This window comes from Sphingomonas sp., assembly GCF_017745215.1.
In the GTDB taxonomy this organism is placed as follows: domain Bacteria; phylum Pseudomonadota; class Alphaproteobacteria; order Sphingomonadales; family Sphingomonadaceae; genus Sphingomonas.
This window is the reverse complement of record NZ_JAGHZV010000007.1, coordinates 53,720-218,968: the sequence shown is the minus strand read 5'-3', so window position 1 is coordinate 218,968 and position 165,249 is coordinate 53,720. Positions and strand designations below refer to the sequence as shown.

Here is a 165,249-nt window from a genome sequence, read left to right as displayed (position 1 = left end):
TCGTGGTCGCCTCGGTCAGCTGCATCTACGGCATCGGCTCGGTCGAGACCTATACGGCGATGACGTTCGACCTGTCGGTCGGCGAGATCGTCGACGAGCGGCGGCTGATGGCCGACCTCGTGGCCCTTCAGTACAAGCGCAACGACGCGGCCTTCACGCGCGGGACCTTCCGCCGGCGCGGCGACGTGATCGAGATCTTCCCGGCCCACTACGAGGACCGCGCCTGGCGCGTCTCGATGTTCGGCGAGGAGATCGAGTCGATCACCGAGTTCGATCCCTTGACCGGCAGCAAGGTCGCGAGCCTCGACCATGTCCGCGTCTTCGCCAATTCGCACTATGTGACGCCGGGGCCGACGCTCAAGCAGGCGATGGAGGGAATCCGCCACGAGCTCACCGAGCGGCTGAAGGAGCTCGAGGCCGAGGGCAAGCTGCTCGAGCACCAGCGGCTGGAGCAGCGCACCAACTTCGACCTCGAGATGATCGCGGCGACGGGCTCGTGCGCCGGCATCGAGAACTACTCGCGCTTCCTCACCGGCCGTCTGCCCGGCGAGCCGCCCCCGACGCTGTTCGAATATCTGCCCGAGAATGCGCTGCTCTTCGTCGACGAGAGCCACCAGACGATCGGCCAGATCAACGGCATGTCGCGCGGCGACCACAAGCGCAAGATCACGCTCGCCGAATATGGCTTCCGCCTGCCGAGCGCGATCGACAACCGACCGCTGCGCTTCAACGAATGGGACGCGATGCGCCCGCAGACCACCTATGTCTCGGCGACCCCGGGGACGTGGGAGCTCGAGCAGTCGGGCGGCGTGTTCGTCGAGCAGGTGATCCGCCCGACCGGGCTGATCGATCCCCCGGTCGAGATCAAGCCGGTCGAGGAGCAGGTCCAGGACCTGATCCAGGAGTGCAAGAAGACCACCGCGCTCGGCTATCGCACGCTCGTCACCACGCTCACCAAGCGCATGGCCGAGGACCTGACCGAGTATATGCACGAGGCGGGGGTGAAGGTCCGCTACATGCATTCCGACACCGAGACGCTGGAGCGCATCGAGCTGATCCGCGACTTGCGGATGGGCGTGTTCGACGTGCTGGTGGGCATCAACCTGCTGCGCGAGGGGCTCGACATTCCCGAGTGCGGCCTCGTCGCGATCCTCGATGCCGACAAGGAGGGCTTCCTGCGCTCGGAGACGTCGCTGATCCAGACGATCGGCCGCGCCGCGCGCAACGTCGAGGGCCGCGTGATCCTCTATGCCGACCGGATGACCGGCTCGATGGAGCGCGCCTTGGCCGAGACGGGGCGGCGGCGCGAGAAGCAGGAGGCGTACAACGCCGAGCACGGCATCACGCCCGAGACCGTGAAGAAGCAGATCGGCGACATCATCGCGCATGTGGCGAGCAAGGACCAGGTGACGGTCGAGATCGACGCGGATCGCCCGCACATGGTGGGGCATAACCTGCGCGCGTACATCGAGGATCTGGAGAAGGCGATGCGCGAGGCGGCGTCGAACCTCGAGTTCGAGGAAGCCGGGCGGCTGCGCGACCAGATCCGGGCGCTGGAGGCGGAGGAGCTCGGGCTGCCGGCGGGCGAGCACAAGGCGCCGGTGATGGGGCGGTCGAACGAAGGCAAGCCGGGGACGCGGAAGACGCGGTTCGGGAAGACGCAGCGGAAGTTCGGGGGGCGGGGGTGAGGCCGCAAACTGGTACGTGCCTAGGTTATGCGACTGACGGCGGTAACGATGAGGTCAATCGGCGTTAATTGTGGGACATGGAGAAAGCCATGATCCTGAGCTTCGCCGACAAGGAAACCGAACGCCTCGCGCTCGGCATCCGCAGTCGCAAGCTTCCGCCCGAGAGCCAGCCCAAGGCGATGCGGCTGCTGCGCGAGATGAAGGTACTCTCGGACTGGACGCAGCTTCGCGTCCCGCCCGGTAACGATCTTCATGCCTTGCATGGCGACCGGGCGGGCCAATAGGCTATCAGGATCAATCGTCAGTGGCGGATCGTCTTCACGCCACGCGACGGAGCAACGGCGGATGTCGAAGTCACCGATTATCACTGATGGCGCCTGGTCTGCCGATCCCGCGGATTGGCTGGAGAATCCGCACGCGGGCGAGATGCTGAAGCTCGAGTTCCTCGATCCGCTCGAGATGAGCGCGAACGATCTGGCAGCAAGCATCGGAGTTGATGCCGCGCGCATCGCGGATGTGATCGAAGGCCGGCCAACAATCGACGCCGAGCTCGACCTGCGGCTCTCGCGTTATTTCGGCATGTCCGAAGGCTTCTTCCTGCGGCTCCAGAATGAATATGAATTGCTCGAAGCCAAGCGCGCCTTGAATGGCGCGCTGGACCGGATCGTCCCTCGCGCGGCCTGACATCCTTCGATACCGGCTAGAAACACCGTCATTCCGGCGAAAGCCGGGACCCAGGACCAGGGGCGATGTCCTCTGCAACCCTGGGTCCCGGCTTCGCCGGGATGACGGTTGGGCGTCGGGATGGCCGCTGGACTCTTTCGGATAGTCCCCTTGCCTCCCGCCCCGAACTGACCGAACATCCCGCCAAGCCCATTCGCGGGAGTCCGCACCGGTATGCGCAACCTCATCACCAGCGTCATCGATGCCGTCACCCAGCGCGAGCCTCGCCCGCCGCTGCCGCCGCCGTGCGAGATCGACGACCCCGTCGTCGGCTGCTTCCGGCTCCAGCGCGCGCAAGGCTGGTTCCAGCAGGACCGGCGCGTCGCCGACGGGCGGATCGTGCGCGTCATCCTCCATGCCGTCGACAAGCCCGGCGCCGAAGCGATCCTGCCCGATGCGCGCGATTTCCAGCACCATCTCGACACCTGGCTGGACCGGATGAAGGACTGCGCCGTCGCCAAGCTGATGACCGCCGCGCGCGAACATTGCGCCGATTACGGCGTGCTCGGCCCCGCCGAGTTCAAGGCCGCACTGCGCGGCCGCGCGGTCGGCTTCCATGGCGGCGGGCGCTTCGATGCCGAGTTCGACGCCGGCGAGATCTTCGGCGATCGCACCGTCTGCGTCTACGGCACGCTCGCCGAAGGGGTCACCCGGGCGGAATTCTGACCCGCAACCAGTTACCGCTAACATTCGCTTGCAATCCGTTTCCGCCGGTGCAAGCTGGCAACGTTGACAGAGGCGCTCCGCCACAGAGGGCGTCCCACGCAACGGGGAGTGGATGGATGACGGGACCGGCCCAGGCCGCGCGCCGCGTGGCGCTATCGTTGATCGCGGCCGCGACGCTGGCAGGCCCGGCCCCAGCCCAGCAGGCCAACCCCTTCGTTCCCGCCCCCGCCGCCGCGCCCACCCGGGGCACAACGCTCCGCCTCGGCAAATGCGTCAACCTCTCGAACATGTTCGACGCGCCCAGCCCCGGCGCCTGGGGCCGCGACCTCCGGGATTCGGACATCGCCAATATCGCCGCGAAGGGCTTCACCGCGGTGCGCTTCCCCGTCCGCTTCTCGGCGCACGCCCGCCAGGACGCGCCGTATACGATCGATCCCGCGTTCCTGCAGCGCGTCCGCCACATCGTCGACCTCGCCTCGTCCAAGGGCCTCGCGGTGATCGTCGACATGCATCACTATGCCGACGAGGCGCTGTTCAAGGACCCGCTCAGGGAAGCGCCGCGCTTCACGGCGATGTGGCGCCAGATCGGCGCGGCCTTCGCCGACGCGCCGCGCTCGGTCACTTTCGAGCTGATCAACGAGCCCAACGACAAGCTCGACGCCTCGAACCTGCGCCAGGTGATCGACCCCGCGCTCGCCGCGGTGCGCGAGACCAATCCGACGCGCCCGGTGGTGATCGACGGGCCGAAATGGGCGAACTTCGACGAGATGCTCAAGTTCGACTTCCCCGACGATCCCAACATCGTCCCCACCTTCCATTACTACGACCCGCAGAACGTCGGTTTCGACAAGGCGCCGTGGATGAACCCCGCGGTGCGCACCGACTTCGGCACCGCGGCCGACATCGCCGAGCTCAAGGCCTTCTCGGCGCGGATCAGGGGCTTCATCGAGCGGACCGGCCGCGTGCCCTTCGTCGGCGAGGTCGGCGCGCACGAGAGCCGGCCGGTGGCGATGCGCGCGACCTACTACAGCCTCGTCACTTCGGCGTTCGCGTCGGTGGGCGTGCAGAGCTGCGCCTGGGGCTACACCAACACCTATCACCTGTGGCGCGACGGCAGCGGCTGGGAGCCGGGCATCGCGGACGGGATGGCGACCACCGCCACCCTGCCCGCTTACTGAGGAGCAAGAACATGACCAAGCCGATGTTGCGCACGGCGGCGAGCATCGTCGCGCTGGCCCTGACTGCGTGCGGCGGCGGCGCGAGCGGCACCGGATCGAGCGGCGGCGGCGGGACGATCGTGACGCCGACACCCACCCCGACCCCGACGCCGACCCCCACGCCGACCCCCACGCCCAGCTACACCCCCGCCGCCGCGGCGCTGCCGACCACGGGCGTGCACGTGCCGCTCGGCAAATGCGTCAACATGGGCAACATGCTGGAAGCGCAGCCAAACGAGGGCAGCTGGGGCCGGGCGATCCAGGACAGCGACTTCGCGACGATCAAGGCCGCGGGCTTCGCGACGATCCGCCTGCCCGTGTGGTTCTCGGGGCATGCGCTGTCGGCGGCGCCCTATACGATCGACGCGACCTTCATGGCGCGCGTCCGCCACGTCGTCGACGGCGCCACCGCCGCCGGGCTCAACGTGCTGATCGACATGCACAATTTCGACGATCTCTTCACCGATCCGGCGGGCAATACGACGCGGCTCGCGGAGATGTGGCGGCAGATCGCGGTCGAGTTCCAGTCGCAGCCGTCCAGCGTGTGGTTCGAGCTCATCAACGAGCCGCACGGCAATCTCACCAACGCCAACCTCGTCGCGACGCTCACCCCCGCGATCACCGCGATTCGCGTCACCAACCCGACGCGCCCGATCATCATCGGCGGCGAGAATTGGAGCGGGGTGGATTCGCTCGCGACGCTCACGCTGCCGGCGGATCCTTATCTGGTGCCGACGATCCACAGCTACGACCCGTTCAACTTCACCCACCAGGGCGCGACCTGGGTGACCCCCACCCCGCCGCTCGGCACGACCTTCGGCAGCGCGAGCGACTATGCGGGGCTGAACGCCAACCTCCAGAAGGTCCGCGACTATATCACGCGCACGGGCCGGGTGCCGTTCGTCGGCGAATATGGCGCGATCGACGACACCGGCATCCCGCTCGACCAGCGCATCCTCTACTATCGGCAGATGAGCGCGGCCTATGCCTCGATCGGCATCCAGACCTGCGCCTGGGCCTATACCAACACCTTCCGGCTGCGCGACCAGAGCGGGACCTGGCTGCCGGGACTGGTCGAGGCGATCACGACCACGACGACGCCTTGAGCGCCTTTTGCCATCAATGGTGAGGCACGGTGACGGAGTGGCGTCTCTTCGACCAAAACCCACCGTCATCCCGGCGAAAGCCGGGACCCAGGGTTGCGGAGGACGTCGCTCGCGGCCCTGGGTCCCGGCTTTCGCCGGGATGACGGCTTAAGAGGCAGCGCCTCCCCCTTCCCACCTGCTTTCGACGCGCACAGCCGATGGCACGCCCAAGTTCAGGGTGGCAAATCCATCGGGGTTGTGACGCCCGTCAGGCGGAAGTTCTGGCGGGGCGCCCCACATGGTTGACGCTACCTTGCCGTCCCACCCCGTACGCACCCGCAGCGTAGAGGCCCCAAGCGACTCCCGGCGCATTATTCGTTAGGCTGCGACTCGGTTGTTCAGGGGCGTGGGCGTATGTGCTGGTTCGTCGATCTCGAAGCGGAATATCGCGAGTTCGTCGCCGAAGCGCGGCTGCTGCTCGACATCGTCGCGGTCGAGGCCGCCGATCCCGCCGCAGTCGCAGCAATCCGCTGGCAGGTCGCCCGCGCGATCTTCGCGCACCGCATCCGTGAAGGCCGCGGCGACTATGAGCTGATGCTGCCCACCGCCAGCCCCTTCACCGGGCTGCTCGCCGGCGTCTATCGCGCCGACTATCAGGCCGTGACGCTCGGCTTCGCCACCTATCTCTCCGACTGGCCGGTGGCGCGGATCGCGCGCGAATGGGACGCCTTCCGCGCCGACACCCAGGCGTTGCTCGGCGACGTCGCCAACCGCGCCAACCCCGGCGACCTCTGCACGCGCGGCGACACGCCGACCGAGCGCCGCGCCGCCTGATTTGGGCAAGATCAGCGGTTGAGCCCCCGCCGGGCTTCCCGCATAACGCCGCCATGTCGCGCGTGCCTTTGCCTGTAGCCGGTCTGATCGCCGCCGCCGCGTTGCTCGCGGGCTGCTCGGCCGTGCCCGCTCCGCCGCCCCAGCCCGCTCCCGCGCCGCTGCCGCCGCCCCGGCCCGCGCCACAACCTGCCCCGGCGCCCGCGCCGACGCCGCCCCTCGCCGCCGACTGGCGCGACTGGCCCGCGACGCAGGGCACCTGGGCCTATCGCCAGGACGCGCGCGGCAGCATCGCGCTGTTCGGCCAGGTCGGCAGCGACGCCGAGCTGACGCTGCGCTGCGACCGCGAGCGCGGCCAGCTCTACCTCGCGCGCCGCATCGCGCCGGGCACCGGCGACGCGCGGTTGATGATCCGCACCACCAGCCTTGCGCGCACGCTCGACGCCGCGGCGGTGGGCGACGGCGTCTATGCCGCCGCGACGCTGGCGACGCGCGACGCACTGCTCGATGCGATCGCCTACAGCCGCGGGCGCTTCGCGGTGGAGGGCGGCGGGCTGGCGCCGCTCGCCGTGCCCGCCTGGGCCGAGATCGGCCGCGTCGTCGAGGATTGCCGCCGCGCCGGATAGCCGGGCCGCCTCGCGCGTTGGTGCGCGCGAGGAGGTGCGACATGATCCGCAAGCTCAAGTCCGGCGAATACCGTCTCTATTCGCGCAAGACCGACCCCGACACCGGCAAGCGCCGCAACCTCGGCACCTTCGGCACCCGCGCCGCGGCCGAAAAGCACGAGCGCGAGGTGCAATATTTCAAGCACCACTGAGCCGGAGCCTCAGCAAGTGGCTGGATTTTGGCCGAAATTTCTGGAGAGACCGGCGCGACGCGGGATGGTGGCGCGCAGAACCGTGAGAGTCGCATCTATTGCGATGCAAAACAAGACTTGTTCTGCGACTCGCGCTGATTCAAGATTCATCCCGTACCCGGCGGGGTACGTTAGTCTTCAACTGGCGAAAGGAGGTGATCCGATGTCTCATGGTTCAGCAATGGGGTCGGTTCAGTTCGTTCGGGAGACGCGCCGCTGAGCTGAAGGCGCGGACGGAAGCCCTCCGTCCGTCGGGTGAGCGGGAGGTATTCTCCTCCAATCAACGCTCGCCGGCCTGCAGCAAAGCGGTCCGCATGGTCTCCCGCGCTGGAGCTTCCGGCCGCTGACCATGTCGGAGGTCGCCGGGTACCTCGGATGGGGGCCCGGCGGCCTCTTTCATTTTGTGCTACACTCGCTTCGATGATCGAATCCCCCCTTCCCGATCCCGAGCCGCCGCGCCGCATCCGCTGGGTGCGCACCATCGTGGCGGGCGTGATCCTCGGGCTGATCGGCGTGGCGATCGGGCGGCTGCTCAACCTGCACTGACCGGATCAGCGCTGCCCGTCGACGATCGGCGGGAAGGACAGCGCGAGGCCGTGGTTGCGCGCGTGCAGCCCCTCGACGAACGCCTGGGTGAGCGGCTGGGTGAAGCGCAGCCCGACGAGCATGCGGCGCACCCAGCAGACTTCGGCCTCGGCCTGGTGGCGCGCGTCGAGCTCGACGATCACATAGTCGCCGACGGTCAGCGGCTCGGCCATCAGCCCGCAGGCGCCGCCGCGCGACAGGTCCTTCAAGCGGATCTCGGAGTCGACGCCGGGCGCGCGCACGCGGAACGGCGCGCTGCGGAAGGAGTAGCGGCGCGAGGTGCGCGCATTGCTCCCGTCCGCGGGCAGCATCGCAGCACCCTCCGGCGCCGGGCTCTCCGGTCGTCCTGTGGTTCCCATCGTGCTCGGATCCCCATTCGAGCGCTAGGATGGGAGAATTGCACCGATTTGCGCATTATTGGTTAAGAAGTTCGTTTGATCTCCGTAATGACACGGAGGCGAGCCTCAATGCGGCTCGAACACCGACCAGCCGGTGCGCTGGACGAGCCGCTCGAGCGCGAGCGTGCCGAGCTGCGAATTGCCGCGCTCGTTGAGCCCCGGCGACCAGACCGCGATCGACGCGACGCCCGGCGCCACCGCGAGAATGCCCCCGCCCACGCCCGACTTGCCCGGCAGCCCGACGCGGAAGGCGAACTCGCCCGAGCCGTCGTAATGGCCGCAGGTGAGCATCAGCGCGTTGATCCGCCGCGCGCGCGCCGCCGAGACGATGTTCTGCCCCGTCTCGGGGTTGCGCCCGCCCGCCATCAGGTAGCGCCCGGCGCGCGCGAGCTGCCGGCAGCTCATCGCGAGCGCGCAATGGTGGAAATAGACGCCGAGCACGCGCTCCGCCGGATGCCGGAGGTTGCCGAAGGCGCGCATGTAGTTGGCGAGCGCGATGTTGCGGAAGCCGGTCTCGGCCTCGGCTCGCGCGACCGCTTCGTCGATGAAGATGCCGTCGTCGCCGGCGAGCGCGCGGACGAAGCGCAGCATCTCGCCGATCGCTTCGCGCGGCTCGTGGTGGCCGAGCAGGATGTCCGAGACGACGATCGCGCCGGCGTTGATGAAGGGATTGCGCGGGATGCCCTGCTCGGTCTCGAGCTGGACGATCGAGTTGAACGCGCTCCCGGAGGGCTCGCGCCCGACGCGCTGCCACAGCTGGTCGCCGACCGTGCCGAGCGCGAGGGTGAGCGCGAAGACCTTGGACACCGACTGGATCGAGAAGGGCGCCTCGGCGTCGCCGGCGAACAGCTCCTCGCCCCCCGCGGTGACGAGCGCGATCCCGAAGCGCGCCGGATCCACCGCGGCGAGCGGCGGGATGTAGCTCGCCGGCGTGCCGCGTTCGGGTGCGGCGAGCATCTCTTCGGCAATTTCGTCGACGATCGCGGCGAGGTCCATCACCGGGGGATAGCGCGGCTTCGGGCGAAAGGCACGCGGCCGCTGGGGTCTATTCCTCGCCGAACATCCTGCCGGCTGCGCGGCGCATCCGGATGCCGGCGAACACCATCCCGGCGCCCGCCGCGACGAAGAACAGGATCGCGAAAGCGAGGCCGCCCTCCGGCGCCAGTCCGCCGGACCGCCGCATGTGCACGGGTGCGCCAAAGCCGTAATGCGCGATCACCAGCGCGGCCATGAAGACCAGGAAGCACGACCCGAGGCCGATGAAACCCAGGCCGACGAGCTGGAGGTTGGCACCGGTTTCCTCGGGTTCATCCTTGCTCATGAGGGCAGCACCGCCCTCACGCGCGCCAGCAGCAGCGCGCAGCGCGCCGTCGTCGCCGGGCTATCATCCGGCTCGCGGTCGAGCAGTTCGAAAGCAAGGCGTCGCGACCCGGGCGGGAATTGCTGCCAGCTGAGGTCGATGTGCTCGACCGCGTCGCCCGTCACGCGGACGTTCCAGAAATGGCATTCGGTGCCGCTGCCGGTCGCGACCTCGCCGCGCGCGACATCGAGCTCGGGGAAATAATGCTGCACCACGCGCGAGGTCGGATAGCATTGCCCATAGGCTGGATTGCCCGGGCGGACCGCGCCGAGATAGGCGGTCTCGGCGTCCCAGCTCGCTTCGAGCGCGGCGGCGAGGCGGGCAAGCGTGACGCTCATTCCGCCGCCATCCCCTTGAGCCGGTACAGCGCCTCGAGCGCCTCGCGCGGGCTCAGCGCATCGACGTCGTAGCGCGCCAGCTCCTCGCGCAGCGCATCGACCTTCTCTTCCTCCGCTTCGGCCGCGGCGGCGAACAGCGGCAGGTCGTCGAGCCCCGCCGCGAGCCCGCCGGTCTTGGCGCGGCCGGCCTCGAGCTTGTCGAGCACCGCCTTGGCGCGCCGGATCGTCAGCGGCGGCAGCCCGGCGAGCCGCGCCACCGCCAGGCCGTAGCTGCGATCGGCCGGCCCCTCGGCGACTTCGTGGAGCAGCACGAGGTCGCCCTTCCACTCGCGCGCGCGGACATGGTGGAGCGACAGCGCGTCGCAGCGCTCGGCGAGGCGCGTGAGCTCGTGATAGTGCGTCGCGAACAGGCAACGGCAGCGGTTCTCCTCATGGATCGCCTCGACCACCGCCCAGGCGATCGCGAGCCCGTCATAGGTCGAGGTGCCGCGGCCGACCTCGTCGAGGATCACGAAGCTGCGCGGCGTCGCCTGCGCGAGGATCGCCGCGGTCTCGACCATCTCGACCATGAAGGTCGAGCGGCCGCGCGCGAGGTTGTCCGAGGCGCCGACGCGGCTGAACAGGCGGTCGACCAGCCCCAGCCGCGCGCGCGCCGCGGGGACGTAGCTGCCCGCCTGGGCGAGCACCGCGATGAGGGCATTCTGGCGGAGGAAGGTCGACTTGCCCCCCATGTTGGGGCCGGTCACCAGCCAGAGCCGCGAGGTCTCGGAGAGGATGCAGTCGTTGGCGACGAACCGCCCGCCCGAGCGCGCGATCGCTTCTTCGACGACCGGATGCCGCCCGCCCTCGACTTCGAAACACGCATGGTCGACGAGCCCCGGCCGCGCCCAGCCGCCCTCCGCGGCGCGCTCGGCGAGCGCGGCGGCGACGTCGATCCGCGCGAGCGCATCGGCGGTGCGGGCGATCGGCTCCGAACGCGCCAGCGCCTGGGTGGTCAGCTCCTCGAGGTGCGCGGCCTCGGCGGCGAGCGCGTGCGCGCCGGCCTGGGTGACCTTGATCGCCAGCTCGTGCAGCTCGGGCGCGTTGAAGCGCACCACGCCGGCGAGCGTCTGGCGATGCGCGAAGCCGCTGTCGGCCGCCATCAGCGGGTCGGCGTTCCTGGCGGGGACTTCGATATGATAGCCGAGCACGCCGTTGTGGCGGATCTTGAGGCTCTGGGTGCCGGTGCGCGCGCGATACTCGGCCTCGAGCGCGGCGATCGCGCGGCGGCCGCCCGCGCCGGTGTCGCGCAGATCGTCGAGCGCGGCGTCATAGCCCTCGGCGATGTAGCCGCCGTTCGCGGCGTCGACCGGCGGCTCGGGGACGAGCGCGCGGGCGAGCAGGTCGATCAGCGCGCCATGCCCCTGGAGCTGCGGGGCAAGCTCGCGCAGCAAGGGCGGCGCGGTCTCCATCCCCGCGAGCCGGTCGCCGAGCCGCCACGCGCCGTCGAGCCCGTCGCGAAGCTGGCCGAGGTCGCGCGGGCCGCCGCGCCCCGCCGCGAGCCGGCCGAGCGCGCGGCCAATGTCGGGGAGCGCGCGCAATTTGCTGCGCAGCATCTCGCGCGTGCCGGCGTCGTCGTGGAAATGCTGGACGAGGTCGAGCCGCGCCTCGATCGCTGCCCGGTCCATCAGCGGCGCGGAAAGGTCGGCGCCGAGCAGCCGCGCGCCCGCGCCGGTGACGGTGCGGTCGATCGCATCGAGCAGGCTGCCCTTGCGCTGCCCGGCCTGGCTGACGGTGAGCTCGAGGCTCTCGCGCGTCGCCGCGTCGATCGCCATGCAGGCGTCGGTGCGGCGCACGCGCGGCGGGCGGACAAGCGGCAGCGAGCCGCGCGCGGTATGCTCGACATAGGCGAGCAGCCCGCCCGCCGCCGCCAGCGCCGCGCGCGAGAATTGCCCGAAGCCGTCGAGCGTCGCGACGCCGTGGAGCGCCTTCAATCGCGCCTCGCCGCCCGCGCTGTCGAAGTCGATCCGGGGGCGCAGCACGGTCGCGGCCTCGGCGAAGGCCGAGGCTTCGGACGCCACCACCTCGGCCGGGTTGAGCCGCGCCAGTTCGGCGCCTAGCGCGGCGGCGTCGGTCTCGATCAGTTCGAAGCGCCCGGTCGAGATGTCGGCGCAGGCGATCGCCACGCTCCCGCTCGCCTCGCCCACCGCGACGCACCAGTTGGCGGTGCGGCTGTCGAGCAGCGCCTCCTCGGTGAGCGTCCCCGCGGTCACCAGCCGGACGATCGCGCGCATCACCAGCGCCTTGGAGCCCGCGCGCTTCTTCGCCTGTTCGGGGGTCTCGATCTGGTCGGCGATCGCCACCCGATGCCCGGCCTTGATGAGGCGCGCGAGATAGCCCTCCATCGCATGCGCGGGCACGCCGCACATCGGGATCCTGTCGCCGTCATGCTCGCCGCGCGCGGTGAGCGCGATGTCGAGCACGGCGCTGGCGATCTTCGCATCGTCGAAGAACAGCTCGAAGAAGTCGCCCATCCGGTAGAAGAGCAGGCAGTCGCCCGCCTCGGCCTTCAGCGCGAGATATTGCGCCATCATGGGCGTGGGGGCGGCACTCGAATCAGCCATCGGCAGCGGTTAGCGTAAGCGAGGGGCGGCCTCCAGAGCGATACCGCCGGTCAGTTCCCCTTGCCACCATCCCGATCCCGATCCCCACCACCGTCATCCCGGCGAAAGCCGGGACCCAGGGCAGCAAGCCATATTGCCCGTGGCCCTGGGTCCCGGCTTTCGCCGGGATGACGGTTGAAGATCGTTGCAATGTAGGATTTCGCATGTTCCCGCTTCGTTCCTATCCGAACGGGGAGCCGAAGCCAATGCCGACCTTCACCCTGCGCACGGCGAGCATCGCAACTGCGGTGCTCGCCGGCCTCGCGCTGCTGCTGTTCGCGGCGCTGCTGGTCACGCGGAGCACGCTCGCGCGCCGCACTGCCGAGCGCGACACGGCGATCGCGTCGCTCGCCACCTGCAAGGCCGCAGTCGCGAACCAGAACGATGCGATCGAAGCGCTCGGCAAGGCCGGCGAAGCGCAGCGCCAGGCCGCCGAACGCGCGCTCGCGGCCGCACGGGACAAGGCAGCGAACAGCCCGGCGGTCCGCGCGCTCGAACACTCGGCGCGCGCGCCCACCGCGGTCGGCTGCGCTACCTCGAGCGCGTTCAAACAGGCGGTGGGGGACCTCTGACATGGGCGATGTTCGCAACCTTTCCGCCCTCGCCCCGCTCCTCCTCGCCGCCTGCTCGACCGCGACCCAGCCGCCGCGCATCGTCGAAGTGCCCGTTCCGGTCGCCTGCCTGCCCGCCGCGAAAATCCCCGATCCACCGCGCTTCGACGCCGTCGCGCTCACCGGCAACGCCGTCCACGACCTCGACCTGGTGACCGCGCACGCGCTCCGCCTGCGCGCCTGGGGCGAGGGACTCCATGCCGCGCTCGTCGCATGCGCAGCATCGCCGGTGCGCTGAACCCGAAGTCACTCCCTGGGAATTGAACCTGAATCGGGTTCCCTTGGGCCGAGCGCTCTCCTAATAGCGGGAGCGTTCGCCCAGGAGATCCCCATTGTCCGAAGACGCCACCGTCCAATTCTCCGATCGCGAGGCGCTGCTCTACCACTCCGAAGGGCGGCCCGGTAAGATCGAGATCGTCGCCTCCAAGCCGATGGCGACGCAGCGCGACCTGGCGCTGGCCTATTCGCCCGGCGTCGCAGTGCCGGTGCGCGCGATCGCCGAGAACCCGGCGACGGCATACGACTATACCGCCAAGGGCAACCTCGTCGCGGTCGTCTCGAACGGCACCGCGATCCTGGGGCTGGGCAACCTCGGCGCGCTGGCGTCCAAGCCAGTGATGGAAGGCAAGGCCGTCCTCTTCAAGCGCTTCGCCGACGTCGACTCGATCGACCTCGAAGTGAACACCGAGCATGTCGAGCGCTTCATCGACGCGGTGTCGCTGCTCGAGCCGAGCTTCGGCGGGATCAATCTCGAGGACATCAAGTCCCCCGAATGCTTCGTGATCGAGCAGACGCTCCGCGAGCGGATGAAGATCCCGGTCTTCCACGACGACCAGCACGGCACCGCGATCATCGCCGCCGCGGGGCTGATCAACGCGCTCCACCTCACCGGCCGCGACATCAAGCAGACCCGGGTGGTGATGCTCGGCGCCGGCGCCGCCGCGATCGCCTGCGCCGAGCTGATCAAGGCGATGGGCCTGCCGCACGACAATCTGCTGATGCTCGACCTGCAGGGCGTGATCTATCAGGGCCGAGCCGAGAGCATGAACCAGTGGAAGTCGGCGCACGCGGTCAACACGACCAAGCGCACGCTGGCCGAGGCGCTCGACGGCGCCGACGTGTTCCTCGGGCTCGCCTCGGCCAATTCGCTGGCGCCCGAGCTGCTCGCCAAGATGGCGCCCAAGCCGATCATCTTCGCGATGGCAAACCCCGATCCCGAGATCAGCCCGCCGGTCGCCAAGGCGGCGCGCCCCGACGCCATCATCGCCACCGGCCGCTCGGACTATCCGAACCAGGTCAACAACGTCCTCGGCTTCCCCTTCATCTTCCGCGGCGCGCTCGACGTGCGCGCGACGACGATCAACGACGAGATGAAGATCGCCGCGGCGAACGCGCTCGCCGAGCTCGCGCGCCAGCAGGTGCCCGAGGAAGTCGCCGCAGCGTACGGCGTGCAGCACAGCTTCGGCCCCGACTATATCATCCCCGCGCCCTTCGATCCGCGGCTGATGGAGATCGTCCCCGCCGCGGTCGCCCAGGCGGCGATGGATTCGGGCGTGGCGACCAAGCCGATCGACGACATGGACGCCTATCGGCAGGAGCTGCGCGCGCGGCTCAACCCGACGACATCGGTGCTCACCCTCGCCTATGAAGGCGCGCGCGCGCATCCCAAGCGGGTGATCTTCGCCGAGGCCGAGGAGGAAGTCGTGCTGCGCGCCGCGATCGCCTTCAAGGAAGGCGGCTATGGCACGCCGGTGCTCGTCGGCCGCGAGAGCGTGCTCGATCGCCTGCGCCGGCTCGGCGCCAATCCGGATGAGTATGAGCTCCACAACAGCGTCAACTCGCCACTGGTGCCGGGCATGGTCGACCTGCTCTACGGCCGGCTCCAGCGCCGCGGCTACCTCCGCCGCGACTGCGAGCGCATGGTCAACCGCGACCGCAACATCTTCGGCACGCTGCTGCTCCGCATGGGCCAGGCCGATGCGCTGATCACCGGCGTGACGCGCACCTGGGCCGAGTCGATGCGCCAGGTCCGCCGCGTGCTCGATCCCGCCGAGGGCCGCACGCCCTTCGGCATCCATCTGATGGTCGGCCAGTCGCACACCGTGTTCATCGCCGACACGACGGTGAACGAGCGCCCGACCGCCGAGGAACTCGCCGACATCGCCGAGGGCACCGCGACGGTGGCGCGGCGCATGGGCCATGAGCCGCGCGTCGCTTTCCTCAGCTATTCGACCTTCGGCAACCCCGAGGGCCGCTGGCTCGACAATGTCCGCGGCGCGGTGAAGATCCTCGACGAGCGCGATCCGGGCTTCGAGTACGAAGGCGAGATGGCGCCCGACGTGGCGCTCAACCCCAGGCAGCTCGCGCTCTATCCCTTCGCGCGGCTCTCGGGCCCCGCGAACGTGCTGATCATGCCGGGGCTCCAGTCGGCGAACATCTCGGCGAAGCTGCTGCGCGAGCTCGGTGGCGATTCGACGATCGGCCCGATGCTGATCGGCATGGAGAAGCCCGTGCAGATCGCGCCGATGACCGCGACCGCGAGCGAGCTGGTGACGCTGGCGGTGCTCGCCGCGGGCGGGATCGCGCGATAGCGTCGATGGACCTTGCTGCGCTCGTGGGGAAGGCGGCAGCGCCAGCCGTCGCCCCATGAGCGCCGGGCCGGATCCCATCGACCCGGACGAGGTCTTCGACGTCGAAGCGGATTTCGGCAGCTACGGCCTGATCGTCTCGCTGATCTGCATTGCCGCGCTTGGCGCGTGGTTCGTCGTCTCGCTGCTGCTGAGCGCGCTTCGGGCGCCGGAATGGGTCAGCACGCTGGTCATCGTGCTCCTCTGCACCATCCCCTATGCGGCATTCTTCCGCTGGACCTGGGACAAGCCCGCGATCCGTATGCCAGGCGGCAAGGTGCCGCGCCGCCGCCGGGCGCGGCGGCTGGCGCTGCAACTCTGGGTGGTGATGTTCGTCGTGATCCTGGTGCGGATCGTCACCGCCTGAGCCTCACCCGTCGATCGACACCCCCAGCGAGGCATTGACCAGCCCGCCGTCCACCGTCAGCGTCTCGCCCACCACATAGTCGCCCGCGCGGCTGGCGAGGTAGATCGCCGCGCCGGCCATGTCCTCGTCGACGCCGATCCGGCCCGAGGGGATGCGCTGGGCGACCGCATCGCCATGGTCGCGCGCGGCCTTGTTCATCTGGCTCGGGAAGGCGCCGGGCGCGAGCGAGGTCACCACGATCTGGTCCTGGATCAGCCGCGCCGCCATCCGCCGCGTCAGATGGATCAGCGCCGCCTTCGACGCCTGGTAGCTATAGGTCTCCCAGGGATTGACCCTCTGCCCGTCGATCGAGGTGATGTTGATCACCTTGGCCGGCCGCGCCATCGACGCGCCCGCCTTGAGCAGCCCGTGCAGCGCCTGCGTCAGGAAGAAGGGCGACTTGACGTTGAGGTCCATCACCTTGTCCCAGCCGCTCTCGGGGAATTCGTCGAAGGGCACGCCCCAGGCGGCGCCGGCATTGTTGACCAGGATGTCGAGCCTGGACTCGCGCTCGGCCACCGCCGCCGCCAGCGCCTTGCAGCCCTCGACCGTCGACACGTCCATCGGGATCGCGACGCACATCGAGCCGAGCTCGGCCGCGACTTCCTCGCACGCCTCGGCCTTGCGCGACGAGACATAGACCTTGGCGCCCGAGGCGACGAACCCGGCGGCGATCATCCGCCCGATCCCGCGCGAGCCTCCGGTGACCAGCGCGACGCGGCCGTCGAGCCGGAACAGACTGTCGATATCCAAAATCATCCTCCCCGTTTGATGGTTTCGCGCGCGATGATCAGCTGCTGGATCTGGCTGGTGCCTTCGTAGATCCGGAACAGCCGGACATCGCGGTAGAGCCGTTCGATGCCGTAATCGGCGATATAGCCCGCGCCGCCGAAGACCTGCACGGCACGATCGGCGACGCGGCCGACCATCTCGCTGGCGAAATATTTCGCCGCGGCGGCTTCCATCGTGGTGTTCTCGCCGGCGTCCTTGCGTATCGCGGTCTCGAGCACCAGCGCGCGCGCGGCCAAGGCCTCGGTCTTCGAATCGGCGATCATCGCCTGGATCAGCTGGTGCTCGGCGATCGGCTTGCCGAACTGCTTGCGCTGGCTCGCATAGGCGACGCAATCGGCGATCAGCCGCTCGGCCACGCCGATGCACACCGCCGAGATGTGCAGCCGCCCGCGGTCGAGCACCTGCATCGCCACCTTGAACCCCTGCCCCTCCTCGCCGAGCCGCAGCGACGTCGGCACCGGCACCTCCTCGAAGAGCACGTCCGCCACCTTGGCGCCCTTCTGGCCCATCTTCTTCTCGGGCTCGCCGATGCTGAGTCCCGGCAGGTCGCGCGGAACGAGGAAGGCCGAGACGCCGCGCCCGCCGGGCTCGTCGCCGGTGCGCGCCATCACGGTGAAGACATGCGCCTTGTCGGCATTGGTGATGAAGCGCTTGGTGCCGGAGATCCGATAGACATCGGCGCCATTCTCGTCTTTGGCCTTCACCGCGCGCGTCTTCACCGCGCCCGAATCGGAGCCGACGTCGGGCTCGGTGAGCGCGAAGCTGGCGATCACCTCGCCGCTCGCGATCCGCGGCAGCCATTCGGCCTTCTGCTTGTCGGTGCCCGCCATCACCAGCCCCTGCGAGCCGATCCCGACATTCGTGCCGAAGGTCGAGCGGAACGCCGGCGTGGTCCGCCCCAGCTCGATCGCGACGAGGCATTCCTCGCGCATCGTGAGGCCAAGCCCACCATATTCGGGCGCGATCGACAGGCCGAACAGCCCGAGCGCCTTCATCTCCTCGACGACATCCTCGGGGATCGCATCGGCTGCCTCGACCTCGGCCTCGAGCGGGCGGAGGCGTTCGCTCACGAAGCGGCGGATCGTGTCGATCAATGCCTCGAAGACTTCCGCGTCGAGCGCCATGCCTCTCCGTCCCTCGACTTCCATTCCGCTGGTCGCGGCCGGCTCGCTATAGCGCGAGCGTCGGCCCGCGCAACATACCCGTTTTTCCAACTTTGGCCGATTGACCCGCGCCGGGCGCCCTTCCTATGGTTGATGCGATGGAGAGGCCGAACCCCGCCGCCGAAGCCCCGCGTTCGGCGCTCCCGCCCGTCCGCCGGCTCAAGACGCCGGTGATGCTCGCCTATGGCTTCGGCGCGGTCGCCTATGGCGTGAAGGACTTCGGCTTCCTCACCTTCCTGCTGCTCTTCTACAACCAGGTGGTGCATTTGCCCGCCGAGCAGGTCGGCTTCGCGATCATGTGCGCGCTGTTCCTCGACGCGTTCATCGACCCCGCGATCGGCGTGCTCTCGGACCGGACGCGCAGTCGCTGGGGTCGGCGCCATCCCTGGATGTACGGCGCGGCGCTGCCGATCGCGATCGGCTGGTGGCTGCTGTGGAACCCGCCCGCGGGCTCGCACGGGCTGCAGCTCGCCTGGCTGTTCGCCACTGCGGTGATCGTACGCACCGCGGTCTCGGCGTTCGAGGTCCCCTCGCAGGCATTGAGCCCCGAGCTTACCGCCGATTACGACGAGCGCACGCGGATCATGGCGTATCGCTACCTCTTCGGCTGGGGCGGCGGCATGGCGATGATGATGGCGGCCTATGGCTGGTTCCTTGCGCCCGGGCCGGGGCAGGAGGCGGGGCAGTTCAGCCGCGGCGGCTATCCGGGCTTCGCGATCGGCGGGGCGGCGCTGATGGCGCTCGCGATCCTCACCTCGGCGATCGGCACGCACGGCGAGATCAGGCGCCTGCCGCGCGCCGACGTCGCGAAGAAGCCGCGCGGCGAGACCTTCCGGGATTTCTGGCAGACGATCAGCAACCGCGCCTTCCTCACGCTGATGGGCGCGGCGCTCTGCTATTATTCGGCGCAGGGGATCAGCTTCTCGCTCTCCAACTATCTCTACGCGCACGTCTGGCGGATGGAGGGGAGCGACTATCTGTGGATGAGCCTGGTGCTGCTCGCCGGCGCGGCGACGGCCTTCGTGATCGCGCCGCGCGTCGCGCGCCGGATCGGCAAGCCGCGCGCGGCGATGGGGTTCATGATCGCCGCCGCGCTGCTGCTGGCGACACCCTATGTGTTGCGGCTGGTCGGCTTCTTCCCCGAGCCGGGCAATCCGGTGCTCTTCCCGCTGCTCTTCGCGATCTTCTACTTCAACACGAGCTGCAGCGTCTCCTCGACGATCCTCGGCGCCTCGATGCTCGCCGACGTCGTTGAATATTCGGAGATGGACACCGGGCGGCGTTCCGAGGGAGTGTTCTTCGCGGGCTCCTTCTTCATCCAGAAGTGCACGAGCGGGCTGGGCATCTTCGGCTCGGGGCTGATCGTGCTGCTGACGCATTTCCCGACCGGCGCATTGCCGGGGACAGTGCCCAAGGCGGCGCTCGACGAGCTGACGCTGGCCTTCATCGCGCTGTACCTCGGCCTCGCGATGGCCGCCGCCTGGCTCTACAGCCGCTTTCCCTTCGGCAAGGCCGAACATGAGGCACGTGTGGCGCGGCTGGCGGCGGCGACGCGGTAGACTTTTGGCGCATTTTGCGTTATAACGTCTGTATGACCAAGGCGCTCAAGATCGTCCGTGTCGGCAATTCGGCCGGCGTGATCCTGTCCAAGGAGATGCTCGCGCGCCTGCGCGTCGAGCTGGGTGACGAGCTGAGCGTCAGCGATGTGCCGGGCGGTATCCAGCTCACCCGGCACGATCCCGGCTTCGAAGACCAGATGAAGGCTGCGCGCGACGTGATGGAACGCCGCCGTAATGCGTTGCGCGAACTCGCCAAATAGTCATGGCCCAGCGCGAGTGGATCTGGGTCGACCTCGCGGTCGCCGAGGCTGCGCATGGGGAACAGCTCGCCGAACACGGCGGCGCTGAGGGTGTGCGCGATCGGAACATGCTCGAGAGCGCGATGGCACGACCGCTCAATCTCGTTGCCTATGGCGAGCCCGATGCGGCCGAGCTGGCGGCGAGCTATGCCTATGGCATCGCGCGCAACCATCCCTTCGTAGATGGCAACAAACGCACCGCCGCCGTGGTGAGTGAAACCTTCCTGGTGCTCAACGGCTATCGGCTTGCGTGCGACGACGTCGAACTGGTGATGACCTTCCTGTCGCTCGCGGCGGGCGAGTTGAGCGTCGAGGCGCTCACCGACTGGTTCCGCAAGCACACCGTCCCCGCCTGACGAAGAAATGCCCGCCGGGGACCAGCCCCGGCGGACACCTTTTCCTCCCCAGGAAACTCGTGCCTCAGGCGACGCGGCCGAGGCGGTGATAGAGGTTCGAGAACTTCACCGATTCCGGCTGGTCGCGGACCTTGAGCATGTAATCGCCCACCGCCTCGCGAAGCAGGCGGAAGTCTTCGGTCGAGAACACCGCGCGGGCACGCTGAGGTTCAGGGCTGGGCGGCTCACGGGTTTCGTCGGTCTGCATGGCTCACTCTCCTCTTACGCGGCTTCTTGCTTGAACTGGGCGGCTTCGGTGCTCTCGGCGAGCGCAGTGGTGGAGCTGGCGCCCCCCGCCACCGTCTGCGCGATCGCATCGAAATAGCCGGTGCCGACTTCGCGCTGATGGCGCGTCGCGGTGTAGCCGTTCACTTCGGCGGCGAACTCGGCCTGCTGCAGCTCCGAATAGGCCGCCATGCCGCGATCCTTGTAGCCGCGCGCCAGCTCGAACATGCCGAAGTTGAGCTGGTGGAAGCCCGCGAGCGTGACGAACTGGAACTTGTAGCCCATCGCGCCGATCTCGCGCTGGAACTTGGCGATGTCGTCCTTGTCGAGGTTCTTCTCCCAGTTGAAGCTGGGCGAGCAGTTGTAGGCGAGCATCTTGTTCGGATGCTCCTTCTTGATCGCCTCGGCGAAGCGGCGGGCATCGTCCATGTTGGGGTGGCTGGTCTCCCACCACAGCAAGTCGGCATGGCTCGCGAAGGCGAGGCCGCGCTTGATGCAATGGTCGACGCCGGTGCCGTCCTTGAGGCGGAAGAAGCCCTCGGGCGTGCGCTCGCCGGTCAGGAACTCGCGGTCGCGCTCGTCGACGTCCGAGGTGATCAGCCTGGCGCTCTCGGCGTCGGTGCGCGCGCAGATCACCGTCGGCACGCCGCACACGTCGGCCGCGAGGCGCGCCGCATCGAGGTTGCGGATGTGCGCCTGCGTCGGGATCAGCACCTTGCCGCCCAGGTGGCCGCACTTCTTCTCGCTCGCGAGCTGGTCCTCATAATGCACGCCGGCGGCGCCCGCGGCGATATAGGCCTTCATGATCTCGAAGCAGTTGAGCGGCCCGCCGAAGCCAGCCTCGGCATCGGCGACGATCGGCGCGAACCAGTCGCGCTGGGCGCCACCTTCCATGTGCTCGATCTGGTCGGCGCGCTGGAGCGTCGAATTGATCCGGCGCGCGAGTTCGGGACCGGCGTTCGCAGGATACAGCGACTGGTCGGGGTACATCTGCCCCGCGGTGTTGGCGTCGGCCGCCACCTGCCAGCCCGAAAGGTAGATCGCCTTGAGCCCGGCGCGCACCATCTGCATCGCCTGGTTGCCGCTGAGCGCGCCGAGCGCGTTGATATAGTCCTCGGTCTTGAGCAGCTCCCAGAGCTTGAGCGCGCCGCGGCGCGCGAGCGTGTGCTCGATCGGCAGCGAGCCGCGCAGCTTCGCCACGTCCTCCGCCGAATAGGGGCGGTCGATGCCGTCGAACCGGCCCTGGGGCGCGGGGACGAGATCTTCGAAGGTCGTGGTCATGTGCTATCCTTTACAACTCGACGATGGGTTGCACGCCTCCTAGCGCTTGAATCGGTCCAGGAGGCAGAGGAAAGGCATCGGAAAAGGCGTCGACCTGTCGCGGGGAGCACGTACTCGAGTTGTGATATTGTAATTTCATTGACAATTTCGCTCCACCCTGCCACACCCCGCGCCAGCGGAGACTTCGCGAGCCCACCACGTCCCCCGGCGTGGCCCCAAACGGGCGGACGAAGTCTCCGCACCCGTTTTCGAGTGCCGATGGCAGATCCAAAGCTTTTCGCCGGCCATGCCGTCCGCCGCCTTCGCCGCGGTGCCGCGATGACGCAGGCGGCGATGGCCGATGTGCTCGGCATCTCGCCCAGCTATCTCAACCTCGTCGAGCGCAACCAGCGGCCGCTGACCGCGACCTTGCTCCTCCGCCTCGCCGAGCAGTTCGACTTCGATCCGCGCGCGCTCTCCGCCGGCGAGCCGGGCGGCGGCGGCGAGGGGCTGCGGCGCCGGCTCGCCGACCCGATGTTCGCCGACCTCGAGATCGACCGGACGCAAGTCGAGGAATGGCTCGCCGGCGCGCCCGGCGGCGCCGAGGCGTTCGCGCGCGCCTATGACCGGATCGGCACCGGCGGCGGGGCGCAAGCCGACGCCGCGCCCGATCCCGCGATCGCCGTCCGCCGAGAGATCGAGCGCTGGCGCAACCATTTCGCCGACCTCGACGCCGCTGCCGAGCGGCTCGCCGACGAGCTTCGTCTCGCCGCCGGCGACCTCTATGGCGCGATGGCCGAGCGGCTGCGGGTCAAGCACCAGCTCTCGGTGCGCATCCTGCCGGTCGAAGTGATGCCCGACCGGCTCAAGCGCCTCGACCTCCACGCCCGCCAGCTCCAGCTCTCGGAATTGCTCGATGCCCCCGCGCGCAGCTTCGCGCTCGCGCAGCAGCTCGCCGAGGAAGCGCGCGGCGAGATCGACGCGCTGGTCCGCGGCGCCGCGCTCGAGCGGCTGGCGGAGCGGCTCTTCCGCCGCCACTTGACCGGCTATTTCGCCGCGGCGGTGATGATGCCCTACGCCCGCTTCCTGCGCGCCTGCGAAGCGACGGGGTACGACCTCGAGCTGCTCCAGCGCCGCTTCGGCGCGGGGTTCGAGCATGTCGCGCACCGGCTCGCGACGCTCCAGCGCGTCGGCGCGCGCGGCCTGCCCTTCTTCATGATCCGCATCGACCGCGCCGGCCAGGTCTCCAAACGCTATGCGGGCGCGAGCGCCTCGCCGCTCGCCGAGGGACCGGGGACCTGCCCGCTCTGGGCGATCTTCGACGCGTTCGCGCGGCCCGGCGAGATCGTCGCGCAGCTCGTCGAGCTCGAGGGCGGCGGGCGCTGGTTCACGCTGGCGAGGAGCGTCCAGCCGCAGGGCGCGCGTGCGGGCGGCATCCATGCGCGCTTCGCCGTGGGGATCGGCATCGCCGCGGCCGATGCGCGCAACCTCGCCGCCGCGCGCGGCTTCGACCTCGCGGGCCAGGCCGTCCCGATCGGTCCCGGCTGCCGCGCCTGCACGCGCCCCGACTGTCCCCAGCGCTCCGCCCCGCCCGCCGGCCGCGCGCTGCTGGTCAGCGAGCGCGAGGCGGGGCTGACGCCGTTCGGCTTCGCGGGCGATTAGCGTCCCGTATCGATAATCGGCCGCCGCGTTTACGCGACGGCAACCCCTGTCGGTCCACGTCGGGACCGGGCAAGAAGGGGTTCCGGACATGTCGATTGCTGCGCGACTCTATCGCGAAGACGACCGATCGGCCGAGCGCCATCGGCTCGAGCGCGACGCGACGCTGAGGGATTCGGACTGGGCGCCGCTCGACGCGGTGGTCGAGGACCTCTCCGCGGGCGGCTTCCGCGTGGTCGTTTCGGCCGAGCTCAGGGTCGGCAGCGAGATCGGGCTTGGCCTCGCCGGCATCGGCGTGCGCAAGGCGCGCGTCGTCCGCCAGGCCGAGACCGGATACGGCTGCGAGTTCCTCGAGCCGTTGAGCGACAGCGACTTCGCCAAGGCGCTGGTCGCCGCTCCCGCCGCGCCGATCCGCCTGCCCTATGGCGCGACCAGCCAGGCCGAGCTCGAGGAAGCGCTCTACGCCGCCGAGCCGGTGGTCGACCGCCTGCCGCTCCGCACCCGCGTCGCGATCATCGTCGCCTGCGCCGCGGGCGGCTGGGCGCTGCTCGGCGGCGTCGCCTGGGGCGTGGCGGTGCTGCTCGGGCTGGTCTGACGCCGCCGAAACCCCGAGTCGGGTCGCGAAAAGTCACAAGAGTCACGACCCGTCGCGGCGATTCCGATTCCTGTACCCTTCCGACTTCGAAGAACGACCGGAATTCTCCAGCCGCGCCAGCCAAGCAGGCCAAATCCTACATTGCAAGCGGGGCGGCGCTCGCCGACTGGCTCAGGCCCCCGCCACGGTCAGCCGGTCGAGCTGGTCCTTGCTCAGCTCGACATCCCAGAAGCCCAGCAGCTCGTCCAGCTGCTCGACGCTGGTCGCGCTCGCGATCGGCGCGGTGACGCCGTCCTGCGCGGCGAGCCAGGCGAGCGCGATCTGGGCGAGCGTCGCGCCGGTCTCCGCCGCGACCTCGTCCATGACGCCAAGCACCGCCGGTCCCTTGCCGTCGAGATAGGCCTGCATCCGCCCGCCGCGCACGCTCTTCCCGAAGTCCGCCGCCGAACGGTATTTGCCCGTGAGGAACCCCGAGGCGAGCCCGTAGAAGGGCACCACGCCGATGTTGTGCGTCAGGCAGAGGTCCTCGACCTCGCCCTCGAACTTGTGGCGGCTGACGAGGTTATACTCGTTCTGCAGCGCGCGGTAATGCGGCAGCCCGTGCTTCGTCGCGAGGTCGAGCGCAGACTTCAGCCGCATCGCCCCGAAGTTCGACGCGCCGATGCTGTGGACCTTGCCCGCGTCGATCAGCTTGGCGAACGCGCCGAGCACGTCGTCCTGCGGCGTGTCGGGATCGTCCTGGTGCGCGAAGTACAAATCGATGCGATCGATCCCAAGCCGCTGCAGCGACGCATCGCATTGCGCGGCGATCTTGGGCGGCGCGAGCTTGCCGAGCTCGGTGTTGTCCCAGGGCAGCATGCCGATCTTGGTCGCGATCAGCACCTTGTCGCGCTTGCCCGAGGCCTTGAGCCACTCGCCGATCACGCTCTCCGATTCGCCGCCCTTGTGGCCGGGCACCCAGGCCGAATAGACGTCGGCGGTGTCGATCATCACGCCGCCGCGCTCGGCGAAGCGATCGAGGATGCGGAAGCTCGTCGCCTTGTCGGCGGTCCAGCCGAAGACGTTGCCGCCCAGCACCAGCGGGGTCAGCTCGAGGCCGCTGGCCCCCAGTGCGCGTAATGTCATTGGCCGGGCTCCGTCACATTGGTCGACGCATTGATGTCGGTCGCCGCCGCGGCGGCATTGAGCTGGCGGTCCTCGTCCGAGCCGCCGTCGCCGCACGCCGCGAGCAGCAACGCCAGCGGCAGGATCGCGAGGAAACCGCGCGCCATGGTCAGTCGAAGATCTCGTTGCCGTCGCCGCTGCCTTCATCGCCGCCGTGCGAATCATTGCCGGCATAGGCCTGTTCGGCGTTGTTGAACGCGGCGGCCTGCGCGGCATTGATGTCGTCCACCGCGGCAGCCATGGTGTTGCTGTCGCCGCCGATCGAGCCATTGGCCTCGGCGGCTTCGTTCTTCGCCTTCTGGCCGCAGCCGGCGAGGCCCAGCGCCGCGATCAGCGCGAGCGGTAGGATGAGCTTGCGCATCGTGTCTCCCTTCGGAATTGCTTGGGGAATTGGCTAGCCAGCGCGGAATCGCGGCGCAAGCCGCCTCGACGCGCGTTGACCTGATATAAAGATATCTTTATATCTATAAGAGCCATGAACCGGGCCCTCATCATCTTCCGTGCGCTGGCGGATTCGACGCGGCTGCGCATCCTCGCGCTGCTCCGCTCGATGGAGCTGTCGGTCGGCGAGCTGGCGCAGGTGCTCGGCCAGAGCCAGCCGCGGGTGAGCCGCCACGTCAAGATCCTCTGCGACGCCGGCCTCGCCGAGCGGCGCAAGGAAGGCAGCTGGGTGTTCGTCGCGCTCGGGCCGGGTGCGACGGTGGGCCCCATCCTGGCCGCGCTCGACGGCTGGAACGAAGCCGATCACTGGGCGGTCGCCGACGAGGCGCGCCTTGCCGCGGTCCGCGCCGATCGTGCGAGCGCGGCGGCCGAGTGGTTCGAATCGAACGCCGCGCAATGGGACGCGATCCGCTCGCTCCACATCGCCGAGGAGCAGGTCGAAGCCGCGATGGCCGAAGCGCTGGGGGATGCGCCGCTCGGCCACCTCATCGACATCGGCACCGGCACCGGTCGGATGCTCGAGCTGTTCGGTCCCCGCGCGGAGCATGCGCTGGGGATCGATCGCTCCTCCGAGATGCTGCGCCTCGCGCGCGCCAAGCTTTCCGAGCGCGGGCTCAACGCCGAGCTGCGCCAGGCCGACCTCTACGCCCTGCCGCTCCAGGACGGCGGAGCGGACACCGCGATCCTCCACCACGTCCTCCATTTCGCGCAGCAGCCCGGCGCGGCGATCGCCGAGGCGGCGCGCGTGCTCGGCCCGGGCGGGCGGCTGCTGATCGTCGACTTCGCGCCGCACGAGCGCGAGGAGCTCCGCAGCCAGGACGCGCATGCGCGCCTCGGCTTCTCCGACGAGCAGATCCTCGGCTGGTTCGAGGCGCAGGGGCTCTCGCCCGTGCTCGTCGAGACGCTCGAGGGCGGCGAACTGACCGTGAAACTATGGCTCGGCCGCAAGACCGGGCAAGCGAAGGAACGAGTGAAGGCGGCATGACCAGAGCCGAAGAAGAAGCGCGTCGGGCATCGTCCCCGCCGCTGTTCGCCGATGTCCAGGGCGACGTCGCGGTGTCGTTCGAATTCTTCCCGCCCAAGACGGAGAAGATGGAGGAGACGCTGTGGGAATCGATCCAGACGCTCTCGCCGCTCGGGCCCCGCTTCGTCTCGGTGACCTATGGCGCCGGCGGGACGACGCGCGAGCGCACCCACGCGACCGTCGCCCGGATCGCGCGCGAGACGCCGCTCGCCGCCGCCGCGCACCTCACCTGCGTCGAAGCGACGCGCGAGGAGATCGACGCCGTCGCCGAGGAATATTGGGCCTCGGGCGTGCGCCATATCGTGGCGCTGCGCGGCGATCCCCCGCGCGCGGGCGAGAAGTACAGGACGCATCCCGGCGGCTATGAGAATGCCGCCGCGCTGGTCGCTGGGCTGCGCAAGCTCCACCCGTTCGAGATCTCGGTCGCGGCCTATCCCGAATGCCACCCGGATTCGCCCGATCCGGCCGCCGACCTCGACAATCTCAAGCGCAAGATCGATGCGGGCGCGAGCCGCGCGATCACGCAGTTCTTCTTCGAACCCGAGACCTTCTTCCGCTTCCGCGACGCAGCCGCCGCGGCGGGGATCGACGCCGAGCTGGTGCCTGGCATCATGCCGGTGATGAACTATGCCAGCGTGCTGCGCATGTCGGGGATGTGCGGCACGGCGGTGCCCGCCTGGATGGCGCATCTGTTCGAGGGGCTCGACGACCATCCCGCCGCGCGCCAGCTCGTCGCCGCGACGCTCGCCGCCGAGCTCTGCCGCCGCCTCTATGCCGGCGGGGTGCGCGACTTCCATTTCTACACGCTCAACCGCGCCGAGCTGAGCTATGCGATCTGCCACCTGCTGGGGATTCGCCCGACGCCGCCCGCGCATGTGGCGGCGGCGTGAAATGAACAATAGCCCCTCCCCTTCAGGGGAGGGGTTGGGGTGGGGGATGTCCACGGGCACGTCGGTCTCGGTGAGACCCACAGCCCCCACCCATCAATCGGGTGAACCCTGCCCCCGGCATGGTTCAGAAATGCCCGGGGGGCATTTCGGCCCGATTTGATCCCTCCCCTGAAGGGGAGGGGCTTCAGAAGGAAGAAGTATGACCGCACGCGAGAAACTGCTGGCCGAAGCGGCAAAGCGCATCCTGATCACCGACGGCGCCTTCGGCACCGAGATCCAGAACTGGAAGCTCGACGAAGCCGCCTATGCCGGCGACCTCGGGCTCAGCCACGACCAGAAGGGCAACAACGACATCCTCGCGCTGACGATGCCCGAGGTGCCCGCCTCGATCCACCGCGCCTATTTCGAAGCGGGCGCGGACATCGCCGAGACCAACACCTTCTCGGCCAACCGGATCAGCCAGGCCGATTACGGCGCCGAGCATCTGGTGCGCGAGATCAACGTCGAGAGTGCGAAACTGGCCCGGAGCATCGCCGACGAGTTCGAAGCCCGCGACGGCCGCCCGCGCTTCGTCGCCGGCGCGCTCGGGCCGACCAACAAGACGCTGTCGCTCTCGCCCGACGTCAACGACCCCGGCTATCGCGAGATCGACTTCGACACGCTCAAGGACGTCTACCGCGAGCAGATCGACGCGCTGGTCGAGGGCGGGATCGACTTCGTGCTGATCGAGACGGTGTTCGACACGCTGAACGCCAAGGCCGGGATCATGGCCGCGATCGAGGCGGGCGAGGCGCTGGGCCGCGACTTGCCGATCATGCTGTCGATGACGCTCACCGATCTCTCGGGCCGCAACTTGTCTGGCCACACGGTCGAGGCCTTCTGGCACGCGGTGCGCCATGCGCGGCCGGTGACGATCGGGCTCAACTGCTCGTTCGGCGCCGAGCAGCTGCGCCCGCACGTCAAGACGCTCGCGGCGCTCGCCGACACGCTGATCATGGTCTATCCCAACGCCGGCCTCCCCAACGAGCTCGGCGCCTATGACGAGCTGCCCGAGACCACCGCGGCGCTGGTCAAGGAATGGGCCGATGCGGGGCAGGTCAACATCCTCGGCGGCTGCTGCGGCTCGACTCCGGCGCACATCAAGGCGATCGCGGAGGCGGTGGCGGCGCTGCCGGCACGTGCCGTCGCGAGCCCCGAGGTGCGGACGCGGCTCGCGGGCCTCGAGCCGTTCACCATGGCGGCGTGATTTTTTGACCGTCACCCCGGCGAAAGCGGGGGCCCAGAGCCAAGAGCGGCGTCGCCTGTGACCCTGGGTCCCGGCTTTCGCCGGGATGACGACTAGGAATGAAATGACAAGCACCCCCTCCTCCACCTCCTTCGTCAACGTCGGCGAGCGCACCAACGTCACGGGCTCCGCGGCGTTCAAGAAGCTGATCATGGCCGGCGACTATGCCAAGGCGGTCGAGGTCGCGCGCCAGCAGGTCGAGAACGGCGCGCAGGTGATCGACGTCAACATGGACGAGGGCCTGCTCGACGCCCATGCCGCGATGACCACCTTCCTCAAGCTCATCGCCGCCGAGCCCGACATCGCGCGCGTGCCGGTGATGATCGACAGCTCGAAATGGGACGTGATCGAGGCCGGCCTGAAGTGCGTCTCGGGCAAGCCGATCGTCAATTCGATCAGCATGAAGGAAGGCGTCGACCAGTTCCTTGCAGCTGCGCGCAAATGCATGGCCTATGGTGCCGCCGTCGTCGTGATGGCATTCGACGAGACCGGCCAGGCCGACACCCAGGCGCGCAAGGTCGAGATCTGCGAGCGCGCCTACAAGCTGCTGACAGGCATCGGCTTCCCGCCCGAGGACATCATCTTCGACCCCAATGTCTTCGCGGTCGCCACCGGCATCGAGGAGCACAACAACTACGCGGTCGACTTCATCGAGGCGTGCCGCGAGATCAAGGCGCGCTGCCCGCACGTCCATATCTCGGGCGGGCTTTCGAACCTCAGCTTCTCGTTCCGCGGCAACGAGCCCGTCCGCCGCGCGATGCATTCGGTGTTCCTCTACCATGCCATCCCCGCGGGCATGGACATGGCCATCGTCAACGCCGGCCAGCTCGACGTCTACGACACGATCGACCCCGCGCTGCGCACCGCCTGCGAGGACGTGATCCTCAACAAGGACCCCGAGGCGGGCGACCGTCTCGTCGCGCTCGCCGAGAAGTTTCGCGGCACCGATGCCGTCGCCGAGAAACAGGCTGCCGAATGGCGCGGGTGGACCGTGGTCAAGCGGCTCGAGCACGCGCTGGTCAAGGGCATCGACGCGCATGTCGTCGAGGATACCGAGGAATGCCGCCTCGCCGTCGCCGAGGCCGGCGGGCGCCCGATCGAAGTGATCGAGGGCCCGCTGATGGACGGGATGAACGTCGTCGGCGACCTGTTCGGATCGGGCAAGATGTTCCTGCCGCAGGTGGTCAAATCGGCGCGCGTGATGAAGAAGGCGGTGGCGCACCTGCTGCCGTACATCGAGGCGGAGAAGGCCGAGGGCGCCAAGGCCAAGGGCCGGATCGTGATGGCCACCGTCAAGGGCGACGTCCACGACATCGGCAAGAACATCGTCGGCGTCGTCCTCCAGTGCAACGGCTTCGACGTCGTCGACCTCGGCGTGATGGTGCCCTGGGCCGACATCCTCAAGGCCGCCAACGAGAATGACGCCGACATGATCGGCCTCTCGGGCCTGATCACCCCGAGCCTCGACGAGATGGTGACTGTCGCCGAGGAGATGCAGCGCGCCAAGATGCAGATGCCGCTGCTCATCGGCGGCGCGACCACCAGCCGCGTCCACACCGCGCTGCGCATCGAGCCGGCGTACAAGGGCCCGGTGGTCCATGTCCTCGACGCGAGCCGCGCGGTGGGCGTCGCGACCGCGCTCGTCTCCGACACGCAGCGCGATGATTATGTCGCCAGGGTCGCCGAGGAGTACGCCGGCATCCGCGCCGCGCGCGAGGGCCGCGGGCAGAGCGAGTTGCTGCCGATCGGCAAGGCGCGCGACAATGGCTTCGATGCCGACATGAGCCTCAAGCCCGGCAAGCCGCGCATGCCCGGCGTCCACGAGTTCCTCGACTGGGACCTCAAGGACCTGCGCAGCTACATCGACTGGACGCCCTTCTTCCGCGCCTGGGAGCTCGCCGGCGTCTATCCCGCGATCCTCGACGACAAGGTGGTCGGCGAGAGCGCGCGCTCGCTGTTCGCCGATGCGCAGAAGATGCTCGACCGGATCGTCGAGGACAAATGGCTCACCGCGCGCGGCGTCGCGGGGCTGTGGCCGTGCCGCCGCGACGGCGACGACATCGTCGTCCATGTCGAGGACGAGGAGCATGTCCGCCTGCCGATGCTGCGCCAGCAGATTTCGAAACGGGAAGGCCGCGCGAACATGTGCCTCGCCGACTTCATCGATCCGCAGGGCGACTGGATCGGCGGCTTCGCGGTCTCGATCCACGGCATCGAGCCGCACCTCGCGCGCTTCAAGAACGCGATCGACGATTACAGCGACATCCTCCTGAAGGCGCTCGCCGACCGCTTCGCCGAAGCCTTCGCCGAGCGGCTCCACCAGTTCGTGCGCACGTCGCTGTGGGGCTATGCCGAGGGCGAGCAGCTCACCAACGAAGCACTGATCAAGGAAGCCTATCGCGGCATCCGCCCGGCGCCCGGCTATCCCGCCTGCCCCGAGCACAGCCTCAAGCCGATCCTGTTCAAGATGCTCGACGCGCACCACCACACCGGCATCTCGCTCACCGAGAGCTTCGCGATGCTGCCGACTGCGGCGGTGAGCGGCTTCTACTTCGGCCATCCGCAAGCCGAATATTTCGGCGTCGCGCGCATCGGCCGCGACCAGCTCGAGGACTATGCCGCGCGACGCGGGGTGAGCCTCGAGCAAGCCGAGCGCTGGCTCAGGCCGAACCTGGATTGAGGTGACGCCGCGCCGCGCGGCTGATATGGTGCGCGGCGAAGGAGAACGCGCATGTTCCCGCCGATCGATCGCCCCTGCCCCTATGTCGACCGGCTCGACTCGGTGATGGACGGCGACTTCTGCCGGATGTGCCGGCGCACCGTCTTCGATCTGACCGCGATGGACGAGGCCGAGCGTCGCGCCTTCCTCGCCGGTTGCGCGAGCGACGACGAGGTATGCGTGCGCTACCTCCGCCCGGCGCTTGCCGCCGCGGCGCTGGCCGCGAGCGTCGCGGCGCTGCCCGCCGCCGCCCAGCAGGCGCCGGGGCAGACCCCCACGCCTCAGCCACTGCCCGCCAATGCGGTCGCGTCGGAGGACGAGGAGGTGGCGATCGTCACCGCCGGCCGCGTCGGGCCCAGCGTCTGGGCGGATCCGCACGCCACCTCGCTCCCGCCCATCACCGTGCAGAAGGTCTGGACGACCAGGCGCGACGACCGCGATCGCCGCAAACCCGCGCCGCACAAGGACTGACTTCCCCACCCGCCGGGATGACGGTCGAGAAGGGCTATGCATCCACTCCCATCAATGATACGTAATCACATATCATTCGCGGAGAGGAGGCCACGCATGTTCCCCAGGATCGAACGGACCTGCCCCTATCTCGACCGGCTCGACTCGGTGATGGACGGCGACTTCTGCCGGATGTGCGAGCGCCAGGTCCACGACCTCACCGACATGACCCGCGCCGAGCGCGCCGACTTCCTCCGCGCGTGCGGCGGCGACGCCTGCGTGCGCTATACCACCTATCTCAAGCCCGCGGTTGCCGCGGCGATGCTCGCCGCCTCGACGGCGGCGCTCGCCACGCCGGCGATGGCGCAGGACGGCCGCGGCAAGCCCGGCGCCCACGTCCGCAAGCCGGCGATCGTCAAGCCGCCGCTGGTCAGGCGCGTGAAGCCGCCCAGGGAACTGCTGGTCCCGATGGTGACCGCCGGCCTGCCGCCGCCTCCGGAACCGCCCAAACCTGCCGAGCCGCCGCTCGAGCCGCCGCCCGCGACGCCCGCCAGGCCCTGAGGCTGAAGCGCCATGGACCTGTTCCCGCGGATCGAACGGACCTGTCCCTTTCTCGACCGGCTCGATGAGGCGCTGGACGGCGACTTCTGCCGGATGTGCCAGCGGCAGGTCCACGACCTCACCGACATGACTCGCGCCGAGCGCGCCGCGTTCATCGCGTCATGCGCGGGCAAGGGCCGGGTCTGCGTGCGCTACACGCTGCCGGTGCGCCCGGCGATGGCGGCCGCGGCGCTCGCAGCCTCGGCGGCAGTGGTCGTCGGTGCGGAGTCGATCCTCGTCGATCCGCCGCCAGTCCATGCGGAGGCGCCCGTGTTCCTCGGCGAGATGCAGGTGCCCGATCCGCCGGTGCTCGCCGGCATCATCGCGCCGCCCGCCGATGCGCACTTCGAAAAGAAGCCGCACCGGGCAAGGCATCGCCCCGCCCGCGCGAAGCGGCTACGCTGGGGTTAGCAGGCCCCCGCTCGGGGCGAATTGAGGATGTTCGATCCCCGCGACCCAGGCTCAAGCCGCCTTGGCCATTCCCGCGCGATAGAGCCGGCAGCAGTTGCGGCCGCTCGCCTTGGCCGAATAGAGCGCGACGTCGGCGAAGCCGACCAGCTCGGCGAGGTCCGGCCCCGCCGCGGGCGTCCGGTGCACGCCGATGCTCGCGGTCACCGCCTCGCAGTCGCCGAAGTGGAAATGCTCGATCCGGCGGCGGATCTTCTCCGCGATGTGCTGCGCCTCGATCGAATCGACGCCGGGGCACAGCACCACGAACTCCTCGCCGCCCCAGCGCCCCACCGTATCGGCCGGCCGCACGTTGCGCCGGATCAGCGCCGCGACGGCGATCAGCACTTCGTCGCCATAGCTGTGGCCGAACTGGTCGTTGAGCCGCTTGAAGTGGTCGATGTCGATGATCAGCGCCGCAATGCCCCCGTCCGCCGACAGCGCGGCGTGCCGCTCGGCGACGCCGCGGCGGTTGAGCACCTTGGTCAGCGGGTCTCGCCGTGCGGTCTCCTCGGCTTCCTCGGCCTGGCGCTCGGCGAGCTGCTGGAGCGCGCCGGTGCGCTCGACTTCGCCCTTCAGATTGCCGATCCGCCACGCGAGATAGACGCCGATCAGCACCACCCAGAAGCCGAGCAGCGCGAGATACCATTGCGCGTCGCTGAGCAGCGCCTTGCGGATCACGATCCCGCGCACGTCGAACTCGTGATGGCCCAGCGTCGATTCGGTCCCCGTCTCGATGTCGATCGAGGTGACGTTGTCGAACTGGGGATGGCTGAGCGACGGCGAGAGCTGGCGCTTGCGCAGCCACCAGTCGGGCACGCCGAAGTCGCTGATCGTGAACGATTGGGTCTGCGTCCGCCCCGGCATCGCGTCGAACTCGATGCGGTTGTACTTGGGCGTGTCCGCGTCGGCGCGCGTGGCGTAGCGCGGGTCGAAGTTCTTCAGGTGCAGGCGGATCGTCTTCGAAGGGCCGCGATAGGCGAGCTCGATCGTCAGCCCGCGGAAGTTCTTGAGGTCGATCCCATGCGAGCCGGTGCGGCCGTCGAAGAAGATCTCATAGCCGCAATAGGGATAGGCGAAGCCGGGCTTGGTGTCGCAGGTCCAGTGGAGCGGCGCCACGGCCGCGGCGCGCGACTTGCCGCCATTGGCCTTGTCCGAGAAGGCAAGCAGCGCGTAGCGCCCGTCGGCGAGCGATGCCGGGGTCAAGTGGATTCGCTGCTCGAGGATGCGGTCGCGGCAGGCCACCGCCGCGACGGTGAGCATCAGGAGGACGAAGAGCAGCGCCTCGAACCGCGCCTTGGCGAGGAGGCGACGCGGGCGGCGGCCGAATCCGGCGTCCGCCTGTTCCCCGCCTTCGAACTGCAGCGGCTTCATTCGTTCCTCACTCGTCGCCGCGTCCGGCCGGATGCCTTCGGCATAGCGAAACCAGGGATAGCAAGGCGTTAACGCACCCATACGGGACTGCCCCTAGGCCCGCTTCCGTGCTAGCCAGGCGGGGGGTCGCGCTTCGATTTGGGGAAGCAGTGCGAATGGAACGAGAAACGATGCTGCAGCGGATCGACGCTGCCTATGCCGCGCGCGCCGCCGGGGACAGGGCGGCGGTCGCGGACCATTGGGAGCCGGGCGCCACCTATCGGCTGGCCGGCGAAGCGACGGTGACGCCCGCGCTGCCCGGCGACGCGATCCAGGCGGTCAATGCGCTGATCGACCTCTTCGAATTCCACGAGCTCGAGCGCGTCCACGCCGTGGTCGAGGGCGACAGCGCCGCGATCCACTGGCGCGTGCGCGTGTCCACGCCGGGCGGCGAACCGGTCGAGGCCGAGATCTACGATCTCTGGCGCTTCGCCGCGAGCGGCCGGGTCGCGTCGCTCGTGCAGTTCACCGATACGGCGCTGATCGTCCGCATGCTCGCCTGAGCGGGGCGCTTGGGAATGCGCCTCACGGCGCATGGCGGCACCGGCCCGCTTGCCGCGCGCCGCCGAACCGCTACAGCTTGGCGAAACAATTGGGGAGGAAAGCCAATGGCAGCCACGGGGGCGATGCCGACGGCGGAGCCGAGCGCGGGGGACATGCGGCTGGTGATCAGCGCCTCGTCGCTGGGCACGATCTTCGAATGGTATGATTTCTTCATCTGGGGAACGCTCACCACCACGGGCATCCTCGGCAAGACCTACTTCCCCGCAGGCAACGAGGCGCTGGCCGATCTCCTCTCCTGGGCGGCGTTCGCGGTGGGGTTCGGCTTCCGGCCGCTGGGCGCGATCCTGTTCGGCTATCTCGGCGACAAGCTCGGGCGCAAATACACCTTCCTCGTCACCATCACGCTGATGGGCATCGCCACCGCGGGGATCGGCCTGATCCCCAGCTATGCCGCGATCGGCGTGGCGGCGCCGATCCTGATCCTGCTGATGCGCGTCGGCCAGGGGCTCGCGCTCGGCGGCGAATATGGCGGCGCGGCGATCTATGTCGCCGAACATTCGCCGGGCGGGCGATCGGGCTTCTACACCAGCTTCATCCAGGCGAGCGTGGTCGGCGGCTTCATCCTCAGCCTGATCGTGGTGCTGACCGTGATGGGCACCGTCTCCAGGCCGCAGTGGCTCGCCTGGGGCTGGCGCATCCCCTTCCTCTTCTCGATCGTGCTCCTCGCCGTCTCGCTGTGGATGCGGCTCAAGCTCTCCGAGAGCCCGGTGTTCAAGGCGATCAAGGAAGCCGGCGAGACCGCGGCCAATCCCTTCGTCGAGAGCTTCACCTATCCCGGCAACGGCAAGCGGCTGTTCGTCGCGCTGTTCGGCATCGCCGCGGGGCTGACGGTGATCTGGTACACCGCGATGTTCTCGGTGCTGAGCTTCCTCAAGACGATGCACGTCGAGGATACCACCGCGCAGCTGATCACCGGCGGCGCGGCAACGCTCGGCCTCGTCTTCTTCATCCTGTTCGGCCGCCTGTCGGACCGGATCGGGCGCAAGCCGCCGATCGTCTGGGGCTATCTGCTGACGCTGATCCTGCTCTTCCCTGCCTTCTGGGTGATCGGCAGCGCCGCCAACCCCGGCCTTGCCGCCGCCGCCAAGCGCGCGCCGGTGGTCGTCTCGGGGCCGAACTGCGCCTATGACCTCTTCGCCGGCAAGCAGACCGACCCCTGCGCGCAGGTGCTCGACCTGCTCGCCAAGAAGGGCGTCGTCTATAGCAAGGCCCAGTCGGCGAGCGTGGGCGTGACCGTGGGCGGCGCGCCGGTGGTCGACCTGACCGTGCAGGGGATCGACGCCGCGCTCACCGACGCGGGCTACGACCTGGCGCCCAAGGTGCCTTCGATCCAGAGCATCGCGGTGATCCTGCTCGCGATCCTGGTGCTGATGGCGCTCTCGGGCGCGACCTATGGTCCGGTGGCGGCGCTGCTCAGCGAGATGTTCCCCTCGCGCATCCGCTACAGCTCGATGTCGATCCCCTATCATTTCGGCACGGGCTATTTCGGCGGCTTTCTCCCGCTGATCAGCCAGTACATCATCGTGCGCACCGGCGATCCCTATGCCGGGCTCTGGTACACCTTCGCCGTCGTCGCGATGGCGCTGGTGGTGACGGCGCTGGGGCTGAAGGAAACGCGCGGGGCGGCGGCGTCCTAGACTCGGTTCTCGCCGGGAGCGGGCTGGCGCCGCCGCCGTTTCAGCGCAACTGAAACCGCAAGAACGAAGAAGGGCCGGCCGCTTGGAGCGGACCGGCCCTCCTCCCCTCGATACGCTACGCGAGGGGTCTTCACTGGGAACAACCGCTTTCGGCCTAGACTGGTTCCCTTAATCCCTAGCTGAACGATATCGTTATCTCCCGTTCATCTTAGGGCGGACGCTTCCGCGCGCCGCGCGAGCCGCTATGGATGCGCCATGCGTCCGTTGCTTCCGCTGCTCTTCGTCGTGGCCCTGGGGATCCCCGCCTCGAACCAGAGCGCGCGACCGGTGCTCGGCCCCACGCCCGACATGCGCGCGACTCGCGTGGCGCTCTTCCCCCGTGACCCCGCGCGCGCCAGGGTCGATGCGCTCACCTATCTCGGCGGCGTCCGCCTCTCGAGCCGCGACGAAGCGTTCGGCGGCTTCTCGTCGATGCTCGTGCGCGGCGACCGCTTCACCCTGCTCAGCGATTCGGGCAACCTCGTCAGCTTCCGCATGGGCGCCGACTTCCGCCCGTTCGACACCGTCTTCGCCGACCTCCCCGCCGGCCCCGCGCTGGGCTGGACCAAGAGCGACCGCGACAGCGAATCGATGACCCAGGACCCGGCGAGCGGCCGCATCTGGGTTGGCTTCGAGAATTACAACGCGATCTGGCGCTTCGACGCCGGGCTCACCCGCGGCGAGGCGAGCGTGCGCCCGCGGCCGATGCGCCTTTGGGACGTCAACGGCGGTCCCGAGGCGATGACGCGGCTCACCGACGGGCGCTTCGTCATCCTCTCCGAGACCACGCTCGCGAAGAAGATCCCCGGCAACAAGGCGCTGGTGTTCAGCCGCGATCCCACCGATCCTCGCAGCAAGTTCACGCGCTTCGCCTTCGTGCCGCCGGCGGGCGGGTTCGCGCCGTCGGACATGACCCAGCTGCCCGACGGGCGGCTGCTGGTGCTGGTGCGGCGCATCTCGATCAACCGCTGGTTCGAATCCAAGCTGGTGGTGTTGGACCCCGCGCACATCCGCGCCAACACCGCGATCCGCGGCCGCGAGATCGCTGCCTTCACCGTGCCGATGACGCGCGACAATTTCGAAGCGATCGCAGTGACGCGCGAGGGCAGCGACACGATCCTGTGGATCGCCTCGGACGACAACCGCGAGCTGGTCCAGCAGTCGCTGTTGATGAAGTTCCGGATCGATTCGCTGCCTTAGGCCGACTTCCCCACCCCCAAAGTCGTCACCCCACCCCCAAGGTCGTCATCCCGGCGAAAGCCGGGACCCAGGGCCACGAGCGATTCGCTTTGCAACCCTGGGTCCCGGTTTTCGCCGGGATGACGATTATTGAAGCGCTCACGCGCGGAGGGCGGCATCGGCCCGCTCCCCCACCCGGCCGCCCAACGCCAGTGTATTCTATGGGTGGCCGGGAGGGGGAGCGGGCCGGTGCCGCCCAGCCAAACGCAACGAAGCCCTGGAATCGCCTGCACATCGGCAGGTGATTCCAGGGCCCCGCCGCTCCGGCGTTACCCGAAAGGAACCGCGCGGCTCAGGCCGCGACGGGCGCGGTCGCCTTCTTGACTTCGCGCTTCAGGCGCCGCGCACGCAGCGAGAGGTCCTCGTCGCGCGTCTTGAGCAGCCAGTTGTCGAGGCCGCCGACATGCTCGACCGAGCGCAACCCGTGCGTCGACACGCGCAGGCGGATGCTCTTGCCCAGCACGTCCGAGATCAGCGTCACGTTCTGCAGGTTGGGCAGGAACGTACGCTTGGTCTTGTTGTTGGCGTGGGAGACGTTGTGTCCCACCTGCCGGCCCTTGCCGGTCAGCTCGCAGATGCGCGACATCGCTTCAAATCCTGGTTAGGCCCGGGACGCCCCGAGCCGGAAAGGCCGCGCCGATAGCCCGATTGGGACGGGTCGTCAACCGATTCACCGTTTACGCTGCAACCCGGATGGTTGATAGCGCGTTCATTGCGCAACCGATTCAAACGGGGAGATGAAGCGATGCGTGCAATTCTGGTCCTGCTGGGGCTGATCTGCCTCGGCGCGGTGGTGATGTTCTCGCTCGGCATGCTGCGAGTCGACGTGCCCAAGGAGGGCATGATGCCGACGGTGAGCGTCAACCTCTCGGGCGGCAAGCTGCCCGAAGTGAAGACCGGCTCGGTCGAAGTGACGACGACCAACGCCACGGTGGCGGTGCCCACCGTCGAGATGAAGAACACCACGGTGACGCTGCCGACGATCGAAGTGAAGAAGGCTCCAGCCGCCTCGCCGACTCCGGCGCCTGCGCACTGAGGGTGACGACGACGCGGCGGAGCGCTAGTTCCGCCGCGATGTTCCCGCTTCCCGATCCGATGCGACTGGCGCTCGACGCCGCCCGCGAGGCCGCGGCGGCGGGCGAAGTGCCCGTGGGTGCGGTGCTGATGCACGGCGGCGAGGTGATCGCGGCCGCCGGCAACGCTCCGCGCGGGCTTGCCGACCCCACCGCGCACGCCGAGATGCGGGTGATTCGCGAAGCGGCGCGGCTGCTCGGGCGCGAGCGGCTCGAGGATTGCGACCTGTGGGTCACGCTCGAACCCTGCGCGATGTGCGCCGGCGCGATCGCGCACGCCCGCATCGCGCGGCTCTATTACGGCGCGGCCGATCCCAAGGGCGGCGCGGTGGAGCATGGACCGAGAGTCTTCGCCCAGCCGACCTGCCACCACCGGCCGGAAGTCTATTCCGGCATCGGCGAAGGCGAAGCGGCGGGGCTGCTCAGGGAGTTCTTCCGGGCGCGGCGGTAGGACCGCCGCCCCTCCTCACCACTGTCATGCTCTTTGAAAGCCGGTGGGACGCGAGCGGCACCGCCGCTTGAGCGTCATCCCGGCGAAAGCCGGGATGACGGCGGTAGGAGCGCCGAAACCCGCCCGGCGATTGATGACACGCCCTTGTTTCGGCATGACGCGCCGCGAAGGGCGGGATCACCCCTCCACCGGCACGATCTTGATCTCCACCCGCCGGTTCGCCGCCCTGCCCTCGTCCGAATCGTTCGAAGCCACCGGCTGGGTCTCGCCATAGCCGCGCGTGCCGACGCGCTCGCGCCGCACCCCGTGCGATTCGAGATAGCCCGCCACCGACTCCGCGCGCCGCTGCGAAAGCGCGAGATTGTCCGCGTCCGACCCCACCGAATCGGTATGGCCGTACACGTCGACATAGGTCTGCTCGTACCGCCCCAGCACTTCCGCCACCTGGTCCAGCGTCGGCCGGAACTGCGGCTGCACCGTCGCGCTGCCGGTCGCGAAGGTGATCCCCGAAGGCATCGACAGCACCAGCTCGTCGCCCTGGCGAATCACCCGCACGTCGGTGCCCGCGGTCCGTTCGCGCAGCTCGCGCTCCTGCCGGTCCATGTACGCGCCGATGCCCGCACCCGCGAGCCCGCCGATCCCGGCGCCCAGCAGCTTCTCGGTGCGGTCGCGCCGCCCGCCGACGACGTCGCCGAGCAGATAGCCGCCGAGCGCGCCCGCCACCCCGCCGATCGCGGCGTTCGACGGGCGCCGCTGCCCCGTCTCGGGATCGGTAACGCAGCCCGCGACCAGCGTCGCAAGCGCCGCGGCGGTCGTCCATTTGAGCATCTGCATGATCGAACACCTCCGCGATGAGCCTTCCGGCTGCGAACCCGCGGACGCATCGACTTGTTCCGCGCACGCATCGACAGAGCAGTTGTGGAGCAGGCCACCCTGCGGTTATGGAGGAAAGCCCCGATGGACAGGCTTCCCCCCTACCCCTGGATCGACGTCGCGATCATCTTCGCGCTGATCCTCCTCAATGCCGTGTTCGCGATGAGCGAGCTGGCGATCGTCTCCGCACGCCCGGCGCGGCTCGAAGCGATGGCGCGCGTCGGCAAGCACGGCGCCAAGACCGCGCTCGCGCTCGCCGCCGATCCGGGCAAGCTGCTCTCGACCTCGCAGATCGGCATCACGCTGATCGCGATCATCTCCGGCGCCTATTCGGGCGCGAGCCTGGGCGGCCCCACCGCGGCGCGACTCCAGCTGGTGTTCGGCCTCGGCCCCGACACCGCCGAGACCGTGGGCATTACCCTCGTGCTCGGCATCACCACCTTCGTGAGCCTGGTGATCGGCGAGCTCGTCCCCAAGCAGTTCGCGCTGCGCTCGCCCGAGCCGATCGCCGCGACGATGGCGGTGCCGATGCTGTGGCTGGCGCGGATCGCCGCGCCCTTCGTCTGGCTGCTCGATTCGACCAGCGCGCTCGTCTTCCGCCTGCTCCGGCTCAACCGCGATTCGGAGAATCGCGTGACCGCCGAGGAGCTTCACCTGCTCGTCGCCGAAGCCACGAAATCAGGCGTGATCGAGGAGCATGAGCGCTCGATCATCTCGGGCGTCGTCCGCCTGGCCGACCGGCCGGTGCGCGAAGTGATGACGCCGCGCACCGACGTCGACTGGCTCGACATCGACCTCGACGGCGACGGCATCCGCGAGGCGCTGCTCGCCACCCCGCACACCCGCCTGCCGGTGGCCGAGGGCTCGGTCGACAAGGTCGTCGGCGTCGTCCAGGCGCGCGACATCGCCGGCGCGCTGTTCCGCGGCGAGCCGCTCGACTTGCGCAAGCTGATGCGCCCGGCGCCCGTGCTCCCCGACCAGGTCGACGCGATGGACGCGCTCACCGCGCTGCGACGCGCCGAAGTGCCGATGGGCCTCGTCCACGACGAATACGGCCATTTCGAAGGGCTGGTGACCCCGGCGAACCTGCTCGCCGCGATCGCGGGCGAGTTCGCGTCGGACGCCGAGCCGGGCGAGAACCCCAATGTCGTCGAGCGCGAGGACGGTTCGCTGCTCGTCGCCGGCGCGATGCCGGCGGACGCGCTCGCCGAGCGGATCGGCATCGACCTTCCCGAGGACCGCGACTATGCGACGGTCGCGGGGCTGGCGCTGGCGGCGCTCAAGCACCTTCCCAAGGAAGGCGAGCATTTCGTCGAGCAAGGCTGGCGCTTCGAAATCGTCGACATGGACGAGCGCAAGATCGACAAGCTGCTGGTGAAGCAGGAGGGGTAGGGGCTTGCCCCAACCTCAAACTCCGAGCCGTCATCCCGGCGGAAGCCGGGACCCAGGGCAGCAGAGGTCGTCGCTCGTGACTCTGGATCCCGGCTTTCGCCGGGATGACGGTTGAGAGGGCGCGCTCCAGCGACCCGCCCTCACAACTTCCCGAACTTCTCCTCGAACCCGGCGATGTCGTTCGAGGCCAGCAGCCCGGCCTGCTCGATCCAGCGGTCGCGGCCCAGGCGGCCCTGGAAGTCGCCGAGCTTGGCGTCGAGCGCGTCGGCGTCCTCGGGGCTGAGCGCGGCGATCTGCGCGAAGCTGGTCACGCCGACGCTGTTGAGCCGCTCGGCGAGCCGCGGGCCGACGCCCTTCATCCGGGTGAGGTCGTCCGAAGCAGCAACCGGCGCGGCCGCGGGTTCAGGCTCGACTTCCGCCACGGGGGGCTCGGGCTCCGGCGCAACCTCGGCCACCACCGGCTCGGGCTCGGCTTCGGCCACCGGTTCCCCCTCGGGCGCTTCGCCCTCGGCAGCGACGGCCGGCTCGTTGATCGCTTCCTCGATGCCCGCGGGACCGGCGTCGACCGGCGCAGCCTCGGGGTTGGGCGCTTCCTCGAGCGGCGCAGGCTCGGCCTCGCGCGCCGGCGCACCTTCGAGCGCGACGGGCTCAGGCTCAGGCTCGGGCGCAACGACGGCAACGGGCTCCAACTCGGGCGCGACCTCCGCGACCGGCTCGGGCTCAGGGGCGACTTCGACCGCTTCGTCGGGCGCAGCCACGACATCGGCGACGGGTTCGGGTTCCGGGGCAGCCTCCGCGACCGGCTCAGGCTCCGGCACCGTCTCAACGACGGGCTCAGGCTCGGGCGCCACTTCGGCGACCGGCTCAGGCTCGGGCGCGACCTCCGCGACCGGCTCGGGCTCGGGAGCAACCGCGGCCACCGGCTCGGCGGGCGGCAGCGCCTCGTCGAACTTCTCGGCCAGGATCTGCACCGGCGCGGGCGGCGGCGGGGTGATCGGCCGCGCGGCGGGCGTCTCCGCCTCGACGCTCTCGGCCTCGCCATACTGCGCTTCCTCGGCCGCTTCGCGCGCGCGGCGCGCCGAGACGGCGCTGATCCACACCATCAGCACCAGCAGGATCAGCACGCCGGCGCCGATCACCACGGTCCCCAGCGTCAGATATTGCGGCGCACCCGGATACAGCGGGTTCTGCAGTTGCTCCATCATCGCGCCCTCCCAGCGCTATGCTGCGATCCTAGACCGCAATTGCATAGCGCCGGATCGCCCAGCGTCCAGCTATTCCCGCGCGCTCACGCGGGGCGATTGTGCATCTGCGAGACGGACCAGCGCGCCGAATTCGCTCCGCCAATAGTCGGCGGACTGCGGCGCGAGCCTGGAGATCTGGGAATAGCTGAACCCGTTCAGATACTTGTCCCCGCGCAGCCGCTGTCCGAACGCCGCCACCGACGTGACGAACGCCATGTCGCCCCTGGGCGCCGCCGCGCTTGCGATCAGCGAGGCCGGGACGGGGCGCTCGATCAGCTTGGAGGCACCGCCCTCGGGCGCCTTGTAGCGCAGCTTGACGAAGGCGAGCTCGCTCCCCGTGCCGCCCGAGGCCTCGGCGCGGTTGCCCTCGTAGCGCCGCTCGGACAGCCAGCCATGCGCGTTCGCCGGCACGATCTCATAGAGCGCGGTCACCTGGTGCCCCGCGCCGATGTCGCCGGCGTCGACCGCGTCGTTGTTGAAATCCTCCTCGGCGAGCGCGCGGTTCTCATAGCCGATCAGCCGATATTCCTTCACCTGCGCGGGGTTGAACTCGACCTGGATCTTCACGTCCTTGGCGATGGTGAAGAGCGTCGCCGAAAGCTCGTCGTCGAGCACCTTCTTCGCTTCCTGGGCGGTGTCGATATAGGCATAGTTGCCGTTGCCGACGTCGGCGATGCGCTCCATCATCGCTTCGTTGTAATTGCCTTCGCCGAAGCCGAGCGTCGTCAGCGTGATCCCGCTCTCGCGCTCCTTCTTCACCATTTCCTGCAGCGTCTTGTTGTCGCTGACACCGACGTTGAAGTCGCCGTCGGTGGCGAGGATGATGCGGTTGATCCCGTCCTTCTGGAAGTTCGCCCGCGCGATCGCATAGGCAAGCTGGATGCCCTCGCCGCCCGCGGTCGACCCGCCCGCGTCGAGGCAGGAGATCGCCGCCTTGACATAGTCCTTGTTGCTCGTCGGCTCGAGCACCACGCCGGCCGCGCCCGCATAGACGACGATCGACACGCGGTCCCTGGGCGTCAGCCGGTCGGCGAGCAGGGTCAGCGCCTTCTTGACCAGCGGCAGCTTGTCGGGCTCGTCCATCGATCCCGAGACGTCGACCAGGAAGACGAGGTTGGCCGGCGGCCGGCCGCTCGCGTCGACATCATAGCCGCGCAGGCCGATCCGCATCAGCCGCGTCTCGGGGTTCCACGGCGTCAGCGCCACGTCGGTGGTGATGCTGAACGGCACGTCGCGCGAGCTGGGCCGCGGATAATCGTAGCGGAAATAGTTGATCATCTCCTCGGTGCGCACCGCTTCGGGCGGCACGGCCTGGCCCTCGTTGAGGAAGCGGCGGACATTGGCATAGCCGCCGGTGTCGACATCGACCGAGAAGGTCGAGACCGGCTGCGACGCGACGGCCTGGATCGAAGCGACGTCCTTGCCTTCGTAGCGCTCGGTGTTGTCGGTCGCGCCATAGGGCGCGATGCCGCCGTTGCCGGCGACCAGTCCGGTCGGGGTGGCTGCCTTGGCATTGCCGCCGCTGAAGTGGTTGACCGAAACGCCCGGCACGCGCTGGAGCGCTTCGGTCACGTTCCGGTCGGGCAGCGCGCCGACGTCCTGCGCGGTGATCGAATCGACCACGACTACCCCATTGGGCGAGGTCTGCGGCGCCTGCTGGCGGACGCCGGTGACCACGACTTCGCTCGGAGGCGGGGGAGGCGGCGGCGGCGGCGCGGGCATCGGCGGCGGAGCGTAGAGGGGCATCCCGCCGGACCGGTAGCGGCCGCGGTCGTCGTCGCTTCGCGTGCATCGCACCGGCGAATGCTGGCGGTCCTGCGCTGCGGCGCCGGGGCGCGGCGCAGCGGGCAGCGGCGGCGGCGCGGCGGAGGTGATCAGCACGGCGGTGGTGGCGAGCAGGATCGCGGAACGCGGCATGTCGGTTCTCCCCTAGGCCGGGCGGTTTTTCCGCCCTCGTTTCGCGAGTGTCGCGATTCGAACCTTAGCCGGGGATGAACGAGATATAATGTATCATGAACCTTCGCGCGCCACTTCGCGCCAGCCGATGTCGCGCCGGCAGAAGCCGGTGGGGAAGTCGATCGCGTCGACCTGGGCATAGGCCGCCGCCTGCGCCGCGCGCACGTCGGGCCCGACGCCGACCGCCGCGAGCACGCGCCCGCCGCTCGCCACCAGCGTCCCGCCCTCCAGCCGCGTGCCCGCCTGGAACACCGCCGGCGCGTGCGCCACGCCCTGGATCGCCCCGCCGGTCTCGGGCGTGCCCGGATAGCCCTTCGCCGCCATCACCACGCACAGCGCGGTGTCCGCCGAGAAGACCGGCTCGCCCTTCCCGCCCAGCGTCCCCTTGTCGGCCGCGAGCATCCACTCGAACAGATCGCCTTCCAGCCGCGCCATCAGCACCTGGCATTCGGGATCGCCGAAGCGCGCGTTATACTCGATCAGCTTGGGCCCCTGTTTGGTCAGCATCAGCCCGGCGTAGAGCACCCCCGAATAGGGCGCGCCCTGCCGCGCCAGCGCCTCGATCGTCGGCCGCACGATCGTCTCGATCGCCTCGCGCTCGAGCGCCGGGGTCAGCACCCGCGCCGGGCTGTAGGCGCCCATCCCGCCTGTGTTGGGGCCGGTGTCGCCATCGCCCACGCGCTTGTGGTCCTGCGCCGAGCCGAAGGGGACGAGGTGCGTCCCGTCGGTCAGCACGAACAGGCTCGCTTCCTCGCCTTCGAGGAATTCCTCGATCACCGCGCTCGCCCCGGCCTCGGCGAAGATCGCGCGCACCGCTTCCTCGGCCTCTTCATGCGACATCGCCACCGTCACGCCCTTGCCCGCGGCGAGCCCGTCGGCCTTGACCACCACCGGCAGGTCGAAGTCCTCGAGCGCCGCCAGCGCCCCGTCGAGGCTCTCGACCCGCTGATAGCCCGCGGTCGGGATCTTCTCGCGCGCGCACAGGTCCTTGGTGAAGCCCTTCGACCCCTCGAGCTGCGCCGGCAGCCGATTGGGCCCGAACACGCCGACGCCCATCGTCCGGAGGTTGTCGGCCAGCCCCGCGACCAGCGGCGCCTCGGGCCCGATCACCACGAAGCCGATCGAGTGGCGCAGGCAGAAATCGATCACCGCGCGATGGTCGGCGATGTCGATCGCTACCAATTCGGCATGCTCGCCGATCCCGGGATTGCCCGGCGCCGCCCACAGCTTTTCGATTCGGCCCGATTGCGCCAGCTTCCACGCCAGCGCATGTTCGCGGCCTCCCGATCCGAGCAGCAGAACGTTCATGGCCGACCCCTTCGATGACGCAGTTTCGCCGCGGCTGGTAGCCGAGCCGGTGGCGGGGGACAACGCCGCGCCGTGGAGCGTCTCCGAACTGTCGCAGCGACTGAAGCGGATGGTCGAGACCGAGTTCGGCCATGTCCGCCTGCGCGGCGAGATCTCGGGCTGGAAGCGCGCCGCCTCGGGCCACGCCTATCTCACCCTCAAGGACGCCGACGCGGTGATCGACGGGGTGATCTGGCGCGGCGCCGCGGCCGCCCTGCCCTTCCAGCCGCAGGACGGCCTCGAAGTCGTCGCCACCGGCAAGCTCACCACCTATCCCGGCCGCAGCAAATACCAGATCGTCATCGAGCGGATGGAGCTCGCCGGCGAAGGCCAGCTGATGGCGCTGCTCGAGAAGCTCAAGGCGAAGCTGGCGAGCGAAGGCCTGTTCGACCGCGAGCGCAAGCGCGCCCTGCCCTTCATGCCGCGCACCATCGGCGTGATCACGTCGCCCACGGGTGCCGTGATCCGCGACATCCTCCACCGGCTCGAGGACCGCTGCCCGACGCATGTCGTGGTCTGGCCCGTCCAGGTCCAGGGCGAAGGCGCCGCCGGCCAGGTCGCCGCGGCGATCCGCGGGTTCGATGCGATCCGGCCCGGCGGCCCGGTGCCGCGCCCCGACCTGCTGATCGTCGCGCGCGGCGGCGGCTCGATCGAGGACCTCTGGGCGTTCAACGAGGAAGTCGTCGTCCGCGCGATCGCCGAGTGCAGCATCCCGCTGATCTCCGCGGTCGGCCACGAGACCGACACCAGCCTCTCGGACTTCGCCGCCGACCTGCGCGCACCCACCCCCACCGCCGCCGCCGAGATCGCGGTCCCCGTCCTCGCGGAACTCCGCAACAATATCGCCTCGCTTTCGCTGCGCAGCGAGCGCTGCGCGCGCCGCTACCATGAGCGCGCCCGCGAGCGGCTCGACGCGCTCGTCCGCGTCCTGCCCCGCCGCGACGCGCTGCTCGGGCCCCAGCGCCAGAAGCTCGACGACCTCGGCGCCCGCCTCGGCCTCGGGCTGGAGCGCCGCGTCGCCCGCTCGCGCGCCGAGCTCGACCGCGCCGCCGGCGCGCTCCGCCCGGCGATGCTCGGCCAGCGCCTCGCCGCCGCCCGGGCACGCCTCGAGGCCGTGGGCAAGCACCTCGACCTCGTCCACCCCAAGGCGCCGCTCCAGCGCGGCTATGCCTGGGTCGAGGGGCGCGCCACCGGCAAGGTCGTCGCCACGGCGGCCGAGGCGCGCGCCGCCGTCTCGATTCGGCTCCAGTTCAGGGATGGTACGGTAGACGCGAAGGTTGAGCGCGCGGGCGGCAAATCCTATGCTGATCCAGCGCCCGAACAGGGCAGCCTGTTATAGGCGTCGAGAAGAAGGTCGTCGTGCCATGCTGATGTCGAATTCCGCCCGCGCCGCGCGGCTCCACTATATGGCCAACGGCTTCCGCGTGCTGACGCCCGGCGACCATGTCGTCTGCGCACTCACCGGCGAGCGCATCCCGCTCGACGAGCTGCGCTACTGGAGCGTCGAGCGCCAGCAGCCCTATGCGAGTGCCGCGGTCGCCGCCAAGGCGATGCACGGGGCATGAGCCTGGTCCTTCGCGCGTCCCTGGGCGCGCTCGCGGTCGTGATGCTCGGCACCGCGGTCGCGCCCTCGCTCGGCCAGGGACCCCAGGCCGCTCCCCGCCAGGCGCAGCAGCGCACTGCCAGCGGCTTCAGCTTCACCGGCCCGATGATCCAGGGCGGCATGGTGATCGGCACCGCGCCCAGGGGCACGGGCATGGTCGCGTTCAACGGCGCCTCGATCCCGATCACGCCCGACGGCCGCTTCGTCATCGCCTTCGATCGCGACGCCGGCCCCACCGCCGAGCTGGTCGCGACGCTCGGCAACGGCACCCAGCGCCGCGAGACGCTCACCATCGCCAAGCGCGCCTGGGACATCTCCAGGCTCGATACCTTGCCCAAGGTCCCCGTGCCCCAGGCGCAGTACGACAAGGTCCGCCCCGGCGAAGTCGCGCTGATCAACGCCGCGCGCGGCATGCAGACCGACGCGCAGGGCTGGAAGCAGAGCTTCCTCTGGCCCGTCACCGGCCGCATCTCGACGCTGTTCGGCTCGCAGCGCATCTACAAGAACGGCGAGGCGGGCAGCTATCACTCGGGCGTCGACATCGCGCGGCCCACCGGCACGGTGGTGCTCGCGCCCGCAGACGGCGTGGTGATCCTGGCGGCCGACCATCCCTTCACGCTCGAGGGCAACCTGCTGATGATCGACCACGGCATGGGGCTGAACAGCGCCTTCATGCACCTCTCGCGCATCGACGTGAAGCTCGGCGCGCATGTGAAGCGCGGCCAGCCGATCGGGCTCGTCGGGATGAGCGGCCGCGCCACCGGCCCGCATCTCCACTGGGGGATGAAGTGGCGCGATTCGCGTATCGACCCCCTCCTAATCGCAGGACCGATGCCCGTCGCCGATTGACGCGAATCGCAATTTTCGCGCGGCCGCCGCAACCTTTTGAAACCTTCGCGCGTTGGCCGCGCGTGGGCATGCCGCGCCGCCGCATCGTTCAGTTCACGCGGGCCACCCGGATGCCGATCGCGCCCTGGAAGCTGGCGAAGAAGCTGCCCATCGAGCCCTTGCGGATCGTCACCTTCCGGCCTGGCCGGACGCCGACGAGCGGCCGGTCGTCCGTCTGTACCCAGCGCGCGCCGTCGGCGATCGTGAAGAAGGCGCGCCCGTCCGATCGCGTGTCGAAGGCAGCGACGGTCGATTCGACCTCGTCGACTTCGTCCTTGTCCTCGCCGAACAGCTTGATCTTGGGCAGCGCGAAGCCGAACACCGACTTGCGTGCCTGGCGCACCTGCTCCTTGTCGACGATCACCACATCCTTCTTCTGCTCGGCTTCTTCGAGCGCGGCGACGCTATTGTCGTAGCAGGCGAGCCGCTCCGCCGCTTCCGCGATCTTGCGGCAATCCACCACGCGCTCGAACTGCTTCGAACGCTCTTGTGCAACTGCGGGAAGCGCCAGCAGCATCAACGGTAGCGCTAACAACCATTTCGGCATCATTTTCCGTCCCCTTTCGCGGGCTCGAACGCCCGGTTCGGCCTTGTCAAGCGAATCATTGTTGCAAATGGGCTACAGGTTTTTTTCCAATTTTGCACCGCAGCGGTATTGCGATTTACACGGTATCGCCGGCCATGCTTCTCTTTTCCCATCCGGCGCTGATGCGCCGCGAGTTCAGGGAAAGGACGTTCCATGAAGAAGAATATGGCAGGGTATCTGCGGCGAAGCGCCGCGCCGATCGCGATCGGCGTAGCGCTCATCGCCTCGCCCGCCTTCGCGCAGGACGAGCAGTTGCCTGCAACCGATCAGGCCAGCTCCGACCAGGGCTCCGAAATCGTCGTCACGGGTTCGCGCATCCCGCAGCCGAACCTCGAGGGCACTGCCCCGGTGACCGTCGTCAGCGCCCAGGACATCAAGCTCCAGGGCACGACCCGCGTCGAAGACATGCTCAACTCGCTGCCGGCGGTCTTCGCCAGCCAGGCCTCGACGCTCGCCAACGGCGCGGACGGCACGGCCTCGGTCGATCTTCGCGGCCTCGGCACCACCCGCACGCTGAGCCTGGTCAACGGCCGCCGCCTGCTGCCGGGCGATCCGAGCCCGACCAGCGGCTCGGCCGCCGACATCAACATCATCCCGGCCTCGATCCTGAAGCGCGTCGAAGTGCTGACGGGCGGCGCCTCGTCGACCTATGGTGCCGACGCCGTCGCCGGCGTCGTCAACTTCATCATCGACAAGGACTTCACCGGCATCCGCGTGGACGGCCAGTACAGCCTCTACCAGCATACCAACAACGACACCTTCCTGACTCCGCTGCTCGACGCGCGCCAGAAGGCCGGCTTCAAGGGCTTCGACTATCCGAGCGGCAGCGTCGCCGACGGCGGCACCGTCGATGCGACGATCTCGCTCGGCACTGCGTTCGACGACGACCGTGGCCATGCGCTGGCCTATTTCGGCTATCGCAAGGTCAAGGCGATCACCCAGGCCCGTCGCGACTACAGCGCCTGCGTGCTGCAGAACGGCGGCTCCGGCGCCAACCAGTGCGGCGGTTCGGCGACCTCGGACAACGGCAACGTGTTCCTGTGGGATCTCAACCGCAGCACGGCCTCCTCGACGGTCTACACCTTCGCGCCGGGCGGCGGCTTCGTCGGCGGCTCGGTCTCGCGCTACAATTTCGCGCCGACCAACTATTACCAGCGCCCCGACGAGCGCTACACCGCCGGCTTCTTCGCGGACTATGAGATCAACGACGCGATCAAGCCCTATGCCGAGTTCATGTTCATGGACGATCGCACGCTGGCGCAGATCGCGCCGTCGGGCGACTTCGGCAACACGCTGACGATCAACTGCGACAACCCGCTGATGTCGACGACGCAGCGGAACGTCGCCTGCAACAGCGACAACCTGATCAACGGCTTCCTCGGCACCTTCCCGCTCGCCGCGGGCGCAGTCTACAATGACGGCACCAGCGGCACGCCGGGCCATGCCGCGCCGCCGCTGGTCTTCACCGATTCGCTCGGCCGCACCTACAACCAGGGCTATTTCCAGCTCCTGCGCCGCAACGTCGAGGGCGGTCCGCGCATCTCCGACCTGCAGCACACCAGCTTCCGCGGCGTGATCGGCACCAAGGGCGATCTCGGCAAGAGCTGGTCGTACGACGCCTACTACCAGTACGGCCGCGTCGAATACAGCCAGGTCTATTCGAACGAATTCTCGGTCGCCCGCCTCAACCGCGCGCTCAATGCGGTCGACGAGGGCCTCGAGCGGACGGGCGTGGCCAACGGCCATATCGTCTGCCGCTCGGTGATCGACGGTTCGGACCCGACCTGCGTGCCGTACAACGTCTTCGCCGGTGCCGGCGGCGCCAGCGCGGCGTCGGTCGCCTATCTCTCGGCGACCGGCTTCCAGAAGGGCACGACCTCCGAGCAGATCGCCAGCGCGAGCGTCACCGGGCTTCTCGGCGACTATGGCGTGAAATCGCCCTGGGCCGACGATGGCGTGGCGGTGAACCTCGGCGTCGAATACCGCAAGGAGTCGCTGGACCTCCAGACCGACAACGCCTTCTCGACCGGCGATCTCACCGGCCAGGGCGGTGCGACGCTGCCGCTTTCGGGCAGCTTCAAGGTCTTCGAGTTCTTCGGCGAAGCACAGGTGCCGATCGTCCACAACAGCTTCATCTACGATCTGTCGCTGAACGCCGGCTATCGCCGCTCCTCCTACGACACGAGCGTCGGCAAGAGCTACGATACCGACACGTGGAAGATCGGGGTCGACTTCGCGCCGATCCGCGACATCCGCTTCCGCGGCGCGTACAACCGGGCGGCGCGTGCGCCGAACATCCAGGAGCTGTTCGCCACGCCCACGGTCGGCCTCAACGGGTCGAGCGATCCGTGCGCCGGACATCCCATCGATCCGTCGAGCAACCAGGGCGACTATGGCTGCGTCGCGCAGGGTCTGCACGTCGGCCAGGGCACCGCTTCCAATCCGGCCGCGCAGTACAACGGCCTGATCGGCGGCAATCCGAACCTCACGCCGGAAATCGCGACCACCAAGACGGTGGGCGTGGTGCTCCAGCCGTCGTTCATCCCGGGTCTCTCGGTCACGGTCGATTACTTCGACATCAAGATCAAGGACACGATCAGCTCGACCAGCCAGGACGCGGTGCTCGCGGACTGCTCGGCCAAGGCGACCGCGACGTTCACGCCCTATTCGTGCTCGCTCATCCATCGCGATGCGGCGGGTTCGCTGTGGCTGACGCCGACCGGCTACGTCGACAGCATCCCGACCAACCTCGGCTCGGTGCAGACCAAGGGCATCGAGGTCGCCGGCAACTATTCGATGGGGATCGGCAGCCTCGGCAAGCTCTCGCTGAGCATGAACGGCACCTATCTGAAGGAGTATAAGGTCGATAACGGCGTCACCGACATCTACGATTGCGCCGGCCTCTACGGCCCCACCTGCAGCGCGGGCGGGACCACGGCCGGCGGCGCGCCGCTGCCCAAGTGGCGGCACAAGGCGCGTGCGACCTTCCAGATGGACAATGGCGTCGGCGTGTCGCTCCAGTGGCGCTACATCGGCAGCGTCAACGCCGAGACGCTGGAGACCAACGAGTCGCTCTATGGCGGCATCCACAACAACTTCGGGCCCGGCCTGCACATCAAGTCGTACAGCTACTTCGACCTGGCGACGACGATGAACCTGGGCTCGCACTACACGTTCCGGCTCGGCGTCAACAACATCCTCGACAAGCAACCCCCCTACGTGACCTCAGGCGGCACGTTCGGAGCGGACGGCAAGCCGATCCCGAGCCTGTGCCCGACGGGCCCGTGCAACGGCAACACCTACCCGGCGACCTACGACGCGCTGGGCCGGTACCTCTATGCCGGCGTGACGCTCGACTTCTGAGCCCACACCGCAAAGGGAAACGAAGGGGCGGCGGCTTTCGGGCTCGCCGCCCCTTTTTTGTCCGCCCCGCATCGCGCGGGCCAACCATGGCTTGCGTCGGGCGCGGCAAGCGGTCCAGACTATCGGGGTGGCAAGCCTTTCCATGAACGAACCCGATACCGGCGCGATCCTGCGCGAGGCGCTGCGGGCCGCCCAGTCGGGCGATCCCGGCCGCGCGCGGAGCATCGCCGAGGCCGGCCTGGTCCGCGGCGGCGATCCGGCGGCGCTCAACGCCTTCCTCGGCATGATCCATGCGCGCATGGGGGATCCGCGAGGCGCGATCGCGCATCTGCGCGCCGCGCACGCGCATCGTCCCGACGACATCACCATCGCCTGCAACCTGATCGCCGCGCTGATCGAGACAGGGGCGTCGGAAGACGTGCTCGCGATCGCGACGCGCGAGCGTGCGCTGGCCGATGCGTCGCTACGCCTCGCGCGCTACCGCGGCTTCGTCGCGCAGACGCTCGAGCGCTTCGACGAGGCAGTCGAGGCCTATGAGCATGTCGTCGAGCGATCGCCGGGCGACTTCGAATCATGGAACAACCTGGGCAACGCGCGCTCGGCCACCGGCGACCTCGCGGGCGCCGTCGCGGCGCTCGAGCGCGCGGTCGAGCTCGATCCCCAGGCGCCGCCGACCCGCCTCAATCTTGCCGAGGCGCTCCGTGCGGCCGGCCGCGCCGAGGAAGCCGAAGCCGTGCTGCGCCGCGCCGCCGCCGACTTCCCCGACGATCCGCGGCCGCTGATGGATCTCTATGTCCAGTTCAAGCTCGACTGGCGGCAGGACGACGTCCTGCCCGTGCTCGAAGCCGCAGCGGCGCGCGATGCGGACAATCCGGACCTGCAGCTCAAGCTCGGCGTCGAATATGGTTTCGCGCATCGCATCCCGGAATCGCGCGCCGCCTTCGATCGCGCGATCGCGCTCGATCCGCTGCTGACCGACGCCTATCTCGGGCTCGCGATCCAATATGAGCACACCAACCGCGAGGACCTGTTCGCGCCGCTGATCGAGCGCGCCGAGGCCAATGGCGTGGCCGAGGGCGCGCTCGCCTTCCTGCGCGCGCTCGAGCACCGCCGCGCCAAGCGGTTCGAGGAGGGGCTCGCCAGCCTCGCGCTGGTCCCCGCCGACATCGAGCCGCAGCGCAGCGTCCATATCCGCGCGACGCTGCTCGACCGGTTGGGCCGCACCGACGAGGCCTTCTCCGCCTTCGCCGAAGCGAACCGCCTCCACCAGGAGAATCCCAGCGAGCCGCTGCGCCGCGCCGAGGAACTGCGCAGCGAACTCGAGGGCGAGTTGCGCATCATGACGCCCGCGTGGCGCGCCGGCTGGTCCGCCGACGCGCCGACCGGATTGCGCGACCCCGTGTTCCTCGTCGGCTTTCCCCGTTCGGGCACCACCTTGCTCGACACGATCCTGATGGGCCACCCCGGCACGACCGTGCTCGAGGAAGAGCCGCCGCTGTACGACGCCGAACGCGCGATCGGCGGCACGGCGGCGCTGCCGTCGCTCGATCCCGTCCAGCTCGACGCGGGCCGCGCGCGTTATTTCGAGGAAGTCGGCGGGATCGTCGACCATGATCCGGCGCGCCTCCTCGTCGACAAGTCGCCGCTCTTCCTCAACAAGGTGCCGGTCATCCACCGGCTCTTCCCCAATGCGCGCTTCATCCTCGCGCTCCGCCATCCGTGCGACGTGCTGCTCAGCTGCTTCATGAGCAACTTCCGCCTCAACAATGCGATGGCGAATTTCCTTCGGCTCGAGGATGCTGCGGCCTTCTACGACCTCACCTTCCACCATTGGGAGCGGGCGCGCAGCCTGTTCCCCATCCGGGTCCACACGATCGTCTACGAACGGCTGGTCGAGGACGTCGAGGCCGAGGTCCGCCCGCTGTTCGACTTCCTCGAACTCGACTGGCGCCCCGAAGCGCTCGAGCACACGCGAACCGCCAAGGCGCGCGGGCTGATCACCACCGCCAGCTATTCGCAAGTCACCGAGCCGATCTACAGGCGCGCCGCCGGCCGCTGGATGCGCTATCGCAGCCATCTCGAACCCGTGCTGCCGACCCTTGCGCCCTGGGTCGAGAAATTCGGCTATTCGCTTTGAGCGCAGCCGCGCTCGTCGCCGAGGCCGATCGTGCCGCGGCGGCGCGGGATTTCCGCCGCGCCCAGGCGCTGCTGCTCGAGGCGGCCGCGGCCGCGCCGGGCGAATTCCCGGTCTGGATGCGGCTTGCGGGCGTGAACCGCGCGCTGGGCCAGCCGCGTGCCGCGCTCGACGCGGTGCATCGCGCGCTTCGTCTCCAGCCGCTTGACTTTGCCGCGCTCCTGCTGCGCGCGAGCCTGCTCGAGCGGCTCGAGCCCGGCAGCGCGGGCGAGGCCTGGGGCGAAGCGCTGGCGCAGCGGCCCCCGGGCGCGCTGCCGCCGCAATTCGCATCGGTGGTCGCCGAGGCCGAACAACGCCACGCTGCCTGGCTCGGCGCGCGCGAGGCGCAATTCGCCGCGGCCACGGCAGCTGCGGAAGCGGCAGCGGACGACGAGGGCCGCGAGCGCATCGCACGCTTCCGTTCGAACGCGCTCCGCCGCACCCGCGTCTACCACAGCGAGCCGACGCACTTCCATTTCCCCGGCCTCGTCGAGCGCGAATTCCATCCGCGCAGCCGCTTCCCCTGGCTCGCCGAGCTCGAGGCCGCCACCGATGCGATCGCCGCCGAGTTCGAGGCGCTGCTTGCCGCCGAGCGCGCCGAGCTGGTGCCCTATATCCAATATCCCGACCACGCGCCGCTGCGGCAATGGGAACCGCTCAACCACAACAGGGACTGGTCGGCGCTCCACCTGCTCAGCCACGGCGCGCGCGTCGAAGCCAATGCCCGCCACACGCCGCGGACGCTCGCGCTGCTCGAGCGGATCGGCCAGCCGGCGATCCCCGGTGCCTCGCCCAATGCCATGTTCTCGCTGCTCGCGCCGGGCGCGCATATCCCGGCGCACGTCGGCGTGAACAACGCGCGGCTGGTCTGCCACCTGCCGCTGGTCGTGCCGCCGGGGTGCTGGTTCCGCGTCGGCGCCGAGACGCGCCTCTGGGAGCGCGGGGAGGCCTTCGTGTTCGACGATACGATCGAGCATGAAGCGATGAATCCAAGCGAGCAGCTGCGCACCGTCTTCATCTTCGACGTCTGGCATCCGGACCTCGGCCCCGTCGAGCGCGACGCCGTCGCCGCGCTGATCGCCACCGATGCAGGCGCGCCCGCGAGCGGGCTGTGAGCGCCGATCCGGAGACGCTCGCGCAGGAAGCGCTGCGCAGCGGCGACGAGAGCCGCGCCCTCCCCATCCTCGCCGAGGCGGCCGCCCGGACGAACAGCGCGCGGCTCTGGCAATGGACCGGGCTGCTCGCGCGCTCGCTCGAGCGGCATCGCATCGCGCTCGACGCCTTCCAGCGCGCCGCCCGGCTCGCGCCGAACGATGCGAAGATCGCCCAGGGGCACGCCCATGTCGCGCTCGAGGCCGGCGTGCCCGCGCTCGTGCTCTACGACCATGCGGTGGCCCTCGCGCCTGGCGACGGCGAGATCCGCTTCGGCCGTGCCGCCGCCCAGCTCGCTGCGGGCGAGGCCGATCGGGCGCTCGCCGACCTCGACGCGCTGAGCGCTGCCAATCCGCTGTGGATCGAGGGCCATGCCAAGCTCGCGCAGCTGCGCTGGATGATGGGCGAGCGCGAGACGGCACTCGCCGGCTTCGAGCGCGCGCTCGCGGCGCATCCGCATGAGCCGCGGCTCTGGGAAGCGCTGATCGGCACGCTCGCCCTGGCCGAGCTCCATGCCGAAGCCAAGGCCGCGATCGCCCGTGCGCGTGCGGCGATCCCGGCCTCGCCGCTGCTCGACCTCCAGGAGGCGACCGCGCTGTCCGAGCTCGGCGAGACCGACGCCGCCGAGCCGCTGTTCGAAAGCCTCGCGCGCTTCGACGAGATCGGCGTCGCGATCCGCCGCGTGCGCCATTTGCTGCGCACAAATCGTGCGGAATCGGCCGTGCCGCTGATCGAGCGCTGGCTCGGCGACGAGCACGCCGCGCAGATCTGGCCCTATGCGGCGCTCGCCTGGCGGCTCGCCGGCGACGCGCGCCACGACTGGCTCGAGGGCGATCCGCGGCTGGTCTCGGTAATCGACCTGACGCCGCAGCTCCCGCCGCTCGATCGCCTCGCCCAAGTCCTGCGCGGGCTCCACCAGGCGCGCGGCCAGCATCTCGACCAGTCGGTGCGTGGCGGCACCCAGACCGACGGCCCGCTCTTCTGCCGGACCGAGCCCGAGATCGAAGCGCTGCGCGCCGCGGTGGTCTCCGCGGTCGAGGCGCACATCGCCCAGCTTCCCCCGCCCGATCCGCGCCACCCCATCCTTGCGACGCGCCGCGACCGGCCGGTGCGCTTCTCGGGCAGCTGGTCGGTGCGGCTCGCGGGCGGCGGGCATCATGCCGCGCACGTCCATCCGCTCGGCTGGTTCAGCTCCGCGCTCTACGTCGCGCTGCCCCCGGCGACGGGCGGCGAGCGCGAGGCGGGCTGGCTCACGCTCGGCGCCCCGCGCGAGGACCTGGGGCTCGACCTGCCGCCGACGCGCAGGATCGAGCCCAAGCCGGGCCGCCTCGTCCTCTTTCCCTCGACGCTATGGCACGGCACCGTGCCGTTCGAGGCCGGCGAGCGGCTCACCGTCGCCTTCGACGTCGCGCCGCCGCGCTGATCCGTCCGATCGGGCCCCGCATCGCACCATCGTGCGACATGCCCCTTGGCAATCACGCCTTTCCGAGCGCAGACTGGCGCGATCCAGCCCATGCCAAGGGGATTCGCCCAATGCCTCTCACTGTCCGTGCCGCGCTGCTTCCGATGCTCGCACTGGCGCTCGCCATGCCCGCCGCCGCGCAGGACAGCAACAGCGCGTCGAAGAAGCGCAAGCCGCTCGATCCGAACGAGACCGTCTGCAAGACCGAGGACGTTCTCGGCAGCCGCCTCGCCAAACGCCGCACCTGCATGACGCGCGCGCAATGGGCCGAGCGCCAGCACAACGACCGCGAGCTCGTCGAGAAGACTCAGACGCAGCAATGCACCGCCATGGGCGGGACCTGCGGCGCGAATTGACCGCGTCCGGGCCGGGATCGCTCCCGGCCCTTCGCGCTTTTACGAGACCGACAGGCTCAGCGACCCGTCGCCTTCGCCGACGGTGACGGTGGACCCGTCCTTCACGTCGCCGCGCAGGATCATGTCCGCCAGCGGATCCTGCAGATAGCGCTGCACGGCCCTCTTCAAGGGTCTCGCGCCATAGACCGGGTCATAGCCCACCCGTCCCAGCCACGCCCGCGCCGCATCGGTCAGCACGATCGTGATCTTGCGGTCCTTGAGCAGCTTGCTCACGCGGCCGACCTGGATGTCGACGATCGGCGCCATATGGTCCTGGCCCAGCCGGTGGAACAGGATGATCTCGTCCAGGCGGTTCAGGAACTCGGGCCGGAAATGCGCCCGCACCACGTCCATCACCTGCGGCTCGACGGTCGACACGTCCTGCCCGTCGGGAAGGTTCGCGAGGTACTGCGAGCCGAGGTTCGAGGTCAGGATCACGATCGTGTTCGAGAAGTCGACCGTGCGGCCCTGGCCATCGGTCAGCCGCCCGTCGTCGAGCACCTGGAGCAGCACGTTGAACACGTCGCCATGCGCCTTCTCGACTTCGTCGAACAGCACGACCTGGTACGGCCGCCGCCGCACCGCTTCGGTGAGCACGCCGCCTTCCTCATAGCCGACATAGCCCGGCGGCGCGCCGATCAGCCGCGCGACCGCGTGCTTCTCCATGAACTCGCTCATGTCGATGCGCACCATCGCATTGGGATCGTCGAACAGGAATTCGGCGAGCGCCTTGGTCAGCTCGGTCTTGCCGACACCCGTCGGCCCCAGGAACAGGAACGAGCCGAGCGGCCGGTTCGGGTCCTGCAGGCCGGCGCGTGAGCGGCGCACCGCGGTCGACACTGCCTTCACCGCGTCGGCCTGGCCGATGACGCGCTTTCCGAGCACTTCCTCCATGGCGAGGAGCTTCTCGCGCTCGCCTTCCATCATCTTGTCGACCGGGATGCCCGTCCAGCGGCTCACCACGCCGGCGATGTCGTCGCTGGTCACTTCCTCGCGCAGCATCGCGCCCTTGGACTCGCCCTGCGCTTCCTCGAGCTGCCGGGTGAGCTGCGGGATCACCCCGTAGGAAAGCTCGCCCGCGCGCGCGAGGTTGCCCAGCCGCTGCGCCTGGTCGAGCTCGAGCTTCGCCGCGTCGAGCTGCGTCTTGAGCCCGGCCTCGGCGTGGATCTTCTCCTTCTCCGCCTGCCAGCGCTGGGTGAGCTCGGCCGACTGCTGCTCGAGGTTGGCGAGATCGCCTTCGAGCGTCGCCAGCCGGTCCTTCGACGCGGTGTCGGTCTCCTTCTTCAGTGCCTCGCGCTCGATCTTGAGCTGGATGATCCGCCGGTCGAGGTTCTCGATCTCCTCGGGCTTGCTCTCCACTTCCATGCGGATGCGCGAGGCCGCCTCGTCCATCAGGTCGATCGCCTTGTCGGGCAGGAAGCGATCGGTGATGTAGCGGTTCGACAGCGTCGCCGCCGAGACGATCGCCGCGTCGGTGATCCGCACGCCGTGGTGCAGCTCATATTTTTCCTTGAGCCCGCGCAGGATCGAGATCGTGTCCTCGACCGTCGGCTCGCCGACGAACACCGGCTGGAAGCGCCGCTGCAGCGCGGGGTCCTTCTCGACATATTTGCGATATTCGTCGAGCGTGGTCGCGCCGATGCAATGGAGCTCGCCGCGCGCGAGCGCAGGCTTGAGCAGGTTGGACGCGTCCATCGCCCCGTCGGTCTTGCCGGCGCCGATCAGCGTGTGCATCTCGTCGATGAACAGGATGATGTCGCCCTCGGCGCCCTTCACTTCGTCGAGCACGCCCTTCAGCCGCTCCTCGAATTCGCCGCGGTACTTCGCGCCCGCGATCAGGCTGCCCATGTCGAGCGCCATCAGCGTGCGGTCCTTCAGCGTGTCGGGCACGTCGCCATAGGCGATGCGCAGCGCCAGGCCCTCGGCGATCGCGGTCTTGCCGACGCCGGGCTCGCCGATCAGCACCGGATTGTTCTTGGTGCGCCGCGCGAGGATCTGGATCGTGCGGCGGATCTCCTCGTCGCGCCCGATGACGGGATCGAGCTTGCCGTCCTTCGCCGCCTGGGTGAGGTCGCGCGCGAACTTCTTGAGCGCATCGTAGCGGTCTTCGGCGCCGGCGGTGTCCGCGGTGCGCCCGCCACGCAGCTTCTCGATCGCGGCATTGAGCTCCTGCGCGGTCACGCCCGCCGCGGCGAGCGCCTTGGCGGCGTTGGTCTGGCTCGCGAGCACCAGTGCGAGCAGCAGCCGCTCGACAGTGACATAGCTGTCACCCGCCTTGGCGGCGACCTGCTCGGCCTGGTCAAGCACGCGCACGCTGTCGTTGTCGAGCCCGGGCGACTGCTGCGCGCCGCCGCCCGACACCGCCGGGATGCGCGCCAGCGCCGCATCGGTCTCGCTGACGGCGCGCTTGGCGTCGCCGCCCGCTGCCTGGATCAGCCCGGCCGCCATGCCCTGCTCGTCCTCGAGCAGCGCCTTGAGGATGTGCTCGGGCGTGATCCGCTGGTGGTTCATCCGGATCGCGACCGTGAGCGCCGACTGGAGGAAGCCCTTGGCGCGGTCGGTGAATTTCTCGAGGTTCATACTTGTCCCTGTAGTCCTTGCGACGCCGAGATAGTGTTGCACAACGGCAACACAAGTCCCGCAATCCATCCGAAGCCGTAACATTCCGGCGCGGCTTCCGGCTCCCCGGTCGCAGCGCCGCGGGGCGCGTCAAATTGCCGTCACGGGACCGTAGCCGTTCCGCCATGGAAACAGCGCCATGCTGCAATGCACACCGGCTAGCCGCCCCGCCTGACGAGCGTTTCGCTCGCCGTTCCAAAGGGGATTCTCCATGCGTATTTTCGCCGCCTGCCTCCTTGCGGGCGCCTCGCTCCTCGCGACCGCAGCCTATGCCGCGCCCGACGCCGACACGACTGCCGCCGACGCGCCCGCTGCCCACGAGAATACCGAGATCGTCGTGATCGGCCGCGGCGAATCGCGCCAGGTCCAGCGCCTCGGCAACGAGGACATCGCCGAGCTCGCCGCGGGCACCAGCCCGTTGAAGGCGATCGAGAAGCTGCCCAGCGTCAACTTCCAGGGCGCGGACCCGTTCGGCGCCTATGAATGGGCCGAGCGCATCTCGATCCGCGGCTTCAACCAGAACCAGCTCGGCTTCACGCTCGACGGCATCCCGCTCGGCGACGCGACCTATGGCAACGTCAACGGCCTGCACATCAGCCGCGCGATCACCAGCGAGAACGTCGGCGAGGTCCGCGTCTCGCAGGGCGCAGGCTCGATCGGCACCCAGGCGACCAACAACCTCGGCGGCACGCTCGAATTCTTCTCGCGCGATCCCGAGGCCGAGATGGGCGCGCAGCTCAACGCCACTTATGGCAGCGACCACACCGTGCGCCTCTACGGCCGCTTCGACACCGGCCTGGTGAACGGCGACGGCCCCGGCGCCTGGGTCTCCTATGTCCATTCGAACATGGACAAGTGGAAGGGCGTCGGCGAGCAGCGCACCGACCAGGTCAACGCCAAGGCGGTGATCCCCGCCGGCCCCGTCCGCTTCGTCGGCACGATCGCCTGGTCGGACCGCCACGAGAACGACTATCAGGACATGTCGCTCGGCATGATCAAGCGGCTCGGCTCGGACTGGGACAATATCTCGGGCGACTATAAGCTCGCGGTGCTGGTCGCCGACGTGGCCAACAACCGCGGCGACACCGGCGCACCGGTCTCGAACGCCGCTGCGGGCACCGTCTATCCGACTCCCTTCGCCACCGTCGACGACGCCTATTTCGACGCCGCTGGCCTCCGCCGCGACTGGCTCGGCTCGTTCGGCGTGGAGAGCGACAAGGGCGCCACCATCCACTACAGCCTCAAGGGCTATTTCCACGACAACCACGGCCAGGGCCTGTGGTACACGCCGTACGTGCCCAGCCCCGGCGGCACCTCGCCGATCTCGATCCGCACCACCGAATACGACATCGACCGCAAGGGCGTGTTCGGCGACATCGGCGGCAGCTTCGGCTTCAACGAGCTGACCGTCGGCGCCTGGTACGAGAACAACGACTTCCGCCAGGCGCGGCGCTTCTACGCGCTGAACAGCCGCGGCGCGCCCGACCGGTTTAGCCTGGACTTCCAGGAGAACCCCTTCGCGACGCAGTGGGACTTCCGGTATAATACCAAGACCGTCCAATATTATGTCGAGGACAAGCTGACCTTCGGCGACCTCGTCGTGAACCTCGGCTGGAAGGGCTTCGACGTCCGCAACTCGGCGGACCCGATCGTCGCGGGCGGGCTCGCCTCGGGCAAGATCAAGGTGACCGACTGGTTCCAGCCGCACGCGGGCTTCGCCTATACGATCGCGCCCGGCGCCGAGCTGTTCGGCGGCTTCACCCAGGTGACGCGCGCCTTCGTCTCCTCGGCGACCACCGGCCCGTTCGCGACCACCCAGGCGGGCTTCGACGCGCTCGGCAACCTGAAGCCCGAGAGCTCGGATACCTATGAGCTGGGCGGCCGCTTCCGCCGGGGCCCGTTCAATGGCCTGCTCGCCGGCTATTACGCCGACTTCCAGAACCGCCTGCTCGCCCAGACCACGGGTGCCGGCATCGTCGGCAATCCGGCGATCCTGCAGAACGTCGGCTCGGTGCGCTCGTGGGGCATCGAAGCCGCGGGCGAGGCCAGGCTCGGCTACGGCTTCACCGCCTATGCCTCGTACAGCTACAACGACTCGACCTATCGTGACGACGTGTTCAACAGCGTCGGCGCGCTGATCGCGCACACCAAGGGCAAGACCGTGGTCGACGCCCCCAAGCACCTGCTCAAGGGCGAGCTGGGCTATGAGGGCGAGCGCTTCTTCGGCCGCGTCGGCGGCAACTACATGTCGAAGCGCTACTTCACCTATGAGAACGACCAGTCGGTCGCCGGCCGGGTGATCTTCGACGCGACGGTGGGCGTGAAGCTCGATCTCGGCGGCCGCAAGTTCGAGCTGCAGGGCAACGCGACCAACCTGTTCGACAAGCATTATGTGTCGACGATCGGCACCAACGGCTTCGGCAACAAGGGCGACAACCAGACGCTGATGGTCGGCGCGCCGCAGCAGTTCTTCATCACGCTCAAGGCCGGGATCTGAACCGCCACGGGAAGCGCCGCCACGCGCCTCCCCCCTCGTCATCCCGGCCGGGCGCCGGGCCCCGGAGCCGCATGTGGGACAGCGTGTGGCTCCGGGATGGCGCCCGGCCGGGATGACATTTTACTTGGGGACCCGATCGACTAGGCTGGCGCAAAACCCGAGGGGAGGCGCATGGTCATCACCGCCGCATTGCTGGCGCTGGCGTTGCAAGGGACGCCGCCGATGGTACGCATCGAGCTGTCCCCCGATTGCGTGGCCCGCATCGATGGCCAACCCCTCGACGATGCCGAGATTGTCGCCCGCGCACGCCACTGGCAGGCCGATCATCGCTGGATCGGGCTTATCGGCAGCGTCGATACACCCTATAAATGCGTCGGCGGGCTGATCAGCCGCATCCAGCGGGCCGGCTTCACCGGCTCGATCGGCTTCATCGCCGAACCGGGGCCGCCAGGGATCGTCCATCTCAACATTCCCTCCGGCCGTTGCGCGGTCGAGGTAAACGGCAAGCGCACCGATCTCGACGAGTTCGCCGCGACGGCGAAGACCTGGTCCGGCACCCAGCCCGAAATTCATCTCCAGGCGTCGCCCGAGGCCAGCTTTCGCTGCGTCGATCGCGTCCTGAACGTGCTCAGGGAAAGCCACCTCCAGAGGCTCGGCTTCGTCGGCAACGAACAATATGTCGCCACCGGCCCCGAGGAGCCTAAGCCATGAAATGGGTCCGCCGGATCGGCCTCGGACTGCTCGTCCTCGTCACGCTGGTCGCGATCGGCCTCGCGACTTGGGAGCCCTTGCTCGCCACCCGCGCCGCGCCGCCGCCTGCCCATAAATACGACGTCGAGATCGTCCGCGACCGCTTTGGCGTGCCCCACATCTTCGGGCGTACCGACCCCGACGTCGCCTATGGCATCGCCTATGCCGAGGCCGAGGACGATTTCCCGACGATGCAGGAAGTGCTCGCGATGACGCGCGGGCGGCTCGGCGCGATGACCGGGGCGGACGGCGCCAAGGCCGACTTCGTCCTTGCCTGGACCGGCGCCCGCGCCACCGTCGCGCGCGACTACGCCAAACAGCCCGCCGACATCCGCCGCCTGCTCGACGGCTATGCCGCCGGCCTCAACCGCTATGCCGAGACGCACCCCGCCGAGATCCGCCTCGCCAAGCTCTTCCCGGTGAACGGCGAGGACGTCGCGACCGGCTTCGTCGTCCGCTCGCCCTTCTTCTTCGGGCTCGACCAGGTGCTCGGCGCGCTCAGCGCGAACAAGCCGCTGCCGGTCGAATCGGCCGGCCCCGCGCCCGACGCGCCCAACGTCACCCCGCTCGGCCCGGAACCCGGGCAGAGCGGCTCGAACGCCTTCGTCGTCGCACCGCGCCGCTCGGCCGACGGCGCGACGCGGCTCGTCTCCAACTCGCACCAGCCCTGGCGCGGCGCCGTCGCCTGGTACGAGCTGGTGGTGCAATCGGGCGAAGGCTGGCATTTCGCCGGCGCGACCTTCCCCGGCGCGCCCTATCCGCTGCTCGGCCACAACGAGAGCCTCGGCTGGACCAACACGGTCAACCGCCCCGACCTGATCGACGTCTACGAGCTCACCCTCAACCCCGCGCGCGATTCCTATCGCTACGACGGCCAGTGGCGGAAGCTCGAGGCGCACACCGTCTGGCTGCCGGTCAGGCTCTGGGGGCCCTTCACCCTCCCCGTGCCGCGGACGGTCTATCGCGCGGTCCAGGGCCCGGCGATCGTCGACGCGCAAGGCGCCCATGCGATCCGCTATGCCGGCGCCGACCAGCTCCGCATGGTCGAGGAATATTTCCGCCTGAACAAGGCGCGCGACTTCGACGAATGGCAGCAGGCGCTGGCGATCCAGGGCGTGCCCGCCACCAACTTCCTCTACGCCGACAGGGCCGGCAACATCGCCTATTTCTACAATGCGATGTTCCCCAACCGCCAGCCGGGCTTCGACTATTCGAAGGTGCTGCCCGGCGACACGTCGAAGGATTTCGCGCCCGGCACCGTCCCGTGGATGAGCGTGCCGCGCAACATCAATCCGGCCTCGGGCTTCCTGATCAACGCCAACAACTCGCCCTATCAGGCCGCGGGCCAGGGCTCCGAAATCCCGCCGCAGCCGCCGCTGCTCGGGGTCGAGACCGACACCACCAACCGCGGCACGCGCGCGCTCGAGCTGATGGGCGCCGACGCGTCGATTTCGGACGCCGATCTCCACCGCATCAAGTTCGACAGCGGGGTGAGCCGGTTCAGTTACCTCGGCCGCTGGTACCAGGCGCTGCTCGCCGTCGATCCCAAGGGCGATCCGCTGCTCCGGAAGGCACATGCGCTGCTCGCGCAATGGGACTGGAGCTATGACGGCAAGGGCCCCGCCGACGCGCTCGCCTGGTCGATCCTGCGCGTCCCCAACCGCTGGCATTACGAGCGCAAGCCCGCGCCCGATCCGCGCACCGTGCTCGCCGAGGCGGCGGGCTATCTCCAGCAGCATTTCGGCCGGCTCGACCTGCCGCTGGGCGACCTGATCCGGCTCAAGCAGGGCAAGACCGACCTGCCACTCGACGGCGGCCCTGATTCGCTGCGCGCCGCGACCAGCTACGACGAGCTCCCCGACGGCCGCCTCGCGATCCGCCACGGCGACAGCTTCATCATGTTCGTGGCGTGGGACAAGGCGGGCCGGGTCTCGTCCGAATCGATCCAGCCCTTCGGCGCGGCGATCTCGCGGCCGAACTCGCCGCACTATACCGACCAGGCGAAGCTGTTCGTCGAGCACAGGCTCAAGCCGGTGTGGTTCGAGCGGGCGCAGCTGGCCGGGCATGTCGAGCGCAGCTACCGGCCGTAGCCTCGGGCTCGCTCAACTCGGATCGTCATCCCGGCGAAAGCCGGGACCCAGGGTTGCTAAGGACGTGGCTCGCGGCCCTGGGTCCCGGCTTTCGCCGGGATGACGGAAGAAACGGCAGGACCTCGCCGTTACCCGCCCACCGCCGGCACCCCCGCCATCGGCGCGGGCTTCTTCGCCCGCGGCTGCCCCGGCGCGAAGCGGTCGCCATAAAGGTTCCCCTCATACCAGCGCGGCGCTTCCGCCCCGTCGGCGATCTCGCGGGCGATCAGGTAATTGATCCGCGCGAACTTCGCCCCCGCCTTCCAGTCGAACGGCAGGTCGGGCTGGTCCGAGACCTTGTGGTAATGGTTCGCCAGGAAATCGCGGAACACCGCCTCGCCGCCGTTCGCGAACCCCGTCACCAGGAACACCGACGGCACGCCTGCCTTGACGAAGCTGTAATGGTCCGAACGGACGAAGAGATTCTCCTCCGGCAGCGGATCGGGCGAGAGCTTCACGCCCATCTTCGCCGCCGCAGCCTCGACGATCGGCCCCAAGGTCGAATGCTCCGCACCGAACGCCACCACGTCGGTGAAGTCGTAGAGCAGGATCGGCATGTCGAGGTTCACGTCCGCCACCACGCGCCCGTTCCCCGTCACCGGATGCTGCGCGAGATAGCCCGAGCCGAGCAGCCCCTCCTCCTCGCCGGTCAGCGCGACGAACAGGATCGAGCGCCTGGGCCGCTTGCCGCTCTCGACGAAGGCGCGTGCCGCCTCGAGCATCGTCGCGACGCCCGCGGCATTGTCCATCGCGCCATTGTAGATCTTGTCGCCGGGCGCATCGCCGCTGCGAATGCCGAGATGGTCGAGATGCGCCGAGAGCACGACATATTCCGCCGAGAGCCTGGGGTCCGATCCGGGCAGGATGCCCACGACGTTGGGGCTCGGCATCGCCGTCACCGAATTCTCGCGCGTCACGCTCACGGTCGGCACCAGCGGGAAACCGAGCGGCCGCTTGCCCTTGGCGAGCTCGGCGAACAGCCGCTCGGCCGGGTTCGCCGCGCCGGCGAACAGCGCTGTCGCCGCCGAATCCTTGGCGTAGAATTGCACGGGCGCCTCGCCGGCCGGATTGCCCTGCGCATCGACCCAGCTCGTCCGCGCGCGCGTCATCGCGGTCGCGTAACGCCCCCAAGGGAAGCCGTCCTTGAGCGCGCCCGGCGAGACCAGCGAGATCAGCCCGAGCGCGCCATGCTTGCGCGCGTTCGCAACCTTGTCCTCGGCGGCAGCCGCCGCGGCCGCGCTCTTGGACAGCCCCTGCGGCGTGCCGAGCAGCGCCACCACGAACTTGCCCTTCACGTCGAGCTTGCCATAGTCGCGCTCGAGGCCATGGCCGACGAACACCGCACCGCCGGTCAGCGCCTGCATGCCCGCGACACCGGTCGCCGGCACGATCACGTCGACTCCGCCGTCGAAGCGCTTGCCGCCGATCGTCACGAACGCCGGCTTGGCCGGATCGGGGCGATATTCGACGAAGGGCACCTGCTGATACCAGCTGCCGTTGGGTCCACCGGGCACCAGCCCCAGCGCCTCGAAGCGCGTCGCGACATAGCGCGCGGCCAGGTCATAGCCGCGCGTCCCCGTCTCGCGCCCCTCGAGCAGGTCGTCGGCCAGGAAGTCGACATGCGCCTTCACCGCCTCGGGCGCGAACACCGGGTCGGCGGTCTGCGCCGAGACGGGCGCGGCCAGCGCCGCCAGGAAAAAGGCAGCTGAAATCAATCGGATGCGCATTCAGGACTTTCCGCTCATGGGGGGATGGTGCGCCCAGCTAGAGCAAATCCGCTGCCGCGCAAAGGTGACGTGCTTAAGCAACACAGTTTTTGTTGCAGCCGGTTGGTCGCACGCTATGGTCGCGCCATCGCAATCCCCGGGGACCCTCGACTCATGAAATCCTTGCTTCTCTCGTGCAGCGCACTCGCCGTCGCGCTCGCAACGCCCGCGCTCGCCCAGACCGCGACGACGCCCGCGCCCGCCGCTGCTTCCGCCAAGGCGCCGCTCGCCAAGCCGGTGCCGGTCGCCGAGCTCGTGAAGCGCGTCGACATCCCCTATCAGGCATTCACGCTGCCCAACGGCCTGCGCGTCCTCGTCCACACCGATCGCAAGGCGCCGATCGTGGCGGTCTCGGTCTGGTACGACGTCGGCTCGAAGCACGAGCCCGCGGGCAAGACCGGCTTCGCCCATTTGTTCGAGCATCTGATGTTCAACGGCTCGGAGAATGCGCCGAACGACTTCTTCGAGCCCCTGAAGCAGGTCGGCGCCACCGATTTCAACGGCACCACCAGCTTCGACCGCACCAATTATTTCGAGACCGTCCCCACCGCCGCGCTCGAGCGCGCGCTGTTCCTCGAGAGCGACCGCATGGGCTGGCTCACCGGCGCGATCACCCAGGACGTGCTCGACGAGCAGCGCGGCGTCGTCCAGAACGAGAAGCGCCAGAACGACAACCGCCCCTATGGCCTCGTCTACTACAAGGTCCTCGACGAACTGCTGGCGGGCAACCCCTATGGCCACACGCCGATCGGCTCGATGTCGGACCTCGACAAGGCGAGCCTCCAGGACGTGAAGACCTGGTTCACCAGCCACTACGGCCCCAACAACGCGGTGCTCGTCCTCGCCGGCGACATCGACCTCAAGACCGCCAAGCCGCTGGTCGAGAAATATTTCGGCGGCATCCCGCGCGGGCCCGAGACGGTGAAGCCCAACGTGCCGATCCCCACGCTCGCCGCGCCGAAGACGGTGGCGATCAAGGACCGCGTCGCCGCGACTCTGCTGCTGCGCACCTGGGCGGTGCCGGGCCTCAACGACCCTGACGCGACACCGCTCGACGTGTTCGGCAGCGTGCTCGGCGGGCTCGCCAGCTCGCGGCTCGACAACATCCTGGTCCGCCAGGAGAAGCTCGCGGTCCAGGCCGGCGCCGGCGTCCAGTCGATGTCGCAGCTCGGCATCTTCACGGTCCAGGTCGTCGTGCGCCCCGGCGTCGACGTCGCGACGGTGAGCAAGCGGCTCGACGAGATCATGGCCGACCTGATCAAGACCGGCCCGACCGCGGACGAGGTCCAGCGCGTCGCCACCACCTCGGCGGCGGGCACGATCGAGGGCCTCGAATCGGTCGGCGGCTTCGGCGGCAAGGCCGTCGCGCTCGCGCAGGGCGAGCTCTACTCGAACGATCCGCTCCATTATAAGAAGGAGCTCCAGGCGGTCGCCTCGGTCACGCCGGCGAGCGTGAAGGCCGCCGCGGCCAAGTGGCTCACGCGCCCCGCGCTCACCGTGCTCGTCGAGCCGGGCGACCGCGGCGCCTATGAGGAGGCCCAGCCCGTCGCCAAGGCGACCGGCCCGGCGCAGGAGAAGGTCAAGGGCACGCGCGGGCCGCTCCCCGAGGTGGTGGGCGACGGCAAGCTCGACTTCCCCGCGGTCGAGCGCACCAAGCTCAGCAACGGCATCGAGATCGTCTATGCGCACCGCACCGCGGTGCCGGTCACCCAGGCGGTGATGAGCTTCGACGCCGGCGCTGCGGCCGATCCGGCGGGCAAGCTCGGCACCCAGCAATTGATGCTCACGCTGATCGACGAAGGCACGGCGACGCGCGATTCGGGCGAGCTCGCGGCCGAGAAGGAGCGCTACGGCGCCGACATCGGCGGCGGCAGCTCGGCCGACCGCACCTATCTCTCGCTCGACGTGCCGAGCCCCAACCTCGCCGGCGCGCTCGACCTGTTCCAGGACGTGGTGCTCAACCCGGCCTTCGCCCCGGCCGAAGTCGAGCGGCTGCGCGCCACGCTGCTCACCGGCATCGCGCAGGAGATGACCTCGCCCGAGGGGCTGGGCGGCCGCACCATGCCGGGGCTGCTCTACGGCCCCGACCATCCCTACGCCAAGCTCGGCGCGGGCTCGGGCGATCCGGCGGTGGTCAAGGCGCTGACCCGCGACGACCTGATCGCGTTCAAGAAGGCGTGGATCCGCCCGGACAAGGCCAAGATCTTCGTGGTGAGCGACCTGCCGCTCGCCGATGTGAAGGCGGCGTTCGAGAAGCGCTTCGGCGGCTGGCAGGGCGAAGGCCCGGCGGGGGTCAAGGCCTTCGCCGCGGCGCCGGTCTCGGCCGCGCCCAAGATCGTGCTCGTCGACCGGCCCAATTCGCCGCAGTCGCTGATCCTCGCCGGCCAGATGACCAGCCTCGTCCCCTCGGACGAGCTGCTGCCGGTGCTGACCGCGAACGAAGTGCTCGGTTCGGGCTTCCTCTCGCGCATCAACATGGACCTGCGCGAGAACAAGCACTGGTCCTACGGCGCCCGCGGCGGCTTCTCGCGCCTCGAGCGGGCGGTGCCCTATGTCATCAATGCCCCGGTCCAGGCCGACAAGACCGGCGAATCGATCAAGTCGCTGATGGAGATCACCAAGGCGTTCCTCACCACCGCCGGCGTGACTCCCGAGGAGCTGACCCGCACGGTCAACGGCGACGTCCGCGAGCTTGCGGGCCGATTCGAGACTTCGGGCGCGGTTCTCGGCGCGATGCAGACCAACGACCTGCTCAAGCGCCCGGACGATTATTACAACTCGATCGCGCAAAAATATCGCGCGCTCGCCGGACCCCAGCTTGACGCTGCGGCACGCTCGGCTTTGGACCCGTCGAAGTTCGTCTGGGTGGTCGTGGGCGATGCGGCGAAGGTCAAGCCGCAGCTTGACGGCCTCGGGCTGACGGTCGAAGTGATCCCGGCAAAGCCGGCCGGCGCCGGCAACTGAGGAGAGCGGACGATGGCGAATGTGGATGGCAGCTGGAACACGGTCACCAAGTCGCCGATGGGCGATCAGGCGGCAGTGCTGACGGTCAGCAGCAGCGGCGGCACCTTCACCGGCAATTATGCCGGCGGGATGGGCACCACCGAGGTCAAGAACGGCAAGGTCAACGGCGACCAGCTGACCGGCCAGTTCGACATCACCGTGCCGATGCCGATGACGCTCGACTTCGACGTGAAGATCGACGGCGACAACCTGAGCGGCACCGTCACCGCGGGCATGTTCGGCAGCTTCCCGATCACGGGCACGCGCGCCTGACATCGCCTGAGGGCTGAACGAACGAAGGGCCCGCTTCCGGAAGGAGGCGGGCCCTTTGGTTTTGGCGGGCGGGAGGATCGCGCCATCCCTTCTTCGTCATCCCGGCGAAAGCTCTTTCTTCGTCATCCCGGCGAAAGCCGGGACCCAGGGTTACGAAGGACATCGCTCGCGGCCCTGGGTCCCGGCTTTCGCCGGGATGACGGCCATCAGGAACGCCAGACCCTAGTCACATGCCCCATCTTGCGCCCCGGCCGAGCCTCGTGCTTGCCGTAGAGGTGGAGGTGCACCCCCGGCTCCTCCAGCAGCGCTTCCCAATCGGCCGCATCGGTGCCGATCAAATTGATCATCTCGACGCGCGCGCCGGTCAGCCCGGTAACCCCCAGCGGCAATCCGCAGATCGCGCGGACATGGTTCTCGAACTGCGACGTCTCCGCGCCTTCGATCGTCCAATGCCCGCTGTTGTGCACGCGCGGCGCCATTTCGTTGAACACCGGCCCGTCCGCGGTCACGAAGAACTCGAGCGCCAGCACCCCGACATAGTCCAGCGCCTCCGCCACGCGCACCGCAAGCTTCACCGCTGCGCCAGCCTGCGCTTCGACTTCGGCCGGCGCGGGTACGCTCGAGCGGTGGAGGATCCCGCCGCGATGCTCGTTCCACGGCACCGGATAGGTCACCGTCTCGCCGTCCGCCCCGCGCGCGACGAGCAGCGAGAATTCGTGCGCGAAGGTCACGAACCCCTCGAGCACCGAAGGCTGGCCGCCCACCGCCGCCCAGGCCGCCGCCGCGTCGCCGGGCTCGACGATCCGCGCCTGGCCCTTGCCGTCATAGCCCATGCGGTTGGTCTTGAGGATCGCGGGGCAGCCGAGCTCGGCGATCGCCGCCGCCAGCGCGCCTTCGCTCTCGACCAGCCGGAACGGCGCGGTGGTGCCGCCCAGCGCCTGGACGAAGCGCTTCTCGTCGAACCGCGACTGCGCGACTTCGAGCGGGCGCGTGCCGGGCCGGAGCGGGACGTGCCGCGCGACGCCTTCGAGCGGCGCCACCGGCACATTCTCGAACTCATAGGTGACGACGTCGCACCCCGCGGCGAACCGGCCGAGCGCCACCGCGTCGTCCCAGCCGCCCTGGCTGAAGCTCGCCGCGACATCGCACGCCGGCCCGCTGTCGGGGGCGTAGACATGGATGCGATAGCCCAGCGCCGCCGCCGCCATCCCGAGCATCCGGCCCAGCTGGCCGCTGCCCAGGATGCCGATCGTGCCGCCCGGGGGGATCGCGCTCATTCGGGATCGGTCGCCACGCTCGCGGTCTGTTCGGCGCGCCATGCCTGGAGCCGCGCCGACAGGCCTTCGTCGCCCAGCGCGAGGATCGATGCCGCGAGCAGCCCCGCGTTGATCGCGCCCGCCTTGCCGATCGCCAGCGTTCCCACCGGCACGCCGCCGGGCATCTGGACGATCGAATAGAGGCTATCGAGACCCTTCAGGGCCTTGGACTCGACCGGCACGCCGAGCACCGGCAAATGCGTCATCGATGCCGCCATGCCGGGGAGGTGCGCGGCGCCGCCCGCGCCGGCGACGATCACCTTGAGCCCGCGCGCCGCGGCACCGGTCGCATAGTCGTAGAGCCGCTGCGGCGTGCGGTGCGCCGAGACGACCCTGGTCTCGTGCGCCACCTCGAGCTTGCCCAGCACCTCGGCGGCATGGCGCATCGTCTCCCAGTCGGAAGTGCTGCCCATGATGATGCCGACCAGCGGTGTCATGCCCTGCCCCGTTCGCGGAAAGCGAGGTTCCTAGTCAGGGCGCGCGGAGAGGGCAACCTCTCTGAAGATCACCGCTCGCTCAGATAATAGCGCTCGACTTCGTTCAGCCCCTCGTCGAGCTCATAGACGATCGGCTGCCCGGTCGGGATCTCGAGGCCCGTGATCTCGGCGTCCGAGATCCCCGAGAGGTGCTTGACCAGCGCGCGCAGCGAATTGCCGTGCGCCGCGATCACCACCCGCTTGCCCGCCTTGAGCTCGGGCGCGATCCGCTCGTCCCAATAGGGCAGCACCCGCGCGATCGTGTCCTTCAGGCTCTCGGTCTGCGGGATCGCGACGCCATGGTAGCGCACGTCCTTGGAGAGGTCCCAGGGGCTGCCCTCCTCGGGGAGCGGCGGCGGCACGTCGAAGCTGCGGCGCCAGAGCTTGACCTGCTCGTCGCCGTGCTTCGCGGCCGTTTCCGCCTTGTCGAGCCCGGTGAGCCCGCCATAGTGACGCTCGTTGAGCTTCCAGCTCTTCTCCTCGGGCAGCCACAGCCGGGCCATCGCCTCGAGCGCCAGGTGCAGCGTCTTGATCGCGCGCGTCTGGAAGCTGGTGAAGGCGAGGTCGAAGTCGAGCCCCTTCTCCTTCATCAGCAGTCCCGCGTCCCAGGCTTCCTGCTCGCCCTTCTCGGTCAGGTCGACGTCCCACCAGCCGGTGAAGCGGTTCTCGAGGTTCCAGGCCGACTGGCCGTGACGGATCAGGACGAGCTTTGGCATGGCCGCTCCCTTGTTCGCCGCGCCGCACCCTGTCAACCAGGGGAGGAGGAGACGACGCGATGGACGCGCTCACCTGGTTCGGCCTGTTCGCGGTCAGCGCGATGCTGCTCTGCTACGCGCTCGAAGCGCGCTCGCCGTGGTGGATCCTCGGCTTCGCGGCGGCCTGCGCGCTCGGCTCGGTCTACGGCTTCCTCCAGGGCGCCTGGCCGTTCGGGCTGGTCGAGGGCGTGTGGTCGCTGGTGGCGCTGCGGCGCTGGTGGACGGCTAGAGCAGCACCCGCGTCATGAACTTGCTCATCGGGTCGTCGCGATAGGCGCCGAACGGCCCGCAATAGGTGAAGCCCATCTGCCGGTACAGCGCCTGCGCCGCCTCGAACTCGGGGGTCGCGCCGGTCTCGAGGCTCAACCGCTTGTACGCCCGCTCGCGCGCGACGCCGAGCATATGCGCCATCAGCGCCATCCCCGCGCCGCGGCGGAGCTGGTTGGGCGCGGTGCGCATCGACTTGATCTCGCCGTGCCCGGGCTCGAACTCGCGGATCGCGCTGCAGCCGATCAGCTCGTCGCCGCGCCACGCGCTCCAGAAGGTGATGTCGTTTGCCTTCAGCGCCGCGCGGTCGAGCACATGCGCGCCGCCCGGCGTCGGATTGGCGCGCACGCTTTCGAGATGCAGCCGCAGCAGTTCGATGACGGCCGGATCGTCCAGCCCCCCTTCACGGATTTCCATCTGGGCCTTCGATCCCCCGAGCGACCTTGGTCTGATTCGCTTGACGGTAACGTAAGCGTAACAAGCTTGTCGATTGCGATTGCGACATTTGGGCCACGATCGGGCAAAAGTGTCGAATTGCTCGCGTTGTCAGAGGGTCAGCGTGAGGAACCGGCTGAACGGATCGTCCCTGGGATAGTCGCCGAACGCCCCGCAGTCCTCGAAGCCGAAGCGCTGGTAGAGCGCGATCGCCGGCACGAACGCGGGCGAGGACCCCGTCTCGAGGCTCAGCCGCGCATGGCCCCGAGCCCGGGCGACATCGAGGATATGCTGCAACAACGCCGCCGCCGCGCCCTTGCGCAGCTGGTCGGGCGCGGTCCGCATCGACTTGATCTCGCCGTGCGCCGGATCGAGCGCCTTCAGCGCTCCGATCGCGAGCAGCGCCTCGCCCTCCCAGACGCTCCAGAAGCTCACCTCAGGGACTTTCAATCCCGAGAGATCGAGGAAATGGCAGCTCTCCGCCGGCGAATTCTCTAGCATCCCCGCGGCATGCAGCCGCAGCAGCTCGATCACCGCCGGTTCGTCAAGGCCCCCGTCGCGGATCTCCATTCAGATCTCGTCGATCATCCCCGCCAGCGTCTCCAGGCACGCATGCGCCAGCGCCTTGCAGCGGACCGGCGACCAGCCATATTCGGCGTCGGCGTTCACCTGGTGGTCCTTGAACGGCATCTCCAGCGTCATCGACACCGCGCCGAAGCGCTCGGCCAGCTGGTTGGTCGACATCGACAGGTTCGCCTGCCCCGGCGCCGACTTCTCATAGCCCAGGTCGAGCTGGAACTCGGGCGTCGCTGCCGCCAGCCGCCGGGCATAGTCGTAGAATTTCTCGCCGAGCGCGTCGGTCCAGCTGGGGATGCCTTCGAAGCCCGCGAGGAAGTTCGCCGGGATCGCTTCGTCGCCGTGGACGTCCATCGCGAAGTCGACGCCGGTCTCGTCCATCGCGTTCCGCACGCACAGCACTTCGGGGCTCTTCTCGAGCGTCGGCGCATGCCATTCGCGGTTGAGGTTGATCCCCGCGGCATTGGTGCGCAGGTGCCCGCGCCGTGATCCGTCGGGGTTCATGTTGGGCACGACGTGGATCGTCGCCTTGGCCCGCAGCGCCTGCGCGGTCGCGTCATCCGGATCGGTCAGCTTCTCGAGCGCGCCTTCCATCCACCATTCGGCCATCGTCTCGCCGGGATGCTGGCGGGCGTAGAGCCACACCTGCTTGCTTCCGGAGCCCATCGTCAGGCAATCGAGCGGCTGGCCGTCGAGCGTGGTGCCGAGCTGGCGGAGCGTCACGCCGGGCTTCAGCGCGATACGGCTCACCAGGTCATGGTGCCGCTCCATCGAATAGGGCGCGAAATAGGCGAACCAGATCAGGTCGTCCTCGATCGCATGCGTGAAGCTCAGCACCCCCTCGGCATAGCTCGTCTCGGGCGCGAGCCGCCACGCCTCACGGTCGGTGCTCCAGCGCGCCTTGTACCCCGGCCAGCCGAAGGCATAGGCCGCGCTCCCCGCATTGACGATGCGGAAGGTGAGCGTGCGCCCCTCCGCCCCCGCCACGCGGAAGTGGAACCATTGGTAGAAGTCCGAGAGATGATCCTTGACGATCTCGAGGTCGATGCGGTCGCCCTCAGTCCCCACGACGCGGATGTTGCCGCTGTCGAAACCGGCGTTGATCTGGATGGTCATTTGACTGTGATAGTGATGCCGCTCTCGCCGGGGAAGCCCTTGAACATTGCCTCCGCCAGCCGCGCCGCGGTCGCCTGGGTCGACTGGCCGTTGGCGCCGATCGCTTCGTCGGTCACCGCACGGCCTTCCCATACCACCGTCTGATCGGTGGTGCGCTTCAACTGGACGCGCAGCTCGGTCGAGACGAGCTCGACGCGGCCGCCGCCGATGCCGAAGCTCCCACCCACGCCGACTCCGCCGCCACTGCCATAGCTGCCGCCGCCGAGCCCGATCGTCACCGGCGGCGGCTTGCGCGCGTAGCCGCGCGAGGTGCGCACGAAGGTGACCGCGGCGACATAGTCGGTCGGCGCGCCCTCCGCAGCCGGGGTAAAGCCCTGGCGGGCGAGCCCATCGCGCACCGCCGCCGCATAGCTCTGGAATTCAAGGCTCAGCGTCGTTGCGTCCGACACCGGCTCGACCTTCACCGTGCCCGGCGCCAGCGGATTGCCGAGGTGATAGCGCGTCACGTCGACCGGCCCGGCGCGCATCGTCGTCGTGCAGCCGCTCGCCAGCAGCGCGCCCGCAACCAGGGCGGACAGGGTATACAGACGCATGGCACGGCTCCTCTTTCGGACGCGAAACAAGTGATTCGCTCAACCCTGCCGCAAGGTCCCGGTTCCCGCCCGGATTTCCTTGACTTGGGGACCGCCCGACTATAGGCGAGCGCCTCTTTTCCGCACACACCAGAATTCGAGAAGCGAATCGGTCATGAAGATCGTCAACTCCCTCAAGTCGCTCAAGGGGCGGCATCGCGAGAATCGCGTGATCCGGCGCCGTGGCCGCATCTACGTGATCAACAAGGTCAATCGCCGCTTCAAGGCCCGCCAGGGCTGAGCAGCGTGCCCGAACCGCACGCCGTCGTCTTCGATGTCGGCAATGTGCTGTTCGATTGGCAACCGCGCTATCTCTACGAGCGCCTGATCGGGGACGATCGGGCGCTCGAAGCGTTTCTGCGCGACGTGGTCACCAAGGACTGGCACTTCCAGCATGACGAGGGCCGCCCCTTCGCCGAGACCTCGGCGGAGCTGAGCGCGGCGCATCCAGAGCATGCGGAGCTGATCGCCGCCTGGGGCCCGCGCTTCAACGAGACGCTGGGCCCGATGCTGCCGGGAATGCGCGAGATCGTCGAGGACCTCGATTCGGCCGGCGTGCCGCTGTTCGCGATCACGAACTTCTCGGGCGAGTTCTGGCCGCCCTTCCGCGAAACGCAGGCCCTGTTCGACCGCTTCCGCGACATCGTCGTCTCGGGCGACGAGAAGCTCGTGAAACCCGGCGCCGCGATCTACCACCTGGCGCTCGCCCGTTTCGGGCTCGAACCGCACGAGGCGGTGTTCATCGACGACCGCGAGGACAATGTCGAAGGCGCGCGCGCGGTGGGGATGCATGCCATCCTGTTCGTCGGAGCGCAGGCGCTGCGGGCGGAGCTGAAGGGTCTGGGGCTGCTGGACTGAGGTCTTGGGAAAGCGATTTACGGCCGCCCCCATAAACCGTCATCCCGGCGAAAGCCGGGACCCAGGGCCACGAGCGACATCCTCTGCAACCCTGGGTCCCGGCTTTCGCCGGGATGACGGCTGTAGGGTGCTGCTCCGAGGGCTGACCCCTCACCCCTCGCCGCGGTAGTTCTTCAGCTCGTCGCCCATGATCCGCACCACGTGGAGCACGTTGGTCGAGCCCGGCGTCCCGAAGGGCACGCCCGCGCAGAGCACGACCCGGTCGCCCGCCGCCGCTAGATGTTGTCGCAGCACCATCCGCTTGGCCTTGGCGACCATCTCCTCGAACGACCCCACGTCGCGCGTATGCACCGCGTGCACGCCCCACAGCAGCCCCAGCCGCCGCGCGGTCTCCTGCTTGGGCGTCAGCACCATGATCGGCACCGACGGCCGCTCGCGCGCGATGCGCCGCGCAGTCGAGCCCGAGCTGGTGAAGCAGACGATCGCCGAGGCCGACACCGTCTTCGCGATGTTCTTCGCCGCCTCGGCCAGCGCGTCCGCCGTGGTCGGGTCGGGCCGCGTCACGGTGAAGTGGACGCGGTCGCCGTGCGCCGGGTCGCGCTCCACCGCATCGGCGATCGAGTTCATCATCGCGACCGATTCGACCGGCCACTTGCCCGCCGCGCTTTCGGCCGAGAGCATGATCGCATCGGCGCCGTCATAGACGGCGGTCGCGACGTCCGAGACTTCGGCGCGCGTCGGCGAGGGGCTCTCGATCATCGATTCGAGCATCTGCGTCGCGACGATCACCGGCCGGCCCTGCTTGCGCGCGGTCTCGACGATCCGCTTCTGCAGCGGCGGCACCGTCTCGGGCGGCAGCTCGACGCCCAGGTCGCCGCGCGCCACCATCACCCCGTCGCATTGCTCGACGATCTCCTCCAGCCGCGCGATGGCGCTCGGCTTCTCGATCTTGGCGAGCAGCGCCGCCTTGCCGCCGATCAGCCGCCGCGCCTCCATCAAATCCTCGGGCCGCTGGACGAAGCTGAGCGCGATCCAGTCGGTGCCGTTCTCGCAGGCAAAGCTCAGGTCGCTGCGGTCCTTGTCGGTCAGCGCCGCCATCGGCAGCACCATATCGGGAACGTTCAGCCCCTTCGAGTTGGACAGCGGCCCGCCGACTTCGACACGCGCGGTGATCCGGTCGGCCGAATGGCTGATCACGCGCAGCACCAGCTTGCCGTCGTCGAGCAGCAACCGAGCGCCCTCTTCGGCCGCTTCGAAAATCTCGCGGTGCGGCAGCTCGACGCGGCGTGCGTCGCCCGGCGCCGAGTCGCGGTCGAAGGTGAATTCATGGCCGGTCACCAGCGTGACCTTGCCTTCGGCGAACCGGCCGACGCGCAGCTTGGGGCCCTGGAGGTCCGAGAGGATCGTCGTCGGCCGCCCATAGCGCTTCTCGAGCCCGCGGATCGCTTCGAACAGCGGCAGCTTCGAGGGCTGGTCGCCGTGGCTCATGTTGATGCGGAAGGCGTCGGCACCCGCCTCGAACAGCCGCTCGATCATCTCGGGGCTGGCGCTCGCGGGGCCCAGCGTCGCCAGCACGCGCACCTTGCGCGATCGGGGGCTGATGGCCTTTGTCATCGCTGTCGGTCCTTGGATATTGCGAGGCCGCCTCTACCTACTAATGCGCGTCAATCAACCCACGGAGGAGCCCTTATGCCGTCGCTCGACACGCTGGACGACCGGACTGCAGCCGCAGCCTTCCGCACGCTCGTCCGTCACCTGCAGAAGCGCAGCGACGCCGAGAACATCGACTTGATGGGCCTCGCGGGCTTCTGCCGCAACTGCCTGGCCGACTGGATCGTCGAGGCGGACCCCTCGATTTCCAAGGCCGATGCGCGCGCGATCGTCCACGGCATGCCGCCGGAGGAATGGAAGGCACGCTTCCAGAAGGAAGCCACGCCGGACCAGATCGCGCGGATGGAAGCGAGCGTTGCGAAGAACGACGCGCTCGACGAAGCGCTCGACGAGAGCTTCCCCGCCAGCGACCCGCCGGCGATGACCGAGCCGGGGCGCTGATTTCCTCCTTATTGTCACCCCGGCCTTGTGCCGGGGCACACCGGGAGGCAAGGGAAGGAAAGGAGATTTGAGGCCAGCCGGTCAGGCTGGGTGGACTCCGGCACGAGGCCGGGGTGACGGAGGGGGAATATGATCCGCAGCCTGCTGCTCGCCACCGCGCTCGCCGCCGCCACGCCGGCCTTCGCCCAGACCGCGGCGCCCGACACGCCCGCGCCAAAGACCGTCTACGTCCAGGCGGGCGCGCTTCTCGACAAGCCCGGCGGTGCACCGCGCGGGCCCAGCACGGTCGTCATCCGCGACGGCCGGATCGCCGAGGTCCGCGACGGCTTCGTCGCCCCCGAGGCCGGCGCCACGCTTGTCGACCTGCGCAGCGCCTTCGTCCTCCCGGGCCTGATCGACCTGCACGTCCACCTCTTCAGCGAAGGCGATCCGATGAAGGAGCGCCTCAACGCGATCACCCAGGACGACGGCGATTCGCTGATCATCGCCGAGGAGGATGCGCGCAAGGACCTCGAGGCCGGCTTCACCACCGTGCGCGACCTGAGTGCGCCGCCGCGGCTGATCCGCGCGCTGCGCGACGGCATCGCCCGCGGCGCGGTGGACGGGCCCACGATCGTCAATGCCGGCGAGATGATCTCGATCACCGGCGGGCACGGCGACGACGCCAACGGCCTCGCCGAACCCTGGGCCGATGCGGTCCACCTCCATCAGGTCAACACCTGCGACGGCGCCGACGATTGCCGCCGCGCGGTCCGCGCCCAGGTCGGGCTCGGCGCGCAGGTGATCAAGTTCGCCGCGACCGGTGGCGTGCTCTCGAACGTCGCGGGCGGGCTCGGCCAGCAGATGACCTCGGACGAGATGAAGGCGATCGTCGAGACCGCGCACAGCTTCGGCCGCAGGGTCGCGGTGCACAGCCATGCCGCCGCCGGCACGCTCGCCGCAGTTAACGCCGGTGCCGACACGATCGAGCACGGCACCTTCCTCGACGACACCACCATCGCCGCGATGAAGTCGCACGGCACCTGGCTGGTGCCGACGATGCTCGCCCCGGTGACGGCGCTCGCCAATGCCCGCGCCGGGGTGCTGCCCGCCGCGGTGCTGCCCAAGGCCGAGCAGGCTGCGGCCGCCGCGTTCGACAGCCACAGCCGCGCGATCCGCGCGGGCGTGAAGATCGCTTTCGGCACCGACACCGGCGTCTCGAGGCACGGCGACAACGCCAGGGAGTTCGCGCTGCTGGTCAAGGCGGGGATGACGCCCGGCCAGGCGATCGCCGCCGCGACGGTCAACGCCGCCGACGCACTCGACCGCAAGGGCGAGATCGGCAGCATCGAGCCGGGCAAATGGGCCGACCTGATCGCGGTCCCCGGCGACCCGCTCAAGGACGTCCGCCAGCTCGAGCGGATCGACTTCGTGATGCGCCACGGGATTGTCCACAAGCTTGGCGGCAAGCGCCAGCCATTCCCGGCGGAGTGAGGTTGCGCGGGCCCCGCCGCATCGCCTAGAGGGCGCGTTCCATCCGTCATCCCGGCGAAAGCCGGGACCCAGGGCCACGCAGGACATTGCTCGCGACTCTGGGTCCCGGCTTTCGCCGGGATGACGGAAACATCATTCACGACTCGTCACAGGATATCCCAATGAGCGACATCATCGCCGCCGATCAGCTTCGCCTCCTCATCGAGCGCATCGAGCGCCTGGAGGAGGAGAAGAAGGGCATCGCCGACGACATCAAGGACGTCTATGGCGAAGCCAAGTCGACCGGCTTCGACACCAAGACGATCCGCAGCATCGTCCGCCTGCGCAAGATGGAGAAGCACGCGCGCGACGAGGCCGATGCGTTGCTCGAGACCTATCGCCAGGCGCTCGGGATGGCCTGAGCGCTTCGGCGCTCTCCCCCCCGCCAACTTGTCTTGGGGCCGGCTTTTCTTCTAACCGCAGGTCGGGAGAAACCGGGCGCGAGGCCCGAACGGGAATTCTGGATTCGGATCAATGGCAGGCCACAGCAAATTCAAGAACATCATGCACCGCAAGGGCGCGCAGGATAAGAAGCGCTCGGGCATGTTCTCCAAGCTCAGCCGCGAAATCACCGTCGCGGCGAAGATGGGTCTGCCCGATCCGGACATGAACCCGCGCCTGCGCGCCGCGATCAACGCCGCCAAGGCGCAGTCGATGCCCAAGGACAATATCCAGCGCTCGATCGACAAGGCGAGCAAGGGCGACACCGAGAATTACGAAGAGGTCCGCTACGAGGGCTTCGGCCCCGGCGGCGTGTCGCTGATCATCGAGGCGCTGACCGACAACCGCAACCGCACCGCGACCAATGTGCGCACGGCCGTCTCGAAGAACGGCGGCAACCTCGGCGCGAGCGGCTCGGTGAGCCATGGCTTCGACCGGATGGGGCTGATCACCTATCCGGCGAGCGCGGGCGACGCCGAGAAGGTGTTCGAAGCCGCGCTCGAGGCAGGCGCGGAGGACGTCGAATCGGACGAGGAGGGCCATGAGATCTGGACCGCGCTGGACGCGCTCCACGAAGTCACGCGCGCGCTGACTCCGGTGCTCGGCGAGCCCGAAGGCGCCAAGCTCGCCTGGCGCCCGCAGACGATGGTCAACGTCGGCGCCGACGAGGCGGCGCTGTTGTTCAAGCTGATCGACACGCTCGACGACGACGACGACGTCCAGACCGTCTGGGGCAATTACGAAGTCGCCGACGAAGTGATGGAGAAGCTGGGTTGATCCCATTCCTCCCCCGGCTCGCTGGGGGACGATCGCCGTTCACGCGAAGGCGCGAGGGCGCGAGCTTTTTCTGGTTCGCGCAGAGACGCAGGGACGCAGAGGCGTTCGCCGGCCCCGCAAGCGGCAGGCGTTTCCCGAGCGCCGCAATTCGCTCAAGCGCCGGGGTGATTCCGGCGCTTCGCGCAAATCCGAGCCTCTCTGCGTCTTTGCGTCTCCGCGCGAAACCATCTTCCTTCTTCGCGCCTCGGCGCCTTCGCGAGCGCCCATGATCATCCTCGGCCTCGATCCCGGCCTCGGCACCACCGGCTGGGGCCTCGTCCGCGCCGAGGGCAATCGGCTGGGTCACATCGCCAACGGCCGGCTGACTACCGATCCCAAGGCTACACTGCCCCGGCGGCTCGCCGACCTCGACGCTCAGCTTGGCGCGCTCATCGCCGAGCACGCTCCCCAGGCCGCCGCCGCGGAAGAAATCTTCGTCAACGCCAACCCCCAGTCGACGCTCAAGCTCGCCCAGGCGCGCGGCGTCGCGCTCGCCGCCGCGGCGCGCGCTGGGCTCGAGGTCGGCGAATATGCCGCGCGCCTGGTGAAGAAGGCAGTCGTCGGCACCGGCGGCGCGGAGAAAGCCCAGGTCCATGCGATGGTCGCGCGCTTGCTCCCTGGCGTGAAGATCGCCGGCCCCGACGCCGCAGACGCGCTCGCCGTAGCGATCTGCCACGCGCACCATATGGCGAGCGCGCGCGCCGGGATTCGGTGAACTGAATATATCGGGAACGGCATAGATCTTCCACTCACCCTGGAAGATAAATCCGATACGGATCGGAAACAAATCGCCCATCACCGCAAGACGACTTCGGATTGACTCGATTTTCGTCTATCGATGTCTTCGCGACATCGATCGAAAGGGGAGAGTTCGAATGCGCGCCTTCATCTTCTCCTTGCTGGCCATGCTGCTCTGCCCCGCGCAGGCACTGGCCACCGTCACCATCACCGTGAGCGGCACGCTCACCCAGTTGAGTGGCTCCAACGCCGGCACCCTGGTCTACGGCGCGCCGCCGCTCGCCTATTCGCTGGTCTTCGAGCTCGATCGCGGCACGCTGGTCCACAAGGCGGCTTCCGATGCGGCTTATTATCGGGGCAATGCGCTGTCGCTCACGATCGGCGGCGTGGTGGTCGATCCGTCCACCTTCCGCGGTTATGCGGTCGTCACCGCGTCGTCGAAGACCAACACCACCGGCATGGTCTTCGGGATCCTGCCGCTGAGCCACTTCCCCGATTCGCTCGACTTGCTGAGCGAATATGGCTTCACCATTCCCGGCCAGACGGTGGCGGTCCCCGACACTGCCAATCCGCTCGTGCCGCCCAGCGGGTTCGCAAACCTCTATGTCGCGCTCGATACCGGGCATCCGGCGCGATATTTCAACCAGACCGGCGGCAGCATCGCCTTCTCCGGCGCGACGCCGTCGCTGAGCGTGCTCGGCCATGCGCCGGAGCCCGCGACCTGGGCGATGCTGCTCGGCGGCTTCTTCCTGATCGGCGGCGCGCTGCGTCGGCAGCGGGCGCTCGTTCCGGCGGGGCTCCGGCAAAGGCTCGCCTGACTCAAGCCGCGAGCGCCAGCCTTCCGTCCGAGTCGTCGTTCGAAGGCTTGCGCTCGCGCCGCACCGCGCGGGTCCGCCGCGCCCGGCCCACGCCGCGTCGCATCAGCCGCGCCTTCACCATCGACGCCATCGCGCTCCAGCGCACCGCCGTCGCCGCCATTGCCGCGACCAGCGCCGCGTCGAGCAAGCTCGAGACTTCGATCATCGAAAGCCAGCCGGCGACCTCGGGCGCCATCATCCCCATCAGCTGTACGCCTTCGCCCTTGAGGAACCAGGCCACGCCGCCGACCATCGCGACCATCAGCAGCGCGAGCAGCACGTGCCCGCGCGTCACTCGCGACGCCCAGCGCGCCGGCGCCTCGACCAGCCAGCGGTGCATCGCCCGGCCGATCGGCGTGCCCTTTGCCGCCGCGAGCATCGCCAGCGCCATCACCATGATTGCCGTGATCATCCTTTTCCTCCCGTTCGTGCCAGATGGGAGGCCCGTGAAATTTCGCTAGGTCCGCCTGCGGAACAATGTGCACGCCGAGCGATTGCGCTATGGATGAGTCTCCCCCTCAGGAGGATGCGATGAAACAGAAGCTTCTCTTGCTCGCCAGTGCCTTGGCGCTGGTTCTTCCCGATCTCGCGCTCGCTCAGGATCATGGCCGCGACCGCGATCACGACCGCCGCCCGGGCCAAGGCCAGCAGCAGCCGCAGGGCCGCCCACCCCAGGCCCGCCCCCCGCAGACCCGGCCGCAGCCGCCCCAGCCGCGCCCCCCGGTCGCCCGGCCGCCCCAGGGTCGCCCGCCGGTGGCCCGCCCGCCCGTCGCGCGGCCGCCGCAGCCGCCGCGCCCGATGCCGCCGCACCGCCCCGGCGCCGGCCGTCCGCCGAGCTTCCACCCGGTCCACGGCCCCGCCTTCCGCTATCCGCGCGGTTACGGCTATCGCCGCTGGTCGATCGGGCTGATCCTGCCCAGCATCTTCCTCTCGAACAGCTATTATTACACCAATTGGGCGGCGCTCGGCGTCGGCCCGCCGCCGCCCGGCTATTATTGGGTGCGCTACGGCCCTGATCTGCTGCTGGTGCAATATCGCACCCGTCGTGTGGTCGACGTGATCTACGGCGCCTTCTACTGACCCGCGCCGGTGCGCGGTCCTTCGGGGCCGCGCACGCCTCGCCTGCACGAAAATCCTTTCCCGCGCGGCCATGTTCCGCTTATGTACCGGCATGGACGCAGCTTTCCGCCCGCGGGCGATCCAATGATCGCGCATCTGAACGGCCGCCTCGCCGCGACGGGGATGGACCATGCCGTGATCGACGTGGCCGGCGTCGGCTATCTGGTCGGCGCCTCGGCGCGCACGCTCTCGGCGCTGGGCGCGGTGGGCGACCTCGTCACGGTCCACACCGAGATGCTCGTCGCCGAGGATTCGATCCGGCTGATGGGCTTTGCGAGCGCGGCCGAGCGCGACTGGTTCCGGCTGCTGACCGGCGTGCAGGGCGTCGGCGCCAAGGTCGCGCTGGCGATCCTCTCGGTGCTCGCGCCCGACGAGGTGCAGACTGCGGTCGCGCGCAGCGATTCGGCGATGATCGCGCGCGCCAACGGCGTCGGCCCAAAGCTCGCCCAGCGCATCGTCAACGAGCTGAAGGACAAGGCCGGCGGCATCGCGCTCGGCACGGGCGGCGCTGCCGCGGCCCCGGCGGGCGGCGCGACCGCCGATGCCGTCTCGGCGCTGATGAACCTGGGCTTCAAGCCCGCTGAAGCGAATAGCGCGGTGACCGCCGCCAACGACGAGCTCGGCGCGGGCGCCACGCTGGATGCGCTGGTGCGGCTGGCGCTGCGCAAGGCGGCGAAATAGCGAGGCCCCATGGAAATCGAAGTCAGCGCCGAAGCCAAGGACAAGCGCCTCAACCGCCTCGTCGCGATCACCGTAGTGGTGCTCTCGGTGTTCACCGGGCTGTGCGGGATCAAGGACGGCAACATCGTCCAGGCGATGCAAGCGGCGCAGGCGCAGTCGGTCGACCTGTGGAACGAATATCAGGCGACGCGGACCAAGCGCCACGTCGCCGAGGCGAGCCGCCAGCAGATCGCGCTGCTCGCCGCCGATCCCGGGAAGGCCGCGCCGCTGCTCGCCCAGCTCGACCGCGACATCGCGAAATACGACGCCGAAGCGCCGAAGCTCGCCGAACAGGCCAGGGCGGCGAGCGCGCAATATGACGCGCTCAACGTCCATGACGACCAGTTCGACGCGAGCGACGCGGCGATCGCCACCGCCATCTCGATCGCCGCGGTCGCCTCGCTCGCCGAGACGAGCTGGCTGCTGACGGTGGCGTGGCTGTTCGGCGGCTTCGGCCTGTTCATGGGCCTGTGCGGCTTCCTCGGCTGGGGCTTCCACCCCGCCGTGCTGAGCGGGCTGCTGGGGTGAGCAGCATGCACGACTTCGTTGCGTGGCTCGACCAATGGCAAACGCTGATCAGTGGTCTACTGGCCATCATCGCCGCGATCGTGGGAGCGATTTTGCTCCGCAAACAAATAGTGCAGGCTGATGCTCATGAGCACTCCCGTTTACGCCGGCGCTTAACTGCAATTCGAGCTACGCTACCGCTAACGTTAAGTGGTCTCGGTCAATTTGTCCGAGACATCATTTGTCAACTCGCTCAGGCAAGGAGGGCCTTGGTTCCGGGTCACATTGGAGCTCTCCGAACCGGATTCAACCCACCGCAATTGCCGAATCACTTGGTAGACGCTCTGAGAGAGATACTCGAAGCTACGGACGATAAATCGATAGTTGAGCTGATCAGCGAGATATGTTGCGAAATTCAAGTTTTAAATTCCCGAATAATGTCCCTGACCGATCAAGTTCAAATGTCCAATCTTTCCAATGTCGGCGAAACTGTAGATCAATATATCATACAAGCAGCACGCGTTCACGCTCTAATAGAGGCATTATTTGATTTTGCGCGTCGGAATGAGGAAAAAGGCCCTGATTGCGTCTCTTGGGATCGCGTTCAGAGTGTGTTTAATCTGCTGAATATTCATGGAAATGAGTTCGCCGGACTAAGGAGGACACTGGAAATAAGAATGAGCCGACTCCCGTCTGCGTGGACGATGCCTGATCAATGACCGACTCCGACCGCATCCTCGCCCCCGAGCGCCGCGCCGACGATGTCGACGCCGCGCTGCGCCCCAAGCGCCTCGACGAGTTCGTCGGGCAGAAGGGCGCGCGCGAGAACCTCCGGGTGTTCATCCAGGCCGCCAGGTCGCGCGGCGACGTGCTCGATCACGTCCTCTTCTTCGGCCCGCCGGGCCTCGGCAAGACCACGCTCGCCCAGATCGTCGCGCGCGAGATGGGCGTCGGCTTCCGCGCCACCTCGGGCCCCGTCATCGCCAAGTCGGGCGACCTCGCCGCGCTGCTCACCAACCTCGAGGACGGCGACGTCCTGTTCATCGACGAGATCCACCGCCTCGCGCCCCAGGTGGAAGAGGTGCTCTACCCCGCGATGGAGGACCGCGCGCTCGACCTGATCATCGGCGAGGGTCCCTCGGCGCGCTCGGTCCGCATCGACTTGCCGCGCTTCACGCTCGTCGGCGCGACCACGCGCCAGGGGCTGCTCACCACGCCGCTGCGCGACCGGTTCGGCATTCCGATCCGCCTCAATTTCTACACCGTCGACGAGCTCGAACAGGTCGTCACGCGTGCCGCGACGCTGCTCGACCTGCACATCGCGCCCGACGGCGCGCGCGAGATCGCCAAGCGCGCGCGCGGCACCCCGCGCATCGCCGGCCGGCTGCTGCGCCGGGTGCGCGACTTCGCCAACGTGCTCGGCGAAGCGACCGTCCACGCCCGGGTCGCAGACCAGGCGCTCAACCGGCTCGAGGTCGACGCGCTCGGGCTCGACTCGATGGACCGGCGCTACCTCATGATGATCGCCGACATCTATCGCGGCGGCCCGGTGGGCGTCGAGACGCTCGCCGCGGGGCTCAGCGAGCCGCGCGACACGATCGAGGAAGTGATCGAGCCCTATCTCATCCAGATCGGCATGATCGCCCGCACCGCGCGCGGCCGCTGCCTCAACGGCGCGGCCTGGAAGCACCTCGGCCTCGATCCGCCGGCGGGCCAGCAGGACGGGCTGTTCGACGGCTAGAGCTGAGGGATTTCTTCAGTCGTCATCCCGGCGAAAGCCGGGATCCAGGGCAGCAAGTCGTGTCGCCCGTGGGTCTGGGTCCCGGCTTTCGCCGGGGATGACGGCGTTGGGTCGATTCAATCGCATCCGGCTAGCCGAGCAGATACACCGCCACGCCCGCGACGCCGCCGAACACCAAAGTCAGGATCACGCTGAAGATCCCGACGATCAGCGATCCCGAGCGCCGTCGGCGGAAGGTCGATCGCGGGGCCGGCTTGCCGTAGAGGACCTCGAGCTGCCCTGTCATCCAGCCGGTGAACGCCGTCATCGCCAGCGTCACCAACGCGCCGGGGATCGTCTCGAAAGCGATCGCGATCGGCAGCAGCGCGATCAGCGGTGCCGCCATCGCCATGGCTGCCCACAGCTTGGCATTGTCGAGCTCGCGCTTGGCGACCGGCGAGACCTTGACCAAGTCGGGCGCATCCTCGGCCGAGACCGCAAGCCAGGCGAGGCTCGCTACCACCTGCCCCGCGATCACCACGCTGCCGAAGGCAAGCGACGGCGCGATCGGGACCTTGCTCCCGGCGCGGAACACCGCGAGGAACAAGGGCGCGAGATAGATCAGCCGCAGCACGATCTGGAACGCCAGCGCCGGATCGCGCGCGAGAAGCTTCCACTCCTTGGCGAACACCGCGCCGAACAGCGTGGGGTGGAAATGCCTGGCGACCTTGCTCGTCGCCCGCCGGGTGCGCCCGAGCTTCATCGTGCCCGCGCGATAGGCCGAGAGGAAGGCGGTCTGCATCGCCGTCACGGTCAGCACGAACAGCGCGACGCCGATGCCGAGCAGCAGCGCGGTCGCCAGCGGATCGCCGAACGCCGCCTTGCCCGGCAGCGCGCCGAGCCCGTGCGAGCCGAAGCCGCTCTCGAGCATCCGGTCGAACAGGATCTTGGCGCCCGAGCGCGTCGTGCGGTCGCCGTGCGACATCAGCTGCGAGGCGAGGAACACCGAGCCGCCCGCGAGCGCCGCGACGATCTGTCCCACCGTCCGCGCCGCGCGCGGGCCGGCGATCTTGGCGAGCAGCAGCGTGATGCCGAGCCCCAGGCACGCCGCGATCAGGGTCAGCGCGAGCAGCAGCGCGGGCACGCCGAAGAGCTGCGGATGCCCCAGCACCGCGATCGGCAGCACCAGCGGCAGCACCATCAGCGCGAAGGACAGCGCGATCGCCGCGGCGATGCCGATCAGCTTGGCCGCCATCACCGTGCGCGGCGCGATCGGCGCGGAGAAGAGCAGGTCGAGGTCGCCGGCTTCGAACAGGGTGCGCTGGCTCACCAGCAGCGCCTGGGTGGTCATGAAACTGAACAGCAGGATCGCGCCGACCAGCAGCCCGGTGTCGACCTCCGCCGATTCGGGGATGGCGACGTGCTGCACGGCGAAGGCGATCGCCACGCCCACCGCGATCCAGCCGAGCAGCAGGATCGGCCCGAGCACCGCCTGCCACGCGCGGATCTTGCGCCCCGCGACCGAGAGGCGCAGCTCGTGCAGCACCAGCCACACCAGGCTCTGCCTCGGCGCGAGGCGGATCAGCAGGCCGATCATTGCCCGCCGGTCAGCCGGATGAACGTGTCCTCGAGCGTCTCGTCGTTGGCGCCGCCCTCGGCGCGCAGCTCGTCGAGCGTGCCTTCGGCGAGCAGCTTGCCCCCGGCGATGATTCCGATCCGGTCGGCGATGCGCTCGGCGACGTCGAGGATGTGAGTGGTGACGATCACCGTCTTGCCTTCGTCCACCGCTGCGCGCAGCGCATCCTTGACGCTGCGCGCCATCGCCGCGTCGAGCCCGGTCAGCGGCTCGTCGAGGATCAGCAGCCGCGGATCGTGGATCAGCGCGCCGGCGAGGGCCGCCTTCTGCTTCATGCCGCGCGAGAAGCCCTCGCAGCGCGTGTCGCGCACGTCCCAGAGCTCGAGCCATTTGAGCAGCCGCTCGGCCTCGGGCGCCGCCTGGCTTGGCGCGATGCCCCACAGTCCCGCGACGAAGCCGAGATATTCGGACGGCGTCAGCTTGTCGTAGAGCATCGGATCGTCGGGCAGCCACGCCGTGATCGCCTTGGCCGCCCTCGGCCGCTTGCGCGCGTCGATCCCGAAGATCTCGATCCCGCCCTCGTCGGGCTCGGTCAGGCCCACGGCCATGCGCAAGGTGGTGGTCTTGCCCGCGCCGTTGGGGCCGAGCAGCGCATAGAGCTCTCCGGGCCGGATCTCGAGGTCGAGTCCCTCGATCACGGGCTTGTCGAAGCTTTTGCGCAGGTTCGTCAGGCGGAGCGCCGGGATCTCGGTCATCGCGCGCCAGCCTATCGCAACGCCGGTTCCCTTCAAGGGGGCAACGAGGCGTGCTTAACGCCTTCCAAGCTTTTCTGCGGCAGAAATCCTACGAGAAGGATCGATAAAACACACCGTGGAGACTCGCATGCATAAGCCGGTGATCGGCGTGCTCTGCTGCAACGAAGTCGCCGACCGGCCGATCCAGGCGGTCGCGAGCCGCTTCGTCGAGCCGCTCCACCGGCTGGCCGGCGCCACCGTGCTGCTCGTCCCCGCGCTGGTCGACGCGCTCGACGCGCCGGCGATCACCGCGCGGCTCGACGGGCTGCTGCTCACCGGCTCGCGCTCGAACGTCGCGCCGGCGCGCTACGGCCGCGACACCGCGCCCGACCGCCCCGACGAGCAGCGCGACGAAGTGGCGCTCGCGCTCGCCGGTCAGATGATCGAGCAGGGCAAGCCGGTATTCGGCATCTGTCGCGGGCTGCAGGAGCTCAACGTGCTGTTCGGCGGCACCCTCACCACCGACCTCGACGGCCCCGCGCACCATCGCCGGGAGGAAGCGCTCGACTTCGCCGAGCTGTTCGACCACGGCCACGACGTCGACCTCGCCGCGGGCGGACTGCTCGCGACGGCCACCGGCGAGCGCCGGATCAGCGTCAATTCGGTGCACCACCAGGGGATCGACCGGCTCGGCACCGGCCTGTCGATCGAAGCGGTGTCGAGCGGCGACGGGCTGGTCGAAGCCTTCGCCGCGCGCCCCTGCGGCGGCCAGGTGCTCGCGGTGCAATGGCATCCCGAATGGAATGCGGCCCAGTGCGACGCGAGCCGCGCCTATTTCCACCTGCTCCGCGACGCGCTCCACGAATCGGCGGGGCTCGAGATCCGGCTTACCGGCGGCACGCTGCATATGTGAGCGGTTGAAGCGGGATGAGATTGTATCGACCCACCACCGTCATCCCGGCGAAAGCCGGGACCCAGGTTACAGAGGACATCACTCGTGGCTCTGGGTCCCGGCTTTCGCCGGGATGACGGTTCATGGGTAAATCATCGGATCTCCCCGCTCCCTACTCCGCCAGCAGGAACAGCGCCTCCACCGGCATCCCCAGCGTGCGCGCGATCCGGAGCGCGACGATCGTCGAGGGCACGAACACGCCGTTCTCGATCGTATTGATCGTCTTGCGCGAGACGCCGACGCGCTCGGCAAGGTCGGCCTGGGTCCAGCCAAGGGCGTCGCGTTGCTCGCGCAGCCGGTTGGTCAGTTCCCCGTCACGCGGCATAGTCGCGCCATTCGAGCAGCCCGAAGCGCATCATCGCGCTGCCGATCCCGGCGCTGATCACGACGTTGAGCGCGAACCGCGGATTCACCTGCGTGAACAGCGTCGCGACGAACAGCACTGTCGCTGCGAGGATCGCGAACAGGAAGCCCAGCGCCAGTGCGCTCGCCCGGTTGGCACGCGTCGATTCGTCCTCGATCAACGCGCGGATCTCGAGTGGACGGATCCATCCGCCGGTCCACAGCGCCCCGAGCGGCACCACCACCAGCAACAGCCACACGCCCGCGTCGAGATAGTCGACCACGCCATCCAGCCGTTCGGGCAGGTGGCGCGTGAAGAACGCCCATTGCTGCAGGATCAGCAAGCCCGCGAGCACCGGCCACACCCTCGCGCGCTGCTTGCCGCGCCGTTCCGCTTCCTCGAGATCTTCCGAAACCATGTCATTGCCTCAGATGTAACCTACAGGTGACATGTAACCTATGGGTGACACTGCCGCAAGCCGATTCGCCCGTGCCCTCCCCGGGACGAATCGAGCCTTCGGGGGTTCCGCCATCGACTCGTCTCGGTTAGGTGCCCGGGCATGGACGTGCCCGCCGCCCTCGGCCGCTTCGAAGGCCTCGAGCATCATTTCGTCCTGCGTGTCTATTTCGAGGACACCGATCTTACCGGCGTGGTCTATCACGCCAATTATCTGCGGTTCATGGAGCGCGCCCGCTCCGATATGCTCGCCGCTGCCGGGATCGACCAGCGCGCGGTGTTCGAGGCCGGGGAAGGCGCCTATGCCATCCGCGACATCTCGATCCGCTACCACGCGCCGGCGCGTCTCGGCGACACGCTGACGGTGGTCAGCCGCCTCGTGCAACTTCGCCAGGCGGCGGTGACCATTCATCAGCGAGTCATGCAGGGCGCTACCATAGTGGCCGAAGCGAACGTCGAGGCGGCGTTCGTGGCGCCTTCCGGACGGCCCAGGCGCCAGCCTGCCGAATGGATGGCGATCTTCGCGCCGCTGGTCTGGAAGGGAAACTGACTGCGAATGCCGACGACCAATGATTTCTCGCCGCTCGGCCTGTTCCTCCACGCGCACATCGAAGTGCAGATCGTGATGGGCCTGCTCGCGCTCGCCAGCCTGTGGAGCTGGGCGATCATCTTCGGCTTTGGCGTCAAGATCGCCGGGGTGCGCAAGGCGATCGACCGGTTCGAGGCCGAATATCGCGAGGCCGACAGCATCGACGAGTTCCACCGCCGCGCCGCCGGCCGCGACCAGCCGATCGCGCGGATCTTCGCTGCGGGCGTCACCGAATGGCGCCGCTCGACCGCGGGCAAGACGATCGACCGCGAAGGCACGCGCGAGCGGCTCGGCATGGCGATGGGCACCACCATCGCGATGGAGATCGACAAGCTCTCCGATCGGCTGAACTTCCTCGCCACCGTCGCTGCCTCGGCGCCGTTCGTCGGGCTGTTCGGCACCGTGCTCGGCATCATGTACAGCTTCATCGGCATCGCGCAGGAGCAGAACGCCGGGCTCGCCGCGGTCGGCCCGGGCATCGCCGAAGCGCTGTTCGCCACCGCGATCGGCCTGTTCGCCGCGATCCCCGCGCTGATCGGCTACAATCGCTACAGCCACGCGATCAACCGCGTCGAGGCGCGGCTCAACCGCTTCGCCGACGGCTTCCACGCGACGCTGAGCCGCCGGCTCGAGAGCGAGAGCTGAGGAGGCCGGGCGATGGCGATGCACCTCCCCTCCGAACGCAGCCGCGGCCGCCGCGCGCCGATGGCCGAGATCAACGTCACCCCGCTGGTCGACGTGATGCTGGTGCTGCTGATCATCTTCATGGTCACCGCGCCCTTGCTCACCGCGGGCGTGCCGGTGAACCTGCCCGAGAGCCGCGCCAAGGCGCTCGAGCAGGAGCAGAAGCCCGTGTCGATCTCGATCGACCGCGAGGGCAAGGTGTTCGTCGACAATGCCCAGGTGCCCGCCGACCAGCTCTCGGCCAAGCTCGACGAAGTGGCGAAGCGCAAGGGCGCCGACGGCAAGCCGCCGCAGGTGCTGCTGCGCGCCGACCAGGGGCTCGATTACGGCAAGGTGATGCGGCTGATGGGCGAGCTCAACCGCGCCGGGCTCAACCGCCTCTCGCTGGTGAGCAACGCGAGCACCAAGCCTTGATGCGCCGGGCAGCGACGAGCGAGGCCTGCTGATGGACCGCGCCGACGGCGAGGGACTGGTCATCTCGATCCTGCTTCACGGCGGGCTGATCGCGGGCGTCTGGTGGCTGAGCCGGCAGGCCCCGCCCCCGCCGCCCAAGCCGATGAACGCGCCGATCGAAGTGTCGCTCGCCGACGACGTCGGGCTGGTCAGCGCCGCGCCCGAGGCGAGCACCGAGCCTCCGGCGACGCAGGTCGCGCCCGAGGCCGGCCCGGTCGAGCCCGACGCCGCCGAGCAGCCCGCCGACACGCCCGAGCCGCCGGTCAAGAAGCCCGACCAGCCCAAGCCCATGCCCGATCCGGTCGCGCCGCCGGCCAAGCCCAAGCCGCCGACCACCGCGTCGGGCGGCAAGCCCGGCACCCGCTCGGTGGCGCCCACCGGCCGGCTCGGCGATGACCTGATCAAGGGCCTCACCGACCAGCCCAGCCCCGGCAAGTCGACCAAGCCCCAGGCGACGATGACCGGCGAGGCGCGGCAGAACATCGGCTCGGCGATCGCGCGCCAGGTCCAGCCCTGCGTCGACCGCCAGGTCAGTCCGGGCCCGGGCTCGGAGCGGATCCGCGCGATCGTGACCCTGAACCTCAATCCGGACGGATCGCTTGCCGGGCCGGTGCGGATCGTCGACCATGACGGCGTCGACGACGACAATGAACGCTATATCCGCCGCGTCGACGATGCGGTGCGCGCGGTGTTCGCGGGCTGCTCGCCGCTTCGCAACTTGCCGCCCGAGCTGTACGATGTTCCCAATGGGTGGCGCAGCTTCACGCTGCGTCTCCGGATAAATCCGAGGTGATGGAGATGATGCGGACCCTGACGGCATTTGCGGCCGGCGCGCTGGCGCTGGCGTTCCCGGCGGCGGCCATCGCCCAGACCCCTGCGCCTGCGCCCCAGCAGACGCCCCCCGCGCAGCAGTCTGACCAGACCGCGCCCGGCCAGCAGGACGGCGGGCTGGTGGTCGACGTCGAGGGCGGCACCGCCGCGCCGCTGCCGATCATCATCCCGGCGATGCCGACCAACCAGGCGGTCGCCACGCCGGCGGGCTCGACCGACGAGCTCGGCCGCCGCCTCGCCGCGGTGATCGACGACGACCTGCGCAACACCGGGCTGTTCAAGACCGTCGGCCCCAATGCCGCGCGCCCGATCGGCTATGGCGAAGTCACCGCGCCCGATTACGATTCGTGGAACGCCTTCGCCTCGCAGGCGCTGGTCCAGGGCTATGTCCGCGCCAATGGCGACGGCTCGCTGTCGATCGGCTGCTATGTCTACGACACCGCGGCGCGCACCGAGCTGATCCGCCAGGGCTTCGTCGTCTCGCCCGCCGAATGGCGCCGCGCCGCGCACAAATGCGCCGACGCGATCTACACGCGCCTCACCGGCGAAGGTCCCTATTTCGACAGCCAGGTCGTCTATGTCTCGGAGACCGGCCCCAAGAACCGCCGCATCAAGCGGCTCGCGATCATGGACCAGGACGGCGCCAACCACCGCTTCCTGACCAACGGCCAGACGATCGTGCTCACGCCGCGGCTCAGCCCCGACCAGGGCCGCATCGTCTACATGAGCTACGAGAACCGCCGCCCGTCGATCTACGTCTATGATCTCCGCAGCCGCCAGCAGCACCTCGTCGCGTCGAACGTCAACCTCAACTTCGCGCCGCGCTGGTCGCCCGACGGCAAGTGGATCCTCTTCTCGATGTCCGTCGCGGGCAACATCGACCTCTATCGCACCAGCTCGGCCGGCGGCGGCACGCCCGACCGGCTGACCAACGCGCCGGGGATCGATACCGGCGGCAGCTATTCGCCCAACGGCAGCCAGATCGTCTTCGAGAGCGACCGAAGCGGCACCCAGCAGCTCTATGTCATGGGCGCCGACGGCTCCAACCAGCATCGCATCAGCTTCGGCGGCGGGCGCTATGCCACCCCCGCGTGGAGCCCGCGCGGCGACCTGATCGCTTTCACCCGCACCGGCGGCGGCGCGTTCCGGATCGGCGTGATGGGCCCCGGCGGCGGCAACGAGAAGCTGCTCACCAGCAGCTGGGGCGATGAGGGACCGAGCTGGGCGCCCAACGGCCGCGTGCTGATGTTCTTCCGTGCGGCGCAGGGCTCGGGCCGTCCCGACCTCTGGTCGGTCGACCTGACCGGCGTCAACGCACGCCGGATTCCGACCCCGCTCGACGGATCCGATCCCAGTTGGGGACCGATTCGCCCCTGAGGCGTTAACAATCGCGGATGACCCGCAATTACACCTGCGTTACGATCCACATGTTTAAGGAGGAGAACATCATGGCCAGAATCCTGACCAGCGCATTGCTTGGGGTTGCGCTGATCGCGACGGCGGGCTGCACCAAGAAGGTGCCTCCGACGGTCATCGCGCCCGGCGATAACCCGATCGCAGACACCGGCAACGGCGGCAGCGGCGATGCCGATGCCGGCCCGCTCGACGCGCAGTTCCGGCGCGAAGTGGTCAGCAACATGGTCCACTTCGCGTTCGACCAGTTCGACATCGACGATGAGGCGGCGCGCATCCTCGACAGCCAGGCCGCCTGGCTCGCTCGCCATCCCGAGGCGCGCGTGACGATCGAGGGGCATTGCGACGAGCGCGGCACGCGCGAGTACAACCTCGCGCTCGGCGACCGCCGCGCCAATGCCGCGAAGAACTATCTCGCCGCAAAGGGTATCTCGCCCGCGCGGATCACGACGATCAGCTACGGCAAGGAACGCCCGATCGCGCTCGGCTCGGACGACCAGAGCTGGGCGATGAACCGCCGCGCGGTGACGATCGTCATCAACTGACGCGTCACGCCGCTGGATACGAAAGGCTGCCGGGGCGACTCGGCGGCCTTTTTCGTTCGACCAAACCCGCAGTCCCAGCCACCGTCATCCCGGCGAAAGTCGGGATGACGGCCACGCGCAAGCATTCGGTGCCTCTTGGCGGAACAATAATGGTGTATTACATACATCACACACTTGGATGCAAGGCCCATCCCCGCTAGATGGGGCGGGCAGTGGTTTGGAGGACCGAATGGCGACGCAACCCGAAGTGGCCGAACAGGAGCTGGTGCTGACTCCGCCCGATCCCGTGCCGGCGGTCGCGCCCGAGAAGGCAGCGGGGCTGGTGCCGGTCGAGGATGCGAAGAAGACCGAGCTCGAGAAGCGCGTCACCCAGTTCATCGACGATCTCGTCGCGCAGGACGTCAACTCGCCCGAGTTCGGCAAGCGCGTCGATGCGATCACCTCGATGGGCCAGAAGGAAATCCGCGACGCCGCCGGCCAGTCGAACCGCTTCCTCGACCGCCCGGTGCGCGCGGTCTCGAGCGAGAGCGGCGTCGGCGCCGACCTGCTCGCGCTGCGCAAGACCGTCGAGGACCTCGACCCCTCGAAGAACGGCGCGCTGATCACCGGCAAGAGCGGCTTCCTCAGCAAGATCTTCGGCGGCGGGCTGACGCAATATTTCCGCAAGTACCAATCGTCGCAGACGCACATCAACGGCATCCTCAAGAGCCTGTCGAACGGCAAGGACGAGCTCTTGATGGACAATGCCGCGATCGACACCGAGCGTGCCAATTTGTGGAACTCGATGGGCCGGCTCGAGCAGATGATCTATCTCTCGAAGGAAATGGACAGCCGCCTCGAGGACAAGGCGAACGAGCTCGACGCGACCGATCCGGCCAAGGCCAAGGCGATCCGCGAGACCGCGCTCTTCTACACCCGCCAGCGCACGCAGGACCTGCTCACCCAGATGGCGGTGACGGTGCAGGGCTATCTCGCGCTCGACCTCGTCAAGAAGAACAATGTCGAGCTGGTGAAAGGCGTCGATCGCGCCTCGACCACCACCGTCGCGGCGCTGCGCACGGCGGTGACGGTCGCGCAGGCGCTGACCAACCAGAAGCTGGTGCTCGACCAGATCACCGCGCTCAACACCACGACCGCCAACATCATCGATTCGACCGGCAAGCTGCTCAAGAGCCAGACCGCGGCGATCCACGAGCAGGCAGCGAGCGCGACGATCCCCGTCGAGACGCTCCAGCGCGCCTTCCAGAACATCTACGACACGATGGACGCGATCGACGTGTTCAAGCTGAAGGCGCTCGATTCGATGAAGACGACGGTCAACACGCTGTCGAACGAAGTCGAGAAGTCGAAGGGCTATATCGCGCGGGCCGAGGGCGCGGCGCAGGCGCAGCTCTCGGGCCCCGGCTCGAGCAATTTCCAGCTGGAGGCCGTGTAACCGCGTCATGCCTACCGATGTCGATCGCGCGCTGGCCCGCGCGCAGGAAAATCTCGAACGCGCCCGCGCACGGACCGATCAGGGCGTGTCGAAGCGGCTGCGGCGCCACCGCGAGGCGGAGATCGTCGCGCGGCTCGGGCGGATTGCGCTCGCCGACATCGCGATCGTCGTCGGCGCGATCGTCGTCGGGCTGATGCTGCCGGCGGGGATCGGCTTCATGGGCGCGATGGCGATGGTCGGGCTGCTCGTCGCCGCGACCTTGTTCTTCGCAGTGATGCCGGTCACCGCGGTGCCGCGCGCCGAGGCGCTGGGGCAGGTGCCGCTGAAGGCGCTCCCGGCGTCGACCGAGCGCTGGCTCGAGGCGCAGCGCCCCGCGCTCCCCGCGCCGACGCGCAGCCTGCTCGATTCGATCGGCACCCGGCTCGAGACGCTCGCACCCCAGCTCGGCCTGCTCGACGAGAAGACCCCCGCCGCGCTCGAGATCCGCAAGCTCGTCGGCGAGCAGCTGCCCGAGCTGGTCAAGGGCTACCAGCGCGTCCCCGAGCCGCTGCGGGGCGTGCCGCGCAACGGCGTGACCCCCGACCAGCAGCTCGCCCAGGGCCTCCAGGTGATCGACGAGGAGATCGCCGAGATGACCGAGCAGCTCGCGCAGGGCGACCTCGACAGCCTGGCGACGCGCGGGCGCTACCTGCAGATCCGCTATGCCGAGGAGGGCGGGCCGGCCTGACCACTCAGGTCGGCCGGCAAGCCAGCGCGAATTGGAATCACCCACTGTCACCCCGGCCTTCTGCCGGGGTCCACCGGGAGGTGAGGGCTGGACAAGAAGCTTGCGTTCGGTCTGTGAGGCTGCGTGGGCCCCGGCACCAGGCCGGGGTGACGGGACAACATTAGGGTTGGGGCCTAACGCCTCCAGAAGCGCAGCAGCGGGGTGCGGGCGGGTTCCTCGGCGGCTTCGTCGATGCGGTCGGCGAGGTCGGTGAGGTTGGCGTGGAGCTGCTCGAGCGCGAAGATCACGCCGAACAGCCGGCCGACCGCGGCGAAGTCGAGCTCCTGGGTGAGCTTCGCGCCGCGCAGCGCTTCCACCGCGGCGGGGAAGCGGGCGTAGCGCTCGGCGATGTCCTCGCGCGCGACGTCGGCGCCGGCGGCGAGCGCGGTGCCGCAGCGCCCGACATAATCGGCTTCGTCGCGGAGCAGCTGCGCGGCGGCGGGCGCGAGGATCGCGGCGACCGCGGGCGTGAAGGCGCCCTCGAGCCCGCGCGTGACTTGCGCGAGGTCGTTGCGGATCCGCCAGAGCGTGCGCGGCACCGCGGTCGGGATGCCATGGTCGGCGAGGCGCGAGCTCTTCTCGCGCTCGGCATCGGCCATCGCCGCCTCGGTCGCCGCCAGCGCCTTGCGGAGCGCGGCATGCTCGCCCGGGATCGCCGGCTCGGCGCCGGTCTCGAACCCCACCGCGAGCGTGCGCATCACTGCGGCGCAGCCGTCGAGCACCTTCTCGGCACGCGCCACCACCAGCTCGCGCGAGCGCGCGGGGAAAACGATCATGCTGGTCAGCACCCCGATCACCCCGCCCAGCGCGATCTCGGCGATGCGGTCGAGCACGAAGCGCTCGGGAGCGATCCCCGGCGTGTGCGAGAGCAGCACGATCGCCGCGGTCACCGGCGCCACCCGCAACTGCGGGCGGATCGCCGCGGCGAAGGTGGTGAGCACGGTGATCAGGCCCAGGCCGAACGTCATCCCCGCCAGCGTGTGCGGCAGCAGCACCAGCGCCAGCCCGCCCAGCAGCCCGCCCGCGATCGTCCCGATCAGCCGGTCGATCGCTGCGCCCAGCGTCCCGCCGATCGAGCCCTGGAGCACGATCACCACGGTGAAGACTGCCCAATAGCCCTGTTCGAAGCCGATCAACCGATAGGCGATGTAGGCGGCCACCGCGCCGACCGTGGTGCGTGCCGCCTGCTTGAGCTCGGCCTGGCGCCGTGCCAGCAACCCGGCAGGCGCTTCGGCGGTCATTCGCGCCCCACGCCGGCCCTGGCCCGCTCGGCGAGCCGCTCGACCGCCTGGGCGTGGATGCCGGGCACCGAGGCGAGCACGCCGTAAGCCTGGGCGCTCGGCGTGTTGAAGTGGAGCGCATCGCCGAACGCGTCGCTAAGGCTCGCGCCCGCCTCGCGCGCGATCAGCACCGCGGCGGCGATGTCCCATTCGAAGCCCCAGCGCAGCGTCGCGACGAGGTCGGCCTCGGCGTTCGCGACCATCGCGATGCGCAGCGCGATCGAATTGGGCTTGTCGACCATCACCAGGTCCTGGTCGACCTTCGGCAGGCTGTCCGCCGGCACGCGCGACCCCGCGAGCAGCTCGCGCGAGCCGGTGCGGATCGCTTTGCCGTTGCGCCATGCGCCCTTGCCGGCTTCGGCGCACCAGACTTCGCGGCGCGCGGGCGCGTCGAGCACGCCGATCACCGGTTGCCCGCGCTCGACCAGCGCGATCGACACCGCCCAGCCCGGGCGCCCGCGCAGATAGTCGCGCGTCCCGTCGATCGGGTCGACCACCCAGATGCGCTCGGCCTTCAGCCGTTCGGGGTTGTCGACGCTCTCCTCGGAGAGCCAGCCCGCATCGGGGAGCAGCGCGGTCAGCCGCTCGCGCAGCATCGCGTCGAGCGCGAGGTCGATCTCGCACACCGGGTTGCCCGGCGCCTTTTCCCAGCGCTTGAAGTCGGTCTGCCAGCGCTCGATCGCCAGCTTGCCCGCCTCGGCGGCGATCGCGGCGACCGAGGCGGCGAGCGTGTCAGTCACCGGCGACCATCATCCCGTCGATGCGGAGCGTCGGCGCGTTGATCCCGTAGCGGAACTCGAGGTCGTTGGCGGGGGTGAGCGCGCGGAACATGTCCTTGAGGTTGCTCGCGATCGTCACTTCGGAGACGGGGCGGGTGAGCTCGCCCTTCTCGATCAGATAGCCCGCGGCACCGCGGCTGTAGTCGCCGGTCACGCCGTTGACGCCCTGGCCGATCAGCTCGGTGACGTAGAGGCCATGGTCGATCGCGCCGATCAGCGCGGCGAAGCTCTCGTTGCCTGCTTCCATGTAGAGGTTCGACGGCCCAGCGCCCGGCGCGCCGCCGACGCCGCGGACGGCATGGCCGGTGGGCTCGAGCCTCAATTGCCGTGCCGAGGCGCTCTCGAGCAGCCAGCTGGTGAGCACGCCGTCGTCGATCAGGCGGAGCTCGGACACCGGCAGCCCCTCGCCGTCGAACGGCCGCGACCGCAAGCCGCGGGGGCGCAGCGGATCGTCGACGATGGTGATGCCCTTGGCGAAGATCTCCTTGCCGAGCGCGTCGAGCAGGAAGCTGGTCTTGCGCGCGATCGAAGCGCCGGCGATCGCGCCGACGAGATGGCCGAGGATGCCCCCCGCCACGCGCCGATCGAACACCACGGGCATCGTGCCGCTCGCGATCTTGGCGGGGCCGAGCCGCGCGACGGCGCGCTCGCCGGCCTGGCGGCCGATCGCCTCGGCCGATTCGAGCGCGGCAGCGTGACGCGCCGAATGCCAGGCATGGTCGCGCTCCTTGCCCTCGCCTTCGCCGGCGAGGACGCTGGCGCTGACCATGTGGCTGGAGACGGCATAGGCGCCGGCGAAGCCGTGGCTGGTCGCGATCGCGGTGACGCTGCGCGCCGCACTCGCGCCGCCACCTTCGCTGTTGGTCACGCCGGGCACGGCGCGCGCGGCATCCTCGGCGGCCAGCGCGCGGTCGCGCAGCGCCTGGGGCGTCGCTTCGCCGCCGTCGTCGAGGTCGAGCTGGGGGATTGCGCCGTGGAGCAGCCGCGCCTCGGGGGCGAGCCCGGCCCAGGGGTCCTCGGGCGCCTCGCGCGCCATCGCCAGCGCGCGCTCGGCGAGCACGTCGAGCGACTCGGACGAGAGGTCCGACGTCGACACGCTGGCCGAGCGTTTCCCTGAGAACACGCGCAGGCCGAGCTCGGCGCTTTCGGAGCGTTCGACATCCTCCAGCGCCGCCATCCGCACCGAGACGGAAAGCGACTGGTCGGCGATCAGCACGGCATCGGCGGCATCGGCGCCGGCAGTGCGTGCCCGCGCGACGATATCCTCGACGCGTTCGCGGGCCTGTTCGACAGTCAGCATCGGCGGCACTTAGGGTGTGTGTTCGCGCTCGGCAACGCCCGTGATCGCCTGGAGAGCGCCGCTGGCTAGGAGCGGCGCGCAGCGCGGGCCCGTCGGTTCCCGTGCAAGCGTCGCGACGACGTCCAGCGGCGCTCTCCAGGCGACCGCGAAGCGGCGGGCTAAATTCGGCGCATGGCGTCGTTGCTCGTCGGGTCCGATGCGTTCAACATCGCCCCCTCCTCGCGCCTAGCCCTGCGCCGAATTTCGCTCCGTCACGGGCATTGCCGAGCGTGAACACACACCCTCGGCGTGCGCGTGCCGAAGGTCAAAGAGTCTGGCCCACCACGAAGCAAGCCGCGAAGACGAGCAGCCCCGCGAACCGGTTCGAACGGAAGCGTGCGAGGGCATTGGGGCCGTCGGCGGGGACGAGCGTGAACACCTGCCAGCCGAGGTGGATCGCCGCCGGGGCCAGCGCGAGGATCGCCAGCGGATCAGGGCGGAGCTGCCAGAAGGCCGCACCCCAGAGCGCCAGCGCGAGCAGGTAGAAGAGCGCGACGCCCGGCCGCACCCGGCTCCCCAGCCGGCGCGCCGAGGAGCGCACGCCGACCAGTGCATCGTCCTCGACGTCCTGCAGCGCGTAGATGGTGTCATAGCCGATCACCCAGAAAATGCAGCCGGCGTAGAGCGTCAGCCCCGGCGCCCGGGCCGCGTCGGGCGCGCTCGCCCAGCCGACCAGCGCCGCCCAGGAGAAGACGAGGCCGAGCCACGCCTGCGGCCACCAGGTGATCCGCTTCATGAAGGGATAGGCGGCGACCAGCGCGAGGCTCGCGAGCGCGACGACTACCGCGAGCGGGCGAAGCTGGACGAGCACGACGAACCCGACGAGGCACAAGGCGAGCAGCCAGGCCCAGGCGGCCTTGAGCGACACCGCGCCGCTCGCCACCGGCCGCGCGCGGGTTCGGGCGACCTGGCGGTCGAGGTCGCGGTCGACGATGTCGTTGTAGACGCAGCCGGCGCCGCGCATCGCGATGCTGCCGAGCAGGAACCACCCGATCAGGTCCCAGCGCTCGATGGCCCGGCCCGAGAGCGCGACGGCCCAGGCGCCGGGCCAGAACAACAGCCACCAGCCGATCGGCCGGTCGAAGCGCGCGAGCAGCGCATAGGGGCGCCAAGCGCTCGGCAACAGCCCGACCAGCCCGCGGTGCTCGCTGTCGGGGACAATCTCGGGGGCAGCGCTCATCGCATCGCTCTAGAGCGTCGGGCGCCCCGCGTTCAACTGTCGCTCAGCCGCAACCTGCCATGTTTATGCCTTCGAAAGTGCATGCTGAGCGGTCAGACGGCGCGCGAAGGAAGACTGAACGATGATGATTCGAATCGCGACCCTGATCGCCGGTGCCTTGCTGTCGGGCGGTGCCGCCGCTCCGTCCGACGGGCTGGAGGGCGAGTGGCGCAATACCAAGGACACGGTGCACCTCAAGGTCGAGCCCTGCGGCGCGGCATTGTGCGGCACGGTGACCTGGGCTGCGCCGAAGCAGCGCGAGGACGCGAAGAAGGGCACCGGCAAGGACCTCGTCGGCAGCCGGCTGCTCACCGGGCTCAAGCGCGGCGGCGACGGCGACTGGCGCGGCAAGGTGTTCGTGCCCGACATCAACACCAATGCCTCGGCGACGGTGAAGCAGCTGAGTCAGGTCCAAATCCTCATCACCGGCTGCACGATGCTGGGGCTGGTCTGCAAGTCGCAGCATTGGCACCGGATCAGTTGACGTCGCGGTCGCCGATCTTGCCGGCGGCCCAGGCATAGTCCAGCGCGGCGCGCTGGGCGGCGGGGTCCTTGAACGCGACTTCCGGATCGGGCGCGCGGCCCAGGGCGTGGAGCAGCGCCCAGAGCGCGAACCGCCGGCCGGGCTCGGTCTCGACCGCGAAGCCCGTGACGAGCCGCTCGATCCCGTCCTCGATCGCCGCTTCGTCGAGCGTGTCGAGGTCGCGCGTGCCGAAATAATGGTGGAGCAGGTCGTCGAGGTCCATTCGCGGTGCTTAGGGCACCCCACTTCAGCCGTCATCCCGGCGAAAGCCGGGACCCAGGGCCACGAGCGACGTTGCCCGCTGCCCTGGCCCCCGGCTTTCGCCGGGGTGACGGGTTGGGATCAGGCCGCGCCCTTCGCCACCAGGCTCTCGCCGCACTCGGCGATGCTGTCCTCCACCGGCCGCGGCGCCCAGCCGAGCACGCGCTTCGCCTTGGCCGACGACCAGCTGTTCCGCCGCCCGAGCCCTGGCACGACATAGCGCAGCGCCGGGTCGAACAGCGCCATCAGCCGCGGCACGAAGTCGGGGAGCCTGCGCGTCGGCACCTTGGCCGCGCGCTCACCCAGCCGCGCGCGCAGGATCGCCGCGATCTCGGCGAACCATTTGAACTCGGTCGCGGCGATGAAGCGCTCGCCCGGAGCCTCAGGCGCGGTCATCGCGCGCAGGTGCAGGTCCGCCACGTCGCGCACATCCACCAGGGTGAAGCCGATCCGCGGCGTCCCCGGGATCTTGCCGCCGACCAGCCGCGAGATCACCTGCACCGATCCCAGCCCCTCGGGCGAAAGCACCGGCCCGATCACCACGCTGGGCAGCACCGTGACCAATTCCATGCCCTTGTCCTCGGCCGCGACGAAGTCCCAGGCGGCGCGCTCGGCGATCGTCTTCGACTGGCGATAGGCGTCGAGGCCCCGAGTCGAGAGGTCGGTCCATTGCGTCTCGTCGCGGACCTCGTCGGTGCCCATGCCGCCGACCGCCGCGACCGAGGAGGTCAGCACCACGCGCTTCACCCCCGCAGCGGCAGCGGCGCGCAGCACGTTTAGCGCGCCTTCGCGCGCGGGAACGATCAGCTCATCGGGATGCCTGACCGCGCCGGTACCGAGCGGCGAGGCGACGTGGAGCACGTAATCGCACCCCGCCACCGCCGCGTCCCAGCCCTCGGGGCTGGTCAGCTCCGCGGCGAAGAAGGTCAGCCGATCGCCCGGATCGACCTCGGCCGCGATCGCCGCGCGCACCGCCGGCGCCTTGGCGAGGTTGCGCACCGTCGTGCGCACCCCATAGCCGCGCCGCAGCAGCTCGACGATGCACCAGCCCGCGATGAATCCGCTGCCCCCGGTGACCAGGACCGTTTCCGCCATCGCCCCCTCCTTCAAGTTGCAGACTGCAACCTAGCGCAACGGGCGAGCCGTGCAACTCGGGCTATTCGGCCTCGGGCACCGGCACGTCGAAGCCGTTGAGCGTCATCGACACCAGGCAATAGAGGCCGACGAGGTAGATCAGCTCGTTGGCGCCGTGCTGGCCGAAGATCGCCACCGCGCGGCGATAGCAGGGCTCGGGCAGCACCCCGCCGCGCGTGAGCGCGAAGGCGACGTCGAACGCCGCGCTTTCCTGCTCGTCGAGGTCGTCGGGCTTCACCCCGGCGCACAGCGCCGAGATGCGCGGCGCCATCATCCCTTCGCGCTCGGCGATCGCGACATGCGCGTAGATCTCATAGGCCGCGTTGAAGCGCGCGCCGGTGACGAGGATCGCGACCTGTCGCGCCGGATCGGGCAGCGTCGCTTCCATCGACATCGCCTTGGTGAGCTCCCAGATCGCGCCGCCGATCCGCGGCTCGTGCAGCCAGGGGTTCCAGGGCCCCATCAGCGCGCCATCCTCGGAGACGGTCCGGAAGGCGTTGAAGTTCGACGCGATGCCTTGCTTCATGTCGGCATAGAGCAGCTTCTGCGCGTCGCCGAGGCTGTCGGGGGCGAGGAGGGGCAGGCGCATGGCGGTCTCCTGTTCGTGCGGGATTCGCGGGCAAGTCTATGCTGCGCCGCGGCATCGGCCATCGTACGAAGGTATTGTTGCGCCGTCCCGCTGCGCTAAGGAGCGCCAATGCCCGCGACCCCTGCCTGGCCGCCGCAATCGGCGCCGCGCCTCTTCGTCGAACGCCCGCTCGCGCTCGGCGCGTTGCGCATCGATGGGCCGCAGGCGCATTATCTCCTCTCGGTGATGCGGCTGAAGGCCGGCGATCCGCTGCGGCTGTTCGACGACGCGACCGGCGAATGGCTCGCCCTCGCGCGGCATCTCGGCAAGCGCGACCTGATCGTGGAGGTCACGGCGCAGCTCGGCGAGCGCGAGGCGGTGCCCGACCTCTGGCTCTGCGCCGCGCCGATCAAGAAGGGCCGGGTCGACTGGGTCGCGGAAAAGGCGTGCGAGCTCGGGGTCGCGCGGCTGGTGCCGGTGCTCACGCGCCGCACCGTCGTCGACCGGCTCAACCTCGAGCGGCTGCGCGCGCACATGATCGAAGCGGCCGAGCAATGCGGCCGCACCGCGCTGCCCGAGCTCGCCGAGCCGGTGAAGCTCGCCGCGCTGCTCAAGGCCTGGCCGGCCGGGCGCGCGCTGTTCTTCGCCGACGAGGCGGGCGGCGCGCCGGCGCTCGAGGCGATGCGCGCGCATCCGGGGTCCGCGGCGATCCTCGTCGGCCCCGAGGGCGGCTTCGACGACGACGAGCGCGCCGCGATCAAGGCGCTGCCCCAGGCGGTCGGCATCGCGCTCGGCCCGCGCATCCTGCGCGCCGAGACCGCCGCGGCCGCCGCGGTGACGCTCTGGATGGGCGCGGCGGGGGACTGGTAATCGCCGGATGAGCCCCCAGATGCGGTGCCTACTGGCGCCGCTCGCGCGCCCCGAGTAAAGGCGCGCGCATGAGCACGAAAACCGTTTCAGTCAGCAACTCGCCCGTGATCGAGGATCGCGCTCAGCTGGTCGATTATTTCGCCCGGGGCGAGAAGGCCAGGGAGCGCTGGCGGATCGGCACCGAGCACGAGAAGTTCGTCTACGCGCTGAGCGACCACCACGCGCCGAGCTACGACGAGCCCGGCGGCATCCGCGACCTGCTGATGGGCCTCACCGAATTCGGCTGGAAGCCGGTCGAGGAGAATGGCACGGTCATCGCGCTCTCGGGCCCCGACGGCGCCGTGAGCCTCGAGCCCGCCGGCCAGCTCGAACTGTCGGGCGCCCCGCTCGACAATCTCCACGAGACCTGCGCCGAGACGGGCAGGCACCTGAACCAGGTGAAGGCGATCGGCGAGAAGCTCGGGATCGGCTTCCTGGGCCTCGGCATGTGGCCCGACAAGACCCGCGCCGAGCTGCCGATCATGCCCAAGGGCCGCTATGCGATCATGCTGCGCCACATGCCGCGCGTGGGGTCGCTCGGGCTCGACATGATGCTGCGCACCTGCACGATCCAGGTGAACCTCGACTATTCGAGCGAAGCGGACATGGCGCAGAAGTTCCGCGTCGGCCTCGCGCTCCAGCCGCTCGCGACCGCGCTCTTCGCCAATTCGCCCTTCACCGAGCGCAAGCCCAACGGCTATCTCAGCTACCGCAGCCACATCTGGTCGGACACCGATCCGGCGCGCACCGGCATGCTGCCCTTCGTGTTCGAGCAGGGCTTCGGCTATGAGCGCTATGCCGATTACGCGCTCGATGTGCCGATGTACTTCGTCTACCGCGACGGCCGCTACATCGACGCCGCGGGGCTGAGCTTCCGCGATTTCCTGAAGGGCGAGCTGCCGGTCCTCCCCGGCGAGTTGCCGACGATCGACGACTGGGCCGACCATCTCTCGACCGCCTTCCCCGAGGTGCGGCTCAAGACCTTCCTCGAGATGCGCGGTGCCGACGGCGGGCCCTGGGGCCGGATCTGCGCGCTGCCGGCGCTGTGGGTGGGGCTGCTCTACGACAGGCAAGCGCTCGATGCGGCGTGGGACCTGGTCAAGGACTGGTCGATGGAGGATCGCGAGGCACTGCGCAGCGCGGTGCCCAGGCTCGCGCTCGACGCGCCGCTGCCCGGCGGCGGCAAGCTGCGCGACATCGCGGGCGAGGTGCTCGACATCGCCGGCGCGGGGCTCACCGCGCGCGGCCGGCTCAACGCCTCGGGCGATAATGAGAGCGGCTTCCTCGACCCGCTGCGCGAGATCGTCCGCACCGGCAAGGTGCCGGCGCAGGTGCTGCTCGATCATTATGCGGGCGAATGGGGCGGCAATCCCTGCCGGATCTACGAAGAGACGCGGTTCTGAAGGGCGGGGGGAACGCCCTCTCAGTCGTCATCCCGGCGAAAGCCGGCACCCAGGGTTACGAAGGACGTCGCTCGCGGCCCTGGGTCCCGGCTTTCGCCGGGATGACGGTTTAGGGGGTGTCGAAGGTTACTTCCGCCCGAGAACCAGCCCGAACACCCGCGGCACCAGCCCGCGCCTCGCCATCCAGCGATCATACGCCTGATAGGCCGGATCGGCGCGGAGATGGCGTTCCTCGGTCTTCGCGCGCCAGTAATAGACGCCGCTGACCAGCGCCATGATCGCGGTGTTGCGCGCGGCGTCGATCCAGCTGCCGGTCGTCGCGAGCATCGGGATCGTCGAGAGCCACCAGAACAGGTTCTTCGAGAGATAGGCCGGGTGGCGGCTCCAGGCATAGGGGCCGTTGGTGAGCACGCCGCGGTTGGTGAGGTTCGAGAAACGGATGCCGAACGCCATCGTCGCCCAGGCGTAGATGCCGGTCAGTGCCACCAGCACCGCGCCGAGCACGGCGAGCAGCCAGTCGTGCCCGCCCAGCCACCAGGTCCAGTCGGCGGTGCCGGTGTGATAGTCGAGCGGCCCGCCGTCGCCCATCAGGATGAAGGGCGGGTAGCAGATCAGCGCCGCCATCCAGGCTGCCGCGAACGGGTTCGCGGTGCGGATGTGCGAGTCGAGCGGGCGGAAGGTCAGGACATAGCCCGCGGTCGCGAAGGCGACGTCGACCAGGAACATGAAGGTGATGCAGAAGTTGGCGAGCGCGACCGGATCGCCCCAGATCCCGCTCAGGTCCCAGCGCACGAACTCGCCGAAGCCGCCCGGCACGATCGCGACCATGAAGGCGAGGAAGAAGCCCTTCACCCCCCAGGCGCGGAGGTGGTTGTAGATCGCCTCGCGGTCGACTTGCCTGTGCCCCATCGCCCAGGCGCCGAGCGCCCAGGCGCCGTCGCGCGGCTCGACCAGCCGGCGGTCGAGCCAGAGGACATAGGGCACCGAGAGGACGAACAGCGCGGGCGCGGCGACGGTGAAGCAGGCCATGGCGAAGGGGAAGTCGGCGTAGCGCGTCTCCCACCAGAAGCGCCCGACCGCGTAGATGGCGGCGAGCCCGCCCCAGGTGAGCCACAGCCCGGCGAGCTTGGTGATGCTGGTGTCGAGCGTCTCGCGCCAGGGGCGCACGTTTGCCCAGTCGATCCCGGTGGAGGGGTTGCGGTGGACCTTGTCGACCAGCACCGACCAGATCACCATCGGCAGCGCGCAGGCGACGACGTTGACCAGCGCCGAATAGGGCCCGTCCATCCCATAGGCGCGCGCGACCGCGACCCAGGCGGCCATGCCGGCGAGCCCGAGCCAGCCGACCGGCGCGCTCACCGCCGAGCGCGGGCGCGGCTCGGCCTGGGTCTGCGCGGCCAGGGCGGCGTCATGGTACATGGGCGAGGGGTTTAGGGGGGAATGGTTAGGGAGGCGTGAAGGATGGCTGCCGCCGCCTCAAGCCCCTAACCGTCATCCCGGCGAAAGCCGGGACCCAGGGCCACGAGCGACGTCCTGCTTGACCCTGGGTCCCGGCTTTCGCCGGGATGACGGAGGGGGAGCTAAACATCCCACCGCCACACATAATGTTCGGGCACGCTGCGCTCGAGCGCCAGCTCTCCCGCCGGCGCGAACCCGGGCCTGCGCAGGCATTGCCGCACGATCTCGGGCACCATCGCATAGGCGATCTGGATCCCCAGGCATTCGTGCAGCCCCTGGCCGAAGGTGAAGCAGTCCGACAGCGCGCGGCCGGTGTCGAAGCTGCCCGGATCGGGAAACGCCTCGGCGTCGCGCATCGCGCTCGCGGCGACCGCGATCACCGTCGTCCCCGGCTGCACCTCCACCGCATGCGGCGTCCCCGCGGCGAGCCAGGTCGGGCGGTGGCAGGTGCGGAAGAAATAGCTGAACGCCGGGTTGAAGCGCAGCGCCTCGAACACGAACGGATCGAACGCCGCGGTGTCGCCCGAGAGCGCCGCGACCTTCGCCGCCGCCCATTGGTCGGGGCGTCGTGCGAGTTCCTGCATCGCATAGTTGACGACATGCGAGGTCGTCTCGACCGCGCCGATCAGCAGCCCGCCGACGTTGAACAATATCTTCGCCAGCCCCCAGCGGATCGCCCCCGTCGCTTGCAGCCGCACCAGCCGCGACACCGAATCCGAGCGCTTCTGGAACAGGATGCGCGCCTGCAGCCAGCGCTTGGCGAGGATCAACCCGGTGTGGATTGCGAGCTCCTTGTTCGCCTTCACGCGCTCGTCGACGATGTGCTGCGGGTCGGTGACCTGGATGTCGATCTGCGGCTGGTTGTGGAAGGCGTCCTGCTGGTTCCAATAGGACCAGGCCTCGAGCTTCGCCGGATCGGTGCCCGCGAAGCCGAAGAAGTCCCGCACCACCCCGATCGGCACCGCTCTCGTGAGCTTCTTCGGCGCGTCGATCTCGCCGTGCGCCGCATCCAGGATGTCGCTGGTCCGCTTGCCGACGAAGGCGCGGATCGCCGGCACGTCCTCGAAGTCGAGGATCGCGCGCATGATCGACTTGTCGCGCCAATGGTCGGCGGTCCAGTCCTGCGCCATGAAATAGTCGCCCTGCTTGGGCTTGTAGCGGTCCACGCCGAAATCCTGGTGCCGCCGCGCGACCAGGATGCAGTCGGTGAAGCGGAACGCCAGCGTCAATTCGGGCAGCACCAGCACCGGGCGCTCGGCGCGCATCTCGGCGAAGAAGGGCTCGGGCTCCGAATAGATGAAGCCGCGCGCCAGCTTCCAGCGTTCCGCCGCCGGCGCCGCATCGATCGCGTCGCAATATTTGCCCATCGCATGCCCCCAGACCGGTTGACCTTCGTCCGGTGTTCCGGTGCTTGCGACCCGGGACGGGACGCTATCCAGCGGGGACGCGCCGGGCCAGCGGTGATTGTGCCGATATGGCGGGATGTCCTATGCCTTACGGATTCCGATCCCTTTTTGGAGAGCCTTGCCTGATGTTGCGTGCCGTCGCGCTTGCCCTGCTGCTCAGCTCCGTCGCCGCCCCCGCGCTTGCCCAGAACAGCGCACCCCAGCCGCTCCGTTTCGAGGACCGGATCCCGAGCCCGCGCGACACCGCCTATCCGGGCACGATGAAGCTCGATGTCGACGCGACCGATCTCGACCACGGCATCTTCCGCGTGAAGCAGGAGATCCCGGTCGCCAAGGCCGGGCATCTCGTGCTGCTCTATCCCAAGTGGCTCCCGGGCAAGCATTCCGCGCGCGGCGAGATCGAGAAGCTCGCGGGCCTGGTGTTCCGCGCCAATGGCCAGGTCATCCCCTGGACGCGCGACCCGGTCGACGTCTTCGCCTTCCACCTCGACGTGCCCAAGGGCGCCAGGTCGGTCACTGCCGAGTTCCAGTTCGTCTCGGCGACGGTCGGCAACCAGGGACGGATCGTCGTCACGCCCAACCTGCTCAACCTGCAATGGCCGGCGGTGAGCCTCTATCCGGCGGGCTATTTCACCCGCCGCATCGCGATCGAGGCGCGCGCCACCTACCCCGCGGGCTGGAGCGCGGTCTCGGGCCTTCCGGCCGAGAAGCAGGGCGACAGCTACGTCTATCGCAAGACCGACTATGACACGCTCGTCGACTCGCCCGTCTTCGCCGGCCGCTACTACAAGGAGTTCCCGCTCTCGCCCAAGGTCGACCTCAACGTCTTCGCCGACAGCGCCAAGGAACTCGCCGCGCCCGACGAGGTGATCGCGAAGCACAAGGCGATCGTCGACCAGGCGGTCAAGCTCTACGGCGCCGAGCATTACGACCATTACGAGATCCTGCTCGCCGTCTCGGACCAGATCGGCGGCATCGGGCTCGAGCATCACCGCAGCTCGGAGAACCAGGTCGAGCCCGGCTATTTCACCGACTGGGACAATGCGCTCCCCGACCGCAACCTGATCCCGCACGAGTACGACCACAGCTGGATCGGCAAGTTCCGCCGCGGCGCCGACCTCTGGACGCCCGACTTCCGCACGCCGATGCGCGACAGCCTGCTCTGGGCCTATGAGGGGCTCGACCAGTTCTGGGGCTATGTGCTCGGCGCCCGCTCGGGGATGTACTCCAGGGCGCAGACGCTCGACGCGCTCGCCGGCATCGCCGCCAACCTCGCGGTGCGTGAAGGCCGCACCTGGCGCAGCGTCGAGGACACGACCAACGATCCGGTCATCACGGCGCGCGCGCCCAAGGGCTGGGTGAGCTGGCAGCGCTCGGAGGATTATTACAACGAAGGCATGATGGTCTGGCTCGAGGCCGATGCGGTGATCCGCGAGCAGAGCCATGGCACCAAGTCGATCGACGATTTCGCGCGCGCCTTCGCCGGCTTCGGCGACGGCGACTGGGGCGTCGCCACCTATCGCTACGAGGATGTCGTGCGCACGCTCGAGTCGGTGGTGCACTACGACTGGAAGGGCTTCCTCGACGCGCGCATCTACCAGGTCCGCCCCGAGCCGCCGCTCGCGGGGCTCGAGCGGAACGGCTATCGCCTGGTCTACACCGATGCGCCCACCGGCTGGTTCAAGGCCGACGAGAAGTCGCGCAAGCAGACCAATTTGCGCTATTCGCTCGGGCTGGTGCTGGGCAAGGACAACGGCCTGTCCGAAGTGCTGTGGGACGGGCCGGCGTTCAAGGCGGGGCTGACGCTCGCCGACACGATCGTCTCGGTGAACGGCGCCGCCACCACCGGCGAGCGCCTCAAGGACGCGATCACCGCGGCCAAGGCCGACGGCAAGCCGATCCAGCTCGTGGTCAAACGGGGCGACGCCTACCGCGAACTCGCCATCGACTATCACGGCGGACTACGCTATCCGCGCCTCGAAAAGATCGCCACGGGAGAGGCTGGTCTGGATCGGCTTCTCGATCCCAAATAAGCGAGTCACACATGCGAATCGATATGGTGCCGGTGGGCGACAACCCCCCGCACAGCCTCAACGTCATCATCGAAGTTCCCGTCGGCGGCGAGCCGGTGAAGTACGAGTTCGACAAGGCCTCGGGCGCGCTGTTCGTCGATCGCATCCTGCACACGCCGATGCGCTATCCGGCGAACTACGGCTTCGTGCCGCACACGCTCTCGCCCGATGGCGACCCGCTCGACGCGCTGGTGATCGCGCGCTCGCCCTTCGTCCCCGGCTGCGTCGTCCGCGCGCGCCCGATCGCGGTGCTCAACCTCGAGGACGAGCATGGCGGCGACGAGAAGCTGATCTGCGTGCCGGTTGACACGACCTTCCCCTATTACAGCGATGTCGGCGAGCGCAGCGACCTGCCCGAGATCGTGATGCAGCAGATCGAGCATTTCTTCACGCACTATAAGGACCTCGAGTCCGAGAAGTGGGTGCGCATCGGCCAGTGGGGCGATGCCGAGGCGGCGCGGCAGATCGTGCTCGAGGCGATCGAGCGCGCCAAGGCCGACAAGGCGGCCGCCTGACCGCGACGCGCGCCTGGCGGCTGTGCGTGGCGGCGGGTGCCGCCACGCTGGTCGCTTCCTTCGGCTTCGGCTGGATCCCGAACCTCGTCGCCTGCGGGCCGACGCACGGCGCGGGCGCGATCACGGCGTTCGAGCTCGCGCGCAGCACCGCCGACATCGCCGAGTTGTTCGGCCGCGAGCCCTGCACCAGCCGCTTCGCCGAAGCGCAGGCGCGCGGGCTGTGGCTCGACATGCTCGGCTTCATCCCCGCCTATGCGGCGTTCCTCGGCTGCGGCGCCTGGGCCTTGGCGGGCGGCGGCCGGCGGATGGGCTGGGCGGCACTCGCGGCCGTGGTCGCGGCGCTGCTCGACGAGGCGGAGGGCGTGACGATGTTCGCCATCCTGGGCAGCCTGCCGGGCAAGCCCTGGCTGTTCGACGCGCTGTTCTGGACGGTGCGGCCCAAATTCTTCCTGCTGGGCGTCGCCGAGGTGCTGATGGCCGTGTCGATGCTCCGCCACGGCTGGCTCGGCCGCATCGCCGCGGTGCCGATGGGGCTGGGCGGACTCGCCGGGATCGCGGTGATCCTGTTCGCGCCGCACAGCCCGTGGCTGATCAAGACGCATAATTACGCCTGGATCGCGCTGCTCGCGCTGGCGCTGGTGGCTGCGGTGAAGCCGGTGTGGGTGGCGAGACGAGTCGCTTAGCTCTTCAACCGTCATCCCGGCGAAAGCCGGGACCCAGGGTCACGGAAGACATCGCTCGCGGTCCTAGGTCCCGGCTTTCGCCGGGATGACGAGAGGGATTTAAACTGGCCCCCAACCTGTTCTAAACCCCACCCCATGGGCACCAAGGGCCATCACCGTCCCGGCATCGGCAATTGGATCGCGCCGCCGCGCTTCATCGCCTTCGTCTTCGTCACCGCCGCCGCCACCTGGATCGCCATTCCGCTGCTGGGCCTGCGCTACGGCGTGATGGCCGGGTTCGACATCGGCGCCCTGTTCTTCTTCGCGATCGCCACCCCACTCTTCACCCACAAGTCCGAGCGGATGCGCATCTCGGCCTGCCAGAACGACGCCAACCGCGTGATGCTGCTCGCGATCACCGGCGGGGTGATGCTGGTGATCCTCGCCGCGATCGCGAGCGAGTTGATGAGCCATCCGCGCCCCGGCGGGCTCGACCTGCGTCCGCTGATCGTCGGCACCCTCGCAATCGCCTGGATCTTCTCCAACTTCATCTACGCGCTGCACTATGCGCACCTCTTCTACAGCGAGGGCGAGGAAGGCGCGGACATGGGCGGGGTGAAGTTCCCCGACACCGACGAGCCCGATTATTGGGACTTCGTCTATTTCTCCTTCTGCCTCGGCATGACCTTCCAGACGAGCGACGTGAGCATCATGGACGGCCGAACGCGCCGCGTGGTGACGCTCCATTGCCTCGAGGCGTTCGTGTTCAACCTCGGCGTGATCGCCTTCACGATCAACGTGCTCGGCTCGCATTGAGCCCGGCTTGCAATGTAGGAGTTCGGCTGCTTGGCTGGCGCCGTCGGGACGTCCCGGCCGCTCTTTGAATGCGTGGGGCCAGGATTGAGGTGCAGCGCGGCGACGGGTCGTGACTCTTGTGACTTTTGGGCGCCGCAGCGCCGCGACGGGGTGTGACTCTTGTGACTCTTCGAGTCGAATCGCTCAATCGCGCCCGGCGAGTCGGGCGAGCGCGTCGCCGGTGACGCGCTGGACGGTCCATTCGTCCATCGGCTGCGCGCCCATCGCGCGGTAGAAGTCGATCGCCGGCGTGTTCCAGTCGAGCACCGCCCATTCGAAGCGGGCGCAGCCGCGGTCGATCGCGAGGCCCGCGAGGTGGCGGAGCAGCGCCTTGCCCGCCCCCGATCCGCGCGCGGCGGGGGTGACGTAGAGGTCCTCGAGGTAGATGCCGGGGCGGCCGGTCCAGGTCGAGAAATTGTGGAAGAACAGCGCGAAGCCGACGTCCTCGCCGCCCAGCGACGCGATCACCGCCTCGGCGACGGCGCGGTCGCCGAACAGCGCCGCCTCGAGCATCGGCTCGGTCGCCTTCACGGCGTCGGGCTCGCGTTCGTATTCGGCCAGTTCGCGGACGAAGCGGAGGATCAGCGGCACGTCGGCCGCGGCGGCGGGTCGGATGGTAACCGTCATGGGAGCGCGGCCTCGGCTTCGTGGGTCATCACCTGGGGCTTCATCCGTGCGGCGATCAGGCAGCCGCCGACGATCAGCCCGGCGCCGGCGAGCGTGTAGAGCGAGACATGCTCGCCGAACACCACCCAGCCGAGCAGCGCCGCCCAGACGAACGACGTATATTCCGTCGGTGCCAGATACTGCGCCTCGGCGCGGGCATAGGCCCAGCTGAGCAGCATCAGCGAGACGGTGCTGAGCACCGCGGCGAGCAGGATCGGGCCGATCTCGCGCACCGGCGGCAATTCGGCGAGCCACGGCGCGGGCAGGCTCAGCAGCACCGCGGCGACGAGGCTCTGGAACAGCCCGACTTCCTCGGGCGAGGCGACCTGTGCCTGCTGGCGCATCAGCACGATGTTCCACGAATAGCAGACCGCCGAGGCGAGGATCGAGAGCGCGCCGAGGAAGGCCTCGTCGCCGAGCCGCGACTGCGCCTGGCCGATCAGGATCACGCCGACGCCCGCGCTGGCGATGAGCGAGGCGCCGACCACGCCGCGCCCGATCCGCTCGCCGAGGATCATCGCAGCGAGGAACAGCGCGAGCAGCGGCGCGATGTAGCTGAGCGCGATCGCCTGCGCCATCGGCACGCGGGCGAGACCCCAGAAGAAGAGGAACGCCATCGTCGCGCCGACCGCGCCGCGGGTGAGGTGGAGCTTGACCGCCGCCCGGCTGGGCGCCTTGGGCCGCCGCATCGCCCAGACGATCGCGCCGCACAGGCTCGCCGCCCACATCCGCCAGAACAGCGCATTATAGGTGCCGATCGCGAGGCTGAGCCCCTTCATCACGGCGTCCATGCCCGAGAAGGTGGCGATCCCGAGCGTGCCGATAAAGAAGATCGTGGGGAGCGATGGGCGGTGCACGGCGGCGGCATAGCCGCAACGCGCTGGCGGGTCACGGTAGCGTTAGTTTAGCCGCATCTCGTCGCCGGAGAGATGCACCGAACCGATCTTGCGGAGGTAGGACTGGCCGAGCAGCGAGACGTCGAGCCCCTCGACCACCGCGCCGTGGACGTCGGTCACGCGCTTGCCGTCGAGCACCACTTCGTCGAGCACCACCGCCGCGCCGCGCACCGCGCCCGACGCGCCCGAGCCGATCACGCGGAAGTCCACGGGATCGAACTTCACATGCGCGCGCCGCGCGTCCTGGACGGTGAGCGCGACCATGTCGGCGCCGGTGTCGACGAGGAAGCGGATCGGCTCGTCGTTGACCTGGGCGTGCGCGAAGAAATGGCCGTTGCCGTCGCGCTGGATCACCGTCTCGACCGGCTTCTGCACCTCGGCCGCCTCGGCGACAGCGGCGCCCGCGGGCTGGGCCGCGCGCGGCGCCGGGGGCTTCGACGGCATCACCGCGCCGATCGTCGTGCCGATCACCAGCATCATGAAGATTGCCACCCGCATGGCCGCATCATCGCCGAGGACGGCTGAAAAAGGATCAAGCGGGATGGTAAACGGATTCGGCCGGGCCTACTCGGCCGGCTTCACTCCGCTGCTTGGGCCGCCGCCTCGTTCGCCGCTTCGATCTCGGCCGCCTTGGCCTCGACCAGCCGGACGATATGCTCGATCATGTCGGCGTCAGCGACATGGTGGTCGGTCACCCCCGAGAGATAGACCATGTGCTTGCCGGCGCCGCCGCCGGTGATGCCGATGTCGGTCTCGCGCGCTTCGCCGGGGCCGTTGACCACGCAGCCGAGCACCGAGAGGCTCATCGGCGTGCGGATGTGCTGGAGCCGCTCCTCGAGCGCCTGGACGGTGCGGATCACGTCGAACCCCTGGCGCGCGCAGCTGGGGCAGGAGACGACCCGCACGCCCCTGTTCCGGATCCCCAGCGCCTTGAGGATCTCGAAGCCGACGCGGACCTCTTCCTCGGGCTCGGCCGAGAGGCTGACGCGGATCGTGTCGCCGATCCCGAACCAGAGCAGCGAGCCGATCCCGATCGCGCTCTTGACCGTGCCGCCGACGAAGCCGCCCGCCTCGGTGATGCCGAGGTGCAGCGGGCAATCCACCGCCTCGGCGAGCTGCTGATAGGCGGCGACCGCGAGGAACACATCCGACGCCTTCACCGCGACCTTATACTCGTGGAAGTCGCGGTCCTGGAGCAGCTTGATATGGTCGAGCGCCGATTCGACCAGCGCCTCGGGGCAGGGCTCGCCGTATTTCTCGAGCAGGTCCTTCTCGAGGCTGCCAGCGTTGACGCCGATGCGGATCGCGCAGCCGTTGGCCTTGGCGGCGTTGACGACTTCGTTGACGCGCTCGGCCGAGCCGATATTGCCCGGGTTGATCCGCAGGCCCGCCGCGCCGGCGTCGGCGGCCTCGAGCGCGCGCTTGTAGTGGAAGTGGATGTCGGCGACGATCGGGACGCGCGCGGCGCGGACGATCTGCCGAAGCGCCGCGGTCGATTCGACGTCGGGGCAGGAGACGCGGATGATGTCGACGCCTGCGTCCTCGCAGCGGCGGATCTGGTCGATCGTCGCGCGCGCGTCGGAAGTCGGCGTGTTGGTCATCGTCTGCACCGTCACCGGCGCATCGCCGCCAACGGGGACGTTGCCGACCATGATCTGGCGGCTCGGACGGCGGACGATGTCGCGCCAGGGTCTTACGGACATGAAGGCTACTCTCGGTTCGGCGCCTCTATAGCGTCAGATCGAGATGTCCTCCAGCCGATTGAGCCAGCGCGTCTGCCGCGTCGATTCGAGGCTGCCGTGCGAGTCAAACTTCTTGAGCGCGCCGAAATCGAGCCCGGTCTGGTTCTCGATCGTGGCGATCGTCGTCTGGATCTTGCGCGAGCGAATCTCGTCGATGGTGTAGGGCTTCAATCCCGAGAAGACCTTGGCCTCGTAGAGCGCGCGGACATATTCGGTCTGGCCGACGATGAAGCCCGCCGCGGCGATCACCTTGTCGGTCTTCTGTAGCACCGCGATCTTCCAGAAGGAGAGCGGGATCTGCCACGGCCCGCCCTTGCGCTGGCGGCCGTAATAGGGATCGCGCTCGCGGAAGATCGGGCCGGTGAAGACGGTCAGGCGGCGCTGGCTGGTCTGCGCCTTGTCGAGCACATAATCCTCGAGGTTGCCCCAGTCCTGGTCGTTGTACGCCTGGACCTGGGGCGCGGCGTTGGTGAAGTGGAAGCTGTCCTCCATCCCCCGCCGCGCGTCGGCGGTGCGCTGCTCGGGGTCGGTGGCGTGGCTCCAGCAGGGGTCGAGCAGCCGGACGAGATGCCCGCGGCTGAAATAGACTTTCTCCTCGGCGCGCGTGCTCACGTAGAAATCGTCGTCGGGCTGGTATTCGGAGCCGATCCGCGCGTCCTGCCGCCAGCTGTCCTTGCGCTTGCCGGGATGGACGACGTTGAGCCCGTCGATGTTCACCGCGGTCATCAGCGGGAAGTGCCGCTCGGCGTGGAGCACCGCCGAGAAGTGGAAATACTTCAGCTCATGGTCCTGACTGTCGATCAGTTTCGCCACCTTCCCCGCCTTGGCGAGCTTGGCGTAGATCGGTTCGAGCGCGATCGGGGTGGTGAGGAACTTCTCGTCATAGCCGAGCGCCGGATCGGCCCAATGCGTCGCCTTGAACGGTGCGAACTGCTCGGTCGGCCACAGCGACGCTGCCGAGACCGCGGGCTCGGCGAGCGGCGCGAAGCCGAGCGACCGGCCGATCTGGTCGAGCGCGGCGCGGGCGTTGGTGTCCTCGAAGCGGATCTGCTCGAGCCAGCGGAAGATCGCGCTGATCCGCACGCCTTCGTTGGCGATCCACTGGACCGGGTCGCCGGGCTTGGCGTTGGGCGCGGGCACCGCCTTGTGGTGGAGCGCCACCACTTGCCACTGGTCGTTGAACACCGGCGAGCCCGACGAGCCCGGCTCGGTGTCGGTAGAATAATGCAGGAAATTCTCGAAGGTCGCGGCGCTGCCCGCGGGCGGCGCGATCTTGAGCACTTCGCTCGCGTGGATGGCGATCTGCTTGGGCTGGCCGCTGGGGTGCTGGATGATCGACACCCATTCGCCGTCGAGCACCTTGCCGGTGGTCGGGATCAGCGGCAGCCAGCCGTAGCGGTCCGCCGGCGTGCCGTTGGTCGCGAGCGGGGCGATGGCAACGAGGGTGGCGTCGAGCTCGGTGCTGGTGATGAACAGGCTGTTGGGATCGAGGTTGAACACCGCGGGGTCGCGCAGCACGCCGTCGAGGTCGTGCTCATAGCCGAATTCGGCGCTGGACTGGGCAGCCTCGGCGGGACTGGCGAGGACGTGGTTGTTGGTGATCAGCAGCCGCGGACCGATCAGGAAGCCGGTGCCATAGGCGTGGCCGCCGTCCATCGGCAGGCTGATCCGGCACACCGCATCGGCCGAGCGCCGGCCGCGATCGAGGAAGTTGATCGAGAGGAGATCGCTCTCGCCGATGATCCGCTCGAAGCCGTTGGGATCGCTCTCGGGCGGCTCGACCAGCCCGAGGCGCGTCGCATAGTCCTTGGCATCGGCCTTGGCGCGGCGCGTGCGGCCGCGACGGTTGGCCGGCGAGAGGGTGGTGCCCCGCGCGCGCACCGCCTGGGCGATGTGGCGGATCAGCGATTCGTCCTCGACCGACGGCGAATTGGGTCCCGTCCTGTCGATCTTCCCGCCCTTGCGCATGCCGGCCTCCCCTTGTCGGCGAGGCTATACCGCGAACTGTTACGCCGGCGGACCGGCAATCGTCGCCGAATCGGACTCGCTCAGTCGGGCTTGGTCTTGGGCCGCGGGATCAGCTTCGCTTCGGCGAGCGGCTTGGAATAGGGCGAATCCCAAAGCTGCGTCTGCAGCGCTGCGATGCGGCCGGCCATCTTCGCGTCACGCAGCACGATCTCGAGGTTGCGCGAGGTGTCGAGGTAGCCGCCTTCCCAATTGCTCGTGCCCACCCAGCCGATCGCGCCGTCGATCGCCATGATCTTGGTGTGGACGACGCGGGCATAGGGGACGAAGCCGGTCGAGGCAGGCGGGATCGACGCGACCTTGATCTCGACATTTGGCACCGACGCGAGGCTCTCGAGGAGCGGGATCTGGTTGGGCCACATGTTCCAGTCGGTGACCAGCAGCTTGACCTTCACGCCGCGCGCCGCCGCCGCCCGCAGCGCATCGTCGATTACCGTATAGGTGCCGCCGCCGAACGACTGGGTCGAATATTCCATCACTTCGATGCGGATCTCGGTCTTCGCCTGGCCGATCAGCTTGACCAGCGTCTCCTGCGAATCGCCGATGCCCGCAGGGTCATAGGCATTGGGGCTGGCGACGAGGAACACCTTGCCCTCGATCGGCGCGTAACCGGTGGTGCGCAGCGGCGGCACCGGCTTGCCCGCCGCGATCAGCGCGGCGGCCGCCCAGTCATGGTCGAAGATCGCCTGGAACTGGCTCGCCATCGCTGCGTCGGTGACGCGCAGGCCGGTCTCGTCGATGTGCTTGAGCGCGCGCCAGTCGAAATTCTGGCTGCCGACGTAGGAGGCCTTGCCGTCGACGATGAAGAATTTCGCATGGATGATCCCCGAGCCCTTCACCTTGGCCCAGGCGAGCAGGCGGAACTCGAGGTTGGGGATCGCCTTCAACTTGTCGATCGTCGGCGTGTCCGAGGCGGAGAGGCCCTTCTCCTCCATCAGGAAGCGAATCTTCACACCGCGCTTCGCCGCCGCGTCGAGGCAGCCGATCACGGTGTCGAGCGGCTCGCCCGTCATCCCGGAGACATAATATTGCTCCAGGTCGATCGCACGCTTGGCGGCGCCGAACATCTCGCACCAGACGGTGACGGGATCGCGCAGGTCGGGGTTGGGCAGGTTGGTCTCGACCGGTGCATTATGGACGAGCTCGAAGCCGGGGATGCCGAACTGGGCATGCGCCGCGCAGGCGGGCAGCAGCAGGAGCGCGCCGAGCAGCGCCATCATCCTGCGGATCATTCCTCGTGCAATCTGCGTCATCATTGTCTCTCTCGCGAGCCCGGATCGGTGCCGGCATCCCCGCTATCCGACCTAAATGCAAGGCGCGTGACAGCGGCGGCGAGCGCGATCGCAAACCCCGGATGAAGGGGCGATGAAACAGTTCCTGATGGGCGGCGTTGCGCCAGGCGGCCGCGCCGCTCGAACGGAAGACGAGGATCGAGCCGACTGACCGTCAGGCCGCCAGCTGACTCTCGGCGCCGTCTTCCTTCGGGCGCACCATCTCGTGCCAGGCGTCCACCAGATTGCCGAGCGTGCCGACCCCGGCGGGGGTGTAGTGGAACAGGTCGTTCAGTTCGCCCGGCCCATGGGCGAGGTCGCTGTCGACCGTCGAGACGCTCGGGTAGATCTGGAAGGCGCGGCGCCAGATGCCGTTGAAGTGCGTGATCCGCGCATGGGTCAGGCCGTCGGCTCCGGAATAGGCGGGCAATTGCTCGGGTGCGAGCAGGACGAGCAGCTGCTTGCCCTGCGCCTCGACATATTCGCAGAAGCGCCGGACGCAGACCTCGTACCGGCCTTCGTCGAGAAACGGTCGCAGGTCCTCTGTCGGCGTGCGCAACCGGTCGACGCCACCCCCCTGGCCCATCATCGCAGTCAGGTCGCGCCAATAATGGTCCGAATAGTCGATGCTGGCGCCGTAGACGAGGTAGCGCGGCAGCTCGAGGTCCTCGTACGAGCCGTCCCAGAAGGCGCGCAGCAGGAACACGTCGGGATAGCTGTCGAACGCGATCCGATCGCGCAGATTGCTGAAGTGCGCGATCCCGCCCGACTGGCAGCCGACCATGATGCGGATGTCCGCGTGCGGGTTCTGGACCGCATTGGCCTGCGCCGCGACCCGTTCGCGAACCTTGGGATCGGCATAGGATTGCACTTCGACCCAGTCGACCGGCGCATCGACGATCCGCGCGCGCGCCTCGCCCATCGCGATCTCGCCGATCGGCTTGTAGAGGTCGCGCGAGCGCTTGCGGATATAGTCGAGCGCGGCGCTCTCGAGCCCCATGTGCATCACGCGGCACGAGAAGACGCAGTGGACGAGGCTGTAGGTGAACCCCGGCTCGACCTTGAGCATGACGAAGCCGACGAGGCCATAGTCGCCGTAGCGATCCCAGGCGAAGACCGCGAGGCTGGGGTGCGCGGTCACTTCGATGATCTCGGCGCGCAGCGCTTCGGGGGTGCGGCGCGACTGAGTGTAGTTGAGCTGGTTCGATCGCGCCATCAGCTCGGCGATGCGATCGACGTAATCGAGGTTCTCCATGCAGAAGGGCGCGGCCATCTTGAGCTCGCACGAGCGCAGGAAGTCCTCGTGCGACAGCTCGGGCTGCGCGGCCGCGTCGCGCTTGCGCGCCTCGAGGCTGCGATAGGCGGCGAGGCGGCTCTTGCCCTTCTGCTCGGCGAGCAGCTGCTCGAGCGTGGCGTCCGCATCGGCCCGGGTGATGTCGAGCAGCTGAATCTCGGGGAGATGGAAGCGCACCGCCTCGAGATTCTGTGGATTGTCGTCGACGAACAGCACGTCGCAGGCGCGCAGCTGCATGTCGGCGATGATGCCCGCGATTGCCGCCGGCTTGGGGACGAAGGCGATGCTCGGGAAGACGAACGCGTCCCACCAGTCGAGATCGCGCAGCTTCGCCTCGGCGACCGCGGCCTCGTTCTTCGAGCAGATCGACGAGACCACGCCGCGCTCGTTGAAGCCGCGAACCAGCTCGAAGCGGTGCTCATAGGGCTCGACCGCGTCGCCATCGGCAAGCGTGCCGCGCCATAGCGTGTCGTCGAGGTCCCAGATGATGAGCTTGAGCATTTGGCCTCCCGAAGCCTGGCGATCGCCTTCATATTATAGGCGAACTGCCCGGCCGGACGCTCGGGAGGTGGAATTTGCGGGTGGCGCTACGCCCCCCATCTCCACCGCCACTCGCCGTCGGTCTTGGCCCAGCAGAGCCAGGCAAAGGCAAGGAGCAGCGGCACGAGCAGCGCGAGCCACTGGGGCCCGCGCGCCTCGGCGAGCCGGCCGATCGGCCAGGCGAGCGCGACCATCGCCGCGACGCTCGCCCAGCCCTGCCAGGTGACGGGCACCGCGCCCCAGCCGAACAGCTTGGGGCGGAACCAATAGCCCGGGCGGGCGCGATACCAGTCGCGGATCTGCTGCAGTGTCATCGATCTGCTCCTTCTCGATCCTAGCGGTCCAGCCGGACCGACTTGCGGAAGGCGACGACGAGGTAGCAGCCCGTCGACGCCGCGATGAACACGCCCCAGGCCACCCACACGGCCGGGCTCGGGGTGCCCTTCGGCATGCTCGGCAGCAGGACCAGCAGCGTGCCGCCGATCGTCCAGAGCATGAAGGCGGCGGTCCACCACCAGCCCGGCGCGCCGCAGGGCTCGAGCCTGTAGCTCGTCGGGCTCCGGATGCGCACGAACCAGGCGGCGCTGCCATCCGGGAGCCGCGGCGGCGGGCTCATCGCAGCACCAGTGCCAGCACGGCCACCAGCGTCACCGCGGCGATCCCGATCAGCCAAGGCAATTGTTCGGGACTGATGCGGATGAGGATCAGCATGCGCCGCTCCCGTCGGCGGAGGCCGACAGCCGGTAGCAGGCGAGCGTGTAGAGGATCGTCGCCGTGGCGATCAGCGTTGCCCAGGCCGGCCAATGTGCCGGCGACTTCTGCGCGAAGACCGCGAGTGCCGTGACGAGCGACACGAAGGCGAAGGAGAGCAGCCAGCCCTGGAGCCGCACCGGGCGGATGTTGGTGAAGAGGCCGCGGCCGCGCCGCACGAACCAGGCATCGCCGGTGGAGTTGCTCATTCCTCGTCCCCTTCGTCCCTTGCCTTCGGCGGGCGGCCGCGCTTGGCGCGGACCGGATCGGTCAGCTTCACCCCGCGCCGGTGCAGCGCCTCGCGCAACAGGCATTCGACCTGGGCATTGACGCTGCGGAGGTCGGTCGCCGCCGAGCGCTCGATCGCCGAATAGAGATCGGGATCGATGCGCAGGGGGAATGCCTTCTTCGGAGGGGCTGCCACGGTGCGCGCGCCTTACTGGTACAGCGTGCCCGTGTTGACCACCGGCTGCGTCTCGCGCTCGCCGCAGAGCACCACCATCAGGTTCGAGACCATCGCGGCACGGCGCTCGTCGTCGAGCTCGACGACGTTCTTCGCGCTGAGGTGCTCGAGCGCCATCTCGACCATGCCCACCGCGCCCTCGACCAAAGTCTGGCGCGCGGCGACCACGGCCTGGGCCTGCTGGCGCCGCAGCATCGCGCCGGCGATCTCCTGGGCATAGGCGAGATGGGTGAAGCCGCATTCGTCGACGGTGATGCCCGCGACCCGCAGCCGCGCGATCAGTTCCTCGCGCAGCTCGGCGCCGACCTGGTCGTGGTTGCCGCGCAGCGTGACTTCCTGGTGCTCGAAATCGTCATAGGGGTAGCGCGAACCGATCGTGCGCACCGCGGCTTCGATCTGGACGACGACGAACGCCTTGTAATCGTCGACGTCGAACAGCGCCTGGGCGGTGTCGGTGACGCGCCACACGACCTGGGCCGCCATCTCGATCGGATTGCCGCGAAGGTCGTTCACCTTGATCTTCTCGGAGATGATGTTGTTCGCGCGGACCGAGATCTTCTTGCGCCCCATCCACGGCAGCACCCAGCGCAGCCCGGCGGCGCGATCGGTGCCCTTGTAGGCGCCGAACAGCGTGATCACCGCGGCCTGGTTCGGCTGGAGCAGGTAGAAACCGACGAGCACGAACATCAGCAGCAGCGCGGCGCCGACGAGCGCGAAGGGTGCCCAGACCTGCTGCTCGATCTGGACCGCGCTCAAGGGGATCGCGGCGAGCAGCACGAAGGCGACGGCGAGCATGCCGTAGCCGCTCATCGTTCCCGCGGGGACCTCGCTGCTCTGGTGGAGCGCCGGTGCGCCGGCACGGATGTCAGTCATTCTTGCCTCCCGAAATTATGATATCGTATTTATATCGAACTGGGAGCGGACGCAAGGGGATTCAGCAGGCCGTTTACGGCCATCTCGTTTCGGTCGTCATCCCGGCTTTCGACAGGATGACGGTTTGGGAAATGGGAACCCCGGCGCCCTTATTCCGCCGCGCGGATCAGGTCCTCGTCCTCGCGGACGACGTCCTCGGGGAGCGCCCAGAGCAGGTCGGTCTTCTGGAGCGGGCGGCCGTCGTGCGAGAGCACTTCGACGGTGCGCACGGGCTTCATGTCGCGCGCGTCGACCAGCACCGGGGTGGCGGGCACGCCGGTCTCCCAGCGTTCGCCCCATTGGCGCAGCGACACCATCGCCGGGAGCAGCGCATGGCCCTTGTCGGTGAGGCAATATTCGATCTTGCGGCGATCGTCCGCGCACGGCCGGCGCTGGAGGATGCCGTGGCCGACGAGGCGCGCAAGCCGGTTCGCCAGGATGTTGCGCGCGATGCCGAGCTCGGACTGGAATTCCTCGAAATGCTTCAGCCCGTTGAACGAGCCGCGCAGGATCAGGAACGACCAGCGCTCGCCCATCGCTTCGAGCGCAGCTGGAAGGCTGCAATCGGCGCCGAGATCCTCTCGAAGCTTTCCATGACCCATGACCGGATATCCTATCGCATTTTGCCCGCCTGCCCAACGGGATAAAAACCCGCGTCACAGCGTCTGAAATTCTGCAACGCAGCAAAAGTTTCTGCTTGCAACTTACCTTGCTGTCAATTAGGTAGTGATTCGCAACCTGATTGCGCTTCCAAACCCCAGGGAGAACCGACATGATCCGTTTGCTTCCGGTCGCCGCGGTTGCGGCGGCAACCCTTGCGCTCGCGCCTGCCGCCAGCTTCGCCCAGACCGCGCGCGGCTATTACGCCGCCACGCCGGTGACTGCGCCCGAGAAGGCCAGCCTGGTCACGCGCACGACCGTGTGGAAGTGCGGCGAGGGCGTCTGCACCGCAGCCAAGGCGACGTCGCGCGATGCGATCATGTGCGAGCTCGTCGCCGGCGAAGTCGGCAAGCTTTCGGCCTTCACCGCGAACGGCAAGGAATTCGACGCCGCGTCGCTCGAGAAGTGCAACGCGCGGGCGCGCTGAGGCTCAAGAGGCACCCCCTGGAGGGGCTGTTTCGCCGCATTGCGGCACGCCCCTCCCCTCTCCTTCCGATCCAACCGTCATCCCGGCATTCGCCGGGATGACGGCTTTTTGGGCGGAAATCGTGCCTTAACCCAATGCAATGTTGCAAAGCAGCGCCGCTCGGCCCCATCTAGGTTCCGTGCTGCGTCAATATGAACTGGTTGACCGGGTCCTGAGCTATGACCCCGAGGCCGACGAGGCCCTGCTCAACCGCGCCTATGTCTTCTCGGTCAACGCCCATGGCACGCAGAAGCGCGCGTCGGGCGACCCCTATTTCAGCCATCCGATCGAAGTCGCGGGCATCCTCACCGACCTCCACCTCGACGACGAGACGATCGCCACCGCCATCCTCCACGACACGATCGAGGACACGGTCGCCACCCCCGAGGAGATCCTCCGCCTGTTCGGCCCCAATGTCGCGCGGATGGTCGACGGGGTGACCAAGCTCTCCAAGATCGAAGCGCAGAGCGAGAACGAGCGCGCCGCGGAGAACCTGCGCAAGTTCCTGCTCGCGATGAGCGACGACATCCGCGTGCTGCTGGTCAAGCTGGCCGACCGGCTGCACAACATGCGCACGCTCCACTTCATCCAGAACCCGGACAAGCGCCGGCGGATCGCGCGCGAGACGATGGACATCTACGCCCCGCTCGCCGAGCGGATCGGCATGTATGAATTCATGAAGGAAATGCAGAGCCTCGCCTTCCGCGAGCTCGAGCCCGAGGCGTATGAATCGATCACCAAGCGGCTCGATTCGTTCCGCGTCGAGGGCGAGGACCGGATTGCCAAGATCGGCTCCGGCCTCAAGCTGCTGCTCGGCCGCAACGGCATCGACGCCGACGTGACCGGACGTGAGAAGCATCCCTATTCGATCTGGAAGAAGATGTCCGAGCGCCATGTGAGCCTCGAATCGCTGTCGGACATCATGGCCTTCCGCGCGATCGTCGGCAGCGAGGAGGAATGCTATCGCGCGCTGGGGGTGATCCACCGGCGCTGGCCGATGGTGCCGGGGCGGTTCAAGGATTATATCTCGACGCCCAAGCGGAATGGGTACCGCTCGCTCCACACCAGCATCATCCACGCCGCCGACACGCGCATCGAGATCCAGATCCGCACGCGCGAGATGCACGCCCAGGCCGAGTTCGGCCTCGCCGCGCACTGGGCCTATAAGCAGGACGTGGTTCGGCCCGACACCCAGGTCAGCTGGATCAAGGACCTGATCGAGATCCTCGAACATGCCGAGAGCCCCGAGGAACTGCTCGAGCATGCGCGGATGGCGATGTACCAGGACCGGATCTTCGCCTTCACGCCGAAGGGCGAGCTGATCCAGCTGCCCAAGGGTTCGACGCCCATCGACTTCGCCTATGCGGTGCATTCGAACCTCGGCGACCAGGCGGTGGGCGCGAAGGTGAACGGCCGCGTCGTGCCGCTGCGCACCGAGCTGGCACAGGGCGACCAGGTCTCGATCCTGCGCTCCAAGGCGCAGCAGCCGCAGGAGAACTGGCTCAACTTCGCGATCACGGGCAAGGCGCGCGCGGCGATCCGCCGCCACATCCGCCACAAGGAGCGCGAGGAGACGGTCAAGCTCGGGCGCAAGCTCTACGACGAGATCGTCCAGCGCCTGCCCACCCCCGCGGGCGCCGAGGGGCTGAACGGCGCGATCAAGCGGCTGAAGCTGCAGGACGAAGCGGCGCTGATGGATGCGATCGCGCGGCGCAAGCTCACCGACAAGCAAGTGATGGAAGCCGTGATGCCGGGCTCGACCGACGGGATCGAGGATTCGATGCCGGTGCAGGTCGAGGCGATCGACATCAAGGGGCTGACCCCCGGCGTGGCGTTCACGCTCGCCGAGGATTGCCGGCCGGTCCCGGGCGACCGCATCGTCGGGGTGCGCCGCCCCGGAGAGCCGATCGAAGTCCATGCGATCGACTGCGCCTCGCTGGCGGATTCGGACGAAGCCGATTGGGTGGATCTCACCTGGGGCGACAAAGCCGAGGGCGGAACGGCGCGGATCGCCGTGACGCTCAAGAACGAGCCCGGCGCGCTGGGCGCGATCGCGACGATCATCGGCCAGCACAAGGCCAACATCCTGGGTCTCAAGCTCGATAGCCGCGACACCACCTTCCACACCAACACGATCGACCTGGAGGTGCGGAATGCCGCGCATCTGATGAAGCTGCTCGCTGCGCTGAGGGCGGCGGACGCAGTGAACGCGGCGGAGCGGGTCTAGCTTTCGGTTTGGCCGTCGCCCCGGCCTTCCGGGACGACGATTCGAATTGAAATCATGCTACCCCCCCGGAGGCCTGGCGGGACGGCGCGCTTGCAATCGACGCATGACGCGCGCCTTCGGGAGCGCTAAGACCCGCCGCCATGATCCGTCCCAAGCTTTCCGTCGTCATCCCCTGCTACAATGAAGAAGCATGCCTCGACGTGCTCCACGCGCGCGTCTCGGCCGCAGCGCAATCGGCCGTCGGCGACGATTATGAGATCGTGCTGATCAACGATGGCTCGAAGGACGGCAGCTGGCCGGTGATGCAGCGGCTCTCGGCAGGCGACCCGCACCTCGTCGCGATCAACCTCTCGCGCAACCACGGCCACCAGCTCGCGCTCACCGCGGGGCTCGACCTCTGCGCCGGCGAGGAGATCCTGATCATCGACGCCGACTTGCAGGACCCGCCCGAGCTGCTGGCCGACATGCGCACGACGATGGCGGCCGAGGGCGCCGACGTCGTCTATGCGGTGCGCCGCAAGCGCGACGGGGAAAGTATCTTCAAGCTCGCCACCGCCGCTGCCTTCTACCGCGTGCTCGACAAGGTGACCGATACGCCGATCCCGCTCGACACCGGCGACTTCCGCCTGATGACGCGGCGCGCGCTCGACGCCTTCCTGTCGCTCCCCGAGCAGGCGCGCTTCATACGCGGGATGGTCGCCTGGGTCGGCTTCCGCCAGGTGCCCTTCGTCTACGACCGGCAGGAGCGCCATGCCGGCGAGAGCAAATATCCGCTCTCCAAGATGATCCGCTTCGCGCTCGACGCCGTGACCGGCTTCTCGACCGCGCCGCTACGCTTCGCGAGCCATTTCGGGCTGGCGCTGACCGGGCTTTCGGTGCTGCTGATCCTCTACATCGCGATCGCCTGGATCACCGGCCGCGCGATCCAGGGCTGGACCTCGACGATGCTCGTCGTGGTGGTGCTGGGCGCGGTGCAGATGTTCGTGCTGGGGATGATCGGCGAGTATCTCGGGCGGCTCTACGTCGAATCGAAGCGGCGGCCCCTGTATCTGGTCGCCGACGTGGCGGGGCCGGTGAAGGGGCATGCCTCGCTCGGCTATCGCTATGCCGATTCGCGCGAAGTGAGCGTGTCGCCGCAGCTGGCGCGGGCGAGCGAGCCGGAAGCGCCGGCGGTGGAGGGCACCACGCCGGCGCCGGCGAAGCGGACGCGCGCGAAGAAAGTGGGCTGATCTTTTCCCAAAGGCGAAGTCACCCCGCAAAGCAGGCTGCTGCTTCTTTCTGATTCACGCAAAGGCGCAAAGGCGCGAAGAAGGAGCAGCCTTCTTCGCGCCTTTGCGCCTTTGCGTGAGAAAATTTGACGCGCCTTGCTTCGCGGTGCCGCGCGCGGATCAGGATGGCTTCTTCGGCTGGGCCAGCACGATGATCGACAGCCCCGGCCACATCGGCACGCGGCCGAGCAGGTGGCGCTCGATCCCGAAGATTGCCTCGAACGCGCTGTTGAGCGGCTTGGCGGGCGGCGAATCGTCGCTGTCGTCCTTGCCCATCAGCTTGCCCGCCATCCGCGCCGCGACCGCGACCGGGAAGAGCAGCGAGTTGAACCAGCGCAGCTGCTTCCATGTCAGCCCCGCCGCCTCGAGCGCCTTGACCAACGTCGCCTTCGAATAGCGGCGCTTGTGGTGGTTCACCACGTCGTGCGCGCTCCACATCCACTGGTGCGCCGGGACGGTAATCAGGATCTTGCCGCCGGGCTTGAGCCGCGCCGCCATCGCCTTGAGCGCGCCGACATCGTCGTCGACATGTTCGATCACGTCGAGCACCGCGACGAGGTCGTAGCTCTCGGGCGCGACGCCGGCGAGCTCGGGAAGCGGAGCGGAGCCGACCGGCTTGCCGAGCCGCTCGCTCGCGAAGTCGCGCGCGGTCTCGTCGATCTCGATCGCGTCGACCTCGCCGAAGCGCGCGAGCATCGGAAGGTTGTGCCCGGTGCCGCAGCCGATCTCGAGGATGTGCGACTCCCTGGGCAGCGCGCCGTAGCGCTCGAGATAGTCGGAGAGGATTTCGCGGCGCGCGCGGTACCACCAATGGGTGGTGTCGTGTGCGGCCATGCGATCGTAGACGATGCGATCCATTCAGTTGAAGACCAGATAGCGGTTGAGAAGGAAGGTGATGATCGTCGCCAGGCCGACCGCGGGCAAGACCGGCACCCAGCCCGGGAAGCCGAGCAGCGCGGTGCCGACCCAGGTCACCAGCGCATTGAGCGCGACGCCCGAGGCCTGGATGGCGACGAACTTGACCTTCTGCGCGGGGCCGGGGTCGCGGCTGCCCTGGTCCTTGAAGCTCCAGCGGCTGTGGAGGAAATAGCCCGCCGTCACCGCCACGGCGAAGGCGGGAGGCACCGCATAGACCGCATGGACGCGATCGAGGACCCAGAAGATCAGCGGCAGGTAGACGGCGAGGTAGATCAGCGTCGAGATGCCGCCGGCGATGCCGAAGCGCACCAGCTGGCCCAGCATCCCGCTATCGCGCATCGTTTGAATTCGCTGAAGTAGAAACGCACTCACGCTCTGGCCTTGCCCTTTGCCCGCGGCTCGCCGTAATGCCCGGAGCCTCGCGAGGAAAGCAGATTTGAAGCTCTGGCCGAAGGGCGGCATCCGCCTCGACAACGAACTCGACCGCCACTGGCTGAGCTGGACGTTCATCGCCTGGGGGCTGGTGTGCGCCTGGTTCATCGTCAACCGCTACGCGAACATCCAGTGGATGATGCTCGGCGACACCGACGACAACATGCGGCTGATGCAGGTGCGCGCCTGGCTTGCCGGCCAGGGCTGGTACGACCTGAGACAGCACCGGCTCGATCCGGCGCTGGGCGGGCTCGACATTCATTGGACCCGCCTCGTCGACCTGCCGATCGCGGCGCTGATCCTGATCCTCAAGCCCTTCATGGGCACCGCCGCGGCCGAGCGCTGGGCGTGCGGGATCGCGCCGCTCCTGCCGCTGTCGATCACGATGAGCGCGGTGGCGCTGACCGCCCGACGGCTGATCTCGCCCTATGCCTGGCCGCTGGCGCTCATCATCCTGATGGGCTGCACCTCGACGATGATGATGTACGCCCCCGAGCGGATCGACCATCACGGCTGGCAGCTCGCCTTCCTCGCAGTGACCGTCGCGGGGCTCGCCGATCCCGAGCGCGGGCGCGGCGGCGCGACCGTGGGTCTCTCGAGCGCGCTGTCGTTGACGATCGGGCTCGAGATGCTGCCCTATTGCGCGATGGCCGGCGCGATCGTCGCGCTGCGCTGGATCTGGGACCGCGACGAGGCGCGGCGGCTGCAGCTCTATGCGCTGACGCTGTCGGGGGGGACGAGCCTGGGCTTCGCTGCCTTCGCCTCCACCGCCAACCAGGCGATGCGCTGCGACGCACTGACCCCGGTGTGGCTCTCGACCTGCGTCACCGCGGGATTGCTGCTGTTCGCGCTGTCGCTCGCCAATCCGGCGCGACGCGAGGTGCGGCTGGGGCTCGGCGTGCTTGCCGGCGCGCTGATCGCGGCGGGCTTCGCGCTGATGTTCCCGCAATGCCTGGGCCGGCCCGAGCAGGCCTCGCCCGAGCTGGTGCAGGTGTGGCTCTCCAACGTGCGCGAGGCGCGGCCGATCTACCGCCACGCGCTCGACGTCGCGATCCCGCTCGCGACGCTGCCGATCATCGGCGTGATCGGCGCGGCCTTCGCGACGTGGCGCGCCGGGCGGCTGAAGAACGGGACGATGGTCGCCTGGACGGCGATCGCACTGTTCACCGCCTTCGCGGGGCTGATGCTGCTGTGGCAGGTGCGCGCGGGGCCGGCGGGGCAGCTGCTCAGCGTCTCGGGCTCGACGGCGCTGGCCTGGGTGGTGGTGCCCTGGTTCCTCACGCGCAAATCGGTGCTGCTGCGCGTGTTCGGATCGGTCGCGGCGTTCCTGGTGATCTCGGGACTGGCGGCGGGCTATGTGATCAAATACCTGCCCAAGAGCGGTGGGAGCGGCAACGCGGGCAACGGCGTCGACGTGGTGCAGAAGGCCAACGGCGCCTGCGCGTGGATGCCGAACCTGCTCAAGCTCAACGCGATTCCCGCCGCGACGATGTTCACCCATGTCGACCTGGGGCCGCGGCTGATCACCATCACCCACCACAATGGCGTGGCGGGCCCCTATCACCGCAACGGGCGCGCGATCCTCGACGTCCACCATGCCTTCACCGGCACGCCCGAGGCCTTCCGCCCGATCGCCTGGGCGCATCGGGCGCAATATCTGCTGCTGTGCCCCAACATGTCCGAGACGACGATCTATCGCGCGCGGGCACGGAACGGCTTCTATGCGCAGGTCGCGCGCGGGCGGGTGCCCTATTGGCTCGAGCCGGTGGACCTGCCGAAGGGGTCGCCCTTCCGGCTGTGGAAGATCCGCTACGACCTGCCAGACAAGGGGCCGGACAAGCCTGTGGCCGACAAGAAATAAATCCAACCGTCATCCCGGCGAAAGCCGGGACCCAGGGTCACGAGCGACGTCCTGCTTGGCTCTGGATCCCGGCTTTCGCCGGGATGACGCTTGAGAGGCGGTAGAGGTGGAAGCGGATCAATGCCCCGCCACCGCGCGGCCCGCCACCAGGCTGGCGCGGATGCCGTCGATCACGAACTGGACCGCGAGCGCGCCGAGCAACACGCCCAGCAGCCGCGACACCACCGCCTCGATCCGGCTGCCGAGCACGCGCATGATCGGCCCCGCCGCGAGCAGCGCCACGAGCGTCAGCAGCAGGATCAGCGCCAGCGCCGCCAGCACCACCCCCGAGCGCTCCCACCCGTCGTTCTGCGACATCAGCAGCATGATCGACGCGATCGAGCCCGGCCCCGCGATCATCGGCATCGCCATCGGGAAGATCGAGATGTCGAGCTCGGGCTGGCCCTTGACCTTCTCCGCCCGATCCTCGCGGCGCTCGGTGCGCTTCTCGAACACCATCTCGAGCGCGATCAGGAACAGCATGATCCCGCCCGCGATCTTGAACGCGTTCAGACTGATGCCGAGCGCATGGAGCAGCGCCTCGCCGAACAGCGCGAAGCCGAACAGGATGCACGCCGCGACCAGCACCGCGCGCATCGCCATCGCGCGGCGGTGCGCCGGGCTGGTGCCCGAGGTCAGGCCCGCGAAGATCGGCGCGCAGCCGGGCGGGTCGATGACGACGAACAAGGTCGCGAAGGCGGAGACGAACAGCTCGAGCATCAGCCGGCCGGCGGCGCCGCCACGTCGTCGCGCACCACCGTCTCGAAGCGGCGGCCGGTCCAGATCTTGGCGGTGAAGCTGCGCGAGCCGTCGGGCATCACCCGCCACGCCCAGGCGAGCGTGCCGTCCTTCGACACGCCTTCGCCGCGCCTGGCGCCGTCGGGCTCGAAGATCACGCCCACCGCCATGCCGCGCGGGAAGTTGCACGCGGCGCGGCGGACCCGGGGCTCTTCGGGCAGCGCGCGCGCGGCGGGGAGCGCGTCGCCGGCATCGACGATCCATTTGTAGCGTCCGTCGCCCTGTCGCTCCCAGACGGTGGTGAAATAGCCGACGCTGTCCGGGCGGACCCAGGGGCCGGTGTTCACCGCGACGCTGCCGTCGCACGAGACATAGCTTTCGCCCGGCCACCATTGGACCGCGATCGCGGGGTCCTTCTTCGGCAGCACTTTGGCGGCCTCGACCGGCTGCGGCGTGAACACCGTCGCGCCATCGGCCATGAAGCGGCGGAAGGCGGTCCACTGGCCGTCGCGCTGCGCGGCGGCGTAGAAGGCGCGCTCGGCGTCGACTGGCGTCTCGGGATCGGCGGCGGCGAGGAGGAACAGCGGCAGCATCAGATCTCCTTCTTCCCCAGCGGCACGCCGGCACGGGTATGCGCGGCGACGAGCGTGTTGCGCAGCAGGCAGGCGATCGTCATCGGGCCGACGCCGCCGGGTACCGGGGTGATCGCCCCGGCGACGCTCGCCGCGCTCTCGAAGTCGACGTCGCCGATCAGCTTCCTGGTGCCGTCGCCCATGTCGACGCGTTCCTGCCCCACGTCGATCACGGTGCAGCCGGGCTTGAGCCAGTCGCCCTGGACGAAGTTCGCCCGGCCCACCGCGGCGACGACGATGTCGGCGTGGTGGAGATAGTGCGGCAGGTTGCGCGTGCGCGAATGCGCGAGCGTGACGGTGCAGTTCGCCGCGGTGAGCAGCGCCGCCATCGGCTTGCCGACGATGTTCGAGCGGCCGACCACCACCGCGTCGAGGCCCGAGAGGTCGCCGAGCGTGTCCTCGAGCAGCATCAGGCAGCCGAGCGGGGTGCAGGGCACCAGCCCGCCGGTGCCGGTGGCGAGCCGGCCGGCGTTCATCGGGTGGAAGCCGTCGACGTCCTTGTCGGGGTCGATCGCGAGCAGCACGGTGTCGGCGTCGATGTGCTTCGGAAGCGGCAGCTGGACGAGAATGCCGTCGACCGTGTCGTCGGCGTTGAGTTGCGCGACCAGCGCGAGCAGGTCGGCCTGCGACACATCGGCGGAGAGCTTGTGCTCAAAGCTCTCGAGCCCGGCCTCGAGCGTCGCCTTGATCTTCGAGCGGACATAGGCCGCGCTCGGCGGATGCTCGCCGACCAGCACCACCGCGAGCCCGGGAGCACGCCCGGTCGCTTCCCTGAAGCGTGCGCCAAGCTCCGCCACGCGGCCGCGCAGGCGCGCCGCAAAGGCCTTTCCGTCGATGAGTTCCGCCGTCATGGGCCCGTGCCATAGAGGCTTGCGGCGCGCTCCGCCAGCGTAGTGGGATCGCCGGTGACGAGCAGGTGCTTGGTGCGCGCGGTCTCGCCGGTGGCGATGCTCACCTGGCGCTTCGCCACGCCGAACGCCTTGGCGACGAGCGCGACCAGCGCTTCATTGGCGGCGCCGTCCACGGGCGCGACGGTGAGCCGGGCGGCGAACTGGCCGGCCACGCCGGGGCCCAGGCTCTCGCGCGAGGCACGCGGGGTGACGCGGACGACGATCCGGAGGCCGTCCTCGCGCTCGGACCAGGCGTTCAGATCGGCGCGCCGATATAGGCCGAGTAGAGCGCAGGCAGCACCGCGCGCTCGATGATCATCAGGATGATGATGGCGACGAGCGGCGAGAAATCGATCGCGCCGGTGTTGGGCAGGATCCGGCGGATCGGGCGGTAGACCGGCTCGGTGATGGTGTAGAGCGCCTGCCAGACCGAGCCCACGAATTCATTGTGCGTGTTGATCACGTTGAACGCGATCAGGATCGACAGCACGAACTGGACGAGAATGATCACCCAGGCGACCTGGATCAGGATCTGGACGATGTTGATGAACAGGATCAACCCTAGTCTCCGCGGTATTCAGTGGCGCCGGGAATAGCCCAAGCCACCGGCCGTGGATAGGGGGCGCTCAGGCGTGGACGAGCGTGCCCGCGCCGCTCCTGGTGAAGATCTCGAGCAGCATCGCATGGGGCACGCGGCCATCGAGGATCACCGCCGCGTCGACCCCTGCCGACACCGCGTTGACGCAGGTCTCGACCTTGGGGATCATGCCCCCCGAGATCGTGCCGTCGGCCTTGAGCGCCTCGATCCGGCGCGGATCGAGGTCGGTCAGCAGCGTGCCGGCCTTGTCGAGCACCCCCGCCACGTCGGTCAGCAGGAAGAAGCGCTTGGCGCCCAATGAGCTCGCGATCGCGCCGGCCATCGTGTCGGCGTTGATGTTGTAGGTGTGCCCGTCCGGGCCGAAGGCGATCGGCGCGACCACCGGGATGAAGCCCTGGCCCGAGAGCCTCGTCAGGATCGACGGGTCGACCGAGACCGGCTCGCCGACGAAGCCCAGGTCGACGTGGCGCTCGATGCCCTGGAGCGGATCGGCCGAGCGCCCTTCCACCTTGCGCGCGCGGACGAGGTTGGCGTCCTTGCCCGAGATGCCCACTGCCTTGCCGCCGGCCTCGGCGATCCAGCCGACGATCTCCTTGTTGATCGAGCCCGCCAGGATCATCTCGGCGATCTTCGCGGTCTCGGCATCGGTGACGCGCAAGCCGCCGACGAACTGCGATTCGACGCCGAGCCGCTTGAGCATCGCGCCGATCTGCGGGCCGCCGCCATGGACGACGACCGGGTTGATCCCGACCGCCTTCATCAAAACGACGTCCTCGGCGAAGTCGCGCGCGAGCTCGGGGTCGCCCATCGCATGGCCGCCGTACTTCACCACGAAGGTCGCGCCGGCATAGCGCTGCATATAGGGCAGCGCCTCGACGAGCGTTTCGGCCTTGGCGAGCAGCGCGGCGAGCGGAGCGTTGTCGGTCATCGAGCTTTCCTGTGGTTCGGCTTCGCCGAAGCGGCACCGGCCCGCTCCCCCACCCGGCCACCCATAGAATAGACTTCCGTTGGGTGGCCGGATGGGGGAGCGGGCCGGTGCCGCGACCGCGTGCCCCTTAGGGCTTTCCGCGCGTCCCGTCGAGCGTGCGGCCGATCTCGACGAACATCACGATGAACGCCGGCACCACCACGATCGACAGGATAACCTTGGTGATCATCTGCCCCACCATCAGGTCCACGATCGGGCGCTCGCCGTAGAAGGAGATGGTGATGAACAGCACCGTGTCGACGATCTGGCTGATCACGCCCGCCACCATGCCGCGTAGCCACACCAGCCTGCCCTGGCCACCGCCCGCGAGCTTCGAGAAGATCAGCACGTTGAGCGTCTGCGAGGTACCGTAGGAGATCAGTCCGGCGATCATCATCCGCGCGCCCTGGCCGACGACGATCGGGAAGGCCGCGATCGCGGGCGGGTACATGCCCTTGTCGGTGGGCAGCGCGATCACGAGCTGGATCAGCGCCGCCGAGACGAGCAGCGGGATGAAGCCGAGCCGCACCAGCGCGGTGCCGGTCTTCTGGCCGTGGAGCTCTGCCACCGCGCTCGACAGCACGACGAGCAGCAGGAAGGCGAAGATCCCCGCCTCCACCGCGAGCGGGCCGATCGCGACCTGCTTCACGCCGAGCACGCCCGCGATGCAGACCATGCCGCCGTAGAGGACCGAAAAGACGAAGAGCGAGCGCGGGATCGCGGGAGCGGTGTCGTTCATCGCCGATAAGGCTAGCGCGATTCGCCCGCATCGCAAGCCCCCGGGCCGCGCGGCGCTTGCGTTCGCTGGCCCCGCGCGCCAAGCTGGCCCGATTGCCGCGCGCAGGCGGCGGGTTTTCTAGGGGCATTGGAATCGTGAACAAGGTGCGCTTGGCCGCTATGGCCGTGATGCTGGCGGGCGCGTCGCCCGCGCTCGCCGCCGATTGGTATTATGTCGACGAGGCGCAGGACGGCACCAGCGTGACCTATGTCGACAAGGACAGCATCAAGGCGGACAACGACGGCTATCTCGGCGCGACGATGTTCTCGATGCTGGCCGAGGCCGAGGACGGCACCAAGGCCTATCGCTTCACCCTGGTCGTCGATTGCGCGGGCAAGCGCTCGAAGCTGACCGGCGGCGAAGCGTTCGGCGAGAACCAAGTCTCCGCCGGCTACAACAGCATTCCCGCCGAATGGCAGGCGACGGACCCCGGCAGCCAGGGCGACACGATCACCGGCTTCATCTGCGCCGGCGGCAAGACCGGCGCGGCCTCGGCCGGCGCCGCGCTGCCCTTCGACGCCGCGGCGAAGAAGCTAGCGGAGCACAAGTGATGGGGCAGTTCCCGATCGGCATCTTCGGCATCCTCGCGATCCTGGCGATCGCCTTCGCGCTCTCGAGCAACCGCAAGGCGATCCGCCTGCGCGTGGTCGGCGCCTCGTTCCTGCTCCAGGCCGGCACCGCGGTGCTGGTGCTGCGCACGCCTTGGGGCCAGCAGGCGATCCTGGCGATGTCGCGCGGCGTCACCTCGCTGCTCGGCTATGCCTCCGAAGGCATCAACCTGCTGTTCGGCAATCTCGCCGGCAAGCTCTGCTACGTCGCGACGACCCAGACGGTGGAGAAGGGCGTGGTGCTCGACCCCACCAAGATCGAATGTGCCTATCCGTCGCAGGCCTTCGCGATCTCGGCGCTGCCGATCATCATCTTCTTCGCCGCGCTGGTGGCGGTGCTCTACCACCTCGGCATCATGCAACTGATCATCCGCTGGGTAGGCGGCGCGATCGAGAAGGTGACCGGTGTCTCCAAGGTCGAGAGCCTGTGCGCGGCCGCGAACATCTTCGTCGGCCAGAGCGAATCGCCGTTGGTGATCCGCCCCTACCTCGCGCGGTTGCCCGCGGCACAGATCTTCGCGGTGATGACCGTGGGCATGGCGGGGGTCGCGGGGACGATCCTCGCGGCTTACGCGAGCCTCCTGGGCCCGAGCTACCTCCCCTACCTCCTCGCCGCCTCGTTCATGGCGGCGCCGGGTGGGTTGCTGATGGCCAAGATCATCATGCCCGACGAACCGGAGGCCGAGGGCGAGCTGCCGCTCGGCATCGACGGCGAGGAAGAAGTGATCCGCGCCGCCGAGAACGACGAGCATGAGGAGCGCGCGGCGAACATCATCATGGCCGCGTCGAACGGCGCGCTGACCGGCGTGAAGATCGCCGTCGCGGTCGGCGCGATGGTGCTCGCCTTCGTCTCGCTGGTGGCACTCGCGAACGGGCTCCTCGGCGGCGTCGGCGATGGGCTCGTCTGGGTGGCGCAGCAGATCAGCCCGCAGGCGGGCGCCTGGGCGCAGACCTGGCTCGGCGACTTGTCGTTCCAGAAGATCGTCGGCGCGCTGTTCGCGCCGGTGATGTACCTGATGGGCGTGCCCTGGCACGATGCGCCGATGGCGGGCGGGCTGTTCGGCACCAAGGTGGTGCTCAACGAGTTCGTCGCCTTCATCGACCTGGGCGGCGTGGCCGACATCGCGCCTCGCACCAAGGCGATCGTGACCTTTGCCTTGTGCGGCTTCGCCAACTTCAGCTCGATCGCGATCCAGATGGCCTCGACCGGCTCGCTCGCGCCCAACCAGCGCCCGACGATCGCTCGCCTGGGCATCCGCGCGCTGGTGGCGGGCAGCCTGGCGAACCTGATGAGCGCGGCGCTGGCGGGGCTGCTGCTGCCTTAGGGCACATCGCGCCCTTCAAGCCGAGGGCACGCAATCCAGGGGCCTGTCGCCCTACCTTGGGTGCGACATCAATTGCGCCCTTTGAAAGCGGGCTGCGAGAGGACACGCTGTCGCTCTTCTTGAAGCGTCATCCCGGCGAAAGCCGGGACCCAGGGCCGCGAGCGACGTCCTCTGCAACCCTGGGTCCCGGCTTTCGCCGGGATGACGGCTGTAGGTGCGCCTAAACCCGTTCGAAAATTGAGGACGCGCCCAAGTTCAGCATGACGCCGCTTCGGTTGGCACCCGAGCGGCAAAGATGCCGAATGTCGATCGGGCTCTGGATGCAGCCGGCGTCAGTCGCTGCCGTCCAGCTTGGCGGCGCGCGCCTGCTGCCCGAGCCGGATCGACGAATCGCGCACGAGATCGAACGAGTTGCGGAAATTCTCGCGCGGCCAGCCCTCGATCACCGCAGTGGCGCCGTAGGCGAGCGTCCCCTCATCGGTGACCCAGACCTTGATCAGGTCGAAGCCGGCGTTCTGCTCCGCCACCCAATGCGCGGGCGGATTCTTCCGGTGGGCGCGAAGCCCATCTCGCGGAGCTGGCCGACGAACCCCCTGATGTCGCGCGCGTCGAGCGGATCGGTGCCCTGCGCGAGCGCCGGCACCGGCGCGACGAAGGCGGGCGCCGCGAGCGCGAGCGGAAGGATGGGCCTGGACAATGGAGTCTCCCCGATGCCGGACCGGCGGGCGAGGCTCACCGCGTCGGCACGGGCTCCGGCCCCGAATAGTCGTAGAAGCCGCGGCCGGTCTTGCGGCCGTACCAGCCGGCCTCGACATATTTCACCAGCAACGGCGCGGGGCGGAACTTGGGGTCGCCGGTGCCTTCGAACAGCACGCGGCAGATGTCGAGGCAGGTGTCGAGCCCGATGAAGTCGGCGAGCGTCAGCGGGCCCATCGGATGATTGAGCCCGAGCTTCACCGCGGTGTCGATGTCGCGGATCGTCGCGACTCCCTCGCCCAGCGCGAAGCATGCTTCGTTGAGCATCGGCAGCAGGATGCGGTTGACGATGAACCCCGGCGCGTCATTGGCGTGGACGATCTCCTTGCCGAGCGTCCTGCCATAGGCCTCGACCGCGGCGACGGTCTCGTCCGAGGTGGCGAGGCCGCGGATCAGCTCGATCAGTCCCATCACCGGCACCGGATTGAAGAAATGCACGCCGATGAAGCGCCGGGGATCGGGCGAGGCCTGCGCCAGCCGCGTGATCGGGATCGACGAGGTGTTCGAGGCGAGGATCGCATCGTCGCGCATCAGCTTGCCGACGTTGGCGAAGATCGCGCGCTTGATCTCCTCGCGCTCGGTCGCCGCTTCGATGATCAGGTCGCAGGGCGCGAAGGCCGAGGTCTGAACCGGCTCGATCCCGGCGAGCACCATCTCGCGCGCCTCGGCGGTGATCTTCTCCTTCTCGACGAGCCGGACGAGCGCCTTGGCGATCCCCGCCTTGCCCGCCTCGGCGCGCGCGACGTCGACATCGGCGAGCAGGGTGCGATAGCCTGCCGCGGCCGAGACCTGCGCGATCCCCGCGCCCATCTGCCCCGCGCCGATCACGCCAACCGTCTTCATCGCTGCGACTCCCTGATGCCTTGCGCGTGCCTCCTATCGGCTTCGCGACGGATCGGCTAGCATCGCGCGCATGCTGATCCTCCCCCCGATGCTGCTCGCCGCCCCGGCGGATGATCCGGTCAAGGTCTTCGGCGACTGGGTCGTCGCCTGCGACAATGTGAAGCGCTGCGAGATGACCTCGCTGCTGCCCGGCGACGAGGCGATGCCCGAGGCCGACGATCCTGCCGGCGATTCCTCGCTCTCGGTGGTGCGCGAGGCCGGGCCGGCGGGGGGCTGGTCGGTGGAGTTCTCGACGCGGCCCTACGCCGGCAAGGCGAGCGCGACGATCGACGGCGTGGCGATCGCGAGCGGGACGGCGCGCGAAGGGCTGGTCGACTTCAGCGGCGCCGATGCGGCGAAGCTCGTCGCGGCGATGACCAACGGCAAGGAAGCCGGGCTGAAGGACGCGAGCGGCAAGCCGATTGCCCGGATCTCGCTCTCGGGCTCCTCGGCGTCGCTGCGCTTCATCGACGCCGCGCAAGGCCGCGCCGGCAGCGTGACCGCGGCGGTGGCCAAGGGTGCCAGGCCGGCGACCGCCGTGCCTGCGGCGGCGGTGCTGCCGGTGGTCAAGCGCGCGATGCCTTCGGGCAAGGTCGAGAGCGTCTCGAAGACGCTGCGCGCGGCGATGGACAAGCTCGGCGATTGCGCGGGCGTCTATGAGGGCGGCGAAGGCGATCCGCCTGAAGTGGAGACCCATGCGCTCGGCGGCGGCAAGACGCTGGCGCTGCTGCCGTGCGGATCGGGGGCGTACAACTTCTCGACCGTGCCGTTCATCGTGAGCGGCGGGCACGCCACCGTCGCGCGGTTCGACGTGCTGGGCGGCGAGTCCGAGGCCGAGGGGATCGCGATGCTCACCAACGCCGGCTGGGACACCAAGACCGCGACGCTCTCGAGCTACGACAAGGGGCGCGGCATCGGCGACTGCGGCACCGCCGAGGACTATGTCTGGACCGGCGAGATGTTCGTGCTGGTCGAGGCGCGCTCGATGCCCGAGTGCCGCGGCTCGGTGAACTGGCTGACGACCTTCCGCGCGAAGCCGGTGCCGTAACCGCGCATGGCGATGCTTGCGATGGTGCTCGTGCTTGCGGAGCCGGGCAGCGGGCCGGGCTCCGAGCGGCTGTTCGGCAATTGGGCGGTGGCGTGCGACAATGCGAAGCGCTGCGAGGCGACGGCGCTGATGCCCGAGGAATGGAGCGGCGGCGGCCAGGCGCCCAAGCTCGACCTCGGCCGCGAGGCAGGGCCCGCGGGCGAGGTGCGGCTGCGCCTGGGCTGGGCGGCGAAGTACGCGGGGTTCGTGCTGGTCGCGATCGACGGGAAGAAGGTCCATGCCGGCGCCTCGGGCAAGGACGGGCTGGAGCTGCGCGGACCCGCGGCCGAGGCAATCGCGCGGGCGATGGTCAAGGGGCGGACGCTGACGGTGCAGGACCGCAGCGGGCGGCTGCTCGCCACGGTGTCGCTGGCGGGGGCTTCGGCGACGCTGCGCTATGTCGACGCCGAGCAGGGCCGCGCGGGCGGGACGACGGCGATCGTCGCGACCGGTCCGAAGCGCGCGGCGCTGGTGCCTGCCGCGGCGGCGCTGCCGCAAGTGCCGGCGGTGCGGCCGCCGACGGGCAAGGGCGAACGGCTGGGCGACGCGGCGGTCAGGGCGCTTGGCAGACGGGCGGGGTGCGAGGACGGGCCGTCGCGGCCGGCGCTGGCGCCGCAGTTCCACCGGCTCGATGCGCGCGCGACGCTGGTGGCGGTGCCGTGCGGGAGCGGGGCATATCAGTCGAGCTGGGCGCTGTTCGTGCTGGCAGAGGGCAGAGCGGTGCCCGCGCCGTTCGACATCGCGCCGCTCGGCGAGGAGCGCGTGCCGATGGTGATCGATCCCGAATGGGATGCGAAGGCCGGCTCGCTCGCGACGCATGCCAAGGGGCGCGGGCTGGGCGACTGCGGCTTCAACCAGGCCTGGGTGTGGGACGGGGCGCGGTTCCGCATGACCTTGCTCGAGGGGCTGGGGACGTGCCGGCTCTCGGGCGGGTGGCTGACGCGGTACCGGGCCGAGGCGGTGTATCGCTGAGTCCGACGCGCATCCACCCTGGAGGCGCACGTCCGAGTCGGCGCGGGCTCCGAGGGTCGAAAAGTCACAAGAGTCACGACCCGTCGCGGCGATTCCGGCGTCTGGTTCCTGCTAGGTTCAAAGAGCGGCCGGATTGCGCCAGCCGCACCAGCCGAGCAGGCCAATTCCTACATTGCAAGCCCGGCATCCCTCACGGCGCCGAGCGGATCGGCTGCGCCTCGCACAGCACCAGCGCGAACCAGCCCTGGGGGTCGGTCCATTCGGCCGTCGGAGTCCAGCCGCCGGCGCGCAGCAGCATGCGGCCGCCGTTGGGGCCGTATTTGTGGCTGTTCTCGGTGTGGATCGTCTCGCCCGCGGCGATGCTGAAGGGGCGGCCGTCGACTTCGAATGCCGCGTCACGCAGCGCCTCGAGGTGCATCTCGATCCGCGCCGCATCGGCGTTCCACCGCGCAACGTGACGAAAATGGTCCACGGGAATCGTGCCGTCCAATTCGCGGTTGATCCGCTCGAGCAGGTTCAAATTGAATGCCGCGGTGACGCCCTGCGCATCGTCATAGGCGGGGACCAGCACCTCGACCGGCTTGACCCGGTCCATCCCGATCAGCAGCCGCGCGCCTTCGCCGAGCCATTCGCGCATCGCGCGGAGCAGGTCGACTGCGTGCCAGGCGTTGAGGTTACCGATCGTCGAGCCTGGGAAGAAGCCAAGCCGCGGCATCCCCTCGATCATCGGCGGCAGCGGCACGGGCCGCATGAAATCGGCCTCGACCGGATGGACCGGCAGCCCTGGAAACGCCTGCCCCAGCGCGCGCGCCGACTGGCGGAGGAAATCGCCCGAGATGTCGATCGGCACATAGGCGCCCGCGTCGATCGCGCGGAGCAGGATCGGCGTCTTGGTCGACGAGCCCGAGCCGAACTCGATCACCGCGCGGCCGGGCCCCACCGCCTCGGCAATCGCGCCCGCCTGCGCTTCGAGCAGCGCGGTCTCGGTTCGCGTGGGGTAATATTCGGGAAGCTGGGTGATCGCTTCGAACAGCTCGGAGCCGCGGCGATCGTAGAACCAGCGCGCGGGGATCGCGCGCGGGCGCGTCGCGAGGCCGGTGAGCACGTCGGCGCGAAAGGCAGGATCGGCGAGCGAAGCCTGGCCGTCTTCGAGTTCCTGCTTCAGCATGTCACAGATCCTTCGCCAGGCGCACGCCGGTGAACTGCCAGCGCTGATGGGGGTAGAAGAAGTTGCGGTAGCTCGCGCGGACATGGCCGCGCGGCGTGGCGCACGAGCCGCCGCGCAGCACGAACTGGCCGCTCATGAACTTGCCGTTGTACTCGCCGACCGCGCCTTCGGCCGGCTTGAAGCCCGGATAGGGGCGATAGGCGCTGCCGGTCCATTCCCAGACGTCGCCGAAGAAGGCCGGGCCGCCGGAGGAGGGGCGCGGCTCGATCGGGCCGGGGCCGTCGAGCTGGTTGCCGCCCGCCGGGTCGTGCGGGGAGGCCATCGCTTCCCATTCGGCCTCGGCCGGCAGCCGCGCACCGGCCCAGCTGGCATAGGCATCGGCCTCGAAGAAGCTGACGTGCGTCACCGGCGCCGCGGGATCGATCGGGCGCCGGCCGTCGAGCCCGAAGCGCGTCCACACGCCCTCGGCCTGCTCCCAATAGAGCGGCGCCTCGACGCCCTCGCGCTGGACCCAGGCCCAGCCGTCCGACAGCCAGTGCCGCGCCTCGCGATAGCCGCCGTCGGCGATGAACTGTGCCCATTCGCCATTAGTAACCGTGCGGTCGGCAAGCGCATGCGGTGCGAGCAGCGCCGGGTGGCGAGGACCCTCGCAATCGAAGGCGAAGGTTGACACGGTTGACACCTGCAATGGCGAAAAATCGCCGCCGATCTCGACCACGCCCGTCGCACCCTCGATCCAGCCGATGGGGCCGGGCATCGCCACCGGCACCTTGCGATCGCCGGGCCAGACTGCGGGCTGGAGCGGGTTCTGCGCGAAGAGGTGGAGGATGTCGGTGAGGAGCAGTTCCTGGTGCTGCTCCTCGTGATGGCAGCCGAGCATCACCAGCGCCTGCGCTGCCTCGGGCAGGTTCGGCAGCGCATCGAGCAGCGCGGCGTCGACGGCGCGGCGATAGGCGAGGATTTCGGCGAGCGAGGGCCGGGTGATCATCCCCCGGCGCGGACGCGCGTGGCGCTTGCCCTCGGCTTCGTAATAGCTGTTGAACAGGAACGGCCAGCGTTCGTCGCGGAGCCGATAGCCGGTCACGAAATCGCGCAGCACGAAGGTCTCGAAAAACCATGTCGTATGCGCGAGGTGCCATTTCGCCGGCGAGGCATCGTCCATCGACTGGACCGTGGCGTCGGCGTCGGAAAGCGGCGCGACCAGCGCTTCGCTGAGCTTCCGGACCGCGGAGAAGCGCGAGGCGAGTGCCAATGGAGCCGATTGCGTGCCGACCTCTGTTCGCATTTTGTTCTCCTACCGCATTGGCTTGCGATCGTCAACGCTGCGAAACATTCGCGGCACTGGGCCGGTCAATTTCCTATCGGGACGCCCCTGGTACCCAGAGAACGTCCCCGCCGCCCGCTTTGTTCACCGCGCGCGCGGCGACGAAGAGCAGGTCGGACAGGCGATTGAGATAGGCAATCGCGGCAGGAGTTAAAGCCACCCTTTGGTGCAGTTCGACCAGGCTGCGCTCGGCGCGGCGCGCGACGGCGCGGGCGAGGTGGAGCGCGGCGGCGGCGGGCGTGCCGCCGGGCAGGATGAAGCTGGTCAGCGGGTCGAGATCGGCGTTGAGCCGGTCGATCGCCGCCTCGAGCCGCTCGACCTGCGCGGGCGTGACGCGGAGCGCGCCTTCGATACCGGCCTCGAGCGGCGTGGCGACGTCGGCGCCGAGGTCGAAGAGGTCGTTCTGGATCGAGCGGAGGAGGTCGGCGAGGTCGTCGGCGGGGAGCGCGGCGATCGCGACGCCGAGCGCGCTGTTGGCTTCGTCGACGTCGCCGATCGCGGCCATGCGCGGATCGGCCTTGGACACGCGCGAGCCGTCGACCAGCCCGGTCGTGCCCTGGTCGCCGGTGCGGGTGTAGATCCGGTTGAGCCGGACCAGCGGCTCAGCTCCCCGAGGCGGAGGCGGCGAGCAGGATCAGCGCGAGCACGCCGATGCCGATGCCCTGGAACAGGATGCGCTGGCGCATCAGCTTGTTCGACTTGAGCGCACGCTCGGTTGGGGCGTCGCCCGTGCCCATGAGATCGGCCGAGCTCATCTTGGTGAGGTTGACGAGACCCATCGCGAGCGTCGCCAGCACGGCGATCCCCGCTGCGATGAAGACGAGCACGAGGAAGATCTGCATCCTGCTTATCTAATCCGTCGCGAGCCCGATTCCAACCGGCAGCCGGCCTTCGCGCAGCAATTGGCCGAGCGTCTCGCCGTCGAGCCCGTCGAGCCGCATCGCTTCGAGCGTGGGTGCGCCGTGGCGCTTGGCAAGACGCGCGCCGTCTGGGCCGGCGAGCAGCGCATGGTGCGTGTAGGCGGGGTTCGGCAGGCCGAGCAGCGCCTGGAGCAGCCGGTGGATGTGCGTCGCGTGGAACAGGTCGCGGCCGCGCACGACGTTGGTGACGCCCTGCGCGGCATCGTCGACGGTGACGGCGAGGTGATAGGAGGCGGGTGCGTCCTTGCGGGCGAGGACGACGTCGCCGAGCGAGGCGGGGTCGGCGATCGTCGGGCCGGCGAAGCTGTCGTGGAAGAGGAGACCGGAATCGCGCGTCTCTGAAATCCCGGCGTCATCCCGGCTTTCGCCGGGATGACGGTTCAGGATTGGGAGGCGTCCGAGCGCCTTCTGGACGTCCAGACGCCATGCATGAGGCTTCGACAAGTCTGGCGCCTCCAACCCCCGGCACGTGCCCGGGTAGAGCACGCCGTCGGGGCCGTGCGGGGCGGAGGCGCTGGCGGCGATGTCGGAGCGGGTGCAGAAGCACGGGTAGAGCAGGCCCATCGCGCGCAGCCGGTCGAGCGCCTGCTCGTAGAGGCGGAGGCGCTGCGACTGGAAGACGATCTCACCGTCCCAGTCGAGCCCGAGCCATTCGAGGTCGGCGACGATCGCCTCGACATGCTCGGGGCGGCTGCGGGTGCCGTCGATATCCTCGATGCGGAGCAGGAAATCGCCGCCGGTCGCGCGCGCGAAGGCATGCGCCTGGATCGCCGACCAGGCGTGCCCCAGGTGGAGCCGGCCGGTGGGGCTCGGCGCGAAGCGCGTGACGACCTTCACCGCCAACGCGACTCTTGACCGCGAGTCGCGGGCTGTGCTGTCATGATGGCGTCACGCTGGCCGGGCAGATGCCCGCCAACGTATAAGGGGCGAGGGAGCGCATGTATCATCCCGACGTGATCCGCCATCCGGATAGCTGTCCCGCGCTCGTCCTCAATGCCGACTATACGCCGCTCAGCTATTACCCGCTCTCCATCTGGCCCTGGCAGACCGCGGTCAAGGCCGTGTTCCTCGATCGGGTGGATATCGTCGCGCATTACGAGCGCGAGGTTCGAAGTCCCAGCGCGAGGCTGAAGCTTCCTTCGGTCATCGCGCTCAAACAATATGTGAAGCCTTCGAACTTCCCTGCCTTCACGCGCTTCAACCTGTTCCTCCGCGACAAGTTCGCCTGCCAATATTGCGGCAACCCGCGCGACCTCACCTTCGACCATGTCATCCCCCGCGCCCAGGGTGGGCGCACGACCTGGGAGAATGTCGTCACCGCCTGCGCGCCATGCAACCTCAAGAAGGGCGGTCGCACCCCGCGCCAGGCGGCGATGCCGCTCCCCTTCGCGCCGATCCGGCCGACGAGCTGGCAGCTGCAGGAGCACGGCCGGCGGTTTCCGCCCAACTATCTGCACGATACCTGGCACGACTGGCTGTATTGGGACGTCGAGCTGGAGGCTTGAGTTGCCTTCGGATGCGGCGCCGGCCCACTCCCCTAGCCATTGCGCCGGGACGCGCCTAGCATGCGGCGACGGGCCGTGCGCGCGGGCTTGGCGGCTGCGCTGCATTGGTGTATTGCAAGGGCAACACAGTAGCTTGCGCGGTTGATGGCGAAAGACCCAGACTCCCCCGAGATCCGCTTCCCGCTGCGTCGCGCCGATGTCGCCGCCGCGCCGAAGCCCGTTTCGCCGCCTGCCCCGACCCAGGCCGCGCAGCGCCGCGCGCCGATGGCGTGGCTGCCCAAGGTGATCCGCAAGCCGGTCGACACCGCGCCCGAGCGCCAGTGGTTCGAAGGCGCCGAGCCGTTCGAGCTCACCGAAGTCGCGCCCGCGCCCAAGCCGGCAACGGCGGCGCCCCGGCCGGTCCGCGCCTGGACGAGCGACGCGCCGCGCGTCGCCGCGGTGCCGCCCGCGCCGCCGCTGCCACCGGGCGCCCCGCCCGGGGGCGAGCTGCCGCCGGGGAGCTACACCACCAACCTCCCGGTGCTCTACCGGCCGAGCCTGTGGCGCTGGGTGTCGCGCGGCGCGGCGGCGTTCGTCGTGCTGTTCGTCCTCGCGGTCGCCTGGCTCGCCCTCACCGCACCGCTCTCCAAGTCGCTCGAGCCGCCCGCGCCGCCCTCGATCACGCTCTATGCCTCGGACGGGCAGACGCCGATCGCGCGGCGCGGCGCAGTGATCGGCCAGCCGGTCGACGCCGAGAAGCTGCCCGCGCACGTCCGCAACGCCTTCGTCGCGATCGAGGACCGGCGCTTCTACAGCCATTGGGGCGTCGACCCGCGCGGGCTGATGCGCGCGCTGGTCCACAACATGACCTCGAGCGACGGCCAGCAGGGCGGCAGCACGATCACCCAGCAGCTCGCCAAGAACGCCTTTCTAAGCTCGAGCCGCACCTTCGGCCGCAAGGCGCAGGAAGCGATGATCGCGCTGTGGCTCGAGGCGTGGCTGACCAAGAACGAGATCCTCTCGCGCTATCTCTCGAACGTCTATTTCGGCGACAACGTCTATGGGCTGAGCGCGGCGGCGCGGCATTATTTCAACTGCGCGCCCGAGCAGCTGAGCGTCAGCCAGGCCTCGCTGCTCGCCGGGCTGGTGCAGGCGCCGAGCCGGCTCGCGCCGACGGGCAACCTCCGCGGCGCGCGCGAGCGGCAGCGGCTGGTGCTGGCGGCGATGGTCGACACGCACATGCTGAGCAAGGACGAGGCGGTGCGGGTGCGACCTGCGGTGCTCAACGTCCCGCGCGAGAAGCCGCTGCCGAGCGGGGGCTATTTCGCCGACTGGGTGCTGCCCCAGGCGCGCGACATGGCGGGCGCGGTGGCGAGCGAGCAGCGCGTGACCACCACGCTCGAGACGCGGATGCAGGCGGCGGCCGAGCGCGCGGTGCGCAATATCGGACTGAAGCGCGCGCAGATCGCGATCGTCGCGATGCGGCCCGACGGGCGCGTCGTTGCGATGGTCGGCGGCACCAGCTACGCCGCCTCGCCGTTCAACCGCGCGACCCAGGCGCGGCGCCAGCCGGGATCGACCTTCAAGCTGTTCGTCTATCTCGCCGCGCTGCGCGGGGGGATGGTGCCCGACGACATCGTCGATGATTCGCCGGTGAGCTTCGGCGGCTGGTCGCCCGAGAACAGCCATGGCGATTATCAGGGCAAGATCACGCTCCAGCAAGCCTTCGCCAAGTCGAGCAACGTCGTCGCGGCGCGGCTGACCCAGCGCTTCGGAGTGAAGGCCGTGACCCAGGCCGCGCGCGACCTCGGCATCTCGACGCCGATCGGCGACAATGCCTCGATCGCGCTGGGGACGTCGACGGTATCGCTGCTCGAGCTCACCTCCGCCTATGCCTCGGTCGCGCGCGGTGCCTATCCGGTGCGGCCGACGGGGCTCGCCGACCTCGCCGAGGCAAGCAGCCCGATCGCCGCCGCCTTCGGCCGCTCGACCGACTATCGCCGCGGCGAGCTCGAGGACCTGCGCACGCTGCTGGGGAGCGTGGTGCAGAGCGGGACGGGACGCGGCGCGGGCCTCTCGATCCCGAGCTTCGGCAAGACGGGCACGACGCAGGACAATCGCGACGCCTGGTTCGTCGGCTATGCGGGCGAAGGCGAAGGCGCGCTGGTCGCGGGCGTGTGGATCGGCAACGACGACAATTCGCCCAACGCCGCGCTTTCGGGCGGCGGCATCCCGGCGCGGGTGTGGCGCGACTTCATGGCGCGCGCGCTCAACGTGCCGGTGACCGCGCCGCCGCCCGAGCCGGTGGACAATGGCAGCGTCGGCAACGAGTCGGGCGACGACGACAGCCCGCTCGAGGCGCTGGGGATCAAGATCGACCAGGGCACGATCGAGACGGTGATCGATACGCTCACCCCGACGCCGACTCCCGAGCCCACGCCCGGCCGCGCCCCGCGCCGCGAGGACGCTGCGCCGCCACCGGCGCGGAACGGTGGGAACGACCCCGAGCGGGAGTAGCCCTTCCACCGTCATCCCGGCGGAAGCCGGGACCCAGGGCAGCAAGCCGTGTCGCCCGCGGCCCTGGGTCCCGGCTTTCGCCGGGATGACGGCCTTGGGGCTGCGGAGGTGAGTTGACGGCGTCCTCGCACGACCGCAATGCGCTGGGCCATGCGCTTCTTCTCCGACAATGCCGCCCCGGTCTGCCGCCAAGTGCTCGACGCGCTCGCGGGCGCCAACCAGCTCGACACGGCCTATGACGGCGACCGCTGGAGCGCGCAGCTCGACGGCGCCTTCTCCGAGCTGTTCGAAGCGCCGGTGCGCGCCTTGTGGGTGCCGACGGGGACCGCCGCCAACTGCCTCGCGCTCGCCGCGCTCTGCCCGCCCGATGGCGGCGTGGTCTGCCACCGCGACGCGCACGTCCAGGTCGACGAGGCGGGCGCGCCGGGCTTCTACACGCATGGCGCGACGCTGATGCTCGGCGAGGGGCCGGGGGCGAAGCTCACGCCCGACGCGATCCGCGCGGTGGTGAGCGGCATCCGGCCCGACGTGCACCAGGTCCAGCCGCATGCCGTCACCATCACCAACGCCACCGAATATGGCCTGGCCTATTCACCCGCCGAAGTCGGCGCGATCGGCGAGCTCTGCCGCGAGCGCGGCTGGGGGCTGCACATGGACGGCGCGCGCTTCGCCAACGCCGTCGCGCATCTCGGCTGCTCGCCGGCCGAAGTGACGTGGAAGGCCGGCGTCGACGTGCTGAGCTTCGGCTTCGTCAAGAACGGCGGGATGAGCGCCGAGGCGCTGGTGTTCTTCAGGACCGAGCTTGCCGAGGCGACGCTCCGCCGGCGCAAGCGCGCGGGACTGCTCTTTTCCAAGGGCCGCTATCTCGCCGCGCAGCTGCTCGCGATGCTGAAGGACGATCTCTGGCTGGCGAATGCGCGCAATGCCAATGCGGGCGCGAAGCTGCTCGCCGAGGCCGCGGGCGAGCGGCTGGTGTTCCCGGCGCAAGCGAACGAAGTGTTCATCCGCGTCTCGGCCGAGGAAGCCGCCGGGCTGCGCGCGCTGGGCTTCGACTTCTACGACTGGACCGTCGGCGAGGCGCGGCTGGTGACGAGCTGGGACCAGGATCCGCAAGCGATCCGCCCGCTGGCGCAAGCGATCGCGGCGCTGCCGTGAGTGCTTCTTCTCAATCCTCCCCCGGAGGGGGAGGAGGACCATGCGAAGCATGGTGGAGGGGTAGCTACCCGCGGGCTGCGTCGCTCGTGGAGAGCTACCCCTCCGTCAGCCCTTCGGGTTGCCACCTCCCCTTCCAGGGGAGGATGTAATTGATGGACCAGCCTCGCTCCACGCGCCTCACCGTGCTCGTCCCCTTCGCGGTCGTGACGCTGATCTGGGGCTCGACCTGGATCGTGATCCGCGACCAGCTGGCGGTGGTGCCGCCCAGCTGGTCGGTGACCTATCGCTTCACCGCGGCGGGCGTGACGATGCTCGCCTGGGCGCTGATCAAGCGCGAGAAGCTCGCCCTCGACCGGCGCGGCCTGATCTTCGCGCTCGGGCTCGCGCTCAGCCAGTTCGTGCTCAACTTCAACCTCGTCTACCGCGCCGAGCAGCACATCACCTCGGGCGTGGTCGCGGTCTGCTATGCGCTGCTGCTGGTGCCCAATGCGGTGCTCGCGCGGATCTTCCTGGGGCAGAGGATGGGGCGCCAGCTGGTGCTCGGCTCGGGGATCGCGCTCGCCGGCGTGGCGCTGCTGTTCGTCCATGAGATGCGGCTGAGCGCGCACGGACCCACCCAGGCGGCGATCGGGATCGGCATCGCGCTGCTCGGCGTGCTCTCGGCCTCGATCGCCAACGTGATGCAGGCGACCCCTACGGCGCGCGCCTATCCGATGGTGCCGATGCTCGGCTGGGCGATGCTGCTCGGCGCGGCGATCGACGCGGCGTTCGCGCTGGCCACGGTCGGCGCGCCGGTGTTCGAGCCGCGGTGGAGCTATGCGGCGGGGATCCTCTACCTCGGCGTGATCGGATCGGCGATCACCTTCACCCTCTATTTCGCGCTGATCCGCACGATCGGACCGGCCAAGGCGGCCTACACCAGCGTGATCATCCCGGTGATCGCGATGCTCTTCTCGACCGTGTTCGAGGGCTATCGCTGGTCGTGGTACGCTGGCGCAGGCGCCGTGCTGACCGTCGCGGGGCTGGTGCTGGCGCTCAGGGCGCGCAGGCCCAACCGGTAGTCGGCGTAGCGCGGGCGCCAGCCGAGGACGCGCTTGGCCTTGAGGTTCGAGACGCGGCGGTTCTCGCCGTAGAAGGCGCGCGCCTGCGGGCTGAGCTCGGCGATGTCGAGCGGCACGAGCGGCGGCACCGGGCAGCCGGCGAGGCGGCAGGCGAAGGCGACGATGTCGCTCTGGGGCGCGGGGCAGTCGTCGGCGAGGTTGTAGGCGCCCGGCGGCGCCGTGAGCCCGGCGATCACACCCGAGACGATGTCGTCGGCATGGATGCGGCTGAACACCTGGCCGGGGATGTCGATCCGTGCGGGGCAGCGGATGCGGATCCGGTCGAGCAGCGAGCGGCCGGGGCCGTAGATGCCGGGCAGCCGGAAGACGCGCGCCTGCTTGTTGAGCCAGGCGGCGTCGGCCTCGCTGCGCGCGGTGCGGCGGCCGGTGCCGGTGGGCGTGTCCTCGTCGACCCAGGCGCCGCCGGTGTCGCCATAGACGCCGGTCGAGGAGAGATAGCCGATCCAGCGCTTGGCTCCGTCGAGCGCATGGCCCCAGCCGTCGAGCACCGGATCGCCGTCGCCCGCCGGTGGGACCGAGGACAGGACATGGCTCGCCTGGGCGAGCTGCTCGGCGACCTTCACGCGGTCGGCGAACGTGTCGCGGGTGGTGCCGGTGACGGTCCAGCCCTGCGCGCGCAGCTCGGCCGCGAGGCGCGTGGCGGTATAGCCCAGGCCGAAGACGAAGAGACGCATGGGGGAATGGTAGCCGTCCTGCCCCATGCCGTCATCCCGGCGGGAGGCGGGAACGCGCCTTGGCTATTGCGCCCCGTATCCGCCGAACAGCACCCCGAAGAAGTCGCCCTTGTTGAAGCTCGGGCGCTTGTCGTCGTCGGCGAGCGTGCTCGCGGCCGAGAAGGCGACGTTGAAATATTTCTCAGCCGAGGGCCAGTTCCACGGCAGGTCGATCTGGTCCGAGGGCTTGTGGTAATTCTCGTCGAGGAACTTCTTCGACGCGATCGCGCCCTCGCCCGTCCCCGGACCCGTGTCGATCGACACCGCCGGGATGCCCGACTGGACGAAGCTGTAATGGTCCGATCGGACGAAGAACATCTCCTCGGGCGTCGGATCGGGGACGACCTTCAGCCCGTATTTCGCGGCGGCGGCGTGGATCACCGGGCCCAGGCTCATCCGCTCCTCGCCGTCGACCACCAGGTCCTCGAGCTTGTAGGTGAGGATCGGCATGTCGATGTTGAGGTCGGCGACCAGCGCTGCCTTCGGCACCACCGGATTGTGCGCGAAATAGTCCGAGCCGATCAGCCCTTCCTCCTCGGCAGTGAGCGAGAGGAACAGGATCGAGCGGCGCGGGCGCTTGCCCTCGGCCTGGTAGCGCTTGGCGATCTCGAGGATCACGGCGTTGCCGATCGCATTGTCCATCGCGCCGTTGTAGATGCGGTCGCCGTTCACCGGATCGCCGATGCCGACGTGATCGAGATGCGCCGAGAGGATGACGTACTGGCCCTTGAGTGCCGGGTCGGAGCCTTCGAGCAGGCCGACGACGTTGCGGCTCGGCGAGGTGCGCACGCGCGTCTTGGCGGTGGCGTCGAGCGTGACCGCGAGCGGCCCGGTGGGGATGCGCGCGCCCTTCTTCTCGGCGGCGAGCACCGCGGCCCATTTGAGCCTGGCGCCGGCGAACAGCTTGGCCGCGCCGACCTGGCTGACGAAGGCGACCACCGGCGCCTCCGGCGCGACCATGTGCGCCACGCCGTCCGGCCCTGCCCAGCCGCGGCGGCTATAGTCGTAATAGGCGGCGAAGTCGGTGAAGCTGATCGACGAGGCGCGGTCGGTGGTCTCGATCACTACCACCGCCTTGGCGCCGTGCTGCTGCGCGATCAGCGCCTTGTTGTCGTCGTCGCCGAGGTGCGCGCCGACTTCGGTGGGCAGCCCCTCGGGCACGCCGGTGAGGATCGCGACCACCTTGCCCTTGACGTCGAGCCCCTTGTAGTCGTCGCGCTTCCCTTCCGGATAGACGATGCCATAGCCGGCGAAGACGACCTCGCCCGAGACGCTGAAGTCGGGCTTGGCGGGGATCGGCATGTTGACGAAGTCGGTGCCGAAGGCGAGCGTGATCGGCACCTTGCCTTGCTTGAGCACGAGGCTGCCATGCTCGCCGGGGCGGAAGCTGGTGAGGCTCACCGGCTGGAACCAGCCGCCCTTGCCGTCGCCCGCGGGCTTGAGCCCGGCCGCGAGCATCTGCGAGGCGACATATTCGGCGGCGACATTGAAGTCCTGCGTCCCCGCCTCGCGCCCGCGCAGCACGTCGGAGGCAAGGAACTGGACATGCGCCTTGAGCGCGAGCTGGAGCCTGCTCGCCGGGGGCACTTCGGGCGCCGCCGGCGGCGGCGGCGTCTGCGTCTCGGCCGACTTGACCGTGATCGGTTGCGGCTCGGGCTGTGCGCCGGTCTGGGCCTGCGCCAGCGGCGCGAGCAGGAGCAGCGGGAGCACGAGGAAGGGACGAAGCATCCGGAGCCTTTCGAACGAAGCAAGCTGGTTTGCGCGGCGGCCGGAGCGCGTCCCCCACCATGCGCGCTTGTTCCACAGCATCTGCGCACGGGCAACGCCAGCTTTTGGCAAAGCGCACCACTTCGTCCCAGCCCGGCGTGGCGTCGCAGCCCCTCGGCTTGGCATCCCGTCACATTAAAGGTGGCGGCATGGGGCCTGTTTCCTATATGCGCTCCCACGATGGCAGACGTTCACGCTGCGGCCCAAGCGCCGAAAGTCACGCGCCGCGAGGATTATCGCGCGCCCGAATGGCTCGTCCCCGAAATCGCGCTCGATTTCGACCTCGACCCCGCGGCGACGCGCGTCCGCGCAACGCTCAAGGTCGAGCGCAACGGGAGCCATGCCGCGCCGCTGAGGCTCGACGGCGACGGGCTGGCGGCGCTTTCGGTGAAGGTCGACGGCGCCGACGCCGAGTGGCGGATGGACGGGCAGGACCTGGTCGTCGCGCTGGCCGGCGATGCGCACATCGTCGAGACCGAAGTCGAGATCGCGCCCGAGCGCAACACCCAGCTCCAGGGTCTCTATGCCTCGGGCGGCATGCTCTGCACCCAGTGCGAGGCCGAGGGCTTCCGCCGCATCACCTTCTTCCCCGACCGGCCCGACGTGCTCTCGAAGTACAAGGTCAGGCTGACCGCCGACAAGGCGCGCTTCCCGGTGCTGCTCGCCAACGGCGATCCGGTCGCCCAGGGCGAGCTCGACGGCGGCCGGCACTGGGCCGAGTGGCACGATCCCTTCCCCAAGCCGAGCTATTTGTTCGCGCTGGTCGCCGGCGACCTCGTCGCCAACCGCGGCACCTTTACGACGATGAGCGGCCGCGACGTGCAACTCGGCATCTGGGTGCGCTCGCCCGACCTCGCCAAGACCGACCACGCCCTCGCCGCGCTCAAGACCTCGATGAAGTGGGACGAGGACGTCTACGGCCGCGAATACGACCTCGACGTGTTCAACATCGTCGCGGTCGACGACTTCAACTTCGGTGCGATGGAGAACAAGGGGCTGAACGTCTTCAACAGCCGCTACATCCTCGCCGATCCCGACACCGCCACCGATTACGATTACGACGCGATCGCCGCGGTGGTGGCGCACGAATATTTCCACAACTGGTCGGGCAACCGCGTCACCTGCCGCGACTGGTTCCAGCTCAGCCTCAAGGAAGGCTTTACGGTCTTCCGCGACCAGAGCTTCTCGGCCGACCAGGGCTCGAAGGCGGTCAAGCGGATCGAGGACGTGCGTGCGCTCCGCGCCGGCCAGTTCCCTGAGGACGCGGGTCCGCTCGCCCATGCGGTGCGCCCCGACAGCTATATCGAGATCTCGAACTTCTACACCGCGACGATCTACAACAAGGGCGCCGAAGTCATCCGGATGATGGCGACGATCCTCGGCCCCGAAACGTTCCGCGCCGCGACCGACCTCTACTTCGAGCGGTTCGACGGCACGGCTGCCACCTGCGAGGACTTCGTGCGCTGCATGGAGGAAGCCGGCGGTGTCGACCTCGCCCAGTTCCGCCTCTGGTACAGCCAGGCGGGCACCCCGCGCGTCTCGGCGACGCTCACCCAGGAGGGCGGCCGCGCGCGGCTGAAGCTCGCCCAGGCGGTCCCCGCGACGCCGGGACAGCTCGACAAGGCGCCGATGGTGCTGCCGCTCAAGCTCAAGCTGCTCGGCGGCTTCACCGGGCGGCCGCTCTGCGACGAGCAGCTGGTGCTGCTCAAGGGGCAGGAGCAGGAAATCCTGTTCGAGGGGCTGTCCGAAAAGCCGGTGCTCTCGATCAACCGCGGCTTCTCCTCGCCGGTGATCGTCGAGACCGATCGCACCGCGGCCGACCTCGCCTTCCTCTCGGCGCACGACGACGATCCCTTCGCGCGCTACGAAGCGATGCAGCAGCTGATGCTCGACACGCTGGTGAAGGCGGTCGAGACCGGCCAGGCCGATCACGACGCGGTGATCGATGCGGTCGGCAACACGCTGTCGGACAGCGCGCTCGACCAGGCGTTCGTCGCCGAGGCGGTGCTGCTGCCCTCGGACGCGTTCATCGGCGACCAGATGAAGACCGTCGATCCCGACGCGATCTGGGCGGCGCGCGAAGCGCTGCGCACGGACCTCGGCACCAAGCTCGCGCCGCTGTGGCGCGAAGCCTATGAGGCGGTGCGCGCCAATCGCTTCGAATATTCGCCGAGCGGCAAGGGCGGCCGGCGGATCAAGAACGTTGCGCTCGGCTATATCGCCGCGAGCGGCGCGGAGGATGCCGCGCACATCGCCTTCGAGCAGTTCGTCACGGCCGACAACATGACCGACCGCCAGGGTGCGCTCGGCACATTGGTCAACGGCACGTCGGACGAGCGCGACGAAGCGCTCGAGGCCTTCTATCGCCGCTACCAGGGCAATGCGCTGGTGCTCGACAAATGGTTCCAGACCCAGGCGCTCTCGACCCGCGACGACACCGCCGAGGCGGTGGAAGCGCTGGCCAAGCACCGCGACTTCACGCTGGCGAACCCCAATCGCGCGCGCTCGCTGGTCGGCGCCTTCTCGGTCAACCAGCGCGCGTTCCACGACAAGTCGGGCCGCGGCTATCGCTTCCTCGGCGACCAGCTGCTCGCGCTGGACAAGCTCAACCCGCAGACCGCCGCGAAGCTGCTGCCCCCGCTGGGCCGCTGGCGCCGCTTCGATGCAGCGCGCGCGGCGAAGATGCGCGCCGAGCTGGAACGGATCCTGGAAGCACCGGGGCTGAGCAAGGACATGTTCGAGCAGGCGTCGAAGAGCCTGGACTAACTTAATCCTCCCCTGGAAGGGGAGGTGGCAAGCCGAAGGCTTGAGGGAGGGGTAGCGATCCGCTGGCTTCGAAGCTCGTGGATAGCTACCCCTCCACCACCGCACCGCTTCGCGGCGGTTCCCCCCCCTCCGGGGGAGGATTTTTAGGCCATCACATTCCGGCCGCGCGTCACGCTGGCGCTGTACCCCACGCTCGCGCGCGGGGTGCGCGTCGCGATCGTGTCGACGAACAGCCAGTCGTTGGTCGCCTTCTCGGGCGTCAGCGTCAGCGCCATATAGCCGCGGCGGCTGGTGTCGCACCATTTGAGCTCGGGGTTAGCCGCGACCAGCCCCGCCGCGATCGCCCTGGGATCGGCGGCGAGCGAATCCTCATAGCCGGGCGAGGTCACCGAATGGCCGGCGAACTCGACGCCCGCGGGCTTGCCGTCCTGGCCGAGGTCGAACGCCCAGGCATTGTGGCTGTCGCCGCAGATCACCAGCAGGTTCGCGCCTGCCGCCTGCGCCGCCTTGAGGAACCGCGCGCGCGCCGCGGGATAGCCGCCCCAGCTGTCGTAGTTGAGCGGCAGGCCGAGCTTGCCCGAGATCACGCCGGCCTTGGCGATCATCCGCGCCTTGCGGCCCGCGTCCGGCGCGAGCCAGCTCTCCGTCGCGGGCGGGGCGACGAGATTGCCCATGATCGTGCCGAAGCCCGCGACCTGCCAATGCTGCCCCGCCCTGACCGACGCGCGCATCGCCTGGGCGAGCCACGCCTCCTGTTCGGTGCCGAGCATCGTCGCCGCGGGCGACTGCCAGGCGCCGTCGCGGAAGTTGGTGAGCGCCTTGATCGGATCGGCCTCGAAGAAGAACGCGCCGATGTCGGGCTGGCGCGTGCGGTAGAGCAGCCGGCTCTCGGTACGGAACAGCGTCGCGAGGGCGCCGATCGCATAGCTGCCCCATGGCGCCTCGGAGACCGGCATCCATTCGCGCCAGGCCTGGATCGCCGCGGCCTTGCGCATGTCCCAGTCGCCTTCGTCCGCCTGGTGGTTCTCGGCGCCGCCCTCCCAGCTGTCGTTGGCGGTCTCATGATCGTCCCATTGGACGATGCAGGGCTTGGCGGCGTGGAGCTCCTGGAGATCGGGATCCGAGCGATAGCTGGCGTAGCGCAGGCGATAGTCGGCGAGCGCGAGGCATTCGTGGAGGGGCTGCGGCACCCGCGCGGCGATCGCCTGTTCGTCCGTGGGATAGTCGCCGGGCTTGTACTCGTAATAATAGTCGCCGAGGTGGACCCAGAGGTCGAGGTCCTCGCGCGCGGCGGCGTGGCCGTAAGCGTTGAACCAGCCGAACCCCATGTTCGAGCAGGAGAAGATGCCGATGCCGAAGCGACGCGTCGGGCCGACGGGCAGCGTCTTGGTGCGGCCCACCGGCGACATCGTCCCGTCGGGCGCGACGAAGCGGTAGAAATAGCGCGTGCCGGGCTTGAGGCCGGTCGCGACGATCTTGGCGGTATGGTCGCGCCAGGGGCCGGTTACCTGCTCGCCGCCGCCGGCGATCCGCACGAAGTCGGCTGTCTCCGAAATCTCCGCGCGCAGCTTCGCCGGGCCGCCGTTCGCGGGGACGTAGCGCGTCCAGAGCAGCATCGAATCGGCGGCCGGCTCGCCGCTCGCGACCGAATGGGTAAAGCCGGTCAGCGCCGCGACGCTCTGCGCATAGGCGAAGCCCGGGAGCAGGAACGCGCCCGTCCCCAGCGTGCCGGTGACGAGGAACGAACGGCGATCGATACGCAATGTCATGGCACGGCCCTCCCACGGAACACCACAGCCCTGCGCTCGCCATATGGCGCGTTCGTGACAGCCTGAGCCGAGGCCGCTAAGCCGCCGCGATGCTCGACCGTGTCGCCCGCCTCCCCGCCTGGCTGATCCTGCTCCTCGTCGCGATCGTCGCGCGCTCAGTGACCTTCGGCAACCCCGTCGTGCACGTCGACGAGGAATTCTATTTCGTGACCGCGCGATCGATGCTCGAGGGCGCGCTGCCCTACGTCGACGTGTGGGACCGCAAGCCGATCGGGCTGTTCCTGCTCTACACCCCCGCCGCCGCGCTCGGCATGCCGCTCGGCATCTGGGGCTATCAGGCGATAGCGCTGGCCGCGGTCGTCGGCACCGCGCTGCTGGTCGTCCGGCTGTGCGAGCGCGCCGGCTGGAGCCGGGGCGCGCTTCCCGCCGCGATCGCCTACATCCTGTGGCTCAACTTCCTCGATGGCCAGGGCGGCCAGGCGCCGGTCTTCTACAATTTGCTGATGACCGCCGCCGCGGCGATGCTCGCGCCGCGGCCCGGCGACCGCGCCAACCCCGCTCGGCGCTTCCGCCTGGGCTTGAGCGCGCTCGCGCTGGTGGGCCTGAGCCTGCAGATCAAATATTCGGTGGTGTTCGAGGGGCTGTTCTTCGGCCTTTGGTGGATGTGGCGCGAGTTCAAGCTGGGGCGCGGCGTGCCCGCGATCCTGGTGCGCGCCACCGCCCTAGCCGCCGCCGCCGCGCTGCCGACGCTCGCCGCCTGGGGCTATTACGCCGCGATCGGGCATGGCGCCGACTGGGTCTATGCCAACTTCACTTCGATCGGCGAGCGTCGGCCCGATCCGTTGCTCGAACAGCTCGGCAACCTCGCGAAGATCGTGCTGATCGCCTCGCCGCTGTTCGCGCTCGCCGCGATGGCGTGGCGGCAGCGCGGGCAGGGGCGCGAGCGCGCGGTGCAGAGCTGGCTCTTCGCCTGGGCCGGCGCCGCGCTCGCCGGGCTGCTCGCGTTCGGCAGCTGGTTCGAACATTATGCGCTGCCGGTGATCGCGCCGCTCGCCTGCTGCGCCGCAGGCTTTCTGAGCCAGCACCACCACCGCCGCCGGGCGGCGACGCTGCTGCTCGCCTGGGGCCTGGTGGGCGGCATCGGCACGCTGCTGGTCAAGCGGCAGATCCGCGGCGACGCCGCGCAATTCACGGCGGCGGCGGCGACGGTCGGCAAGGGGCCGGGCTGTCTCTACGTCTATTCGGGCACCAGCATGCTCTATGCGGCGAGCGAGCGCTGCCGGCTGTCGCGCTACGTCTTCCCGAGCCACCTCGGCCGCCAGCGCGAGCAAGGCGCGATCGGGGTCGACCAGCAAGCCGAGATCGAGCGGATCCTGGCGCTGGATCCCGCGGTGGTGGTGATCCGCAAGCCCTATATCGGCGAGCGCCAGGACCTGCGCGCGCTGGTGATGCGGCGGATGGATGCTGCCTATCGCCTGCAGGCGACGGTGCCGATGGGGAACGACCGGCTCAGCGTCTACCGGAGGAAATGACGCGGTAGCGGCGGGTACGCCCGGCGCGCGCGTCGAGCATTTCCTGGTAGCAGTCGACCAGCGCCTCGGCATGGTCGCGGTCGGTGCGGACCTTGCTCGCGGCATGGACCGCGGCGGCGCGCAGGATCGCGGGCTCGCGCGCGAACATCCGGCGGATCGCGTCCGCCGCCGAGCGCGGGTCGCGCGCGCGGTATTTCTCGGCGAACAGCGGGTCGGCGATGTGCGAAAGCCCGCCGGTATCGGGCACGATCAGCGGCAGGCCCGACGCGATCGCCTCGGAGCCGACCAGCCCGAACGGCTCGGCGTCCGAACCGTGGATCAGCGCGTCGCAGCTCGCCATGATCCGCGAGAGCTGGATCCGGTCGTAGACGGGGCGGAACATGCGGACATGCGGGCTGTCCGCGACGCGCTTCTCGATGCGGCGGCGGTGGATGCCGTCGCCGATCAGCAGCAGGCCGACGGGCAGGTCGGTGCCTGCGGCCTCGGCGGCGTCGATCACCAGCGGCCAGCGCTTCTCGGGATGGTGGCGGCCGAGGCCGAGCAGCAGATGCCCGTCCTTCGGCAGGCCGAGCTGGGCGAGCAGCGTCTCGCGCAGACGCTCGTCGCGCAGCCTGGGCGAGAAATAGCCGGTCTCGATCCCCAGCGGCATCGCCGCATGGACCTTGAGCCCCCGCCGCTCGTGGCGAATCGCCAGCTCGGGGCCGTTGGTGACGAAGGCGTCGAAATATTGGAGGAAGCGGCCCATGTAGCGCGTGTAGAAGCCGAACAGCTGCTCGACCTGGTCGACGCTGGCGAAATCCTCGAGCCATCGCGCGAAATAGGCGCCGATATTGTCGTTGTGGCCGAAATAGACCTTGAGCGCGTTGCCCGGCCATTCGGCGACCGCCCAGGCGGTTCCCCAGGGCGCGCTGGTCTCGACCACGTCGGGCCGGAGCTCGTCGAGCTTGGCGCGGATGCGGGCCTTGTCGATGAACACGCAATAATTGGTGTCGAGCGGCAGCACGGGCGACTTGAGCCAGTGGATCACGCCGCCGCCGGGCCGTTCCTCGACGCCTTCCTCGCGCCCCGCGGCGACGACGACCAGCTCATGGCCCATCTCGGCCATGATCGCCATCTTGCGGTCGAGATAGGTGCGCACGCCCCCGCCGGTGGGGGAATAATATTCGTTGACGTCGACGATCCGCATGGGGCGCCGCCTTGCCGTTACCGCGCGCCAGACGGCGCTTGAGCCGGGACCGTCCGCATCACGCGAGCCGCCGCCACAGGCCGTGCAGGCTGAAGCCCGCGATCAGCACGATGTGCGCGAGCAGGGTCAGCCCGGCGACGAGCGCGAGCAGCTCGGTCACCGCTTCGCCCGAGCCGATCAGCACGATCGCGATCGAGGCGAACATCAGTTCCTTGTTGGGCACGAACGGCAGGCGCGACGTGAGCATGCGCACCGCGGCGAGGAAGATCCAGGTACCCATCGACACGCCGGGAATGGCGAAATGCCAGGCGAAGGCGACCGACAGCGTCACGACCGAGAGCCGGGTCATGTGCATGCCGTAGACCCACCATAATTGAGTCTTCGACAGCGAGAAGACGCGCCGCGAGAAGAGCAGGAAGGGCACGCACATCGCGATCATCACCGCCGCCGAGATGGCGATGGTGGTGGGGTTGACCTCTTCCTGGTGGATCGTCGCGGCGAAGGGCGCGACGAGCAGGATCAGCGCGAGCGTGAAGGTGTTGCCGGCGATCGCCGACTGGATCATCACGTCCTTCACCGCGCCGAACGGCGCCGCGACCATCTGGGTGCGCTGGCGCGCCCAGGCGTAGAAATAGGCCTCGCCCGAATAGCCGAGCAGCACTTCGTTCGCGATGCGCTTCTTGTGGAGCGCCGCCATGCCGGCGAGCGGGATGCCCCAGAGCCGCCGGAAGATCAGATAGTCGAAGGTCGGCGGTGCGAGATAATAGCTCGCGAAGGCGAGGTAGAAGAGCGGGTTCGACGGGATGGTGCGGCTGAGCCCCGCGAGGCCCGCGTTGAACAGCTCGTGCCCGAGCGCGACGATCATCAGCAGCGTCAGAGCACCGCCAAGGAACATCGGCCAGCGATTGCGAATCCGCTCGATCGGCTCGAGGCCCGCGAGATCAGCGGCACCGGGTACCGGCGCCTGCGCTATACTGCTATCCACTCGAGGTCTGACTCCGGGCCCGCAACCTACGCATTCGCATCCGTTTGTTTCCAGATCGTTTCACCGAGTGTCACTACGCCGGGGGACGCGAAACGTTTCGATGCTTGGGCTTCTGGGTCCGGATTGCGGTTTATTCGGGCGGCGATTTGGGCTTAAGCGTGGCAATAAGCAAGACCCCATGTTGCAGCGCACACAACCCGCAGCGGCCCATCTGCTGGGCTTTGCCCAGTCCCTGCGCGGCGGGGGCGTCGAGCGCGTGCTGCTGCGGCTGGCCGGGGACTGGCAGGCGGCGGGATCCCGGATGACGCTGGTGATCGGCAGCTGCGAGGGACCGCTCGCCGCCGAGCTGCCGCCGGGCGTGGCGGTGCGCGAGATCGGCGACGCGGGCTATGGCGTGCTCAGGGCGCGGCTGCCGGGGCTGGTGCGCGAGATCGGCCCCGACGCGATCTTCTGCCCGGGCAACCATTATACCGGCATCGCCGCCTGGTGCCGGCTGCGGCTGGGCCAGGCGTGCCCGCCGATCGTCGCCAAGGTCTCGAACGCATTGGTGCGGCCCGACATGGGCGGGCTCGAGGCCTGGGGCTATCGGCGCTGGCTGAGGCTCCATCCGCGCTTCCTCGACGCGGTGGTGGCGATGACCCCGGGGATGGCGGCCGAAGCGGTGCGCGAGATGCGGATCGATCCGGCGCGGGTGCGCGTCATCGCCAATCCGGCGCCGCGGGCGCGAGCCGGCGCTTCGGTCGAGGGTATGCCGGCAGCGCGCTACCTGATCGGCGTCGGGCGGCTCGAGCCGCAGAAGCGCTGGGAGCGCGCGATCGCGGCGCTGGCGCGGCTCGCCGATCGCGACGTGCGGCTGGTGATCCTCGGCGAGGGCAGCCAGCGCGGCGCGCTCGAGGCGCAGGTCGCGGCGCTCGGGCTCGGCGAGCGCGTGCTGCTGCCCGGCTATGCCGCCGACCCGCTGCCCGCGATCGCGGGGGCCGCGCTGGTGGTGCTGACTTCGGACTTCGAAGGCGTGCCCGGCGTGGTGCGCGAGGCGCTGTCGGTCGGCACGCCGGTGGTGGCGACCGACGCCGGCGCGGTGCGCGAGCTGATCGCCTCGCCTGCACAGGGGACGGTGGTGGCGCGCGAGGACGGCGACGCGCTGGTCGCGGCGATCGAGGCGTGGCTCGCGCCCGGAGCGGTGCGGCCCGCGCCGGTGGAGGCGGGGGACGATCCCGCG

General features: G+C 69.0%; 168 protein-coding genes (1 of these 168 running past the window's edge). 90 read left to right on the top strand and 78 right to left on the bottom strand.

The features are described 5' to 3' along the window. The 10 genes from uvrB to J7495_RS09725 all read left to right on the top strand — a co-directional run. The coding region (gene uvrB / locus J7495_RS09770; protein ID WP_294056295.1) for an excinuclease ABC subunit UvrB at nucleotides 1-1,688 on the top strand (1,688 nt) is incomplete at its 5' end. A gap of 89 nt (nucleotides 1,689-1,777) precedes the next feature. Then, a complete protein-coding gene (locus J7495_RS09765) occupies nucleotides 1,778-1,972 on the top strand; it encodes a hypothetical protein (protein WP_294056294.1) in 195 nt (64 codons plus the stop codon). Next, nucleotides 1,950-2,372: a HigA family addiction module antitoxin gene (locus J7495_RS09760; RefSeq protein WP_294056293.1), complete on the top strand. Its 423-nt coding sequence runs from the start codon at nucleotides 1,950-1,952 to the stop codon at nucleotides 2,370-2,372. Before J7495_RS09765 ends, J7495_RS09760 begins: the two co-directional genes overlap by 23 nt. Nucleotides 2,373-2,585: 213 nt before the next feature. Beyond that, complete coding sequence (locus J7495_RS09755) at nucleotides 2,586-3,077, top strand: DUF2262 domain-containing protein (protein ID WP_294056292.1); 492 nt, start codon at nucleotides 2,586-2,588, stop codon at nucleotides 3,075-3,077. Between the two features lie 116 nt (nucleotides 3,078-3,193). Next, nucleotides 3,194-4,255: a glycoside hydrolase family 5 protein gene (locus J7495_RS09750; RefSeq protein WP_294056291.1), complete on the top strand. Its 1,062-nt coding sequence runs from the start codon at nucleotides 3,194-3,196 to the stop codon at nucleotides 4,253-4,255. A gap of 11 nt (nucleotides 4,256-4,266) precedes the next feature. Then, a complete protein-coding gene (locus J7495_RS09745) occupies nucleotides 4,267-5,400 on the top strand; it encodes a glycoside hydrolase family 5 protein (RefSeq protein WP_294056290.1) in 1,134 nt (377 codons plus the stop codon). A gap of 393 nt (nucleotides 5,401-5,793) precedes the next feature. Next, the gene (locus J7495_RS09740; RefSeq protein ID WP_294056289.1) at nucleotides 5,794-6,213 is read left to right on the top strand and encodes a hypothetical protein; all 420 of its coding nucleotides are present in this window, start codon (nucleotides 5,794-5,796) and stop codon (nucleotides 6,211-6,213) included. Between the two features lie 53 nt (nucleotides 6,214-6,266). Then, entirely contained in the window at nucleotides 6,267-6,836 is a 570-nt protein-coding gene (locus J7495_RS09735) for a hypothetical protein (protein ID WP_294056288.1), read from the top strand. A gap of 41 nt (nucleotides 6,837-6,877) precedes the next feature. Further along, nucleotides 6,878-7,027, top strand: coding sequence for a hypothetical protein (locus J7495_RS09730; RefSeq protein WP_294056287.1), 150 nt, complete (start codon nucleotides 6,878-6,880; stop codon nucleotides 7,025-7,027). 459 nt (nucleotides 7,028-7,486) lie between these two features. Then, the gene (locus J7495_RS09725) at nucleotides 7,487-7,612 is read left to right on the top strand and encodes a hypothetical protein (protein WP_294056286.1); all 126 of its coding nucleotides are present in this window, start codon (nucleotides 7,487-7,489) and stop codon (nucleotides 7,610-7,612) included. A 5-nt stretch (nucleotides 7,613-7,617) separates the two neighbouring features. On the opposite strand, the gene J7495_RS09720 is transcribed toward J7495_RS09725, so the two are convergent. The 5 genes from J7495_RS09720 to mutS all read right to left on the bottom strand — a co-directional run bounded on the left by J7495_RS09720 (nucleotide 7,618) and on the right by mutS (nucleotide 12,320). Beyond that, nucleotides 7,618-7,962 carry a PilZ domain-containing protein gene (locus tag J7495_RS09720; RefSeq protein ID WP_294056285.1) on the bottom strand — a complete coding sequence of 115 codons (345 nt, stop codon included), beginning with the start codon at nucleotides 7,960-7,962 and terminating at the stop codon, nucleotides 7,618-7,620. Between the two features lie 153 nt (nucleotides 7,963-8,115). Beyond that, on the bottom strand, nucleotides 8,116-9,045 hold the full coding sequence (locus J7495_RS09715; RefSeq protein ID WP_294056284.1) for a glutaminase: 930 nt from the start codon (nucleotides 9,043-9,045) through the stop codon (nucleotides 8,116-8,118). Between the two features lie 49 nt (nucleotides 9,046-9,094). After that, complete coding sequence (locus tag J7495_RS09710; protein ID WP_294056283.1) at nucleotides 9,095-9,370, bottom strand: hypothetical protein; 276 nt, start codon at nucleotides 9,368-9,370, stop codon at nucleotides 9,095-9,097. Continuing rightward, nucleotides 9,367-9,747 (bottom strand): hypothetical protein, encoded by a 381-nt coding sequence (locus J7495_RS09705; protein ID WP_294056282.1) that lies wholly within the window; start codon nucleotides 9,745-9,747, stop codon nucleotides 9,367-9,369. Before J7495_RS09705 ends, J7495_RS09710 begins: the two co-directional genes overlap by 4 nt. Next, nucleotides 9,744-12,320, bottom strand: a complete 2,577-nt coding sequence (gene mutS / locus J7495_RS09700) for a DNA mismatch repair protein MutS (protein WP_294056303.1) — start codon at nucleotides 12,318-12,320, stop codon at nucleotides 9,744-9,746. The genes J7495_RS09705 and mutS overlap by 4 nt, the downstream gene beginning before the upstream one ends. Nucleotides 12,321-12,595: 275 nt before the next feature. Between mutS and J7495_RS09695 the strand changes: the two genes are divergently transcribed. The 4 genes from J7495_RS09695 (at nucleotide 12,596) to J7495_RS09680 (ending at nucleotide 15,994) form a co-directional block, all read left to right on the top strand. Continuing rightward, nucleotides 12,596-12,961, top strand: a complete 366-nt coding sequence (locus J7495_RS09695) for a hypothetical protein (RefSeq protein WP_294056281.1) — start codon at nucleotides 12,596-12,598, stop codon at nucleotides 12,959-12,961. Nucleotide 12,962: 1 nt separating this feature from the next. Then, nucleotides 12,963-13,238 (top strand): hypothetical protein, encoded by a 276-nt coding sequence (locus J7495_RS09690; RefSeq protein ID WP_294056280.1) that lies wholly within the window; start codon nucleotides 12,963-12,965, stop codon nucleotides 13,236-13,238. Between the two features lie 94 nt (nucleotides 13,239-13,332). Continuing rightward, a complete protein-coding gene (locus J7495_RS09685; protein ID WP_294056279.1) occupies nucleotides 13,333-15,591 on the top strand; it encodes an NADP-dependent malic enzyme in 2,259 nt (752 codons plus the stop codon). Between the two features lie 55 nt (nucleotides 15,592-15,646). After that, nucleotides 15,647-15,994: a hypothetical protein gene (locus tag J7495_RS09680; protein ID WP_294056278.1), complete on the top strand. Its 348-nt coding sequence runs from the start codon at nucleotides 15,647-15,649 to the stop codon at nucleotides 15,992-15,994. A 3-nt stretch (nucleotides 15,995-15,997) separates the two neighbouring features. Here the strand turns inward: J7495_RS09680 and J7495_RS09675 are convergent, their stop codons facing one another. Both J7495_RS09675 and J7495_RS09670 read right to left on the bottom strand, forming a co-directional pair. Continuing rightward, entirely contained in the window at nucleotides 15,998-16,786 is a 789-nt protein-coding gene (locus J7495_RS09675; RefSeq protein WP_294056277.1) for an SDR family oxidoreductase, read from the bottom strand. 2 nt (nucleotides 16,787-16,788) lie between these two features. Further along, entirely contained in the window at nucleotides 16,789-17,949 is a 1,161-nt protein-coding gene (locus J7495_RS09670) for an acyl-CoA dehydrogenase family protein (protein ID WP_294056276.1), read from the bottom strand. A 137-nt stretch (nucleotides 17,950-18,086) separates the two neighbouring features. On the opposite strand from J7495_RS09670, the gene J7495_RS09665 reads away from it, so the two are divergent. Genes J7495_RS09665 through J7495_RS09655 form a run of 3 tightly spaced genes read left to right on the top strand, consistent with a single transcriptional unit; the run spans nucleotide 18,087 to nucleotide 20,202 of the window. Then, a complete protein-coding gene (locus tag J7495_RS09665) occupies nucleotides 18,087-19,547 on the top strand; it encodes an MFS transporter (RefSeq protein WP_294056275.1) in 1,461 nt (486 codons plus the stop codon). Nucleotides 19,548-19,579: 32 nt separating this feature from the next. Continuing rightward, nucleotides 19,580-19,807, top strand: a complete 228-nt coding sequence (locus J7495_RS09660; RefSeq protein ID WP_294056274.1) for an AbrB/MazE/SpoVT family DNA-binding domain-containing protein — start codon at nucleotides 19,580-19,582, stop codon at nucleotides 19,805-19,807. 2 nt (nucleotides 19,808-19,809) lie between these two features. Beyond that, nucleotides 19,810-20,202 (top strand): type II toxin-antitoxin system death-on-curing family toxin, encoded by a 393-nt coding sequence (locus J7495_RS09655; RefSeq protein ID WP_294056273.1) that lies wholly within the window; start codon nucleotides 19,810-19,812, stop codon nucleotides 20,200-20,202. A gap of 64 nt (nucleotides 20,203-20,266) precedes the next feature. Here the strand turns inward: J7495_RS09655 and J7495_RS09650 are convergent, their stop codons facing one another. Further along, complete coding sequence (locus J7495_RS09650) at nucleotides 20,267-20,449, bottom strand: hypothetical protein (RefSeq protein WP_294056272.1); 183 nt, start codon at nucleotides 20,447-20,449, stop codon at nucleotides 20,267-20,269. Nucleotides 20,450-20,463: 14 nt separating this feature from the next. Continuing rightward, nucleotides 20,464-21,747 carry an isocitrate lyase gene (gene aceA / locus J7495_RS09645; RefSeq protein ID WP_294056271.1) on the bottom strand — a complete coding sequence of 428 codons (1,284 nt, stop codon included), beginning with the start codon at nucleotides 21,745-21,747 and terminating at the stop codon, nucleotides 20,464-20,466. 258 nt (nucleotides 21,748-22,005) lie between these two features. Here aceA and J7495_RS09640 point away from each other — a divergent pair, with 258 nt between their 5' ends. Then, nucleotides 22,006-23,388: a short-chain fatty acyl-CoA regulator family protein gene (locus J7495_RS09640; RefSeq protein WP_294056270.1), complete on the top strand. Its 1,383-nt coding sequence runs from the start codon at nucleotides 22,006-22,008 to the stop codon at nucleotides 23,386-23,388. An 88-nt stretch (nucleotides 23,389-23,476) separates the two neighbouring features. After that, complete coding sequence (locus J7495_RS09635) at nucleotides 23,477-23,980, top strand: PilZ domain-containing protein (protein WP_294056269.1); 504 nt, start codon at nucleotides 23,477-23,479, stop codon at nucleotides 23,978-23,980. Nucleotides 23,981-24,151: 171 nt separating this feature from the next. On the opposite strand, the gene J7495_RS09630 is transcribed toward J7495_RS09635, so the two are convergent. Genes J7495_RS09630 through J7495_RS09620 form a run of 3 tightly spaced genes read right to left on the bottom strand, consistent with a single transcriptional unit; the run spans nucleotide 24,152 to nucleotide 25,505 of the window. Then, nucleotides 24,152-25,105, bottom strand: coding sequence for an aldo/keto reductase (locus J7495_RS09630; protein ID WP_294056268.1), 954 nt, complete (start codon nucleotides 25,103-25,105; stop codon nucleotides 24,152-24,154). Continuing rightward, nucleotides 25,102-25,251 (bottom strand): hypothetical protein, encoded by a 150-nt coding sequence (locus J7495_RS09625; RefSeq protein WP_294056267.1) that lies wholly within the window; start codon nucleotides 25,249-25,251, stop codon nucleotides 25,102-25,104. Before J7495_RS09625 ends, J7495_RS09630 begins: the two co-directional genes overlap by 4 nt. 2 nt (nucleotides 25,252-25,253) lie before the next feature. After that, nucleotides 25,254-25,505, bottom strand: a complete 252-nt coding sequence (locus tag J7495_RS09620) for a hypothetical protein (RefSeq protein WP_294056266.1) — start codon at nucleotides 25,503-25,505, stop codon at nucleotides 25,254-25,256. A gap of 114 nt (nucleotides 25,506-25,619) precedes the next feature. Between J7495_RS09620 and J7495_RS09615 the strand changes: the two genes are divergently transcribed. The 7 genes from J7495_RS09615 to J7495_RS09585 all read left to right on the top strand — a co-directional run bounded on the left by J7495_RS09615 (nucleotide 25,620) and on the right by J7495_RS09585 (nucleotide 32,964). Further along, nucleotides 25,620-26,570, top strand: a complete 951-nt coding sequence (locus J7495_RS09615; protein WP_294056265.1) for a metalloregulator ArsR/SmtB family transcription factor — start codon at nucleotides 25,620-25,622, stop codon at nucleotides 26,568-26,570. Next, nucleotides 26,567-27,499 (top strand): methylenetetrahydrofolate reductase, encoded by a 933-nt coding sequence (gene metF / locus J7495_RS09610; protein WP_294056264.1) that lies wholly within the window; start codon nucleotides 26,567-26,569, stop codon nucleotides 27,497-27,499. Before J7495_RS09615 ends, metF begins: the two co-directional genes overlap by 4 nt. Nucleotides 27,500-27,698: 199 nt before the next feature. After that, a complete protein-coding gene (locus tag J7495_RS09605) occupies nucleotides 27,699-28,745 on the top strand; it encodes a homocysteine S-methyltransferase family protein (RefSeq protein WP_294056263.1) in 1,047 nt (348 codons plus the stop codon). Nucleotides 28,746-28,848: 103 nt separating this feature from the next. After that, complete coding sequence (gene metH / locus J7495_RS09600; RefSeq protein WP_294056262.1) at nucleotides 28,849-31,464, top strand: methionine synthase; 2,616 nt, start codon at nucleotides 28,849-28,851, stop codon at nucleotides 31,462-31,464. A gap of 51 nt (nucleotides 31,465-31,515) precedes the next feature. Continuing rightward, on the top strand, nucleotides 31,516-31,974 hold the full coding sequence (locus tag J7495_RS09595) for a hypothetical protein (protein ID WP_294056261.1): 459 nt from the start codon (nucleotides 31,516-31,518) through the stop codon (nucleotides 31,972-31,974). Between the two features lie 96 nt (nucleotides 31,975-32,070). Then, nucleotides 32,071-32,514 (top strand): hypothetical protein, encoded by a 444-nt coding sequence (locus tag J7495_RS09590; RefSeq protein WP_294056260.1) that lies wholly within the window; start codon nucleotides 32,071-32,073, stop codon nucleotides 32,512-32,514. A gap of 12 nt (nucleotides 32,515-32,526) precedes the next feature. After that, nucleotides 32,527-32,964, top strand: coding sequence for a hypothetical protein (locus tag J7495_RS09585; protein WP_294056259.1), 438 nt, complete (start codon nucleotides 32,527-32,529; stop codon nucleotides 32,962-32,964). Between the two features lie 51 nt (nucleotides 32,965-33,015). On the opposite strand, the gene J7495_RS09580 is transcribed toward J7495_RS09585, so the two are convergent. Then, nucleotides 33,016-34,374 (bottom strand): GGDEF domain-containing protein, encoded by a 1,359-nt coding sequence (locus J7495_RS09580; protein WP_294056258.1) that lies wholly within the window; start codon nucleotides 34,372-34,374, stop codon nucleotides 33,016-33,018. A 155-nt stretch (nucleotides 34,375-34,529) separates the two neighbouring features. On the opposite strand from J7495_RS09580, the gene J7495_RS09575 reads away from it, so the two are divergent. From J7495_RS09575 to J7495_RS09565, 3 genes are all read left to right on the top strand, one after another. Then, the gene (locus J7495_RS09575) at nucleotides 34,530-34,916 is read left to right on the top strand and encodes a nuclear transport factor 2 family protein (protein WP_294056257.1); all 387 of its coding nucleotides are present in this window, start codon (nucleotides 34,530-34,532) and stop codon (nucleotides 34,914-34,916) included. 105 nt (nucleotides 34,917-35,021) lie between these two features. Beyond that, nucleotides 35,022-36,614, top strand: a complete 1,593-nt coding sequence (locus J7495_RS09570) for an MFS transporter (RefSeq protein ID WP_294056256.1) — start codon at nucleotides 35,022-35,024, stop codon at nucleotides 36,612-36,614. Nucleotides 36,615-36,869: 255 nt separating this feature from the next. Further along, nucleotides 36,870-37,853, top strand: coding sequence for an esterase-like activity of phytase family protein (locus J7495_RS09565; RefSeq protein ID WP_294056255.1), 984 nt, complete (start codon nucleotides 36,870-36,872; stop codon nucleotides 37,851-37,853). A gap of 331 nt (nucleotides 37,854-38,184) precedes the next feature. On the opposite strand, the gene rpmB is transcribed toward J7495_RS09565, so the two are convergent. Beyond that, the gene (rpmB, locus tag J7495_RS09560; RefSeq protein WP_294056254.1) at nucleotides 38,185-38,478 is read right to left on the bottom strand and encodes a 50S ribosomal protein L28; all 294 of its coding nucleotides are present in this window, start codon (nucleotides 38,476-38,478) and stop codon (nucleotides 38,185-38,187) included. A 159-nt stretch (nucleotides 38,479-38,637) separates the two neighbouring features. Between rpmB and J7495_RS09555 the strand changes: the two genes are divergently transcribed. Continuing rightward, on the top strand, nucleotides 38,638-38,928 hold the full coding sequence (locus tag J7495_RS09555; RefSeq protein ID WP_294056253.1) for a hypothetical protein: 291 nt from the start codon (nucleotides 38,638-38,640) through the stop codon (nucleotides 38,926-38,928). Nucleotides 38,929-38,987: 59 nt separating this feature from the next. After that, on the top strand, nucleotides 38,988-39,416 hold the full coding sequence (locus J7495_RS09550) for a nucleoside deaminase (RefSeq protein WP_294056252.1): 429 nt from the start codon (nucleotides 38,988-38,990) through the stop codon (nucleotides 39,414-39,416). A gap of 177 nt (nucleotides 39,417-39,593) precedes the next feature. Here J7495_RS09550 and J7495_RS09545 read toward each other — a convergent pair whose 3' ends face one another. Continuing rightward, nucleotides 39,594-40,250 carry an OmpA family protein gene (locus J7495_RS09545; RefSeq protein ID WP_294056251.1) on the bottom strand — a complete coding sequence of 219 codons (657 nt, stop codon included), beginning with the start codon at nucleotides 40,248-40,250 and terminating at the stop codon, nucleotides 39,594-39,596. A gap of 123 nt (nucleotides 40,251-40,373) precedes the next feature. Here J7495_RS09545 and J7495_RS09540 point away from each other — a divergent pair, with 123 nt between their 5' ends. Continuing rightward, complete coding sequence (locus J7495_RS09540; RefSeq protein ID WP_294056250.1) at nucleotides 40,374-41,681, top strand: hemolysin family protein; 1,308 nt, start codon at nucleotides 40,374-40,376, stop codon at nucleotides 41,679-41,681. A gap of 140 nt (nucleotides 41,682-41,821) precedes the next feature. On the opposite strand, the gene J7495_RS09535 is transcribed toward J7495_RS09540, so the two are convergent. The 3 genes from J7495_RS09535 to purD all read right to left on the bottom strand — a co-directional run bounded on the left by J7495_RS09535 (nucleotide 41,822) and on the right by purD (nucleotide 46,189). Then, nucleotides 41,822-42,886, bottom strand: a complete 1,065-nt coding sequence (locus tag J7495_RS09535) for a helix-hairpin-helix domain-containing protein (RefSeq protein WP_294056249.1) — start codon at nucleotides 42,884-42,886, stop codon at nucleotides 41,822-41,824. 69 nt (nucleotides 42,887-42,955) lie between these two features. Continuing rightward, a complete protein-coding gene (locus J7495_RS09530; protein ID WP_294056248.1) occupies nucleotides 42,956-44,842 on the bottom strand; it encodes a VWA domain-containing protein in 1,887 nt (628 codons plus the stop codon). 93 nt (nucleotides 44,843-44,935) lie between these two features. Further along, on the bottom strand, nucleotides 44,936-46,189 hold the full coding sequence (gene purD / locus J7495_RS09525; RefSeq protein ID WP_294056247.1) for a phosphoribosylamine--glycine ligase: 1,254 nt from the start codon (nucleotides 46,187-46,189) through the stop codon (nucleotides 44,936-44,938). On the opposite strand from purD, the gene xseA reads away from it, so the two are divergent. From xseA to J7495_RS09510, 3 genes are read left to right on the top strand one after another with little or no spacing between them, the layout of a single operon-like run. Next, nucleotides 46,188-47,567: an exodeoxyribonuclease VII large subunit gene (xseA, locus tag J7495_RS09520; RefSeq protein WP_294056246.1), complete on the top strand. Its 1,380-nt coding sequence runs from the start codon at nucleotides 46,188-46,190 to the stop codon at nucleotides 47,565-47,567. The two genes, purD and xseA, sit on opposite strands and share 2 nt — an antisense overlap. A 25-nt stretch (nucleotides 47,568-47,592) precedes the next feature. After that, nucleotides 47,593-47,793, top strand: coding sequence for a DUF2093 domain-containing protein (locus J7495_RS09515; protein ID WP_294056245.1), 201 nt, complete (start codon nucleotides 47,593-47,595; stop codon nucleotides 47,791-47,793). After that, on the top strand, nucleotides 47,790-48,680 hold the full coding sequence (locus tag J7495_RS09510) for a M23 family metallopeptidase (protein WP_294056244.1): 891 nt from the start codon (nucleotides 47,790-47,792) through the stop codon (nucleotides 48,678-48,680). The genes J7495_RS09515 and J7495_RS09510 overlap by 4 nt, the downstream gene beginning before the upstream one ends. An 88-nt stretch (nucleotides 48,681-48,768) precedes the next feature. Here the strand turns inward: J7495_RS09510 and J7495_RS09505 are convergent, their stop codons facing one another. Continuing rightward, the gene (locus tag J7495_RS09505) at nucleotides 48,769-49,236 is read right to left on the bottom strand and encodes a hypothetical protein (RefSeq protein ID WP_294056243.1); all 468 of its coding nucleotides are present in this window, start codon (nucleotides 49,234-49,236) and stop codon (nucleotides 48,769-48,771) included. A gap of 222 nt (nucleotides 49,237-49,458) precedes the next feature. On the opposite strand from J7495_RS09505, the gene J7495_RS09500 reads away from it, so the two are divergent. The 5 genes from J7495_RS09500 (at nucleotide 49,459) to J7495_RS09480 (ending at nucleotide 57,811) form a co-directional block, all read left to right on the top strand. Then, a complete protein-coding gene (locus tag J7495_RS09500; RefSeq protein WP_294056242.1) occupies nucleotides 49,459-52,668 on the top strand; it encodes a TonB-dependent receptor in 3,210 nt (1,069 codons plus the stop codon). 127 nt (nucleotides 52,669-52,795) lie between these two features. Next, nucleotides 52,796-54,805 (top strand): tetratricopeptide repeat-containing sulfotransferase family protein, encoded by a 2,010-nt coding sequence (locus J7495_RS09495; protein ID WP_294056241.1) that lies wholly within the window; start codon nucleotides 52,796-52,798, stop codon nucleotides 54,803-54,805. After that, complete coding sequence (locus tag J7495_RS09490; RefSeq protein WP_294056240.1) at nucleotides 54,802-55,956, top strand: aspartyl/asparaginyl beta-hydroxylase domain-containing protein; 1,155 nt, start codon at nucleotides 54,802-54,804, stop codon at nucleotides 55,954-55,956. The genes J7495_RS09495 and J7495_RS09490 overlap by 4 nt, the downstream gene beginning before the upstream one ends. After that, complete coding sequence (locus J7495_RS09485) at nucleotides 55,953-57,416, top strand: putative 2OG-Fe(II) oxygenase (protein ID WP_294056239.1); 1,464 nt, start codon at nucleotides 55,953-55,955, stop codon at nucleotides 57,414-57,416. The genes J7495_RS09490 and J7495_RS09485 overlap by 4 nt, the downstream gene beginning before the upstream one ends. A 110-nt stretch (nucleotides 57,417-57,526) precedes the next feature. Then, the gene (locus J7495_RS09480) at nucleotides 57,527-57,811 is read left to right on the top strand and encodes a hypothetical protein (protein ID WP_294056238.1); all 285 of its coding nucleotides are present in this window, start codon (nucleotides 57,527-57,529) and stop codon (nucleotides 57,809-57,811) included. Between the two features lie 39 nt (nucleotides 57,812-57,850). Here the strand turns inward: J7495_RS09480 and clpB are convergent, their stop codons facing one another. After that, complete coding sequence (clpB, locus tag J7495_RS09475; RefSeq protein WP_294056237.1) at nucleotides 57,851-60,430, bottom strand: ATP-dependent chaperone ClpB; 2,580 nt, start codon at nucleotides 60,428-60,430, stop codon at nucleotides 57,851-57,853. Between the two features lie 250 nt (nucleotides 60,431-60,680). Between clpB and J7495_RS09470 the strand changes: the two genes are divergently transcribed. From J7495_RS09470 to J7495_RS09460, 3 genes are all read left to right on the top strand, one after another. After that, nucleotides 60,681-62,966, top strand: coding sequence for a TonB-dependent receptor (locus J7495_RS09470; RefSeq protein WP_294056236.1), 2,286 nt, complete (start codon nucleotides 60,681-60,683; stop codon nucleotides 62,964-62,966). Nucleotides 62,967-63,137: 171 nt separating this feature from the next. Further along, nucleotides 63,138-63,677, top strand: a complete 540-nt coding sequence (locus J7495_RS09465) for a hypothetical protein (RefSeq protein WP_294056235.1) — start codon at nucleotides 63,138-63,140, stop codon at nucleotides 63,675-63,677. After that, a complete protein-coding gene (locus J7495_RS09460; protein WP_294056234.1) occupies nucleotides 63,674-65,806 on the top strand; it encodes an acylase in 2,133 nt (710 codons plus the stop codon). The genes J7495_RS09465 and J7495_RS09460 overlap by 4 nt, the downstream gene beginning before the upstream one ends. Nucleotides 65,807-65,934: 128 nt before the next feature. On the opposite strand, the gene J7495_RS09455 is transcribed toward J7495_RS09460, so the two are convergent. Next, nucleotides 65,935-67,572, bottom strand: a complete 1,638-nt coding sequence (locus tag J7495_RS09455) for a M20/M25/M40 family metallo-hydrolase (RefSeq protein WP_294056233.1) — start codon at nucleotides 67,570-67,572, stop codon at nucleotides 65,935-65,937. A gap of 153 nt (nucleotides 67,573-67,725) precedes the next feature. On the opposite strand from J7495_RS09455, the gene J7495_RS09450 reads away from it, so the two are divergent. Beyond that, nucleotides 67,726-70,575 carry a pitrilysin family protein gene (locus J7495_RS09450; protein WP_294056232.1) on the top strand — a complete coding sequence of 950 codons (2,850 nt, stop codon included), beginning with the start codon at nucleotides 67,726-67,728 and terminating at the stop codon, nucleotides 70,573-70,575. Between the two features lie 12 nt (nucleotides 70,576-70,587). Continuing rightward, nucleotides 70,588-70,887 carry a hypothetical protein gene (locus J7495_RS09445; RefSeq protein WP_294056231.1) on the top strand — a complete coding sequence of 100 codons (300 nt, stop codon included), beginning with the start codon at nucleotides 70,588-70,590 and terminating at the stop codon, nucleotides 70,885-70,887. Between the two features lie 206 nt (nucleotides 70,888-71,093). Here the strand turns inward: J7495_RS09445 and J7495_RS09440 are convergent, their stop codons facing one another. The 3 genes from J7495_RS09440 to gpmA all read right to left on the bottom strand — a co-directional run bounded on the left by J7495_RS09440 (nucleotide 71,094) and on the right by gpmA (nucleotide 73,395). After that, the gene (locus tag J7495_RS09440; protein WP_294056230.1) at nucleotides 71,094-72,164 is read right to left on the bottom strand and encodes a 5-(carboxyamino)imidazole ribonucleotide synthase; all 1,071 of its coding nucleotides are present in this window, start codon (nucleotides 72,162-72,164) and stop codon (nucleotides 71,094-71,096) included. Then, a complete protein-coding gene (gene purE / locus J7495_RS09435; protein WP_294056229.1) occupies nucleotides 72,161-72,640 on the bottom strand; it encodes a 5-(carboxyamino)imidazole ribonucleotide mutase in 480 nt (159 codons plus the stop codon). Before purE ends, J7495_RS09440 begins: the two co-directional genes overlap by 4 nt. Before the next feature lie 68 nt (nucleotides 72,641-72,708). Then, the gene (gene gpmA, locus J7495_RS09430) at nucleotides 72,709-73,395 is read right to left on the bottom strand and encodes a 2,3-diphosphoglycerate-dependent phosphoglycerate mutase (RefSeq protein ID WP_294056228.1); all 687 of its coding nucleotides are present in this window, start codon (nucleotides 73,393-73,395) and stop codon (nucleotides 72,709-72,711) included. 59 nt (nucleotides 73,396-73,454) lie between these two features. On the opposite strand from gpmA, the gene J7495_RS09425 reads away from it, so the two are divergent. Beyond that, nucleotides 73,455-73,682, top strand: coding sequence for a hypothetical protein (locus J7495_RS09425; protein WP_294056227.1), 228 nt, complete (start codon nucleotides 73,455-73,457; stop codon nucleotides 73,680-73,682). Here the strand turns inward: J7495_RS09425 and J7495_RS09420 are convergent. From J7495_RS09420 to J7495_RS09405, 4 genes are all read right to left on the bottom strand, one after another. Beyond that, nucleotides 73,660-74,118 (bottom strand): GNAT family N-acetyltransferase, encoded by a 459-nt coding sequence (locus J7495_RS09420; RefSeq protein WP_294056226.1) that lies wholly within the window; start codon nucleotides 74,116-74,118, stop codon nucleotides 73,660-73,662. The genes J7495_RS09425 and J7495_RS09420 overlap by 23 nt on opposite strands. Before the next feature lie 129 nt (nucleotides 74,119-74,247). Beyond that, nucleotides 74,248-74,706 (bottom strand): GNAT family N-acetyltransferase, encoded by a 459-nt coding sequence (locus J7495_RS09415; protein WP_294056225.1) that lies wholly within the window; start codon nucleotides 74,704-74,706, stop codon nucleotides 74,248-74,250. Beyond that, entirely contained in the window at nucleotides 74,707-75,828 is a 1,122-nt protein-coding gene (locus J7495_RS09410) for a M14-type cytosolic carboxypeptidase (RefSeq protein WP_294056224.1), read from the bottom strand. Further along, nucleotides 75,825-76,421: a DUF4136 domain-containing protein gene (locus tag J7495_RS09405; protein ID WP_294056223.1), complete on the bottom strand. Its 597-nt coding sequence runs from the start codon at nucleotides 76,419-76,421 to the stop codon at nucleotides 75,825-75,827. Before J7495_RS09405 ends, J7495_RS09410 begins: the two co-directional genes overlap by 4 nt. A gap of 154 nt (nucleotides 76,422-76,575) precedes the next feature. Between J7495_RS09405 and ykgO the strand changes: the two genes are divergently transcribed. Together ykgO and J7495_RS09395 are read left to right on the top strand one after the other, a co-directional pair. Then, the gene (ykgO, locus tag J7495_RS09400) at nucleotides 76,576-76,701 is read left to right on the top strand and encodes a type B 50S ribosomal protein L36 (protein ID WP_294056222.1); all 126 of its coding nucleotides are present in this window, start codon (nucleotides 76,576-76,578) and stop codon (nucleotides 76,699-76,701) included. A gap of 5 nt (nucleotides 76,702-76,706) precedes the next feature. Continuing rightward, entirely contained in the window at nucleotides 76,707-77,318 is a 612-nt protein-coding gene (locus J7495_RS09395; protein WP_294056221.1) for an HAD family phosphatase, read from the top strand. A gap of 150 nt (nucleotides 77,319-77,468) precedes the next feature. Here J7495_RS09395 and pyk read toward each other — a convergent pair whose 3' ends face one another. After that, a complete protein-coding gene (gene pyk, locus J7495_RS09390) occupies nucleotides 77,469-78,932 on the bottom strand; it encodes a pyruvate kinase (RefSeq protein ID WP_294056220.1) in 1,464 nt (487 codons plus the stop codon). A gap of 75 nt (nucleotides 78,933-79,007) precedes the next feature. On the opposite strand from pyk, the gene J7495_RS09385 reads away from it, so the two are divergent. From J7495_RS09385 to J7495_RS09360, 6 genes are all read left to right on the top strand, one after another. Continuing rightward, complete coding sequence (locus tag J7495_RS09385) at nucleotides 79,008-79,370, top strand: DUF1244 domain-containing protein (protein WP_294056219.1); 363 nt, start codon at nucleotides 79,008-79,010, stop codon at nucleotides 79,368-79,370. A gap of 129 nt (nucleotides 79,371-79,499) precedes the next feature. Then, nucleotides 79,500-80,843: an amidohydrolase family protein gene (locus J7495_RS09380; protein WP_294056218.1), complete on the top strand. Its 1,344-nt coding sequence runs from the start codon at nucleotides 79,500-79,502 to the stop codon at nucleotides 80,841-80,843. 161 nt (nucleotides 80,844-81,004) lie between these two features. Beyond that, a complete protein-coding gene (locus J7495_RS09375; RefSeq protein WP_294056217.1) occupies nucleotides 81,005-81,244 on the top strand; it encodes a DUF2312 domain-containing protein in 240 nt (79 codons plus the stop codon). 112 nt (nucleotides 81,245-81,356) lie between these two features. Continuing rightward, nucleotides 81,357-82,100 (top strand): YebC/PmpR family DNA-binding transcriptional regulator, encoded by a 744-nt coding sequence (locus J7495_RS09370; protein WP_294056216.1) that lies wholly within the window; start codon nucleotides 81,357-81,359, stop codon nucleotides 82,098-82,100. A 265-nt stretch (nucleotides 82,101-82,365) separates the two neighbouring features. Next, on the top strand, nucleotides 82,366-82,854 hold the full coding sequence (gene ruvC, locus J7495_RS09365; RefSeq protein ID WP_294056215.1) for a crossover junction endodeoxyribonuclease RuvC: 489 nt from the start codon (nucleotides 82,366-82,368) through the stop codon (nucleotides 82,852-82,854). Nucleotides 82,855-83,014: 160 nt separating this feature from the next. After that, a complete protein-coding gene (locus tag J7495_RS09360; RefSeq protein WP_294056214.1) occupies nucleotides 83,015-83,695 on the top strand; it encodes a PEPxxWA-CTERM sorting domain-containing protein in 681 nt (226 codons plus the stop codon). 1 nt (nucleotide 83,696) lies between these two features. On the opposite strand, the gene J7495_RS09355 is transcribed toward J7495_RS09360, so the two are convergent. Further along, nucleotides 83,697-84,146: a hypothetical protein gene (locus tag J7495_RS09355; protein WP_294056213.1), complete on the bottom strand. Its 450-nt coding sequence runs from the start codon at nucleotides 84,144-84,146 to the stop codon at nucleotides 83,697-83,699. Between the two features lie 119 nt (nucleotides 84,147-84,265). Between J7495_RS09355 and J7495_RS09350 the strand changes: the two genes are divergently transcribed. The 5 genes from J7495_RS09350 to ruvB all read left to right on the top strand — a co-directional run bounded on the left by J7495_RS09350 (nucleotide 84,266) and on the right by ruvB (nucleotide 87,821). Continuing rightward, a complete protein-coding gene (locus J7495_RS09350; protein ID WP_294056212.1) occupies nucleotides 84,266-84,814 on the top strand; it encodes an RcnB family protein in 549 nt (182 codons plus the stop codon). 123 nt (nucleotides 84,815-84,937) lie between these two features. Next, nucleotides 84,938-85,534: a Holliday junction branch migration protein RuvA gene (gene ruvA, locus J7495_RS09345; RefSeq protein WP_294056211.1), complete on the top strand. Its 597-nt coding sequence runs from the start codon at nucleotides 84,938-84,940 to the stop codon at nucleotides 85,532-85,534. Nucleotides 85,535-85,543: 9 nt separating this feature from the next. Continuing rightward, nucleotides 85,544-86,101 carry a DUF4337 domain-containing protein gene (locus J7495_RS09340; RefSeq protein ID WP_294056210.1) on the top strand — a complete coding sequence of 186 codons (558 nt, stop codon included), beginning with the start codon at nucleotides 85,544-85,546 and terminating at the stop codon, nucleotides 86,099-86,101. 5 nt (nucleotides 86,102-86,106) lie between these two features. Further along, nucleotides 86,107-86,799 carry a hypothetical protein gene (locus J7495_RS09335; protein ID WP_294056209.1) on the top strand — a complete coding sequence of 231 codons (693 nt, stop codon included), beginning with the start codon at nucleotides 86,107-86,109 and terminating at the stop codon, nucleotides 86,797-86,799. Further along, nucleotides 86,796-87,821: a Holliday junction branch migration DNA helicase RuvB gene (ruvB, locus tag J7495_RS09330; protein ID WP_294056208.1), complete on the top strand. Its 1,026-nt coding sequence runs from the start codon at nucleotides 86,796-86,798 to the stop codon at nucleotides 87,819-87,821. Before J7495_RS09335 ends, ruvB begins: the two co-directional genes overlap by 4 nt. A 130-nt stretch (nucleotides 87,822-87,951) precedes the next feature. Here the strand turns inward: ruvB and J7495_RS09325 are convergent, their stop codons facing one another. Both J7495_RS09325 and J7495_RS09320 read right to left on the bottom strand, forming a co-directional pair. After that, on the bottom strand, nucleotides 87,952-89,397 hold the full coding sequence (locus J7495_RS09325) for a hypothetical protein (protein ID WP_294056207.1): 1,446 nt from the start codon (nucleotides 89,395-89,397) through the stop codon (nucleotides 87,952-87,954). Then, a complete protein-coding gene (locus J7495_RS09320) occupies nucleotides 89,394-90,131 on the bottom strand; it encodes an ABC transporter ATP-binding protein (RefSeq protein ID WP_294056206.1) in 738 nt (245 codons plus the stop codon). The genes J7495_RS09325 and J7495_RS09320 overlap by 4 nt, the downstream gene beginning before the upstream one ends. A 127-nt stretch (nucleotides 90,132-90,258) precedes the next feature. Between J7495_RS09320 and J7495_RS09315 the strand changes: the two genes are divergently transcribed. Continuing rightward, nucleotides 90,259-91,023: a gamma-glutamyl-gamma-aminobutyrate hydrolase family protein gene (locus tag J7495_RS09315; RefSeq protein ID WP_294056205.1), complete on the top strand. Its 765-nt coding sequence runs from the start codon at nucleotides 90,259-90,261 to the stop codon at nucleotides 91,021-91,023. A gap of 151 nt (nucleotides 91,024-91,174) precedes the next feature. Here J7495_RS09315 and J7495_RS09310 read toward each other — a convergent pair whose 3' ends face one another. Together J7495_RS09310 and J7495_RS09305 are read right to left on the bottom strand one after the other, a co-directional pair. After that, a complete protein-coding gene (locus tag J7495_RS09310; RefSeq protein ID WP_294056204.1) occupies nucleotides 91,175-91,387 on the bottom strand; it encodes a helix-turn-helix transcriptional regulator in 213 nt (70 codons plus the stop codon). Then, the gene (locus J7495_RS09305; RefSeq protein ID WP_294056203.1) at nucleotides 91,377-91,823 is read right to left on the bottom strand and encodes a hypothetical protein; all 447 of its coding nucleotides are present in this window, start codon (nucleotides 91,821-91,823) and stop codon (nucleotides 91,377-91,379) included. Before J7495_RS09305 ends, J7495_RS09310 begins: the two co-directional genes overlap by 11 nt. Before the next feature lie 141 nt (nucleotides 91,824-91,964). On the opposite strand from J7495_RS09305, the gene J7495_RS09300 reads away from it, so the two are divergent. From J7495_RS09300 to J7495_RS09265, 8 genes are all read left to right on the top strand, one after another. Further along, nucleotides 91,965-92,411 (top strand): YbgC/FadM family acyl-CoA thioesterase, encoded by a 447-nt coding sequence (locus J7495_RS09300; RefSeq protein ID WP_294056202.1) that lies wholly within the window; start codon nucleotides 91,965-91,967, stop codon nucleotides 92,409-92,411. 6 nt (nucleotides 92,412-92,417) lie between these two features. Next, complete coding sequence (gene tolQ / locus J7495_RS09295) at nucleotides 92,418-93,095, top strand: protein TolQ (protein WP_294056201.1); 678 nt, start codon at nucleotides 92,418-92,420, stop codon at nucleotides 93,093-93,095. Nucleotides 93,096-93,107: 12 nt separating this feature from the next. Then, the gene (tolR, locus tag J7495_RS09290; RefSeq protein ID WP_294056200.1) at nucleotides 93,108-93,548 is read left to right on the top strand and encodes a protein TolR; all 441 of its coding nucleotides are present in this window, start codon (nucleotides 93,108-93,110) and stop codon (nucleotides 93,546-93,548) included. A gap of 31 nt (nucleotides 93,549-93,579) precedes the next feature. Continuing rightward, nucleotides 93,580-94,380 (top strand): cell envelope biogenesis protein TolA, encoded by an 801-nt coding sequence (locus tag J7495_RS09285; RefSeq protein WP_294056199.1) that lies wholly within the window; start codon nucleotides 93,580-93,582, stop codon nucleotides 94,378-94,380. A 5-nt stretch (nucleotides 94,381-94,385) separates the two neighbouring features. Then, on the top strand, nucleotides 94,386-95,795 hold the full coding sequence (gene tolB, locus J7495_RS09280; RefSeq protein ID WP_294056198.1) for a Tol-Pal system beta propeller repeat protein TolB: 1,410 nt from the start codon (nucleotides 94,386-94,388) through the stop codon (nucleotides 95,793-95,795). A gap of 71 nt (nucleotides 95,796-95,866) precedes the next feature. Beyond that, on the top strand, nucleotides 95,867-96,376 hold the full coding sequence (gene pal / locus J7495_RS09275; RefSeq protein WP_294056197.1) for a peptidoglycan-associated lipoprotein Pal: 510 nt from the start codon (nucleotides 95,867-95,869) through the stop codon (nucleotides 96,374-96,376). Nucleotides 96,377-96,605: 229 nt separating this feature from the next. Continuing rightward, the gene (locus tag J7495_RS09270) at nucleotides 96,606-97,811 is read left to right on the top strand and encodes a toxic anion resistance protein (RefSeq protein WP_294056196.1); all 1,206 of its coding nucleotides are present in this window, start codon (nucleotides 96,606-96,608) and stop codon (nucleotides 97,809-97,811) included. A 7-nt stretch (nucleotides 97,812-97,818) separates the two neighbouring features. Next, nucleotides 97,819-98,538 (top strand): hypothetical protein, encoded by a 720-nt coding sequence (locus J7495_RS09265; RefSeq protein ID WP_294056195.1) that lies wholly within the window; start codon nucleotides 97,819-97,821, stop codon nucleotides 98,536-98,538. Nucleotides 98,539-98,711: 173 nt separating this feature from the next. Here J7495_RS09265 and J7495_RS09260 read toward each other — a convergent pair whose 3' ends face one another. The 4 genes from J7495_RS09260 to ubiA form a co-directional block, all read right to left on the bottom strand. Further along, the gene (locus J7495_RS09260) at nucleotides 98,712-99,818 is read right to left on the bottom strand and encodes an FUSC family protein (RefSeq protein ID WP_294056194.1); all 1,107 of its coding nucleotides are present in this window, start codon (nucleotides 99,816-99,818) and stop codon (nucleotides 98,712-98,714) included. Further along, on the bottom strand, nucleotides 99,815-100,597 hold the full coding sequence (locus J7495_RS09255) for a 3'(2'),5'-bisphosphate nucleotidase CysQ (protein ID WP_294056193.1): 783 nt from the start codon (nucleotides 100,595-100,597) through the stop codon (nucleotides 99,815-99,817). The genes J7495_RS09260 and J7495_RS09255 overlap by 4 nt, the downstream gene beginning before the upstream one ends. After that, the gene (locus J7495_RS09250; RefSeq protein WP_294056192.1) at nucleotides 100,590-101,936 is read right to left on the bottom strand and encodes a metallopeptidase TldD-related protein; all 1,347 of its coding nucleotides are present in this window, start codon (nucleotides 101,934-101,936) and stop codon (nucleotides 100,590-100,592) included. The genes J7495_RS09255 and J7495_RS09250 overlap by 8 nt, the downstream gene beginning before the upstream one ends. Before the next feature lie 304 nt (nucleotides 101,937-102,240). Further along, nucleotides 102,241-103,155, bottom strand: coding sequence for a 4-hydroxybenzoate octaprenyltransferase (gene ubiA / locus J7495_RS09245; protein ID WP_294056191.1), 915 nt, complete (start codon nucleotides 103,153-103,155; stop codon nucleotides 102,241-102,243). A gap of 121 nt (nucleotides 103,156-103,276) precedes the next feature. Here ubiA and J7495_RS09240 point away from each other — a divergent pair, with 121 nt between their 5' ends. Then, the gene (locus J7495_RS09240) at nucleotides 103,277-103,678 is read left to right on the top strand and encodes a DUF2147 domain-containing protein (RefSeq protein ID WP_294056190.1); all 402 of its coding nucleotides are present in this window, start codon (nucleotides 103,277-103,279) and stop codon (nucleotides 103,676-103,678) included. On the opposite strand, the gene J7495_RS09235 is transcribed toward J7495_RS09240, so the two are convergent. The 3 genes from J7495_RS09235 to J7495_RS09225 form a co-directional block, all read right to left on the bottom strand. Then, the gene (locus J7495_RS09235) at nucleotides 103,671-103,940 is read right to left on the bottom strand and encodes a hypothetical protein (RefSeq protein WP_294056189.1); all 270 of its coding nucleotides are present in this window, start codon (nucleotides 103,938-103,940) and stop codon (nucleotides 103,671-103,673) included. The two genes, J7495_RS09240 and J7495_RS09235, sit on opposite strands and share 8 nt — an antisense overlap. A gap of 119 nt (nucleotides 103,941-104,059) precedes the next feature. Further along, nucleotides 104,060-105,073: an aldehyde reductase gene (locus tag J7495_RS09230; RefSeq protein ID WP_294056188.1), complete on the bottom strand. Its 1,014-nt coding sequence runs from the start codon at nucleotides 105,071-105,073 to the stop codon at nucleotides 104,060-104,062. Nucleotides 105,074-105,134: 61 nt separating this feature from the next. Then, entirely contained in the window at nucleotides 105,135-105,701 is a 567-nt protein-coding gene (locus J7495_RS09225) for a carboxymuconolactone decarboxylase family protein (protein ID WP_294056187.1), read from the bottom strand. Nucleotides 105,702-105,809: 108 nt separating this feature from the next. On the opposite strand from J7495_RS09225, the gene J7495_RS09220 reads away from it, so the two are divergent. Then, nucleotides 105,810-106,550, top strand: coding sequence for a 16S rRNA (uracil(1498)-N(3))-methyltransferase (locus tag J7495_RS09220; RefSeq protein WP_294056186.1), 741 nt, complete (start codon nucleotides 105,810-105,812; stop codon nucleotides 106,548-106,550). Nucleotides 106,551-106,618: 68 nt separating this feature from the next. Beyond that, entirely contained in the window at nucleotides 106,619-107,992 is a 1,374-nt protein-coding gene (locus tag J7495_RS09215; protein WP_294056185.1) for a glutamate--cysteine ligase, read from the top strand. A gap of 126 nt (nucleotides 107,993-108,118) precedes the next feature. On the opposite strand, the gene J7495_RS09210 is transcribed toward J7495_RS09215, so the two are convergent. Both J7495_RS09210 and J7495_RS09205 read right to left on the bottom strand, forming a co-directional pair. Next, nucleotides 108,119-109,411, bottom strand: coding sequence for an isoprenylcysteine carboxylmethyltransferase family protein (locus J7495_RS09210; RefSeq protein WP_294056184.1), 1,293 nt, complete (start codon nucleotides 109,409-109,411; stop codon nucleotides 108,119-108,121). A 161-nt stretch (nucleotides 109,412-109,572) separates the two neighbouring features. Then, nucleotides 109,573-110,817, bottom strand: coding sequence for a cytochrome P450 (locus J7495_RS09205; RefSeq protein ID WP_294056183.1), 1,245 nt, complete (start codon nucleotides 110,815-110,817; stop codon nucleotides 109,573-109,575). A 164-nt stretch (nucleotides 110,818-110,981) separates the two neighbouring features. Here J7495_RS09205 and J7495_RS09200 point away from each other — a divergent pair, with 164 nt between their 5' ends. The 4 genes from J7495_RS09200 to J7495_RS09185 all read left to right on the top strand — a co-directional run bounded on the left by J7495_RS09200 (nucleotide 110,982) and on the right by J7495_RS09185 (nucleotide 114,921). Beyond that, nucleotides 110,982-112,889 (top strand): peptidase M61, encoded by a 1,908-nt coding sequence (locus tag J7495_RS09200; protein WP_294056182.1) that lies wholly within the window; start codon nucleotides 110,982-110,984, stop codon nucleotides 112,887-112,889. 11 nt (nucleotides 112,890-112,900) lie between these two features. Next, the gene (ppa, locus tag J7495_RS09195) at nucleotides 112,901-113,443 is read left to right on the top strand and encodes an inorganic diphosphatase (protein ID WP_294056181.1); all 543 of its coding nucleotides are present in this window, start codon (nucleotides 112,901-112,903) and stop codon (nucleotides 113,441-113,443) included. A 26-nt stretch (nucleotides 113,444-113,469) separates the two neighbouring features. Next, nucleotides 113,470-114,126, top strand: coding sequence for a hypothetical protein (locus J7495_RS09190; protein ID WP_294056180.1), 657 nt, complete (start codon nucleotides 113,470-113,472; stop codon nucleotides 114,124-114,126). Nucleotides 114,127-114,261: 135 nt separating this feature from the next. After that, nucleotides 114,262-114,921, top strand: a complete 660-nt coding sequence (locus J7495_RS09185) for a DUF1345 domain-containing protein (RefSeq protein WP_294056179.1) — start codon at nucleotides 114,262-114,264, stop codon at nucleotides 114,919-114,921. Nucleotides 114,922-115,104: 183 nt separating this feature from the next. Here the strand turns inward: J7495_RS09185 and J7495_RS09180 are convergent, their stop codons facing one another. The 13 genes from J7495_RS09180 to J7495_RS09120 form a co-directional block, all read right to left on the bottom strand. Further along, nucleotides 115,105-115,587 (bottom strand): GNAT family N-acetyltransferase, encoded by a 483-nt coding sequence (locus J7495_RS09180; RefSeq protein WP_294056178.1) that lies wholly within the window; start codon nucleotides 115,585-115,587, stop codon nucleotides 115,105-115,107. Continuing rightward, entirely contained in the window at nucleotides 115,584-116,483 is a 900-nt protein-coding gene (locus J7495_RS09175; protein ID WP_294056177.1) for a DMT family transporter, read from the bottom strand. Before J7495_RS09175 ends, J7495_RS09180 begins: the two co-directional genes overlap by 4 nt. 42 nt (nucleotides 116,484-116,525) lie before the next feature. Continuing rightward, a complete protein-coding gene (locus tag J7495_RS09170; protein WP_294056176.1) occupies nucleotides 116,526-117,020 on the bottom strand; it encodes a TIGR02281 family clan AA aspartic protease in 495 nt (164 codons plus the stop codon). Between the two features lie 80 nt (nucleotides 117,021-117,100). Further along, complete coding sequence (gene ispG, locus J7495_RS09165) at nucleotides 117,101-118,225, bottom strand: flavodoxin-dependent (E)-4-hydroxy-3-methylbut-2-enyl-diphosphate synthase (RefSeq protein WP_294056175.1); 1,125 nt, start codon at nucleotides 118,223-118,225, stop codon at nucleotides 117,101-117,103. A 33-nt stretch (nucleotides 118,226-118,258) separates the two neighbouring features. Further along, nucleotides 118,259-120,232: a DNA/RNA non-specific endonuclease gene (locus J7495_RS09160; RefSeq protein ID WP_294056174.1), complete on the bottom strand. Its 1,974-nt coding sequence runs from the start codon at nucleotides 120,230-120,232 to the stop codon at nucleotides 118,259-118,261. A gap of 80 nt (nucleotides 120,233-120,312) precedes the next feature. After that, nucleotides 120,313-121,521 carry a phospholipase D-like domain-containing protein gene (locus J7495_RS09155; protein ID WP_294056173.1) on the bottom strand — a complete coding sequence of 403 codons (1,209 nt, stop codon included), beginning with the start codon at nucleotides 121,519-121,521 and terminating at the stop codon, nucleotides 120,313-120,315. A gap of 214 nt (nucleotides 121,522-121,735) precedes the next feature. Next, the gene (locus tag J7495_RS09150; RefSeq protein ID WP_294056172.1) at nucleotides 121,736-123,355 is read right to left on the bottom strand and encodes a hypothetical protein; all 1,620 of its coding nucleotides are present in this window, start codon (nucleotides 123,353-123,355) and stop codon (nucleotides 121,736-121,738) included. An 86-nt stretch (nucleotides 123,356-123,441) separates the two neighbouring features. Next, a complete protein-coding gene (locus tag J7495_RS09145) occupies nucleotides 123,442-123,708 on the bottom strand; it encodes a hypothetical protein (RefSeq protein ID WP_294056171.1) in 267 nt (88 codons plus the stop codon). A 20-nt stretch (nucleotides 123,709-123,728) separates the two neighbouring features. Further along, complete coding sequence (locus J7495_RS09140) at nucleotides 123,729-124,010, bottom strand: hypothetical protein (protein ID WP_294056170.1); 282 nt, start codon at nucleotides 124,008-124,010, stop codon at nucleotides 123,729-123,731. Between the two features lie 88 nt (nucleotides 124,011-124,098). Then, nucleotides 124,099-124,353: a hypothetical protein gene (locus J7495_RS09135; RefSeq protein WP_294056169.1), complete on the bottom strand. Its 255-nt coding sequence runs from the start codon at nucleotides 124,351-124,353 to the stop codon at nucleotides 124,099-124,101. Continuing rightward, nucleotides 124,350-124,568, bottom strand: a complete 219-nt coding sequence (locus J7495_RS09130; RefSeq protein WP_294056168.1) for a toxin-antitoxin system HicB family antitoxin — start codon at nucleotides 124,566-124,568, stop codon at nucleotides 124,350-124,352. Before J7495_RS09130 ends, J7495_RS09135 begins: the two co-directional genes overlap by 4 nt. 12 nt (nucleotides 124,569-124,580) lie before the next feature. Then, complete coding sequence (locus tag J7495_RS09125; protein ID WP_294056167.1) at nucleotides 124,581-125,480, bottom strand: SPFH domain-containing protein; 900 nt, start codon at nucleotides 125,478-125,480, stop codon at nucleotides 124,581-124,583. Nucleotides 125,481-125,629: 149 nt separating this feature from the next. Continuing rightward, nucleotides 125,630-126,121, bottom strand: a complete 492-nt coding sequence (locus J7495_RS09120) for a helix-turn-helix domain-containing protein (protein ID WP_294056166.1) — start codon at nucleotides 126,119-126,121, stop codon at nucleotides 125,630-125,632. Between the two features lie 170 nt (nucleotides 126,122-126,291). Between J7495_RS09120 and J7495_RS09115 the strand changes: the two genes are divergently transcribed. From J7495_RS09115 to J7495_RS09105, 3 genes are all read left to right on the top strand, one after another. Then, entirely contained in the window at nucleotides 126,292-126,606 is a 315-nt protein-coding gene (locus tag J7495_RS09115; protein WP_294056165.1) for a hypothetical protein, read from the top strand. A 178-nt stretch (nucleotides 126,607-126,784) separates the two neighbouring features. Then, a complete protein-coding gene (locus J7495_RS09110) occupies nucleotides 126,785-128,872 on the top strand; it encodes a bifunctional (p)ppGpp synthetase/guanosine-3',5'-bis(diphosphate) 3'-pyrophosphohydrolase (protein WP_294056164.1) in 2,088 nt (695 codons plus the stop codon). A gap of 140 nt (nucleotides 128,873-129,012) precedes the next feature. Continuing rightward, nucleotides 129,013-130,101 carry a glycosyltransferase family 2 protein gene (locus J7495_RS09105; RefSeq protein WP_294056163.1) on the top strand — a complete coding sequence of 363 codons (1,089 nt, stop codon included), beginning with the start codon at nucleotides 129,013-129,015 and terminating at the stop codon, nucleotides 130,099-130,101. Between the two features lie 159 nt (nucleotides 130,102-130,260). Here the strand turns inward: J7495_RS09105 and J7495_RS09100 are convergent, their stop codons facing one another. Together J7495_RS09100 and J7495_RS09095 are read right to left on the bottom strand one after the other, a co-directional pair. Continuing rightward, the gene (locus J7495_RS09100; RefSeq protein ID WP_294056162.1) at nucleotides 130,261-130,998 is read right to left on the bottom strand and encodes a class I SAM-dependent methyltransferase; all 738 of its coding nucleotides are present in this window, start codon (nucleotides 130,996-130,998) and stop codon (nucleotides 130,261-130,263) included. Beyond that, nucleotides 130,999-131,397, bottom strand: a complete 399-nt coding sequence (locus tag J7495_RS09095) for a GtrA family protein (RefSeq protein ID WP_294056161.1) — start codon at nucleotides 131,395-131,397, stop codon at nucleotides 130,999-131,001. Nucleotides 131,398-131,494: 97 nt separating this feature from the next. On the opposite strand from J7495_RS09095, the gene J7495_RS09090 reads away from it, so the two are divergent. Next, nucleotides 131,495-133,351: an AcrB/AcrD/AcrF family protein gene (locus tag J7495_RS09090; RefSeq protein ID WP_294056160.1), complete on the top strand. Its 1,857-nt coding sequence runs from the start codon at nucleotides 131,495-131,497 to the stop codon at nucleotides 133,349-133,351. A 117-nt stretch (nucleotides 133,352-133,468) separates the two neighbouring features. Here J7495_RS09090 and J7495_RS09085 read toward each other — a convergent pair whose 3' ends face one another. The 7 genes from J7495_RS09085 to J7495_RS09055 form a co-directional block, all read right to left on the bottom strand. Continuing rightward, nucleotides 133,469-134,110 carry a MarC family protein gene (locus tag J7495_RS09085; RefSeq protein WP_294056159.1) on the bottom strand — a complete coding sequence of 214 codons (642 nt, stop codon included), beginning with the start codon at nucleotides 134,108-134,110 and terminating at the stop codon, nucleotides 133,469-133,471. Next, nucleotides 134,110-134,721 carry a hypothetical protein gene (locus tag J7495_RS09080; RefSeq protein WP_294056158.1) on the bottom strand — a complete coding sequence of 204 codons (612 nt, stop codon included), beginning with the start codon at nucleotides 134,719-134,721 and terminating at the stop codon, nucleotides 134,110-134,112. The genes J7495_RS09085 and J7495_RS09080 overlap by 1 nt, the downstream gene beginning before the upstream one ends. Continuing rightward, nucleotides 134,721-135,611: a bifunctional methylenetetrahydrofolate dehydrogenase/methenyltetrahydrofolate cyclohydrolase FolD gene (gene folD / locus J7495_RS09075; RefSeq protein ID WP_294056157.1), complete on the bottom strand. Its 891-nt coding sequence runs from the start codon at nucleotides 135,609-135,611 to the stop codon at nucleotides 134,721-134,723. Before folD ends, J7495_RS09080 begins: the two co-directional genes overlap by 1 nt. Continuing rightward, nucleotides 135,608-135,823 carry a DUF167 domain-containing protein gene (locus J7495_RS09070; RefSeq protein ID WP_294056156.1) on the bottom strand — a complete coding sequence of 72 codons (216 nt, stop codon included), beginning with the start codon at nucleotides 135,821-135,823 and terminating at the stop codon, nucleotides 135,608-135,610. Before J7495_RS09070 ends, folD begins: the two co-directional genes overlap by 4 nt. An 83-nt stretch (nucleotides 135,824-135,906) precedes the next feature. Continuing rightward, on the bottom strand, nucleotides 135,907-136,209 hold the full coding sequence (locus J7495_RS09065; protein WP_366810953.1) for a YggT family protein: 303 nt from the start codon (nucleotides 136,207-136,209) through the stop codon (nucleotides 135,907-135,909). Between the two features lie 67 nt (nucleotides 136,210-136,276). Next, nucleotides 136,277-137,176: an acetylglutamate kinase gene (argB, locus tag J7495_RS09060; RefSeq protein WP_294056155.1), complete on the bottom strand. Its 900-nt coding sequence runs from the start codon at nucleotides 137,174-137,176 to the stop codon at nucleotides 136,277-136,279. 127 nt (nucleotides 137,177-137,303) lie between these two features. Beyond that, nucleotides 137,304-137,954: a queuosine precursor transporter gene (locus J7495_RS09055; RefSeq protein WP_294056154.1), complete on the bottom strand. Its 651-nt coding sequence runs from the start codon at nucleotides 137,952-137,954 to the stop codon at nucleotides 137,304-137,306. A gap of 158 nt (nucleotides 137,955-138,112) precedes the next feature. Here J7495_RS09055 and J7495_RS09050 point away from each other — a divergent pair, with 158 nt between their 5' ends. Together J7495_RS09050 and J7495_RS09045 are read left to right on the top strand one after the other, a co-directional pair. Next, a complete protein-coding gene (locus tag J7495_RS09050; RefSeq protein WP_366810978.1) occupies nucleotides 138,113-138,544 on the top strand; it encodes a surface-adhesin E family protein in 432 nt (143 codons plus the stop codon). Next, on the top strand, nucleotides 138,544-139,926 hold the full coding sequence (locus tag J7495_RS09045) for a nucleoside transporter C-terminal domain-containing protein (RefSeq protein WP_294056152.1): 1,383 nt from the start codon (nucleotides 138,544-138,546) through the stop codon (nucleotides 139,924-139,926). The genes J7495_RS09050 and J7495_RS09045 overlap by 1 nt, the downstream gene beginning before the upstream one ends. Nucleotides 139,927-140,258: 332 nt before the next feature. On the opposite strand, the gene J7495_RS09040 is transcribed toward J7495_RS09045, so the two are convergent. From J7495_RS09040 to J7495_RS09030, 3 genes are read right to left on the bottom strand one after another with little or no spacing between them, the layout of a single operon-like run. Continuing rightward, complete coding sequence (locus tag J7495_RS09040; RefSeq protein WP_294056151.1) at nucleotides 140,259-140,453, bottom strand: hypothetical protein; 195 nt, start codon at nucleotides 140,451-140,453, stop codon at nucleotides 140,259-140,261. Further along, nucleotides 140,423-140,623, bottom strand: a complete 201-nt coding sequence (locus J7495_RS09035; protein WP_294056150.1) for a hypothetical protein — start codon at nucleotides 140,621-140,623, stop codon at nucleotides 140,423-140,425. The genes J7495_RS09040 and J7495_RS09035 overlap by 31 nt, the downstream gene beginning before the upstream one ends. 35 nt (nucleotides 140,624-140,658) lie before the next feature. After that, nucleotides 140,659-141,525 carry a 3-hydroxyacyl-CoA dehydrogenase NAD-binding domain-containing protein gene (locus tag J7495_RS09030; protein WP_294056149.1) on the bottom strand — a complete coding sequence of 289 codons (867 nt, stop codon included), beginning with the start codon at nucleotides 141,523-141,525 and terminating at the stop codon, nucleotides 140,659-140,661. A 70-nt stretch (nucleotides 141,526-141,595) separates the two neighbouring features. On the opposite strand from J7495_RS09030, the gene J7495_RS09025 reads away from it, so the two are divergent. Together J7495_RS09025 and J7495_RS09020 are read left to right on the top strand one after the other, a co-directional pair. Further along, entirely contained in the window at nucleotides 141,596-142,612 is a 1,017-nt protein-coding gene (locus tag J7495_RS09025) for a DUF1176 domain-containing protein (RefSeq protein ID WP_294056148.1), read from the top strand. Nucleotides 142,613-142,618: 6 nt separating this feature from the next. After that, a complete protein-coding gene (locus tag J7495_RS09020) occupies nucleotides 142,619-143,623 on the top strand; it encodes a DUF1176 domain-containing protein (RefSeq protein WP_294056147.1) in 1,005 nt (334 codons plus the stop codon). Nucleotides 143,624-143,813: 190 nt separating this feature from the next. On the opposite strand, the gene egtD is transcribed toward J7495_RS09020, so the two are convergent. The 5 genes from egtD to gluQRS form a co-directional block, all read right to left on the bottom strand. Further along, the gene (gene egtD, locus J7495_RS09015) at nucleotides 143,814-144,791 is read right to left on the bottom strand and encodes an L-histidine N(alpha)-methyltransferase (RefSeq protein ID WP_294056146.1); all 978 of its coding nucleotides are present in this window, start codon (nucleotides 144,789-144,791) and stop codon (nucleotides 143,814-143,816) included. 1 nt (nucleotide 144,792) lies between these two features. Further along, nucleotides 144,793-146,076, bottom strand: coding sequence for an ergothioneine biosynthesis protein EgtB (egtB, locus tag J7495_RS09010; RefSeq protein WP_294056145.1), 1,284 nt, complete (start codon nucleotides 146,074-146,076; stop codon nucleotides 144,793-144,795). 73 nt (nucleotides 146,077-146,149) lie between these two features. Further along, the gene (locus J7495_RS09005; RefSeq protein ID WP_294056301.1) at nucleotides 146,150-146,713 is read right to left on the bottom strand and encodes a cob(I)yrinic acid a,c-diamide adenosyltransferase; all 564 of its coding nucleotides are present in this window, start codon (nucleotides 146,711-146,713) and stop codon (nucleotides 146,150-146,152) included. 4 nt (nucleotides 146,714-146,717) lie between these two features. Then, the gene (locus J7495_RS09000; protein WP_294056144.1) at nucleotides 146,718-146,957 is read right to left on the bottom strand and encodes an HIG1 domain-containing protein; all 240 of its coding nucleotides are present in this window, start codon (nucleotides 146,955-146,957) and stop codon (nucleotides 146,718-146,720) included. 9 nt (nucleotides 146,958-146,966) lie between these two features. Continuing rightward, nucleotides 146,967-147,872, bottom strand: a complete 906-nt coding sequence (gluQRS, locus tag J7495_RS08995; RefSeq protein ID WP_294056300.1) for a tRNA glutamyl-Q(34) synthetase GluQRS — start codon at nucleotides 147,870-147,872, stop codon at nucleotides 146,967-146,969. Between the two features lie 101 nt (nucleotides 147,873-147,973). Here gluQRS and J7495_RS08990 point away from each other — a divergent pair, with 101 nt between their 5' ends. The 4 genes from J7495_RS08990 (at nucleotide 147,974) to J7495_RS08975 (ending at nucleotide 153,252) form a co-directional block, all read left to right on the top strand. Further along, nucleotides 147,974-148,540 carry an HNH endonuclease gene (locus tag J7495_RS08990; RefSeq protein ID WP_294056143.1) on the top strand — a complete coding sequence of 189 codons (567 nt, stop codon included), beginning with the start codon at nucleotides 147,974-147,976 and terminating at the stop codon, nucleotides 148,538-148,540. Nucleotides 148,541-148,684: 144 nt separating this feature from the next. Continuing rightward, entirely contained in the window at nucleotides 148,685-151,036 is a 2,352-nt protein-coding gene (locus J7495_RS08985; RefSeq protein ID WP_294056142.1) for a transglycosylase domain-containing protein, read from the top strand. Between the two features lie 150 nt (nucleotides 151,037-151,186). Then, nucleotides 151,187-152,191 carry a beta-eliminating lyase-related protein gene (locus tag J7495_RS08980; protein ID WP_294056299.1) on the top strand — a complete coding sequence of 335 codons (1,005 nt, stop codon included), beginning with the start codon at nucleotides 151,187-151,189 and terminating at the stop codon, nucleotides 152,189-152,191. Between the two features lie 152 nt (nucleotides 152,192-152,343). Next, nucleotides 152,344-153,252: an EamA family transporter gene (locus J7495_RS08975; protein ID WP_294056141.1), complete on the top strand. Its 909-nt coding sequence runs from the start codon at nucleotides 152,344-152,346 to the stop codon at nucleotides 153,250-153,252. Here J7495_RS08975 and J7495_RS08970 read toward each other — a convergent pair. Next, complete coding sequence (locus tag J7495_RS08970) at nucleotides 153,162-153,986, bottom strand: NAD(P)-dependent oxidoreductase (protein WP_294056140.1); 825 nt, start codon at nucleotides 153,984-153,986, stop codon at nucleotides 153,162-153,164. The two genes, J7495_RS08975 and J7495_RS08970, sit on opposite strands and share 91 nt — an antisense overlap. A 63-nt stretch (nucleotides 153,987-154,049) precedes the next feature. Then, nucleotides 154,050-155,753 (bottom strand): M28 family peptidase, encoded by a 1,704-nt coding sequence (locus J7495_RS08965; protein WP_294056139.1) that lies wholly within the window; start codon nucleotides 155,751-155,753, stop codon nucleotides 154,050-154,052. 219 nt (nucleotides 155,754-155,972) lie between these two features. Here J7495_RS08965 and pepN point away from each other — a divergent pair, with 219 nt between their 5' ends. Then, nucleotides 155,973-158,558 carry an aminopeptidase N gene (gene pepN / locus J7495_RS08960; protein ID WP_294056138.1) on the top strand — a complete coding sequence of 862 codons (2,586 nt, stop codon included), beginning with the start codon at nucleotides 155,973-155,975 and terminating at the stop codon, nucleotides 158,556-158,558. A gap of 143 nt (nucleotides 158,559-158,701) precedes the next feature. Here pepN and J7495_RS08955 read toward each other — a convergent pair whose 3' ends face one another. After that, nucleotides 158,702-160,327 (bottom strand): alkaline phosphatase D family protein, encoded by a 1,626-nt coding sequence (locus tag J7495_RS08955; RefSeq protein WP_294056137.1) that lies wholly within the window; start codon nucleotides 160,325-160,327, stop codon nucleotides 158,702-158,704. A gap of 89 nt (nucleotides 160,328-160,416) precedes the next feature. On the opposite strand from J7495_RS08955, the gene J7495_RS08950 reads away from it, so the two are divergent. After that, nucleotides 160,417-161,859, top strand: a complete 1,443-nt coding sequence (locus tag J7495_RS08950; RefSeq protein WP_294056136.1) for a hypothetical protein — start codon at nucleotides 160,417-160,419, stop codon at nucleotides 161,857-161,859. On the opposite strand, the gene J7495_RS08945 is transcribed toward J7495_RS08950, so the two are convergent. Together J7495_RS08945 and J7495_RS08940 are read right to left on the bottom strand one after the other, a co-directional pair. Next, nucleotides 161,837-163,045: a glycosyltransferase gene (locus J7495_RS08945; RefSeq protein ID WP_294056135.1), complete on the bottom strand. Its 1,209-nt coding sequence runs from the start codon at nucleotides 163,043-163,045 to the stop codon at nucleotides 161,837-161,839. The genes J7495_RS08950 and J7495_RS08945 overlap by 23 nt on opposite strands. Nucleotides 163,046-163,103: 58 nt before the next feature. Next, entirely contained in the window at nucleotides 163,104-164,030 is a 927-nt protein-coding gene (locus J7495_RS08940) for a hypothetical protein (protein ID WP_294056134.1), read from the bottom strand. 178 nt (nucleotides 164,031-164,208) lie between these two features. Here J7495_RS08940 and J7495_RS08935 point away from each other — a divergent pair, with 178 nt between their 5' ends. After that, nucleotides 164,209-165,249 carry the 5' portion of a glycosyltransferase gene (locus J7495_RS08935; protein WP_294056133.1) on the top strand. Its footprint extends 48 nt past the window's final position, so 1,041 of the gene's 1,089 nt are visible here — the first part of the coding sequence; it begins with the start codon at nucleotides 164,209-164,211; its stop codon lies off the right edge, out of view.

Excerpts from the sequence above, each read along its gene's own strand:
- J7495_RS09765 (WP_294056294.1), top strand. The coding sequence starts at position 1,778 with ATGATCCTGAGCTTCGCCGACAAGGAAACCGAACGCCTCGCGCTCGGC.
- J7495_RS09760 (WP_294056293.1), top strand. The coding sequence starts at position 1,950 with ATGGCGACCGGGCGGGCCAATAGGCTATCAGGATCAATCGTCAGTGGC.
- J7495_RS09755 (WP_294056292.1), top strand. The coding sequence starts at position 2,586 with ATGCGCAACCTCATCACCAGCGTCATCGATGCCGTCACCCAGCGCGAG.
- J7495_RS09750 (WP_294056291.1), top strand. The coding sequence starts at position 3,194 with ATGACGGGACCGGCCCAGGCCGCGCGCCGCGTGGCGCTATCGTTGATC.
- J7495_RS09745 (WP_294056290.1), top strand. The coding sequence starts at position 4,267 with ATGACCAAGCCGATGTTGCGCACGGCGGCGAGCATCGTCGCGCTGGCC.
- J7495_RS09740 (WP_294056289.1), top strand. The coding sequence starts at position 5,794 with ATGTGCTGGTTCGTCGATCTCGAAGCGGAATATCGCGAGTTCGTCGCC.
- J7495_RS09735 (WP_294056288.1), top strand. The coding sequence starts at position 6,267 with ATGTCGCGCGTGCCTTTGCCTGTAGCCGGTCTGATCGCCGCCGCCGCG.
- J7495_RS09730 (WP_294056287.1), top strand. The coding sequence starts at position 6,878 with ATGATCCGCAAGCTCAAGTCCGGCGAATACCGTCTCTATTCGCGCAAG.
- J7495_RS09725 (WP_294056286.1), top strand. The coding sequence starts at position 7,487 with ATGATCGAATCCCCCCTTCCCGATCCCGAGCCGCCGCGCCGCATCCGC.
- J7495_RS09720 (WP_294056285.1), bottom strand. The coding sequence starts at position 7,962 with ATGCTGCCCGCGGACGGGAGCAATGCGCGCACCTCGCGCCGCTACTCC.
- J7495_RS09715 (WP_294056284.1), bottom strand. The coding sequence starts at position 9,045 with ATGGACCTCGCCGCGATCGTCGACGAAATTGCCGAAGAGATGCTCGCC.
- J7495_RS09710 (WP_294056283.1), bottom strand. The coding sequence starts at position 9,370 with ATGAGCAAGGATGAACCCGAGGAAACCGGTGCCAACCTCCAGCTCGTC.
- J7495_RS09705 (WP_294056282.1), bottom strand. The coding sequence starts at position 9,747 with ATGAGCGTCACGCTTGCCCGCCTCGCCGCCGCGCTCGAAGCGAGCTGG.
- mutS (WP_294056303.1), bottom strand. The coding sequence starts at position 12,320 with ATGATGGCGCAATATCTCGCGCTGAAGGCCGAGGCGGGCGACTGCCTG.
- J7495_RS09695 (WP_294056281.1), top strand. The coding sequence starts at position 12,596 with ATGCCGACCTTCACCCTGCGCACGGCGAGCATCGCAACTGCGGTGCTC.
- J7495_RS09690 (WP_294056280.1), top strand. The coding sequence starts at position 12,963 with ATGGGCGATGTTCGCAACCTTTCCGCCCTCGCCCCGCTCCTCCTCGCC.
- J7495_RS09680 (WP_294056278.1), top strand. The coding sequence starts at position 15,647 with ATGAGCGCCGGGCCGGATCCCATCGACCCGGACGAGGTCTTCGACGTC.
- J7495_RS09670 (WP_294056276.1), bottom strand. The coding sequence starts at position 17,949 with ATGGCGCTCGACGCGGAAGTCTTCGAGGCATTGATCGACACGATCCGC.
- J7495_RS09665 (WP_294056275.1), top strand. The coding sequence starts at position 18,087 with ATGGAGAGGCCGAACCCCGCCGCCGAAGCCCCGCGTTCGGCGCTCCCG.
- J7495_RS09660 (WP_294056274.1), top strand. The coding sequence starts at position 19,580 with ATGACCAAGGCGCTCAAGATCGTCCGTGTCGGCAATTCGGCCGGCGTG.
- J7495_RS09655 (WP_294056273.1), top strand. The coding sequence starts at position 19,810 with ATGGCCCAGCGCGAGTGGATCTGGGTCGACCTCGCGGTCGCCGAGGCT.
- J7495_RS09650 (WP_294056272.1), bottom strand. The coding sequence starts at position 20,449 with ATGCAGACCGACGAAACCCGTGAGCCGCCCAGCCCTGAACCTCAGCGT.
- aceA (WP_294056271.1), bottom strand. The coding sequence starts at position 21,747 with ATGACCACGACCTTCGAAGATCTCGTCCCCGCGCCCCAGGGCCGGTTC.
- J7495_RS09640 (WP_294056270.1), top strand. The coding sequence starts at position 22,006 with ATGGCAGATCCAAAGCTTTTCGCCGGCCATGCCGTCCGCCGCCTTCGC.
- J7495_RS09635 (WP_294056269.1), top strand. The coding sequence starts at position 23,477 with ATGTCGATTGCTGCGCGACTCTATCGCGAAGACGACCGATCGGCCGAG.
- J7495_RS09630 (WP_294056268.1), bottom strand. The coding sequence starts at position 25,105 with ATGACATTACGCGCACTGGGGGCCAGCGGCCTCGAGCTGACCCCGCTG.
- J7495_RS09625 (WP_294056267.1), bottom strand. The coding sequence starts at position 25,251 with ATGGCGCGCGGTTTCCTCGCGATCCTGCCGCTGGCGTTGCTGCTCGCG.
- J7495_RS09620 (WP_294056266.1), bottom strand. The coding sequence starts at position 25,505 with ATGCGCAAGCTCATCCTACCGCTCGCGCTGATCGCGGCGCTGGGCCTC.
- J7495_RS09615 (WP_294056265.1), top strand. The coding sequence starts at position 25,620 with ATGAACCGGGCCCTCATCATCTTCCGTGCGCTGGCGGATTCGACGCGG.
- metF (WP_294056264.1), top strand. The coding sequence starts at position 26,567 with ATGACCAGAGCCGAAGAAGAAGCGCGTCGGGCATCGTCCCCGCCGCTG.
- J7495_RS09605 (WP_294056263.1), top strand. The coding sequence starts at position 27,699 with ATGACCGCACGCGAGAAACTGCTGGCCGAAGCGGCAAAGCGCATCCTG.
- metH (WP_294056262.1), top strand. The coding sequence starts at position 28,849 with ATGACAAGCACCCCCTCCTCCACCTCCTTCGTCAACGTCGGCGAGCGC.
- J7495_RS09595 (WP_294056261.1), top strand. The coding sequence starts at position 31,516 with ATGTTCCCGCCGATCGATCGCCCCTGCCCCTATGTCGACCGGCTCGAC.
- J7495_RS09590 (WP_294056260.1), top strand. The coding sequence starts at position 32,071 with ATGTTCCCCAGGATCGAACGGACCTGCCCCTATCTCGACCGGCTCGAC.
- J7495_RS09585 (WP_294056259.1), top strand. The coding sequence starts at position 32,527 with ATGGACCTGTTCCCGCGGATCGAACGGACCTGTCCCTTTCTCGACCGG.
- J7495_RS09580 (WP_294056258.1), bottom strand. The coding sequence starts at position 34,374 with ATGAAGCCGCTGCAGTTCGAAGGCGGGGAACAGGCGGACGCCGGATTC.
- J7495_RS09575 (WP_294056257.1), top strand. The coding sequence starts at position 34,530 with ATGGAACGAGAAACGATGCTGCAGCGGATCGACGCTGCCTATGCCGCG.
- J7495_RS09570 (WP_294056256.1), top strand. The coding sequence starts at position 35,022 with ATGGCAGCCACGGGGGCGATGCCGACGGCGGAGCCGAGCGCGGGGGAC.
- J7495_RS09565 (WP_294056255.1), top strand. The coding sequence starts at position 36,870 with ATGCGTCCGTTGCTTCCGCTGCTCTTCGTCGTGGCCCTGGGGATCCCC.
- rpmB (WP_294056254.1), bottom strand. The coding sequence starts at position 38,478 with ATGTCGCGCATCTGCGAGCTGACCGGCAAGGGCCGGCAGGTGGGACAC.
- J7495_RS09555 (WP_294056253.1), top strand. The coding sequence starts at position 38,638 with ATGCGTGCAATTCTGGTCCTGCTGGGGCTGATCTGCCTCGGCGCGGTG.
- J7495_RS09550 (WP_294056252.1), top strand. The coding sequence starts at position 38,988 with ATGCGACTGGCGCTCGACGCCGCCCGCGAGGCCGCGGCGGCGGGCGAA.
- J7495_RS09545 (WP_294056251.1), bottom strand. The coding sequence starts at position 40,250 with ATGCAGATGCTCAAATGGACGACCGCCGCGGCGCTTGCGACGCTGGTC.
- J7495_RS09540 (WP_294056250.1), top strand. The coding sequence starts at position 40,374 with ATGGACAGGCTTCCCCCCTACCCCTGGATCGACGTCGCGATCATCTTC.
- J7495_RS09535 (WP_294056249.1), bottom strand. The coding sequence starts at position 42,886 with ATGATGGAGCAACTGCAGAACCCGCTGTATCCGGGTGCGCCGCAATAT.
- J7495_RS09530 (WP_294056248.1), bottom strand. The coding sequence starts at position 44,842 with ATGCCGCGTTCCGCGATCCTGCTCGCCACCACCGCCGTGCTGATCACC.
- xseA (WP_294056246.1), top strand. The coding sequence starts at position 46,188 with ATGGCCGACCCCTTCGATGACGCAGTTTCGCCGCGGCTGGTAGCCGAG.
- purD (WP_294056247.1), bottom strand. The coding sequence starts at position 46,189 with ATGAACGTTCTGCTGCTCGGATCGGGAGGCCGCGAACATGCGCTGGCG.
- J7495_RS09515 (WP_294056245.1), top strand. The coding sequence starts at position 47,593 with ATGCTGATGTCGAATTCCGCCCGCGCCGCGCGGCTCCACTATATGGCC.
- J7495_RS09510 (WP_294056244.1), top strand. The coding sequence starts at position 47,790 with ATGAGCCTGGTCCTTCGCGCGTCCCTGGGCGCGCTCGCGGTCGTGATG.
- J7495_RS09505 (WP_294056243.1), bottom strand. The coding sequence starts at position 49,236 with ATGCTGCTGGCGCTTCCCGCAGTTGCACAAGAGCGTTCGAAGCAGTTC.
- J7495_RS09500 (WP_294056242.1), top strand. The coding sequence starts at position 49,459 with ATGAAGAAGAATATGGCAGGGTATCTGCGGCGAAGCGCCGCGCCGATC.
- J7495_RS09480 (WP_294056238.1), top strand. The coding sequence starts at position 57,527 with ATGCCTCTCACTGTCCGTGCCGCGCTGCTTCCGATGCTCGCACTGGCG.
- clpB (WP_294056237.1), bottom strand. The coding sequence starts at position 60,430 with ATGAACCTCGAGAAATTCACCGACCGCGCCAAGGGCTTCCTCCAGTCG.
- J7495_RS09470 (WP_294056236.1), top strand. The coding sequence starts at position 60,681 with ATGCGTATTTTCGCCGCCTGCCTCCTTGCGGGCGCCTCGCTCCTCGCG.
- J7495_RS09465 (WP_294056235.1), top strand. The coding sequence starts at position 63,138 with ATGGTCATCACCGCCGCATTGCTGGCGCTGGCGTTGCAAGGGACGCCG.
- J7495_RS09460 (WP_294056234.1), top strand. The coding sequence starts at position 63,674 with ATGAAATGGGTCCGCCGGATCGGCCTCGGACTGCTCGTCCTCGTCACG.
- J7495_RS09455 (WP_294056233.1), bottom strand. The coding sequence starts at position 67,572 with ATGCGCATCCGATTGATTTCAGCTGCCTTTTTCCTGGCGGCGCTGGCC.
- J7495_RS09450 (WP_294056232.1), top strand. The coding sequence starts at position 67,726 with ATGAAATCCTTGCTTCTCTCGTGCAGCGCACTCGCCGTCGCGCTCGCA.
- J7495_RS09445 (WP_294056231.1), top strand. The coding sequence starts at position 70,588 with ATGGCGAATGTGGATGGCAGCTGGAACACGGTCACCAAGTCGCCGATG.
- J7495_RS09440 (WP_294056230.1), bottom strand. The coding sequence starts at position 72,164 with ATGAGCGCGATCCCCCCGGGCGGCACGATCGGCATCCTGGGCAGCGGC.
- purE (WP_294056229.1), bottom strand. The coding sequence starts at position 72,640 with ATGACACCGCTGGTCGGCATCATCATGGGCAGCACTTCCGACTGGGAG.
- gpmA (WP_294056228.1), bottom strand. The coding sequence starts at position 73,395 with ATGCCAAAGCTCGTCCTGATCCGTCACGGCCAGTCGGCCTGGAACCTC.
- J7495_RS09425 (WP_294056227.1), top strand. The coding sequence starts at position 73,455 with ATGGACGCGCTCACCTGGTTCGGCCTGTTCGCGGTCAGCGCGATGCTG.
- J7495_RS09420 (WP_294056226.1), bottom strand. The coding sequence starts at position 74,118 with ATGGAAATCCGTGAAGGGGGGCTGGACGATCCGGCCGTCATCGAACTG.
- J7495_RS09415 (WP_294056225.1), bottom strand. The coding sequence starts at position 74,706 with ATGGAGATCCGCGACGGGGGCCTTGACGAACCGGCGGTGATCGAGCTG.
- J7495_RS09410 (WP_294056224.1), bottom strand. The coding sequence starts at position 75,828 with ATGACCATCCAGATCAACGCCGGTTTCGACAGCGGCAACATCCGCGTC.
- J7495_RS09405 (WP_294056223.1), bottom strand. The coding sequence starts at position 76,421 with ATGCGTCTGTATACCCTGTCCGCCCTGGTTGCGGGCGCGCTGCTGGCG.
- ykgO (WP_294056222.1), top strand. The coding sequence starts at position 76,576 with ATGAAGATCGTCAACTCCCTCAAGTCGCTCAAGGGGCGGCATCGCGAG.
- pyk (WP_294056220.1), bottom strand. The coding sequence starts at position 78,932 with ATGACAAAGGCCATCAGCCCCCGATCGCGCAAGGTGCGCGTGCTGGCG.
- J7495_RS09385 (WP_294056219.1), top strand. The coding sequence starts at position 79,008 with ATGCCGTCGCTCGACACGCTGGACGACCGGACTGCAGCCGCAGCCTTC.
- J7495_RS09380 (WP_294056218.1), top strand. The coding sequence starts at position 79,500 with ATGATCCGCAGCCTGCTGCTCGCCACCGCGCTCGCCGCCGCCACGCCG.
- J7495_RS09375 (WP_294056217.1), top strand. The coding sequence starts at position 81,005 with ATGAGCGACATCATCGCCGCCGATCAGCTTCGCCTCCTCATCGAGCGC.
- J7495_RS09370 (WP_294056216.1), top strand. The coding sequence starts at position 81,357 with ATGGCAGGCCACAGCAAATTCAAGAACATCATGCACCGCAAGGGCGCG.
- ruvC (WP_294056215.1), top strand. The coding sequence starts at position 82,366 with ATGATCATCCTCGGCCTCGATCCCGGCCTCGGCACCACCGGCTGGGGC.
- J7495_RS09360 (WP_294056214.1), top strand. The coding sequence starts at position 83,015 with ATGCGCGCCTTCATCTTCTCCTTGCTGGCCATGCTGCTCTGCCCCGCG.
- J7495_RS09355 (WP_294056213.1), bottom strand. The coding sequence starts at position 84,146 with ATGATCACGGCAATCATGGTGATGGCGCTGGCGATGCTCGCGGCGGCA.
- J7495_RS09350 (WP_294056212.1), top strand. The coding sequence starts at position 84,266 with ATGAAACAGAAGCTTCTCTTGCTCGCCAGTGCCTTGGCGCTGGTTCTT.
- ruvA (WP_294056211.1), top strand. The coding sequence starts at position 84,938 with ATGATCGCGCATCTGAACGGCCGCCTCGCCGCGACGGGGATGGACCAT.
- J7495_RS09340 (WP_294056210.1), top strand. The coding sequence starts at position 85,544 with ATGGAAATCGAAGTCAGCGCCGAAGCCAAGGACAAGCGCCTCAACCGC.
- J7495_RS09335 (WP_294056209.1), top strand. The coding sequence starts at position 86,107 with ATGCACGACTTCGTTGCGTGGCTCGACCAATGGCAAACGCTGATCAGT.
- ruvB (WP_294056208.1), top strand. The coding sequence starts at position 86,796 with ATGACCGACTCCGACCGCATCCTCGCCCCCGAGCGCCGCGCCGACGAT.
- J7495_RS09325 (WP_294056207.1), bottom strand. The coding sequence starts at position 89,397 with ATGATCGGCCTGCTGATCCGCCTCGCGCCGAGGCAGAGCCTGGTGTGG.
- J7495_RS09320 (WP_294056206.1), bottom strand. The coding sequence starts at position 90,131 with ATGACCGAGATCCCGGCGCTCCGCCTGACGAACCTGCGCAAAAGCTTC.
- J7495_RS09315 (WP_294056205.1), top strand. The coding sequence starts at position 90,259 with ATGCATAAGCCGGTGATCGGCGTGCTCTGCTGCAACGAAGTCGCCGAC.
- J7495_RS09310 (WP_294056204.1), bottom strand. The coding sequence starts at position 91,387 with ATGCCGCGTGACGGGGAACTGACCAACCGGCTGCGCGAGCAACGCGAC.
- J7495_RS09305 (WP_294056203.1), bottom strand. The coding sequence starts at position 91,823 with ATGGTTTCGGAAGATCTCGAGGAAGCGGAACGGCGCGGCAAGCAGCGC.
- J7495_RS09300 (WP_294056202.1), top strand. The coding sequence starts at position 91,965 with ATGGACGTGCCCGCCGCCCTCGGCCGCTTCGAAGGCCTCGAGCATCAT.
- tolQ (WP_294056201.1), top strand. The coding sequence starts at position 92,418 with ATGCCGACGACCAATGATTTCTCGCCGCTCGGCCTGTTCCTCCACGCG.
- tolR (WP_294056200.1), top strand. The coding sequence starts at position 93,108 with ATGGCGATGCACCTCCCCTCCGAACGCAGCCGCGGCCGCCGCGCGCCG.
- J7495_RS09285 (WP_294056199.1), top strand. The coding sequence starts at position 93,580 with ATGGACCGCGCCGACGGCGAGGGACTGGTCATCTCGATCCTGCTTCAC.
- tolB (WP_294056198.1), top strand. The coding sequence starts at position 94,386 with ATGATGCGGACCCTGACGGCATTTGCGGCCGGCGCGCTGGCGCTGGCG.
- pal (WP_294056197.1), top strand. The coding sequence starts at position 95,867 with ATGGCCAGAATCCTGACCAGCGCATTGCTTGGGGTTGCGCTGATCGCG.
- J7495_RS09270 (WP_294056196.1), top strand. The coding sequence starts at position 96,606 with ATGGCGACGCAACCCGAAGTGGCCGAACAGGAGCTGGTGCTGACTCCG.
- J7495_RS09265 (WP_294056195.1), top strand. The coding sequence starts at position 97,819 with ATGCCTACCGATGTCGATCGCGCGCTGGCCCGCGCGCAGGAAAATCTC.
- J7495_RS09260 (WP_294056194.1), bottom strand. The coding sequence starts at position 99,818 with ATGACCGCCGAAGCGCCTGCCGGGTTGCTGGCACGGCGCCAGGCCGAG.
- J7495_RS09250 (WP_294056192.1), bottom strand. The coding sequence starts at position 101,936 with ATGCTGACTGTCGAACAGGCCCGCGAACGCGTCGAGGATATCGTCGCG.
- ubiA (WP_294056191.1), bottom strand. The coding sequence starts at position 103,155 with ATGAGCGCTGCCCCCGAGATTGTCCCCGACAGCGAGCACCGCGGGCTG.
- J7495_RS09240 (WP_294056190.1), top strand. The coding sequence starts at position 103,277 with ATGATGATTCGAATCGCGACCCTGATCGCCGGTGCCTTGCTGTCGGGC.
- J7495_RS09235 (WP_294056189.1), bottom strand. The coding sequence starts at position 103,940 with ATGGACCTCGACGACCTGCTCCACCATTATTTCGGCACGCGCGACCTC.
- J7495_RS09230 (WP_294056188.1), bottom strand. The coding sequence starts at position 105,073 with ATGGCGGAAACGGTCCTGGTCACCGGGGGCAGCGGATTCATCGCGGGC.
- J7495_RS09225 (WP_294056187.1), bottom strand. The coding sequence starts at position 105,701 with ATGCGCCTGCCCCTCCTCGCCCCCGACAGCCTCGGCGACGCGCAGAAG.
- J7495_RS09220 (WP_294056186.1), top strand. The coding sequence starts at position 105,810 with ATGCCCGCGACCCCTGCCTGGCCGCCGCAATCGGCGCCGCGCCTCTTC.
- J7495_RS09215 (WP_294056185.1), top strand. The coding sequence starts at position 106,619 with ATGAGCACGAAAACCGTTTCAGTCAGCAACTCGCCCGTGATCGAGGAT.
- J7495_RS09210 (WP_294056184.1), bottom strand. The coding sequence starts at position 109,411 with ATGTACCATGACGCCGCCCTGGCCGCGCAGACCCAGGCCGAGCCGCGC.
- J7495_RS09205 (WP_294056183.1), bottom strand. The coding sequence starts at position 110,817 with ATGGGCAAATATTGCGACGCGATCGATGCGGCGCCGGCGGCGGAACGC.
- J7495_RS09200 (WP_294056182.1), top strand. The coding sequence starts at position 110,982 with ATGTTGCGTGCCGTCGCGCTTGCCCTGCTGCTCAGCTCCGTCGCCGCC.
- ppa (WP_294056181.1), top strand. The coding sequence starts at position 112,901 with ATGCGAATCGATATGGTGCCGGTGGGCGACAACCCCCCGCACAGCCTC.
- J7495_RS09185 (WP_294056179.1), top strand. The coding sequence starts at position 114,262 with ATGGGCACCAAGGGCCATCACCGTCCCGGCATCGGCAATTGGATCGCG.
- J7495_RS09180 (WP_294056178.1), bottom strand. The coding sequence starts at position 115,587 with ATGACGGTTACCATCCGACCCGCCGCCGCGGCCGACGTGCCGCTGATC.
- J7495_RS09170 (WP_294056176.1), bottom strand. The coding sequence starts at position 117,020 with ATGCGGGTGGCAATCTTCATGATGCTGGTGATCGGCACGACGATCGGC.
- ispG (WP_294056175.1), bottom strand. The coding sequence starts at position 118,225 with ATGTCCGTAAGACCCTGGCGCGACATCGTCCGCCGTCCGAGCCGCCAG.
- J7495_RS09160 (WP_294056174.1), bottom strand. The coding sequence starts at position 120,232 with ATGCGCAAGGGCGGGAAGATCGACAGGACGGGACCCAATTCGCCGTCG.
- J7495_RS09155 (WP_294056173.1), bottom strand. The coding sequence starts at position 121,521 with ATGATCCGCAGGATGATGGCGCTGCTCGGCGCGCTCCTGCTGCTGCCC.
- J7495_RS09150 (WP_294056172.1), bottom strand. The coding sequence starts at position 123,355 with ATGCTCAAGCTCATCATCTGGGACCTCGACGACACGCTATGGCGCGGC.
- J7495_RS09145 (WP_294056171.1), bottom strand. The coding sequence starts at position 123,708 with ATGACACTGCAGCAGATCCGCGACTGGTATCGCGCCCGCCCGGGCTAT.
- J7495_RS09140 (WP_294056170.1), bottom strand. The coding sequence starts at position 124,010 with ATGAGCCCGCCGCCGCGGCTCCCGGATGGCAGCGCCGCCTGGTTCGTG.
- J7495_RS09135 (WP_294056169.1), bottom strand. The coding sequence starts at position 124,353 with ATGAGCAACTCCACCGGCGATGCCTGGTTCGTGCGGCGCGGCCGCGGC.
- J7495_RS09125 (WP_294056167.1), bottom strand. The coding sequence starts at position 125,480 with ATGACTGACATCCGTGCCGGCGCACCGGCGCTCCACCAGAGCAGCGAG.
- J7495_RS09120 (WP_294056166.1), bottom strand. The coding sequence starts at position 126,121 with ATGGGTCATGGAAAGCTTCGAGAGGATCTCGGCGCCGATTGCAGCCTT.
- J7495_RS09115 (WP_294056165.1), top strand. The coding sequence starts at position 126,292 with ATGATCCGTTTGCTTCCGGTCGCCGCGGTTGCGGCGGCAACCCTTGCG.
- J7495_RS09105 (WP_294056163.1), top strand. The coding sequence starts at position 129,013 with ATGATCCGTCCCAAGCTTTCCGTCGTCATCCCCTGCTACAATGAAGAA.
- J7495_RS09100 (WP_294056162.1), bottom strand. The coding sequence starts at position 130,998 with ATGGATCGCATCGTCTACGATCGCATGGCCGCACACGACACCACCCAT.
- J7495_RS09095 (WP_294056161.1), bottom strand. The coding sequence starts at position 131,397 with ATGCGCGATAGCGGGATGCTGGGCCAGCTGGTGCGCTTCGGCATCGCC.
- J7495_RS09085 (WP_294056159.1), bottom strand. The coding sequence starts at position 134,110 with ATGCTCGAGCTGTTCGTCTCCGCCTTCGCGACCTTGTTCGTCGTCATC.
- J7495_RS09080 (WP_294056158.1), bottom strand. The coding sequence starts at position 134,721 with ATGCTGCCGCTGTTCCTCCTCGCCGCCGCCGATCCCGAGACGCCAGTC.
- folD (WP_294056157.1), bottom strand. The coding sequence starts at position 135,611 with ATGACGGCGGAACTCATCGACGGAAAGGCCTTTGCGGCGCGCCTGCGC.
- argB (WP_294056155.1), bottom strand. The coding sequence starts at position 137,176 with ATGACCGACAACGCTCCGCTCGCCGCGCTGCTCGCCAAGGCCGAAACG.
- J7495_RS09055 (WP_294056154.1), bottom strand. The coding sequence starts at position 137,954 with ATGAACGACACCGCTCCCGCGATCCCGCGCTCGCTCTTCGTCTTTTCG.
- J7495_RS09050 (WP_366810978.1), top strand. The coding sequence starts at position 138,113 with ATGGCCGTGATGCTGGCGGGCGCGTCGCCCGCGCTCGCCGCCGATTGG.
- J7495_RS09045 (WP_294056152.1), top strand. The coding sequence starts at position 138,544 with ATGGGGCAGTTCCCGATCGGCATCTTCGGCATCCTCGCGATCCTGGCG.
- J7495_RS09030 (WP_294056149.1), bottom strand. The coding sequence starts at position 141,525 with ATGAAGACGGTTGGCGTGATCGGCGCGGGGCAGATGGGCGCGGGGATC.
- J7495_RS09025 (WP_294056148.1), top strand. The coding sequence starts at position 141,596 with ATGCTGATCCTCCCCCCGATGCTGCTCGCCGCCCCGGCGGATGATCCG.
- J7495_RS09020 (WP_294056147.1), top strand. The coding sequence starts at position 142,619 with ATGGCGATGCTTGCGATGGTGCTCGTGCTTGCGGAGCCGGGCAGCGGG.
- egtD (WP_294056146.1), bottom strand. The coding sequence starts at position 144,791 with ATGCTGAAGCAGGAACTCGAAGACGGCCAGGCTTCGCTCGCCGATCCT.
- egtB (WP_294056145.1), bottom strand. The coding sequence starts at position 146,076 with ATGCGAACAGAGGTCGGCACGCAATCGGCTCCATTGGCACTCGCCTCG.
- J7495_RS09000 (WP_294056144.1), bottom strand. The coding sequence starts at position 146,957 with ATGCAGATCTTCCTCGTGCTCGTCTTCATCGCAGCGGGGATCGCCGTG.
- J7495_RS08990 (WP_294056143.1), top strand. The coding sequence starts at position 147,974 with ATGTATCATCCCGACGTGATCCGCCATCCGGATAGCTGTCCCGCGCTC.
- J7495_RS08985 (WP_294056142.1), top strand. The coding sequence starts at position 148,685 with ATGGCGAAAGACCCAGACTCCCCCGAGATCCGCTTCCCGCTGCGTCGC.
- J7495_RS08980 (WP_294056299.1), top strand. The coding sequence starts at position 151,187 with ATGCGCTTCTTCTCCGACAATGCCGCCCCGGTCTGCCGCCAAGTGCTC.
- J7495_RS08975 (WP_294056141.1), top strand. The coding sequence starts at position 152,344 with ATGGACCAGCCTCGCTCCACGCGCCTCACCGTGCTCGTCCCCTTCGCG.
- J7495_RS08970 (WP_294056140.1), bottom strand. The coding sequence starts at position 153,986 with ATGCGTCTCTTCGTCTTCGGCCTGGGCTATACCGCCACGCGCCTCGCG.
- J7495_RS08965 (WP_294056139.1), bottom strand. The coding sequence starts at position 155,753 with ATGCTTCGTCCCTTCCTCGTGCTCCCGCTGCTCCTGCTCGCGCCGCTG.
- pepN (WP_294056138.1), top strand. The coding sequence starts at position 155,973 with ATGGCAGACGTTCACGCTGCGGCCCAAGCGCCGAAAGTCACGCGCCGC.
- J7495_RS08955 (WP_294056137.1), bottom strand. The coding sequence starts at position 160,327 with ATGACATTGCGTATCGATCGCCGTTCGTTCCTCGTCACCGGCACGCTG.
- J7495_RS08950 (WP_294056136.1), top strand. The coding sequence starts at position 160,417 with ATGCTCGACCGTGTCGCCCGCCTCCCCGCCTGGCTGATCCTGCTCCTC.
- J7495_RS08945 (WP_294056135.1), bottom strand. The coding sequence starts at position 163,045 with ATGCGGATCGTCGACGTCAACGAATATTATTCCCCCACCGGCGGGGGC.